The sequence below is a fragment of the Mesorhizobium sp. B2-1-3 genome (genome assembly GCF_006442495.1).
Taxonomy (GTDB): domain Bacteria; phylum Pseudomonadota; class Alphaproteobacteria; order Rhizobiales; family Rhizobiaceae; genus Mesorhizobium.
On the sequence record NZ_VFWL01000003.1, the window covers coordinates 223,864 to 434,968 of the forward strand.

Annotated in this window: 189 protein-coding genes and 11 pseudogenes (1 of these 200 cut by a window edge); 119 read left to right on the top strand and 81 right to left on the bottom strand. The window is 60.5% G+C overall.

Going from position 1 to position 211,105, the window contains the following annotated elements:
• From FJ973_RS08225 to FJ973_RS08260, 7 genes and pseudogenes are all read left to right on the top strand, one after another.
• Window positions 1-272, top strand: partial view of a response regulator transcription factor gene (locus tag FJ973_RS08225; RefSeq protein WP_140523067.1) — the 3' end only. It extends 430 nt beyond the left edge of the window; 272 of the gene's 702 nt are visible here — the last part of the coding sequence; the start codon falls outside the window, past its left edge; its stop codon occupies window positions 270-272.
• Between the two features lie 225 nt (window positions 273-497).
• Window positions 498-1,379 (top strand): GHMP kinase, encoded by an 882-nt coding sequence (locus FJ973_RS08230; RefSeq protein WP_140523070.1) that lies wholly within the window; start codon window positions 498-500, stop codon window positions 1,377-1,379.
• A gap of 24 nt (window positions 1,380-1,403) precedes the next feature.
• Window positions 1,404-1,805, top strand: a complete 402-nt coding sequence (locus FJ973_RS30820; RefSeq protein ID WP_181165400.1) for a hypothetical protein — start codon at window positions 1,404-1,406, stop codon at window positions 1,803-1,805.
• A 273-nt stretch (window positions 1,806-2,078) separates the two neighbouring features.
• Entirely contained in the window at window positions 2,079-2,300 is a 222-nt protein-coding gene (locus FJ973_RS08245) for a hypothetical protein (protein WP_140499723.1), read from the top strand.
• A gap of 633 nt (window positions 2,301-2,933) precedes the next feature.
• Window positions 2,934-3,380: pseudogene (locus tag FJ973_RS08250) on the top strand (MucR family transcriptional regulator).
• A gap of 61 nt (window positions 3,381-3,441) precedes the next feature.
• Window positions 3,442-3,732 (top strand): hypothetical protein, encoded by a 291-nt coding sequence (locus FJ973_RS08255; RefSeq protein WP_140499721.1) that lies wholly within the window; start codon window positions 3,442-3,444, stop codon window positions 3,730-3,732.
• Window positions 3,733-3,867: 135 nt separating this feature from the next.
• Entirely contained in the window at window positions 3,868-4,071 is a 204-nt protein-coding gene (locus FJ973_RS08260) for a CsbD family protein (protein ID WP_140499719.1), read from the top strand.
• Between the two features lie 463 nt (window positions 4,072-4,534).
• Here the strand turns inward: FJ973_RS08260 and FJ973_RS31285 are convergent, their stop codons facing one another.
• The 3 genes from FJ973_RS31285 to FJ973_RS08275 all read right to left on the bottom strand — a co-directional run bounded on the left by FJ973_RS31285 (window position 4,535) and on the right by FJ973_RS08275 (window position 7,615).
• On the bottom strand, window positions 4,535-4,786 hold the full coding sequence (locus FJ973_RS31285; RefSeq protein ID WP_224646664.1) for an AraC family transcriptional regulator: 252 nt from the start codon (window positions 4,784-4,786) through the stop codon (window positions 4,535-4,537).
• A 593-nt stretch (window positions 4,787-5,379) separates the two neighbouring features.
• Window positions 5,380-6,780, bottom strand: coding sequence for a mercuric reductase (locus FJ973_RS08270; RefSeq protein ID WP_140523077.1), 1,401 nt, complete (start codon window positions 6,778-6,780; stop codon window positions 5,380-5,382).
• 88 nt (window positions 6,781-6,868) lie between these two features.
• Window positions 6,869-7,615: a glucose 1-dehydrogenase gene (locus FJ973_RS08275; RefSeq protein ID WP_140499716.1), complete on the bottom strand. Its 747-nt coding sequence runs from the start codon at window positions 7,613-7,615 to the stop codon at window positions 6,869-6,871.
• Between the two features lie 117 nt (window positions 7,616-7,732).
• On the opposite strand from FJ973_RS08275, the gene FJ973_RS08280 reads away from it, so the two are divergent.
• Entirely contained in the window at window positions 7,733-8,614 is an 882-nt protein-coding gene (locus FJ973_RS08280; RefSeq protein WP_140499714.1) for a LysR family transcriptional regulator, read from the top strand.
• A gap of 490 nt (window positions 8,615-9,104) precedes the next feature.
• On the opposite strand, the gene FJ973_RS08285 is transcribed toward FJ973_RS08280, so the two are convergent.
• Window positions 9,105-9,734: a HipA domain-containing protein gene (locus tag FJ973_RS08285; RefSeq protein ID WP_210239470.1), complete on the bottom strand. Its 630-nt coding sequence runs from the start codon at window positions 9,732-9,734 to the stop codon at window positions 9,105-9,107.
• Window positions 9,735-10,685: 951 nt separating this feature from the next.
• On the opposite strand from FJ973_RS08285, the gene repA reads away from it, so the two are divergent.
• The 5 genes from repA (at window position 10,686) to FJ973_RS08310 (ending at window position 15,610) form a co-directional block, all read left to right on the top strand.
• The gene (gene repA / locus FJ973_RS08290) at window positions 10,686-11,888 is read left to right on the top strand and encodes a plasmid partitioning protein RepA (RefSeq protein ID WP_140499712.1); all 1,203 of its coding nucleotides are present in this window, start codon (window positions 10,686-10,688) and stop codon (window positions 11,886-11,888) included.
• Between the two features lie 77 nt (window positions 11,889-11,965).
• Entirely contained in the window at window positions 11,966-12,931 is a 966-nt protein-coding gene (gene repB, locus FJ973_RS08295) for a plasmid partitioning protein RepB (RefSeq protein ID WP_140499711.1), read from the top strand.
• Between the two features lie 155 nt (window positions 12,932-13,086).
• Window positions 13,087-14,292 (top strand): plasmid replication protein RepC, encoded by a 1,206-nt coding sequence (gene repC, locus FJ973_RS08300; RefSeq protein WP_140523080.1) that lies wholly within the window; start codon window positions 13,087-13,089, stop codon window positions 14,290-14,292.
• Window positions 14,293-14,759: 467 nt separating this feature from the next.
• Entirely contained in the window at window positions 14,760-15,095 is a 336-nt protein-coding gene (locus tag FJ973_RS08305; protein ID WP_181165405.1) for an MbcA/ParS/Xre antitoxin family protein, read from the top strand.
• On the top strand, window positions 15,092-15,610 hold the full coding sequence (locus tag FJ973_RS08310; RefSeq protein ID WP_140523085.1) for an RES family NAD+ phosphorylase: 519 nt from the start codon (window positions 15,092-15,094) through the stop codon (window positions 15,608-15,610). The genes FJ973_RS08305 and FJ973_RS08310 overlap by 4 nt, the downstream gene beginning before the upstream one ends.
• Window positions 15,611-15,654: 44 nt before the next feature.
• Here the strand turns inward: FJ973_RS08310 and FJ973_RS08315 are convergent, their stop codons facing one another.
• Window positions 15,655-16,782: a site-specific integrase gene (locus FJ973_RS08315; RefSeq protein ID WP_140523089.1), complete on the bottom strand. Its 1,128-nt coding sequence runs from the start codon at window positions 16,780-16,782 to the stop codon at window positions 15,655-15,657.
• 246 nt (window positions 16,783-17,028) lie between these two features.
• Here FJ973_RS08315 and FJ973_RS08320 point away from each other — a divergent pair, with 246 nt between their 5' ends.
• The 5 genes from FJ973_RS08320 to FJ973_RS08340 all read left to right on the top strand — a co-directional run bounded on the left by FJ973_RS08320 (window position 17,029) and on the right by FJ973_RS08340 (window position 20,777).
• Window positions 17,029-17,325: a hypothetical protein gene (locus FJ973_RS08320; RefSeq protein WP_140523092.1), complete on the top strand. Its 297-nt coding sequence runs from the start codon at window positions 17,029-17,031 to the stop codon at window positions 17,323-17,325.
• Entirely contained in the window at window positions 17,315-17,908 is a 594-nt protein-coding gene (locus FJ973_RS08325) for a type II toxin-antitoxin system VapC family toxin (protein WP_140523095.1), read from the top strand. Before FJ973_RS08320 ends, FJ973_RS08325 begins: the two co-directional genes overlap by 11 nt.
• A 246-nt stretch (window positions 17,909-18,154) precedes the next feature.
• Window positions 18,155-19,174: a DUF1403 family protein gene (locus FJ973_RS08330; RefSeq protein WP_140523097.1), complete on the top strand. Its 1,020-nt coding sequence runs from the start codon at window positions 18,155-18,157 to the stop codon at window positions 19,172-19,174.
• A 5-nt stretch (window positions 19,175-19,179) separates the two neighbouring features.
• A complete protein-coding gene (locus FJ973_RS08335; RefSeq protein ID WP_181165401.1) occupies window positions 19,180-19,884 on the top strand; it encodes an SMC-Scp complex subunit ScpB in 705 nt (234 codons plus the stop codon).
• 116 nt (window positions 19,885-20,000) lie between these two features.
• Window positions 20,001-20,777: a hypothetical protein gene (locus FJ973_RS08340; protein ID WP_140555423.1), complete on the top strand. Its 777-nt coding sequence runs from the start codon at window positions 20,001-20,003 to the stop codon at window positions 20,775-20,777.
• Window positions 20,778-21,148: 371 nt separating this feature from the next.
• Here FJ973_RS08340 and FJ973_RS08345 read toward each other — a convergent pair whose 3' ends face one another.
• The 4 genes from FJ973_RS08345 to FJ973_RS08360 all read right to left on the bottom strand — a co-directional run bounded on the left by FJ973_RS08345 (window position 21,149) and on the right by FJ973_RS08360 (window position 27,608).
• Window positions 21,149-21,988 carry a hypothetical protein gene (locus tag FJ973_RS08345; RefSeq protein WP_140523103.1) on the bottom strand — a complete coding sequence of 280 codons (840 nt, stop codon included), beginning with the start codon at window positions 21,986-21,988 and terminating at the stop codon, window positions 21,149-21,151.
• 169 nt (window positions 21,989-22,157) lie between these two features.
• Window positions 22,158-26,150 (bottom strand): tetratricopeptide repeat protein, encoded by a 3,993-nt coding sequence (locus FJ973_RS08350; protein ID WP_140523105.1) that lies wholly within the window; start codon window positions 26,148-26,150, stop codon window positions 22,158-22,160.
• Window positions 26,150-26,836: an RES family NAD+ phosphorylase gene (locus FJ973_RS08355; protein ID WP_140523108.1), complete on the bottom strand. Its 687-nt coding sequence runs from the start codon at window positions 26,834-26,836 to the stop codon at window positions 26,150-26,152. Before FJ973_RS08355 ends, FJ973_RS08350 begins: the two co-directional genes overlap by 1 nt.
• Window positions 26,829-27,608 (bottom strand): hypothetical protein, encoded by a 780-nt coding sequence (locus tag FJ973_RS08360; protein WP_224656323.1) that lies wholly within the window; start codon window positions 27,606-27,608, stop codon window positions 26,829-26,831. Before FJ973_RS08360 ends, FJ973_RS08355 begins: the two co-directional genes overlap by 8 nt.
• Before the next feature lie 625 nt (window positions 27,609-28,233).
• Between FJ973_RS08360 and FJ973_RS08365 the strand changes: the two genes are divergently transcribed.
• From FJ973_RS08365 to FJ973_RS08375, 3 genes are read left to right on the top strand one after another with little or no spacing between them, the layout of a single operon-like run.
• The gene (locus FJ973_RS08365) at window positions 28,234-29,787 is read left to right on the top strand and encodes an adenylate/guanylate cyclase domain-containing protein (RefSeq protein WP_224656322.1); all 1,554 of its coding nucleotides are present in this window, start codon (window positions 28,234-28,236) and stop codon (window positions 29,785-29,787) included.
• On the top strand, window positions 29,784-31,496 hold the full coding sequence (locus tag FJ973_RS08370; protein WP_140523110.1) for a ThiF family adenylyltransferase: 1,713 nt from the start codon (window positions 29,784-29,786) through the stop codon (window positions 31,494-31,496). The genes FJ973_RS08365 and FJ973_RS08370 overlap by 4 nt, the downstream gene beginning before the upstream one ends.
• Complete coding sequence (locus FJ973_RS08375; RefSeq protein WP_181165402.1) at window positions 31,471-32,004, top strand: Mov34/MPN/PAD-1 family protein; 534 nt, start codon at window positions 31,471-31,473, stop codon at window positions 32,002-32,004. Before FJ973_RS08370 ends, FJ973_RS08375 begins: the two co-directional genes overlap by 26 nt.
• Here the strand turns inward: FJ973_RS08375 and FJ973_RS08380 are convergent.
• Window positions 31,985-32,902 carry a TIR domain-containing protein gene (locus FJ973_RS08380; RefSeq protein WP_140523116.1) on the bottom strand — a complete coding sequence of 306 codons (918 nt, stop codon included), beginning with the start codon at window positions 32,900-32,902 and terminating at the stop codon, window positions 31,985-31,987. The genes FJ973_RS08375 and FJ973_RS08380 overlap by 20 nt on opposite strands.
• A 170-nt stretch (window positions 32,903-33,072) precedes the next feature.
• A complete protein-coding gene (locus FJ973_RS08385) occupies window positions 33,073-33,978 on the bottom strand; it encodes a restriction endonuclease (RefSeq protein ID WP_140523118.1) in 906 nt (301 codons plus the stop codon).
• 854 nt (window positions 33,979-34,832) lie between these two features.
• On the opposite strand from FJ973_RS08385, the gene FJ973_RS31735 reads away from it, so the two are divergent.
• Window positions 34,833-35,072, top strand: a complete 240-nt coding sequence (locus tag FJ973_RS31735; RefSeq protein WP_347439601.1) for a type IV toxin-antitoxin system AbiEi family antitoxin domain-containing protein — start codon at window positions 34,833-34,835, stop codon at window positions 35,070-35,072.
• A 102-nt stretch (window positions 35,073-35,174) separates the two neighbouring features.
• Here the strand turns inward: FJ973_RS31735 and FJ973_RS08395 are convergent, their stop codons facing one another.
• The 5 genes and pseudogenes from FJ973_RS08395 to FJ973_RS08420 all read right to left on the bottom strand — a co-directional run.
• Complete coding sequence (locus FJ973_RS08395) at window positions 35,175-35,447, bottom strand: SDR family oxidoreductase (protein WP_140523121.1); 273 nt, start codon at window positions 35,445-35,447, stop codon at window positions 35,175-35,177.
• Window positions 35,444-35,674 (bottom strand): hypothetical protein, encoded by a 231-nt coding sequence (locus tag FJ973_RS31150; RefSeq protein WP_140523124.1) that lies wholly within the window; start codon window positions 35,672-35,674, stop codon window positions 35,444-35,446. The genes FJ973_RS08395 and FJ973_RS31150 overlap by 4 nt, the downstream gene beginning before the upstream one ends.
• Before the next feature lie 758 nt (window positions 35,675-36,432).
• Complete coding sequence (locus FJ973_RS08410; RefSeq protein ID WP_140523129.1) at window positions 36,433-38,046, bottom strand: MDR family MFS transporter; 1,614 nt, start codon at window positions 38,044-38,046, stop codon at window positions 36,433-36,435.
• A 44-nt stretch (window positions 38,047-38,090) separates the two neighbouring features.
• Complete coding sequence (locus tag FJ973_RS08415; protein WP_140523132.1) at window positions 38,091-39,329, bottom strand: HlyD family secretion protein; 1,239 nt, start codon at window positions 39,327-39,329, stop codon at window positions 38,091-38,093.
• Window positions 39,330-39,681: 352 nt separating this feature from the next.
• Window positions 39,682-40,103, bottom strand: a pseudogene (locus tag FJ973_RS08420) (alpha/beta hydrolase); the annotation flags it as partial.
• 486 nt (window positions 40,104-40,589) lie between these two features.
• Here FJ973_RS08420 and FJ973_RS08425 point away from each other — a divergent pair.
• From FJ973_RS08425 to FJ973_RS08440, 4 genes are read left to right on the top strand one after another with little or no spacing between them, the layout of a single operon-like run.
• Entirely contained in the window at window positions 40,590-44,384 is a 3,795-nt protein-coding gene (locus FJ973_RS08425; RefSeq protein WP_140555425.1) for a PAS domain-containing protein, read from the top strand.
• Entirely contained in the window at window positions 44,381-45,028 is a 648-nt protein-coding gene (locus tag FJ973_RS08430) for a response regulator (RefSeq protein WP_023767341.1), read from the top strand. Before FJ973_RS08425 ends, FJ973_RS08430 begins: the two co-directional genes overlap by 4 nt.
• Complete coding sequence (locus tag FJ973_RS08435; RefSeq protein WP_013896619.1) at window positions 45,025-45,414, top strand: response regulator; 390 nt, start codon at window positions 45,025-45,027, stop codon at window positions 45,412-45,414. Before FJ973_RS08430 ends, FJ973_RS08435 begins: the two co-directional genes overlap by 4 nt.
• On the top strand, window positions 45,404-46,132 hold the full coding sequence (locus tag FJ973_RS08440) for a response regulator transcription factor (protein WP_140523140.1): 729 nt from the start codon (window positions 45,404-45,406) through the stop codon (window positions 46,130-46,132). Before FJ973_RS08435 ends, FJ973_RS08440 begins: the two co-directional genes overlap by 11 nt.
• 239 nt (window positions 46,133-46,371) lie before the next feature.
• Here FJ973_RS08440 and FJ973_RS08445 read toward each other — a convergent pair whose 3' ends face one another.
• Window positions 46,372-47,337: an alpha/beta hydrolase gene (locus tag FJ973_RS08445; protein ID WP_140523142.1), complete on the bottom strand. Its 966-nt coding sequence runs from the start codon at window positions 47,335-47,337 to the stop codon at window positions 46,372-46,374.
• A gap of 566 nt (window positions 47,338-47,903) precedes the next feature.
• On the opposite strand from FJ973_RS08445, the gene FJ973_RS08450 reads away from it, so the two are divergent.
• Window positions 47,904-48,881 (top strand): alpha/beta hydrolase, encoded by a 978-nt coding sequence (locus tag FJ973_RS08450; protein ID WP_140523145.1) that lies wholly within the window; start codon window positions 47,904-47,906, stop codon window positions 48,879-48,881.
• Window positions 48,882-49,058: 177 nt separating this feature from the next.
• A complete protein-coding gene (locus tag FJ973_RS08455) occupies window positions 49,059-49,808 on the top strand; it encodes a glucose 1-dehydrogenase (protein WP_140523148.1) in 750 nt (249 codons plus the stop codon).
• Between the two features lie 204 nt (window positions 49,809-50,012).
• On the opposite strand, the gene FJ973_RS08460 is transcribed toward FJ973_RS08455, so the two are convergent.
• On the bottom strand, window positions 50,013-50,240 hold the full coding sequence (locus tag FJ973_RS08460; protein WP_013896614.1) for a DUF680 domain-containing protein: 228 nt from the start codon (window positions 50,238-50,240) through the stop codon (window positions 50,013-50,015).
• Between the two features lie 418 nt (window positions 50,241-50,658).
• Here FJ973_RS08460 and FJ973_RS08465 point away from each other — a divergent pair, with 418 nt between their 5' ends.
• The 8 genes from FJ973_RS08465 (at window position 50,659) to FJ973_RS08500 (ending at window position 55,693) form a co-directional block, all read left to right on the top strand.
• Window positions 50,659-51,429 carry an alpha/beta hydrolase gene (locus tag FJ973_RS08465; RefSeq protein WP_085984582.1) on the top strand — a complete coding sequence of 257 codons (771 nt, stop codon included), beginning with the start codon at window positions 50,659-50,661 and terminating at the stop codon, window positions 51,427-51,429.
• Between the two features lie 66 nt (window positions 51,430-51,495).
• A complete protein-coding gene (locus FJ973_RS08470; RefSeq protein ID WP_140523151.1) occupies window positions 51,496-52,254 on the top strand; it encodes an SDR family oxidoreductase in 759 nt (252 codons plus the stop codon).
• 71 nt (window positions 52,255-52,325) lie between these two features.
• Window positions 52,326-52,727, top strand: coding sequence for a cupin domain-containing protein (locus FJ973_RS08475; RefSeq protein ID WP_140523153.1), 402 nt, complete (start codon window positions 52,326-52,328; stop codon window positions 52,725-52,727).
• Between the two features lie 68 nt (window positions 52,728-52,795).
• The gene (locus FJ973_RS08480) at window positions 52,796-53,443 is read left to right on the top strand and encodes a hypothetical protein (RefSeq protein ID WP_140523156.1); all 648 of its coding nucleotides are present in this window, start codon (window positions 52,796-52,798) and stop codon (window positions 53,441-53,443) included.
• Window positions 53,444-53,501: 58 nt separating this feature from the next.
• A complete protein-coding gene (locus FJ973_RS08485) occupies window positions 53,502-53,939 on the top strand; it encodes a CBS domain-containing protein (protein WP_140523159.1) in 438 nt (145 codons plus the stop codon).
• A 209-nt stretch (window positions 53,940-54,148) separates the two neighbouring features.
• A complete protein-coding gene (locus tag FJ973_RS08490; protein WP_140523162.1) occupies window positions 54,149-54,883 on the top strand; it encodes an ATP-binding protein in 735 nt (244 codons plus the stop codon).
• 51 nt (window positions 54,884-54,934) lie between these two features.
• On the top strand, window positions 54,935-55,216 hold the full coding sequence (locus FJ973_RS08495) for a GNAT family N-acetyltransferase (protein WP_140523165.1): 282 nt from the start codon (window positions 54,935-54,937) through the stop codon (window positions 55,214-55,216).
• Window positions 55,217-55,261: 45 nt separating this feature from the next.
• Entirely contained in the window at window positions 55,262-55,693 is a 432-nt protein-coding gene (locus tag FJ973_RS08500) for a DUF1810 family protein (RefSeq protein WP_140523168.1), read from the top strand.
• A 48-nt stretch (window positions 55,694-55,741) separates the two neighbouring features.
• Here FJ973_RS08500 and FJ973_RS08505 read toward each other — a convergent pair whose 3' ends face one another.
• The 4 genes from FJ973_RS08505 to petA all read right to left on the bottom strand — a co-directional run bounded on the left by FJ973_RS08505 (window position 55,742) and on the right by petA (window position 60,159).
• Window positions 55,742-56,650, bottom strand: coding sequence for a pirin family protein (locus FJ973_RS08505; protein ID WP_140523171.1), 909 nt, complete (start codon window positions 56,648-56,650; stop codon window positions 55,742-55,744).
• A 4-nt stretch (window positions 56,651-56,654) separates the two neighbouring features.
• Window positions 56,655-58,214 carry a mechanosensitive ion channel family protein gene (locus FJ973_RS08510; RefSeq protein ID WP_140523174.1) on the bottom strand — a complete coding sequence of 520 codons (1,560 nt, stop codon included), beginning with the start codon at window positions 58,212-58,214 and terminating at the stop codon, window positions 56,655-56,657.
• A gap of 157 nt (window positions 58,215-58,371) precedes the next feature.
• On the bottom strand, window positions 58,372-59,667 hold the full coding sequence (locus tag FJ973_RS08515) for a cytochrome b N-terminal domain-containing protein (RefSeq protein ID WP_140523177.1): 1,296 nt from the start codon (window positions 59,665-59,667) through the stop codon (window positions 58,372-58,374).
• 15 nt (window positions 59,668-59,682) lie between these two features.
• Window positions 59,683-60,159, bottom strand: coding sequence for a ubiquinol-cytochrome c reductase iron-sulfur subunit (petA, locus tag FJ973_RS08520; protein WP_023767325.1), 477 nt, complete (start codon window positions 60,157-60,159; stop codon window positions 59,683-59,685).
• Window positions 60,160-60,629: 470 nt separating this feature from the next.
• Between petA and FJ973_RS08525 the strand changes: the two genes are divergently transcribed.
• The 3 genes from FJ973_RS08525 to FJ973_RS08535 all read left to right on the top strand — a co-directional run bounded on the left by FJ973_RS08525 (window position 60,630) and on the right by FJ973_RS08535 (window position 63,740).
• Entirely contained in the window at window positions 60,630-61,214 is a 585-nt protein-coding gene (locus FJ973_RS08525; RefSeq protein ID WP_140523180.1) for a glutathione binding-like protein, read from the top strand.
• A 360-nt stretch (window positions 61,215-61,574) separates the two neighbouring features.
• Window positions 61,575-62,636, top strand: coding sequence for an alpha/beta hydrolase (locus FJ973_RS08530; protein ID WP_140523455.1), 1,062 nt, complete (start codon window positions 61,575-61,577; stop codon window positions 62,634-62,636).
• Window positions 62,637-62,759: 123 nt separating this feature from the next.
• Window positions 62,760-63,740, top strand: a complete 981-nt coding sequence (locus FJ973_RS08535) for a Dyp-type peroxidase (RefSeq protein WP_210239471.1) — start codon at window positions 62,760-62,762, stop codon at window positions 63,738-63,740.
• A gap of 199 nt (window positions 63,741-63,939) precedes the next feature.
• Here FJ973_RS08535 and FJ973_RS08540 read toward each other — a convergent pair whose 3' ends face one another.
• The 6 genes from FJ973_RS08540 to FJ973_RS08565 all read right to left on the bottom strand — a co-directional run bounded on the left by FJ973_RS08540 (window position 63,940) and on the right by FJ973_RS08565 (window position 68,837).
• Window positions 63,940-64,884 (bottom strand): threonine/serine dehydratase, encoded by a 945-nt coding sequence (locus tag FJ973_RS08540; RefSeq protein ID WP_140499646.1) that lies wholly within the window; start codon window positions 64,882-64,884, stop codon window positions 63,940-63,942.
• The gene (locus FJ973_RS08545) at window positions 64,881-65,897 is read right to left on the bottom strand and encodes a succinylglutamate desuccinylase/aspartoacylase family protein (RefSeq protein WP_140499644.1); all 1,017 of its coding nucleotides are present in this window, start codon (window positions 65,895-65,897) and stop codon (window positions 64,881-64,883) included. The genes FJ973_RS08540 and FJ973_RS08545 overlap by 4 nt, the downstream gene beginning before the upstream one ends.
• 79 nt (window positions 65,898-65,976) lie before the next feature.
• Window positions 65,977-66,765 carry a transporter substrate-binding domain-containing protein gene (locus FJ973_RS08550; RefSeq protein WP_056570895.1) on the bottom strand — a complete coding sequence of 263 codons (789 nt, stop codon included), beginning with the start codon at window positions 66,763-66,765 and terminating at the stop codon, window positions 65,977-65,979.
• Between the two features lie 35 nt (window positions 66,766-66,800).
• On the bottom strand, window positions 66,801-67,532 hold the full coding sequence (locus FJ973_RS08555) for an amino acid ABC transporter ATP-binding protein (protein WP_140499643.1): 732 nt from the start codon (window positions 67,530-67,532) through the stop codon (window positions 66,801-66,803).
• Window positions 67,519-68,169 carry an amino acid ABC transporter permease gene (locus FJ973_RS08560; RefSeq protein WP_140499641.1) on the bottom strand — a complete coding sequence of 217 codons (651 nt, stop codon included), beginning with the start codon at window positions 68,167-68,169 and terminating at the stop codon, window positions 67,519-67,521. Before FJ973_RS08560 ends, FJ973_RS08555 begins: the two co-directional genes overlap by 14 nt.
• Window positions 68,166-68,837 (bottom strand): amino acid ABC transporter permease, encoded by a 672-nt coding sequence (locus FJ973_RS08565; protein WP_140499639.1) that lies wholly within the window; start codon window positions 68,835-68,837, stop codon window positions 68,166-68,168. Before FJ973_RS08565 ends, FJ973_RS08560 begins: the two co-directional genes overlap by 4 nt.
• Before the next feature lie 122 nt (window positions 68,838-68,959).
• Here FJ973_RS08565 and FJ973_RS08570 point away from each other — a divergent pair, with 122 nt between their 5' ends.
• Window positions 68,960-69,721: an IclR family transcriptional regulator gene (locus FJ973_RS08570; RefSeq protein WP_181165404.1), complete on the top strand. Its 762-nt coding sequence runs from the start codon at window positions 68,960-68,962 to the stop codon at window positions 69,719-69,721.
• Window positions 69,722-69,727: 6 nt separating this feature from the next.
• Here the strand turns inward: FJ973_RS08570 and FJ973_RS08575 are convergent, their stop codons facing one another.
• Complete coding sequence (locus FJ973_RS08575) at window positions 69,728-70,885, bottom strand: Xaa-Pro peptidase family protein (protein WP_140523182.1); 1,158 nt, start codon at window positions 70,883-70,885, stop codon at window positions 69,728-69,730.
• Window positions 70,885-72,084, bottom strand: coding sequence for a RidA family protein (locus FJ973_RS08580; protein ID WP_140523185.1), 1,200 nt, complete (start codon window positions 72,082-72,084; stop codon window positions 70,885-70,887). Before FJ973_RS08580 ends, FJ973_RS08575 begins: the two co-directional genes overlap by 1 nt.
• 123 nt (window positions 72,085-72,207) lie before the next feature.
• Between FJ973_RS08580 and FJ973_RS08585 the strand changes: the two genes are divergently transcribed.
• Complete coding sequence (locus tag FJ973_RS08585; RefSeq protein ID WP_140499631.1) at window positions 72,208-72,804, top strand: TetR/AcrR family transcriptional regulator; 597 nt, start codon at window positions 72,208-72,210, stop codon at window positions 72,802-72,804.
• 91 nt (window positions 72,805-72,895) lie between these two features.
• Here the strand turns inward: FJ973_RS08585 and FJ973_RS31290 are convergent.
• The 5 genes and pseudogenes from FJ973_RS31290 to FJ973_RS08605 form a co-directional block, all read right to left on the bottom strand.
• Window positions 72,896-73,129 (bottom strand): annotated as a pseudogene (locus FJ973_RS31290) (transposase); the annotation flags it as partial.
• Between the two features lie 148 nt (window positions 73,130-73,277).
• Window positions 73,278-73,536, bottom strand: a pseudogene (locus FJ973_RS31295) (IS110 family transposase); the annotation flags it as partial.
• Between the two features lie 221 nt (window positions 73,537-73,757).
• Window positions 73,758-74,693: a choline/ethanolamine kinase family protein gene (locus FJ973_RS08595; RefSeq protein WP_140523188.1), complete on the bottom strand. Its 936-nt coding sequence runs from the start codon at window positions 74,691-74,693 to the stop codon at window positions 73,758-73,760.
• A 9-nt stretch (window positions 74,694-74,702) separates the two neighbouring features.
• Window positions 74,703-75,788: a phosphotransferase gene (locus FJ973_RS08600; protein WP_140523191.1), complete on the bottom strand. Its 1,086-nt coding sequence runs from the start codon at window positions 75,786-75,788 to the stop codon at window positions 74,703-74,705.
• 132 nt (window positions 75,789-75,920) lie between these two features.
• Complete coding sequence (locus FJ973_RS08605) at window positions 75,921-76,685, bottom strand: DeoR/GlpR family DNA-binding transcription regulator (protein ID WP_140499625.1); 765 nt, start codon at window positions 76,683-76,685, stop codon at window positions 75,921-75,923.
• Window positions 76,686-77,156: 471 nt separating this feature from the next.
• Here FJ973_RS08605 and FJ973_RS08610 point away from each other — a divergent pair, with 471 nt between their 5' ends.
• The 11 genes and pseudogenes from FJ973_RS08610 (at window position 77,157) to FJ973_RS08660 (ending at window position 90,198) form a co-directional block, all read left to right on the top strand.
• Window positions 77,157-78,710 (top strand): ABC transporter substrate-binding protein, encoded by a 1,554-nt coding sequence (locus FJ973_RS08610; RefSeq protein WP_140523193.1) that lies wholly within the window; start codon window positions 77,157-77,159, stop codon window positions 78,708-78,710.
• Between the two features lie 57 nt (window positions 78,711-78,767).
• Complete coding sequence (locus tag FJ973_RS08615) at window positions 78,768-79,757, top strand: ABC transporter permease (RefSeq protein ID WP_140499621.1); 990 nt, start codon at window positions 78,768-78,770, stop codon at window positions 79,755-79,757.
• Window positions 79,757-80,671: an ABC transporter permease gene (locus FJ973_RS08620; RefSeq protein WP_140499619.1), complete on the top strand. Its 915-nt coding sequence runs from the start codon at window positions 79,757-79,759 to the stop codon at window positions 80,669-80,671. The genes FJ973_RS08615 and FJ973_RS08620 overlap by 1 nt, the downstream gene beginning before the upstream one ends.
• On the top strand, window positions 80,668-82,539 hold the full coding sequence (locus FJ973_RS08625; RefSeq protein WP_140499617.1) for an ABC transporter ATP-binding protein: 1,872 nt from the start codon (window positions 80,668-80,670) through the stop codon (window positions 82,537-82,539). The genes FJ973_RS08620 and FJ973_RS08625 overlap by 4 nt, the downstream gene beginning before the upstream one ends.
• A 79-nt stretch (window positions 82,540-82,618) precedes the next feature.
• Window positions 82,619-84,202, top strand: coding sequence for a GMC family oxidoreductase N-terminal domain-containing protein (locus FJ973_RS08630; protein WP_140499615.1), 1,584 nt, complete (start codon window positions 82,619-82,621; stop codon window positions 84,200-84,202).
• Window positions 84,203-84,236: 34 nt separating this feature from the next.
• Complete coding sequence (locus FJ973_RS08635) at window positions 84,237-85,673, top strand: aldehyde dehydrogenase (protein ID WP_140523199.1); 1,437 nt, start codon at window positions 84,237-84,239, stop codon at window positions 85,671-85,673.
• Window positions 85,674-85,691: 18 nt separating this feature from the next.
• The gene (locus tag FJ973_RS08640; RefSeq protein WP_140499610.1) at window positions 85,692-87,101 is read left to right on the top strand and encodes an amidohydrolase; all 1,410 of its coding nucleotides are present in this window, start codon (window positions 85,692-85,694) and stop codon (window positions 87,099-87,101) included.
• Between the two features lie 453 nt (window positions 87,102-87,554).
• The gene (locus tag FJ973_RS08645; protein WP_140523201.1) at window positions 87,555-88,361 is read left to right on the top strand and encodes an SDR family oxidoreductase; all 807 of its coding nucleotides are present in this window, start codon (window positions 87,555-87,557) and stop codon (window positions 88,359-88,361) included.
• A gap of 13 nt (window positions 88,362-88,374) precedes the next feature.
• A complete protein-coding gene (locus FJ973_RS08650; protein ID WP_140523204.1) occupies window positions 88,375-89,319 on the top strand; it encodes a 3-hydroxyacyl-CoA dehydrogenase in 945 nt (314 codons plus the stop codon).
• A pseudogene (locus tag FJ973_RS08655) lies at window positions 89,316-89,533 on the top strand (3-keto-5-aminohexanoate cleavage protein); the annotation flags it as partial. The gene FJ973_RS08650 and the pseudogene FJ973_RS08655, both read left to right, overlap by 4 nt.
• Before the next feature lie 29 nt (window positions 89,534-89,562).
• Complete coding sequence (locus tag FJ973_RS08660; protein WP_140523207.1) at window positions 89,563-90,198, top strand: AAA family ATPase; 636 nt, start codon at window positions 89,563-89,565, stop codon at window positions 90,196-90,198.
• A 57-nt stretch (window positions 90,199-90,255) separates the two neighbouring features.
• On the opposite strand, the gene FJ973_RS08665 is transcribed toward FJ973_RS08660, so the two are convergent.
• A complete protein-coding gene (locus tag FJ973_RS08665; RefSeq protein WP_140523464.1) occupies window positions 90,256-91,179 on the bottom strand; it encodes a nucleotidyltransferase and HEPN domain-containing protein in 924 nt (307 codons plus the stop codon).
• A gap of 407 nt (window positions 91,180-91,586) precedes the next feature.
• Between FJ973_RS08665 and FJ973_RS08670 the strand changes: the two genes are divergently transcribed.
• The 5 genes from FJ973_RS08670 (at window position 91,587) to FJ973_RS08695 (ending at window position 96,205) form a co-directional block, all read left to right on the top strand.
• Window positions 91,587-92,846 (top strand): DNA repair exonuclease, encoded by a 1,260-nt coding sequence (locus FJ973_RS08670; protein WP_140523209.1) that lies wholly within the window; start codon window positions 91,587-91,589, stop codon window positions 92,844-92,846.
• A complete protein-coding gene (locus FJ973_RS31575; RefSeq protein ID WP_246674848.1) occupies window positions 92,843-93,136 on the top strand; it encodes an AAA family ATPase in 294 nt (97 codons plus the stop codon). The genes FJ973_RS08670 and FJ973_RS31575 overlap by 4 nt, the downstream gene beginning before the upstream one ends.
• Window positions 93,037-93,723 (top strand): AAA family ATPase, encoded by a 687-nt coding sequence (locus FJ973_RS08675; RefSeq protein ID WP_246674846.1) that lies wholly within the window; start codon window positions 93,037-93,039, stop codon window positions 93,721-93,723. Before FJ973_RS31575 ends, FJ973_RS08675 begins: the two co-directional genes overlap by 100 nt.
• Before the next feature lie 435 nt (window positions 93,724-94,158).
• Window positions 94,159-95,007 carry a S8 family serine peptidase gene (locus tag FJ973_RS08685; RefSeq protein ID WP_224656360.1) on the top strand — a complete coding sequence of 283 codons (849 nt, stop codon included), beginning with the start codon at window positions 94,159-94,161 and terminating at the stop codon, window positions 95,005-95,007.
• Between the two features lie 424 nt (window positions 95,008-95,431).
• Entirely contained in the window at window positions 95,432-96,205 is a 774-nt protein-coding gene (locus FJ973_RS08695) for a hypothetical protein (RefSeq protein ID WP_140499601.1), read from the top strand.
• Window positions 96,206-97,100: 895 nt separating this feature from the next.
• Here FJ973_RS08695 and FJ973_RS31300 read toward each other — a convergent pair.
• Window positions 97,101-97,490: pseudogene (locus FJ973_RS31300) on the bottom strand (transposase); the annotation flags it as partial.
• On the opposite strand from FJ973_RS31300, the gene FJ973_RS08700 reads away from it, so the two are divergent.
• Window positions 97,465-97,710, top strand: coding sequence for an FCD domain-containing protein (locus FJ973_RS08700; protein WP_140523216.1), 246 nt, complete (start codon window positions 97,465-97,467; stop codon window positions 97,708-97,710). The pseudogene FJ973_RS31300 and the gene FJ973_RS08700 sit on opposite strands and share 26 nt — an antisense overlap.
• An 85-nt stretch (window positions 97,711-97,795) precedes the next feature.
• Here FJ973_RS08700 and FJ973_RS08705 read toward each other — a convergent pair whose 3' ends face one another.
• The gene (locus FJ973_RS08705) at window positions 97,796-98,803 is read right to left on the bottom strand and encodes a LysR family transcriptional regulator (protein ID WP_140523218.1); all 1,008 of its coding nucleotides are present in this window, start codon (window positions 98,801-98,803) and stop codon (window positions 97,796-97,798) included.
• Window positions 98,804-98,925: 122 nt separating this feature from the next.
• Between FJ973_RS08705 and FJ973_RS08710 the strand changes: the two genes are divergently transcribed.
• Together FJ973_RS08710 and FJ973_RS08715 are read left to right on the top strand one after the other, a co-directional pair.
• Complete coding sequence (locus FJ973_RS08710; protein ID WP_140523221.1) at window positions 98,926-99,624, top strand: HAD-IA family hydrolase; 699 nt, start codon at window positions 98,926-98,928, stop codon at window positions 99,622-99,624.
• A gap of 31 nt (window positions 99,625-99,655) precedes the next feature.
• On the top strand, window positions 99,656-100,951 hold the full coding sequence (locus FJ973_RS08715; RefSeq protein WP_140523224.1) for an FAD-binding oxidoreductase: 1,296 nt from the start codon (window positions 99,656-99,658) through the stop codon (window positions 100,949-100,951).
• Between the two features lie 20 nt (window positions 100,952-100,971).
• On the opposite strand, the gene FJ973_RS08720 is transcribed toward FJ973_RS08715, so the two are convergent.
• The 9 genes from FJ973_RS08720 to FJ973_RS08760 form a co-directional block, all read right to left on the bottom strand.
• Window positions 100,972-103,014, bottom strand: a complete 2,043-nt coding sequence (locus FJ973_RS08720) for an NADH:flavin oxidoreductase (RefSeq protein WP_140555429.1) — start codon at window positions 103,012-103,014, stop codon at window positions 100,972-100,974.
• A gap of 142 nt (window positions 103,015-103,156) precedes the next feature.
• On the bottom strand, window positions 103,157-103,948 hold the full coding sequence (locus tag FJ973_RS08725; RefSeq protein ID WP_281405127.1) for an amino acid ABC transporter ATP-binding protein: 792 nt from the start codon (window positions 103,946-103,948) through the stop codon (window positions 103,157-103,159).
• Entirely contained in the window at window positions 103,932-104,771 is an 840-nt protein-coding gene (locus FJ973_RS08730) for an ABC transporter permease subunit (RefSeq protein WP_140523229.1), read from the bottom strand. Before FJ973_RS08730 ends, FJ973_RS08725 begins: the two co-directional genes overlap by 17 nt.
• Window positions 104,768-105,514 carry an amino acid ABC transporter permease gene (locus tag FJ973_RS08735; RefSeq protein ID WP_140499588.1) on the bottom strand — a complete coding sequence of 249 codons (747 nt, stop codon included), beginning with the start codon at window positions 105,512-105,514 and terminating at the stop codon, window positions 104,768-104,770. The genes FJ973_RS08730 and FJ973_RS08735 overlap by 4 nt, the downstream gene beginning before the upstream one ends.
• Window positions 105,515-105,562: 48 nt before the next feature.
• Complete coding sequence (locus FJ973_RS08740; protein ID WP_140523232.1) at window positions 105,563-106,423, bottom strand: transporter substrate-binding domain-containing protein; 861 nt, start codon at window positions 106,421-106,423, stop codon at window positions 105,563-105,565.
• A complete protein-coding gene (locus tag FJ973_RS08745; RefSeq protein ID WP_140523234.1) occupies window positions 106,420-108,006 on the bottom strand; it encodes an FAD-dependent oxidoreductase in 1,587 nt (528 codons plus the stop codon). The genes FJ973_RS08740 and FJ973_RS08745 overlap by 4 nt, the downstream gene beginning before the upstream one ends.
• A gap of 69 nt (window positions 108,007-108,075) precedes the next feature.
• Window positions 108,076-109,026 carry a LysR substrate-binding domain-containing protein gene (locus FJ973_RS08750; protein ID WP_224656359.1) on the bottom strand — a complete coding sequence of 317 codons (951 nt, stop codon included), beginning with the start codon at window positions 109,024-109,026 and terminating at the stop codon, window positions 108,076-108,078.
• A gap of 192 nt (window positions 109,027-109,218) precedes the next feature.
• The gene (locus FJ973_RS08755) at window positions 109,219-110,757 is read right to left on the bottom strand and encodes an FAD-dependent oxidoreductase (RefSeq protein WP_140523237.1); all 1,539 of its coding nucleotides are present in this window, start codon (window positions 110,755-110,757) and stop codon (window positions 109,219-109,221) included.
• A 202-nt stretch (window positions 110,758-110,959) separates the two neighbouring features.
• Entirely contained in the window at window positions 110,960-111,811 is an 852-nt protein-coding gene (locus FJ973_RS08760; protein ID WP_140523240.1) for a transporter substrate-binding domain-containing protein, read from the bottom strand.
• A gap of 155 nt (window positions 111,812-111,966) precedes the next feature.
• On the opposite strand from FJ973_RS08760, the gene FJ973_RS08765 reads away from it, so the two are divergent.
• The 5 genes and pseudogenes from FJ973_RS08765 (at window position 111,967) to FJ973_RS08785 (ending at window position 116,329) form a co-directional block, all read left to right on the top strand.
• Window positions 111,967-112,887, top strand: coding sequence for a LysR substrate-binding domain-containing protein (locus tag FJ973_RS08765; RefSeq protein ID WP_181165427.1), 921 nt, complete (start codon window positions 111,967-111,969; stop codon window positions 112,885-112,887).
• 99 nt (window positions 112,888-112,986) lie between these two features.
• Window positions 112,987-114,273: an FAD-dependent oxidoreductase gene (locus FJ973_RS08770; RefSeq protein WP_140523245.1), complete on the top strand. Its 1,287-nt coding sequence runs from the start codon at window positions 112,987-112,989 to the stop codon at window positions 114,271-114,273.
• Window positions 114,177-114,761, top strand: coding sequence for a DUF1403 family protein (locus FJ973_RS31580; RefSeq protein WP_140523247.1), 585 nt, complete (start codon window positions 114,177-114,179; stop codon window positions 114,759-114,761). The genes FJ973_RS08770 and FJ973_RS31580 overlap by 97 nt, the downstream gene beginning before the upstream one ends.
• A pseudogene (locus tag FJ973_RS08780) lies at window positions 114,742-114,981 on the top strand (DDE-type integrase/transposase/recombinase); the annotation flags it as partial. The gene FJ973_RS31580 and the pseudogene FJ973_RS08780, both read left to right, overlap by 20 nt.
• 205 nt (window positions 114,982-115,186) lie before the next feature.
• Window positions 115,187-116,329, top strand: a complete 1,143-nt coding sequence (locus FJ973_RS08785; protein WP_140523249.1) for a GSU2403 family nucleotidyltransferase fold protein — start codon at window positions 115,187-115,189, stop codon at window positions 116,327-116,329.
• A 444-nt stretch (window positions 116,330-116,773) separates the two neighbouring features.
• On the opposite strand, the gene FJ973_RS08790 is transcribed toward FJ973_RS08785, so the two are convergent.
• The 6 genes from FJ973_RS08790 to FJ973_RS08815 all read right to left on the bottom strand — a co-directional run bounded on the left by FJ973_RS08790 (window position 116,774) and on the right by FJ973_RS08815 (window position 122,310).
• A complete protein-coding gene (locus FJ973_RS08790) occupies window positions 116,774-117,688 on the bottom strand; it encodes a polysaccharide deacetylase family protein (protein ID WP_140523252.1) in 915 nt (304 codons plus the stop codon).
• A gap of 197 nt (window positions 117,689-117,885) precedes the next feature.
• Window positions 117,886-118,644, bottom strand: coding sequence for an SDR family NAD(P)-dependent oxidoreductase (locus FJ973_RS08795; protein ID WP_140523255.1), 759 nt, complete (start codon window positions 118,642-118,644; stop codon window positions 117,886-117,888).
• 52 nt (window positions 118,645-118,696) lie between these two features.
• Window positions 118,697-118,939 carry a hypothetical protein gene (locus tag FJ973_RS08800; RefSeq protein WP_140523258.1) on the bottom strand — a complete coding sequence of 81 codons (243 nt, stop codon included), beginning with the start codon at window positions 118,937-118,939 and terminating at the stop codon, window positions 118,697-118,699.
• A 59-nt stretch (window positions 118,940-118,998) separates the two neighbouring features.
• On the bottom strand, window positions 118,999-120,168 hold the full coding sequence (locus FJ973_RS08805) for a mandelate racemase/muconate lactonizing enzyme family protein (RefSeq protein ID WP_140523261.1): 1,170 nt from the start codon (window positions 120,166-120,168) through the stop codon (window positions 118,999-119,001).
• Between the two features lie 8 nt (window positions 120,169-120,176).
• The gene (locus FJ973_RS08810; RefSeq protein ID WP_140523264.1) at window positions 120,177-121,253 is read right to left on the bottom strand and encodes a tartrate dehydrogenase; all 1,077 of its coding nucleotides are present in this window, start codon (window positions 121,251-121,253) and stop codon (window positions 120,177-120,179) included.
• 79 nt (window positions 121,254-121,332) lie between these two features.
• Entirely contained in the window at window positions 121,333-122,310 is a 978-nt protein-coding gene (locus tag FJ973_RS08815; RefSeq protein ID WP_140523267.1) for an asparaginase, read from the bottom strand.
• Window positions 122,311-122,523: 213 nt separating this feature from the next.
• Between FJ973_RS08815 and FJ973_RS08820 the strand changes: the two genes are divergently transcribed.
• From FJ973_RS08820 to FJ973_RS30830, 15 genes are all read left to right on the top strand, one after another.
• Window positions 122,524-124,185, top strand: coding sequence for an ABC transporter substrate-binding protein (locus tag FJ973_RS08820; RefSeq protein WP_140560030.1), 1,662 nt, complete (start codon window positions 122,524-122,526; stop codon window positions 124,183-124,185).
• 63 nt (window positions 124,186-124,248) lie between these two features.
• Window positions 124,249-125,172: an ABC transporter permease gene (locus FJ973_RS08825; protein WP_140523273.1), complete on the top strand. Its 924-nt coding sequence runs from the start codon at window positions 124,249-124,251 to the stop codon at window positions 125,170-125,172.
• On the top strand, window positions 125,172-126,182 hold the full coding sequence (locus FJ973_RS08830; protein WP_210239621.1) for an ABC transporter permease: 1,011 nt from the start codon (window positions 125,172-125,174) through the stop codon (window positions 126,180-126,182). Before FJ973_RS08825 ends, FJ973_RS08830 begins: the two co-directional genes overlap by 1 nt.
• 97 nt (window positions 126,183-126,279) lie before the next feature.
• Window positions 126,280-127,215, top strand: coding sequence for an ABC transporter ATP-binding protein (locus FJ973_RS08835; protein ID WP_181165428.1), 936 nt, complete (start codon window positions 126,280-126,282; stop codon window positions 127,213-127,215).
• Complete coding sequence (locus tag FJ973_RS08840) at window positions 127,212-128,267, top strand: ABC transporter ATP-binding protein (RefSeq protein ID WP_140523278.1); 1,056 nt, start codon at window positions 127,212-127,214, stop codon at window positions 128,265-128,267. The genes FJ973_RS08835 and FJ973_RS08840 overlap by 4 nt, the downstream gene beginning before the upstream one ends.
• Before the next feature lie 29 nt (window positions 128,268-128,296).
• Window positions 128,297-129,046, top strand: a complete 750-nt coding sequence (gene fabG / locus FJ973_RS08845) for a 3-oxoacyl-ACP reductase FabG (protein WP_140523280.1) — start codon at window positions 128,297-128,299, stop codon at window positions 129,044-129,046.
• Between the two features lie 84 nt (window positions 129,047-129,130).
• A complete protein-coding gene (locus FJ973_RS08850) occupies window positions 129,131-129,895 on the top strand; it encodes a FadR/GntR family transcriptional regulator (RefSeq protein ID WP_224656196.1) in 765 nt (254 codons plus the stop codon).
• A gap of 41 nt (window positions 129,896-129,936) precedes the next feature.
• Window positions 129,937-130,836 carry a polysaccharide deacetylase gene (locus FJ973_RS08855; RefSeq protein ID WP_140523283.1) on the top strand — a complete coding sequence of 300 codons (900 nt, stop codon included), beginning with the start codon at window positions 129,937-129,939 and terminating at the stop codon, window positions 130,834-130,836.
• 318 nt (window positions 130,837-131,154) lie between these two features.
• Window positions 131,155-132,690, top strand: a complete 1,536-nt coding sequence (locus FJ973_RS08860; protein WP_140555431.1) for a sugar ABC transporter ATP-binding protein — start codon at window positions 131,155-131,157, stop codon at window positions 132,688-132,690.
• 2 nt (window positions 132,691-132,692) lie between these two features.
• Complete coding sequence (locus FJ973_RS08865) at window positions 132,693-133,667, top strand: ABC transporter permease (RefSeq protein ID WP_140523288.1); 975 nt, start codon at window positions 132,693-132,695, stop codon at window positions 133,665-133,667.
• A complete protein-coding gene (locus FJ973_RS08870; RefSeq protein ID WP_140523290.1) occupies window positions 133,667-134,677 on the top strand; it encodes an ABC transporter permease in 1,011 nt (336 codons plus the stop codon). Before FJ973_RS08865 ends, FJ973_RS08870 begins: the two co-directional genes overlap by 1 nt.
• A 30-nt stretch (window positions 134,678-134,707) precedes the next feature.
• Window positions 134,708-135,922: a sugar ABC transporter substrate-binding protein gene (locus FJ973_RS08875; protein ID WP_140523293.1), complete on the top strand. Its 1,215-nt coding sequence runs from the start codon at window positions 134,708-134,710 to the stop codon at window positions 135,920-135,922.
• 183 nt (window positions 135,923-136,105) lie between these two features.
• Complete coding sequence (locus FJ973_RS08880) at window positions 136,106-136,438, top strand: hypothetical protein (RefSeq protein WP_140523295.1); 333 nt, start codon at window positions 136,106-136,108, stop codon at window positions 136,436-136,438.
• On the top strand, window positions 136,431-137,471 hold the full coding sequence (locus FJ973_RS08885) for a GTP-binding protein (RefSeq protein ID WP_140523298.1): 1,041 nt from the start codon (window positions 136,431-136,433) through the stop codon (window positions 137,469-137,471). The genes FJ973_RS08880 and FJ973_RS08885 overlap by 8 nt, the downstream gene beginning before the upstream one ends.
• A 54-nt stretch (window positions 137,472-137,525) precedes the next feature.
• A complete protein-coding gene (locus FJ973_RS30830) occupies window positions 137,526-137,699 on the top strand; it encodes a hypothetical protein (protein ID WP_181167739.1) in 174 nt (57 codons plus the stop codon).
• Between the two features lie 496 nt (window positions 137,700-138,195).
• Here the strand turns inward: FJ973_RS30830 and FJ973_RS08895 are convergent.
• Window positions 138,196-138,633, bottom strand: a pseudogene (locus FJ973_RS08895) (transposase); the annotation flags it as partial.
• Between the two features lie 559 nt (window positions 138,634-139,192).
• Between FJ973_RS08895 and FJ973_RS08900 the strand changes: the two are divergent.
• Window positions 139,193-140,068: a hypothetical protein gene (locus FJ973_RS08900; RefSeq protein ID WP_224656195.1), complete on the top strand. Its 876-nt coding sequence runs from the start codon at window positions 139,193-139,195 to the stop codon at window positions 140,066-140,068.
• Window positions 140,069-140,283: 215 nt separating this feature from the next.
• Here the strand turns inward: FJ973_RS08900 and xth are convergent, their stop codons facing one another.
• The 3 genes from xth to FJ973_RS08920 all read right to left on the bottom strand — a co-directional run bounded on the left by xth (window position 140,284) and on the right by FJ973_RS08920 (window position 142,675).
• Window positions 140,284-141,060, bottom strand: coding sequence for an exodeoxyribonuclease III (xth, locus tag FJ973_RS08905; RefSeq protein ID WP_140523301.1), 777 nt, complete (start codon window positions 141,058-141,060; stop codon window positions 140,284-140,286).
• Between the two features lie 10 nt (window positions 141,061-141,070).
• Window positions 141,071-141,253, bottom strand: a complete 183-nt coding sequence (locus FJ973_RS08910) for a DUF3606 domain-containing protein (protein ID WP_140523303.1) — start codon at window positions 141,251-141,253, stop codon at window positions 141,071-141,073.
• 1,206 nt (window positions 141,254-142,459) lie between these two features.
• Window positions 142,460-142,675 carry a hypothetical protein gene (locus FJ973_RS08920; protein ID WP_140523309.1) on the bottom strand — a complete coding sequence of 72 codons (216 nt, stop codon included), beginning with the start codon at window positions 142,673-142,675 and terminating at the stop codon, window positions 142,460-142,462.
• 171 nt (window positions 142,676-142,846) lie between these two features.
• Here FJ973_RS08920 and FJ973_RS08925 point away from each other — a divergent pair, with 171 nt between their 5' ends.
• The 5 genes and pseudogenes from FJ973_RS08925 to FJ973_RS31310 form a co-directional block, all read left to right on the top strand.
• Window positions 142,847-143,857 carry an SDR family oxidoreductase gene (locus FJ973_RS08925; protein ID WP_140555432.1) on the top strand — a complete coding sequence of 337 codons (1,011 nt, stop codon included), beginning with the start codon at window positions 142,847-142,849 and terminating at the stop codon, window positions 143,855-143,857.
• Window positions 143,858-144,111: 254 nt separating this feature from the next.
• Window positions 144,112-144,249, top strand: a complete 138-nt coding sequence (locus tag FJ973_RS08930) for a hypothetical protein (RefSeq protein ID WP_224656193.1) — start codon at window positions 144,112-144,114, stop codon at window positions 144,247-144,249.
• Window positions 144,250-144,761: 512 nt separating this feature from the next.
• Complete coding sequence (locus FJ973_RS08935; RefSeq protein ID WP_140523311.1) at window positions 144,762-144,998, top strand: hypothetical protein; 237 nt, start codon at window positions 144,762-144,764, stop codon at window positions 144,996-144,998.
• A 623-nt stretch (window positions 144,999-145,621) separates the two neighbouring features.
• Window positions 145,622-146,308, top strand: coding sequence for an amidohydrolase (locus FJ973_RS08940; protein ID WP_318013174.1), 687 nt, complete (start codon window positions 145,622-145,624; stop codon window positions 146,306-146,308).
• Window positions 146,290-146,424: pseudogene (locus tag FJ973_RS31310) on the top strand (ACP phosphodiesterase); the annotation flags it as partial. The gene FJ973_RS08940 and the pseudogene FJ973_RS31310, both read left to right, overlap by 19 nt.
• Before the next feature lie 224 nt (window positions 146,425-146,648).
• Here the strand turns inward: FJ973_RS31310 and FJ973_RS08950 are convergent.
• The gene (locus tag FJ973_RS08950; RefSeq protein ID WP_140523314.1) at window positions 146,649-147,527 is read right to left on the bottom strand and encodes a GNAT family N-acetyltransferase; all 879 of its coding nucleotides are present in this window, start codon (window positions 147,525-147,527) and stop codon (window positions 146,649-146,651) included.
• A 227-nt stretch (window positions 147,528-147,754) separates the two neighbouring features.
• Between FJ973_RS08950 and argE the strand changes: the two genes are divergently transcribed.
• From argE to FJ973_RS08975, 5 genes are all read left to right on the top strand, one after another.
• A complete protein-coding gene (gene argE / locus FJ973_RS08955; RefSeq protein WP_140523316.1) occupies window positions 147,755-148,879 on the top strand; it encodes an acetylornithine deacetylase in 1,125 nt (374 codons plus the stop codon).
• A 17-nt stretch (window positions 148,880-148,896) separates the two neighbouring features.
• Complete coding sequence (locus FJ973_RS08960; RefSeq protein ID WP_140523319.1) at window positions 148,897-149,820, top strand: glyoxylate/hydroxypyruvate reductase A; 924 nt, start codon at window positions 148,897-148,899, stop codon at window positions 149,818-149,820.
• 14 nt (window positions 149,821-149,834) lie between these two features.
• Window positions 149,835-150,191, top strand: coding sequence for a cupin domain-containing protein (locus tag FJ973_RS08965; RefSeq protein WP_140523322.1), 357 nt, complete (start codon window positions 149,835-149,837; stop codon window positions 150,189-150,191).
• A 229-nt stretch (window positions 150,192-150,420) separates the two neighbouring features.
• Window positions 150,421-151,464, top strand: coding sequence for a tartrate dehydrogenase (locus FJ973_RS08970; RefSeq protein ID WP_140523325.1), 1,044 nt, complete (start codon window positions 150,421-150,423; stop codon window positions 151,462-151,464).
• Between the two features lie 20 nt (window positions 151,465-151,484).
• Window positions 151,485-152,960 (top strand): NAD-dependent succinate-semialdehyde dehydrogenase, encoded by a 1,476-nt coding sequence (locus FJ973_RS08975; RefSeq protein WP_140523327.1) that lies wholly within the window; start codon window positions 151,485-151,487, stop codon window positions 152,958-152,960.
• A 147-nt stretch (window positions 152,961-153,107) separates the two neighbouring features.
• Here FJ973_RS08975 and FJ973_RS08980 read toward each other — a convergent pair whose 3' ends face one another.
• Window positions 153,108-153,797: a haloacid dehalogenase type II gene (locus tag FJ973_RS08980; RefSeq protein ID WP_140523330.1), complete on the bottom strand. Its 690-nt coding sequence runs from the start codon at window positions 153,795-153,797 to the stop codon at window positions 153,108-153,110.
• A gap of 321 nt (window positions 153,798-154,118) precedes the next feature.
• On the opposite strand from FJ973_RS08980, the gene FJ973_RS08985 reads away from it, so the two are divergent.
• Window positions 154,119-154,958, top strand: a complete 840-nt coding sequence (locus FJ973_RS08985; protein ID WP_140523333.1) for a GNAT family N-acetyltransferase — start codon at window positions 154,119-154,121, stop codon at window positions 154,956-154,958.
• Between the two features lie 13 nt (window positions 154,959-154,971).
• Window positions 154,972-156,348 carry an aspartate aminotransferase family protein gene (locus FJ973_RS08990; RefSeq protein WP_140523335.1) on the top strand — a complete coding sequence of 459 codons (1,377 nt, stop codon included), beginning with the start codon at window positions 154,972-154,974 and terminating at the stop codon, window positions 156,346-156,348.
• Window positions 156,349-156,521: 173 nt separating this feature from the next.
• Here FJ973_RS08990 and FJ973_RS08995 read toward each other — a convergent pair whose 3' ends face one another.
• From FJ973_RS08995 to FJ973_RS09025, 6 genes are all read right to left on the bottom strand, one after another.
• Window positions 156,522-156,998, bottom strand: coding sequence for an Lrp/AsnC family transcriptional regulator (locus tag FJ973_RS08995; protein WP_140499549.1), 477 nt, complete (start codon window positions 156,996-156,998; stop codon window positions 156,522-156,524).
• A 10-nt stretch (window positions 156,999-157,008) separates the two neighbouring features.
• Window positions 157,009-158,082, bottom strand: a complete 1,074-nt coding sequence (locus FJ973_RS09000; RefSeq protein ID WP_140523338.1) for a tartrate dehydrogenase — start codon at window positions 158,080-158,082, stop codon at window positions 157,009-157,011.
• Window positions 158,083-158,162: 80 nt separating this feature from the next.
• Window positions 158,163-159,488, bottom strand: coding sequence for an FAD-binding oxidoreductase (locus FJ973_RS09005; RefSeq protein WP_140555434.1), 1,326 nt, complete (start codon window positions 159,486-159,488; stop codon window positions 158,163-158,165).
• Between the two features lie 795 nt (window positions 159,489-160,283).
• Entirely contained in the window at window positions 160,284-161,348 is a 1,065-nt protein-coding gene (locus FJ973_RS09015) for a cupin domain-containing protein (RefSeq protein WP_140499543.1), read from the bottom strand.
• A 21-nt stretch (window positions 161,349-161,369) separates the two neighbouring features.
• Window positions 161,370-162,362, bottom strand: coding sequence for a 4-hydroxythreonine-4-phosphate dehydrogenase PdxA (pdxA, locus tag FJ973_RS09020; RefSeq protein ID WP_140523343.1), 993 nt, complete (start codon window positions 162,360-162,362; stop codon window positions 161,370-161,372).
• Window positions 162,359-163,405, bottom strand: a complete 1,047-nt coding sequence (locus FJ973_RS09025; protein ID WP_140499539.1) for a four-carbon acid sugar kinase family protein — start codon at window positions 163,403-163,405, stop codon at window positions 162,359-162,361. Before FJ973_RS09025 ends, pdxA begins: the two co-directional genes overlap by 4 nt.
• A gap of 73 nt (window positions 163,406-163,478) precedes the next feature.
• Here FJ973_RS09025 and FJ973_RS09030 point away from each other — a divergent pair, with 73 nt between their 5' ends.
• The 8 genes and pseudogenes from FJ973_RS09030 to FJ973_RS09065 all read left to right on the top strand — a co-directional run bounded on the left by FJ973_RS09030 (window position 163,479) and on the right by FJ973_RS09065 (window position 174,091).
• Entirely contained in the window at window positions 163,479-164,366 is an 888-nt protein-coding gene (locus tag FJ973_RS09030; RefSeq protein ID WP_140499537.1) for a LysR family transcriptional regulator, read from the top strand.
• Between the two features lie 791 nt (window positions 164,367-165,157).
• Entirely contained in the window at window positions 165,158-166,822 is a 1,665-nt protein-coding gene (locus tag FJ973_RS09035; RefSeq protein WP_140499535.1) for an ABC transporter ATP-binding protein, read from the top strand.
• Between the two features lie 23 nt (window positions 166,823-166,845).
• Window positions 166,846-168,516 (top strand): peptide ABC transporter substrate-binding protein, encoded by a 1,671-nt coding sequence (locus FJ973_RS09040; RefSeq protein WP_140555436.1) that lies wholly within the window; start codon window positions 166,846-166,848, stop codon window positions 168,514-168,516.
• Between the two features lie 80 nt (window positions 168,517-168,596).
• Entirely contained in the window at window positions 168,597-169,547 is a 951-nt protein-coding gene (locus FJ973_RS09045) for an ABC transporter permease (RefSeq protein ID WP_140499531.1), read from the top strand.
• Between the two features lie 32 nt (window positions 169,548-169,579).
• A complete protein-coding gene (locus FJ973_RS09050) occupies window positions 169,580-170,458 on the top strand; it encodes an ABC transporter permease (RefSeq protein WP_140499530.1) in 879 nt (292 codons plus the stop codon).
• A gap of 55 nt (window positions 170,459-170,513) precedes the next feature.
• On the top strand, window positions 170,514-171,824 hold the full coding sequence (locus FJ973_RS09055; RefSeq protein ID WP_140499527.1) for an FAD-binding oxidoreductase: 1,311 nt from the start codon (window positions 170,514-170,516) through the stop codon (window positions 171,822-171,824).
• 62 nt (window positions 171,825-171,886) lie between these two features.
• Window positions 171,887-172,497 (top strand): annotated as a pseudogene (locus tag FJ973_RS31315) (IS481 family transposase); the annotation flags it as partial.
• A gap of 271 nt (window positions 172,498-172,768) precedes the next feature.
• Window positions 172,769-174,091 carry an FAD-binding oxidoreductase gene (locus FJ973_RS09065; RefSeq protein WP_140499813.1) on the top strand — a complete coding sequence of 441 codons (1,323 nt, stop codon included), beginning with the start codon at window positions 172,769-172,771 and terminating at the stop codon, window positions 174,089-174,091.
• Between the two features lie 438 nt (window positions 174,092-174,529).
• On the opposite strand, the gene FJ973_RS09070 is transcribed toward FJ973_RS09065, so the two are convergent.
• Window positions 174,530-175,468, bottom strand: a complete 939-nt coding sequence (locus FJ973_RS09070) for an ornithine cyclodeaminase family protein (RefSeq protein ID WP_140499525.1) — start codon at window positions 175,466-175,468, stop codon at window positions 174,530-174,532.
• Between the two features lie 132 nt (window positions 175,469-175,600).
• Between FJ973_RS09070 and FJ973_RS09075 the strand changes: the two genes are divergently transcribed.
• The 5 genes from FJ973_RS09075 (at window position 175,601) to FJ973_RS09095 (ending at window position 179,908) form a co-directional block, all read left to right on the top strand.
• Window positions 175,601-176,629, top strand: coding sequence for a GNAT family N-acetyltransferase (locus tag FJ973_RS09075; RefSeq protein WP_224646636.1), 1,029 nt, complete (start codon window positions 175,601-175,603; stop codon window positions 176,627-176,629).
• A gap of 11 nt (window positions 176,630-176,640) precedes the next feature.
• Window positions 176,641-177,819, top strand: a complete 1,179-nt coding sequence (locus tag FJ973_RS09080; RefSeq protein WP_140499523.1) for an alanine racemase — start codon at window positions 176,641-176,643, stop codon at window positions 177,817-177,819.
• Between the two features lie 57 nt (window positions 177,820-177,876).
• Window positions 177,877-178,068 carry a hypothetical protein gene (locus FJ973_RS09085; RefSeq protein WP_224646634.1) on the top strand — a complete coding sequence of 64 codons (192 nt, stop codon included), beginning with the start codon at window positions 177,877-177,879 and terminating at the stop codon, window positions 178,066-178,068.
• On the top strand, window positions 178,065-179,519 hold the full coding sequence (locus FJ973_RS09090; RefSeq protein ID WP_140523349.1) for an aldehyde dehydrogenase family protein: 1,455 nt from the start codon (window positions 178,065-178,067) through the stop codon (window positions 179,517-179,519). Before FJ973_RS09085 ends, FJ973_RS09090 begins: the two co-directional genes overlap by 4 nt.
• Window positions 179,520-179,662: 143 nt before the next feature.
• Window positions 179,663-179,908 (top strand): DUF982 domain-containing protein, encoded by a 246-nt coding sequence (locus tag FJ973_RS09095; protein WP_140499519.1) that lies wholly within the window; start codon window positions 179,663-179,665, stop codon window positions 179,906-179,908.
• A 252-nt stretch (window positions 179,909-180,160) separates the two neighbouring features.
• Here FJ973_RS09095 and FJ973_RS09105 read toward each other — a convergent pair whose 3' ends face one another.
• Window positions 180,161-180,481: a hypothetical protein gene (locus FJ973_RS09105; protein ID WP_140499517.1), complete on the bottom strand. Its 321-nt coding sequence runs from the start codon at window positions 180,479-180,481 to the stop codon at window positions 180,161-180,163.
• A gap of 15 nt (window positions 180,482-180,496) precedes the next feature.
• Entirely contained in the window at window positions 180,497-180,706 is a 210-nt protein-coding gene (locus tag FJ973_RS09110) for a hypothetical protein (RefSeq protein ID WP_140523352.1), read from the bottom strand.
• A 957-nt stretch (window positions 180,707-181,663) separates the two neighbouring features.
• Between FJ973_RS09110 and FJ973_RS09120 the strand changes: the two genes are divergently transcribed.
• From FJ973_RS09120 to FJ973_RS09135, 4 genes are all read left to right on the top strand, one after another.
• A complete protein-coding gene (locus FJ973_RS09120; protein ID WP_140523478.1) occupies window positions 181,664-181,873 on the top strand; it encodes a hypothetical protein in 210 nt (69 codons plus the stop codon).
• 703 nt (window positions 181,874-182,576) lie between these two features.
• Window positions 182,577-183,110 carry a sigma-70 family RNA polymerase sigma factor gene (locus FJ973_RS09125; protein WP_140499513.1) on the top strand — a complete coding sequence of 178 codons (534 nt, stop codon included), beginning with the start codon at window positions 182,577-182,579 and terminating at the stop codon, window positions 183,108-183,110.
• A 28-nt stretch (window positions 183,111-183,138) separates the two neighbouring features.
• Window positions 183,139-183,882, top strand: a complete 744-nt coding sequence (locus FJ973_RS09130; RefSeq protein WP_224646632.1) for a hypothetical protein — start codon at window positions 183,139-183,141, stop codon at window positions 183,880-183,882.
• A gap of 850 nt (window positions 183,883-184,732) precedes the next feature.
• Window positions 184,733-184,954 carry a hypothetical protein gene (locus tag FJ973_RS09135; protein ID WP_140499509.1) on the top strand — a complete coding sequence of 74 codons (222 nt, stop codon included), beginning with the start codon at window positions 184,733-184,735 and terminating at the stop codon, window positions 184,952-184,954.
• A gap of 465 nt (window positions 184,955-185,419) precedes the next feature.
• Here the strand turns inward: FJ973_RS09135 and FJ973_RS09140 are convergent, their stop codons facing one another.
• From FJ973_RS09140 to FJ973_RS09165, 6 genes are all read right to left on the bottom strand, one after another.
• On the bottom strand, window positions 185,420-185,845 hold the full coding sequence (locus FJ973_RS09140) for a hypothetical protein (RefSeq protein WP_140523354.1): 426 nt from the start codon (window positions 185,843-185,845) through the stop codon (window positions 185,420-185,422).
• An 809-nt stretch (window positions 185,846-186,654) separates the two neighbouring features.
• Window positions 186,655-187,371: an ABC transporter ATP-binding protein gene (locus FJ973_RS09145; protein WP_140523358.1), complete on the bottom strand. Its 717-nt coding sequence runs from the start codon at window positions 187,369-187,371 to the stop codon at window positions 186,655-186,657.
• Window positions 187,368-188,108, bottom strand: a complete 741-nt coding sequence (locus FJ973_RS09150; RefSeq protein ID WP_224656199.1) for an ABC transporter ATP-binding protein — start codon at window positions 188,106-188,108, stop codon at window positions 187,368-187,370. Before FJ973_RS09150 ends, FJ973_RS09145 begins: the two co-directional genes overlap by 4 nt.
• 2 nt (window positions 188,109-188,110) lie before the next feature.
• Window positions 188,111-189,097, bottom strand: coding sequence for a branched-chain amino acid ABC transporter permease (locus FJ973_RS09155; protein WP_140523360.1), 987 nt, complete (start codon window positions 189,095-189,097; stop codon window positions 188,111-188,113).
• Between the two features lie 8 nt (window positions 189,098-189,105).
• Window positions 189,106-189,978: a branched-chain amino acid ABC transporter permease gene (locus FJ973_RS09160; RefSeq protein ID WP_140499499.1), complete on the bottom strand. Its 873-nt coding sequence runs from the start codon at window positions 189,976-189,978 to the stop codon at window positions 189,106-189,108.
• Window positions 189,979-190,138: 160 nt separating this feature from the next.
• Entirely contained in the window at window positions 190,139-191,407 is a 1,269-nt protein-coding gene (locus FJ973_RS09165) for an ABC transporter substrate-binding protein (protein WP_210239474.1), read from the bottom strand.
• 675 nt (window positions 191,408-192,082) lie between these two features.
• Between FJ973_RS09165 and FJ973_RS09170 the strand changes: the two genes are divergently transcribed.
• From FJ973_RS09170 to FJ973_RS09185, 4 genes are all read left to right on the top strand, one after another.
• Window positions 192,083-192,892: an SDR family oxidoreductase gene (locus FJ973_RS09170; RefSeq protein ID WP_140523363.1), complete on the top strand. Its 810-nt coding sequence runs from the start codon at window positions 192,083-192,085 to the stop codon at window positions 192,890-192,892.
• 111 nt (window positions 192,893-193,003) lie between these two features.
• Window positions 193,004-194,440, top strand: a complete 1,437-nt coding sequence (locus tag FJ973_RS09175; RefSeq protein WP_140499496.1) for a glycosyl hydrolase — start codon at window positions 193,004-193,006, stop codon at window positions 194,438-194,440.
• 790 nt (window positions 194,441-195,230) lie between these two features.
• Entirely contained in the window at window positions 195,231-195,623 is a 393-nt protein-coding gene (locus tag FJ973_RS09180; RefSeq protein WP_140555438.1) for a hypothetical protein, read from the top strand.
• 138 nt (window positions 195,624-195,761) lie between these two features.
• A complete protein-coding gene (locus FJ973_RS09185) occupies window positions 195,762-196,184 on the top strand; it encodes a hypothetical protein (protein WP_140499492.1) in 423 nt (140 codons plus the stop codon).
• A gap of 687 nt (window positions 196,185-196,871) precedes the next feature.
• On the opposite strand, the gene FJ973_RS09190 is transcribed toward FJ973_RS09185, so the two are convergent.
• Window positions 196,872-197,099: a hypothetical protein gene (locus FJ973_RS09190; RefSeq protein ID WP_140499490.1), complete on the bottom strand. Its 228-nt coding sequence runs from the start codon at window positions 197,097-197,099 to the stop codon at window positions 196,872-196,874.
• A gap of 1,296 nt (window positions 197,100-198,395) precedes the next feature.
• On the opposite strand from FJ973_RS09190, the gene FJ973_RS09195 reads away from it, so the two are divergent.
• Entirely contained in the window at window positions 198,396-199,295 is a 900-nt protein-coding gene (locus FJ973_RS09195) for a class I SAM-dependent methyltransferase (protein ID WP_224656190.1), read from the top strand.
• 542 nt (window positions 199,296-199,837) lie between these two features.
• Entirely contained in the window at window positions 199,838-202,459 is a 2,622-nt protein-coding gene (locus FJ973_RS09200) for an EAL domain-containing protein (RefSeq protein ID WP_246675841.1), read from the top strand.
• Window positions 202,460-203,167: 708 nt separating this feature from the next.
• On the opposite strand, the gene FJ973_RS09205 is transcribed toward FJ973_RS09200, so the two are convergent.
• Window positions 203,168-203,380, bottom strand: coding sequence for a hypothetical protein (locus tag FJ973_RS09205; RefSeq protein WP_224646616.1), 213 nt, complete (start codon window positions 203,378-203,380; stop codon window positions 203,168-203,170).
• 145 nt (window positions 203,381-203,525) lie between these two features.
• Between FJ973_RS09205 and FJ973_RS30845 the strand changes: the two genes are divergently transcribed.
• Window positions 203,526-203,696: a hypothetical protein gene (locus FJ973_RS30845; RefSeq protein ID WP_181165432.1), complete on the top strand. Its 171-nt coding sequence runs from the start codon at window positions 203,526-203,528 to the stop codon at window positions 203,694-203,696.
• 383 nt (window positions 203,697-204,079) lie between these two features.
• Entirely contained in the window at window positions 204,080-204,301 is a 222-nt protein-coding gene (locus FJ973_RS09210; protein ID WP_140523490.1) for a DUF768 domain-containing protein, read from the top strand.
• Window positions 204,302-204,543: 242 nt separating this feature from the next.
• Here the strand turns inward: FJ973_RS09210 and FJ973_RS09215 are convergent.
• From FJ973_RS09215 to FJ973_RS09235, 5 genes and pseudogenes are all read right to left on the bottom strand, one after another.
• Window positions 204,544-204,742: pseudogene (locus FJ973_RS09215) on the bottom strand (transposase); the annotation flags it as partial.
• 16 nt (window positions 204,743-204,758) lie between these two features.
• Complete coding sequence (locus FJ973_RS09220; protein ID WP_140523369.1) at window positions 204,759-205,220, bottom strand: EF-hand domain-containing protein; 462 nt, start codon at window positions 205,218-205,220, stop codon at window positions 204,759-204,761.
• Window positions 205,221-206,153: 933 nt separating this feature from the next.
• Window positions 206,154-206,651, bottom strand: a complete 498-nt coding sequence (locus tag FJ973_RS09225) for a response regulator (RefSeq protein WP_224702955.1) — start codon at window positions 206,649-206,651, stop codon at window positions 206,154-206,156.
• Window positions 206,626-209,307 (bottom strand): PAS domain S-box protein, encoded by a 2,682-nt coding sequence (locus FJ973_RS09230; RefSeq protein ID WP_140523372.1) that lies wholly within the window; start codon window positions 209,305-209,307, stop codon window positions 206,626-206,628. Before FJ973_RS09230 ends, FJ973_RS09225 begins: the two co-directional genes overlap by 26 nt.
• Before the next feature lie 365 nt (window positions 209,308-209,672).
• Window positions 209,673-210,431, bottom strand: a complete 759-nt coding sequence (locus FJ973_RS09235) for a Crp/Fnr family transcriptional regulator (protein WP_224656184.1) — start codon at window positions 210,429-210,431, stop codon at window positions 209,673-209,675.
• 315 nt (window positions 210,432-210,746) lie between these two features.
• Here FJ973_RS09235 and FJ973_RS30850 point away from each other — a divergent pair, with 315 nt between their 5' ends.
• Window positions 210,747-210,938, top strand: a complete 192-nt coding sequence (locus tag FJ973_RS30850) for a hypothetical protein (protein WP_140567522.1) — start codon at window positions 210,747-210,749, stop codon at window positions 210,936-210,938.
• Window positions 210,939-211,105 lie beyond the last annotated feature (167 nt).

Below are 211,105 nucleotides of genomic sequence, written 5' to 3' on the forward strand. Positions count from 1 at the left end.
TTGATACCCATCGCGTGCGCTGCGCCGGCAAGGAGATATCGCTCGGGCCAATCGAGTTCAAGTTGCTGCGCCACATGCTGGAAAATCCGGAAAAGGTGCTCAGCCGCGATGAGCTGATCGCCGTGGCCTGGACAAATAGCGCCAGTGTAAGCACGCGCGTGGTCGATGTTCACATGAGCCAGTTGCGAAAGTTACTCAGGCGGTCATCACGAAGCGTTGCCATTCGCACTGTAAGGCTCGCCGGATACGCGCTCGAAGACCAGTCGGCCTGATCATTCCCGCAGCACATATCGAGGAACGCCGGCAGCCGCCCCTGCCCGCCTGGTCGGGCTCTACATTTGTGACCAATATGTAAGAGGAAATAAATGCGCGTCATGTACTCGCAACGTTTTGGAATACAAAAGATTATCAACTTGGTTGTTGCTGTAGACGATCCGGCCTGCGAAAGTATTCACCGAGTAACTTAAGTGGTTGCTAAAGTATATGGAGGAATGCCCATGTCTGAGGGCTCGGGATACGCTGAAGCCATTGGCCATCACGGGGAACTGGTTCAAGGCGTTTTCGAGGATGAGGGCGCGCGGTTGCGACGCGCGCTGGTCTCGCTGCCCTGTCGTCATCTGAGGTCCAAAGCCAGGTTCAGCGCAAACGATAGCGATCACGTGACTGTCTGGCCAGCCTCGCGGGAGAAGGCTCGACGCGCGGCCGAGTTGACCATCAATGCATTCGGCCGGCCCGGCAGCGGCGGCCATCTCTCGATGGATAGCAACATCCCCATTGGCCGTGGCATGGGCTCCTCCACCGCCGACGTTCTGGCAAGCATCCTGGCGGTATTGAATTGGTTGGAGATCGATGCGGCGTCGGATGAGGTCATGCAGCTCGCGGTCAGCGCGGAAACGGCCTGTGACTCCACTTTGTTCAGGCAGCAAGCGGTGCTGTTTGCGCACCGGGACGGCATCGTGATGGAGGCATTCCGCAAGCCGCTGCCGCCGATCGACTTCATCAGCATCGATACCACCCCCCAGCTCACGGTCGATACGCTTGAATTCGAGCCGGCGCGTTACGGTCACCTGGAGATCGAGACCTTTCGGCCGCTTCGAAGCCTGTTGCGAACAGCCATCAAGAATGCGGACGCCCGCATGCTGGGCAGGGTTGCGACGGCGAGCGCGCGGATCAACGAGCGGTTTCTTGCCAAACCACGGCTGAGAGAGATCGAAACCGTCGGTGACCGCTTCGGCGCCATTGGCGTTCAGGTCGCTCACAGCGGCACGGTCGTCGGACTGATGTTCGACGCTAGAGACCAGAATGCATCCGTAAACATCGATCGCGCGGCAGGCGCTCTGCGTCAGTCCAATTTCGAGCCGACGATCTTTCGCCATTGAACGCCTGGCACGCAGGAGTAACCCATGTCGACCCGTGCGCTGATGCGAAAGCTGGAAGATTTCGAGGGCCCGCGCCTTGTGGCGCTCGGCGGAGCTCTTTTCGGCGCCAGCTTCTTCCTGATGAAGCTGCTGCCAGCCCGGTTCATGCTCGAGCGGGCTGTGGAACGCGATCAGTTGAAGCCTGAAGCCACGATCTGCGAATCCTCGTCGGGAACGGCGGCAACGGCGGCAACAACGTCGGCTGCTGCTCGACGCAAACGATCCCGGTGCTCGGCGGTCATGGCGGCAATGGAAGCGCCGGCGTTTCGCTTGTCTCCGGAGCCACATTCACTAACCTCGGGACGATCACCGGCGGCAATGGCGGCAGCGGTGGCAACGACAATGCGGCTCCCACCACGGGCGGCAATGGCGGCAATGGCGGGATAGGCGTCACGCACAGTCAGCGGATGTTAAAAAGCCCGCCACTGCGGAAACAGTGACGGGCTTCATCGGAGCCGGCCAGCGGAGGACGATGCTGGCCAAGGGTAGCAACGCTCCCCAAACCATCAGTTGCATCTAAGCGAACAAGGCCGCCCATCTTTCGAATAGCCGCCTTCGTGCACCAGCACCTTAGCAAGCAATTCCTGTTCACCAGCAACAGCCACGACAGTTCCGTTCGAATTCGGACTTGGCTAGGATCGCCTCGGAGAGATCGGGCCGATGGCAAGTTTCAAAGTTGAGGCGATGAACGGCACGAAGGTGATCAGCACCACCTCAGTGGAAGCCCACAGCCATGTTCATGCCGTTGTGAAGGTCGTCCAGCGACCACTGAAGCCCGGGCGAACATCCGGCAAACCCTGGGTGCGCGTCACCGATCTCGGCACGCGCAAGATCAGTGAGTTCGAATTCGCAAGTTACCGGAACCTCAAGTCTCCAGAATAATTTGCAGCACTAGAGGCCGAGCACTGGATCCAGAAAACCGCGGGATACGGCTGACGCGCTGGGCGGGCTTTCAGGAGCCATCGATGGCCGAATTTGTCGTGGAGGAGTTGACAAGATTGGGGCGCCAAGCGCCATTCAGGCGGCGTCCTCATCGAAGGGTCGACGGTGACGACCGGACGCCAACCCGGTATGATGTCGATACGCGTCACACACGACCAAGGTCAGGTCAGCGACTTTCGCTGATGACCGAATATGATGAAACAGCACGGCAACCGGGCTGCGCCGCTCCTGCCGCGAAATGCGGACCGGCGGTTCGCCGCCGTCAGCATCGTGGAGCGCGCGACGGACATCCGCGTCGCCAGCGTTCGAGATGCGGCCCCTGAACGTCGATTGAAGTGCAGGACTGCCTGCACCGCGACGTGAAGCCGAATTAGGCCGCAATTTCGAGGCTTTGGCGCGATCTTCTGGTCGCCTGGCTTTGCATCATCTTGAGAGTATGAAACACCGGGACACCCGCCAGCGCGGTCGTATACGATCGCGCCAATCTACAACCGCAGAACGTTTTGCTCTTTCGCGAATTGCGAAGAGGCAAATCCCAAGTAGAAGGTGCCGAAGCAATAGGAGTTCCAATAATTGCCGGAGCGGACCAATAGTGTCACTGAGATTGTCGAGCTAACCGCGGGTGTTGTCGCCGCATATGTCAGCAACAACCCCGTGCCGGCCGGCGAACTGCCAAACCTCATTGCGTCTCTACACGCTTCCCTGCCTGGTCTGAGCAAGCCTGCCGCGCCGGCAGTTGAGATGCAGGTCCCCGCGGTCAATCCAAAGAAGTCGGTTACTGCGGACTTCATCATCTGTCTTGACGACGGCAAGAAGTTCAAATCGCTGAAACGCCACCTTCGTTACCTTGGCATGACGGCCGATGAATACCGTGCCAAGTGAAAATTGCCAGCCGACTACCCGATGGTGGCGCCGAACTATGCGGAACAGCGGTCCGCTTTGGCAAAGGCGTCGGGTCTGGGGCGGAAGCCGGTCCCTCGGAAGAAACCTCCTGCCAAACCCACGGCCAAAGTCGCCTGACGCGAACTAAATCCTGCCCTTGTACTGGGCAGGCCACCGCCGGTGTGGCAAAAATGGAGCCATGACCCGCGCATCCATTGCCGAAGAGCTTGAGCGTGCCGCCGACCGCATCGCGGACATGCCGCGGCCGGATCTTCAAGTTATCCTTCGCCGCGCCGCCTTGATGCTGCGAAACGTCGCTGGCGTTCCCCTGGAGCCGGCAACAGAAGACGCGCTGAACTCGATCGCCGGAGAGATGAAGATCGGCCGGTCAGATCTCATTCAGATTGTGTTGCGCGAGTGGCTGGAAACCAACGCCTACCTGCCGGTGCGCCAAATCGATGAGGATAGCGAAACGGATGGGAGCGCTTAGAAACTTCCGCAATGATCATCGCGCCGATCAAACCAACGTGCGCCACCATCTTCCCAGCCCGCCTCTCCCGATTATAGCGGAACTCGAGGGCGATTTGTCCGTTCTTCCGATGTGTGATTCGAAGGAGAAGCCACGATGGATTGGAACCGCGTCGAAGGAAATTGGAAGCAGGTCAAAGGTAAAGTCAAGGAACAGTGGGGCAAGCTCACTGATGATGATATCGACCGCATTGGCGGCAAACGCGATCAGCTCGAGGGCCTGATCCAGGAACGCTACGGCATCGAGAAGGATCGCGTACGCCGAGATGTCGATGACTGGTATGGTCGGCAGGGCTGGTAGATACCAGGTTATGGAATTAGGTTCCGCTTGTCTCAATCGATCTAGATGGACTTCCGGGATCGAACCAGGGAGACTGGCCTGCGCTTCGCCGCATGCCGCTGCTGGCCCTGTACGGTGCGTCGAGCCGCGCACCACGTCGACCCTTTGCCTCCGCCGAAGCTGAAGCTCTGGAGATCCCAATGGGTTGGTTCTTCCTGCGCCCCTGCCAAGCTTGCGGCGCGCCTTGCGGCGGTAAAGGCCAACCAAATTTCAGCCAGCCAGCGGAAGCCCGCATCCAGTCACGCATCGAGCGACGTGCAATGGCCCGACGCTTATGTTAACGCTCGACACGCCGTCCTCCATCTCCTCGCGCCCAGCCGCCTTCCAGCATGCAGCCTAAGCTTCGCGTATAACCTTGCCCACCCGCGCCTGCGCCGGCGTTAGATGCCGGCATTTCTTCATGACGGTCGTAAAGTGGCTTTGGCTAGAGAACCCCGCTCACATGGGCGATCTCCGCAATGGCCATGCGCTTGTCGGCAAGCAGTCTCTCCGCCAAGTCGAGCCGCAGATTGAGAACGTAGTGATGCGGCGGCGCCCCGACTGTCCTGGAGAAAGCCCGCACAAAATGAGAGGATGAAAGCCCGCAAACCGCGGCCATATCGGCAAGCGCTAATTTGCGCGAGAAGTTCGCGCTCAGGAATTCCTGCACCCCGGGCATTGCGGGCAGAAAGCCCACCTTTTTCGTTCATCTGTGGATGCGGCGCTGCATCAGTTACGGAAATCCATTCCGGAAAATCATCATTGCGCCGCATCTTCGACCTTGTTACCTCCCGGTGGGAACACCCTGTGGCGCCTCTCAGCTCCCTCACGAAAAACAATTCGTTATTGTTCGATAGTCCGCGCATAGCATACGCACATTGGCGATCCAGAGAACCCCGCGCGGTAGCCTTCTCGAAATCAGGTCGAAGAGATATCGACCGCCTCACATCCAAGATCCAGATGCTTGCAACGGTACCTCGGCCGTTACGATAGGCGATCTTTCCCTCTGCGTTGTTGTCGCTATGGCCCTCCGACGTTTCTTTGCAGGAAAAGTCTCGTGGCCGGGCTGCTTCTGATTACAGAACCGTTCAAGGACCGCACCGGAGAACGAACCCGCAGCTTCGAAATACAGATCAGTCCGGGGAGAACGTTGAGGTGCCCGGTTGCATAGTCGGGACCGATCCGATGCAGACCGTTGGCTGCGTCGCTCGAGCGTCAATTTTTAATGTGCAGGTCAGACGCAGGCAGATCCCGTCATATCAACTGGACCTGCCTGTGATGTTTTCATCGCTATTGATTCGACCTAGGCGGCACGTTGGAGAAGAGAGCTCCTAGTCCCTCTGCGATCGTCAGGTGCGTGATGACGGCATCGCGAAGCTTCGGGTACGGCAGCTTCGCCAGCATGGCAGTCTGGATGGCAGCCAAGACCTCGCCGGCTTCGGAACCGATCATCGTGAACCCTAGGATACGGTCATCATCCCCGCCCACGACAGCCTTCATGAACCCCTGGGTTTCCTCAGTTGCTTCGGTGCGCAAGACGCTGCTCATCGGCAACTTTGCGACGCGCACGCTGACATCCTGGCGTTGTGCTTCGCCTTCGCTTAGCCCGACACGGGCAAGCGGCGGGTCGGTGAACATCGTGTAGGGCACCAGCCGATCGCGCGTGCTGCGGTTGCCGCCTGCCAGATTGTCCCTGACGATGCGGAAGTCGTCGACGGAGACATGCGTGAACTGCGGGCTGCCGGCGCATTCGCCTAGCGCCAGAACATCAGGCGCGCTCGTCTCCAGCCGCTCGTTGACCCGAATGTAGCCGCGTCCGTCGATTTCGACGCCAAGTTTTTCGAGACCAATTCCGGCAGTGTTCGGCACGCGCCCCGCCGCAACAAGGAGATGGCTGCCCTCCAACGTCGGCTCGCCTGATGAGGTGCGCACGGCCACGCTGATGCCTTCGCCAGAGCGGCCATGCACATTGAGAGGCTCCGCCCCTATAAGGAACTCGATACCTTCGCCAGCAAGAAGCCGACGCATCTCATCGGCGGCGTCAGGATCTTCGCGGCCGACGAGTTGAGGACCGGCTTCTATTACGGTCACGCGGCTGCCGAAACGGCGGTAGGCCTGCGCCAGCTCAAGGCCGACATAGCCGCCGCCGAGCACGATCAGATGCGGTGGCAAGACATCGAGCTCCAGGGCTTCGATGTGTGTAAGCGGTCGTGCCGCCTCAAGGCCGGGAATGCTCGGAATGGCCGCATGCGTCCCGACATTGATTGCGACTTTATCACCAACGAGCAGTCGCGTGCCGCCGCCGTTCAAAGCCACTTCGAGCGTCTTTGGCGCCACAAAACGGCCGCTCCCCATGATTAGCTCCGCGCCGCTGGTTTCGTAGGCGTTGAGATGGAAGGCGACCTCCCGGTCGATCATGTCCTGCTTGCGGCGGCGGACCTGCGCCATGTCGGTCACAGCGGGTCCGATGACCGTTCCGAACTCCGCGGCGTGACGGGTGAGGTGTGCGACCCGCGCGCTCCAGAGTTCATTCTTACTCGGCAGGCAAGCGACGGCTGGACAGGAGCCGCCGATCCATCGGCGTTCCACGACCGCAACCTTCTTTCCCGCGCGGGCCAGGTGCCATGCGAGCAGCTTGCCGCCTTGGCCGCTGCCGAGGATCACCACGTCATATTGTTCGGGCTCAGACATGAGTTCTCTCCGTCAGTTCTGGATGAAGGATATGAGGGAGGCCGACTCCAAGACGCTCCCGCAGTGCCGTCGAAGAAAGGCCGGCCGCCTAACGCTGGCCGCCGGAGGCCGTGATGCGTTCGCCTGTCAGCCAGGCGGATTGGTCCGAAGCGAGGAAGATTGCGACGCGCGCAATGTCATCGGGCCGTCCCAGTCGGCCCATCGGCAAGGTTGCTCCGATATTTCTGGCAGTCTCACCTTCGATGCCTGCCACCGCCAGACCCTCGGTCTCGGTCATGCCGGGTGCGATCGCGTTGACGCGGATATTGCGGCCCACGAGCTCGTTGGCGAGCGCCTTGGTGATTGTATCCACCGCGCTCTTCGAGGCGGAATAGATGACCGAATTCGGCACAGGATTGGTGCTCGAAATCGTACTAAGATTGATTACGCTGCCGCCGGCAGGGCCAAAGGCGTTTACGGCTTCCTGCGTCGTTAGGAGGATGCTCAGCACGTTGGTGTCGAACTGGCGATGGAATTCTGCTTCCGTCACCTCCTCCAAAGGGGCGAAGCGGTACACGCCCGCATTGTTGACGAGGATACTGGGCCTTCCGAACGCGGTCTTCGTTTCGGCGAACAGCCGCTTAACGTCGGCGCTCTTGCTTACGTCCGCCTGGATCGCAACGGCCTTGCCGTGGCCGCCCAGGATCTCGCCCACCACCTTGTCGGCATCGCTCTTGTTCGACGCGTAGTTGACGACAACGGCCGCGCCCGCCTCGGCGAACTGCCGGGCGATTTCCGCGCCTATGCCCTTCGATGCGCCGGTCACTATTGCTACTTTGCCCCTGAGATTGTCCATGGTCTTACTCCTTTCAGCTTTGTGAACCGCCGTTGAGTGGCGTGTTGCTCAGGAGTTAAATCATGCGCAAATCGGCGAGTAGCGCTGCCGATCTCATATAATGTATACGTATTCCGTATGAATGATCGGCTCCAGCAACTCGCGATGTTCGTTCGCACGGTGGAAACCGGCAGCTTCTCGAAAGTGGCCCGAGAGTTCGGATTGTCGCAACCCTCCGTCTCGCGGACGGTCGCGGCGCTGGAAGAACGGCTGGGCGTCAAGCTACTCACGCGTACGACCCGCGAACTTTCGCTAACTGATGCCGGCGAGGCGCTGCTTTCCCGGGCGCGCGAGGCACTTGCTGGGATCGAAGAGGCGGAGAGCGCAGCGCGTGGGGCGGATCAGTTGTCGGGAATATTGCGGGTGGCTCTGCCGGCGACTTATGGGGTGCGGCAGATCGTACCGCTGCTGCATGGTTTCTTGGAGCGGCATCCTTTGCTCAAGGTCGATCTCATGATGTCCGACCGCTACGAGAATCTCGTCGCAGAAGGCGCAGACATGGCGCTCCGCCTGGGCAACCAGCCGGACTCCAGTTTCGTGGCGCGTAAACTTGCCGCTAGCCGCCGTTTGTTCGTGGCCGCGTCTACCTATCTCGCACGACGCGGCACACCGACAAAACTCGCCGAGCTTAGTCAGCACCATCTCATTGGCGGTCCCAGTGATACGGGCGATCAGAATTGGACCGCCCATCGCGAAGGCGTTACCGAGGTTCAGCCCGTCAGCCCGCGCGTGCGAACCCGCTCTGCCGCAGGTGCTATCGCTTGTGCGAGCGCCGGCCTCGGTATTGCGATCGCATCGAGGTGGATGTGCGCGGACGAGCTTGTCTCGGGAGCTCTGGTTGAAATCCTTCCTGACTACAGCCTCGAGCCGGTGACCGCCTTTGTCGTGTTCCCCGCCGGGCGACGCCCTTCGCAGAAAGCCCGCGCCTTCAGCGACTATCTGGAGCAGGCACTGCGCTAAAAGGCAGAGTGCAGCCGCTACGCTGAGATCGACTGTTCGCCTGGCACTTTGCCGCCATTGAGAGCCGCTTCTGGCGCGCGTTCAGCACGCGCTGGAGCCTAGGAGCAGATCCGGCGCCTTCATGATAAATCGAGGTCAACCGGCCGAAACGCTGAACTCCTCTTGGCGGCACTTCACGGCCGCTACTGACCCAGCGAGACCTCCTCGCCGGCCTGCATAGGAACCGGTGAACAGGCCGGCCTTCAAGAAGGCCAGAAGCTCGCCCTGCGGTGTCTCGACGAAGATCGGCAAGCTCCGCACGGTCCTTCAGTTTTTTGGACATTCAGCGCTTTCTGAGGACGTCGCGCTCCATCGCGCTGACGCAATGTGGGCGAGCCACTCCTCCGGCAAGAGCGACACGATGAACGGTGGCAAGTTGCCTGGGATCGTCTCGCGAATGAGCAGCGTGCCGCCTGTTCGGTGAGCAGGCTTCCACCGCCTCTCGAAACCGTCATGGATCAGCTGTCCAAGCGAGATCCCGTGCCAGGCAACGAGAAACTCCAATGCGGACTTGTTGCCGGCGATTTGCCGGCGTCGGCCCGCGCCGAAAGATAGCGTTCTGCCCCTGCCCTTCCCGACACCAGCTGTTCTCACGGGCGAGCGCCCAAACCGCGTCCGCGGCTGCTTGCGGCGATCCAAACTCACCGATGAGACGCACAGCAAGTTGTGCCCGCATCTGCCCGGGTATCGCACTCGCATGGTCGCCGCGCAGCCGGAACGCTTCCAAAAACCCCTGTCGTGGGGACGAAGCATCGGTGCGCAACTCCCCCATGTCATCTCCAACAACAACGCCCATCGTCGACGGGTGGGCTGGCGCCTCATTTTGAATAATCTCGAGGGTGCGTAGGCGGGTGCGCTGGTTGCGTCGCCCGCTGATAAAAAGCCGCCCGTCCGGCGTAGGTCCGAGCAGAATCGCACTTGCCGATGACAGATACGCCGTTGGATAGAGATAACGTGCGATCCGAACGGCATGGTTCAGGATCGTGGTCTCGATGTCATCGGCAGCATCGACATAGATACCGCGAACGAGCTGAACCAATTCGCCTGCTTGCGAGCGCAGATGGGCATCGTGCGACTTCACGAGGCCTTCAGAAACTTGGCTCCTCTGACGTACAGCTGTGGCATGGGCCGTTTCAATTGGTCGTGCGCGCATTCGAAAACGCCGAGGCATGTTTGCAAGGCGGGCGGCGGTGCCCGATCCGTGGTCCAGCCCTGACTTGGCTTCTCGTACCGATCCAGCGCAGTCTCGGCAGGCAGACGCAGAGTGCTCCACCGGCGGGGCAACCCCACCTCGCTATCCTCTGCCAATTCGAGAGCCATTCATATCGGCACGTCTAGAGTGCAGGCTGCTCAACGCAGCCGTTCAACTCCTTCTCTCAACGCAACACCGGTCGCGCCGCGATCGACGATTGCGGCCTCTTGAAGTTGCTTGTCACGGCGCCCTTGCGCCTGCGTCGCCATCCGGGTTTGCGGTCGGCAATGGCAGGCAGACTCGACCGGCATCGCTGAAGTCGCAAGGGCAGCCGCCCTGCCCTACCAGGATCGCTGCAATGTGAGCTGCCCAATGATCTCAGTGGCTCGATTTCCGACAGAGCCCTTTACGACATGTAAAACTGGATTCCCGTGGATCGATCGCAATCGGGCGCGCCAATGAGGATCAAAAATTGCAGCGCCCCTGTGCGGTTTGAGCAGCGCTTGGCGGATGGCGTCCGTCAGCGCTGGGCGGGTTGGAACCGCCCTGCCAGGCACCGGTCCGCTTGTGCCACCCTCGACCTTTGACTGGCGCGATCTTTACTGCGGTAAAAACTTGCCCTTGTCGCAGAGAAAACATGCATTTAGCCACGCAGCGGCAGAGTCCTGGGTTCAGACGACAAGCAGCCGCTATGATCTCGCTATTCGGCAGTAAGACGCCTGCTGGTGGCGTTAACCTTCTGTTAACCCAAAACTTCTTGCCGGGCTGTCCGAATCGGAGCTTAATGGCGCTTGTTGAATAGTTTCTTCGCAAAAAGCGCCAATTCAGGTTTCGACAAGAATGAATATCGCCATGCGGCTACCACGCTTCGAGTTCGATGACAAAATCCTCGAGCAGGGTGCTGAGATATCGCGACGCCTCAATCAGTTGCGCATGGAGAAATTTCCACCCAACGCGACCAAGACGCTGCGTTCATTTTCGATGGCAGAAGTCGCCCACTATCTCGGTGTGTCGCAAAACAATCTGAAGCGGCTACACCTTGAGCGCAAGGGTCCTTTGCCGGAACAGATGCCTTCCGGGCGCCGCTCCTACACGGCCGCGCAGATACTCGAACTTCGCCATTTTCTGGACCAGCATGGCAGGACCGAGGTCAAGAAGTATGTCCCGCACCGCAAACCCGGCGACAAGCTCCAGGTCGTTGCGGTCGTCAATTTCAAAGGGGGCAGCGGCAAGACAACGACTGCCGCCCACCTTGCCCAGCACTTGGCTCTGACAGGTCACCGGGTCCTCGCGATCGATCTCGACCCGCAAGCCTCGCTGTCTGCTCTGCATGGATTTCAACCGGAACTCGACCGCAACCTCTCGCTCTATGAGGCGATCCGTTACGATGACGAGCGCCGGCCGATCTCCGATGTGATCGTGCCGACGAATTTTCCTGGCCTGGATATCATTCCGGCCAATCTCGAGCTGCAAGAGTACGAGTATGACACGCCGCTCGCTATGCAGGACAAATCCTCCGCTGCCGGCCGGCAGTTCTTCGTCAGGATTGCAAACGCCTTGTCCGAGGTGGACGACCGCTATGACGTGGTCGTCGTCGACTGTCCTCCGCAACTTGGCTATCTGACTCTAACGGCCATGTCGGCGGCGACGTCCGTTCTGATCACCGTTCATCCCCAAATGCTCGACCTGATGTCGATGAGCCAGTTCCTTTTGATGCTCGGCGGCATCTTGAAGACCATCAAAGCCGCTGGCGCGGCGATCGAACTCGATTGGTTCCGCTATCTGATCACGCGGTACGAACCGACAGACATTCCGCAAGCCCAGATGGTCGGCTTCATGCAGTCCATGCTTGCTGGCCAGATCCTCGAAAATCCCATGCTCAAATCGACAGCGATCTCGGATGCGGGCCTGACGAAACAGACGCTCTATGAGGTGGAGAAGTCGTCTTTTACCCGCTCAACCTATGACCGGGCGATTGAATCGCTCGACGCGGTGAATTCGGAGATCACGACACTTATTCACCGCGCCTGGGGACGGACATGACGACGCGGTTTACGGCAGTAAATAGTGGCAATTTTTGCCGTGAATTCAGTCCATTAGCCGCGAATCGGAGCGATTGAATGGCACGCAAGGACATTTTCGGAAGTGTCATGGGTCCCGCATCGGCAGTCGCCGATGCCCAGGACGTCTCGAGCTACGCCGTTCGTGGTGCATCACGGTCGATCATACAGTCGTTCCAGGAGCTCTCGAAGGGCTCAGTCGTCGATCTCGATCCGGATTTGGTCGACACCTCATTCGTGTCGGACCGTATCGACGATGACGATGAAGCGTTTCAGGAGCTGCTGGTTGCAATTCGGGAACGTGGCCAGGATTCTCCTGTGCTGGTCAGGCCCCACCCTGACATTTCGGGACGTTTTCAAACTGTCTTTGGCCACAGGCGCGTCAGGGTTGCCCGGCAGCTGGAACGGCCTGTGCGCGCCGTCGTCAAGAAGATGGACGATAGGGACCATGTCATCGCCCAAGGCCAGGAGAACGCCGCCAGAGCTGATCTGTCCTTCATCGAACGGACGCTTTTTGCCGACCGCATCCTCAAGCGGGGCCATTCGCCTGATACGGTGAAGTCGGCCCTCGCGCTCGACGATACGACCTTCTCGAAGATGCGCTCCGTGACCAGCACCATTCCAGAACAGGTCATTTTGGCGGTAGGGGCTGCCAAAGGCGTTGGCCGAGACCGCTGGTGGCAGCTTGCCAAGCTTATGGAACATCCTGGTGCGGCGGCGAAGGCCATGGAGTGCGTGAGCCGCGCCGATTTCGCGCAGCAAGGCAGTGAGGCCCGTTTTGCCCGTCTGTTCGACCTTGTGAGCGCCTTAGAAAAGCGCCCACGCGCAGCAGCGAAGCCCAAGGAGCGGGCGTGGATGCCCCAGGACAAATCCGTTCAGGCCAAGATCACCGACACGGGAAAAGTGTTTACGCTTGCCTTTAAGTCCAAGGAAGCATTGCCCTTCGGTACATTCATTGCCGGCAAACTCGATGAGCTTTTCGAGGCATTTCGGGAGTCGGAAATGGCGAAGAAAACAGGAGACTAAGACCGCAAAAGAAAAAGGCCCCCGAACGTCACCGTCGCGGAAGCCCTTCTCACGTCTGTAGCAAGCTGAGAATCGCATTTCCCCGAATCACTGTCAAGAGTCGTGGCGCCGTTTCGGCGAGCAGATTTCTTTTGCCTGATTGAAAGGTGAGGGAAATGGAGAGTGGGTACGCGACGACGCCCTTTGGGCGGCGGCCGATGACGCTTGCGCTGGTGCAGGCGAATGCGGCATCACGGGAGATCCCGCAAGGATCTGCTGTCGAAAAATGGCAAGTCTACCGTTGGCTATGTGAAGGTAAGTCCATCATCGGCGTGGGTGACCGCGCCCTGGCAGTGCTGAACGGGCTGTTGTCCTTCTACCCGGATGACCAGGTCAGTGAAGAAAACGGCTTGATGGTTTTTCCGTCGAACGCACAGTTGTCGCTGCGCGCGCACGGCATGGCCGAGTCCACGCTTCGGAGGAATCTGGCCGAGCTGGTGAGTTGCGGGCTGATTGTCCGCCGCGACAGTCCGAACGGCAAAAGGTTTGCTCGCAAGGGGCATGGCGGGAATATTGCGGAGGCATTTGGGTTCTCGCTGGCGCCGCTGCTGACACGGGCAGCGGAATTCCAGCGAGCGGCGGAGCAGGTCCGGTCCGACGCTCTGGCGCTCAAGTTGATGCGCGAACGGATCACGCTCCATCGACGCGATATTCAAAAGCTTGTCGAGGCCGCGATCGAGGAGGGCGCCGCGGGCGATTGGGGGGCGGTCTGGAGACGGTTTAGGGCTATCGTGGAGGCAATACCGCGCAGGGCCGGCCTGTCCGATCTGGAGAGCATCGTTGCAGATCTCGCCGAGCTCCACGATGAAGTGGATAGGATGTTGGAAAGCTTTATGAATTCCACGAATCCTAGCGCCAATGAATCCCATAATGAGCGGCAGCAATCTGATTCAAACACAGACTCTACTTTTGTATTTGAACCAGCTTTCGAAAAAAGCAGGGCGGCGGCCGAGCCAGCATCTCCTCCGGCTGAGAAGCCGAAAGGCTACCCAATTGGACTGGTGCTGCGCGCTTGTCCCGAAATTGCGGACTATGCCGTTAACGGGATCGGAAACTGGCGCGATCTGATGATGACTGCCGCCCAGGTGCGGGGATACCTTGGCGTTTCGCCCTCAGCTTACGAGGAGGCCTGCCATGTGATGGGCCAGGAGGTTGCCGCGATCGTGATTGCGTGCATCCTGCAAAGGGCGCAGCACATCAATTCGGCCGGCGGCTACTTGCGTGTGCTGACCGACAAGGCGAGGGCGGGAGAGTTTTCGGTCGGACCGATGCTCATGGCAGCCCTGAAGGCCAATGGGGCAACAGCAAGAATGACCGGATGATGATGAGCACCACAATTTGTGCGGGCGCTCGACCAAACGACCGCTCTGCCTGTAGATGCTTAGCCGACTTTGTCGTGTGAGACCTTGCCCCCTGCATGTCATCGCACGACCGGGCAACATTCTGATCAACCCAGCTTATGCCGTTTTTTACTGGGCCGCGGCTGTTTGGCTCCTGATCAGGGCAGGGGAGGGGCGTTACAGTCCTGAAGCCACCGGGCTCAAAAATGCTCCAGCCGGCGGCAGAGGCGCGACGGGTGTTTGCCGAACTCGCTACCTCGACATGCTCGCGCGCACGGTCGGCTCGATCGGCGTCCGTACTCGGGCGGTGGCAGCAGCCCGGGCTTGAAAGCTGCCGAGAACTGCCATATCTTTTGCACAAGAAATATGCCTCTCAATATGGTAGGACGAATTCTGTGGCCCCTGCATTCAAGATCCTCGAGCAGAATGGACCTCTCATCTTGTCCTATATGGACCGGAACGGGAAGATTGCGATCGAGCAGGTCGCGGACGGTTTTGGCATGTCCAAGGGCCAGTTGGCCCAGACCGCCGGTCTTGCGCGCGAGACCCTTTATCGCTCAGAGCGCAGCGCTGCGGTAAAGACACAGGGGCGTCTGCGGGAAATGCTCGAGATCATCAGTCGCGTGACGGATTGGGCGGGTGGCAAGGAGCAGGCGATGGCTTGGTATCGGGCTCAGCCGCTTCCAGCATTTGGCGGACGCACCGCTGAGGCGCTGGTGAAGGATGGCAAGGCCGCAGCGGTCCGTGATTATCTCGATCATATGGCCGTCGGTGGTTTCGCTTGAGGTTCGTTGGAACCTGCTACCGGGCACACGATCCACGTTGGGCATTCAAGCCGACTTCCGGCGAAGGGGCGGCGATCAGAGGTGCGCGATTAAATCCCAAAGGCGTGCCGGCGCTCTATTTGGCGCTGACCATCATGACAGCGGTCAAGGAAGCCAACCAGGGGTTCGCGCACCGGATCGATCCTTGCGTGCTGTGTTCCTATGAGATCGACTTCGATGACATCGTGGATTTGACAACGGACGAGGCGAGGGGAGAATTTTCTATCGCGCTCGAGGACATGGCCTGCGCCTGGGCGACGGCGCTTAGCGACGGAGAGCGCCCGGCGTCCTGGTCCGTCTACGACAGGCTGCGGCCTCGGAATATTGCCGGCATTGTGGTCCCAAGTTTCGCGCCGAGCGCCGAGAAGGAGGATCGTAACCTGGTCCTTTGGGACTGGGGTCCGGGTCTGCCGCACAAGGTAGCCGTATTCGACCCAAGCGGCCGGTTGCCGAAGGACCAGCTGTCCTGGAGATAACGCACTTTTCCGCATCCGAAGGGCAGGGGAGGGGCGAGCCCGGCCTATAGTCCGCTCGCCTTTGTGAGGTTGACACGGAAGCGATCGCGTCGGCGCTGATAGCGGCGAGTCATTTCAGCCGAGGCATGGCCGAGCTGCTTTTGCACATAGCGCTCATCGACTTCGGCCGAGGAGGCGAGGCCAGCGCGTAGCGAATGTCCGGCAAAGAGCTTTGCTCGTTCACCTTCCGACAGATCGCCGCGCACGCCGGCCGCCAGCGCAGTGCGCTTGACCAGGCGCGCGACCTCCTGATCGTTGAGCCGATCGGCGCCGACCGCCTTGCCCTGCTTGGTGACGCGCCTGAAGAGGGGACCGTGCGCGATACGGGCGAGCTTGAGCCAGGTCTGCACCGCGACAACCGGGCAGGTGGCATCGGACGACCCGCGCCCGACTTCAACCTCCCGCCAGCCGGTCTTGCCGCGAAGCGAAACCAGCATGCCCTTGTCGAGGATATCGATCCAGCCGCGGCCGTCCTCAGTCTGGTCGCGGCCGACGTCCAAAGCCACGATCTCGGAGCGCCGCAGGCCGCCGGCGAAACCCAAGAGCAGCATGGCGCGGTCGCGCAGGCCGCGCAAGGTTCCGCGGTCGAGTGTTTCTAGCATAGCGGTCAGATCCTCGGGAAGGATCGCCTCCTTCTGCCGGGGCGGGGCGGCGTGCTTGTTGCGGATGCCGGCCATCACGGTGGCGATGTGCCGATCCTTGCGGTCCAGCGGCTGGCCGCGCTGCGTGTAGTTCCAGGTCAGGGATGACAGGCGGCGCTCGATCGTCGCTACCGCCTTTTTGTCCCTTCCAGTGCCCGAAGCCTGCGCGGTGATATAGAGGCCGACGGTCTGCGGGTCCGGCCGCGATGGATCAAAAGACTGGCGCCGGCACCAGGCGCAAAAATGCTTCCAGTCGGCTGCGTAGGCGCGACGGGTGTTCGCCGAACTTGCTGCCTCGACATAATCGCGCGCACGGTCGGCGAGCTTTTCGAGATGCGTAGGCAACGATGTCTGTCGCGGGTCAAGGACCGACGGGAGAGGGGAGGGGCCTTCATCCGACCGCCCCATCTCCATGACGACGTCGACAATGTCCGGCAGGTCATCGGCGTCGATTGCGTCGGTGGACACCATCAAATTACGGGCTTTGCCCATCCAGCCTCGTCCATTCTAATGTCGCAGCAATGCGATTCTTGCGAGCGAAGGTGCGGCCAAAGTCCGGAATTGTCCACCGCGAGCTGTGTGACGGAATAGCTGAGGGAATTGTGTCCGCTCCGGTCTTGGTATCGCATCAGCGGGAGCGCAACGGGCCTGTCCGATCCAGGGATGGCCTCTCAAGGGTGGTCTCTCCTTGTTTTCATGTTCAACATCCTATTCCGTTCAACAGATGGAGATCCCAAGATGACCATACGTGGCGCAGCGACAGCCGCAAGCGAGGAGCGGATCGCCCACACCCGCAACCGTCTGGTGCTTGAGCAGGCGAGGGCGGTCGGCCTGCTTGGCGCGGCCAAGAACACCCGCCTTTCCGGCAGGGTGTCGTCGGAATTGATCGAGGCGGCAGAGAAGCGCGCCCATGTGAGCTCAGACACCGAACTGCTTGAGCTCGCCTTGTCGCGGCTGGCGCTCGAGGATGATTTCGGCGCCCGGCTCGTCGGCCGCAAGGGCAGCATCTCCGCGGACATCGATCTTGGCATTTGATCTAGGCGGCGCACTGCGGTCCCTAAAACCTCAGCGGCGCAGCGCTGGGCTGGAACGGCGACCGGATTCCGCCCTGTCCTGGGCAGGTGACCAGTCGCCCGTCGGCGGCGTATTGCTCCTCGACACCAGCGTCTATCTGGATGTCCTGCAGGGACGCACGCCCGAAGCGGTCGATAACCTTCTGACCTATCGGCTCTGTCACCACTCGGCCGTCTGCCTTGCCGAGCTCAGCCATGTGTTCGGCCGGCTCGATCCGGCGCACCCGACGACAAAGTCGGTCCCGGGAGCCGTTGCAGATACGATTGAGGATATTCCGGCGCACCGGCTGCATGCACCCGACGCCAACGCTTGGGAACGCGCCGGCATGCTGGCCGGCCTGTTGTTCCGGCTGAACCATCTGCCGAAAGGGGAGGGGCATGAGCGCCGCTTCCTCAACGATGCGCTGATCTTTCACCAGGCCGGTATGCTTGGGGCGACGGTCCTGACCGGCAATGTTGGCGATTTCGATTACCTCAGCCAGCTTGTTCCGTCGGTGCGGGTGATCTTCTACCGGGCAGCGCCAGGTTTGCGCCCGCAGGCGTAAAAGCGTCAGTGGGATGCACCAGCGCTATCGTTAGCCGTTCCAGGAAAGACCGTCGCGCTGTGGGATGGTCCGGAGGGTCGCTGGGCGTGAATTTTGGGCTTCTGCTCGACGAAAACGGCCATTCGTCCTTGTAGCCCACTAACGAACGATAATGCAACATTATCATTCGTTTGATATGTGCGACAAGTGCGGCGGTTATGTGCAAATAGATTGCTAAAAGCGCCGCCGTGATTCATCGTGCTTGCGATGATTCTGCGACCCAAACCCTCTCTGTCTCGCCATGGCGTGCTCGGCGGCGCCCCTTCGATCGCACCGATGGCAACGGTGCCGGCTTGGTTGCGCCGGGCCATCCCCGATGCGCAAAGCGGTGCAGGAAAAGATATTGAGGACGTGGCGCTCGTTGCCGGCGCCGCCATCGGCGCACTCGATGCGGTGGTTCGGCGGCAGGAGCGGTGGGCCGGCGCCTGGCGGCAGCGGCTGGCAATTTCGGCGGCCGCGGCAACGGCAAAGCAGGCCGGCCGCGTCGAGGACGAAGCGGCCTTGCGCGATGCCGTATTGCTCACAAGACCGGGCGACAACGTCGGTCCCGCCGGCCTTTTCCTTCTTGCTTGGCGGCGGCTGGCATCTCGGCCAGCGCACGATCTGCTGACGGAGAAAAATGTCGAGGCGGTGCTGGAAGATCTAGGTCTCACGCTCAACGATGAGGCGGTCAGCGACCTGACGGACGATCTGCGACAGCTTGCCGCCAACACCGGCACGGTCGAAACGCTGGTCGGAGTCTTCGCGGTCGCGGAGCGTTACGGCTTCCGGCGCGTTCTCGGAGCCTGGCTTGCCGATGTCTTGCTCGCGCAGCGGCTAGGCTGGACACATGCAATCCCTTTGTTGGGCGCCGAAGTGACCTTAGTTGTGGGTACGGGCCGGGCGCGTCGACCAGTGACTGCCGCTCTGGCTGCCGGCGCCGAAACGGAAGCCGATTGGGCCAAAAGCCTGCTGGCCGCGCAGGCGCGCGCTGCGCTGCGCGCCATTGATCTTTTCGCCGAACTCGAGCGCCGCGCGGAACGGCTGCTTGCGGTTGCGCCGAAACTCAGGGCCAAGGCGGCGGACGTCGTCGTGGAAAAGCTGCTCTCTGACGACTCGATCGTCGCCTCGGAACAAATCGCCGGCATGAGCGATCGCGGCCTGCGCCGCCTGTTTGACCGGCTGGTCGAGCTCGGTGCCGTGCGTGAATTGTCCGGCCGCGCCACCTTCCGCATCTACGGGCTGTGAAGACAATGGCGGAGAGTGCACGTAGGCGAGGAGGGAGCCGGCTAGATGACCGTCGATCAGCTGACCAGCTGTTTGACCGGGAGCTGGATCACCTGCCGCCGGAAGCGCGCTGGCGCGAATGGATGAACCGCGTCGAGGCCACGATCTTTGCGGCCAGCGAGCCAGTCGACCGCGAAATGCTCGCCCGCATCGTCGGGAAAAGCTGCAGCATTGATCTTCTCATCGACGACATCCGCGAGGAGCTGCGCGGCCGCCCTTACGATCTGGTTTCGGTCGCCGGCGGCTGGAAACATTTGACCCGGCCTGCCTATGCAGACGCCATCCGCGCTGCTGTAGGTGGAAGTGGGAAGACGGCCGACCTTACGCAGTCGGAGGTTTTGGTGCTGATGTGCATCGGCTACTTCCAGCCGATTACCCGCGCCGAACTGTCGTCGTTCTTCGGCAAGGAGATCAGTCGCGATTTTATTGGTCATCTGCGCGGTGCCGGCCTGATCGCTTCCGGTCCGCGCAGCCCAACGCCGGGCGCGCCCTACACCTACGTGACGACAAAAGAATTCCTGCTGGAGTTCGGGCTCGACACGCTGCGCGACCTGCCGGATTTCGAAGCCCTCGAAGACGCGGGGCTGTTGTCGAAGGAGAAGCTGCTGGCGGGCGACATCATGCCGGAATTTTCAATCCAGCAAAACTCCAACGGCGAGATCGAAGATTAAATGCCCGCTAGCTATTAGCATCCACGCAGATGGTGGATGGTGCTCGCTCCAAGCGTGAGAAATCGTTGACGGGCGAAAGCGGTTAGGAGTTGGATAGCTGCGCAGGGGGAAGAGCCATGCCGCTCAATCTACGTATCGGGATACTTGTCGTCGGATCGCTCGATTGGGAGAGCAAAAGCTACGGCGGGCATTTTGTCGGAAAGCCGGATCAAGTTCGCATGAAGTGGCGGGAGACACGCCTAAAAGCAGACAAGCGGTCGATCCAATACGTTCGTGTCCCGATCCGGTATGGCCGGCGGTCCTCTAGTCGTGGCAACACCTATACGATGGTTTTCTCGCCTGAGCTTGGTCCACGACTTGGTATTGGCAAAATCTTCCGCTGTCACAATCCTGCCAACGGCATCGACGATTTGGTGCAGGAGGCCAAAGAACTCTGGAGAGCGGAGCAGCCAAATGGCAACGACGTAATCTCCGCAGGCTGGGGATGTGTCGCGATCCTGACGTCGCCCGGCTTTCTCGACCACGAGGACGCTGCGGATCGAACGAAGCTGCTGGAAGATTGGGCTGCCTTTACGGAAAAGCAAAGCCGTTACGCTGATTTCGCATTTTCCGCCGCCGACCGCGCCGCCGCCGGGGATAGGCCTGTGATTGAAAATGGCCGCCTCAACATCCCTTGGCCGAACTTCAGAAACAACTGGCCGCTCTCGCTGGACGTGGTTCTGCTGACAGCGACCAAACCGAAAATTATGCTGAAGGGAGCATACTGCACCGCGCAAGAGATCGCCGACGCTTGGAAAAAGAACAAGAAGGAAGATTACTATTTTCGCAACAATTTGCTTGCCGGAATTCGAACGGCAGACGATGAGGAAATCAAAACGTATCTAGACGGCTGAAGTGTTGCCGTAGTGCCTTAGGGTCGCATCGCGTCATAGGTTTTGCCAAGGTGCCTTGCGCTGCTGGCTGGACCAACCCAAGCGCCCCATCGTGAGAGAAGGGAGACGCAGTCAGCAAGCATGATCGGAAGAGCTTGCTTGGTCCCGACATGAGGATCGCATCCTCGATGCCGGGTGCTCCTTTTCGAAGTGAGCCTAGTGCACCGTCGAGCCAATCAGGTCCCATGCCGCGGCCAAGGTGATAATTTCGCGATCCAGTGCTGAATAGATTTTGCTTGCACAACCTGATCGTAAGCGAGCTGCAAAGCCGCCAATCGCCTTCGGGGAGTTCGCTTTAGCTCTCAGCTTCCCCGATGTGACTAACGCCGCGGCTAGGCCACGTCGGACGGGGGGACACCCGCCATCAGATCTCTCAAAAGGGGAGCAAGGGTTGGGAGGGGACAACCAAAGATAATACGGCGGCTAGGAAGCCAGGCGCTTTGCAGAGCGACAACCCAGTAGCGAACCCTCTTTTCGCCCTCGATGCGAAACCCAAATATCGGCCCGCCGCTCATGCCAACGACACTGGAGATCTGCAAGCCGTCATCGATCTCTCCAACAAATCGCGGGTAGGTGGTCTGGCGCGTGCCAGGCGGGAGCGTCTCATGTCGCAACACGCGAAACATGGTAGGCGAGACTGCGCCGTTTCCCGAAGCGTCAATCGCGGGCGATGTGAATTCCTGAGGCAGACCCAGCATCGCGTAGCCATCAAAGCAAACTCGGTGCTGGTGAATCCACCGCTCCTCATCGAGTGCTACTGTTCCGTTCTTCGCCAGAAGGTTGGTATAGTAGGGACGCAGAGGAATGGCACCAAAATCGAGCCCCTGTTCATCGTCATCGACGATGTAGAATGGCTCGTTTCTCACATCGAACGGAATTGGATTGTCTGTGACACGGCCTTGAGCGAACGTGTCAGCCAGAACGACATCGATGACTTCGATCCTGTCATCGGCGAGTTTATCCTTGAGATCGGCCAGAACGTGTCCTGCGGTGACGAAGCAGGTGGAGCCTGCGATGTCGATCAGCGTGCCATTGTATGCCGCAAAAGAGAGCGCTTCCTGTTTGGAAGCGCTTACTAAACGATAGGTCACGCAGATCGCCACGAGATGACGGCCGAAAAACTGCAGGCCGTCGCTTTCGCCCCACTCCCGGGTATCGCTGGTCTGATCCATCTGCCGGCTTGAATCCTTCAAGCGTAGCAACCTGCACGATTGGACCTGGCTAGGCAACCTTTGCGGCACACGCGCATCTTGCCTGCAGCGACAGTGCCGCGCGCCAAGCAAGCCCAGCGGCGCGGTCGTCCGCCTCAGGGAATCGATATGGTGGATGTTCTCGTTGCAGCTAATAGGGCCGTGTGGGTCGCAAGGTATCGGTGGGAAGAAAATGCCCGCGGACCCAACGCACCAAATAGTCGACGAGAAACGGTAGATCTTGCACATGCCGTTGAATCGTACGCAGCAACGCAACGTAGTCCGATCGCCCTTTGATCAAGTGCTCGAGCAACAATCCGGTCGCAGCCTGCCGGAATGGGTAAGTAGAACCATCCGACCAGAGGTCACGAAGACACTGTAGCGCCGCCAGCACGTGGGATTTTGGCTCCGCGCCTCGCCCACCTATGACCTCGCACAAAGTCCGGTACAAATATCCCGGTGCCTGGCCTTCGGCGGCGTCGAGTCGAAATGCGCGAGCCAGAGCAATGCCCGAAACTCCAATGTATGTATGGCCGCTATCTACCAAGTCAGCTGACCAGCGAATGAACGTGTCGAAGTCAATATGGCCGTGTTCGGCCGCGACCCCGAACACTTGATGAAGCCATGCACTACGGCTCCATCCCATAATGTGCGCAAACTCCCTGATAGGCCGATCGTCGCTGATCAATAGATGCTTGTTCTGGATGGCCAAGGCTACGCTGTCGAAGAAGTCGCTCTTCCCACCCTGCAAGAATTCAATCAATTCCTTGGGCAGTTCGTCGGTCAGAAGCAACGGACAAACGTGGGCATTGGTTTCGACCCACGCTATCGCCTTGTCGATATCTTCGAGCCAGGTCTTGACGATCTCCGGAGCGACTTCCGTCGCAGCGATCCGTCCGTTGTCGTATTGAGCCGTCTTGAGGCCGTCTTTGAGAGAAAATTGAATTTGTTCACGACGGGCAAGCAACCGGTCAGATACGCTCTGAGGCAGATGAATTCGACCACACGTTGCCTCGATAGTCTCGAGAGCCCTCAACCGCCAGCCTGTCCAGAATGCCAAGAGATCCAGCGTGCATCCCTGGATCGCGTTCTCACGGACGGCGATTGCGGCGGTATCTCGTTCAGCCTCGTTGCCGATCGCGACTTTCAGCGGCACTCCCTGGGACGCCAGCCCAGCTGCGACCTCGATCGTGTCGACGCCGATGCGATGCGCGAGCATAGCAAGTGGCCACGGTCCGTTCGTGTAGGTTTCCTGCTCCTGCTTGACCCAGTCAAATCTTTGCTTCAACTCGGCGATCAGGTCATTGAGTCCGTCGGGTCGCTCAATATCGATTGACACCTTCCGAAACCCAAATATTTCGGGAAAGCGGCCCTCATGATGCTCCATCACGTAGTGAAGTCGGGCGACGTACTTGTGGCGAAGCGCTATAATCTGGCCCGGCCTGCCAGATGGATCCAGGAACCGATCACCGCTTGAAAGTCCTATGAGTGCTCGGACGAGCGGATGGTCAGGCTCCCAGGATTCATTGTCGAGTCGACGGAGATCGGGATCCGGCTCGACCACCAGAAAGAGCCGCTCGCCGTCGTCGTAGCTGAGGTCCACCGCAACGTCAGATGCAACGACTCTAGCATTCCACGATCGATCTTCGTTGTCGGTACGGCCTTCCTCGATGACGAGCGCCGAAAGCGTCATCCATGCCTGCGATCGATCGCGGTTCTCGAGAAAGAGGCGATACGCAAGAGCCGCCGCCCTATCGAGGTAGCCAAAGTGGCCAAGCAAGCTTGCAATTCGAAAGCGATCCTTAAGGCGTCGGTATCGAAGAAATTCCAGGGGGTGATCGAGTTCGGCGACGATCTCCGTCGATTGATTCTGACGGAGCAGGATTTCAATTCTCAGAAGGCGCGCGTCCGCATCCGAAGCATCGAGACTCAAAATCCTTTCGACGGACGCACGCGCCGTAGAGAGGTCGCCAACGTTCCACGCGTGAGTTGCGGTTGCCCAAAGTACGTCGGGTGTGTCGCGCACGATTGGTGCTGCACGCTGGAGCGCATTCCGAAAAGCCTCATCCCGACGGGCCGCGGCGAGGCACTGCAGATACATCGTAGTCAGGGGACCGGGACGGTTCAGGTCGACAGCGCTGTCCAAGAGTGCGGCAGCTTCCTCCGGCAAGTCGTTGTGGCGAAGCTGGTCGGCGACTTGATATCGCGTGACGACATCAACCGTGTCGGGCAAGCCCTCCACAATTTTTCGCAGGCGAGTCGTGATCTCATCATTACCAACGCCGGTTTTCTTGTCACAGCGGATAAGGAGCAACTCAGCCTCGACTTTATCCGTGCCCAGCTGTCGAAGGGCTTCCACCGCCTCCCGCACCCTTCTTTCGTCATCGAGAACAAGCGCGAGTTCGCCGATGAGATGCCATCGTGAGCTTGCCAAGGCAGGGCTCAGCTCGTCCGGATCAATAGCCAACACCCGACCCAATGCTCCCGAGGGGTCATCGAGTGCGACTAGGTCAGCGGCGAGAAACTGGTTCTCGGGATCACGATCGCCTTCCAGCGTCGCCAAGGCATCCTTCGGTCTGCTCTGGCCAATCAGAGATAACGCGAGAAGACGTCGCAGCTGAGGCTCGCCGTGAACGACGGCGGCTGCGCGCTTAAGCAGTGTCTCGCATTCCGCGGGCCGATCCCCCAGCCGCAGGAGGACGCCAGCGTTGTTCAGATAGGCAACAAGATCATGTCGATCGGCAAAGCCGATTTCCAGCATATGTTCCGCAACTGCCTTCATATCGTTGGCCGCGGTGTTGAGTTCATCGGGACTGATCGGGCTACGGGCTCCCGGAACGGTGGCGCCGGATGTCACGACTATAGAGAGCGTTGCAACGGCCCCAATTCGCTTGAATTCCGCGACCTCGGGATGCTTTCGTGCAAGCTGACGATTTCGCTCTGCCCAATCGGAGACGTTTCGACGGCTGTAAAATTCTGCCAGACCGAGATCCGCATGAGTGCTATCGACGAGATCCGGCGGGATGAGCGAATGTGGGTCGCCGGCGAAATCTGATCGCGCCGCTGCTTGGAGTAGATAACCTATCGCATGATCGGCACGCGGCGTACCGGCCAAAGCCTTTTGCGCAAGATCCATGGCCTCGGAATATCGTCCCTGAATCGTCCGGGCCAAGGCGAGATTGGCATTGGCATTCGGATCATCAGGGCGGATCGAATGCGCCGTTTCGAACCGCCGTGCCGCGTCCGGCTCCCGGCCCAGATCGAGAGCCGCCGCGCCCAGGTTGGTTTCAATCCGAAAGCGGGCCCACGGCTTCTTGTCCAGGACCTCCTTCTCTAGCAGCCCAAGAAGTGCCTTCTCCGCAATAAGCGGCTGATCCTCTCCCAATAGATCGCGAAATGTATCGATGCGGGCATGCAACGCCGGATCCTCGCTGGAGAGACTGCTATTCGATGAGCTATCTGTCGGTAAGGAAACAAATCCCATTTGCCGAAGCTGTTCGCCGACTTGCAAGGCAATCTGTCCCGCCAAGTCGCCTGGAGCGCGGTCTCCCGGTAATGGCTGCTGTGGGGCAGACGTGGATACCGAAGCCGGGAAGAAAAAGGCGTACGCCCGCTCATGGAGGGCGATCAGGACCTGGAGCGCTCCCCAACCATAGAGTGAAACCGTCAGGTCGTGGCCCTCTTCCCGCAGGGCTTTCTCAACGGCAACCGCTGCATCGGTCGCATGGGTATCGTCTTCCGCGGTTGTGGCAAAAATGATCTCCTTCAGTGCTGCCTCGAGTTGCAGCGCCGCCCGGCAATCGGAGAGGATTTTCGCCTGCTTGAGCGGCTTTGTGACCCTTCGGCATTGGACGCCGACATAGTGGTTGGGATCGCCATTGCGACGTCCGATTACATCGATTCCGCGCTGATCCTGCCCGCCGCGGCCGTACTCAACGGTGTTCGGGTCGTTCAGCTCATCGCGAAACAAGATCACACACCCGCGCTGCAGCGCCTGCCAATCCTTAGGTTTTGGGATTTCGTGGGCAAGTCGCGTTGATAGCGGCACACTCTGGTCAGATGGTTGCCGGAAGACGCGGCTGGGGAGGTCAACAAGTACCTCGTTGCTGTTTCCCGATTTGCCCTGGTCGCCCGTTTCAGCCATCAGAAGCTGACGCCTACGATCTTTACGCCGATCCGGTCGGCGAGTTCGAGCAACTCGGAATAGATGTCAGAGTTGCCGGTCAAATCGAGCGACGCGCCGGACTGCACCAACATGTTTGCCGGAATTCGGTCGCCAAACAGCATCACCGCGAGAGCCCGGTCGTCCTGCCGAGAAATCCAGCAAAGTCCCTGGATATCTGGGCATTGTGCGTGAATGGCTTCAGCCCAGGGGCGTGTTGCAGGATATCGGTCCTTCTCAGTGTCAATAATCTGGCTGCGCTTGATGCCGAGTTTCCGCAACGCGGTGACGCTCAAATCAGCTAGGACCAAATCCCTCCGTGGCACCACCTGCGAATAGACTTGATCGGCTAGTTTCACCTTGTCGTAAGTCTTCAGGCCTGCGGTGAATGGCACATCGTGGAAGACGGTTTCCATGGCCGCACAGTCGAAGGTCGTACCGCCATAGAGAGTTGGGACACTTGCCCCATTTGCACGCTTTATCGGGCTGAATCGGGCGTTGCCTTTAAAGCCTGGATTGAATTCCGCGCCGGCATAGAGATTCAAATGTATGCGATGGATAGTTTGGTCCGCTGGCCATATCGCTCGCGTTATGTTGTCGTGCAAATCGTTCGATGGGACGGGAACTGGTGTTGTCAGGGGTCCCCGTCCAATCTTTGATTTAGCCATGGAGTGCGCCTACCAACTCATCCTCGGCCGCCGCAAGAACGCGCTCGGGTTGCGCAGCGAGCACATCTTGCGGACGCTTGCCTCCGAGGAAGCTATTAACGGATGCAAACCAATAGGCGAGCCCCCAGTCATCCTTCTTCCCGTGTAAGACGCTCAGAATTTTAGCGAGCGTTTTCATCGGCCGATATCCGGTGGCGGAATCCAGAGCGTAGCCAGGGAAATAGTCTATACCCCGATGCCGAACGGCAAAGATCTGACCCTCTTTCTTCCACTTGTTTGGCTGTGCACTTGGGTTGCTTGTGCTGAACCCAGCCATCTTAGCGATTTGGGGAGCGGTTAGCCAATCGCCGCTTTCCAGCACGGCCTTTCTTGCCTCGGCCGCCATCCGCGCCTCGACAAGCATATGCTGTGGGGGCGGAACCTGAGGGACCAGGGCCTCAATTATCGAGTTGATTGCCTCACGCTGGCGACGCATCAGGATGGTTCGAACCAACGGCGCAATGCTGACGACCGTGTCGGCTAGCGCCCGAACTGCGGGTTCGCTCCCATGCTCGAACGTTAGTGCGATGACCTGCTCCGCTGTCAGCCGATCAAGTTGGTCGCCAACCTGCTTAGGCGTTCCGGTGAGTGCGCCAAATCCCGATAGTTCGATGGTGTCATTAGAAAGTGCCATGATATCCAACTCCGTTGGTTTGGTGAGGGTGATTACATATATAGCATGATAACCGATCTCATCAAGAGTGTCGACTTGAACTCTGGGCTGCCGCTTCATCCGGGCGGTCGGCCTTTCGGGTGATCGGGTGCGCCGCCAAAATTTATCCTGGGCTCACTGCCTTCCGATTCGTCTCGTTATGGCCGCACGTGATATGTTCGTGGTATGTTCGGCACGCATCAGGTAGAGTGTCGGGCAGCGACCTACGGTATCAAGCTAGAATGGTGCGCACGGAAAAAGCCCGATTACGACCGAGCGATTGCGCGGTTTGCGTGTTCGGACGCCGAAGCCGACACCTGGCTGGAGGGTTTTGCCGACGACACCTACCAAGCCAAAGAGCTGCGGTCGACGCGGACGCGGCCGATCACACCATCGAAGAACCCGGCGAGCAGTACTTCAACGCTGCCAAGGATGAAGGCCGTCGTGAAGCTTCGTCGGGGAGGCGGCCGCAAAATATCGGAATTTCGCCCCCGGAAAATCCGACAGGCTGCCGCTGAACGACGTCCCGCAGTGTTTCGTCGTCATAAACTGATTGTACTGCCACAACACCACACGGTCGCCTCCCACTGCACGGCACAAGCCACAAGCGCGCTGTTCCTAGGTAAATTCCAGCAAATTTAGATGGAACTTATCGTGAACATACACTAACACTGCTTAAGTCGTCGGAATTTTTTTGAGGGAAATCATGGCTCGGACTTGGAATCGTGATCGTGCTGCGAAACGCATTCAAACTAGGCTGAGTGAAGTCCGCCTCGAGGACATTGAGATCCGTAAATACGTTCGCGACATAAACCTCGACAACCTTCCGCGCACGGTAGCTTATCGCGTGGATGGCGTGCATTTGTATGCCGATATCGTCAATCTCGATGATATGTTGAACGTAACGACCGTGGAGGGTGAAACCTGCCACAAACGGACCTTGCGTTTTCTTAACCTCCATTATCGCGCGGTGCATCGAATTCTGCAGGAAGTCGACGCGCTTTTCGTTGATTTTCACAATCAGCGCTTACATTCAGTGGTCACCAAGCCGTACGACACTGAAGACGGGCGTATCCATCGCGCCGTGGCAATTGGTCAGTTGATCATTGATGTCCTGAAGCGAACAGGTGAGGACGCCGACCACCCTGCGGCGAAGGTTCGAGTGGGTATCGACAGTGGGAAGGCCGTTGCCGTCAGCAATGGCCGTCGCGGCCACCGCGAACCACTTTTTTTGGGTGAACCCGCCAACCATGCAGCCAAGCGGGCTGGGGGAGGGAAAGCTACCGGGATTTATCTGACGAACCTCGCGCGCAAAGTGATTGGATTGAAGGACGTCGACAATCCAGACGTCAATCCGCTTTCGGCGTCGGAAATCGAAACATCGCAAAAATCAGCCAATCTGAGCGTGACAGCAGATCAGATCGTCTCTGAGTGGAAGACTGACTTGACCAACAACCCAATTGGTTCTTTCAGCTTCAGCGGTCACACGCCGCCGTACAGCACTCTCGATATTGAAACGCTGTCGGTCCGGAATTCGCGCCGGCAAGATGCCGCGACAGTTTACGGCGACATCGACAACTTCACCAACTACGTCAGCGCAAACATTGGCGACGACAGTGGTGCAAAGCACGTCGTGCGCGCTCTTCATGTCATTCGCAGCGAGCTCGATGCCGTTCTTCACAAAGACTTTTCAGGCCGGAAGGTTCGTTTCATCGGCGATTGTGTGCATGGCCTTCTAGTCGAGGGCACTGCTCAGACTACCGATAGCGAGACGACGATCAGCAATATGGTGCTCTGCGCCGGTGGGATGCGAAGCAGTTTCGACCTGGCAATCGAGAAACTGCAAGATGACGGCACTGATGCGACAGACCTTGGGCTTGCTGTTGGGTTCGAATTCGGACCGATGACAGTCACGAGACTCGGGGTAAAAGGCGCGCTTGTCCGGTGTTCTGTAAGCCGGGGAGTCATACAGGCGGAACGGGAGCAGCATCGTTGCGGAGAACATGAAACCGCTATCGGGCAGAATGCTTATGACAAAGGCAATGATGCAGTTCGCGGTATTTTTGGTTCGAGGCGGAAGCGCGCCAATTTGGACTACGATGTAGCCGTTACCGAGTTGTCGTCCAAGGGCGACAAGGTCGCCAAAGCAGCGGCGGCCTTTGCAACCGCCGGCTTACTGAAACCAGCGTCGGCTCCCGCAAGTCCCTACAGTTTTCAGAATCGCCCGACCGGACCAGCCAAGAAAGACGGCTTTTCTTGATCTGGTATTTTCAGAACGCGGATCGATCGCGGCACGAGCGGCTCGCCATCGAAGCGCTCGTTGGGGAAGTCCAATGGTTACGCCCGCTCGATTGGCGAATCGATGAACATCTTCGTTTGGTTTGGGACGCCGACATCTTGATCGGAGAACGCATATTTCCGATTTATCTTCGATATCCCAACCATTTTCCTCATTCACCGCCGCTCGTGATGCAACGAGGCGATACGTCTAGATGGTCCAGCCACCAGTGGGGAGCTGGCGGTGAGTTATGTCTTGAAATTGGCGCCGACAACTGGAACTCGGATTTTACAGGCGCAGATATGGTTCGAAGTGCCTATAGTCTGCTTGAAATGGAGGTGGAGCGAATACCAAGCTCCGAAATTCCATCTCGGCATCAGACGACCCTCGGCCAGGACCTTCGTTGGACGGTGAGCCGGCTTGCAGCGACGACATCTTTGCTGGAATTTGCCGCCACTCAAGACGTGCCCCTGGAAGGGAAGGTCGACTGCATAGTACACGACGAAGCCGTCATATATTACGCTTCACTTTTTGCTCGGAATGGTGCCGAAGTCTGGCGTGACGCGTCAATCCCAAAGCCCCTCCGAGCGGAATCCTTCAACATCGACGGGGTTCTAATTCCATGGCCGTCGGCAACGAGCCTTCCAACCATTGCGACAGTTAAAGACTTTCGCGCTGACTTGGCTGCCCAATGGTTCCCGCTGGATGATAATAGAAGGGTTGTCCTGCTTATGCAGGGCAAAGCGCTTCACGCCTTTCGGATGTATGGAGACTCCGTTTCCAAGGTGACCATCGTCGGTCCCGAGCTAGTCGTGGATCGACTGGGCGAGGACCATCGCTCTCTCTTGGAAAGGAAGGTGGCTATCGTAGGCTGCGGATCACTCGGTAGCAAGGTTGCAGCGAGCCTTGCCAGATCTGGCGTTGGGAATTTTCTTCTAGTCGATGATGACGTTCTTATGCCCGGTAACTTCGTGCGGCATGATCTCGATTGGCGGGATATCGTGACACACAAAGCAGACGGCGTTGCACGTCGCGTCCAGTTAGTGAATCCGATGGCCCAAACTGACATTCGTCGACAGCGGCTTGGCGGACAGGAGTCGAGCGGTAGTCTCGAAGGGCTCATCGAAGTCATCTCGCAGTGCGACCTTATTGTTGACGCGACATCTAGCGCAGAGGCGTTCAACTATCTGTGCGCCGCCGCCGAAAGTGGTGCGAAGCCAATGATATGGGCGGAAATTCACGGCGGGGGTATCGGCGGCCTGATCGCTCGTCATCGGCCAGGCATTGAGCCCGGCCCAGCACTGATGCGGCGAGTGATCGAAAATTGGTGCGCCGAGAAGGGACTCGTGGTTGAGCGCCCCGAAAGGTCATATGAGGATCGAAATGTAGGCATTCCTTGGGTCGCAGATGATGCAGATGTGTCTGTTATCGCAGCTCACGCCTCGCGATTCGCGATCGACCTGTTGATCCCTCGCTCGCCATCCATTTTTCCACACTCAGTATATTTCATCGGGCTTGCGGAAGGATGGCTGTACAGTGAGCCGTTCCATACGGAACCTGTTGACGTCGGACTGGCCTCTCAGGTTATTGCGGAGCAGAACATTCTCGACGAAGCCGACGTAGCTGCCGAACGGGCACGTATTATCCAAATACTTGGGAGATCATTTGGTCAAACTCCTCCTGCCGGATGATATAGCGTCGCGGCTCAATATCGCGCTGGCGAAAGCTAGACGCCAGGAGATCGGTGGTCTTATCGTCGGCGAGCACGTGACGGACGAAACGTTTCGGATTGTCGATATTTCAATCCAGACGAGCCATGGCACTCCCACACATTTCGAACGCGATCCTGTATTGCACGCGGAATTCCTGCGAGAATTTTTCGAGCGAACAGGCAGAGATTTTGAGCGGTACAATTATCTGGGTGAATGGCACTCGCATCCGAGCTTCGACCCGATCCCAAGTGCCGACGATGTCAGGACGATGCGATCGATTGTAAGCGACCCGAAAGTAGGCGTGAATTTCGCTGTCCTGTTGATTGTCCGTCGTACCGGCTCCACGAGGCTCGCCCTATCGGCGACCGCATTTTCCCAATTACTTCCTCCTGAGTCGGTGACCGTCGTCGGTGATGTTGGCACCGCAGCAAGGAAGAGGAGCCTCATGGAAGCCAGTCTGGATTGGCTCAGGAATTTGGTGTCTTAACGCCGAGTTGCCGCACGATTTTTCGGATTTGCGTGCAAACCGGTCCAAGGCGTGACGCCAGCGTGCTGGGATCGCCCGTTGCGAAAGACGCTGGCGTCAGACCATGGAGGTCCGACGGAAGGTTTATCCCCGTTTGGCGCGGATATACTAGGATACTGCGACGCCGACCAAGGCGTCCCATGAACATGCCAAGCTCAAAGAGCACGTTGTCTCGGATGGCAGAATTGCGAGCGCCTCGGCTGGTTTCGACGATGTCCTCGAATAGTGCGACCGCTACACCGAAATCGCTTTCGGCCACGGCTAGTTCCAGAGATTCAAGCGGATAGCCGCCCGCCCAGAAGACGCCGTTCGGCCACACGGTTGCAAGTACGTCATGCTGGAGACCGGTCTGGATTTCATTCGCAACGTCGAGCCCCTCCACAGACGACATTATAAACATCCTCGGCTTCTCGTTGGGGGTCGTCATGAGTCGATTGCGATCGAATAGCCGCCGCGACAACTCTTGGGCTACGGATTTCCAGATCAAACCCGGAAACTTGTCAGCCAAAGCCGAGAATTCTGCCCCCGACATCTTTATCGCTACGACCGTATCTTCAGCGAACACTGAGGCGGACCGCCGCTGGGAAGGCTCTATCGCGGCCATCTCGCCGACGTGCGCACCGGCCTTTAGAGTTCGCACCTCTTGACCTTTGACCACTACAGAGACGCCGCCGGCGACAAGAAAGAACACGTCGTTGTCCTCACCGCCTTCGGCAATGAGCGTATCCGCGGCCTTGTATTCTACGAGCTCGCCAGCCGTCGCGATTGCCTCAGCGACCGCTGCGTCACCACTGTCAAACTGCCGCTTCAGACTAGCGATAAGCGCCGAACTGTTGCCGCCTTCAAACCGCTCTTTCATATTCCCTCCCGGCAATGCATTTGTCTGAATCCTATGTATGTATTTGCTGGGCCTACAGGAAATGTTCGCGAGGGTACGAGGCTATGGAGTGGCCGGAGACGGCCAAATTATGAGCCGCGTGGTCCTAGGTTGCCAAAACTAGTGCCGACTGCTGAAGATTCTACGAGAATCTAGACGAAGCGCCGTTCCGGTAGATTGCCGATCTTCACTCGATGGTCCAACGCTCCCGTTGAGACGAGGTAGCCCATAATGCCGTCCTTTGATTTGATGAATGCCAACGTAGACTGCCCACTCGGGAACGTAATTTGTCCGGACGCGATCTCCAGCGCTGCGCTTTCTCCGGCGTAGTAATGGAACGTAATTGGGCGCTCCGTAACCTCAATCTCCAGTGCGTAAGTGCATGTGATATCCTTCACTTGGAAGCGCTGGCCCAGAGCGTCGATGACGTACAGTCCGTCCATCGGAGCAACGATTTGACTGTTGAGGGTCTGGCGGGTCGGATTGCGGGCCTCCGGGGGCAATTTGTCCATGATGAGGGATTGAATACCCTCGCCGGGGTAGGGCAAGCCGTCAGACGTATAGACTGCGGATGGATTCGTGACCTTTCGCCCGTTTTCCACCACGCCAACGCAGGCCCCGATCGCGGTGAAGTTGTAGAATTGGCCGACGATGGTGACGGTGCCAATCCATTCAAAGGATTCCGCCTCGGCCAAGTCCATGCATGTCAGGTTCAGTGCCTTTGCCTTGGTGCGGGCGGTGCGTGTAAAGCCGTTCGCAGCAACAACGATTCCGCGATGGATTCCAGTCTTTTCACACTTCTTAGCGAAGGCCTCAATCTGAGGAACTCCCACCTTTCGCCCTTGGTCCCTGCATTCAATGGCCGTCAGGTTGGGCCCGTGATGAGTACGACGGATAATCACCACGTCATGTTCGCGAAGCCGCCCGGTGTCCTTGTCGGGTAACCGTAAGGAGGAATCCACCGTCACGCCGTCATGGTGCGCGAACATACGCTCCAGGGTGGCAACGAAATTATGGAATCGCTGACCAGGTCGTTCATGAGAGGCGGTTTCTTTCACGGCGCAAATAGTACCACCATGGTGTCAGCGTTGCATCCCGTCTAAGACTTTGGGCTGGAGTTTATCCGCGACGATTGGCGAAGAACGTGTTTCTGGCCCATGGGGTCAGTCGGAGGAACGAGTGTCTGTCGGCGACGGTGCGACGCACCGAAGCTTGGCCGAGAATGAAGTCAACACGGGTTGAGGCTGACCGAGCGCCGTCGCCTTCAGGGTTGCGGGGATCCTTGCTGCGACTTTGGCTTGTTCGGCGAGCGTTGCGGGCGCCTCATGGGCTTCTCAGTAATAACTATGATTGAAGAGGTCGAGACCCCAGAGGAACATGTCTGAGTCAAGCGACGGCCCTGATCCCACGTCAGGGAGCATCGCAACATTTCGATGAATGGAAACGGGGGTTGTTCCTGGTTTGTGCTCAAAAAGCCGCATAAATGGCAGTCTGGTGCGACGTCCGGAATTATTGAGCATTTCACGGGGTAACCAGTCCGGAATTATGGGTTGCTGGCGGGCGGGCGATTGAAAACAGGAGAGTTTTCTGGCTGAGGGTAGGGGTTTCCGATCAAAGATCGAGTTTACTAATGGCCTCAATGACAGTTAATTCTGGATTGGCATTAAGCGATTGGATTTGCGTAGAATATAGCCGCCCTTATTGGTAAACCCGCTCACGGTCGACAACGGATTGGTCGACCCAAGACGACAGGATTGGTAAAACCTGAGCACCGAGGTTCAGCTCTATACTTCCTCCCCAATCGCTTGAGACTTGAGCCAGATGGCGTCAGTATCTCAGCGTTGGCGCTTGCGCACGACGGCGACGGCCTGATTAATTCCGGACAGCGACAGATAATTCTGGACGGCACACCATGCGGAGGCACTTCGCTTTGCGGTCCCAAACCATCACTTCTCAACCAAGCTGTTGCTCTGGCTACAAGGGCTGTGAGGTGCGGACCTGTGATTTGTCAAATGCAGGAATCCCTCGCTATTACTTGTCCCCGATGTGCAAGGAAGGCCTGCTCGTGAAGGTCGGTAAGGGCGGTATCGCGCCGCAGTGGTCGATGCGCCTGCTGTTTCAAGGGCCTCACGCATCTTGTCGACACTGCTGACCCGAGCATCCTGGCCGGCCTCAAAACGATTACCGTAGTCCCTTCACTCCGGCCGCCTTGACTAGGCCGAGAGTGCTTCTAAGCGCGTCATGCGCTTGCGATCTACATCGCTTTGGGGTCATGTCCTTCGACCCGAATGCAAAGCTTGCCGCGCCATATTCGTCCTTGACGCCACAGCTCATGAACGAGCGACGCCAAATGCAGGAGCAGACGCCTCAGAGTTTGGCCAGCGTAGCCAGCATCGCGATAGTCCGCAATGTAGTTGTCGACGTGAGGGAGTGAGGCCGCAGCCTCCACCTCGTGGCCCTTACGCTGCAGTTTCTTGACGGTGCGTGCTCTTATATAACGTGAGCCGCCAATGACCACAATTTTCATGTTGCGTCTCCTTGCCAGCATTGAAACCAAACATGCTCGCCGTCGTGCGTGCCGTTCCCGGTCAGCGTTTCGCCACTATCCTTTGCCGAGATCGTGAGGAAGTCGTGCCCGGAAGCCATTCGTTTCGTCTGGAGGTCTATCGCCTCGCGCTGGAAGGAAGCGCCGGCCTCCTCAAGCGCGATGTGGTCAGCCGAACTGCAGGCGAAGGAACTGTAGTAGAGTTTCACGATCTTTCTCTTGTCTGAATGCAGATGACGTTCCGCAAATGGAGGGGCACGAGCCCGTTCGGCCACTTGGCGCCGGTCGTTCCGGATAGCGCGTTGGAAGGCTCGCACTTGGCAGGAAAGACGGCTACGGTGCAGACAGGTAGGTATGCCTATGCCGAGGTGTGAGCGCGCCGAGACAATTGTTCTTTGATTGCCGCGCGCGCCAAGCCTGGCGTGAGAAATGGTCGCCGGAAGAGCCAAGACCGCCTGTCGCCGCATGGCGTTCTCGGTTATCAGGCCAATCCTTCGCTGAGGAAATAATAAGCGAAAGTATCGGGCGCACACACTGTTGGCACAATGACTGATATCCCGCCTCGGCCCCCATGGTGCCACTTGAGCAAAGAGATGACCACGGCCGCAGACATGCCTGCTCGATTGCCGCCGGCGCGATGAAGCACTTTCCAGCAACAGAGACCTTCATCATGAGCAATCCTGGCGAACCCGAAAGACGGCCCGCCGAGCTGGTGTTACCTGTTGAAGACCTTGCTACGGTCGAGGTCGATTTCTCTTCGCTGGTGCCCGGCACATCTGTGGTCGCGCAATGGCGCGGCAACCGGCGTGAGCATCGTCAGCGCTTGGCGCAGCACCTATCACGGCTCGCGAATTCACACTGCATCCTAGTGCGGCCATGCCAAAGCCGCGTCCTATGAAGCCTACTGGCCCTGGAGCTCGAACCAGCGAATTGATGTCCGGTGGCGTTCCCGGCTTCCCCCAGTAGGTTAGTGGGCGCCGCCGGCTGCTATATGACCCGGCTTCTTTAGCAACAGGACGGCCGACAACGCGATTATTAAGCTAACGCCAAGCAGGAAGAAGGTGTCGTTGAAGGCCATGACGAAGGCCTGCTGGCGTACCCTCAGCGCGATCGCAGCAATCGCTTTTTGTGCAGCGAGCGCCTGGTCGTTGATACCATGCGAATGGAAATAGGCGGTGAGCCGCACAATGCGGACGCGCGTTGCCTCTTGAAACAGGGATACCGATTGTACCAGCACGTTCGAATGGTACTGCTCGCGCTTGGTGAGGAAGGTTTGCAGCAGCGCGATGCCGACGGCGCCGCCGAGGTTGCGGGTCATATTGAACAGGGCCGAGGCAGAGCCGGCATTTTCCGTCTCGATGCCTGACGTGGCTATTGCCGAAAGCGGCGCCAATATAAGGGCTTGGCCGATGGCGCGCACGATGTTCGGCCAGAACAGCTGGTCGCCGGCATATGCTCCGCTCATGTGGACGTTCATGAAGTTGGATGCGGCAAACAGGGCGAAGCCGATCGCGATGACGAGACGGATGTCGAAGCGCTGCATAAGGCCAGGTACAAGCGGGATCAGGACAAGCTGCGGCAGGCCGGTCCAGGCGAGCACCATGCCGATCTGCTCGGCATTGTAGCCCTGAATGCGGGCGAGATAGACGGGTACGATGAAGACCGATCCGTAGAGCGCGACACCAAGCAGGAAGTTGGCGAGGACGCCGAAGCCGAAGTTGCGGCGTACCAGCAGTCTGAGGTTCAGCAGCGGATGGCTCGAAGTCAGCTCGATCCAGACGAACAGGGTCAGCGACACCGCGGCGACGATTGCCAGCCGCGCGATAAAGGGCGAGCCGAACCAGTCGTCTTTGTTGCCTTCCTCAAGTATGGTCTGCAGGGCCGCCAGTCCGATGGCCATGGTGACAATGCCCGGCCAGTCGCCTTTGGCGAGCAGGCCAAGCCGCATCGGTTGGCCGTCGAGCGAAAACCACAGCATGCCGACCATCAGCGCGCCCGGCACCAGGTTGACGTAGAAGATGTATTGCCAGCCCCAGTTCTCGGTGAGATAGCCGCCGATGGTCGGGCCTATCGCTGGCGCGAAGGTGGCCGACAGCGCGAACAGGGCCAGGCCGATCGGCTGCTTGGCTTTCGGCAACATCGTGATGACAATGGTGAAGGCGAGCGGGATGAGCACGCCGCCGGTAAAACCCTGGATCGCTCGTAGGACAATCATCTGACCTAGATTGGCGGCGAAGGCGCAGGCGACCGAAAAGACGAGGAACAGCACCGCGTTGGTGATCAGATAGATCCGCAGCGAGAAGACCTGAGACAGCCAGCCGGTCAGCGGGATCACCACAATCTCCGCTATGAGGTAGGACGTCGAGATCCAGCCACCGTCATCGATGCCAGCCCCAATCGCCCCCTGGATGTCGGCAAGCGAGGCATTGACGATCTGAATATTGAGCACGGCCATGAATGCTCCGAGAGCAGAGCCGACCACCGCCACCCAGACCCGCAGCGAATTGGCGGCACCAGCAGATCCGGCCGCGTTCTGGACGTCGCCGGCCGACGTCGGAAGCGAGGAGACGGCGGTTTTCATTGCTGCAACTCCTCAAGCGCCAGTAAGAACGGCGCCAGTGTCAATCATCGCGAAACTGAGGAACGACCGTCGGCCAGCACGGCCGCTTTGGTGTTAATGGTCGGCTCGACGGACATGCCGGACCTGAGCAGCCCGTCGAGCTTGTGATTGTCGATGGAGATCCTCACCGGGATACGCTGCACGATCTTGGTGAAGTTGCCGGTCGCGTTGTCGGGCGGCAGCAATGCGAATTCCAGGCCGCTCGCCGGCGACAGGCTGTCGACCTGACCAGTCAATTCGACGCCAGGGAAGCCGTCGACGGCGACGCGCACCGGCTGCCCGGGACGCACATGAGCGAGCTGCGTCTCCTTGAAGTTGGCGACGACATAGACGGCATGCAGCGGCACCACAGCCATCAACTGCGTGCCTGATGCCACATACTGTCCAACCCTGAGCGTGCGCGCGCCGACCGTGCCGTCGACCGGTGCCGTGATTGTGGCATAGGAAAGGTTCAGTCGGGCCTGATCGGAAGCTGCCTCGGCGCGATCCGTTTGGGCAACGGCACTGTCGCGCTCGGTGGCGAGTACGTCGATCTTAGCCTTTGCGGCGGCTAGGGAAGCCTGGTCGCGCTGCAACCCGGCGATGAGTTGATCGGCCTGGGCGCGGCTTGCTTCGGCTTTCTGCGCAGTACCGGTGCCGCTCCTTGCCAACGTCGCATAGCGGTCGGCGTCGGTGCTGGCGAACGCCAGCGAAGCTTGCGTTGCGGCGACTGTCGCCTTTGCCTGCAGGATCAGCGACTGCTGGAGCGCGATCTGTGCGTCGAGATTACGGACGGCCGCCTCGGCGGCCTCGACCTCGGCATCAGCCTGGGCGAGCGCGGCACGGAAGTCGCGGTCATCGATGCGGGCGAGAACCTGCCCGGTCTCGACAGTCTGGTTGTCATGCACCGGCACATCGGCAATGTAGCCCGATATCTTCGGCGCCACCGTCGTGTAGTCGGCTTTCAAATAGGCGTCGTCGGTAGACTCCAGATACCGGCCTGCGGTCCAGTAGCCATAGCCCCAATCACCTCCCGCGGCTGCGCAAATCAGAAACGTCGCCGCGAATGCGATCCGCTTGAGGCGGCGGCTCCTAGATACCGCCGCAGTGACGTCGCCGGGAGTAGCTTCCGTACCAACCGGCAAGGCACTCGGCTCTTCCGCCGAGGGCCGAGCTGGCTGCTCGACGAAGGCAGCCGGCCGCGGCTGAGGCACGGCCGCGCCGGGTGCGTTGGAGAAGTTGGTGGTCGCGGGCATCTCGGACATCTCATTCGTCCTGACGTTCATCGTGCTTTGCGCAAGAGCGGAATGCCCCTGTGCTCAAAAATCGGAAGCCGGACAGGTAAGAAGCTCGCCTGCCTCTTCGTTGGCTGCAGAGAGAAACCGGAAAAACCCCTGCTTTCGTCGTCCGTACCTCGTCCGGTTGACACGGCTCGAAGTACATATTGCGATATCCGAGCCGAAAATCATCTGCACCAGCGTATAGGGAGGTGGCTGCGATAGCAGCGATGAAGATGGTCGTTCTGATCGTTCTCTTGCTCCTGTTTGTGAAGGGGGATTGCCTGCCGATCGGAGCGGCAGCCAGACTGGGCTCTTGTCGGGGGGAGGCGGCGCGAGCCTACGACCTGACTAGGGTGAGCAGGTCAGGATTTGATAGTGTCGGCCTGCGTCGTGCACATGCCGTGCGGAAATTTCTCATAGACCTTGAGTGTTGCTCGCTTCAGTGTTCGCGAGAGTAGCGCCGAGTCATGGATCGGAACGATCTAGTCGTCGTCGCCATGCATCACGAACGGAGACAAGTCGATTGACTTGGAGGTGTTCGGTGAAGTGGGTCTCCGAAAAGGCCTTGATGAATTGAATCTGGGCATTGGCGGCGCCCATCATGTGTGAACGACGCTCGCAATGGCTTCGCGTCGGATCGGTTGAACACTTAGAACGGGCCGCTCGCAAAATCGAGATAGAACTGCGCCCGACTTGCAGCGCTTGGCTCAGCCCGTCAAAAACTTCGATAGGCAAACCACTTGGATTGGCAGGCGTCTCAAGATCGGTGGCACTGCCGGAGGCCGGCATCGCGATCACCCTGAAGCCGGCATTGCGATACACGCTGTGGACGGCCGATCTTGGCAGCTTGGAGGCGAGCGGGCATTTGGCCTTTGCCCCGAACGAGTGTTGCGGCAAACATTACGAAAATACCGGCATGGCGAAGATGAATTTCACGGGGAGTTCCGGGGACTGCTCAGCGTAGTTGAGGCGAGGCCCGAGGCTTTCTGTATGTCGGTGAAGGCATGCGTTTTTAACGGCTAGGTTTTCGATTTCTCCGCGTGAAAGGCTATAGCTTCAATCGGGACGTGTAGGTGCCTCACCCGGAGGTTTGGTCACTCACATCTCATGGATTTCCATGAGGTGCGGCTGCGGCGTGGTCCGGTTAAGATCGGAAAAACGAATTCACGAGCCCAGATGGTCAATGATGAGAGTTAAAGAAGGCGCTGACAGTCTCCGCCTTTCATTGTCCGGCAGGAGAAGACAATGACGACAGCGTTCAACTCGCTTGGCGAACCCGACGCGGAAGCGTTGCGGGCGGCTCGGATCATTGAAAGCGTGGTCGGCAATGGGTGGGCGACAGACGCGGCCGGCAGATTCAGCTATGTTACTCCCAGCACGCTATCGCTTCTCGGCACGACGCTGGAGGAGTTCAACACTTCGTCAGAAGGTGGCCCCGCGGGTTGGAAGCGGCTAATCCATCCAGACGACTATGACCGAGCCGTGGCCGAGTGGCGTCGCTGCCTGCAGACAGGTGAGCACTACAATGTGGAGCACCGCATTTTGCGCGCGAGCGGTGCTTACGGTTGGAGCCGAATCTCCGGACAGCCGCTGTGCGATAGCGAAGGTAACGCCGTTGCATGGTATGGCACATTGATTGAAGGCGATTCGCCGTCCGCAGCCACAGAGCGATCCGCTGACGTGATCATTGCGGCCGAGAAGGAAGCAGCCTCCGACGCTCACCATTCCCTGAGACTGGTCCATCCGGACGACCGGACAGCGGCGGCGCACGCAGTCGCCCGCGCGTTCTGGACAGGTGTCCCCCAGGTAACGAGGCACAGGCAACTGCAGGCCGACGGAAGTTATCGCTGGAACGAGACCCGATCGGAGCCCGGCTACAGTGTCAGTGTGGACATTGATGATCTGGTGACAGATGGGGAGCCGCTTTCCGGGGCGAACCTGGATCACTTGGTTGAGAACAATGCCGGGCCAATTCGATCGGCGAAAATCGTTGAAAGCATATTCGGGAACGGATGGGCGTTCGATGCGGCGGGTAGATGGATCTACCTGCATCCGTTCGCGCTGAGCTCCCTCGGGGTGACGCTGGAGGATCTGAACGCTCAATTGAACGAGGGGTACACCGCCTGGAAGCGTTTGCTTCATCCAGACGACTATGAGCAGATCGCGGTTACCTGGCGCCATTGTCTGAGGACCGGCGATCATTTCAATGTCGAGTTTCGCTTTCGGCGCGCAAACGGCACCTATGTATGGGCCCGAACCGCCGCGCGGCCCGCGCGCGACAGCCAGGGTCGTATCACGGGATGGTATGGAATCGCGCTCGACAACGATGTCTACAAGAAAACCGTGGCGGAGCTGCGCGGTCGGGAGCGGGAACTTTCTCAGCTCGTCGACATGGTCCCAGTCCAGATCAGACGGCTGACGCCTGAAGGCGAGCCGACCTTCTTCAACAGACGTTTGCTTGACTTCTTCGGTCTCGACGGTGTGGCGGATCTGGACAAGCCGGGGATGAGCCGGCAGGCGGCGGCCATACAGTCCCTCGTCTATCCCGAAGATGCGGCACGCCTCCTGGAGACCGTCCGCCACTCTCTGGCTACCGGCGAACCATACTCCATGAAGTATCGAATGCGCCGTGCGGACGGAGCGTACCGCTGGGTGGATGGACGCGGCGAGCCGCTGCGTGATCACAGCGGCGCGATTGTTCAGTGGTATGTGATCTCTATCGACGTCGACGACGAGATGCGCGCACAGGAAGCGTTGCGCGACCGGGAGCGGGAACTCTCGCAACTGGTCGACATGGTGCCGAGCTTCCTCTGGCGCCTGTCTGCGTCGGGCGAGCCGGTCTTCTTCAGCAAGCGAATGGTTGAGTATCTCGGCCTTGACGTAGGAGGATACGAGAATGTCGGAGGAAATGGCCTGAAGGCGGCCATTGCGGCTGTCGTACATCCCGATGACGCCGCCACGCTGGAAACAGCGATCAACCACTCGGTCACCACCGGGGAAAGCTTCTCCCTGAACTATCGCCTGCGTCGTGCTGACGGCGTCTTCCGATGGATGTCGGGCCGAGCGGAACCGATGCGGGACGAGTGTGGGACTGTCGTCCAATGGTACGGTCTTTCGCACGACATCGACGACCAGGTGAGGGCAGAAGAAGCGCTGCGGAAAGCCAACCGGCAACTGGAGCAAATGATTGACGCTGTGCCCGTGAATCTCCTGAGCTTTGCCCCTTCAGGCAGGATCACCTACACCAGCAAGCGATACCTGGAGAAGGTCGGTTCGCCACCGACGCACATCAATAATTTCGATGCCCTGGCCCGGGACCTGGCCCATCCTGAAGACTTTCCGACAATGTTTCGGAGGGCTTCGAATGGCTTTGCGTCCGGCCAGCCTTTCGTGAACCGCTTTCGTCGACGCGAGAAGGATGGCGTGTACCGCTGGATAGAAGCACGAGCGCAACCGTTAAGGGATACCGATGGCGCGATCGTTCAATGGTATATGGCTTCAATCGACATCGAAGATGAGATGCGGGCGCAGGAGGCATTGCGCGAAAGAGAGCGCGAGCTTCAGCAGCTTGTCGATGCCTTGCCGGTCCACATCTGGAGCTGGACGCCCGATGGCAAGCTTGCGTACGTCAATAGGCGGTCTTTGGAGGAACTCGGCATCTCCGGGGCAAACTTCGAAGACTTCACGAGGGTGGCTCGAGATCTGATTCATCCCGAAGACGCTCTCGAGGTGCTCAATAGGTCAGCCAGCTGCCTCAAAACTGGCGACTCCTTCATCATGCGGTATCGCCGGCGTTGGAAAGACGGCAGCTATCGCTGGATAGAAGGGCGTTGCGAGCCTCTGCGCGATCGGGACGGAGCCATCGTTCACTGGTACCAGGTCTCCATCGACATCGACGAGGAGATGCGCGCACAGGTGGCGCTGCGCGAGAGAGAACGTTCGCTGTGGCAGCTGGTTGAAACGCTGCCGGTGATGATCGATTGCGCCGCACCGAATGGTGAGCCGATATATCGAAGCCGTCAGCTCCGCGAGTTCCTCGGATATGAGTTGGAGGTATTGGACGGTAAGGGAAAATCCCGCCTTTCCGGGACACTCGACGAAGGCGTTCATCCTGACGACCTGGCGGGCGTCAAAGCGAACTATGCTCATTCGTTGGCCACTGGCGAACCGTATGCGCGGAGGCACCGTCTGCGTCGCTTCGATGGCGAATATTGCTGGGTCGATACGCGCGCGGCACCGATGCGCAATGCAGAAGGGGCGATTGTTCAGTGGAACGTCGTCTGTCTGGACATCGACGGTGAAGTTCGCACGCAAGAAGAGCTGCGCCTGGCGCAAGAGAGACTTGCACGCGCGAGCCAGGCGGCGAGTCTCGCCGAGCTTTCAGCCTCTATAGCGCATGAGGTGAACCAGCCTCTGGCGGCTGTTGTCGCCAATTCATATGCCTGCCAGCGTTGGCTCACGGCCGATCCGCCAAATATCGAGCGGGCGCAGAAGACTGTGGAGCGTATTATCCGTGATGCCAACTCAGCTGCGGATGTCGTCAGCCGTATCCGCGCCTTATTCAAGCAATCGGCAGACGCGATGGCTTACACAGCACTCGACAGCGTCATCGCGGAGGCGCGCGACCTCATCGCCGAGGAGGCGGTGCGGCGCCGTGTTCGTCTGGATATCGATGTCGAAAGCGACCTTCCTATTGTCGCGCTCGATCGGGTGCAGATCCAGCAGGTTCTGGTGAACCTCATCCGCAATGGGATCGAGGCGATGGACTCTGTTACCGGTGACAAGGTTCTTGGACTTCGCGTGGGCCGTATAGGGGACGCGATCCAGATCGAGATCAGCGATTGTGGCCCGGGCATTGAGTTTCCTGACCGAATATTCGAGCCGTTCTTTACGACGAAAGAGCATGGCATGGGCATGGGACTCGCGATCTGCCGTTCGATCGTCGAGTCCCATGGCGGACGGTTGTGGGTGGAGAAGAACGACCCGCACGGAACGGCGTTCGTCTTCACGATGCCAGTTGAAATGAAAGCGGCAGCATGACGCCCCACGATCAAATGGTCTTCATCGTCGATGACGACGTGCGTATTCGGGAAGCGCTTGGTGAGCTTCTGGAGTCCCATGGCATGCGCGCCGTAGCGTTCGGATCGGCCGGCGACTATGTCCTTGCCGACAAGCCGGACGTCCCCGCCTGCCTGATCCTCGATGTGGAATTGCCTGACATCAACGGTCTAGATCTGCAGAAGCAGATCGCCGAGGGCGATCATCCGCCGATCGTCTTCATAACGGGGCATGGCGACATCCCGTCCTCTGTGCGTGCGATCAAGCACGGCGCTGTGGACTTCCTGACAAAGCCTTTCAGCGATACGGACCTCATGGTCGCGATCCGGGCAGCGATCGCCCAGGACCGGGAAAGGCGATCAGAGCGCGCCGAACTCACCGTGTTGAGGCAACGCTATCAAGAGCTCACGCAGCGAGAACGCGAGGTGCTGCCGCTCGTTGTGAGTGGCCTGCTCAACAAACAGGCCGCGGCTGAGTTGGGGATCAGCGAGGTCACGCTGCAAATCCATAGACGGAACGTGATGCAGAAAATGGTTGCGGCATCACTCGCTGATCTCGTGCGCATGGCGGAGCGGTTGGAGATACCGATCAGCCACTCTCGACGAACGGGAGGGAACGGAGTGTGAGCAAGGTGCGACCTGTCGTGGCGATTGTCGATGACGACCCAAGATTGCTCGAGTCGCTCGAGAACCTTTTGGAGTCTGCGGGCTATGCTGCCCGCATCTTCTCGTCGGCGGGATCACTGCTCGTCAGCGGGCTGTCTGACGTGGACTTGCTCATTACCGATATCGGGATGCCTGGTACGGACGGCTTTGAACTTCGTGACTTGGTCAAGAAGACGCGTGCGGACCTGCCGGTGTTCCTGATCACCGGTCGTCACGAGATAGCCGATCAGCACCGCGCCAAAGGCATCAGCGGGTTTTTCCGAAAGCCCTTCGATGGCCAGGCCCTGCTTGCGGCTGTGAGCGACGCTTTACGCAACCAAGAACCGAGGGATGAACATGAGAGTTGACCAACCGCTCTTGCAGAGATCGACGCCGGTGTCACGGCAGCGGAACGCCGAGCCGCAGCAGCCGCTCGTCATCATTGTCGATGACGATGCGTCTGTTCGGGAGGCACTGTCGGAGTTGATACTGTCGATGGGCTTTGAACCGGTCTGCTTCGCTTCGACCCGAGAATTGCTCGACGCTGACGTCTTGGACAGCCCCGGTTGCTTGATCCTCGACGTCCGCATGCCAGGGGCAAGCGGCCTGGATCTACAGCACCATCTTGCGTCAAACGGCAATCCCAAGCCCATCATCTTCCTGACTGGGCATGGCGACATACCGATGACTGTCCAGGCGATGAAGGCGGGCGCGGTGGATTTTCTCACCAAACCGGTGCGCGACCAAACACTCCTTGACGCCGTGATCGCGGGCATTGCGGTGGATGCCAAGCGGCGGGCAGATGCGGTGGTCGTCAAGCGCAACATCGAGCGTGTCGAGACGCTGACCCCGCGCGAGCGCGAGGTGCTGCATGAAGTGGCGCGTGGGCGCCTCAACAAACAGATCGCTTTCGACCTCGGCATCAGTGAAGTGACCGTCAAGCTTCACCGCGGCAATGTCATGCGCAAGATGGAAGCAGCTTCCATCGGAGAGCTGATCCGGGCCTGGGAAACGCTGCCCCCGCCGATGCGCGAGGCCGGCGCGGCCAGGACTTTCGAAAGGGTGAACCTCGCCTCCGTCCGATAGGATCGCCCAGCGGCTGGCGCTTCTCCGTTAAGAGTAGCCTGCCCAGGACGATCCGGACTCAGACAAATTTTCATGAAGTTTAGAGCGATGATCGCCGCGTGTAACCTGGTGTTGAGGCTACACTACCAAGCTCTTGCCGCGCATCGCCAGCTAACGGCGGCGCATTGGGAAAGCTTTGGAGCGGAGTATCTCCATCACGGCGACTATCGCTAATGTTGTGCTTCAGCCAGCCGCGAAGCTTAGTATGCTGGTGGCAGGAATTCGATCAGGGCCCTTGTGACGGCGGCCGGCTGCTCCTCCGGAACCCAATGGCCTGAGCCTTCGACTACTACGGCCCGTACGTTTTCGGCGACGTGGCGGAGATGGCCTTCGTACATCGATGCCAGGCCACCCGAACCGCTTATACCGAGTACCGGCATCGTCAGCTTGTGTTTTGCAAAGGCTTTGTTCTGTTCTTCGTCACGCGGGAAAGCCCGGTAGTACTCGAAGCCTGCGCGCAATGCGCCAGGCTGGGCATAAGAACGGCCGTAGACTTCGTCGGCTTCGGTGTCGAACGCGCGAGTATTTACCCCCTCTGCATTGTGAAACCACTTTAAATACTCAAGCTCGCGACCGGCAATGAGCATTTCCGGCACGTCGCGTACGGAGTGGAAGCGAAAATGCCAAGTGCGAGGGCCTTGGATCAATTCGTTCCACGGTTCGATGCCTGGCAGCGGGACGTCAACGATTGCCAGTGTGGTGACTTCCCCCGGGTGCTGCGCCGCATAGGAATAAGCGACCATGCCACCCATATCGTGACCGACGAGATTGAGGACCGGACCAAGGTTCAGCTGATTGACAAGTGCTCGAATATCCTCGGCAATCGCCGCCTTTTCGTAGCCGGCCGCAGGCTTGGCGGTGTCCCCCAAACCGCGCAAATCGGGCGCAAGTACCGTGTAACCGCGCGCCACCAGTTGCGGCATTACAAAGCGCCACATGTATGAGGTCGTGCCCCAACCATGCAACAACACCACGGTTTTCGGGCCGCCTGCTGCCAGCAAATAGTGATAGGCCACACCGTTAACGTCGGCCTTGCCGTCGACGATACGTGCCGACAGGTCGGTCGATTGCCCGAGCGGCACGCCGGAGTGCGGTGCGCTGGCAGAAGTCGATGGCCCGGCAGCAAGAACCGCAATGAGGAAACCAGAAAGAAAGCTAAGGCGCATAAAGCACTCCGGGGTTGTGAGGTACAAAGTGCTCCAAGAGCGGCAAATGCCGTGCAATTTCTATAAGGCGAAAGCTTTAAAGCCTTTGTCGTTATAATAACGCGTTGTACACCTAAGCATATTGCGCTCTGGCCGGCGGTGAGTTGATTACTCAACATGAGGACCACGTAGGCGAAACCTATCGCGGTCCGTTCGGGCGGTGACTTGCTCGCGATCAGCCGCTCCTCGTTTTGAGAAGAATCCTCATACGGCTTGATAGGTCGTGTTTGTGACAGCCGCACGCGGCACGTCGCGCACGAACCAACGTCATCGCATCATTTGCCCCATCTCAGCGACAGTTCCAGCACCTCGGCGTACCTACCCTGCACCTTGGCATCGTACGACAGATGCTTGCGTAGAATAGGTTCGCGGGGCGGATCGGCGCATCTTCTCCCTCGCAAGCCATCACGATCATCGGGCGTCGCCGCTCCTTCGCCCGCTCCTCCCCCCGAAAGCGACGGTGCAGGTCGACCCGGTGATCGTGATGGTGAGCCGACCCGAGAAGCCGCTCACCAAGGATGGACACGATGAGTATGGATGGACTTTTCACCCTCGGTGCAACCCGCCGCGACGTCTTGTTGGCCAGTTTTTCAGCAGCGGTCATAGCCGGACTGCCAGTCGCTTCGTCATCCGGCGCCCAGCAAAACCCACATGTTCCCACCCCTCAATCAGGACGCAAAACAATGAGCACCATCACAACCAAGGACGGTACGGAAATCTATTACAAGGACTGGGGTAGGGGTCCGCCAATAACCTTCTCACACGGCTGGCCGCTGAATTCCGACGCCTGGGATGCACAGATGCTCTTTCTGGCCCATAATGGCTTCCGCGTGGTTGCTCATGACCGGCGGGGCCATGGCCGCTCCAGCCAGGCCACCTCCGGCAACGACATGGATGGCTACGCGGACGATCTTGCAGCCGTGATCGAGGCGCTGGATCTCCGGGACGCCACGCTGGTCGGGCATTCAACCGGGGGAGGCGAGGTCGCTCGCTATATCGGGCGGCACGGGACGGAACGCGTGGCCAAGGCTGTTCTTATCGCCGCTGTTCCGCCGATCATGGTGAAAACGCCGGCCAATCCGGAAGGTCTGCCGATCGAAGTGTTCGACGGCATAAGGGCCGGCCTCCTCAAGGATCGCTCGCAGCACTATCTGGACCTCGCACAGCCGTTTTATGGTGCAAACAGGCCAGGCGCCACGGTCTCCCAGGGGGTTCTGAATCAGTTCTGGCTCTGGAGCATGCAGGTCGGTCTCGTGAATGCATATGAATGCGTCAAAGCGTTCTCCGAAACCGACTTCACCGAGGACCTCAAGAAATTCGATATACCGACCTTGATCCTGCATGGCGAGGACGACCAGATCGTCCCGGTCAAGGATTCGTCAGTCAAGTCGGAGCGGCTGATCAAGGGCGCAAAGGCCATATATTACCCCGGCGCGCCCCACGGGATCACGGCCACACACCAGGACCAGGTGAACGCCGATCTGCTCGCCTTCATCAAGGGCTAGTGCTCTCAAGCGGCGGTCATGGCTGGCCGCACAACACCGGTGCGGCCAGCCTGACTATGAAAACTCAGCATCGATGGCTCCTGGAGATGCTTTCTGGTCTCAGCCGTCCGAGTTCACGCTGAGAACTGCGGTTGGCAACTGCGGCGGCTCTCGTGAAAATCATCAGAGGCAATGCAAATGGGTATACTTTCAGGAAAGACCGCGTTGATCACCGGGGGAAACAGTGGGATTGGGCTATTCGCCGCGAAAGCTTTCGCGTCGGAGGGGGCGCAGGTCGTAATCACCGGCCGGAGACAGCGTGCGGTCGAGGAGGCAGTCTCCGAGATCGGAGCCGGCGCACTGGGCATTCAGGGTGATGTAGCCGACGTGGCGCACCACGAGGATGTCGCGCGACAGATCCATCAGAGGTTTGGGGCGTTCGATATCTATATGGCGAACGCCGGCGTGAACACCATCACGCATTCGTCGGCAGTTTCCGAAGCCGAGTACGATGCGCAGTTCTCTATCAATGCGCGCGGCGTCTTCTTTGGTGTGCAGAAACTGATCCCGCTGATGCGCGATGGCGGCGCAGTCATACTGACGGGATCAATCGCCAGCGAGAAGGTCTTGGAAGGCCATGCCGTTTATGCAGGCTCCAAGGCAGCCATCGGCGCCTTCGCGCGCAGTTGGGCGATAGAACTGAAATCGCGTCGCATACGCGTCAACGTGCTCAGCCCCGGCCCCGTGGATACGGCTATTCTCGACAAACTGGGTGTCCCGGCCGAAATGCGAGCATCCTTCGAGAAGTCCATGGCCGAAGCAATTCCCCTTGGTCGAATGGGCCAGCCGGAAGAACTGGCAAAAGCCGCTCTGTTCCTGGCATCGGACGCAAGCAGTTTTGTCACCGGTGTCAATCTGCGGGTCGACGGCGGAATGGCATTGCTTTGAGCTGGGGTAGCCAAGTCGCTGCCGTTTGACGGTCGAGCGTCGATCGCCATCCCACTCGGCCAGATCCAAGGTGAAAGGTGGTTTTATAGCTCCCCGGTCTCAGAACCTGTGTCAGGGCCCCCACGCACTTTCAAGGTCCTTTGGAAAGCGTGAAGAGGACCGGGGCGACGCCCCGGTCCTTCCAGGTTCTACAATTTTCGGGTGCTAGTGACCCCAGATGCCCTGGCCCGGGTCCTTGCTGGGAGCAATCGGCTTGCGCACGGTCTCCTGCACGCCGGCATCGTTGCCCGTCTTCCTGATCGAGGAGGTGTGCATGCTCTCGGAAGAAGTTGCGGGTTGCTGGACCGAGTTTGATCCGTAGTGATCGCTTCCGGCGACGGCGTTTCCTGCTGCAACAAGAAGGATTGCGGCAGCAAGAGATGTGTTCTTCATTTTGGTAACTCCATGGTTAATTTTGGATCGTATTCACAATAACAATATAAATGCTGCGTCATTGCGGAACGATCAGACGATGTGGCTGTTTGATCCATACGAAAGCATGGGCTGTGAAGGCCTAAGGTCAGGGGCAATGTCGTTCGCGGTGGGAGTCTTGCCGTTACGCCGGGGCGGCAGTGGTGTTTGGAGGCAGCAGCTCCATGGATTTGTATTGGTCACGAACCCCTGCGCTGCCGGCGATCCGCGTGCGGAATACCCAGGTCACCTGATCGCAGCGATGACCCACCCTGCACCTTGGCATCGTATGACCGACCATTCCGCACAATAGGTCGGCGCCCCGGATCGGCGCATCCTTCTCCACATTGGTCAAACGGAAGGCCGACAAAGGAGAAAGCAAATGCGAAATGTCACTGGAATCCTGGCGCTGGCCGCCGCGCTTGCCGTCGCGGGTGGCGCAACGGCGCAGGCGGCCGGAGCGAAGCCCAAGCCGACGATCGTGCTGGTGCACGGGGCCTTCGCCGAATCGTCGAGTTGGGACGCGGTCATAACCAAACTCGGCAGGGACGGCTATGTGGCGAAGGCGGCAGCCAATCCCCTCCGCAGCGTCGCCAGCGATGCCGCGGCGGTCTCGGCCATCATCCGGTCGGTTCCCGGACCGATCGTGCTGGTGGGGCATTCCTACGGCGGACCCGTGATCACCGAAGCCGCCAACGGCAATCCCAATGTGAAGGCCTTGGTATACGTGGCCGGATTCGCGCCGGATAACGGCGAATCGAGCGCCACCTTGTCCAGCATGTTTCCCGGCAGCACTTTGGCAAGCGCGCTTGCTCCAGTCGCGTCGCCGAACGGCGGCCAGGATCTCTTCATCCAGCCGGACAAATTCCGAGCCCAGTTCGCGGCTGACGTTCCCGAAGAGCAGTCGTCGCTGATGGCCGCCACCCAACGCCCGATCGCGCAGGCAGCCCTGGCCGAGCCCTCGGGCGTAGCTTCATGGAAAACGCTGCCGTCCTACATGATCTACGGCACCGATGACCGAAATATCCCGGCAGCCGTCATGAGCTTCATGGCCAAGCGCGCGCACGCCGTGAAGACGGTCGTCATCGAGGGTGCGTCCCACGCGCTCATGGTCTCGCACCCCGACGAGGTCACCTCACTTATCGAGGACGCCGCATCGGCCAGCGAGTAGCTCGCCGGAAAGCCGACATTCGACCAACACCCCGCAAATCAACACCCTCAACAAAGGAGATTGGAAATGAAGATCGTCGTCATCGGCGGAACCGGGCTGATCGGTTCCAAGACTGTGGAAAGACTGCGCAGGAAGGGACACGACGTGCTTGCGGCCTCACCGAATTCGGGAGTGAACACCGTCACCGGAGAAGGGCTGGCCGTCGCTCTTGCCGGGGCACAGGTCGTCGTCGATCTCGCGAACTCACCGTCATTCGAGGAAAAGGCCGCGCTCGAATTTTTCGCGGCATCCGGGCGTAATCTTCTTGCAGCCGAAGCGGCCGCCGGCGTCCGCCATCACGTCGCGCTGTCTGTGGTCGGCACCGACCGGCTGCAGGACATGGGGTATTTCCGCGGCAAACTGCTTCAGGAAAAGCTGATCAAGGAGTCCGCTATCCCCTACACGATCGTGCACGCCACACAGTTCTTCGAGTTCACCGCCGCCATCGCAAACACCGGCGCCGTAGGGGATACCGTCCACATGTCACCGGCGTACTTCCAACCAATGGCAGCCGACGACGTTGCCGATGCGATGGCGGACGTCGCCCTAGCAGCGCCAGTGAACGGCACGATCGAAATTGCCGGCCCCGATCGCGTTCGTATGAGCGAGCTCGTCGGTCGCTTTCTAAAGGCCACCAACGATCCGCGCAAAATCGTCTCGGATCCTGGCGCTCTCTACTACGGTCAAGTGGCAATCGACGATCAAACGCTTGTCCCCGGCGAGAACGCGCGTATCGGCGCCGTCCACTTCGACGACTGGCTCAGCCGATACACGCCACCGGCGTAAGTACTGAACGCCGGTTTCGCGACCCATCAGACCAGCATTCCCTAGCTCTCATTCCAACAAGGATATCGGACATGATCAGGAAACTCCTCTGTGCAGCGCTCGCCGCCGCATCCGTCACCGCAGCAATGGCCAAAGACGCGGACAGCGTGAAGCTCGTCTACGACCACGCCCTTCCAAATGTGCCCGGCAAGAGCTTGAAAGCCGTGCTCGTCGAGTACGGGCCGGGCGGGACATCGCCGGCGCATACCCATCCCAGTTCCGCGTTCATCTATGCCACGGTGCTGGAGGGGGCGATCCGAAGCCAGGTCAACGGTGGGCCCGTGAAGACGTACCGTGCAGGCGAAAGCTTCTCGGAATTTCCGGGCGACCATCACGCCGTCAGTGAAAACGCCAGCAAGACGGAACGCGCTCGCCTGCTTGCGATCTTCGTCGTCGATACCAACGAGACCAACCTGACGACCTACGCGAAATGAACTGGTGACGCCCTTGCCAAGGTAAGGGCGTCAAACCGACACACAATCGGCGAAGGAAAGGCACTGACATGGATGCGATCGCCAGGCGCACGCTTGCAGGGGTTTCGGTCCCCGATACGCCGCTTGTCGGCCGGGCGATCGAACATGCCCGCCAGCTATGTGAACCGTATTTGTTCAACCACGTGGTTCGATCATGGCTTTTCGCCGTCCGCATCGCACAGGTCCAGAACATCGAGCACGACGGTGAAGTTGTTGCCGTCGGAACCCTGTTGCACGACGTCACGCTCAACGAGACCTTCGCCGGGCCGCGCCGTTTCGAGGTGGAAGGCGCCGATCTGGCTCGCGCCTTCGTCCGGCAAGGCGGCTTCGACGAGCGTCGTGCTCAGTTGATATGGGACAGCGTCGCACTCAACTCGACGCCGTCGATCGGCCTCTACAAGGAGGCCGAGGTGGCGCTGTGCACAGCCGGCATCTGCCTTGATGTCGTGGGCCTGCAATACAGTTTCATCTCTTCCGCCGAGATAGCCAGGATCGTCGGCGAATTTCCGCGTCTTCAAATGAAGCGGCGGATGACGCGATGCTTTTGTCACATCGCCAAGGTGAACCCGGAAACGACCTACGACAACTTTGCCCGGGATTTCGGTGAGCGCTTTGTGGCCGGCTACAAGGCGCCGTCTTCCGTCGATTTTGTGATGAACACTCCCTTCGAAGAGTAAGCGAAACCTCGAACCTGATCTCTCCGGCTGCGGCCGCGAGACGCCTCAAGAGGGCATCATGCGAATTGACAGTCTACATCCAGAAACATCGGCGCGCCTTGCGGCGGTCGACCTCGACACGTCGCTGCGGGCAGCCGCGCTATGGCTGTCCAAGCCTGCCATAGGCCTGGTTGTCGTATGCCATGGCAGTGGCGAGGCGGCAGGCGTGCTGAGCAAGTCCGACCTTGTCCGTCATCTGGCGAATTCGGGGCCGGCGGAAGCGCCGGTATCGACACTGATGAGCCGGTCTTTCGTATCCTGTGGGCCCGATGACGACCTGCATTCGGTCTGGCAGACCATGACAACACAGCGGCTCCAGAACCTACCGGTGCTCGGCGGCGGCGCCAAGCCGATAGGCGTCCTCGATATCCGCGACGCGATGAAGGCGCTCTTCCAACAGGAAGAGCTCCAGGAGCGGCTGCTCGCCAACTATATCGGGGGCGTTGGCTACCAATAGAGGAGAATCTCGCGACGGTGCGATGAGCACGAAAGAGCGGGAGATCTGTCTCGCGAGATGTTTGGTCCCCCACTGGCGATGGTCCGCAGATCGCGGGACATATACTGCAATATGGTTTGGCTTCTTACTCGATCTAATCGACCACTCCCGTCCTCTATTGTACCGTCTTCAAGCAACTGAATTCTGCGTGAGCAAACATGAGGGTTACAATGTCTCGTCCGGAAGTGAAAGTGGATGTCTTCGACAGCCCGCCCGAGATTCCACGAGATGGCCTGCCCATTCAGCTAGCGACCGCCGGCATCGTTCATGACCTTGGCAATCTCATCCAGGTCGCCTCGTCGGCATTGAATCACCTGGCCCGTGACCCGAGCGTCTCGGCGGCTCCAGCGCTTGGGCATGTAATTTCGGGCGCCAGAACTGCCCTGGAACGAGCCGGCGCGCTTGTCCGCCAGACTATCAGTTCCGCCCGAGAGAGCCGCAGAGAAAGCGAATATGCAAATGTCGGCGCCTGTCTGGCTGAAATCGAGACCCTCATTCGAAGTGCGTCGGATCCCAAGATCCGCCTCGAGGTTCGAGTGACGCCGGACTTGCCTTCAGTGAGGTGCAATCGCCTGGATTTGCAGAACGCGATTCTGAACCTGGTATTCAACGCGCGCGATGCATCTCCCAACGGAGGCCTGATCTCGATAAATACCGCAGTGGTCTTTGATGGCTCCTCAGCCGCTCAGGTGGATATCACCACCGCCGACCACGGTGTGGGAATGACCGCCGAGACGATTGCCTTCGCATTCGATCCCTTCTTCACCACAAAAACGGAGGGCCTCGGCGGCGTCGGCCTGCCAATGGTCAAGCGCTTTGCCGAAGAGTCAGGCGGAAGCATCGATATTCAGAGCGCGCCCGGGGCAGGCACAACTGTCACGCTACGTCTGCCCGCGATGCGATAGCGACCGGGCAAGCTACATCCAGCCTCACGCAACGCACATCGAGAGATAGAGATGCACGCAAAGGTCACAGAAAACATTCAGCAGCATCGGTTCGAGCTCCCGATCACCGGTCAAGCCTTCGCAGTGGCCTACTATTCGCTCCAAGACGGCAAGGTAGTGTTGATACATACCGAAGTGCCTTTGGAATTTTCCGGACAGGGGATCGCGTCGCGGTTGGCGCAAGGCACCTTCGAATTGCTCCGCAAAACGGGCCGCAAAGCGGTCTTGAAGTGTCCCTTCATGAGCGGCTTCGTCGCCAGGTATCCGGAATACACCGATGTCGTTGCAGGGTGATCAGGCCCCGAATACAGCTGTTTGCAAAAAAAGGTCTGAGTCGAGATGGACGACCAATATAATTTGCAGAGGTTCGTCAACGCTCAGGATCCGGTCTACGGCGACGCCCTGGCTATACTGCGTCGAGGCGTGATGTGTACTCCATACATGGAGTTGATCTTCCCGAGGTTGGCTGCCGGGCTAAGCGACACTGACGCCGATCCGTACGCGATCACATCACTCGACGAGGCAGGCGCTTACCTCCAATCGCCGATACTGGGCGGTCGTTATCGGGAATGCGTCGGCACACTGCAACGACTTTCCAATCTAAGTGCTCGCGCGGTCTTCGGTGATGAAGATACAAAGAAATTGCACGCGTCCCTAACGCTGTTTTCCGAAGCAAGTAACGACGAGTTCCTGCTCAAGACCATCTTCGACGTCTGGTTCGACGGTCAAATCGACGAGGGCACGATGCGCAAACTCTACTCGATGTCATAACGCCGCCGGCGACCGGCGGATGTGGCCACCGCCGAAACCGTCACCGCCCTATTCTTCCTGTGGCAGAGGCATCAACCCGTGTTCGCCTGGTACGTCGGGGAAGCGGCCTTCGCGCCAGTCCGCCTTTGCCTGCTCAATCCGTTCGGCTGAGGAGGAGACGAAGTTCCAATGAACATAACGTGGTTCGGAAAGAGGCTCGCCGCCGATCAGCATCAGCCGCGCGGCATGGAAGGCAGGCGCCTGGAGCACGATCTCAGCGTCCGGCTCCAGCATGATCAATTCGCCTTCACCGAACGTGCCAAGTTGGCCCATGACTTCGATCTCGCCGGCGACAACATAGATCGCACGCTCGAGATATCCGGGTTTCACCTGATATCGCGCACTGCTGGTGAGCACGATTTCGGCGCAGACCAGGTCGGAGTACGTCCTTGCCGGAGACACCAACCCGTCGGAAACCCCGGCGATTAAAGTGAACTCGACCCCGTCGCCACAGATCCGTGGGATTTCGGGAGCGCCATAATGTGAAAAGTGGGCGGCAACTTCTTCGTGCTTGGTGGGGAGGGCCACCCAGGCCTGAACGCCGAAGAGATTGCTTCCTGGTGCTCGGGCTTCTGGCGACGTGCGTTCGGAATGGACGATGCCGGACCCGGCCGTCATCCAGTTGACCTCGCCGGGGCGGATGGTCTGCACTTCACCGAGATTGTCGTGATGGATAATCTCCCCGTCGAACAGATAGGTCACGGCCGCAATCCCGATATGCGGATGCGGCCCCATGTCGAAACCGCGACCTGCGTCGAATACCGCGGGGCCGAAATGGTCGAACAATATGTAGGGACCGATCATCAGGCGGTTCGAGGAGGGCAGTACGCGCCGTACCTTCAAACCGTCGGCAAAATCACGCATACTCGGCTGCCTAAGTGGGTCGATGCCGACGATGTCGCTTTGGCGGATGGTCATGAATCTAGTCCTTTCGAATGCCTGGTCGACCACGTGCTCGAGCGTGCTCCAATGGGGCGGTGTGGAAGACAGCCTGAATGGCTTTCAGGAGCGCAAATTTGGAGCTCTTGTGCTGCTGGCCGGGGATGCCGGTTTCGCCATAGGCCAACGTCCCCCTCGACAGGGTTGCCGCAAGATCTTCGGCCATCTCGGGCCTGTCGTGCAGGAGCGGCGCGAACCTCTGCTGGTCTATCTCGTAGACCAAGACGTGGGTCATCGCCCGCAATGTCGACGTCTCGCCAATACCTGCGAGCAGGCCGGTCTCGCCGAAGAAGTCGCCAGGTGCAAGCCGGCCAACCTCCTGCACGTTAGCATTGCTTTGGACATGTTGCCGGACGATGACGCCCTTCCGGACAATCATGAGGGATGGCAGCATCTCTCCTTGTTCTGCAATGACGTCGCCCTTGCGGTAGCTGCGAACCAGGATCGTCGCGGCAAGCGCCTCCTGCTCGGCATCCGTTAGCGTCGAGAAGATCGGTATGGCCTTGATCAGGTCGATCGCGGCGAAGCCTTGGGAGGTCGCCGTCCCGTCGATTGGCTGGGAGGTCATGGCAATCGAAGCCGAAAGTGGCGCTGCCAGCAGCACCCCGACCGACCTTGAATGGCGATAGACCAGATCGAAAATTTCGTTCCGAGCTGTAATCCGCTGGTCAAGGCTGGCGACGCGAAATGACAGCTCGATCCCGATTGCCGCCGCATCCAGGCTTGTGATGGCTACCACGGGCGAAGGGTCTTGGAGGATCGAGTTGCAGCTCAGGAGGACCATGCGCATCGTGTCTACGATGATAGCCGGCGTCTTGGTCAGAGTCATCTTTACCGTCACGGTAAGTCCATGGCTCTCGTCTGGGCCGCTAAGGTTTGTTACCCCGATTTTGGCGACAAGGCTGTTCGGAAGTGCGATGACGTTGTGGGCCGGGGTGAGGAGTTGGGTCGAGCGCCAATTGGTCTCTACGACGCGGCCCTCGGTTCCGTCGTTCAGAATGATCCAGTTTCCAAGCACATAAGGGCGGCCGAGGTTAAGCGCGATTCCCGAAAATACGTCGCCAAGCGTATTCTGGAGCGCCAAACCTAGCATGACGGCAAAGACGCCCGACGTGGCGATGAGCGTTCCGACCGGCACGGCAAAGACGAACGCCAGGATTGAAAGGAGCATTCCCGTATAGATGATGCCGACCACGACATCCTGCAGGAGGCGTGCCTCGCGCGGCTGCCGCTCGAACACGATATAGATACGGACAAACCCAATTAGCGCCCAGGCAAGATGGACCCACCACAGCAGCTTGACCGATCCGATGAGGATCGCTCCACTGGTCGTCCCATCGCTTCGTGCGGGCTCGTATGGGACGACCCGCAGTTCGAGAACCATGATCGACATTGCGAGGAAAAAGACGAGCTGGACGATCAACCTCGCATTGGCGAAGCGTCCCGGAACGAGGTTCCAAACGACGATTCCGGCGAGGCCGAGCGACACGATGTAGATCAGAGGTGAGTTCCACCAGTTCATCACCGGACCCAGATCGACCATGATCGCAATCCCTGTTTTTCATCATTCGGAGCAGAGCGGTTGCTGGCGCTCGACATAAAGTTGTCTCGTCGCCTCGACGCAACGGTTCGGTCCAAAGCGTGTTGCTATCGGCGCCTTTGAGACGGGCTGGCGAGACACGATCATCGCCTCTTCCCATCTACGTTTGGTCGCCGGCCACGGCGATCGCGCCTTTGCCGCCGGCCCCCTTGTTCTTCTCGAGCACCGCTTCAGTGATCGAGTTGGGCAGCCGCCGTGGCTTCTCGATTAAGCCTAGCACCGGCAGTGCGATCAGGAAGAAGGCGAAGTAGTAAAGCGTCGCCAACTGAGACATGACGACGTAATTCCCTTCGGCCGGCCGCGAACCAAGCCAGCCGAGAAACAGTCCGTTGGCGACGAAGAGCCAAAAGAACACCCTGTACCATGGCCTGTAAACGGCCGAGCGAACCTTGGACCGGTCGAGCCACGGCACGACGAAAAGCACCACGATCGAGCCGAACATGGCGAGCACGCCACCAAGTTTGGAATCGATCGGCCCGACATTGAAGGTGATGGCGCGCAGGATCGCATAGAAGGGCAGGAAGTACCATTCCGGCACCATGTGCGCAGGCGTCTTGAGCGGATTTGCGACGGTGTTGTTGTCAGGATGGCCGAGATAGTTCGGCAGGTAGAAGACGAAATAGGCGAAGAAGAACAGGAACACGATGATGCCGAACGCGTCCTTGACGGTCGCATAGGGTGTGAAGTCCACGACATCGGTTTTTGATTTCACATCAATGCCGGCTGGATTGTTCTGCCCGACGACGTGAAGCGCCCAGACATGCAAGGTCACCACACCTGCAAGCACAAACGGCAACAGGTAATGCAACGCAAAGAAGCGATTCAGCGTCGGATTGCCGACCGCGAAACCGCCGAGCAGGAGCCGCTGGAACCAGTCGCCGGCCAGTGGGATGGCCGTGAAAAAGTTGGTAATGACGGTGGCTCCCCAGAACGACATCTGTCCCCAGGGCAGCACATAGCCCATGAAGGCGATCGCCATCATAAGCAAGAGGTTGGTGCATCCGAGCACCCACAGCAGCTCACGCGGCGCCTTGTAAGAGCCGTAGTAGAGCCCGCGGCAGATATGGATGTAGGCGGCAATGAAGAAGAAGGAGGCGCCGTTCGCGTGGAGAGAGCGCAGCAGCCATCCCGAATTCACGTCGCGCATGATCTTCTCGACTGAATTGAAGGCCAACCCGGTATCTGGATCGTAATGCATGGCAAGCACGATCCCGGTCAGGATCTGCGAAACCAGCATGACCGTGAGAATGCCGCCGAACGTATAGGCGTAGTTCAAGTTGCGCGGGACGGGATAGACGATGAAGCTATCGTGCACCAACCTCGGCAGCGGCAGGCGGGCGTCGAACCAGCGTTCGATACCGGTCTTGGGCGTATAGGTCGAATTTTTGTCGCTCATCGAAATTGCCCCATCTCAGCCGATACGGATTCTGGTGTCGGAAATGAATTGGAACACCGGCACCGCCATGTTCTCGGGCGCTGGGCCTTTGCGGATGCGGCCGGCAGTATCGTATTGCGAGCCGTGGCACGGGCAGAGCCAGCCTCCGAACTCGCCTTGCTGACCAACCGGGATGCAGCCGCTATGCGTGCAGACCTGGACCATCACGATCCAGGCTTCCTTGCCCGGCGCTGTGCGGTTGGCGTCGATTGCAGGCGCATCGGCCGGCAGATTGGCGTTACGGGCGACCGAATCCTTGAGCTCGGCCAAGCTGACAGCTCTGCCGTCCTTGATTTCCTTCTCCGTGCGGTTGCGCACGACGACGGGCTTGCCGCGCCATTGCACGACCAGCGACATTCCCGGCATCAGCGAGGAGACGTCGACTTCCACCGCGGCCACAGCCTCGGCGGGCAATGCGGCAGTGCCGGTTTCGGTCTGGGATAGCTCGGCCATGACGACGACTCCTCTGATTGGAAAGCTGCTTCAGTGCGTCGGCGTGCAGTCGGAAAACCCGGCCGCGGCCTTTCGCCGTTCGCGTTTGCTCATTTCGAGTTGAACTATGCCGGCCGCAGCGGGATGTGGGCCATCGTGCCAAGGGCCCATGTGTCCAATACTTTCGTTTATGAGCCCTGAGCGAAGGACTGCGGGACTTTCGAGGACGCCAGGCGTAGTGGATGCGAATCCTTGGTTGTTGCCGTTCCCCACTTGAGCGGGATTCCGGCATTGCACGGGCAATCGCAGAACGATTGCTTGGCTTGATCATACCTCGGCATAGGCACGCCTACCTGTCGGTGTCGTAGCCTTCCTCCCCGGCAAGTGAGATCTTCTGGAACCTGATGGACGCCGCTGGCAAGTGCCCAGCTAGGCGGGCGCCGCCGCCGGACAATTGCGAAGCTTCGTCAGGATTCAAAAAGGGAAAACCCGTGAAACTTTACTATAGCCCTCTCGCCTGCAGCCTGGCCGACCACATAGCACTGGAGGAGGCGGGTGCCGCCTTCGAGCGCGAAACGGTCAATCTCAAAACCAAACGAACGGGCTCCGGTGATGATTTCACCACGGTCACGCGCAAGGGGTATGTTCCTGCCCTCGTGCTGGATAGCGGGGAAACGCTGACAGAAAATATCGCCGTCCTCGATTGGATTGCGTCGCAGTACCCGGCACTGGGAGTGGAAGGGCCAATGGGCCGTACCCGCGTTCTCGAAGCGCTGACCTACGTCTCGACCGAAATACACCGAAGCTTCAAACCCATGTGGCACCAAGGCAGCGATGCTGAAAAGGCCAAGGCGCGGACCACGATTACATCGCAACTTGATCTCTTCGCGGACGGTCTCAAGACGGATTTTCTGTTCGGCGAGAAACCCAGCGTAGCGGACTTCTACCTTTTCGTGATGCTTCTTTGGGCAGTCCGCTTCCAAGTCCCTGTTCCAGCTCCTTTGGAAGCGTTGCGCGCCCGAATAGCGGCCCGTCCGGCCGTTCGCATCGCAATGAAGCGCGAGGGCCTTGTCTAAGTGCGAGACCGGCCGCGTGTCGTGTCAACCTTCAGCCACGACACATTACGAAGGAGTTTGTCCATGCTTCTGTTCCTGCAGAACCTCCACCTGATCGCTACCAAGCGCGGCGACGGGCTACGCCCCGAATTTCTAAGCATGGAAGGCGAGGCGGGACTCGGCATGACCTTCCCATGTGATCGCGTCATTCCAGCTCAATGTATGTCTGAACAGCGCTCGGCGGAGCCACCGACGCCTCGGCTGTCCAAGGGGGTTGCCAAGGCATGCCGGCCGGGAACGCCAAGCCGATGAATGAAGCTGATGCCGGTGCCGCGCCATAACAGGTGGCATCCGGACGGTGCCGTGAAAGAGGTTGCAAGAATGGAAAATACAAGACGGCCGGGACAAATTGATCCCTATCGCAGGGCGTTCGTCGGCGTTGCTGCAATGGGTCTGGCTGCTGCTCAGTTCGCGACAGTTCGCTCAGCCGAGGCGCAACGCGTTTCAGGGCTGGACGGAGCAACGGCAGGACCATTGCCGGCTGCCTCGTTCGCAGCGCTCAGGCAAATCGACGCCGGCCTGCTGAACGTCGGCTACGCTGAAGCTGGTCCGTCCAATGGTCCCGTTATTATCCTCCTTCATGGCTGGCCCTACGACATCCACAGCTTTGTCGATGTCGCTCCCCTGTTGGCGATGGCGGGATATCGCGTGATCGTTCCCTATTCGCGTGGCTGTGGCACCACGCGCTTTCTTTCAAGTCAGACTGTCCGCAACGGCCAGCAGTCTGTGCTGGCTGTCGATGTCATCGAATTGATGGACGCGCTGAACATCGGCGAGGCAATCGTCGCCGGCTATGATTGGGGCGCGCGCACAGCCTGCATCATAGCGGCGCTCTGGCCGGAGCGTTGCAAAGCTCTCGTTTCGGTCAGTGGCTATCTGATCGGCAGTCTCGCGGCAAACAGAATGCCGCTGCCGCCGAAGGCCGAGCTCCAATGGTGGTATCAGTACTATTTTGCGACGGAACGCGGCCGGGCCGGCTACGAACAATACCGGCGCGATTTTGCAAACCTTATCTGGCGGATCGCCTCGCCGAAATGGGATTTTGATGACGCCACCTTTGAGCGCAGCGCGGCGAGCCTCGGCAACCCGGATCACGTCAGCATCGTCATTCACAATTACCGCTGGCGGCTCGGGCTTGCCGAAGGCGAACCGGAATATGACGGCCTGGAAAAACGGCTGGCCGAGAGCCCGTTGATCACGGTGCCGACCATCACCCTTGAGGGGGATGCCAATGGCGCACCCCACCCCGACAGCAGTTCCTATGCCAAGAAATTTTCGGGCAGATACGCGCATCGGACCATCACGGGCGGAATTGGCCACAACTTGCCGCAGGAAGCCCCACAGGCTTTCGCCCAGGCAGTCATAGACGTCGGCGAATACTGATCGGGCGAACTCGTGACCAACTGATGCGGAGATGATCCGCGAATTGGGTAAATCCAACTCCGCCCCTCCGGCCCTATGCCGGTCGACCAGTGGCGTTTCGATCAAGATTGAAAGGGATCTGTTGTGGATTCGACATTGCCATCCGCTGTTGCTCAACCGGTCGTCGCGCAACTGACGCGGGCCGCGATATTTCTTGTTGTGACGGTCATTTCCGGACCAGAACACGAAGCGACCGTGCGCGCCTTATGTTGCGATCTTTCCACACTTCTGCGCGCGGTCGGCTCCCGTGACCTCGAGGGCCGGCTCTCGTGTGTCATGGCGTTTGGTTCCGATGTCTGGGACCGCTTGTTTGGAGCCCCCAGACCGAAGGACCTGCATGCATTTCGCGAAATCCAAGGTCAGCATCATGCCGTCTCGACGCCGGGCGACATCCTCTTTCACATTCGTGCATCGCGTATGGACCTTTGCTTCGAACTGGCGACACAGATCATGTCGCAGCTCGACGGCGCAGTCTCCACGGCGGATGAGGTGCACGGCTTCAACTATTTCGATGACCGCGACCTGATCGGCTTCGTCGATGGCACAGAGAACCCGGTGGATGAGCGCGCCGTCAAGGCCGCGATCATCAGCGAGGAGGACCCCTCATTTGCCGGAGGCAGCTATGTGATCGTGCAGAAGTACCTGCATGATCTGAAAGCATGGAACGCGCTTCCAATCGAGGATCAAGAGGGAATTGTTGGCAGAAAAAAGCTCTCAGATATCGAACTGGACGATGACGTGAAACCGACCTCGGCGCACAATGCGCTGACCACGATCGTCGAGGACGGAGAGCAGTTGGAAATCGTACGCGACAACATGCCGTTCGGCGACGTCGGCAAGGGTGAGTTCGGTACCTATTTCATCGGCTACGCCCGTTCTCCGCGCAGAATCGAGCAGATGCTGGAAAACATGTTCATCGGCCGGCCGCCAGGCAACTACGATCGGTTACTGGACTTCAGCCGCGCAGTCACTGGCACATTGTTCTTCGTCCCGTCGACGACATTCCTGGAGAACCTTGCAACGGGGGAAGTCATCTCGACCACTGGTCCGGGCCTGTCGGGTTGACCTGTTTGGAGTAACCGTCAACAGGTTCCCCACCGAATATGAAACGCACGAACGACACCCCCACTTTGGCTTTCCAACGCTACACTGGCCTTGGGCGATGAACGGAAACGGTCGATGTTTCCGGTCTGTGCTCGAAAGTCGCATAAAACGCAGTCTGGAACTTGGTCTGGTATTTTTCGCTGCTGACATTCGGTCAGCTCTATCCTTGAATTCCATCTGGTCCGGCGCCGCAGATGATGGCACAGACGCACTCGCCTGAGCTGAACCGCACCCGACCCTCCGCAATTGCGGCAACCGCGGCAGCACCGCTTAGATCAGCCGCAAGGCCCATCTCGAACCACAAGCTTTTGGCGGCGCACAGCATCTCGGAATCGTCGACAAGCACGATCTCATCGACGCTATCGCGCACAATGTCGAAGATGCGATCGTCGGTTTTGGCGCAGGCCATCGTCGCGACAGATGTCGTGATCTTGTCCAGGGCCACATTGTGTCCGGCTTCGAGGGCGCGCAGCAGCACCGGCGAGCCTGTGGCCTCAATTCCAATAACGCGCACATGCGGCGCCAGCGCCTTGATCGCTGTCGCCACGCCGCTGACCAGCCCACCGCCGCCCATGGCGACCAACACTGTCGTCACATCCGGCATCTGGTCGAGGATTTCGAGGCCGACCGTGCCTTGCCCGGCGACCACAGCCGGGTCGGCGAAGGGATGGAAATAGACGGCGCCGGTTTCGCGGACGAAGGCTTGCGCGGCCTCGTTGGATTCGTGCCAGGCCGAGCCGACAATGTGGGTGGCCGCTCCCCAGGCGCGCAGCTTCTCGATCTTGGCCGGCGAGGCGTTGGTCGGCAGGAAGATGGTGGCCGGCACACCGGCCATGAGGCCCGCGCGGGCGGTGGCTATGCCATGGTTGCCACCCGACGCGGTGACGATGCCATGCTCCAGCGCGGCGGGGTCGAGCGAGAGCAGCCTGTTGGTGGCGCCGCGTGCCTTGAACGATCCGGTGACCTGCAGCAGTTCCAGCTTCAGCAGCAGGTCGACGCCGCCGGCCAGCGGCGTCTTGAGGTTGCCGGCGGCAATCATCGGCGTACGCCTGACATTGCCTTCGATGCGCGCGGCGGCAGTACGGATGTCTTCCAGCGCGATCACGCCAGCTCTCCTTCATAGCGCGTAGCGACGGTGACGCAGCAATTGCCGACAACGACACGGCCGGGCTGGCGGCGGCCATAGACGATGCCGTCCGAGAGGTAGCGCACGGTCTCGGGCGCGCGGCCGGGGTCGGCCAGGTCGTGGATGCGGCCGGCGTCCTGGCCAGCATGGACCTCGGCGCCCAGCGCGTGGAACGGTTCGAACACGCCATTGGTGGTGGCCAGCACATAGCCGTCATGGCCGGGAATGCGCAGGATGTTTTCGGGCCTCGCGGCAGGCGGCCTGCCTGTCGGCGGCAGCACGCCGAGGTGGCTCAGCACATTGCGCACGCCCTTGCGGCAGATGCCGAGCGCGTCGAGCGAGACCGTGCCGGCGCCGGCCATCTCGGTGCCGACCGTGGTCAGCCCGGCCCTCACCGATGTGGCCGTGGAGGTGCGCGGCTCGCCGAGATTGTCGATGACGACGGTGAGCGGAGCATCGAAGGCGAGCACCGCCTCCGTGTTGCGCTTGCGGTGGGCGGCGTCGGGCGCCGGCTCGATGATGGCGCTGGGCAGGATGTTGAGCGAGGAACCGCCGGAGTGAAGATCCATATAGGCATGCCCAAGCGGCATGACGACGTCGCTGACATAGGCCGAGATCTGCTGGGTGATGGTGCCGGTTGGATCGCCTGGGAACGTGCGGTTGAGGTTCAGCCCGTCGACGGGCGAGGTGCGGCGGCCGGCCAGCACGGCCGGCAGGTTGATCGCCGGCAGGAAGATGATGCGGCCGCTGACCATGCCCGGGTCGAGATCGCGGATGAGTTCGCCGAGCGTGATCGGCCCCTCATACTCGTCGCCATGGTTACCGGCCTGCAGGATGACGGTCGGCCCGCTGCCGTTCCGGATCACCGCGAGCGGAATGCGGGTCGCGCCCCAGGCGTCGTCATGCGGCGAATGCGGAATGTCGACGAAGCCGATCTGCTTGCCGGAACGGTCGAAATCGATGGTGGTGCGGGCGGTGGACATGCGGGCCATGTTTCTCTTTGAAACTCTAGGGGATGGAGGTGGCGAGGGAGAGGCGGCGAGGGCGGAAAGGCCCCCGCCGCCGAAGAAGTCAGATCGGCGGCAGGGTCGGCAGCGTGGTGCCGATCCACTTCTGCGACAGCGCCGAGAGCGAGCCGTCGAGCATGCCGAGATGGATGTAGGTGTCGAGCCAGCGAAGCAGCTCCGGGCTGCCCTGCTGGATGCCGATGTAGCAGGGCGAGAATTGCAGGATGAATTTGGGTTTCAGCTGCACCTTGGCGTCCTTGTCCATCAAATCCTTGGCCACGACATCGGCGGTGGCCAGCAGTTGCGCCTGGCCGGAGGTGAAAGCGGCTGCGGCGGTGGCGTCGTCGTCGAAGCGCACGATCTTGGCGTTGGGCGCGGCCTTGGTCAGTTCGAGATCCTGCGTCGTGCCGCGCGCCACCGCGATGGTCTCGTCCTTGAGCTCGGCCGGGCTCTTCACCGTGATGCTGTCGGGGCCGAAGACGCCGATCGAAAGCGCCGCATAGGGCGAGGTGAAGGCGATCTGCAGCGCGCGTTCCGGCGTCGCGCCCATGGCGGCGATGACGATGTCGAGGCGGTCGGTGACCAGATAGGGCACGCGGTTGGCGCCGGTGATCTGCTGCAGTTCGAGCTTGACGCCCAGCGCCTCGGCGATCTTCCTGGCCATGTCGACATCGAGGCCGACCGGCTCGTTCTTGGCGTCGACCGAACCGAAGGGCGGCACGTCGATCGGCACGCCGATGCGCACCGTGCCAGCGGACAGGATTTTCTGCAGGTCGGCCGCTCGCGCCGGCATTGCCGAGACGGCGCCGGCCAGGAGCACGGCTGTGACGATCCTGGTGAGATGCTTGAACATGGAACTTCCCCTTTTTCTGGTTGGACTTTCTTTTCCTAGTGAAGGACGGCGCTCAGGAAGCTCCTGAGTTCGGCCGTACGAGGCTCGAGCAAGGTCTCACGCGCTGGCCCATCCTCGTGGATGCGGCCCTCATGCATGAAGATCACGCGGTCGGCGACGTTCTTGGCAAAGTTCATCTCATGGGTGACGAGCATCATGGTCATGCCTTCGCTGGCGACGCTTTCGAGCACGCGCAGCACTTCGCCGACCAGTTCGGGGTCGAGCGCCGAGGTGATCTCGTCGAACAGCATCAGGGTCGGCTGCATGGCCAGCGAGCGCGCGATGGCGACGCGCTGCTGCTGGCCGCCGGACAATTCGTCGGGATAGGCAAGCAGCTTGTCGGCGAGGCCGACCTTGGCGACCACGGCGCGGGCGACTTCGCGGGCGGCCGGCGTGTCGAGCTTGCGCACCAGCTTCAGCGCCAGCGTGACGTTGCGCTCGACATTGAGATGCGGGAACAGATTGTAGCTCTGGAATACCATGCCGGCGCGCTGGCGCAGAAGGTTGAGGTCGGCCCTGGGCGCGGTGACGTCGATGCCGTCGACGACGATGCGGCCGGCCTGCACCTTCTCCAGCCCGTTGATGCAGCGAAGCATGGTCGACTTGCCCGAGCCGGAGCGGCCGATGACGGCGACGATCTCGCCTTTTTCCACGTTGAGCGAGATGCCCTTCAGCACCTCGATGGCGCCGAAGCGCTTGCGGATATCGGCGATTTCAACGAGCGACATGAAGTCTCCTTTCCAGCATGCGGGCGAGCTGGGAGAGGGAAAAGCAGATGACGAAATAGATGGCGGCGGCGGTGAGGTAGACCGGCAGCGGGGCAAAGGTCGCGCCGCTGATGATCTGGCTGGCGCGGGTCAGTTCGACGAAGCCGATCAGCGCGGTGAGCGAGGTGTTCTTCACCAACTGGACGAGGAAGCCGACGGTCGGCGCGACGGAGATGCGGATCGCCTGCGGCAGCACGACATGGCCGAGGCGCTGCGCGTAGGTGAGGCCGAGCGCGGCACCCGCCTCCCATTGCCGCTGCGACACCGATTGCAGGCTGCCGCGCCAGATCTCGCCGAAGAAGGCCGAAGCGTAGATCGACAGGGAAAGTGCCGCCGCCGTCCAGGCGTCGACCGAGAGGCCGATCAGCGGCAGGCCGAAGAAGAAGACGAAGAGCTGGCCGAGTAGCGGCGTGCCCTGGATCAGGTTGATCCAGGCGATGGCCAGCCAGTTGAGCGGCTTGAATGGGATGACGCGCAGGACGGCGACGACGATGCCGAGCAGCCCGCCGCCCACCGTGGCGGTGAGCGCCAGCAGCATCGTCCAGCGCGCGGCCTCGATCAGGTAGACGATATCGGTGCCGCCAAATTCGCGGATCATCGGCGCGGCCTCCTGACGAAGACCATCCAGTAGACGCCGGCGAAGAAGGCCCGGAAGCCCAGGGTCAGCACGAGATAGGAAATGGTGATCAGCGTGTAGGTCTCGAAGGAGCGGTAGGTGCGCGAGTCGATGAAGGCGGCCTGGTGGAACAGCTCGGTGGCGCCGATGGAGGAGACGACGCTGGTGGTCAGCATGATCAGCACGAACTGGCTGGCCAGCGCCGGGTAGATGGTCTTGACCGCCTGGAACAGCACGACATGGCGGAAGGTCTGGCCGGCGGTGAGGCCGAGCGAGCGGCCAGCCTCGACCTGGCTCTGGCGCACCGACTGGAAACCGGCGCGCAGGATCTCCGCGCCATAGGCGCCCATGTTGATCGACAGCGCGATCAGCGCAGCGGTGTTGGCGCCAAGCTTGATGCCGATCGAAGGCAGGCCGAAGAAGACGATGAACAGCTGCACCAGCAGCGGCGTGTTGCGCAGCGCCTCGACATAGACGCGAGCGCAGGCGCGCAGCGGCATCAGCGGGCTGATCGAGGCCATGGCGACGATCAAGCCGATGGCAAGGCCGCAGAGCATGGTGACGACCGAGAACTGCAAGGTCAGCAGCACGCCTTGCACAATCTCGGGGATATAGCGCAGCAGGACATCAAATTTGAAATTATAGCTCATGGAAGTAGAGCGTCCCCCTATGCAACTCCAGGCAGATCGCTATTTTCCGCTCGGATTTGCTGGACACCACGCTATCGTCGCTTCATATGTGACGTCAAGCGTCATCTATGAAGCGGATGCAAATGACGGACGACAAGCTGAATTACAGCGCGCCGGCCCTGGAAAAGGGGTTGGATATCCTCGAATTGCTGGCCAATGCCGGCCAGCGCATGGGCACGCGCCAGATCGCCGAGGAACTGGGGCGATCGAAGAACGAGATCTTCCGCATGGTCCATGTGCTGCTTGCGCGCGGCTACCTCCAGCGCGATGAGGGCGGCGAGGGGCTGATGCTGTCGAACAAGCTGTTCGGGCTTGGCATGCAGACGGCGCGCGCCCGCGACCTGGTCAGCACGGCGGCCCCCATCGTCGAGCGCTTCGCCGAGGAGGTGCACCAGGCGGCGCATCTGGTCGTCGCGCATCGCGGTGAAACCGTCATCATCGCGGCGGCATCGGGCGGGGCGGACATGAACTTCTCGCTCAAGCTCGGCTATCGCCGGCCGCTGGCGGATGCCCATTCCGGCCTGGTGCTGATGGCGTTCCAGCCCAAGCCCGTGCGTGACCGGATGATCGCCGAATGCCTGATGCTGATGCGTGAGCCGCCGGACCCGACGACGCTCGCCGCCGAACTCGACGCGGTGCGCGAGCGCGGCGCCATCATCCACGAGAGCCGCGACATCATCGGCGTGACCGACGTCGTCTGTCCGATCATCGCCGGCGACGGGCGCGCCGTGGCCTGCGTGACGGTGGCGGCGGTCAGCCGACGCAGCGCCGCGCCCAATTTCGAGGCCATGCTGGCGCGGCTGAAGCTCGCTTGTGCCGAGATCGCGCATGAGCTTGGAGGGTAGGGAGGCTCAGCCCGCGACGATGATGTCGCGCGGCGTGCGGGACAGCACCTCCGCACCGGCCGTGGTGACAAGCACATTGTCGATGATGCGGGCGCCAAGGCCTTCGGCGCCGATATAGACCGGCGGCTCGATGGTGACCACCATGCCGGCCTTCAGCATGTGCGGGCTGTCGCCGATCATGTGCAGCGGCTCGGCCCAGCTCGGCGGAAAGCCTGGCCCCAGCGCATAGCCGGACGTGTGGACACGGCAGGCTTCGAGCCCGGCCTCGCCGATGACGGCGCGGGCCGCCTGGTGCGGCACGGTTGCCGGCACGCCGTCGCGAATCGCCGCGATCATGGCGTCGCCGGCGCGCAGCACGATGTCGTGCAGTTCGGCCATGCGCGGCGTCGGCTTGCCCAGCGCGAAATTGCGGCCGATGGTGGCTGTGTAGCGGTTGAAGGTGGCGCCGAATTCGAGATTGCCGAAATCGCCATGTTCAAGCCGGCGCGCGGTCGGCGCGCCGTGGCTGTAGGCGGAGCGCGGGCCGGAGACGAGGTTGATCGGGCTGGCGGCGATGCCGCTGCCGTTGCGCAGCAAGGTCTCGTGGATGGTGCCGGCCAGCGCCAGTTCCGACAGGCCCGCCGCGAACTCGCCGGCAAAACGCTCCATGCCAAGGTCGGCAAGGGCCGCCGCGCGCCTGATATAAGCGATCTCGGCCGGCGACTTCACCAGCTTCAGGCCGGCGATCAGTTCCGTCGCCTCGGCAAGCAAGGTATCGCCGATGACGGCGCGAAGGCCGAGACAATGATGTGGGTGAAGATAGTAGGCCGGCACTTCGAGGCCGACGCGCCTGCCTAGCACGTCGTGGCGCCGCGCCACGTCGGCGAAGGCCGCGACCGGATCCTCGTTCTCGCCGCCGCCGAAGCCATGCACCTCGTCGGCAGCTGAATCCGTTTCGAATTCGTGCACTTCGCCCTGGCGTGTCAGCACGACGAGCGGCTCGTTGCGCGCGCCGACCAGCAGGCATTGGAATTCCTGGTAGCTCTTGGCGTCGCTGCCGGTCAGCCAATGGATGGAGGCGGGGTGAACGGCAATCAGCCAGTCGAGGTCGCGTGCGGCCATGGCGGCGCGGACACGCGCCAGACGATCGGCGAATTCGGCGGCGGTGAAATCGTGTTTCGACATTAGCCTCGCGTCACCGCCATCGCCTCGATCTCGATCAGCAGGTTCTCGAAGGCAAAGCCGGCGACGCGGATCGCAGTCACCGCCGGACCGGGCTCGGGGAAGAATTCGCGCTGCACGCGGGCAATCACCGCGCGCGTCGCCTCGATCCCGGCCCAGCTGCCTTCGGCGTGATAGTAGATATAGAGCTTGGCGACGTCGCTTTCGTCGAGCCCGCCTTCGGCCAGCGTGCGGCGGATGAACTCGAAGACGTTGCGGGTCTGCGTCTCCATGTCGTCGCCGACGGCCTGCGCCTTGTTGTCGGCCGAGATCTGGCCGCCGATCAAGGCGAGCCCGCCAATCTTCCAACCTTGCGTGAACTGGGTGTTGGGAATGCTCCAGTCCCAATGGTTGGCCGGCTGCAGGCGCTGCTTGTCGTCGCCGAGCATGCCGATGCCCTCGACCTGGATCAGTTCGCCGGCATTGCCCATGCCCTGGATGCGCAGTCCGGCACCGGCCGCCGAAGGCACCGACATGTAGCGGCGGCGCACATTGGTCATCTTCTCCCAGTAGTCGGTGACCTCGCGGCCTTCGCCGAAAAAGCGGAAATAGGTGTTCTGGCGCATCAGGCTGTGGCGGTCGCCGCCGCCCGACCGCAGCATGGTGTCGAGGTTGCGGAAGGCCTCGTCGGTCTGCACCTCGATGTCGCCGAGCCCGAGCACATTGCCTTCGGCATCGAGCGAGCGCTGGCCGCCGACAAACAGCATGTCGCCGACCTTCCAGCCATGGACGAAGGGCAGCTCCCTGCGCCAGCGCCAGTGACCCGGGGGGTCGAGCAGTTCGCGCTTGCCGCCGATCACCACCCAGGCGTCGACCATCAGCAGCGCGCCCTCGCGGTCGAGGCCGCAGCGGATTTCGGTGGTGGTCGGGCCGGGAGCGGTGAAACAGCCGGCGCGCACGGCATCGAGTTCGTCGAGCAAGGCGCCCACGGCATCGGCCTTGCAACTGAAATAGATGTTGTGCTTGACCACATCGGTCATGCCGGCGCCGGCCTGGGCGAGAAGGGCCGCCAGCCGATCGAAAATGACGCGCGCCTGACCCGTTATGCCGGTTGCGACGATATTGCCGCTGACGTCCGTCGCCATCAGCCCGCCGATGAAGACCAGGTCACCGGCGCGGACGGCCTGCGGCGCCGATCCTTCGATATCGCTGAATGTCCGCATCCGCACCACGTATCCTCCCGCTGATTTTCTACTTACTTACCTGCAAGTCAGTGTTCCGTCAAATGCTGGGGATGCAGCAAAGCTTCGGCGTCCACGGCCAACGCATTTGGCTATGATGGAAGCATGGACGAGACCGACACCAGACAGGCGATCAAGGATACGGCGCTGGAGCTTCTGGTGCGCCACGGCTATCGCGGCACCAGCTTCGGGGATATTTCGGCGGCGCTCGGCACGACGCGCGCCAACATCCACTATCATTTCGGCAACAAACAGGCGCTCGTCGACGAGGTGCTTGACGACTACATGCAGGCGACGCTGAGCGGCTTGCGGGCTGTCTGGTCGCATGAGGGGTCAAGCCTCGAGGAGCAGGTCGAGGCGATGATCGCCTACAGCCGCGCCCGCTTCCGGCATTTCAACCCAGCCGGCACAGAAGGGCAAAACTGGAGCCTGATTTCGAGGCTGCGGCAGGATGCCGACCTCCTTGATGCCGACGGCCAGAAGATGCTCGGCCATTTCAGCGCGGAGCTCTCGGCGTTGTTTGCCGGCGCGCTGTCGGCGGCGGGCCGGCGCGGCGAGTTGTCGCCGAATGTCGTGCCCGGCGACGCCGCGCTGCTGTTCGCGGCGATCGCCGACAACGCCGCGCCAATTACACTGGGCGAAGGTGGCTTTGACGCGTTGGAGAAGACCTATCGCAGCCTGATACGGATGATCCAAATCTGACTCACCGAAACGACAATGTGAAACCCCATGTTATAGCAGTGAGCCTCGCTTCCTCTGACATTCTGTCTGAAGAATTGGTCGTCTGCTCGGCTTACCTTGAGACATTCTCGGTTGCTGGCTTAATCAGCCCCGCAAGTGTGATCTTGGTCATGAGCTTGTGCTTGGACTTGTCGTGGTGGCGATAGTCCTTCCAGCGGAAGCTGACCAGAACTCCATTATCCAGGCTCACGAGGCGGCTGTTGGCGATGGCGACGCGGTAGGTGTAGCGACCAAGGTAGGCGAGGACCTGTTTTGGACCGCCGAACGGGGGCTTGGCGTAAACGACCACTCGATCCGCTTCAGTCCAGCCAGTTGGGCGCAGAAAGTAGCAGGGTCGGCCAGGCTAGCGAGATCGCTGAAGAAGCGAAGCTGGCCGGCGTCGAAGGCGTCTCGGAGGCGCTCTAGGAATAGGCGGTGACAATCGGGCGGTTACTCTATGCTGATGGTTTCGTCAGGAGAGCTCCTTCTATAACGACTCCGGAATTCACGTATTTCCACAGCGCAACAAACAGTTTCCGAGCGAGGGCGACCATGCCGCCTTCTTGCACCGGCCACCATTCGGGATGACTCGCGCCCTGAACCACTGGCTCAGTGCGAATTGGGTTGATGGGGCACCCAGACCCACGCAACCTAGACAAGCGTCGGCCGGAGCCTAGGATTGCCGGACTTCGAGACTCCCTGCTCGCAATTAATTAATCTGCCCACTCTGCTCAACCGGCCACGGTCTTCCTCCTCCGGCGTTGGCACTCGCAACATTGCGCAAACCCGAGGCTCCCGCGGTTGTGGCCAACAACGAAGCTGACGGTCTGCTTTCAGCGCAGAAAGCAGTCATTCCACCGGTGGCCTCCACTGCCCAGATGTAGCAACAATCCTCGAATGGCAAGGGAAGCCTCGAGCCAGAAGCTGGCGGGCTCCTACAGGGACGTGAGGGCGCGGTCCCAATATGGATTCTGAAGGGTCGAGCGCAGGCGCATCTGCTTCCACACGCCGTATTTGTAGAAGTCGAAGTCGATGCTCGAGGTAATGTTCTGGACCATGCACCACAGCGACCATTTCAAGTCGCCCAGCATCTGGTAGACAAACATGCGCGCCTTGGTGCTGGCTTCGACGCGACCGAAATAACATTCGATCGCCTCATCCTGCATCACGTCGCTCAGGACCATTTCCCCACACCAGGTGGCGAGATCGCAGCAGCGGTCGTTGTTCGACGCGTATTCGAGGTCGACGATCAGGATCCTGTCTTCAGTCAGCAGGAAGTTAGCTGGTGCCGGATCGTTGCAGCAAGGAACGATGTCCAGTCCTGACGCTTCCAGCGCGGCGCGAGCGGTGCGGTACTTCATGTGAATGGTAGGAAAATCGTGCGGGAATGCCGCCCCGAGCTCACGCAATTGAACGATATGTTCATCGATCATGTCAAACAGGGTCTTGGTTAAGCGAAGCGGGGCAGAATTGTTGAAGGTGCGGAACAAGTTAATAGTGGGCGCCCTAATCTCGGCGGAGTGGAAGTCGCGGGTGGTGCAGGGACGAGACCGCTCTACAAAGTCGCTGATTTCCACGCCGCGGTCGCTGAGATCACTATAGATCCGAGGCCCGATGCCAAGTTCGTGCGCGCGCCTGCCGGCCTCGAGCGAAGCGCTCCGATCGATAAACTTCTCGGTCCCGGGGCCTGGCATCTTAAGGAAAAACGTCTGACGCTCACCTCCGATCCTGACGTGCCAGTTAGAATTGCTAAAGCCCCCGAAGATTGGCCGGTAAAAGATGTCTTTGCCCTGCCATGGGGGTACCAAGGAAAGCATTGTTTCCAATGCCAGTTCGGAGGCCGATTGGCCTTCTCCGCACTTCCGTTCCATGAAGGGTTCTCAGAGCATTCGGGCGTACGAGCCGAAATCGAGGCTTCCGAGCGCGGCGCGGCAGCGGATGAAGCGCCAGAACCCGTAGCGGTAAAACTCGACATCCTTGCGCTGCGAGGTGGCGTCCATCACGAGACCCCAGAGACCCCATGCGAGATCGTCGGCGATCGCGTAGAGACGCACGCGACGGAGACTTGCCGGCCTCGGCGTGCCTTCGAACATTTCGAGGGCCGGGAGGAAGTCCTTCTCGTCTTCGAAAACCTCGTTGATCAGGATCCCGATCTCATAATAGGGGTCGACGTTGCCGGCACCGTCGAAGTCCACGAGCTCGATGCGACCATCCGGCCCGATGAGGATGTTCGAGGCCAGGCCGTCGGCATGGGAGGGCACACTGTCGACCCCCGATGCGGCGATCATGCGCTCAAAGCGCAAAACCTGCTCGAACAGGACCGGAAGGTCGGGAGGAGCCTGGGCCACGAGCCGATCGCATTCCTGCTTCAGCGCGCGGATCCGGTCGAACGGCGACACCGGGATCGTGAAGCGCAGTCCGCCGTGGACCCTGCGCTTAACACCTATCACCTCATTGAGGACGTCCAGCTTTTTCAGGTCGCTGACACGGGCGGTCGCCCAGCCGTCGCGATATTCCATGATGCAGGTCGCGCGCCGCGCATCGATGGCAAGGATCTTGGGCGCGCAGCCGAGGCCGGCCGCTTTGCGCTGCGCATCGAAGGATGCGGCCGCATCGATGAAGCGGCGCTGGTCGGGCTGAATGGTTTTGAGCAGGAGCGACGGATGCTGGCCATCGACCGACAGAAGCAGGCGGGTGCTGTCCACGCCACGATGCGACGGGACGAGAATGCCCGGCTCCATCTCCTGTGCCGATCTGCACAGCTGCGGTCCGGCACCAGAGCAGGCGGGCTCGTCGGGCGTCACAAGACAGAGGTCGGCCGGCGCCGTGAGGTCATCCGCAAAAAGGGAACGGACTTCTTTTGTTGCGGACGGGAGACGATGAATGTCCATCGGGCCGATGCGGCGATCCATACCCTTTCGCGACAGACCAATTTCCATGAAGCCAGCGGAACCCTTGTAATCCAAGCAAGCACAACCGACCAGCGACGGCCCGTCCACGAAAGGGAGCGGGGGACAGGCGCGCCAGCAGGAAACGCAATGCTATATCTATGCGGGCGTGAGTAAAGTGCCGACGTGCCTATCGGCGCCGAGATGCACTTAAACGCGGATGAGGTCGACGCCCAGTTCGGCGAAGCGCTGGACGAATTCTTCGCCGACACCCTTAGTGGTGATGACATGTTGGGCGTCGGCAAGGCCGAATGCACGAACCGAGCCGAAGCGTCCGAACTTCGATCGATCGGCTACCATGACGGTGGTGCCGGCCTGACGCCTCGCCTCATCGTGCAGTGCAACCTCGTCCTCACCAAAGCCCATGAAGCCGTGATCGACATGGACGGCGCTGGCACCCATCAAAGCCAGGTCGAACCTGTGCCCTTTCAGCGCGGTAATGGTAGAATGCCCGAATGTGGCCTGATATTCCGGCACCATCGGACCGCCGAGCACGCGGACACTGGTGCCCCAGCCGTGGGAGAAAAAATGCGCCGCAATGGCGATGGAGTTCGTGAAGATCGTCAGGTCTGCATGCTTGTCAAGGTGCTTCACGCAGGCCAGCGTAGTGGTTCCCGAACTGACGAAGATCTTCATACCGTTCTGGATAAGGCTGGCAGCCCTTTCGGCGATCAAGTTTTTTTCCGGCGCATTGACCCGGCTGCGCTCGCCAAACGGCTTGTCCCCCTCTTTTGGCGTCAGTACCGCACCGCCGTAGACGCGCCGAGCCAAGCCATTTGTTTCGAGTAGACGCAGATCGCGCCGGATGGATTCCGGACTGACTTCGAGGCGATCGGCGAGCAGATTGACACTCGCGCGCTCATTCGCGCGCAGTATTTCCAGGATTTTTTCCTGGCGAAACTCAGAAAATCTCATGGACCGAATCTGCCTGTGACCATTTGGGTCTTTCCGGACTTAACATATCCCCGAGCACGTCGAACACTGCGAGATGCCGGAAGACCGAAAATCCCGGCGCCAAGCTAGTCGACATGCTCAAACCAGTCAAATCCGTCTTAGTCGCTCAACAGTCCTAGGGTCTAACAGCCTTGAGATTTAGACCTGTTCGGGACTGGGCACTCGCCGAGAGTAGGCCAAGCCGCGCTTGACCACAGGCAAATGTGTCGATATTGGTGTTTTTGACCGATTTGTGTGTTTTGAGAAATTGGATCGGTTTGAGGATGGATCTGGCGTCCAGTCAGGATTTGGAAGGCTCGTCTGGCAATGGCGAATAAGTGCCATGCTGCAGGTCGAAGGATGGAGTTCAACGGGCCGGCGCCGAGCGGGTCCTAGAAAACTAAACCGCACATCGGCAAAACAACCGCCGATACAAAAAGGGGAACAGGATCAATGATTACGCGTAGAGACATTATGGTTGGCGCGGGCGCGCTTGGCGTGGCCGGCGTGCTCGGCAAGCTCGCGGTGCCGGCCAATGCGCAGGGCAAGAAGTCACTCGTGCTCGCGTCGATGGGGCCCGTCACGGGTAATTGGGATCCGACTTCCCACACGACCCTTGGTCAGGGCAATTTCGAAAAGTTCGTCTTCAATGCGTTGACGCGTGCCCCGATGCGGGACGGCGAGGCGGACCTGCTCGAACCCGCGCTGGCGGAAAGCTGGAAGCTGATCGACACCAACACGTTCGAGTTCAAGCTGCGCGACGGCGTGAAATTTCACGACGGCAAGGAATTCAGCGCCGAGGACGTAAAGGCGACGCTCGAATACTCCTGCGACCCGGCCCGCCCGGCGGCTTCCTTTTGCCCCGGAAAGGTCGATGTCGAAATTGTCGATCGCCTTACGGTGCGACTGCACACCGAGAAGCACGGCTATCCGGCATCGGCTTGGTGGTTTATTTCAAGCGTGATCCCGATCCTCTCGGCGAAGGATGTTGCTGATCCGAAGATTCTCCAAAAGCGTCCGAACGGCACGAACGCCTTCAAGTATGTCGAGACCAACGGCGACAAAAATATTCTTCACGCCTATGACGACTTCTTCGGCGGGCGTCCGAAGATCGATGAGGTCGTCTATGCCTATGTTCCGGATGCCAACACGCGGGTTCTCGGCCTCTTGAACGGCCAGTACCACATCGCCGAACGTCTCGAGCCGGAACAGTACGCATCGCTCGCCGGAAATCCGAAGGTCACCACTCGCAAGGGTCTCACGACCGAGAACAAATATCTGCATTTTCGCTGCAACAAGGCGCCCTTCGACGATCCGCGCATCCGCCTGGCGGCATGCCATTCGATCGATCGCAAGCAGATCCTCGAACTGATGGGCGAAGCGGCGCTCGAGTCAAGCTGTTACGTCTCCCCGATGAAGTTCGGCTTCACCGACATCAAGGGATATCCAGACTACAATCCCGAGGAAGCGCAGCGTCTGCTGGCCGAAGCCGGCTTCCCGAACGGGGCGGGGCTGCCGCAGCTCGAATATATCACTTCGATCGGCTTCTATCCCAAGACCAAGGAGTATGGCGAACTGATCGCCGCGATGCTCCAGGAGCAGGGCTTCAACGTGCAGTTGACGGTGCTCGAGCCAGCGGCCTGGGAAGTGGCGATCTATCGCCGCGCCGACGGTCAGGGCCAGGGCCATATGTGCGACGTCGGCTGGATGACGCCGTCGCCTGAGCCGGACCTCGTCCTGCGGCCCAACTGGCACTCCAGCGCGGCGCTGATTTCGGGCATCAATGATCCCGAGATCGACGCGGTCCTGGACAAGGAGCGCAACGCGCCCAATCCGGAACAGCGGCTGAAGATCCTCACCGAGGAAACCTTCCCGACGATGGCCAAGAAAGTCCCAAGCTTCTCACTGTTCTCTGCGCTCACCTTCCACGGCGCCGCCAAGAACCTTGAAGGCGCGGTCTACCTGCCCTACGGACCTATCGACCTGTCGAAGGCGGATCTCGTCTAACCTTTGGCCCAGCAGCGTCGCCATCCGGCGGCGCTGCTCCTTCGTGAGCCTGCCGTTATGCTTTTTGCAATAGACTTCTTCGTTCGCCGTCTTGCCCAAGGCGTGATCATTGTGGCGGGCATCGCCCTGTTGATCTTCACCCTGCTGCGCGTGGTGCCCGGCGACCCCGTGCGGCTGATGCTCGGCCCGATGGTTTCGCAGTCCGTGGCGGAGCAGACGGCCAAGGAGCTCGGCCTCCGGGATCCGATAATCGTCCAGTTCGGGCGGTATATGACCCAGATCGTCCGCGGCGATTTCGGCCGATCCTTCGTGCGCAGCGCCCAGGGCGGCAGCACTGGAGGTTCGCGCGGCGAATCGACCTTCGATGCCAGCAACCGGGCGCCGGTCATTGATCTGATCGGCGCGACATTGCCCTACAGCCTGCTGCTGGCCGGCCTGGCCTTCCTGATCTCACTGTCGATCGCGGTTCCGCTCGGCATCTGGGCCGGCCTTAACGCGGGCAGGGCGCCCGACCGATTCGCGCTTTACCTGAGTTCGGTCCTCGTCTCGCTGCCCAATGTATGGCTCGGACTGGTGTTCATTTATTTGTTGTCGGCCAGGACTGGCTGGCTACCTGCAATCGGCTACGAGAACTGGACCTATGCGATCCTGCCGGCCTTGGTCCTGGCGGTGGAACTGATTCCGATCATCGTCCGGTCGCTCTCGGTTTCGGTCTCCTCCAACCTCCTCGAGCCCTATGTCTATGTTGGCCAAATCCGCGGGCTGACCCGACGGCGCATGATCTCGGCGCATGTTCTGCGTAACTCCGGGATACCCCTTCTGAACGTGTTGGGCATCCAGGCGGTCGGCCTGATCCTCGGCTCGCTGTTCGTCGTCGAATACCTCTTCAACTATCCGGGGATCGGCCTGCTCATGATCAATGCGGTGTTCCAGCGCGATTTCCCGATCATCCAGGCGATCGCGATCTTCGCCTGCGCCGGGCTCGTCGGTGTGAACATCCTCGTCGATTTCGCATCGACCACGATCGACAGAAGGCTCCAGTACTGATGTCCGAACACACCATCGTCGACGCGGAAGTCAGCGTTCCCCCAAAAGCCCGAAGCCTCGGCGCTAATATCTTCCTTCAAGCATTCAAGACGCCGGAGTTCCGGGTCGGGGCGGTCATTTTCATCGCCGTGATCCTGCTCTCGGTCGCCGCGCCGGGGCTGCTCGGCCTTTCCGCGACGAAATTCAACGTCGGCCTCAAGTTCTCGCCGCCCTGGCCTGCCGAAGGTTCGGTCTGGCCTCATTTCATAGGGACCGACCAGTTGGGCCGCGATCTTCTAGCCCGATCGCTGATCGGCCTGCGGAACGCCCTGATGATCGGCATTACGAGCGTCATCGGCATGTTCGTTCTAGGTTCGGCGGTCGGGATGGTGGCCGGCTATGTCGGCGGCTGGACCAACCTGATCCTGATGCGCATCACGGATGCGCAGATGTCGATCCCGGTGATCATCCTCGCCATCACCATCCTCGGCGTGACGCGGCCGACGCCGCTGACGGTCATCCTCGTCTTCATCCTCGCGGGCTGGCCAGGCTACGCACGCGTGGCGCGTAGCGTCACCATGTCCGAGCGGCGCAAGGAATATGTGCGCGCCGCCAAGATCCTCGGCGCATCGGACGTCCGGATACTGCTGGTGCATATCGCGCCGAACATCCTGCCCCCGATCGCATTCGTCGCCGTGCTCGACGTCGCGCGCATGATGATCTTCGAAGCCATCCTCGGGTTCATCGGCATCGGCATCCAGCCGCCCACGCCTACATTCGGGACGATCATCGCCGACGGCACCAAGTATCTCCTGAATGCGTGGTGGATCACCACCATTCCCGGCCTGCTGCTGGCGATATCGCTGTGCAGCATCAACCTCATGGGCGGTGCCCTTGAGCGCTCCCGCAACAAGCTACTCCAAGGTGTCCTATGAGCGGGGAGAGTGTAAGCATTCTCGAGATTTCGGGCCTGTCGGTCGATCTAGCGTTGCCAGGCGGCGCAAGGCGCGCTGTTCTTCAGGACGTCAATCTCTCGGTTTCCCAGGACGAGGTCCTCGGCATCATCGGTGAAAGCGGCTCGGGTAAGACCGTCCTGTCGCGCGCACTCGTCAACTGGATAAGCCCGCCGCTGGTCGTGACCGGCGGGACGATTGCCTACCATGGCCGCAACCTGTTCGATCTCGCGCCCGCCGAGATGCAGAGATTGCGAGGGCGCAAGGTGGCCTATATAGGCTCCGACCCTGGCAGCGCACTCGATCCGACCATCCCGGTCGGACAGCAGATCATCGAGAAGCTGCGCGCCGTCGAGCCGGGCATTTCGACTGCGGAAGCCAAGGCGCGCGTGCTTCGTGTCCTCGACGCGGTCCGCATTCCTTCCCCGGCGCAGCGCTTTCACGAATTTCCTTTCCAGTTCAGCGGCGGGATGATGCAGCGCGTGCTGATTGTCGATGCCCTGGTCACCAACCCTGACCTGCTCGTCGCTGACAACATCACGCAGCCGCTCGACGTGACGGTCGCCGCCCAGATTCTTCGCCTACTGAGGGATCTCCAGCGCGATTTTCGCACGGCGGTCATCTTCGTCTCCTCGGCGCTCGGTGTGGTTAACGAGATCGCAGACAACGTCCTCGTGCTCGCCGATGGCCGCGTGGTCGAGTGCCAGCAGACCCGTAAACTGATCGACGAACCCCAGCACAACTACACGCGCAACCTCATCAAGAGCGTGCCGCGCATCTGGGGCGCCGAGCAGGTCACCGCCGCGCCGGGCTTGGCCAAGGACGACACACGCGAAATCATCCTTTCGGTCCGCGACGTCTACCGTTCCTACGCAACCAAGGACCGTGAGAGGCTGTTTGCGTACCGGGTTGTCCAGGCCGTCCGGGGCGTCTCGTTCGACGTCTACAAAGGCGATAATCTTGGCATCGTAGGCGAATCCGGTTGCGGGAAGTCGACGCTTTCGCGTCTACTCAGCCGCCTCGAAGCACCCAATCGCGGCCAGATCCTGTTCAAGGGCCAGGACATCGCGCATCTCGGCCGAAAGAAGCTGCTTGATCTGCGCCGTCGGTTCCAGCTGCTGCTGCAGGATCCCTACAACGCCATCCCGCCACATTTGGCCATTGGCCGGACGATCGCCGAACCGCTGCGCATCCATGGCGGAATGAGCGCCAAGGAGATCGGCGAGAAGGTCGCCTACACGATGAACGAGGTGGGGTTGCGCCCCGAGCTGACGGACAAACTGCCGGTAGGGCTCAGTGCGGGCCAGCGGCAACGCGTCAACATCGCCCGCGCCATGGTGCTGGACCCGGAACTCCTGATCCTCGACGAGACGCTGTCGGCACTCGACCAAGTGGAACAGGGCAAGCTGCTCGATCTTTTCGAGCGTCTGCAGGCCCGCCACGGCATGACCTACATCTATATCTCGCACGATCTGAGCATGGTGCGCCGCGTCTGCAATCGCGTGGCCGTGATGTATCTCGGTCGCATCGCCGAACTCGCCGGCAACGAGGCGACGTTCTTCGATCCCGGCCATCCCTACACGCGAGCCCTGCTCAGTGCGGTTCCGGCGATCGAGCACAAGCCCTACGACACGGCGACCTATCTCCTTGAAGGCGAGCCGCCGGACCCCATCGACATTCCTTCCGGCTGCACCTTCCGCACACGCTGCCCGTTCGCTTTTGACCGCTGCGTCACGGAGGATCCGGCGCTGCTGAAACGAAGCGACGTGGATTACGCCGCGTGCCATCTCGTCGAGGCCGGCTTGTCGGCGCCAAGGCTGATGCCGGCGGTCGATCTGAGCGGCCCGTAACAGCGGCGCAGTCCCTGACCGTCCTGGGCGCCCCTGACCCCGGCGCGGTGCCCCGCAATCCCGATGAGGCAAGCGTATCATGGAATTCGACTATATCGTCGTAGGTTCGGGCAGTGCGGGTTCACCGCTCACCGCCAGGCTTGTCGAAAAGGGTGCGAGCGTCCTTCTCCTCGAAGCGGGCAAGCGCGAGAAGCTCCACCTGACGCGCGTACCGGCCGCGCTCATGTATACGATCGGTAACAACCGGTACGACTGGAACTACGTCACCGAGCCTGATCCGAGCCGTAACGGACTGCAGGAAGCCTGGCCGCGCGGGCGGGTTCCGGGTGGTTCGTCGGCCATCAACGGGATGATCTTCATTCGTGGCGCGGCCGGCGACTACGACGCTTGGGAGGCGCTGGGAAACAAGGGATGGGGCTGGGCCTCCGTGCTTCCCTATTTCCGCAAGATGGAGACGGCGGACGACGACAGGGACAATTCTCACCGCGGCGGGATGGGTCCGCTCCGGGTTTCATCGCTGCGCTGGAAACACCCACTATCGCAGAAATTCATTGACAGCTTCGTCAATGCCGGCGTGCCCCGCAACCCGGACCTGAACGGGAGCTCGCATGAAGGGGTCGCCTGGAATCAAGGGTCCACGACAGGGGGCTTGCGTCATTCGGCGTTCGACGCCTTCGTCCTCCCACGTCTCAAGGACAATAAGTTGACCTTCATGGACGACGCGCTGGTGGAGCGTATCGTCATGGAGGGTAAGCGGGCCTCGGGCGTGGACATCATGCGCGGGGACAAGACAATCCGGGCAACAGCACGCCGCGGTGTGGTCCTGTCTGCAGGCTCCATCAACTCGCCACAGCTCCTAATGCTTTCGGGCATCGGCGATCCGGCCGAACTGAGTCGCCATGGCATCGAAGTGCGCGTCGCCAGCCCCGACGTCGGGCGCAACCTGATGGAGCATCCGGGCCTCTATGTCCGCGCCGAAATGGACGTCAAGACGGGCAATGCCTATGCGTCGGCCCTGGGCCGGCTGCGCGCCGCCGGGCAGTGGGCGCTGTCGCGCAGTGGCGTGCTGAGCGTGCCGACCGCGCAGGTGCTCGCCTTCCTCAAATCCACACCCGAGCAGGAGGTGCCCGACCTCCAGTTCCACCTCTTCCCGTTCGGCTATTTCAGCGAAAGCGGACGCCTGCGCGTCCCCACGCGCAATCTCGTCACCATTCTGGCGAACGTGAATTACCCCAAGAGTACTGGCCGTCTGGAACTACGCAGCAGCGATCCGCGCACGCCGCTCGCGATTTATCCGCGGCTCCTCGACCACCCAGACGACCTGGACTGCGTTCTACGCGGACTGGCCTGGATTCGCCGCCTTGCTTCGACGCCGCCATTCGGAAACCACGTGCGCGAGCTGATCGACGTGCCGCCCGAGGGGGCCGGCCGCGATGCGGAGGAGCAGTATGTGCGCAAGGCAACGGTCCCCTTCCTTCACCCGGTCGGGACCTGCCGGATGGGGATCGACGATAAGGCGGTGGTGACGCCGGAACTGCGCGTGCGCGGCACCGAGAGGCTGTGGGTGGCGGATGCCTCGATCTTTCCGCGCCACATCGCGGGCAACACCAACGCGACTGCAATCATGATCGGCGAGCGGGCGGCGGATCTCATCCATCCCTGATCCCAGGCAAGCCGGAACAGGAGCCAGACGGGCAATGACCAGGAATTTCAAGCACAATTTCATCGGCGGCAGGCGCGTCGACCCGCTCGGCCCGGAGTCCATCGAAGTTCGTTCGCCCTACGACGGCAGCCTGGTCGGCACGGCTCCGCTCGCCGCACAGGCGGACATCGACCTTGCCGTCGACGTGGCGCGCAAAGCGTTCGACGAAGGGCCGTGGCCGCGCATGCCGGTAGCCGAGCGCATCGCGGTCATCCGTAAATTCACCGACCTCTACGAGGCGCGGTCCACGGAATTTGCCCGACTGGTCACGGCAGAAATGGGCGCTCCCGCGTGGTTCGCCGCGGCGATCCAGGCCCTGATCCGTGATCAGGGCCAGGCTTATCTGACCGCGGCCGAACACTATCCCTGGGAAGTGAAGCGCGAGGGCTTCCCGAAAGGGACGTCCATCTGGATCCGCGAACCAGTCGGCGTGGTTGCCGCCATCATCCCCTGGAATGCACCGCATCAGGTCGCGCTAGCGAAACTCTTTCCGGCTCTGCTTGCCGGATGCACGGTGATTCTGAAATTGGCGCCGGAGACGGCGATTGACGGCCAATATCTGGGCGAACTTTTCAGCGAAGCCGGACTGCCGGACGGCGTGCTGAGCATCCTGGTAGCGCACCGGGAAGTGAGCGAGTATCTCGTCACGCATCCGGGAGTGGACAAGATCGGCTTTACCGGGTCGACCGCCGCCGGAAGCCGCATCGCCAGCCTCGCCGGTGCGCAGCTGAAGCGAGTCAGCCTAGAACTGGGTGGCAAGTCCGCGGCGCTCGTCTTAGACGACGCGGATATCGGCGAAACGGTCGAGGCGCTGCGTTACCGCTCGTTTCCGAACAACGGCCAGGTCTGCGTTGCGCAGACTCGGATACTCATATCGCGCCGGCGCCACGATGCCTTCACCTCGGCGCTGGTGGACAATGTTACGGGTATGAAGATCGGGAATCCGGCCGACCCGCAAACTTTCCTCGGTCCGGTTGCTGCCGAGCGCCAGCGCCAGCGGGTCAGTGACTACATCCAGTCTGGGCTGGAAAGCGGCGCGGAACTTGCGACGGGCGGCCTTGGAATGCCGGAAGGCATCAATCACGGCGCCTTCGTGAAGCCGACGGTTTTTGCCAATGTCGACAACAACTCACGCATCGCCCAGGAGGAGATCTTCGGCCCAGTCGTCTGCGTCATCCCCTATGACGGGGTGGATGAGGCAGTGCGGCTCGCCAACGAGTCGGAGTACGGTCTCTCCGGTTCGGTTTGGACGAACGATACTGACCAGGGTCTGGCGATCGCCCGCCGCATCCGCAGCGGCGGGCTGACGATCAACAACGCGGCCTCGGACCTGCTCTCCCCCTTTGGCGGCTTCAAGCGAAGCGGCGTGGGACGCGAGTTCGGCCCGGAAGCCATCAATCACTACATCGAGCACAAGACTGTCGCAGTCTGAGGGAGTTCCGGAGCGATAATGAGCAACGGCCATGGAATATGGATGCATGTCGACGGTCAGGCCGGGCGCTTCATCGAACTGAGCGACAGGGTTTGGGAAACGCCCGAACTGAACTATCAGGAACATCGGTCGTCGGCCGAGCATCTGAAGGCGCTTAACGATCAGGGCTTCCGAGTTGCTACCGGCCTTGCCGGCATGCCGACGGCCATCATGGGCGAGGCAGGCGAAGGCGGCCCGGTCATCGCCTTCCTCGGCGAGTTCGATGCATTGCCGGAGTTAAGCCAGGAAGCCGGCGTAGCGGAACACCGGCGTCTTTCCGGCAATGGACCGGGACATGGCTGCGGACACAATCTGCTCGGGGCCGGCGCACTGCTCGCCGCTACGGCGACGAAGGATTGGCTGGCCGCCAACAGCCTGCCCGGGCGTGTACGCTATTATGGCTGCCCGGCCGAGGAGGGCGGATCGGGCAAGGCGTTTATGGTTCGCGACGGGGTTTTCGCTGACGTCGACGCGGCGCTTTCCTGGCACCCCTTCTCGTTCGCGGGCGTAATGGAGCCGGCCTCGCTCGCTTACGCGATCCTTGATTTTTCTTACACTGGACGGTCCGCCCATGCTGCGGGCTCGCCGCATCTCGGCCGCAGCGCGCTCGACGCCGTTGAGCTGATGAGCGTCGGCGTCAACTATCTGCGCGAACACATCCCCTCCGATTGCCGGGTTCATTACGCCTATCTCAATGCGGGCGGTCCGGCGCCGAACATCGTGCAGGCGGCCGCAATTGTGCGCTACATGGTTCGGTCGCCGCGAGCCTCCGAGGTGTTGATGCTAGTCGAGCGGGTCAAGCGCATCGCGGAGGGTGCAGCGCTGATGAGCGAGACACAAGTGGAGTCGCGCTTTGTCTGTGCGATGAACAGCCTGCTTGGCAATCGCGTTATGGAGGGAGCGATGGCGCAGAATTTCGAGATGCTGGGGCCGCCGGAATTCGATGCGGCTGACCAAGCGTTCGCGGGGCAGATCCAGGCCACGCTGACAAGGGAGCACATCCAATCAGCCTATGCGATGTTCCGGCTTCAGGAGAGTGACAGCGCTCTCAGCGACGGTATCGTCGGCGCCGCTTCCGGTGGCAAGCAGATGCTTGGATCGACTGATGTCGGCGATGTGAGCTGGGCCGTACCGACCGTGCAGGCATATGGCGCGACCTATGCCATCGGCACGCCTTTGCACACATGGCAAGTAACGGCGCAGGGCAAATCGCCACATGCACACAAGGGCATGATCCATGTTGCCAAAGCGCTGGCGGCGACGGCGGCGGACCTCTTTAGCCACCCCGATCTGCTAGCTTCAGCTAAGGAGGAACATGCAGCAAGGTTGGCGCGCGATCCCGCAGTACAGATCCTGCCGCCCCACCTCGCGCCCCCGTTGGACGGCTAGATGTATGATGCCGGGCATCGTGCTCATCTTTGTCGTCCTAATCAAAGGAACCGCTGGAGCGAAGCGACATACTTTGCCCGAAGATGGGATTTCTCCTGGAAGATGTGTGAACGATCCCGTGATAGTGACGGTTGATCGGCCCTCATCAAGCTGTTGCACTGCGATGGGCTTTGAATCACTTCTCCCGATCCTCGGGTTGCCCGGATCTCCATCACTGATGTCGTTCTCTCCTGCCGAAAGGGGACGTCTTTTCGTGCGACTGTCGGTCATCCTCAAGGGTGCGGCGCGCGGTAGCTTTCCTCACGCGCTATCGATCCGTCCTACCTTGTTGGCGAGAGCGACTGTGACCTGCCGTTCCGGTTTACGCTCAAGCAACTCGTCCGCCCAAGTGCTGACGGTCGTCACTTTTCGCCGGGTGTATCATTTCCGGCCGAGCTTGTCAGAGGGACGATCATGAGTTCGAGCGCGCCATACTCCGCAAACGAATTTCTGGCTGGGCTGAAAGGCCAGCGCGTTCTGGTGACAGCGGGTGCGGGGGGCATCGGTTTTGCCATAGCCGACACGCTGTCGCGGCTCGGCGCCCGCGTCGTTGTCTGCGACGTTTCCGACGAAGCGCTCGCCGCTGCGCCCGACAAGATCGACCTGATCGCGGCAGTGAAGGCCGACGTCTCGCGCGACGATAACGTCGACCGGCTGTTCGAGGCGGTCGAGAAAGAACTCGGCGGGCTCGATGCGCTGATCAACAATGCCGGCATTGCCGGGCCGACAGGCGGTGTCGACGAGATCGATCCGGACGACTGGCGGCGCTGCATCGACATCTGCCTGACCGGCCAGTTCCTGTGCGCCCGGCGCGCCGTGCCGCTGATCAAGGCGGCGGGCGGGGGCTCGATCGTGTCGATGTCGTCGGCGGCTGGCCGCCACGGCTATGCGTTCCGCACGCCCTATTCGGCGGCCAAGTGCGGTGTCATCGGTTTCACGCAAAGCCTCGCCAAGGAGCTTGGGCTGCACGGCATCAGGGTCAACGCCATCCTGCCCGGCATCATCGAGGGACCCCGCATCGAAGGTGTTATCTCGGCGCGCGCCAAGCAGGTCGGTATCAGCCACGAGGAGATGACCGATCGTTATCTCCAAAACATTTCGCTGCGTCGCATGACCAGCCCTTATGATGTCGCGTCGATGGTCGCCTTCCTGCTGTCGGACGCCGGCATCAACATTTCCGGGCAGTCGCTCGGCGTCGACGGCAACGTCGAAACGCTCTGAGGAGGGCCGATCCATGGCAAAGGTTGCGATTGTCGGCAGCGGTTTCATTGGGCGGGCCTGGGCGATCAGCTTCGCTCGCGCCGGCCATGACGTGCGGATGTGGGACCAGTCGCCCGCCGCGACGGGCGGCGCGCGCGACTACATAGAAGGCGTGCTTGGCGATCTTTCTTCGAACGACCTGCTGCGTGGGCAGTCCGTCGACACCGTGCTTGGCCGCATCGCCATCGCGGTCGAACTGGAGGAGGCGCTGGCTGGAGCAATCCATGTCCAGGAGAACACGCCTGAAAACCTCGATGTGAAGCGGGAAGTGTTCTCCCTGATCGACAGTCTGGCCGGCCCGCAAACGGTGATCGCCAGTTCCACCTCGGCGCTGTTGCCGTCGAAGTTCACCGACCATCTGCAGGGGCGGCACCGCTGCCTGGTCGTGCATCCGATCAATCCGCCCTACCTCATTCCGGCGGCCGAGGTGGTGCCAGCGCCATGGACGTCCGCTGAGACGCTGGAAAGAACCCGCGCCTTCCTTATCGATGCCGGTCATGCGCCGCTGGTGATGAAGCGCGAGCTCGACGGTTTCATCATGAACCGGTTGCAGGGCGCCTTGCTTGAGGAAGCCTTCCGGCTCGTCGACGGCTATGCCAGCGTCGAGGATGTCGACATCGGCATCCGCGACGGGTTGGCTTTGCGCTGGTCATTCATGGGGCCGTTCGAGACCATCGACCTCAATGCGCCCGGCGGCGTGCGCGATTATGTCGATCGCTACCAGGGCATCTACTCCAACATCTTCCCGCAGATGCTGCGCCGGGTCGACTGGGCGGGCGAGGTCATGGCAACCGTCGAGGCCGAGCGCAGCAAGCGCCTGCCAAGGAAAAAACTGGGTGACCGGCAGGTCTGGCGGGATCGCCGGCTGATGGCGCTGGCGGCACACAAGAAAAAATCGGATCAGGAGTTCGGACAATGAAAGAAACCAGCCGCAAGCCCGGCGCGACGGCGACCAGGTCATCATCACCTGTGCGGTGACCGGGGCGATCCACACCCCGACCATGTCGCCCTACCTGCCGATCACACCGGACCAGATCGCGTCGGAGGCGATCGCCGCGGCCGAGGCCGGTGCCGCGATCCTGCATTTGCACGCGCGAGACCCGGAAACCGGCAAGCCCGACCAGACACCCGAGGACTCGGAAAGACTGTAGCGCTCAACTGGATAGCCGCCCAAAGCGGAGCTGCCTATTGTGAGGTTGCGCAGCATACCAAGGCTATCAGGCCGATGTTCCTGATGCTGCACGACGCCTACGGCGTCCAAAGGGACAGCAAGCACACATACGATCTTGCGAAGGATTGCATGAATTTTTTGGGCGCCCGATACGGCCCGACGCGCCCGTTGCTGGTGGACGAATATCAGAACTTCACACCCACTGTTTTGCGGGAGCTGCTGCATCTTCAGGAGCGATGCGGCTTCGCTTTACTGCTCGCCGGCAACACTCATCGGTTAGCGGGCACGAGGCGTGATACCCATGCTATGGATCAGATCGAAAGCCGTATCGGCATGCGTTTCGAGATCGGGCAGCCGACGCGGGAGGACTGCTTGAGGATTGACGCCGAACACAACGTTGAAGGAGCCGACGCCTACGTGGCAATCGCCACCTACGGGCAAAACACCTCCCTTCGCGCGCTGTGCCATCTCCTCCAGAATTGCGCTGCGGGTACCAGCGGCTTCGGCAGCATTCGTCTTCCCCGGATAGAGACCACGCTTCGCGGCATGTCGTGCGGCAGCGATGTGCTCAAGGTTCTATACGAGTGCCGAAACGACTTCGCACACGACGTGGGCAGCCCCACTTAAATTCGGACGACGACAGATAATTCCGAACATCACACCGGAATTGGTGCAATCGCGAAGTTAGCCCGCTTGCTGATCAGCCGTATTTGCCTCGCTCCTCAATTTTTCAAGCCGTGATCGGCAGATCATTTCGATACGATCGATCAACTCGGAGACCCGCTTGGCAAGCCACTGGAGCGCTTCGCGAGTGATCTCGAAGTGCCTCGAATAGCGCGCTTTCACATAAGCCTCGTTGATGACGTTGAACCAAGCTACGAAACGCTGCTGGTCGCGGGGCCAAACTTCGGCAAGTTCCTGTGCTTGATCTTCAGCGAGGCTGCGAAGGAATTTGACGTTGTGAGAGGCAGGGCTGTAATTTGTTAGAACCAACAACAACACCGCGTAGGCCTGCTCGATTGATTGGTGAAGGAGAAAGGCCGCTTCCTTGAAATTGGATTCGCTGAGAAGAAATCCAGCTGTCTTTGCAAATACTCGGGCGTGCGGCAGCCTGTCTTCGAGGTGTTCGGCTGCTAATTGGAATGCATCGGCCGGCTTCGTAGGTGCCGGATGCGCCAGCGATTCTTCGTCGAGCTCGTAGAGGACAATTCCCTCGCGACGGATGTCGACAAAGAAGTACTGACCCTCCCTGAGGGCAGTGTTCACCTCCCGGCGGGAATGTACAATGAAGCTGACTGGCGTGCTGATTTCGCGCATCAACCGGTCTGCTGCCGTCTGCCAATAGCCGGCAAAATCGGTCAGTTTGCGATTGTTCACCACCACAAGCAGGTCGAAATCCGAACGGTAGCCCTTCCTGGTATGCGGCTCGTCGACCCAGCCACCACGTGCATAGGACCCGAAAAGTATGATCTTGAGAATGCGCCCGCGCTTTTTGAAGTCGGTCATCCCTCCCTTGAGGGCATCCTCAAACTCCTCGAGGAGCAGCTCAACCGTCTTTCTCAGCTCGCGCTGCTTTGGTGGCGGGAGGTGGTCGATGCTGGATTTCATAAACAAGGATCTGTCGTCCATCGTGTGTGCATAGCCGAGACGAGGCCCCGAATCCACACACTGCCTCGTTCGGCCGAATTGAGCAACGCACACCGTGCGACATCAAATGGAAGAGTTGTTAAGTCAGCATCCTAAACATTGCAGAGGGATTTAAGCTCATCACGTATCACTGCAATGTTGGGGGTATCGTCAATACATTGCCCCACCATTTCCCAGCGCTTTTATCTGTGGAGGGTCTGTCCCGCAGCGTCGCGCTCGGTCCTCGAATAAGCGAACAGACTTCTAGCTCGGAAGATGTCGGCGAACTCATGCGGAAGGGGGGCGGCGGTATCGGCCGCCGGATTTTCTTAAGATTTTCCCTGTCGAGCCGCGGTCGAACACCGGTATGTTCAAACCGGAGATTTCCAATGCCATTTCGATTCGTCGACACCGCCGACATCCACCTCGACTCGCCGCTGCGTTCGCTGGCGATGCGAAACCCCGACCTTGCCGAACTCGTCGGAGACGCCAGCCGTCAGGCGTTTGTCTCGATCGCTGACCTCTGCCTCACGGAACGTGTCGATGCCCTGGTCATTGGCGGCGATCTCTATGATGGCGATCAGACTTCGATGAAAACGGCCCGCTTCCTGGCGTCACAGATGACACGGCTTCATCAGGCCGGCATCAGGGTTTTCAAGATCCGTGGCAATCATGACGCCCTGTCGCGGATATCGAAACAGCTGGTGTTCCCTGACACGGTCACGATCTTCGGCGGCCGTCCCCAGACCGTGCTGCAGACAGCCGGCGGGCTTGACGTCATGTTCCACGGCTTGAGCTTTGCCAGCCCCAAGGCGCCGGACAGTCTACTCCCGAAGTACTCAGCGCCGCGCGAGGGCGCGGTCAATGTCGGTATCATGCATACCAGCCTGGCCGGATCGCCGGGCCACGACGTCTATGCCCCCTGCAATGTCGCTGACCTGCACGGCCACGGTTTCGACTACTGGGCGCTTGGGCACATCCATGTCCGCCAAGTCCATCCCGGGGCAAGCACCGTGGTGATGCCAGGAATTCCACAGGGCAGGGACATCAACGAGGCCGGCGAGAAATCCGTCACCCTGGTGACGATACAAGACGACCGCACCATCGAGATCGAGGAAAGGCTCACCAGTATCGCGCAATTCGAGCGGGTGAACGTCGACGTGACCGAAACGGTGGAATGGTCCGAGATCGTCGAGCGTGTCCGATCCGCGCTCGAAGATGTGCGCGCCTCCGTTAGATCCCGTCATGCTGTGGTTCGCCTCGGCCTGACCGGGGCGTCACCTCTATCGTGGGCACTGATCCGCGACCGGGATCTGCTGCTCGCGGAAGCTGAGCAGGTCGCGGACCAGGTAGGCGAAACCTGGGTGGAGAAGCTCGAACTTAACGTCTCGCCACCCGCAGCCGAAACATCCGAGGGCGTCGCCGATCCGATTTTCGAGCTCGCAGAGTCCATGCGCGCCGATGCCGGCTCGGAAGCCTTCCGTGCCGAGGCGAGGGCGTTGGTCCAAAAGATGATCGCGGATTTTCCGCCTGACGGGCGCGATTTCGCCGGCAAGGACGAGACTGAGCAGGAGTTGTTCCTGGAGAGGGTGGTTGCCAGCGGCGCCGACCTTGTTACCGCCCGCCTCAAGGCCGGTGGGTCACAATGAGGCTGCGGCGACTTGATCTCATCCGTTATGGCAAGTTCACCGACAGGACGATCGACTTCGGGCCGAAACCGGAATCCGGTCCCGACCTGCATGTCGTCTTCGGCCTGAATGAGGCCGGCAAGTCGACGGTGCTTTCCGGCTATCTCGAGATCTGCTGTTCGGCATCGAGGAGCGCAGCCGCTACAATTTCGTGCACGAGTACAGCGCAATGCGCATCGGCGGGGTGCTCGAACTTGGCGGCGCGGAGCAGATTTTCACACGCACCAAACAGCGCACCAACTCGTTGCTGAACGCGACTGGCCAACCAGTCAGCGAAATGGCGATATCATCCCATCTCGCCGGCCTGTCGCGCGACGCCTACGAGACCATGTTCTCGTTGGACGACGAAACGCTGGAAGCAGGTGGAAAATCAATCCTGGAATCGCGCGGTGACCTCGGCAAGCTGCTGTTCACGGCCAGCGCCGGCCTCGGGCATGCAAGCGATACATTGAGCCTGCTCGAGGCCGAGGCGGACAGGCTCTATCGCAAGCAGGCACACGGAACCGAGCTTGCTCTGTTCAAGAAGCGGCTTGCGGAACTGAAGTCGAGGAGGGAGGCGATCGACACCTTGGCGTCGACCTTCGAAACCCTTGAGACAGAGCGCCTGGACGCGACAGAAAACTACGACCGCAGCATCGCCGAGCGGTCGGTGCTGTCGGCCAGGCTCGATACGATCGCGAATTATCTTCGCGCGATCCCGATCCTTGCCGATATCCGACGCAAGCAAGCCCAGCTGGCCGAGTTGCCAGAGATCGCTTCACCGTCACGGACCTGGACGGGCAGCGTCGCCGACATGATCGAGATCGACGCCAGCCTGAGAACGCGTCTGCCGTCCTGATGCAGCATCATGACCCGACGAGTCGAATTCTTGCCCAGACGCCGATCGAGCAAGCCAGCTTCCCCAGCCTTTTCGTACCGATCGCGGTAGCGTCGGAATTGCCGCTCCGACATGCCAAGCAACTCGCCTGCCTCCATCATCGAAAGATCGCCGCCATTCCAGCGGCTCAAAACGTCCCGAAACTTTTGCATTCTCCGGTCCTGTAGCCATGCCGTCCGCTTCATCCCCAGCCTCCATCCGCTGGCGATAAAACCGGACAACTCACGTGCTACCTAATCCGGACAACTCATCTGCTTACGACATTGCAACCGGATGGGGTTGCGTTATTCCTTGCGGCGTGTAGGATAAAAAAGATGCTGGGAGGTCGATCGCGACGATCGTCCAACGCAGATGGCGCCCTCTGCTTCTTTAGCCTTAGTCAGCCTCACCGCGTTGATGGAACGCGGCAGCGGTAGCCCGGAAGTGAAGATCGGGCTCATCGATGGACCTGTCGTTACCCAACATCCCGATCTGACAGGCGAACACCTCCACGAGATCCTCGGAAGCAGCGGTGGCACATGCACCCAAGCTAACAGCGCGGCGTGCCTACATGGAACGTTTGTGGCCGGCATCTTATCGGCCCGGCGGAGTTCCGCTGCGCCCGCCATTTGCCCCGATTGTACCCTACTCATACGCCCTATTTTCACCGAGACGACCGCCGGGCGCGAACATATGCCCAGTGCAACACCCCGGGAGCTTGCCACGGCGATTGTCGAATGCATTGGCTCAGGCGCGCGAGTAATCAATTTAAGCCTCGCCCTTGCGCAACCTTCGGTTAAAGACGAGCAGGCGTTGGAAGAGGCGCTCAATCTCGCCGTCAGCCGCGGCGTCATAATCGTTGCAGCTGCGGGCAACCAAGGCACGCTTGGAAGTTCCGCCATCACCCGCCACCCGTGGGTCATCCCGGTGGTGGCCTGTGATTTTCGAGGTAGGCCGATCGACGAATCGAACCTGGGTAGTTCCATCGGCAGGCGGGGTTTTCGCGCGCCCGGCGACAGCATTACCAGTCTCGGCAGCGAGGGCCAGTCGCTTGCGCTCGGTGGAACAAGTGTTGCGGTGCCCTTTGTGACCGGTGCGATTGCACTTCTATGGTCGGAATTTCCTTCTGCGACCGCGGTACAAATCAAGCTCGCCCTGACCCAAGCCTCCACCTCGCGACGTGCTTCCGTCGTTCCACCTTTACTGGATGCCGCGGCGGCCTACCAAGTACTATTGGTGACAAATGGGAGGAGGCGAACAGCGTGACAAAGGCAAATGAAGGCAACGACTCGCCAAACCAGAGCGAACATCCGCCTTACCGGGTACGCCTGCCTGGATTTATCACCGACGAGGAAATCGGGTTAGGCGATGCGGTTGGACGAGCTACCTCCTATCTGGGGATACAATCCTGCGGAGGCTGTGAACGCCGGGCGGCCGCGCTAAACCGCCGGTTTGTCTTCACCGGCCGTGCCCATTAACCCAGATCCATTGATCTGTGATGTGATGAATGAGGATTACTATGGAACAAGAATCGACAGAACGGTCGACAGGTCATGATGAGGCAAGATGCGATGCCGCTGTGTTCACGGCCGCCTACGGTCCCGCTGGGGAGGAAAACCTCCGATCGTCGTCGACCTCTCCACTCTCGAGGGAGACGCCCTGCCCAACCTGCGCAGGAGGCGCGAACTCCATGTCCCTCTCTTATGTTTACGCCATTGGTCGGGTCGAAGCGCGTTTCCCGAACCTCGCCGCGGAAAAGGAATTTGCCCAGGCGACAGGACGCACGGAGACCGCCGGGAAGACCGATCAACAGACCTTCTACGCCGTGCTATCCAAGCGCGAGCACCGCTACCTAGTGCGCCAACTATGCTGGGTCCTGACCATCCAGGGGCTGGAAACTTACCTACTGCAGCCACGCGATCCGGCGGACATTGATCTGCTGGTGGAAGCCACTCGTCCCGCCCCTAGCCCTAATGACATCGATGTTGTCATCGGTATGCGCGGTCCCATCGCGCCGCCGCAAATGTGTAATGGCCTGATGGTACCCATCGTCGCATTCGATCAAATCTACTCCTTCGACCGCGACGCCCTTATCAAAGCCATCCCGAAGCCGGAGAAAACCACTGCCCAGCAGTTCGGACCGGCGGCCGAGGAACTGTTCGGCAGGATCATGCAGCTGACGGACAATGCCGGCGCGACCGACGAGCACCGCGCCTTGAACTACCTGGCCATGCGCTATCCCGCTATCTATGGCAAGGCCGCTGAGGAATTTGGGCGGGACTTTTCGTTGACCGGGGTGGAAGTGCGCCCCTCGCCCTTGAGCGCCACCCGCAACATCGTTGACGTGATCTTCTCTTATACCAACCGCAACAGCGATTTTACAGAGAAGTTCTCTACGCGCTGCGACGTAACCGAAGAATTTCCGTTCCTCGTCGCGAAGATGTCGCCGTACTATGACCGTTAAATCTAGCTAAGTGTAAGGAGATACAAAATGAATATGCCTGGATTTACTGCAGAAACATCGCTATGCAAGACGAGAGGTCACTACCAATCTGCAATAAACCAACCCTACAACAATATTGGAGAAGGAGTGATGGCTCAATTGCGCGGCGGCGGCGGAGGCATGATTGGGGGAGGTGGTGTGCTCTTTGGGTTTTGGTCATGCCTTGCATGTACTACTGCTTGTTCAATACTTACTGCTGGCGATATACCGGCATGTTTGACCGCATGTTATGCGTCTGGCTTCTGCTAAGCGCAATTCAGAAGGTTCGTTCGCAAGATCCGGATCGCCCGTTCATGCGGGCGCTCCTTGGTTAAAGCGTTCCTGCATGTTGGCGGACTGAAGTTTGTGTCGACAAATCGGGAGTTAGTCTGGTCAAATGCTATGATCGATAAAACCAACAAAGGAGGCGATCAAAATGAATATTCCTGGATTTGCTGCAGAAGCCGCTCTCTTACAAGAAAGAACCGGGCGCTACCGACTCATGCGATTTCCGATTCAAGCAGGGCCAATTACGCCGAGTCATGAAGGACGTTTGCGCAAACCGGTGAATCCCCAAGCGCTGAATTGGGGAGGAAGTCGACCGGGGAGCTGTGTGGACCGTTGTTTGGCGTCGTGCCCAAGGGACTCCGTCGGTGGAATCGAGGTCGCGTGTGCCCTCAACTGCCTTTGGATCTGCTCCGGATCTCGAGTTCTTGGGTATGCTTCCTTTGCCGCCACCTGAGTGCCGGTGCCCGTGGGCAAAGTTGGCGTCCGCGGACCCCACCCTAGTGGCAATCCGCATCGACATTTTCTTTTGAGATATTTTGATAGTCACTTCCTCCTCTCGGCCAGCCAAACCGGTTGAGAACCGCTTCTCCATGCCGATCTCGATGTCGACCATGTTGAGCCAACTGGCGTGCTTGGGCGCATAGTGGAATTCGATGCGCCTGAGCAGGCGGCGCGCTTCCGATGACGGGAAGGCCGCATAGAGGACGGCGGGCGTGTGTCGACAGATTGACCAGCACGATCTGATGTAATCGGCCTTTGGGAAGTGGAGATCGACGAGTGCATGCAGAGCGCGAAGTCATCGGAGGTTCGCCGCTCGGTCACCTTGACGTTCCCCCATGACCGATGGGCATCGAGGCAAACGAAGAGATTGGCGGTGCCGTTGCGGCGATACTTCGTAATCGATACGCTGCGGCTTTCGCGATGCGGCGCCGTTCGGCTGGCGAAGTTCGCCGATGAGCTGGATCGGGCTCTTGTCGAACAAACGACCGGTCGTCGGGGGATCGGGAGCTGAGACGCTCGAGGCGCAGCGCCAGATGACGCATGATCCCGTCCGGTTGCAGATTTCCGACGCCGAATTCCACCACGCCATCTGTCGGGCCGGCGGCAATCCGCTTCTGGCCGATTTTCTGCACAAGATGTATTCGTTCGGCCTGGAATTCCGCCGCCGGGGCTTTTGGCGAAGGGCGCCGTGTCACTGAGCGTCCGCGATCACACCCGAATACTCGACGGCCTTGAAAAGCGCGATGCCGCCGCAGCCGTTGGAGCAATGGAGAAACACCCTTATCAGAATCCGCCGCAAGACGCTGGATGGGATGAACTCCTGATCGGATTACGGCCATTTTCCTGGCGCGATGGATCGGCACCAAGTTCAAGGCCAGGATACTGCGCGTCGACGCGCTTCATATCGGTGGTGAATTCGGTATCTATCCAATCGCAGATCTCGGAAACTACAGGAGTCTCCTGCTTGCGGGCGATGACCAGTTCGCAGGTCCGGCCGGTCTTCATGACCGGGCCTACCGGCACCAGGACACCGCGCGCCAGGTGATGCGACACGACGTTGAGCCAGCCGAGAGCGACGCCCTGCCCGAGCAGGGCGGCCTGGACCACGACTGTATAGTCCGAAAACTGCAGCCCGCCCGCCGTGCCATTTGCCGTGTTCTCCGAAAACAGGCCCGACCAGTCCGGTTCTGCCGTGCTGAGATTGATGATCCTGTCGAGCGCCGGCATGAACGTGCCGGTGGGCGCCTGTTTTTCCGGCAGGTGAGGAGCGCGGATCGGCACCAGCAATTCCGGCATCAGCTTGCGCGCGACGTGCCGGGCGTTGCTGCCATGATCGAAGCGCATCGCAATATCGACACCGTCCACGGCTCCGCCAAGCGGTCCGCTGATCAGCTGAAAGCGGATATCGACTTTCGGGAATCTCGACTGGAACAGCGCTAGCCTGGGCATGAACCAGTGCGTGGCGAAGGCAGACGACACCGAAAGAACCACTGTCCGCATTCCCGACTGCCTTGACTGCTGCACCCGCAGGACTGTTCGCTCGATTTCGTCGAAGCTGCCCGAAATTCCCGAAAAAAGCACGCTGCCCTGCTCCGTCAGGACGGCGCCGGAAGCGGTCCGGTGGAAAAGCGCGACGCCCAGATGGGCCTCCAGCCGCCCGATCGTGCGACTGACAGCCGGGCCGGTGACGCAAAGTTCCTGTGCGGCACGAGCAAAGGTCCCGCAGCGTACGGCCGCCTCGAAGGTCACGAGCGCATTGAGCGAAGGAAGCAGGTGTCGAAGGCGGGACATTACAAAATGTAAGCTCCCCGATCAGCATTTGTGGAATTGCGGCGACGCATCCTCTTCTGTTCATTGAACGCAAGCTTCCGCCGGTCGGAAGCCGGTTTCAGCGAGGAAGAGAGGCAGGTCTGATGTCCTTCAAGCAATTCAAAATTTTGACATTCGACGTCGTGGGGACGCTCATCGATTTCGAGAAAGGCATTCTCGACGCGTTCCGCTCGATCGGGGGAAAGGCTGCCGAGGGGCTGAGCGACGACGATCTCTTCGCCCCCTATCTTGAAGGGCGCGTCGATCATCCCGGCCGCTCCAGCCAGGTGATGGCGGACGTCTACCTCCATGTGGCCCATAAGCTCGGCCTGCCTGCGGACCAGCGCTCGGCCGACGCTTTCCAGATTGCCGTGCTGCGCTGGCCGGCATTCGAGGATTCCGCCGAGGCACTCAAGCGGCTGCGCCGGCATTTCCGCCTGGTCGCCATGACGAACGCCGACCGCGTTGCCTTCAGCGCCTACTCGCACACGCTGGGGACCCCTTTCCACGACGCCGTCACGATGGACGACGCCAGATGCGCCAAGCCTGACCCACGCTTCTTCTCGCATAATCTCGGGCGGCAATCCGCCTTCGGCTATCGCCAGGAGGACATGCTGCACGTTGCACAGAGCCAGTATCATGATATCGGCGTTGCCCGCTCGCTCGGTTACAAGGTCTGCTGGATCGAGCGGCGGATGCACCTGGAAGGCTATGGCGGCACACCGCATCCGGGCGAAGTGACGAAGCCGGATTTCCATTTCGCCACACTGCGCGACCTCGCCGACGCCGTCGAGCGGGAATAGCTCCGCCGGCGCCCAAGGGAGGACGATGCCGATGCAGGACCTGGCACATCCACGATCGCTGTGGCTGGAAACGGCCTCGCCGGCGCCGCCGCCGGTCGCGCTTGGAAACGCGGTCCAGGCCGATATCGCCATCATCGGCGGCGGATATACCGGCCTCAATGCCGCCTTGCGCGCCATCGAGCGCGGCCTGCATCCCGTCGTTCTGGAAGCGGTCGAAATCGGCTGGGGCGCTTCCGGCCGCAATGGCGGGGTCGTTTCCACCAAGTTTCGCGCCTCGCTAAGCGACATCGCGGCGCACCATGGGCTTGAAGCGGCGCGGCGCATGCACCGCATCGGCCATGATGCGATGGATCGCGTCGAACGGAATATCCAAGAACTGGGTATTGCCGACGCCGGCTTCATCCAGACCGGCAATTTGCGTTGCGCCCACAACGAACTTGCCCAGAAAAGGCTCGTGGCCGAAGCGGAGACGGCGCGGGGTATGTTCGGCGATGCCAGCCTGACCATACTCAACGCCAGCGCGGTGCGCGAGGAAACCGGTTCGGCCGATTTCGTCGGCGGCGTGCTTTCCACCCATGCCGGCATCGTTCATCCGCTGAACTATGCGCGGGGGCTTGCCGGCGCAGTGCGCAGCGGGGGCGGCGAGATCTTCGAGAATTCGGTCGTGGTGGCACGCCGGAAGGACGGCGACCGCACCGTTTTGACGACGGCGCGGGGCCAGGTCGCAGCCAGGCATGTCTTGATCGCCACCAACGGCTATTCCGACATTACCGCCGCCACTGCGCCGGTGCGCGGAACGGTGATCCCCTTCCGCAGCGCCATGATCGCGACCGAGCCGCTTGGCGCCGACCTCAGGGCCACGCTGATGCGGCACTGCCGCAGCTACAGCGAGACGCGGCGCATGATGCGCTGGTTTCGACCCGCCGGCGACCGGATGCTGTTCGGCGGGCGCGGGGCCTTCGGGCGCGAAGATTCCGCCTCCGCCTTCCAGGCGCTCGAAAGGGCGCTGAAGGAGATGCTCCCCCAGCTTGCCGGCACCGCGATCACCCACCGATGGTCGGGGCTCGTGGCCATGACCATGGATAGCCTGCCGCAGATCGGCATGCTCGACGAGCGGACCGGTTTCGCGCTCGGCTACAACGGGGCCGGCATCGCCATGTCGGGCCTCATGGGCCGCCGCGCCGTCGACCTGATGCTGGGAGACAGGCCGGAACTCAGCCTGATGCAACGCAACGAGCCGCAATCCATCCCCTTCTATTTCCTGCGCGAGCCGGCGGTGCGCACAGTGGCGGGCTGGTATCAGTTTCTCGACCGCATCGGCCGCTGACACCGCCGGCGCGCGCACCGTCACAGCGCGCTGCATATGCGCAAGGCGTCCAGCACCGCGGCATGGATGTTGCGGCTCGAAACCGCGTCGCCGATACGGTGCAGTTCGAAGCCGCTTTCCCGCAGGCGCGGTTGCGGCGCCGCCTTAACCATGGCGTCGAGATCGGTGACGCCATCATTCGCCGAGTGGCTGCGCAGCGCAAAATAGGTTTCGTCCATGGGAATGCTGCCCTGCTCGACGATGACCTGGTCGACAAGGATACTCGTCACCTCCCGCGAGATTTCATTGACAAAGCTGGCTTCCAGCCGGTTGTCCTTGCGCTGAACCGCGAAGAGTCGGCTCTCGAAGACTGGCCTCACGCCAAGCTGCAGGAAGCGCTTCTTCCAGCGCAGCCGCTCGGCATAGGTCAGTTCCTCCGAAAGCTGCGCGTCGATCGAGACATAGGCGACCTCCGCACCTGCATCTCTGGCTTGTTCGGCGGAAAGCGGGCCTGGATGCCGTCCGGTTCCGTCGTAAATCAGCACTTCGCCATGCAGCGGCACCTGTCCGGTCAGGACGTCCCATGTGTTGAGACAGAGTTCCGCGCCCTCCTGCAGGTCGATCTGCGGCAGGCCGCCCGTGGCGAGGATGACGACATCCGGTTCAAGCGCGGCGATATCGGCGCTTTCCATATAGGCGTTGGTATGGACGGCAACGCCGAGACGCTGCAGTTCGGCTTCGCGCCACTCCACAATGCCCATGAGGTCGCGACGCCAGGAGCCGGTCGCGCCGATCCGGATCTGCCCGCCGAGATCGCCAGCCGCCTCGTAGAGCGAAACGGCATGGCCGCGCTCGGCGCTGATACGCGCCGCCTCCAGGCCGGCCGGTCCGCCGCCGACGACGACTACCTTGCGGGCAGGTCCGTCAGTCTTCTGGATGATGTGGCGCAGCGTCAGTTCGCGGCCCGTCGCGGCATTGTGCAGGCAGGAGGGGCGATACGGCGACTGGCAATGCGTGGCGCCAACGCAAGGGCGTATCTCGGCCTCGCGGCCGCCGGCGAGCTTCTCCACCAGATGGGGGTCGGCGATCTGGGCGCGCGTCATGCCCGCCATGTCCAGCCTGCCTTCCGCCACCGCGAAGCGAGCCGAAGCGACATCGGCAATGCGCGCGGCGTGAAAGACGGGCAACCCGACCTCGTGGCGGAAGGCGCCGACCGGTTCGATCCATGGAGCCAGCGGCGAGCCCATGCCGGGCATGTTCTCCTCCGCAAGCGCGCGTGTCGTATCCATCGTGCCGTAAATGGCATTGAAGAAGTCAACGCCTCCCCCCGCCTTGAGCATCAGGGCCGCCTTGACGCATTCCTCGAAGTTCAGGCCGCCATCGGGGCCTTCGTCGACGACAGAACGTATGCCGACGAGGAAATCATCCCCCACGGCCTTGCGGATCGCTTCGTGGACCATCAGGCCGAAACGCAGGCGGTTCTCAAGCGCGCCGCCGAAACGATCCGTGCGGCGATTGGTCAACGGCGACAGGAATTGGCCGATCAGGTGCCCGGCCGCCAGGGTCTCGATCCCGTCCAGACCGCCTTCCTTGCAGCGCAGGGCAGCCTGGGCGTAAGCCTTCACGACACGGTCTATGTCGTGCTCGTCCATCTCCTTGGGGATGCTGCGGTGGAGCGTCTCGCGCACTGGCGAGGGTCCGATCGTAGAAAGCCGGTCGCCGGCATAAGGATCGCCGCGGCGGCCCAGATGGGTGATTTGGCACATCAGCGCCGCACCGAGATCATGCATGCGCGCGCTGAAGCGCTGGAAGTGCGGGATGATCGCGTCGGTGCCGACATTGAGCTGCCGGAAGATGTTGGGGGAATCCAGGTCGACGTTGGACGAGCCGCCGAACATCGATAGCGCCAATCCGCCGCGCGCCTTCTCCTCGTGATAGCGCTGATAAGCTTCCTCGGGCATGCCGCCGACTTCCAGGCCACAGGCATGACTGGTGCTTATGATACGGTTGCGCAATGTCAGCTTCTTGATGGTCAGCGGCTGCAGCAGCGGATCCCTGGTAATGGTCTTGACCGGCCCGTTCATTTCATTCTCCTGCCGAATTCCGGCCGAGCACGATCGCTCGCGCAGACGGATCGGTCCGCGCGTCGCCGTTGCCGGCCTGTTGGTTCAATTTCCGAGGCCCAAGGGTCTTGGGCCTAAACTCCTAGTCCGAGGGCCTGCGGCCCTAAAGAACCTGACTCAGGAACTGCCTCGTCCTGGGATCCTTCGCCTTGGTGAAAAACTCGTCCGGTGGGCCGTGCTCCACGATCACGCCCCGGTCGGTGAAATAGATGTGGTCCGCCACCTCGCGGGCGAATCCCATCTCATGGGTGACGAGGATGCAGGTCATGCCCTCTGCCGCCAGTTCCCTGATCGTGAGCAGCACCTCCTTCACCGTCTCGGGATCTAGCGCCGCCGTGACTTCGTCGAACAGCATGATGTCGGGGCGCATGGCCAGGCTGCGCGCAATGGCGACGCGCTGCTGCTGGCCACCCGACAGTTCTCCCGGATAGGCGTTTTCCTTGCCCTGCAGGCGGACTTTGGCGATCAGCGCGCGGGCGCGCTCCTCGACTTCCCTCTTCGGCTCCTTCAGCACCAGGACCGGCGCCATCATGACGTTCTGCAGGGCCGTCTTGTGCGGGAAGAGATTATATTGCTGGAACACGATGCCGACTTTCTTGCGCAGCGCGAGAAGATCGAGCTTGGTGTCGTTCACCTCCTGCCCTTCGACCTTGATCGAGCCCTTCTGGACAGGACTGAGCCCGTTGATGCAGCGGATCAGCGTCGATTTACCCGAGCCGGACGGGCCGATGACGCAGATCACCTCGCCTTTGCGGACATCGAAGCTGATCCCCTTCAGCACCTCCAGGGCGCCGAAGGACTTGTGCACGTCGCGCAGCGATATGATCGGCATGTCCGGCGACCAGCCTGATTTCAGCTTTGCTTCGTCGGTATTCGATTTAACTTGCAACGACATATTTTCGCTCGAGCTTCCGCGTCCAGATTGCGATCGGATAGATGTAGGCGAAGAACAGGCACAAAAGAAAAAGATAGAACGGAATGAGGAATTCCGGCCGCGCGCCCGCCGCTTCCATGGCGGCCTGGGCATTGCCGACCGCCTCGTGCACACCGAGGATCGAGGCCATCGGCGTCGCCAGCGCCAGCAATGCGTACCAGTTCATCCATGGCGGAATGGCGCGCCTGACGCATTGCGGCAGGATGATCCAGCGCAAGGTCTGGCCACGCGTGAAGGCAAGGCTCTCCGCCGATTCCCACTGACCCTTCGGGATGGAGTTGATGGCGCCGCGCAGCACCTCGCTGATATTGGCCATCACCGGTAGCGAAAAGGCGAAGGTGGCCTTGATCCAGTCCGGTATCGCCACCGTTCCGGCGCCGGGCAGGCGCATCTCGAACGGCACCAGCAGCATGACCGTGAACAGGATCACCAGCCACGGCGAATTGCGGAACAGATGCGTCACGAACCATGCGGGCGTTCGCAACAGCTTCGAGCGGCTGACCCGCAGCAATCCCAGCCCGATCCCCAGAAGGGTTGCGACCGCCATGGCGATGAAGCTCATCAGGAGATTGAGAGCGAAACCCTTGAGAATGAAAGGCAGCCACAGGATCAGCGTGGCGATGGCCGACGGGGCCTGCTGCTGGGGGTCCGATTGGGCATAGGCGAAGGCAAGCGAGCCGAAGAAGGCGAGCACCAGCCACAGCCCGTGCCGCCAATGGATGCGCGAGCAGAAGCTTTCTTCTGCGAAGCGGCCCCTTTCGATACGGAAAGCCGCGCCGCTCATTGGCCGTATCCCGGCAGGGTCAGCCTGTGCTCGATGAAATGGAGCCCGGCGGCCAGGAGCGAGACGACGAGCACATAGAACAGGAACAGGAGCAACATCATCTCCGGCACGTTCACATTGTCCGACCACACCTGGTTCAGCGTATAGGTCATCTCCGGGACGGAAATGACGTAGGCGAGCGATGTCGTCTTGGCGAGACTGACGAGATTGTTGGTGAGGGCCGGCAGGCTGATGCGGAAGGCCAGCGGTAGGGTGACATACAGGTATATCTGCCACTTGCTCATGCACAGGCTCTCGGCTGCTTCCTTCGTCGATCCCGGCACCGCCTCCAAGCCGGCGCGGAAGATCTCGACATTGAAGGCGCCGCCGAAAATGCCGAGCGAGATGATCGCCCAGGCGAAGGACGAGATCAGCGGCTGGTAATAGCCGCCAACATCGACCTGCGGCGTGAAGGCGCCGAGAGCGAAATAGAAGAACAGGAGCTGGATCATCGGCGGCGTGTTGCGGAATGCCTGGATATAGGCATCCATCAGCACCCGCAGGACGGGAGACCGGGCGCTTTGCGCCCAGGCCCCCAAGACGCCGATCACCAGCGACACGACGATCGACCAGAAGATCAGCTGTAGCGATATGCTGATGCCGGACAGGAAGCGCCCATATTCATAGCTGTCGTAGAAGACGATGAAATTGAGGCCCGTGCGGTCGTAGAGATCCTGGAAGAAGGGCGCGATCAACTGGAACATTTTAGCTCCGGCAGCCGGTCATCGATCAGCGTTTCGCAGAGCATCGGCTCAGTTGCCGCCCTTCAGGTAGCTCGTGTCCCACTCAGCCTTCTTGTGCTGCTCGGCGATCCACTGCGACGGCTTCACCTTCCATTTCTTTTCAAGCTCGACCAGCTTTCCGGACGCTTGCCAGCGATAGGCCATGCCTGCCATGAACACGCCCAAGGCCTTGTCCACTTCCGCCACGGGCACCGCGGCCGCCCAGGGATTGTCGAAGAGAACGGAAACAGGCATCTCATAACCCTTCCACTCGCCCGAAGCGAGGTCGGCCATAATGCTCGCATCGTCATAGACCCAGGCGATGCACTTGCCGGAGCGCAAGGCTTCCTTACCCTCCGTGTTTCCGGTGAAGGCGACGACCTTGGCGTGATATTCCGTCTCCACCAGCTTGTTGTAGTAGACGCCCTGCTTGGCGCAGACCGGCTTGTCGGCGATGTCCTTCCAGTCCTTGATGACACCCTCCTTGGCCAGCAGGGTCGGACCGGACGTCCAATAGGCCGGCTCGATGATGCCGACCGCCTTGCGCCGCTCAGTGGTGTCGTACATGCCGCCGATGATGACGTCGATCTTGCCCTGCTGCAGGAACTGCATGCGGTTGGCGGACGTGACCACGACCGGCTCAAGCTTGACGCCGAGCGCATCGGCTACCGACTGGGCGAGGTCCACCTCGATGCCTTGCATCGAACCATCCGGCGATGGGAAGGACCAGGGCTTGAACGCGCCGAGAACGCCGACACGCACGGCGCCTCGTTCCAGAATCTGCTGCAGATGCGATTCGGCCGCCTGCGCGCTGCTGGCGGGAAGGATCGCACTTGCGGCCAGCGTGACTGCAAGGGCGGCGATGGTTTTCAGTGCTGATCCGATTTTCATGCTTCTACATCTCCCATTTTGTGTGTTGTCGGCTGAATTGGAAGGTCCGATGCGGCGCGGAACGCCGTCTTCTGGTATCGGATGAACCCGTCGATTTCACTGACGGTCCGCTCCGGCGCCCAGCCGACCAGATCGGCAATGGCATCGGCAGCCTCCTCAACCTCGGCGCGGTCGAGATGGCGGCGCCAGGCGAGGCCTGTCCTCGTATAGAGAATACCTTTCAGGTCGCGGGCATGCTCGACCGAAACCGCTGTGCGGAAAGCGGCGCGCCTGCCTTGCGAAAGCGGCCTCGAAATTGCGAACTCCGCACCGCTGTCGCCTGTCTCCGGGATCCGCCTCGCCACGGACTTGCGCGTCGGCTTCAGTTGCTTCTCGACGATCCGCAGCATCTCGCGCCCTGCGCTCAGATGGCTCATGACCGGCCCTGCCGTCATCGCGAAGATACCCGGCCTGCCGGCAGATGCGAGATCGTGGATCTGACGCGTGCGCCGCCCCATCGGCTCGGCTGCATCGAAGGTGAGCGGCCGCACGCCGGCCCAGGTGAATTCGACGTGGCGGCGGCCGAGCCGCAGGCCGGGAAGCATGTGACTGGCTTCCGCAAGCAGGAAATCGATGTCTTCGTTGGTGGCTGCGGCACCGGCGGCGTCGCCGTCGAAAGGCGTCTCCGTCGGCCCGAAATAAAAGCAGTCGTCATGCGAAGGCAGACAATAGAACGGCATACCGCTGCGGTTGATCGTGGCGATGCCGTAGCCGCGATAGGAATCCGGCAGCCTGACCGCGATATGAGCGCCCTTGGTGCCGCGAACAAGGCAGGGCGCTGGCTTGCCGGCGACGGGATTGGCGTTCACCGCGTCCACCCAGGTGCCGGCCATGTTCAGCACGACGGACGCGCGAACCTCGGCCGCTTCCCCCTTACCGTCGCGCAGTTCGACGAGCCAGCCTTCCGGCTTCCTACGTATAACGGAAGCTTCGCAGAACAGGCGTATTTCGGCGCCGTTTCGCTCGGCGTCGAGGGCGGCATCCACGCACAGCCTGTCCGGCCAGTCCATGATGTATTCACGGTAGGTGGCAATCGACCGCAGACTTTCGGGGTCCCGCAGGTCGTTTGCGAATGGCAGGTGGGTTTCGAAATCACTCTTCAGCCGACGATAGGCGAGCGCCGGTTCCGGTGGCCCGAGACGGCGCAGGATGCGGAAACCGAGATCCAAATGCCAGCCGCGGACGGGGCTCTCCGGATAAATCGGAAAGCACATGGTGAAGGGCTTGCACCGTTGCGGGCTCCGCCCGACAAGTTCGGTTCGCGCTTCCATCCCCGCCCGCGCCATGCGCAAGGCCGCGGCGAAGCGCTGCGGATGAAACGCAAAGGTGCGGATCGGGTTGGGCGTTTCGAAATATCGAAGGCCGCAATGCAGGATGCGCGAGGATCGGCTGGAGGCGCCGGCGGCGAAATCGCTCCTGTCGACCAGGAGGACGCTGTAACCCGCTGCGGCCAGTTCTCGCGCCGCGCTCGAACCGTTGATGCCGGCGCCGACCACGACGACATCGTAGTCCCGGCCCTGCATCTCGATAATTCTAGGCGACATTGGCGGCCTGTTTTCCTGGACGGTCGATCACGCCAATAAAGCGCTGATACCGAAATGTTCAAAATAGAATTATCGGCGATTGATATGCGTAGTGTGCATATCGTCCTGGTCCGGCAATTGTCTCAGGATCCGATCGCGCTTTTGCGCCATCAGCTCCAGCAGGGCATCGGCGGCGGGGTTGGGCCCGCGCGACTCCGGGCGCAGCAGGGCAACGTTAAACGGGATCTTCGGCGCGAAGGGGATCAGCCTGACCCGGTCGTCCAACTGCTCGACCGCGGTGTAGGGATCGATGATCGCAATACCGATCCCGTGCTTGACCATTTCATAGGCCGACACCGAAAAGGTCGTCTCATAGGCGGCATCCACCTTGACGCTACTGGACAGCAGCGCCTGATCGAGGAGATGCCGTGCCGAGACGAAGGAAGTCCAGGAAATGAATGGCCCCTGGCGCAGGTCGGCCGGGCCGAGCCGGCTGCGCCCGGCGAGCGGATGATCGCGCGGAACAGCCGCGATATAGGGCGCGTCACTGAAGACTTCGGTCCGGAACCCGGAGCGCTTGAACGGTGTTTCCGCCAGTCCGAAATCAATCTGCTGCGCGGCCGCCCATTCCTCGATCTTGACGGACATGCGCACGTTCAGCGTGACCTTGGTCTTCGGCCAGTTCTTCCTGAAATCGGCCAGCAGATGCGGCACGAAATTGATGCCCAGCGCCGGCATGACCGCAAGGCTGATCTCGCCGCCTTCCCCGCTTGCCAACCGTGCTGCGAAGCTGCTCAACGCGTCCAGCGAGACATAGGCTCGCTCGATCTCGTCGAGTAACAGGTGTGCCACGGTGGTCGGCGTGATCAGGCCCCTGCGGCGCTCGAAAAGCGAAACGCCAAGCTCGTATTCCAGCTTGTCGAGAAGCCGGCTGACGGCCGGCTGGCTGCGCCCCAGCAATTCGGCCGCGCCGCTGACGGTGCCGGTGAGCATGACGGCGCGAAATGCCGAGTAGTGCAGAAGGTTCAACGTACTTGTCATGGCGCACCGGTCTTCCCCGGACTCCCTGCAAAGCCATTCGTCCCGTAATCGCGATTCCCGCGATCGCGTACCGGCTGTGTAGCATCTATCCATCAGCAGGCTGTCATTATCTTTGACGGCTTCAAGGCGCGGACTGTCCTGCAAAGAGGGCATGAAACACTGCCTCTGGTGGCAGGTGGGCCCGATATTGGGTCAAGCGGGCGGATCAATGTGCAGCCGATGGGCGATAGCCTCCCGGGCGGAAGCAGCCTCCTGCCGCTTCCTCTGCGCCGACCATGAGCGCGCCTTGGCAAGCACCTCGGCTGCCAGGTCCACGTCTTCGCCAAGCGGGTCGTCGTTCCAGACGAGGCCGCTGCGGCGTACCAGCAGATCGTCGATGGTCTCGGCATGCTCGCTCTCCACGCCCCGTTGCATGATCGAAAGCTTGTCCTCGCGTGAGCTGTTCCCGGTTTCGCGCGGAACGCTCCTGGAAGCGAAATCCGGCTGCTGGCTCGGCCGTGACGGTGCCAGTCCCTTGCCCAGTGCCGTCAATGCGAGCTGCCCTGCCGAGCGATGGCTCATGATCGGCCCTGCCGTCATGGCGAACAGGTTGGGCGCTCCTTCAGGACCGAAGTCATGCAGTTGCCGCGAACGTGCGCCCATGGGCTGCGCCGGATCGTAAGTGAGCGGCCGCACGCCCGCCCAGCCATAGAGAATGTCGGACCGCCTGATATCGAGCGTCGGCAGGAGATGATTGGCTTCGCCGAGCAGGAACTCGAAATCCTCCTCGGTCGGATGGATGTCGTCGGGATCGCCGTCATACAACGTTTCGGTCGGTCCGAAATAATGCAGGCCACGCCACGGGATACAGTACAGCCCCTCATTCAGCCGGTTGAGCGTTGCGATGCCGAAACGGCTGCATTCGGGCGGCAGGCGGACCACGATATGCACGCCCTTGGTGCCGGTGATGCGACGACCGATCCGCCCAGCCTCGACGCGCGCATTAATGCGGTCGATCCATATCCCGCCCATGTTGAAAACACTGCGCGCGACGACGTGAACGGGCCGGGCGGCAGCATCCAGCGTATCGCCGAGCTCCAGCTGCCACAGATCGCCCTGCTGCGCCGCATGGGTGACTTCGGTATAGTTGCGTACCGACGCACCCAGACGCTGCGCTTCCAGCACCGCATCCACCACCACCCGTTCGGGCCAGTCGAACTGGTATTCGTCGAACATGGCGACCGACTGGAGCGCCTGCTTGTCGCGCAGATGCTGGAGAAGCGGCATCTGCGCGACTTCTGCGCCCGATAACCGGCGGTAATTCAGCGGCACCTCGCGGCCGCCCAGGGATTTCAGGATGCGGAACGCCGCATCGATCTGCCACCCGCTATAAGGGCCTCCACGGTAGACGGGAAAGCAGAACCTCATGGAGCGTATACGGTCGGGCGTGTCGCGGACGAATTGCGCCCGTGACTGCATCGCCGCCCGGGCCATCCGGCACGCGGTCAGGAAGCGCTGCGGCTGGCGCACGAATTCCCAGACGGATTTTCCGGGCGCGAGATAACGCAGACCACAATGAAGGAGCCGCGAAGACCGTCCGCTGGCGCCGGCGGCGAAATCACTCTTGTCGACGAGCAGCACCGAATAGCCGGCAGCACTGAGGCAACGCGCTGTTTCGGCGCCGTTGATGCCGGCACCAACGATGGCGACGTCGAAGACTGATCCGGAAAGTTCATCGAGTGAAAGGCGCATGATATCCCTGCTTGTTTGCAACTATGGATCCGCTTGGCGCAGGCGCCCGCGCCGGGCCGATCGAACCAAGAGTTGAAAAAAATCGACCGGAGGACCGCGTCCACCGGTCTCAAAATGGAGCTTTTCCGTCTCCGGCCGGCGGCTCGACAAAGGCTGTCTGTCGACCGCCAACCGGCCTGGCGGCGCGCCTGTCGCGTTGAGACTACTGGCTGTCCATTTTCGTGTTGTCAGCCTCAAGCAGCTTTTCGTGTTCGGCTTCGAACCACGGATCCGCGACCACTTTCCATTTCTCGGCAAGTTCGATGAGCTTGCCGGAGGCATGCCAGCCATGGCTCATGCCGGTCATGAATTTTCCCCAGATGCCGTCGCGCTCCTCCAGTGGAACGCCTGCCGCCCAATAGCTGTGATAACGGGATTTCAGGGGCATTTCGTAACCATCCCAGCCTTCGGTTCTCAACGACTGCTGGATCGCCGTATCGTCCGACAGCCACGCTGCGCATTTGCCGCTGCGCAGGGCCTGTTTGGTTTCCGTATTGCCGGAAAAGGAAATGATCTTGGCGTCATAGGCCTGAGCGATCACGGTATTGTAGAAAAGGCCTTGCTTGGCGCAAAGCGGCTTGCCGCTGAGATCCTCCCAACTCTTGATCAGTCCGGCCTTGGCCATGACATTGGCGCCCGATACCCAATAGGCTGGCTGCACCATCCCGACGACCTTGCGTCGCTCCGGCAGGTCGGACATCGCCCCGAGGATGAGGTCGATCCTTCCCTGCTGCAGGAGTTGCATGCGGTTGGCGGATTCGATCTGAACCAGTTCCAGCTTGACGCCCAGCTTTTCGGCGACATCCGCAGCGAGATCAGGCTCGATCCCGACGAGCCTGCCATCGGGGTCACGATAGGACCAGGGCGGATAGGCACCCTGCACTCCGACCCGCAGCGTGCCGCGTTCAAGGACTTCCTTGAAGCGATCATTGGCCGCGTCCGCCTTTGCGGCAACTCCCGCAAGGACCGCGCCAGCCACGACGGCGATCGACGTGAACTTCACCCATAAATCCATTGCCCAATCCTCCCATTGCAATTATTGGCGACAAATGTCGCGGTCCGGCGATTGGTCACCGCCTCATCAATCGGACTTCGCGCCGATCCCATTGTCAAATAAGGGGAATTATGGACGCTATGCAGTTCCGTTATAGGCTGCAAAGGAGAGGCGGCTTGAACATCAGGCAACTCGAAGCCTTCAAGGCAACGATGACTGCAAAGACCACCATCGGGGCCGCGGAGCTTCTCGGCGTTTCCCAGCCGGCCGTAAGCCGGCTTCTGGGTCAATTGGAAACATCTTTGTCAGTGACCCTGTTCGACCGGTCCGGCGGGCACCTCAATCCCACGCCGGAAGCCCTCCTGCTGCATGAGGAGGTTCTTCGTGCCTTCGTGTCGATCGACAAAATCCGCGAGATCGCCCGCGAAATGCAGGTCGCCAATTCCGGGATGGTCTCGGCGGCGTCGCTGCCGATGCTGGCAATGGACTTCATGCCTTCGGCGATCGCCCGCTTCACGGCAAGCCGGCCGGAGAGCCGCATTTCGCTGCGTATCCAGATGTCGCCGCGCATAGAAGAACTCGTCGCCAGCCAGCTTGTGGATGTCGGCATCGCCGAATATCCCTTCGACCGCTCCGGCATCGAAATCGAGGAATTCTGCTCCGCGCATTATCTGATGGCGGTTCCAAGCCATCATCGGCTGGCGCAGAAGGCACGGCTGACGCCGGAAGATTTACGCGACGAACGCTATATCTCCATCACCCACAATCATCTGGGGAGGCAACTCGCCGACCAGATTTTCGACCGCTACGGCGTTAAGCGCCGCATTGTCCTTGAAGCCCAGCTTTTTAGCACCATCGCCAACATGGTGGCCAAGGGGCTGGGAATCGGATTGATCGACCCCTTCACGGCGTTCGATTTTCGCGAGCATCCGGGAGTGCGCTCCATTCCCTTCGAGCCCGCGGTCAGCCTGCGTCTCGGCATGCTTTATCCGACACACCGTTCCCCCTCGCGCGTCGCGCGCGAATTCATTTCCAGCCTCAAGGCATCGCGCCGCGATGTCCTGCGTCAGATCGACGATATCTTCCACCGCAATTGAAGCCGGGCGCGCATCTATGCCGATCCGGCATAGCCCTATGCCACGCGCGGCTGCCTTCTCCTGTTATTGTCGCGGCGAAGGATCGGGCAAGGAACATAGATGGGCACCTTTCAAACGGACGTGGCCATTGTCGGTGGAGGAATTGTCGGCTGCTCGACCGCTCTTTCCCTAGCCCGCAAAGGGAGGTCGGTAACAATCTTCGAGCGCGGCAAGATCGCTTCCGAACAATCCAGCCGTGCCTGGGGTTTCATCCGCCGGCAAGGACGGCATGAAGCCGAGCTGCCGCTCGCGGTCGAAGCCTTGGAACTGTGGGCGGACTTGACCTCGAGATACGGCACACAGGCGACGCAGTTCACCCGCAGCGGAATCCTGGTCCCCGCGGAAACCGCTGCCGATGAGGATCGGATCCGCAGCGGCCACGATATTGCGCGCAGCTTCGGCCTTTCGACGCGCCTGCTGGATGCCGCGGACGTTCGTCAGACAATCCCCGAATTGGCTGGGCAATGGCGCGGCGGACTTTTCACCGCCGACGACGCCCATGCCGATCCGGCTCTTTCGACCCGGACCATCGCGGCTGCGGCACGCGAAGCCGGAGTCACTATCCTGGAAGATACACCGGTTTTCCGGCTCGACCTCGACAGGCAGGACAGACCGAGGCTCCTGGCGTCTAACGGGATCTTCGAAGCAAAAACCGTCGTTTTGGCAAACGGCATCGGCGCACCGGTGCTGGCCGCTTCGGCCGGCCTGCACCTGCCTATCCAGATCGTCAAATCCTCCGTCGGCCGCACCCGGAAGGCAGCACCCTTCACCCGCATCGCGATGTGGGGTCCCCGCGTTGCATTCCGCCCCTCTATGGGCGGCGATTTCATTATCGGTAACGGCTATCGCGGCATGGGAGTCGATTACGAAATCACCGTCGACTCATTTCGCTGCATGCGCCATTTCATACCCGCCTATCGCAACAACTGGCGTCAACTGCACCTCAGCATCGGAGCCGATTTCCGTCATCAATTAGCCGCGCGCTTCAGCCGCCGCAATGCCGTGCAGGCGCTGCCGGAGCCGAAGCCCAATATGCGCAAGGTGATGGCCAACCTTGCTGGCTTCCGGCAGATCTTTCCGCATCTGAATACGATCGAACTGCAGAACGCCTGGGCCGGCAGGCTGGATATCACGCCCGACGTCATTCCAATCATCGATCGGCCCAAGCCAGAGCTCGAACTCTTCGTGGCGGCCGGCTTCAGCGGCCACGGCTTTGCGCTTGGACCTTCCATCGGCAAACAACTCGGCGAATGGGTCACACAGGGCAGCCCCTCGATCAATCTTTCCGCCTTTGCTCTTTCCCGGTTCGAAAAGGGCATCGTTCACAAAGCGCAACAGGCGCTTTGAGATCGTGTTCGTTCACGCGGCCTCGCCTTAGACTTAACGGCGGAGCCGGGCTTGACGGACTTGTCAGACAGGCCGGAGCCGAGCTCACCGCGATAGGAAGCGCGGCCGGCAGCATGCGGCTCGCCGGCCGCGCCGAGGACGCCCTGCGCGACCCCTGGTACCTGCGCCCGGCCGGCGCCGATCCCGGCCCCGCCGGCGCGGTTCTTGGCGCCTGGCGGCAGCTGTCCGTGCAGCCGCCCGCTGGCAGCGCCGACCGACTCGAAAAGATCGTCGACCAGCTCGGGCTCCATTGCCACCGCGCGGCGCTCGCCGACCTTTGCACGGAGATCGAAAAACTGGCGGGATCGCAGCGGCCGGTGCCGTTCGCTGCAACGGCAATCGCCGCCCGCGTCGCCGCGATTCGGCCCGACCCCGAGCTTTTGGCCTGGTGGCTTGCCGACCTGGTGCTGGCAGCACCAGCCCACCCTGGAGGCTGTCGTTTCCTGTGACAACTCAAATCGCTTGCAGTATCGTTCCCGGCGTCGGCTGAAGCCGATCCGGACCCGCAAGAGTAAATACCTGAGTAACCGGATCGAACAGGACCATCGGCGCATCAAGCGCCGCATCGGGTCAATGCTCGGCTTCAAATCACCGGGATCAGCCGCGATCATCCTAAACGGCATCAAAATGGTTCACATGATCAGCGGCGGTCACGCGGTGCCTGATTGATCGGCGCGGCTCCAGCATCGTTGGCGGTAGCATTGGCCAAAGCCGGGCGCATCGATCGCCATGTGTGGCATGACGGGTCTGCGTGAACCCTGGATGATGCGGCGGCGTTATAAGATTTCTGCAACTGTCTTATAACCACCGCTTGCGTCGCTTGAGTTCATCCTGTTATAAGAGAAACTCATTTTTCTTATAACGGAGCCGGCGCATGAAGACGGTCGATCTCGTTTATCGCACGATGTATGCGGAACTCGTTCAGCGCTGCCTTGGTGCATCGTTCGAAACCGACTTCTCAACGGCGGGAAATTTCGTTCGGGTTCCGGTGAAGGGGCGGGATTATTGGTATTTTGAGGAGACCCAACCCAAGAAGACGCGGAAGTATGTCGGCCCGTCCGATGATCCCGAGATCGCGAAACGCGTTGCAGCCTTCCAAGAGATCAAGGAAGACCTCCGCGGGCGACGGAAACTCGTCTCCACGCTGACTCGCCAAGCAGGGCTGACTGCACCGGACCGGTTCACTGGCGATGTCGTTGGAGCAATGGGAGCAGCAGGAATCTTCCGCCTGAGAGGCGTGCTCGTCGGTACGGTTGCCTTCCAGACGTATGCGGGACATCTCGGCGTGAGATTGCCCGGTGCCTCATTGCAAACCGGCGATGCCGATTTCGCGCAGCACTACTCGATCTCCTCGTCAGTCGACGACAGCCGGCCGCCGATCTTGGAAATCTTGAGAGAGATTGACCCGACCTTCAGGGAGATCCCGCACAGATCGGATCCCGCACACGCGACGCAATTCGAGAATGCAACGAGATACAAGGTCGAATTCCTCACGCCGAACCGGGGATCCGATCACTACACCGACCATGCCACTCCGATGCCAGCACTGGGCAGAGCTTCGGCGCAGCCCTTGCGTTTCCTTGATTTCCTCATCCACGAGCCCATCCGGACCGTGATGCTGCATCGGTCAGGGGTGCCTGTAACCGTGCCGTCGCCGGAACGCTATGCAGTTCACAAGCTCATCGTCGCCTCTCGCAGGCAATCAGATGCAAACGGCGTCGCCAAGCGCGAAAAGGACGTCTATCAGGCCAGCCTCCTTATCGAGGCACTGGAGGCCACCCGTCGCCAGGACGACCTTGCAACAGCGCTCGCGGAAGCGTGGGGCAGGGGGCAGCACTGGCGCGAGGCGATGCTGAAGGGGCTGAGCCTGATGCCGCCGAAGAAACGACAGGAAGTTGAGGAGACAGTCAGAAAGGCCCTTGTCGAGATCGGCGAGGAGTTGGACGGCTTCAACTCGGCCGTGAAGTCGTCGCCAGAAAAAAGTGCGACCCGAAAGCCGCCCTGTCGCTTGGACTGAGGAATATCCTCGTTGATCAGGATCGCGTACGAGGGAATATACCGTAGCTGAGGTCTGTTCGCCGTGTTCGTCTAAAACAAGGCACTAAGGAACTATAAGCTGGATTGCCTCGGGCGATCGCTTGCCTACCTGGCCAATACGGTAAAGAACCCTGCCTGACCAGCCGGAAAAGTGCGTAGATCGCACCACGACCGCAGCGGCCGTATGGTGGTTTTGCGTCTTCACCACGCTGGCGAGTTGGAGCGCGACCTGACCCGTGAATGCGCCAGCTGGTCTTCCTACCGCCAGAGCACGCGGCCGCAAAGGCGGACGGAAATTCGCGCTCACCAAAGCGCGGATACGCCTCGCCCAAGCTGCCACGGGCCCGCCAGTTCCGCAATAGCATTCCGAACAGCCCGATCGACGAGAATGCTGCGCTTCGGTGGAGACGAGCGTTTGCTTTTTTCAACCCATAGCCGTGCCAGACAGCTCTACCGACCCTGCGGGGAGCCGCGCAAAAGTGTACCAATTATAGATCTGCTCGCCCGTCCAGAATGCCACGTCGCGATGAGAGGAGATATAATCCAGCAATTCCTCCAGATAGCCAATCCGATGCGGAACACCGCTAAGATAAGGATGGACGCTGATGGACATGATCCGGGGCGAGGTCGCGCTCTCCCGATACAGCCGGTCGAACTGGCGCTTGCCGCGCTCGAGCAGTTCCGCCGACGAGTGCTGCGCCACAGCCATTATTGCGACATCGTTAATCTCCACCGTATAGGGGAGTGTCACCAGCCGGCCGGCCGTCGTCTTCAGTTCGCAAGGCAGGTCGTCCATTACCCAATCGGCGACGTACCGAATTCCTTCTTCAGCGAGGATGTCGGCCGTGTCCGAGGTCTCCGTAAGCCCTGGGCTTTCCCATCCCACCGGCGGCTTACCGGAAATCTTGGACAGCGCGCCGATTGTGCGCCGAATTGCAACGCGCTGGTCTTCGAGGTTGTGCATCGGCCCTTGGAGCCAACCGTGACCCATCAGTTCCCATCCGGCGTCGTGCGCGGCATGCGCGATCCTGGGATAGACCTCGCACACTGATCCATTGATGGCCAACGTCGGAACAATTGTTCGGGATGTCAGGCTCTCGTGGATGCGCCAGAAGCCGACCCGCATGCCGTATTCGTGCCACGACCAATTCGGAATATCGGGTAGCATCGGCATGCCCATCGGCGGCGGCAAGACGGTGCGCGGCATCGGCCGCCTCGCGTCCCAATGTTCGACATTGACGATCAGCCACACCGGCATCCTGACGCCGTCAGGCAATTTCAGCGGCTGTCTATCGACGATGGCCTGGTAGTCTATTCGTTCGCGAGGGCTCAGCGGCATGCGACGGTCCTAAGGGCTTGGAACGCACTTGGATTGATCAGCTTCATAGGGTGACTCGCCGTCAACCCAGTCGCACCACCAGTGGGCCGATACGTATAGACCTCCACCACGCCGCCGCCAAGCGGATGCAACGTGGGGCGCCTTGGCTTGGCACAAAGGACGACCAGTTGCACAAGCAAGCAGACGCATGATGATGTTTAGCCTTGTTTGATCGTCAGCCCGCCGTCTACCAGCAAAGTCTGGCCCGTCACGTATCGCGCTGCGTCGGAAGCCAGAAACAGGATTACATCCGCCACCTCGTCGGGTTCGCCGATGCGACGCAATGGAATGGAAGGAGCCTGAGCCACCAGCCGCGCTTCACCCATCGAGTGCTCCTCGGAGAGGGATTGTGCCGTGCGGATGAAACCGGGCGCGACGCCGTTGACCCGGATCCCGTCGCCGCCCAACTCGGCGGCCAAGCCTCGCACCAAACCCAGAACGCCGGCTTTGGCGGCGGAATAATGGACATGCTCGGCCCAGCCATAGCTCATGCCTGAAATCGACGATACCGCCACGATGGCGCCTTTGCGACGCTCTCGCATGCGCGGCGTGGCAGCGCGTGCCATCCGGAACACGCCTTTTAGGTCAATGTCGACTGTGATGTCCCACTTGGCATCGCTCATCTGCGCCAGCGGCACCTTGTGGGCGATACCCGCATTGGCCACCACGACGTCCACGCCGCCATACTGCTTGTCGATTTCCCCCACGACGTCGTCGACCTGATCCGATCTGGTCACATCGAGTTTGCGGAAATAAGCATCCCCGCCGCCCGCCTTGATCTCTTCGGCCACCTGCTTGCCTTCGGTCTCGAGAATGTCGGTCACGCAGATTCTGTAGCCAACCCTGGCGAAAGCGAGGGCCGTGGCGCGGCCAATGCCGATGCCGGCGCCGCTGATGATTACGGTAGGCTTGGTCATGACGATCTCCCGGACACTGCGTGGTTCGATGCGATTGTGGACATGAGGCGCATCACTCGATGACGCCGATCTTGCCGTGTTCCAGCGAAAGAAACACCGCAAGGATGAGAATTAGGCCGGTGATGATCTTCTGCTTCTCGCACGAGATGCCGAGAATGATCAGGCCATTGCTCCGCATGGCCATTATGAGGGCCGATATCACACTGAGTTCGAAGGAGGTTGCGGTTGTCGGCGTCGCCGCACCCAATCTTGCGGCGACGACGCGCGAAGTCACCGAAGCAGTCTGCAACGCCATAGGCGGGTGCAACGTCCTGACAGGCTGAAAACTGTCGTTCGGCACGGCCGGCGTCTCGCTCACGGCTGGTGCAATTGTCGGAACAGCTTGAACAGTTCGGCTTTCTTCTCGAAGCCGACACCGGGAACATCGGGTAGCCCGACATAGCCATCTTCGACCGCGATGTCGTCGGCGAAGCCGCCAAAGGGCTGGAAAACGTCGGGATAGGATTCGTTGCCGCCCAGATGCAGCCCTGCGGCAATGTTGAGCGACATCTGGTGTCCACCATGCGGCACCACGCGTCGTGACGACCAGCCAAGCGCCTTCATCACCTCCAGCGTGCGCAGGTATTCCACCAGGCCATAGGAGAGGGCACAGTCGAACTGAAGATAGTCGCGGTCGGGCCGCATGCCGCCGTAGCGCAAGAGGTTGCGCGCATCCTGGTGCGAGAACAGGTTCTCGCCTGTCGCCATCGGCCCACCGTAGTGGTTCGCCAGTTCCGTCTGCAACGCATAGTCCAGCGGATCGCCGGCCTCCTCGTACCAGAACAGGCCGTATGGCTGCATCGCCTTGGCATAGGCGACGGCGGTCTTCAGGTCGAAGCGTCCGTTGGCATCGACAGCCAGATACTGGCCCCCACCGACCACCTCCAGCACGGCCTCGATGCGGCGCAGATCCTCATCCAGGGGCGCCGCGCCGATCTTCATCTTCACGACCTTGTAGCCGCGGTCGAGATAGCCCCGCATCTCCGCCTGAAGCTTCGAGTGATCCTTGCCGGGATAATAGTAGCCGCCTGCCGCGTAGACCCAAACTTTCTCGTCCGCCACGCCCGCCCGGTAACGGTCCGCCAGCAGGCGCCACAGCGGGACGCCGGCGACCTTGGCGACGGCATCCCAGACGGCCATGTCGATGGTGCCCACCGCCACGGACCGTTCGCCGTGGCCTCCGGGCTTCTCGTTGGTCATCAGCGTCTTCCAGATGGCGAACGGGTCAAGGTTGTCGTTCTCATGGTCGATCAGTGTTTCGGGATCGGCCTCGAGGACGCGCGCGAGGAAACGGTCGCGCATCAGCGCGCCCTGCCCGTAGCGGCCATTCGAGTTGAAGCCGTAGCCAACCACCGGCTTGCCATCACGCACCACGTCGGTGATCACGGCGACGGCCGAGCAAGTCATCTTCGAAAAGTCGATATAGGCGTTGGCGATGGGGGAGGCGATCGAGACGGTCTTTTCCCTGATGTCGACGATGCGCATGCTTGGTCCTATCCTTCGAGTGCCTCCGCCACCGCCTTGCCGCAGGTGACGGTATCGGCCTTGCCCCCGAGATCACCGGTGCGGGTGGCTTCGCTCTTCAGCGTGGCTTCGATGGCTTCCACGATCGCGCGGCCAGCCTCCTCGTGACCAAGATGGTCGAGCATCATGGCGGCCGTCCAGATCTGTCCGATCGGATTGGCGATGCCTTTCCCGGCGATGTCCGGAGCCGAGCCGTGTACCGGCTCGAATAGCGACGGAAAGCGGCGTTCCGGGTTGATGTTGGCCGACGGGGCGATGCCGATCGTGCCGGTGCAGGCGGGTCCGAGATCCGAGAGAATGTCGCCGAACAGGTTCGATGCCACCACAACGTCGAAACGGTTCGGATTGAGCACGAAATGGGCTGCCAGAATATCGATGTGGTACTTGTCCCAAGAGACATCCGGGTATTGGGCGGCCATCGCCTCGACGCGCTCGTCCCAATACGGCATGGTGATCGAGATGCCGTTGGATTTGGTGGCCGATGTGAGGTGCTTGCGCGGACGCTTCTGCGCCAGATCGAACGCATAACGCAGGATGCGATCGACGCCGACGCGCGACATCACGGTTTCCTGGATGACGATCTCGCGCTCCGTGCCCGGATACATCCGGCCGCCGATAGATGAATATTCGCCCTCGGTGTTCTCGCGCACGACGTAGAAATCAATATCGCCGGGCTTGCGGTTGGCGAGCGGCGAGGGCACGCCCGGCATCAACCGGACGGGGCGCAGGTTGACGTATTGGTCGAACTCGCGGCGAAACTGCAGCAGCGATCCCCAAAGCGAGATATGGTCGGGAACCATGGCCGGCCAGCCCACCGCGCCGAAGAAGATGGCATCATGGTTTCCGATCCGGGACTTCCAGTCCTCCGGCATCATGCGGCCATGCCTGGCATGGTAATCGCACGACGCAAAGTCGAAATGGTCGAGCTGTAGGTCGATGCCGAAGCGCCTTGCCGCCACTTCCAGTACACGAAGTCCCTCGGGGACGACCTCCTTGCCGATCCCGTCACCGGGAATGACCGCGATCCTGTGCTTCTTTGCTGACATCATGGTTCCTCGGCTGCAGGAATGGGACGGCGGCGATGGACGGCCGCCTTACGGAAATCAGGCGGTGGAAGAGCGGGCATCAGCCGCCGAAATATTCGATCTCCTGGCGCAGGCGTTCGCCCTCGATGCCCATGCCGAGCAGGACGGCCACGAGCACTCGTGCTTTCTGGCCGCTCAAGTCGCCGGCAAAGATCACGCCCCCGTCGGAGAGTGTCTTGCCGCCGCCATTGCCATAAATCGGCTTGACCCGGCCGCGCTGGCAACGACTGGTCATGATGACGGGAGTACCATTGGCGACAAGCGACGTCGCGGCGGCAGTGACGGCGGGCGTCGCGTTACCCCGCCCGAAACCCTCCAGAATGATGGCCTTGGCACCATCCTGGGCGGCGAAGCGGATGTAGCGGTCACCGATCCCCATGACCAGCTTGATAAGATCGACATCAGCGACAATGCCTTTTGCGTCGTAGGTGCGGCGCAGGACCGGCTTGCGGTGCAATACGATGCGGTCGCCGTCCACTTCCCCGAGCTTGCCGTGCTCGTAGGAGATGAAGGTATCGGTGCGTGAACTGTGCGACTTGCTCACGTCACGCGCAGCATGGAATTCCTGCTCGAAGCAGATCATCGCGCCCAGGCCCCGCGCAGTTTCGGACGCGGCTAGCCGGATGGCATCCGTGAGGTTGCGTGGGCCGTCGGGGTTCGCCTCATCGGCCGCGTGCTGTGCGCCGGTGAACACTATCGGCTTGTTAGTCGCGACAAGGAGATCAGCCAAAAAGGCGCTTTCCTCCATCGTATCGGTCCCGTGGGTCACCACGACCCCATCGAAGTCACCTTGAAGGTGGTGTGAAATCCGCTGGGCCAGTGCAAAGCCGAGCGGGAGGTCGATGGCATAGCTGCCGACGTTGCAGAACTCGTCGATGGCGATGTCAATGCCATCGAGCGGATCGTGCAGCATGGCGCGCAACTCCGATCCTGTGACGCTTGCGGTGACATGTCCGCTCTCGGCTTCCAGCTTGGATGCGATCGTCCCTCCTGTTGTCATCAGACAGATTTTTCGCATTTCGGTTCCTCGCTGCCGTACCCGACGTTGAATAATTTGGTCAGACCAAGAAATCAAGAAGCTATTTTTTTGTGCATGAAATGCACGAATTTTTCGCATTTTTTGTGATTGACGGTCAGGCCAATTTGTCCATTAATGTCAGTTACGCTCTTTGGTCTGTCCAAAAGCGGAAAGATAACGAAGCGTATTCGCGCAACCAATGGGGAACGAGAGATGGTTGATGATTTTACCAGAATTCGGTTGGCGCCCACGCGCCGTCAGTTCCTGAAAACGACTGCCGCCTTCGGCGGTGCCGCACTTGCTGCATCGACCGGCCGCTTGGGGGAAGCCTTCGCGCAGGACGCAAACAGTACGCTGGTGATCGCGGCGCCCGCGACGCCCCAGGGCCTCGACATCGAGTTCGACGTCAGCCTGGGCTCCATCGATTCCCTCGGTGCGCTCTACGAGTACATGCTTGGCTATGAGAAGATGGATGATCCCAATGCACCCGGCGTGCTGCGGGAGGATACCGGCGTCCATACCGACAAGCCGAACAACCTCGCCTTGCGCGGCCGGTTGGCGGAAAGCTGGGAAGTGGCCCCCGATGGCCGCAAGGCGACCTTCAAGCTACGCGAGGGTGTCGTCTCCAACTGGGGCAACAAGTTCACGTCCAAGGACGTAAAATGGACTTGGGACCGCAAGTTCAACCTCAAGGGGCAAGGCCTGTTCCAGACCGCGGTGCTCGGTCTCAAGACGCCTGACCAGATCAAGGTGGAAGGCGACTATGCGGTCTCCTTCAATCTCGAACAGCCAAATCCATTGCTTCTCAAGCAGCAGTGTAACCTCGCCAACCCGATCTACGACGCCACCAAATGCGCCGAAGCCGGTGGCTCCGACGACCCGTGGGCGGTCAATTTCCTCAAGAACGATAGTGCTGGCTTTGGCCCATATCGCCTTGCCCAGCTCGTGCGCGGTCAACAAGCCGTGTTCGAGGCGCGCGAAGACTACTGGGATGAAAAGCCCTTCATGAAGCGCGTCATCATGCGCGAAGTGCCGCAGTCGGCCAGTCGTTTCTCGCTGCTGCAGGGCGGCGCGGTCGACATCGCACAGTTCCTGCAGCCGCGCGAACTGGAGGCGCTGAAGAAGCAGCAGAACGTGGCGGTGGATGCCGTCAATTCGTCCTACATGATCTGGCTGGAGCTCAACTCCAAGATCGCTCCATTCGATAATGTCGACGTGCGCCGTGCCATCAACCTCGCTATCCCGCGCGACGAGATCATCCGCACCATCTACTACGGCTATGCCGACGAGCAGAAGGCGCCGATGCCCTATATCTACCCGATGGCGGATGAAAGCTTCTTCGCGTACGGCTATGATCTTGCCAAGGCCAAGGAGCTTCTTGACAAGGCAGGCGCCAAGAACCTGGCGACCACCTTGTCCTACAACGCCGGCGACCCGACGCAGGAGCCGATCGCATTGCTGATCCAGACCGCGCTAAAGCAGATCGGCGTGGAGCTGACGTTGGAGAAGCTGCCGGCCGGCGTGTTTTACGAGAACGTCACCAAGCGCGCCAAGCCGATGATCTTCTATCTGGATTCGCCGTGGACGCCGGATCCGGGCTACTCGACCTACCTCTACTTCAACTCCGAAAGCTACGTGAACTATTCCAATTATGACAACAAGAGCGTCGATCAGATGATCAAGGACGGTCTTGCCACGCTTGATGACAATGTGCGTAAGCAGAAATACTCGGAGGTGCAGAAGACGTTGATGGACGAAGCGCCCTGGGGCTTCATTGCTTATCCGAAATACACGCTGGCGCGTAAGGCGAACCTCAAGGGTTACACTTACTACACGTCCAATAATCTTCGGTTCCAGGATTTCAGCCGCGGCTGATGAGGTCTTGTCCCTGGAGGCTGCCGCCTCCGGGGACAAGTTAGTGTATCGGAAAGATCTTAGATGTCTTCGAAGCTTAGCCTTCTCCTGAGGCTGGCGGTCATCCGGCCGAGATTTGCGATCGGCTATCTGATCGTCATCGCGATCACCCTGCTGGCGATCTTCGCGCCGGCCATTGCACCCTATTCGCCGACCGAGGCGGATTCGGCCAGCTTCCTGCAGCCGCCGGATGCCACCCATCTCTTTGGCACCGACAATGTCGGCATGGATATTTTCAGTCGTTCCATCTACGCGCCCCGCATCGACCTGACGATCGCGATACTGGGCACGCTCCTGTCGGCGCTGATTGGCGGCTCGATCGGTGCTGTTGTTGGTTTCTACAGCAGCGGGCGCGGCATTCGCGTGTGGCTATCCTTCGCCGTCATGCGCGCGGCCGACGTGCTGCAGGCATTTCCCATTTTCGTCTTCGCCATCGCCCTGGTTGCCAGCCTCGGTCAGAGCATCCAGACGGTGGTTCTGGCCATAGCCTTCGTCAATGCGCCGATCTACTTGCGTCTCATGCGCTCGCAGGTGCTCAGCATCCGCTCCATGCGCTATGTCGAGGCTTCGCAGGTCAATGGCCTGTCGGACATGCAGACCATTCGGCGCCACATCATTCCCAATGCGATGGCGCCGGTGCTGGCGCAGCTATCGGTCAATGTCGGCTGGGGCATCCTGCTGACCTCGGCGCTGTCCTTCGTTGGTGCCGGCGTGCGCGCGCCGACACCTGAATGGGGCAGCATGATCGCCATGGGCTTTCAAAACGTGGTGACCGGCCAGTGGTGGCCGTCCATGTTCCCCGGCGCGATGCTCGCGATCACCGTATTCGGCTTCTCGTTGGTCGGCGCGTCCATCGAGGTCCTGGCCGATCCGTCCAAGCGCCGGCAGCTGCTGAGCGATGCACGCGAGCATCGCCGCCGGGTCGACCGGCCGGCGGAGGGCGCCTGATGCGCATCCTGGCCTATCTCGCCAAGCGCCTGATTTTCGTGATCCCGCAGTTGCTGGGCATTGTGCTCGTGAGCTTCCTGCTGGTGAAGAGCATTCCGGGTGACCCCGCTGTGCTGATGCTCGGGCCCACGGCGACGCCTTCGGCCATCGCCTCACTGCGCCAGCAGCTCGGGCTCGACCAGCCTCTCTACATGCAGTTCCTGATCTATGTGCGCAATCTCTTGCATGGCGACCTGGGAACCTCCTGGCAGACAACGCGGCCGGTGCTCGAGGATCTGCTTCAGCGCTTCCCGGCGACCCTCGAACTCGTCACGCTTTCGCTGCTCCTGGCTATCATCGTTGGGGTAACGCTGGGCGTCTATGCGGCGCGCAAGCCAAACGGCTGGATCGCGCGCCTGTCCGATCTCTATGGCTTGAGTGCCGGTGCGCTACCGGACTTCTGGTTCGCCCTCGTGCTGATCTTCATCTTCTATACCGTGCTCGGCTGGGCGCCTGCGCCTCTCGGCCGTATCGACATGATCGTCATACCGCCGGCGCCGGTCACCGGAGCCCTCACCATCGACGCGCTTCTCGCCGGCGACCTGCAGGCCTTCTGGTCTGCCTGCGCGCATCTGGTCCTGCCGGTGATGACGCTCGGGCTCCTGAATGCCGGTCCCATCCTCAAGATGACGCAGGCGACGATGGAGAAGATGCTGGACTCCGATTTCAGCCGCTTTGAAGTTTTGTGCGGGGTGCCGCAGAACCTTGTCGTGCGCCATGCGCTGCGCAATGCGTTGCCATCGATCGTCACCATTATCAGCGTGCTCTACGGCTTCCTGATCGGCGGTGCGGTGCTCGTCGAGATCGTGTTCTCGTGGGGAGGGGCGGGGCAATACGCGGTGCAAGGTGTGCTGAATTCGGACATCTATCCGGTTCTGGGCTTTGTGCTCTTCTCCGCCATCTTCTCCCTCATCGTCTACATCGCGGTCGACCTCATCTATTTCCTGCTCGACCCGCGGATCAGCAATTAATGTGAGAATGTCATTGGGCGCAGCAGAAATCATAAGCAAAACGCGCAACGCGTCCGGCGGCGACAAGCCGCCGTTGATCGACATCAGGAACTTGCGCGTGACGTTCCCGTCCGGAAGCGCCGAACCGAAGGCGGTGCTGAAGGGCATCGACCTTGCAGTACAGCCTGGCGAGATCGTTGGCCTGGTCGGTGAGAGTGGCGCGGGCAAGACGACGCTCGCCCGCTCCATCCTCGGGCTGCCGCCATCGCCGGGCCGCATCGCCGGCGGCGAAGTCCACTTCGAGGGCCGCCAGATCCTCAGCCTGTCCGAATCCGAACTCCGCCGTCTTCGCGGCCGCCGTCTCTCGGTCGTGGTGCCGAATCCCCGCGCTGAGCTCAATCCGCTGCTCAAGGTCGGCGACCAGATCGCCGCGATGGCGAGGATCCATCTCGGCGTCGGCGGCAAGGAGGCGCGGCGCATGGCGTTGAAGATCCTGCACGACGTGCAGATACCGGACCCGGAACGGCGCATGGATGCCTATCCTCACGAACTGTCCGGCGGCATGGCGCAGCGCGTCGTCATCGCCATGGCGCTGATCTGCAGCCCGGCCTTTATCATCTCGGATGACGCCACCAGCGGACTCGACGTCACGGTGCAGGCGCAGATCCTGGCCCTGCTGACCAAGCTTGCCTCGGAGCATGGCAGCGCCATGCTGTTCATCACCCGCGACGTCGGCATCACCGCGCATTTCTGCAATCGCATCGCTGTGCTGTTCTCGGGCGAAATCGTCGAAATCGCGCCGCGCGAGGCTCTCTTCCTCGCGCCCGCGCATCCCTACACATTGATGCTGCTTGCAGCCTTCTCCCATAGCCCCAGGCTGCGCGACAGCTGGAGCGTGCCGGACACTGGCCGGCGGCGCGAACCGCCCACCGGCTGCCAGTATGCCAACCGCTGTCCCATCTCTCAGCCGGTTTGCCGCGCACAGCGGCCACCTTTCGCCGAGATCGGTCCGGGCCACTTCGTCCGCTGCCATTTCCCCGTGAGGCACGCATGAACGCCGTCCTGACCATCGACAACCTCTACAAGCGCTTCCCCATTGCCGGCTCCAAGCAGGTGGTACAGGCGATCAACGGCGTCAGCCTGACCATCGAGCCGGGTGAGACACTGGGGCTCGTGGGCGAGAGTGGCTCAGGCAAGACCACGGTCGGCCGCTGCATCGTCGGCCTGATCGAGCCGACCGCCGGAAACATTCGCTTCCGCGGCACCGACCTGGCGCAGCGCCATCAACACAAGAGCAAGCTGGCTGGCAAGATTCAGCTTGTATTCCAGGAACCGAACGAGTCGCTCGACCCGCGCATGAAGATCGGCGACACGATCTGCGAGCCGCTCCTGCCGCTAAAGCTCGACCGCGAAACGAGGCGCCGCCGCACGGCCGACGCCTTGCGCCTGGTGCGGCTGGATACCGACTTGCTCGACGCCTATCCTTCCGAGCTGCCTTCCGGGCAACAGCAGCGTGTCGGCATAGCGCGCGCCATGGTCACGGAGCCCGAACTCGTCGTCCTCGACGAACCGACCTCGGCGCTCGACCCGACCGCCCGCGCCGAGATCATCGATTTGCTGCGGCGCATCCAGAGCGAACGCAACACCGCCTATCTGTTCATCTCCCACGACCTCTCCACGGTGCGCTTCATCAGCCACCGCGTCGCGGTGATGTATCTCGGCATGATCGTTGAGCAGGGCAGCGCCGAAACGGTCTTCAATCGCCCGCAACATCCCTATTCCAGTGGTTTGCTGTCGTCGGTCATGCTGCCGCATCCGCATCTCAAGATCGAAAGCAGCGTCAGCCTCAAAGGCGAGATCCCGAGCCCGATCAATCTGCCCCAGGGCTGCTTCCTGGCATCGCGCTGCCCGTTCGTCATCGATCGCTGCCGCCGTGAGATGCCGCCGGCTGAGACGGTCGGCGAACGGCACACGGTCCATTGCTTTCGCCACAAGGACGTCGCCGCTTCGGTGCCGGCCTCCGACACCTTCAACGTGTTCATGAAGGAAGCCGAACGCATCCTCGGCCGGCCGGCGCCCGGTGGTCTCGCGTCTTCGCTACGATAGTCAATCAACCAGGAAATGGGAAACCAAGCATGTCAGGACGTCTCGCTGGAAAGAAAGCACTGGTCACGGGAGGCGCACGCGGCATCGGTGGCGCGATTGCCACGGCCTTCGCGCGCGAGGGCGCCGACGTGGCCGTTCTCGACCTGAAACTCGAGGCCGCCGAGGCGCGCATCTCCGCCCTTGCTGATTTCGGTGCAAGGACCTTCGCCGTCGCGGCCGACGTCAGCGACGAGGCGCAGGTCGAGGCAGCCGTCAAGAAGGTGGAGGCGGCGCTCGGCCATATCGACATACTGGTCAACAATGCCGGCATCGACACGACGTCCGTCGTCGCCGAAATGAGCACCGGCATGTGGGACCAGATGATGGCCGTCAACCTGCGCAGCGTCTTTCTTTGCACGCGCGCGGTGCTGAAGCCGATGATTTCCCGCAAGTTCGGCCGCATCATCAATATCGCCTCGCAGCTCGGTCACAAGGGCGCGCCGGAAATGGCGCACTATGCGGCCGCCAAGGCCGGTGTCATCGGCTTCACCCGCTCGCTCGCCTATGAGGTGGCGCGCGACGGCATCACCGTGAATGCCATCTGTCCCGGCCCGATCGAAACGGAGCTATTCAAGGCGCTGCCGGAGGAATGGAAGAAGCGCAAGCTCGGCGAACTGCCGATCGGCCGCGCCGGCCATGTCGACGAAATCGCTCCCACCGCCGTGCTGCTGGCGTCGGAGGAGGGCGCTTACTACATCGGCGCGACCATGAATCCGAACGGCGGCGATGTCATGCTCTGATCAACCGCGGGCTGAATGGTTCCATCCAAATGTATCTTGTTCTAGCTATGTGGCGACAATTCCTGCTGACGCTGGGGCCTAGCCATGATGAAACGCAATCTTAGTGATGATGGAAAGACGGCGGCCTTACAGCCGCCCGACCTGCGGCGCGAGCGCCGGGAAGCCAGCGGCGGTGTGGCCCAGGCAACGGTGGCCGCCTTGCAGTCGATGATCCGCGACGGCAGGTTGCGACCAGGCGATACATTGCCGCCGCAGCGCGACCTGGCCCGCGACCTCAATGTGAGCCGCGCCACGCTGCGCGAGGCTCTGTCGATCCTCGCCACCATCGGCGAGATCGTTGCGCGCGAGGGAGGGCGGGGCTTCGTTTGTGCCGACCCTTCCGGCGCACCGGCAACTCCGTCCTGGCGCTTCGCGGCGCGTTATTCGCTGAGCGAGGTCTATCAGTTCCGCTACATCGTCGAATCCTACGCCGCCGAGCTCGCGGCGCTGACCCATACCGATCAGGAGATCGCCGACCTGAAGGAATGCACGATCGCCTTTCGCAACGCGGCGCGCGAAAAGGACCTCAATTCCTACGCGCAGACGGACTTCGATTTCCACAACCTCATCATGCGCATCTCGCGCAACAAGCTGCTGGTGGACATGCACCAGACATTCGCGAGCGTGCTGCTGGAGAGCCAGCGCCTGCCCACCGAGCGGCGGGGCAATCTGCTGTTCGCGGTGCAGGAGCATGATCGCATCCTGGAGGCGATTGCCATGGGCGATCCCGATGGCGCCAACTACTACATGCGCAAACATATCAGCATGGCGGGAAGCCGGGCCGGTCTTCCACCCTCGCAACTACCCTAGACGCCCTTCGGCCGGGGACATGAACAACGAAAGGAAGAGAGATGCCGAAAGAAATGTTTGTATCCTACGGAGTGGACGTTGACGCTGTCGCCGGCTGGTTGGGTTCCTACGGCGGTGAGGACAGCCCTTGCGACATCTCTCGCGGCGCCTTCGCAGGCAAGGTCGGCAGCCTCCGGCTGCTTCGGATGTTCGAAAAGTGGGGGATCAAGACGACATGGTTCATCCCCGGTCATTCCATCGAGAGCTTTTGGGACGAAATGAAGGAAGTGGCGGACGCTGGCCACGAGATCGGCATGCATGGCTACAGCCACGAGAACCCGATCGCCATGTCGCCCGAGCAGGAAGAGGCCATCTTCAACAAGTGCGTCGACCTGATCACCAAGCTTTGCGGCAAGGCGCCTCGCGGCTATGTCGCTCCCTGGTGGGAGTTCGGCTCGAAAACAAATGAGCTTTTGAAGCAGAAGGGGCTGCTCTACGACCACTCGCTGATGCATAACGACCATCACCCCTACTATGTGACGGTCGGCGACCAGTGGACGAAGATCGATTATTCCAAGCATCCATCCAGCTGGATGAAGCCGTATTCGCAAGGCGAGGAGACCGATCTCATCGAGATACCGGCATCCTGGTATCTCGATGACCTGCCGCCGATGATGTTCATCAAGGCCTCGCCCAACAGTCACGGCTTCGTCAACCCGCGCGATATCGAGCAGATGTGGCGCGACCAGTTCGACTGGGTCTACGAGAACTACGACTATGCCGTGTTCCCGCTGACGATCCATCCCGACGTGTCGGGCAAGCCGCATGTGCTGAAGATGCACGAACGGCTCCATGACTATATGAAGGGCTTCGAGGGCGTGAAGTTCGTCAAGATGGAAGAGATCGCGGCCGATTTCGGCAAGCGCTTCCCGCGCAGCGGCAAGGCACGTCCCAAATCCTGAGCGGCTTCGGCGTACTATGCCGGGATCGCCGCGCGGTCTCCGGCCCGGTTCGCTTGAGTGGTCAGACCCGATAGATCGGATTGATTATACTTTCTGTGTCATCTCGCCGATGGCAGCTCCCGTCAATTCTGCTGGAAACAGCAGAATTGATGGTGGATTTGGTGCCCTTCGCATTGCTTTTCGACCACCCATTTCCGGTCAGACCAAATGTGCTGAAAATTCAAGCTTTCTTGCAAGTTTTCTTAATTGTCATGGCGGGTAAGGCGTGCTAGCTCCAATCTTGGTCTGACCAAATAGGGAAGACTGGGAAGAGGTGGAATGAAGGATAGAACGCACAACGTCCTTGATTTCCGATCCGTGTCCAAGCGCTACGGTGCCACGATTGCGCTTGAGGATATTTCGTTTGAAATGCGCTCCGGCGAAGTGTGCGGTCTGCTCGGCGAAAATGGCGCCGGCAAGTCGACACTCGTGAAGATACTGAGTGGCGTCGTCACACCTGATACCGGCTCCATCGAATTGCGCGGCGCTCCTTTCAAGCCGCAGGGCATTGTGGACGCCCGCTTGGCCGGCATAGCAACCGCCTTCCAGGAACTCAGCCTGATTCCGACATTGTCAGTGGCCGCGAACCTGTTCCTGCCGCGCCCGGCACTCAACCGCCTTGGTCTGGTGTCGGCGCGCAACATCGAGCGTGAGGCGGCTGAGATTCTTCAAGCCCATGACGTGGCGGATATCGCGCCCCGGCGGCTGGTCGAGGATCTGCCGCTCGGCATGCGCCAGAAGGTCGAGATCGTGCGTGCGCTGCGGCACCGCCCGGCCGTGCTGGTGCTCGACGAAGCGACCGCCGCGCTCTCCGACCGTGAATGGCTTTTCAAGCTGGTCGATGCCGCTGTTCGTGGCGGCACGTCAGTGCTCTACATAAGCCACAAGCTCGACGAGATCCGCCGCTTGTGCCAGCGCTGCGTTATCCTGCGTAACGGCCGCAAGGTGCTGGAAAGCGATGTTGAATCCATGAGCGACGAAGCGATATTCAGCAGTATGGCCGGTCGCTCCGTGGTTGAATCCGCGGAGAAGGCGCCGTCGGCGGTTCGCGTCGGCGCCACGCCGGCGCTGGAGGTCGGTCACCTGATCGGCCCTGGCGTCAATGATATCAGCTTCTCGCTGGCTCCCGGCGAGATTCTTGGTGTGGCGGGTCTGGAGGGTCACGGGCAGTCCAGTCTCTTCAAGTCGCTGGTGGGCTTGTCGACGCTGCGAGAGGGCACGATCTCGATCGCAGGCAAGGCGACTTCGGTCGGCTCGCCTCGCGCGGCGCGTAGGCTCGGCATGGTGCTGGTGCCGGAGGAACGAAAGTCCGAAGGACTGTTTCACGATCTCACCACGCAGGCGAATATCTCGCTGCCGGTGATAGGCAAGGTGAGCCCATTCAAGCTCGTAAACAGATCTTCCGAGCTGCGGCTGGTGGAGCAGGTAACCCCGGCAGTGAACCTTTCGAAGCAGCTCCTGCCCCTCAACGTCGGCGCGCTTTCGGGCGGCAACCAGCAGAAGGCGGTGCTGGCGCGGGCGCTGATAACGGGCGCGCGGTGCCTGCTGTTGTTCGATCCCACGCGCGGTGTCGATGTCGGCGCCAAGCGCAACATATACGCCATGATGCGCGCGTTCGTGCGCGATGGCGGCTCGATCCTGTTCTATTCGACTGAACTGGACGAACTCGTTCAGCTCTGTGATCGCTGCCTCGTTCTCTACCGCAATTCGATTGCCGGCGAGCTGGGCCGCGACCATCTCTCACAGGACCGTATGCTGTCGCTGGCATCCGGTTATCGCGACGGGTCGCGGCGGCCTGCCGCCCAAGGGGCGTAACGATGGCATCCGATACGCCTCGCGGCCGCTTGACAATTCTAGGCAACGGAGCGGTCGCCGCCATCGGCCTGCTTATCGTCATGTTCGCCGTCTATGCCGCCCACGAGCCTTCGGCACTCTCGCTGTTCGGCATCGGTAACCTCCTCAACAACGCCATCGTACTCGCCCTCGCCGCAACGGGACTGACGCTCGTCGTGGTATGCGGCGAGCTGGACCTTTCGGGCCCCGGTGTGATCGCCATCGCGAATGTGGTGGTGGCGACGGTGAGTGGCGGCGATGCGGGCGCCCTTGGCAGCTTCGGCCTGGTTCTGTTGGTCGGCCTCGTGGTCGGTGGTCTCAACGGCATACTGGTCGCCTATTTTGGACTGCAGTCGCTCGCCGTGACGCTCGGTTCTCTGATCGCATGCCAAGGCATCGCGCTCCTCATCCTTCCGGCACCTGGCGGCGAGGTGGTGGAATCCATCGCTTATGGCATCACCGGCGACATTCTACGCATTCCCGTGCCGGCGATCCTGTTGGTGCTGGTGCTCGTCTTCTGGTTTCTGCTCAAGCATTCGCGCATGGGCATAGCAATGTACGCGGTCGGCACGGATCAGACGGCCGCGCGGCTCTCGGGGCTCAATATCCGCGCCACCAGGCTATTCGCTTTCGTGGCCGCCGGCCTGTTCTATGCCATGGCCGGCTTCGTTTTCAGCGCCGAGATCGGTTCGGGCGATCCACGCATCAGCGATTCCTTCTTGCTGTTCATGTTCGCGGCGGTCGCGATCGGCGGCACGTCCCTGTTCGGCGGTCGCGGCGGGGTGGTCGGCACGCTGGCCGGTGCAGGTATTTTGACGGTGTTGCAAAAGATGCTGTTCGCGCTCGGCGTGGCTGACTTTTACACCAACATCTTCAACGGACTTATCATGATCTTGGCAATCCTTTTCGGCCAAGCCTCCGTCTATTTGGCGCGCCGTTCCGCGAGAAGGGAAGCCTGATGACCGACAAGGACATTACGACCCCGGCACAGACGTCCGAGCACGGCGCGCAGAGCGCGCGCCGCGCACTTGTCTCATCGGACCTTGTGCCGCCGATCACCGTGTTCGCCGCCACGGCGCTGCTGGTCATCGGCACGAAGATCGCCAGTCCCAATTTCGGTTCGTTCGACCAGCTCACCGCCATACTGGTTACCGCCATCTTCCTGGTGGTCGCTTCGTTCGGGCAGGGGCTGGTGATCCTTCTGGGCGGCATCGACTTGTCACTGGGCGTGGTCATCGGTGTCGGCGGCATGATGATCGCGGAACTTACGCGCGGCAGCAACGACGCGCTGCTGTACGCCATTCCGCTTACCCTCTTGTGCTGTCTTGGCATCGGTCTCATCAACGGCATCGGTGTGGCGATTGCCAAGATCCCGCCCTTCATCGTGACGCTGGCGTCCGGCATCACATTCTTCGGGGTGGCGCTGGGTTTCACCGCGGGCAATTCGCAACAATCGGTCGCTCCTGCGATCCAGCAGTTCATGAGCTCCCGCTGGCTGGGGGTACCCTACCCCGTCTATTTCATAATCGTCTTTGCGGTGTTCGCCTGGCTGTTCCAGAACAAGAGCGCGGAAGGCCGCAAGCTCTACGCCATTGGCAGCAGCCCTGGCGCGGCCAACGTGCTGGGCCTGCCGATCGCCGCGCTCACCATCGCAGTCTATGCCATCAGCGGCCTTTGTGCCGGAATGACCGGCATCCTCTTGGCCGGCTATTCCTCGAGCGCGACGCTTGACATGGGCGATGCGCTGCTGATGCCCTCCATCGCCGCCGTCGTCATCGGCGGCGCACGGGTCACCGGTGGCTCCGGCATCTATCTCGGAACTCTTGCCGGCGCGCTCTTCCTCAGCACGTTGTCCACCGTCATCACCACGCTCAGCCTCTCGCAGGGATTCCGCGACCTGGTGCAGGGCGGGATCATCATCATCGCTTTGCTGCTCCAGCGTGGGCGGCTCAATCTGCGAAGCCGTTAGTCGGCGGTCGCTTCAAATGGGAGAAAGAACATGAAGAACGCTTCGCGTAGACTGACTTACGGCCGGGCGGCCATCGCCGCCACGTTGCTTGGTCTGGGGACATCCAGCGCGAATGCCCAGGATACCTACAAGGTGTTCCTGAACATGAGCTACAGCGGCAACACCTGGCAGGCGAGCGCCGCCAACGGCATCAAGGCACTGGCTTCGACCCCGCCTTACGACAACCAGGTAGAGTTCAAGACCATTATCTCCGGCACCGACGTGCAGAAGCAGATATCTGACCTCCAGAGCATGATCGCGGCAGGCGCCAACGCCATTCTTCTGTATCCGCTCTCGCCGACTGCGCTCAACCGCACCATCAAGCAAGCCTGCGATCAAGGCGTCGTGGTGTTCACATACGACAGTACGGTTACGGAGTCCTGCGCGCACAACGTCTCCAACATCACCGCCCGTTACGGCGCCAATACGGCGCAGTGGATGGTGAACCAGATGGGCGGCAAGGGAGAGCTGATCTTCAACCACGGCGTCGCCGGCACGACCGTGACCAAGACCTATGACGAACAGGCCTATGGCGTGTTCAAGAAATATCCCGACATCAAGATCGTCGGCGATTTCTATGGCAACTGGAACGACGCGACCTCGCAGGAGGAGGTTGCCAAGATCCTAGCCGCGCACCCCAACGTCGACGGTATCTGGACGGTTGACGGCACCTTTGGCTCTTTGCAAGCCGTCATCAACAGTCGTCCCGACAAGCTGGTCGTGATTGCCGGCCAGTCCAACAACGGCTATCGTCTCGCGATGGCGGATCCGGCAATGCAGGCCAAGGGCCTGAAAGGCGTCTCCTCGAGCGCGGGTCCGGCCGTTGGCGGCTACGCCTTCAAGCTCATGATGGAAGTCGTGACCGGCAAGAAGAAGCTAACCGCTAACAACATCGAATATCCGCTGCCATGGGTTGAGCCGCAGGATGTGAAGCTCTGCCAGGGTGAGACCTTCGTTGACGGCTGCAACACTTTCCCTGCCGACAAGGTGCCACCGCTCTTCATCGACACCTCGCTGAACGGCGATCTGCTGCCCGAACTCAGCTTGAAGTCGGTGCAAGATGGTACGCCCACGCCGGGCGCAACCATCAAGGATCTGCCCGACGTGACCTACGCCGACAATTTGCCCGGCATCAACTGCGGAAAATGTGAGCCGACCAAGGGCTGGCTGGAGCCAAACAAGGTTAAGCCGATCCCGGCCCCTTGAGTTCCTCGACAGAAGAACGCGGCCTCGGCATTTCCGAGACCGCGTTCTTCTTCTGGTCGAAGCCTGCGGTAGACCAGGCAGGGGGGACTTGGCATCGCCAGGCAGGGCAACCACCTACAGAGGAACTGTAAGGCCCTGTCGGGGTCAAACGGTCTCCGAAGACGGTCATCCAAGGAGCAGATCATGTGCTCGCTATGCGGCGTTCTAGGCAGCAACGAACATTGGACCGATGCCGTGGCCCGGCCCGGCGTTTACACGCGCAACGTCGAAAACGTTGACCGGCGCCGTGAGCGCGCCAATCGCGTCAGGATAGCTAATCTCATCCTGGCCTCCTTCGGCATGCGGCTGGCGGACTGGCAGGGGACGGCCTTTGTCATTTCAACGCGAACGGGCAAGACAGAGATCATCAACGATCTCGGACACCTATGGCAGGCTGCGGAGCGTCTTTCGGGCAGGACTTGCGATCCGTTGGAGGCCGATGTCATCGCAAGCTTCGAAGCCGGTCGCGATGGCTGAACTACCGCCTTTCACCCCGGTCCACCTGCTGACAGGTTTTCTCGGCTCGGGCAAAACGACGCTTCTGAAACGGTTGCTTGATGACCCTGATCTATCGGACGCGGCCGTGCTCATCAATGAATTCGGCCAGGTTGGGCTCGACCACCACTTGGTGGAACGAATTGACGAAACCATGGTACTGCTTCAGTCCGGCTGCGTGTGCTGCACCGTGCGCGGTGAACTGGCCGACGCGATCCGCGATCTATATTCGAAGCGGGAGCGAGGCCAGATATCCCCGTTCCGGCAGGTAGTGGTCGAAAGTACGGGGCTGGCTGACCCATTTCCGATTCTTTCGACGCTAAAATCCGATCCGATGCTGAAGCACCATTTCATCGTGGGAAATGTGGTGACCACCGTCGACGTCATGAACGGGATTGCCAACCTCGACCGATATATCGAATCCAATCGTCAGGTGGCCATTGCCGACAGGCTGGTCATGACCAAGACCGATCTCGCTGACGACGCCAAAATCGGGCGACTTGCAGATCGGCTGGAGCGCATCAATCCGGATGCCCCGATACTGAATGTCCGCTCCGGGTTCTGCGCACGAGATCTGTTCGAGCAGGAGACTGTAGCCCGTGCAAGCCAGCTGCAATCGCAGTCAGGCTTCTTCTGCGAGGAGGCTGCCGTGTTGGCGACTGCCGACGGACAGGCGCATCAAGCGGCGATCGCATCCTGCGTCCTGGTCTGGGACGAGCAAGTCGATTGGACCGCGTTCGGCTTATGGCTCACCATGCTGCTCAACAGACATGGAGAGCGTGTCCTTCGGGTGAAGGGCATCCTGAACATCGCAGGTGAAGACCGCCCGGTCGCGGTCCACGGTGTGCAGCATCTCGTTCATCCTCCTGTACATATGGAGGCGTGGCCGAGCCAAGACCGCACATCGCGGCTGGTCATCATTGCCGACGGCCTCGATTTAGAACGGGTGCAGCGCTCATTCGCTGCATTCGCATTGGCCAGCCAGCCCAAAGTCATGGTGATCGGCGGCGCGTAGCCGAGCGCCAATGTACCCCACACGGACCAACCGACCGCGGCGATGGTCATTGGCATGCCGATCATGATGATCATCGTGGCGATGCTGGTGCTGCTGATGATCATGCGTCATCGGCGACCGAAGCGCGGCGGCGATGATCAGCATCACGCTGCCTTCGTCCCAAGCGAAAGCCGCTCCCCGCTCAGAAGACACAAACCGCCAAGCGCGGCGCGGCCGACGCGATGTTGAGCGCCTCTCATACACGCTGCGGCTCGGTGCGGCATCCCAGAACCACGATCACGCCCAACTGCGTCGGCATCTTGCCGATTTGGTCGCGGCCTACAATTTCGGTCGCAGACTCGAAACCCTCAAAGTCTCACCCCCTACGAGTTCATCTGCAAGGCATGAGCTTCCCAGCCCGAGCGCTTCACTCTCAATCCGCTCCAGCAAATGCCGGGACTTCTCTATTCGGTGTGTTGAAGTCAATCGCTTTCAAGCTTCCTCTACCATGGGCATTTGATGTCTTTCGCGAGGCCCTGCTTCTCTTCGGGATCGGCGCTTTGGCCCTCCCAGCATGGGATCAGTTGGAATGAAGGGGACAATCTAAACAGCGTTCTCACCACGTTGCCGCGGTGGAAACGAGTCCCGGCACGTCCTCTCTTCATCCTCCGTCCCGCGAAGGACATGTATCCGCCCTTGGCGGATCCCGTTATCGGATCTTCTCCCTTTCGTTTGGTGGACCCGGCTATATCACCCCCGTCGCTTCCTCTCGCGCCCAGCGGAACTCACCGCCGTCGGACCATATTCTGTGCATGATGACAGCCATTCTGCGAGCAAGGGCAACGGTCGCCCTTTGCCGGCCTCGACGTTTGGCGATGTTCATCCCCAAGTTTTCAGCCATGACCACTTTTTCACCACCGTCAGCAAGACTTGCGCGGCTTCATAAAGCAGCGTCCGCATCATGGCGTCACCGCACAGGGAAACACGTCCGACGCGATTGTCCTCGCCTGATTGATGCAACCGCGGCGTCAACCCGAGAGCCGGACCTACGGCTTTCGAGTTCTTGAAGCGTGCAGGAACGTCGACCGTGGCATTGAAAGCCAGCGCAACGACAGGGCCGATACCAGGCACGGTCATCAACCGCCTGCAGAACCGTGTCATCCTTCACGATCGACAACAACCTTTCATGCAGCACCGTGAACTGCTCGCGAAGTTTCTGTCGGGCGGCAAGCAACGCCTCCATAATGTCACATAGCTCCGGAATGTCGTTGGAAAGGTCCTGGATGCGATCTGCAAATTTGGCAGCGCCGACAGACTGGTGCAGCCATGGGTATCTCCCCTCGACAACCCCCTTCAGAAAAAACGCATCCAGCGGCCATTTCTCCTGAATTCCCGCACTTTGGCTTTCCAGCGATAAACTGGCCTTGGGCGATGAATGGAAACGGTCAGGTGTCTGTGCTCGAGAAGGTCCACATAATTGGCACTGTTGAATTTCGATTTCGGTCTCGAATTAAGAAAGCTGGTGCAAATCCAGCTTGATCGGCCTCTCGGGCTTCCGGACGAAAAGCGCAGATCCTGTTGCATTGCGCGCTGGATCGCCGATCGCGCTATCGCCCAGGCCCTAGCGAAGTAAGCAAAGGTACGTTCGCCTCCTGCAATCTGGGAGTTCTTGCCGACATCGGCGCGAAGGGCACTTGCGCCTTCGTAAAGCGTTCTCCTGTCAGAGATGCGGTGAAGGCTCCATGATCATGAAGAGAACGGATGGATCAGGTTCGAATGACAATGTCTCAACGGGCGTGCCGGCGTCCTTCCCCTTTGATCGGACCACCGTCGAACGCTTCCGGAAGAGTTTTCCCCGGGCCCGCTGGAGCGATCAACTCAAGGCCTGGTTTGTCCCGGGAAAGACCGCAGCTCGGCGCGTCAATCGTTGGATGGAGCAAGAACTCGCCGGATCGAGCGTGCATGCTGACAGCAGAGGACGCGACGCCTACGCCTTCGATCCTATCGTTTCCAAGTACCTGTTCGTGCACCAGGATCGGCTGGAGGTGCAAACACCATATTCTCGCTCGGTGGTGAAGGTGATGCGCGACGTGCCGTTTGCGTCCTGGGATCCCGACAGGCACGCTTGGAAAGTGCCATATCGCTCCTATGAACAACTGCATCGACGCTGGGCGGAAATTGAGGCTGCCGCTCTTCGCAACGAGCCCGAAGCGCGAAAACAGCGCGCGGCGCAGAGGCAGGGGTCTCCGCAAGAACTGGCGTCTCGCGCCCATGCCACGGAACGCCGCCGCAGGCGCTATCCGCTGGATCCAAACGATCTTCCGCCGCTTGGCCGGCCGGTAATGACACGGGGCTACGGTGTCATCGTCTTCATCGGGTGCGATGGCGAGCCCGTCGATGGCGACATTCTTGGTACCCAGTACGCCGACTTTCCAGACCACCATGACTATGTCTGGGGTCGGTGGCGTCCCGCCGCCTTCGATGAGCTCATCAAGACCTGGCCCTCGCGAACCAAGACGGAGATTGGTGACGCGCTTTGGTGGCAGCCAACTCTCGATGACCTCAGGGTCGCACGAAAGGCGGCGCGTGGGTTGGAAAGACGGCGAGGTCGAGTGTGACCCTGTTTGCCACCGTTGAGGCTCTTCTCGATGCCTCCACCGAAGTCTGCAAAGTCGGCGGGTCCATACCTCGTCGGGTTTGGACTCGATCCGTGCAAGCACGCGCGTACGGAAATTGCTGTCAGGCTCAACCAAGGACATGTCCGAAATATGCGACAAGTTTCGGACAAAGGCGTGAACCTGCTGACATCTGAACTTGGCCCCGTCAAAATCGACTAGTCGAGCTCTATCCAAGCCGGCGCATGATCGCTGGGCTTTTCCCACCCTCGCGTCCCAACATCCACGCCGGCATCGCGAAGCCTGGGCGACAACGATGGACTGACGAGCAGATGGTCCATTCGCAGGCCAGAACTCTTGTCGTAGCCGCCGCCATAGGAGTGATTCCAATAAGTATAGACCCCCTTCTCCGGGCGGATGCGCCGGACCGCATCGATCCAGCCATCCTCAAGCATCTCGGCATAGGCTTGCCGGCTCTCGGGGAAGAAAACCGCATCGCCGAGCCATCGTCGCGGCACCACGGCGTCAATCGGAGTTGGAACGACGTTGTAGTCTCCACACAGCACTGTCGGCGCTCCCGCTTTGAGCAAGTCCTGGCCGTGGCTGATCAAGCGGTCGAACCAGCGCAGCTTGTAGTCGAACTTGGGACCAGGCGCTGGATTCCCATTGGGCACGTAGAGACAGCCGACAACGAGCCGGTCCACCTGGGCTTCGATGTAGCGGCTGTGAGTGTCATCAGGATCGCCAGGCAAGCCGCGCCGGCGTTCAACCGGGTCCATCCCTCGAGTTACAATGGCCACTCCGTTGTAGGATTTCTGGCCATGCCAGATGGCGCCGTACCCCGCCTCGCGGATGGCCTCGATCGGAAATTTCTCGTCGGACGTTTTTAGTTCCTGGAGGCAGACGATGTCGTAGTTGGTGGCCGAGAGCCACTTGAGGAGCACGGGCAGCCGTCCATTGACACCGTTCACATTGAAGGTGGCAATCCGAACCATTTGTCGTGGCTCATTTCTTTCCGAGTTTGTCCTTGACCTTCTTGCGACTGTTGCCGACCGATTTCACGGCCGATTTGACGTCGGCTTTGCTTGCCCCACTCTTGCCCGCCTCGTATTTCACCTCATGATTCTGCCCGCCAGCGACCTTTGCGCGGTCCTGGCTGCGCCCGCGAGTTGTTTGAGTAGCGGCCATTTCTTCCTCCAAGGATTACGTTTCGATTTCCCAACAACGCGGCCGGACTCTTCCGGTTCAATTCATCGGCGCGTAGTGTGGAACTGAAAGTCAGGGCCGGCTATTGGATCGAACTATGTGTTCGGGTTCCGCATGCCGGCCGTAGAGGCCGCCCTCTACCCGGACATTACCCCCTGCCTCAGTTTCGTCCGTTCCAGCGCTGCGCGCTGATCGACGACATACCGGTCCATACGGGAATGACGAAGTGCAGGTGAAATGAATAGGAGATCGCGGCGATCTCTCCTCGATATACACATGGCGAGGCGAGCGACCGCGAGAAGCACGAATGTCCTCTTTGGAAATCCGGTACCCATCCGGTGAAGCAGCCTTGCTGACATAGGCTGAAGGGCTGCAAGTTCTAGTGCCAGCACTAGGAGTAGCCCTATGACGAAGCATCAGATTGAAGTGATCACCTCGGTCGAGCGGCGCCGGCGCTGGGCCGGAGGAGAAGGAGCGGGTGGTCGGCGCGACATTTGAACCGGACGCCAATGTTTGGAGCTTGCGCGATCGGCCGGCATTCAAGGATCGATGACGGACGCTTTGATCGCATTGGTAGCCGCGGCCACAGAGCGCACGGGACTGCCGCTCCCGGGTCCAGCGGCTTCACTTCGTCCAAGTTTTCAGGCTCTCTCACATTCTCCCGAGCAGCCAGATCAGCCCAGCGTCCGGCTCGGCCTCAGTGCTGCTGGTACCTGACGCCCTTTCGAGGGCGCAATGGATGTTTCGCAAAGTCGAGGTGCATGACTATCATAGTTAATTGTAACTGCTGGTAACCTTGCGTAACCGGTAGCCATCAGTAGCTTTTGAGCAGAGAACGGTATGTTGTATCCTGGTCGTTTTTTGGGGCCGAGCGATATTGTTATGCTTGCCCACGTTTGTCACTCCGTCTGCAAAGAGCGCGGCGTAGCCCCTGCTTCGAACGAAGCAGCGCGCATTGCTGCGCACGTCCTCAGGCTCTTTATGAACGGCCTGACTGAGGAGGATGAACTGCTCGATGCTGAGAGGAACTGGGCTCGACGGCTCGACCCGTCATACCTGCAGAATCCCGTCAATTACGCTGAGACGGAAGAGGCCGCGTAATCCCCAGGCGCTTGTCAAAGGTGAAATTATGTCGGTCGTGCAGACCGATTAGATCAATCACCAGCCGCGAGCTCCGGATCGGCCGGCTCAAATCATTGGACGAAGATGCGTTGCCGCTAACGGGCAAAGAACTCTGCTAGCGGTCAATTGGGTGGGCGAAATTCTGTGGGCCCACAACGCCAGCAGGATCGCCTCGTACGCACTGCCGATCTCCCAGTCGAGGTAATTTCGGCTGTCATAGCCGATGATTTGCTCCATTGCTTCCTTATCTCGGGCATTGAGAGCTCTTGGGTTCGCGGTCAATCGGACCTCCTGCGCAACCAGCCGCCCAGCCATTCGCCATCCCGTGGAGAAAATTCGCCATCCCGTGGAGAAAAGATGACATGGCGGCCCTCCTCGGGCTCTCTCGATCGGACCAAGGAGCCTTATCAGGCCGAGGCGGTTCGGACGTTTCACGCGCCTCGGAGAAGTCGAATGACCAAAGACCGTCCCCGTTCATTGTCCCGACGTGAAGTCATGGCGGCAGCAGGAGTCGGAATAGCGGCCGGCGTCTCGGGTACGGCCAGCGCCCAGCAAACAACGACCAAAATCTCAGAGAACGGACCCGCGATGCAAGATCCCCGCTCCAAGTACCCGAAGCCGCCATTCGAAGCACAGACGCAGCCCTGGCCCGGCCTGGCACGCGACATGAAGCCGAAACCCGACCACGGAGAGACCAGCTACAAGGGTTCAGACCGGCTTGCGGGTCGCAAAGCTCTGATCACGGGAGGCGATTCCGGTATGGGCCGGGCCGCCGCTATTGCTTATGCGCGCGAAGGAGCGGATGTCGCGATCAACTTCTATCCGTCGGAAGAGCCCGACGCGAGTGAGGTGATCCAACTTATACGAGATGCCGGCAGGACCGGAGTCGCGCTTCCCGGCGATTTGCGGGAGGAGGCTTTCTGCCAGAAATTGGTTGCCGACGCCCTGCAGCAGCTCGGCGGGCTCGATATCGTCGTCTGCAATGCCGGCCGGCAGCAGGCGAAACCCTCCATCCTCGACATAACGAGCGAGGACTTCGACGCTACAATGAAGACCAACATCTACGCGCCGTTCTGGATCATCAAGGCGGTGCTGCCGCATCTGAAGCCAGGATCCTGCATAATCGGAACGACCTCGGAACAGGCCTACGATCCTTCGCCCGAGCTCTACGACTACGCTCAGACCAAGGCCGCGACTATGAACTACGTGAAGTCGTTGGCGAAGCAGCTCGGACCTAAGGGTATTCGCGTAAACGGCGTGGCCCCGGGACCGATCTGGACGCCCCTGCAGATAAGCGGCGGCGCGTCGGAGGAAAAATACAAGAAATTCGGCAGCACAACTGCGTTGGAACGGCCGGGTCAGCCGGCGGAACTGGCCTCCATCTATGTGCAGTTGGCAGCCAACGATGCAAGCTTCGCAACCGGAAATATCTACGGGTCCGGCGGCGGCCAGGGGCAGCCATAAGCAAACAAAGGGGCAAAGGTGATGCTCCCAAGCGGATCCTTCATCACCTCGTCGCCCGCAAGATCCGCTGAGCGGCTGAGCGATGCCATCAGCTCCGCCTGCGGGGATATTCGCCGTGCAGGAGGAACATTTCGCGAGGGGGGCAGTTTGCGATCTGTGTCTTCCACTTCCACGAAACAGGTGCGAAATGACCGTTCGCGAGCTTTTAGAGCAGATCAAGGATTTACCGCCGGACGCTGGTCTGCAGCGCCGAAGTGGACGAAGCCTTTGGCATGAATCCTACTGCGGTAGAAATCGTTGACGACGCTCAAATTGGTAGCCGCAAGTCCGATGGCACCGAGGCGATCCAACTGGGCGGCGGGAGAGATAAGGTGATCGTCATTCGCTGGTGAGGCGCCGAGGGCAGCTTCCGTTCTTCAATAGAATTCACGTCAGCCATCGACGGCAAAGGCAAAACCGAGTTTGGAAGGAGCTTTGTCATGGCCATGCAGTCGAAAGCGCCGGCCTCGTGAAGCGCAGAAGGAGACCGTTCAGCGGGTGACGCACGAGTACAACCACGGCCCGCTATCGCGCCTGGAACTGGAAAGCCCGAAGGGAAGGGGGCCCGGTCTCATCGATGCTCTCAGCACGAAGGGGAATGTCGGCGGCATGATATGTGTTTCGCAGGACAGACCACGTTCCGTGATCCGGCCCCGAGGGCTATCGAGCTTCACACAAACCTTTGAACCCGGTCGGGCAAGCGCGGGATCGCCTGGCGAGGGATGCCGAGTTCGGGACAACTTGCAAAGATCGCAGCTTTCTCTTCACCGAACTGGTCTCATCTCTGCTTCGAATGATGCGAACCCGACCGGGCGCGAGCCAGTGCATGCTTCGTGTGTGGCACGCTCGACTTGAGCGCCGGTTGATGCTTTCCTATCTGGCTGGAGAGGCAAGGAATTGCATGGCAAGACTCGTTCGTCTCATAATCTGGCTGTTGATCGCGCCCGGTGACATTATCTCGATCTCGGATCGGCTTGGCGTTACCAAGGACCAAAACCGCGACCTTGTTCGCATGCTCTTCAATTCGCTCTTTTGGATATTAATCGTCATCATCGGCTTGGCGATCTGGACGTCACGAATGCCGGCGTTTGGCTCGCGCTAAGATATGGTAGTGTCTCGGCCGTCTAATCGCGGACCGAAATGCAAATTTGTATTGGGATGTCGTTTGCCGGGAGCACGGTCGAAATAAGCCTGCTGCTGCCAAGCCGTGCACGACGCGGACAAGACCGACGTAACTAGCCGCACGGGCAGTGGCCCTCCGGGAAGCGTATCCGTACGTTTCGCCTCCCTGCGATCGTTTGGCAGAGCAAGTAGCCAAGCTCGCAGCTATGGAAATCGATCAAGGATGACTGGTGAGTGGACAGTTCGCCCCCCGAAACTGATCTTTGACATCGCCACAAGGCGACTAAGCCATCGAGGCCGAGCCCTTGCAAATACGCATGAAGGCTTCGCCCGGAACACCGGCACCGTATCGGGATGAGGTCACGATTTGGTTGATCATAGGAATCGGACTTGCTGTCGATACAGGGGACAGCAATGATCATCGTCTACTCCGCTGGGCCATCGAAGGCTTAAAAGGCCGGTTGTCCAAGCCGTCGGCAGGAGATTGTCATGAAGAAGCATACTTCTCGTGAGGACACATCCGCCGTCCTGTCGAACATGGGCAGGCTGCTGCCCGATCTTGAGGCGCTCTACAAAGACATTCACGCCCATCCGGAACTGTCGATGCAGGAGACGCGAACAGCGGGCATTGCCGCTGAAAGGCTCAAGAACGCCGGTTACGAGGTAACAGCCGGGGTGGGCAAGACGGGTGTGGTGGGATTGCTCCGCAACGGCAAGGGGCCGACGGTGATGCTGCGGGCCGACATGGACGCGCTCCCGATCGCCGAGAATACGGGCCTCGCCTTGGCCAGCAAGGTCACGGCGACGGACGCCGAAGGGAACACGGTGCCGGTAGGGCATATGTGCGGCCACGACATGCACGTCGCCTGGCTTGTCGGTGCGGCCACGCTGTTGGCGCAGACGCGCAAAGACTGGAAGGGTACATTGATGGCCGTCTTCCAGCCTGGTGAAGAAACCGCCCAAGGCACCCAGGCCATGATCGATGACGGTCTGCTTAAACGCTTCCCCACGCCTGATGTCGTGCTTGGCCAGCATGTCATGGTCGGTCCCGCCGGCACCGTCGCCGGCAGCGCCGGGCCAATCACCTCCGCGGCGGACAGCCTTCAAATCCGGCTGTTCGGACGAGGGGCCCATGGGTCGATGCCGCAAGCGAGTATAGATCCCGCCGTTATGGCGGCATCCGTCGTCCTGCGACTTCAGACCATCGTGTCCCGCGAGGTTGCCGCCACCGATGCGGCAGTGGTCACGGTCGGTGTGTTGCAGGCCGGCACCAGTTCACGCCGGGCCTGATCACGGACGGCGGCGAAGTCACAGTCGAATCCACGCAGGAGTTCTTGCGCAACTACATGGCCGAGTTCCATATGTTCATCGCACGGGTCCTTCAGGTGCTTCCAAAGGATGCCTGATGTTGTCACGGAGCCCCTAGACGGCTGCGATCCGGAGGCTGAGGGAAGGGCGGCCTGCTTGCTGCCTTTCGCAACAATGCGAGAGTGATTGATGGCGGATGGCCCACACCGAAGATATCTTCAAGGGAACGGGTAACCCAGAAATGCCACTACGAAGGCATAGTCGTGGAAATGCACTACCACAATCTGCAGTGGCGTCTTTCGGTCGCATTGTGGTGCCGCAGTCAGCTCAATGCGTGGCCAGCCAATCCATAAACCCACGGTCCGTTTTCTTCCCGGTTCAGGAAGCGACGCCCTTTGGACATGGTCGTAACGGTTTCGGCAATGCCAAGGCCGCACTGCTCGAGAAACGCGGCAAACATGCCATCCTTCTCCCGGGTATCGACTCGGGCGAACCGTCCTGCAAGATTTCTCAGATGGACGGCTGTGAGATGGACCGCGTCCAGATCACTGCGCGCGACCATCGGGCCGATCACGTAGCCACGCCCGAACTCGCGACACATGGAGTAGCCGACGATCTCGCCGCCACGGCTCAAAGTGCAGATCGAGGCATCCGCTGAGAGCAATGCGAGCAGCCTCTCGCGGTTTGTTCCAAACGCGCGCGTATCCAGCTCGATGATCTCATTCAGCCTGTCGCTCGGCAGCGTCTGCAATTCACCTTCCAAATCAGCCATGGCCGGGAGTACCAGCGGAACCTCCCCCTGTCGCATATATACGATGGCCTCGGTCGTGAAGCCAAGTGAGACATAGAGAGGATAGGCGACATGGGTGGCGTTGAGCGCCAGATTGCGATCGCCACACTGCTCAAGCACTTGGTCCATAAGCCATCGGCCACCGCCTTGCGCTTGCGTGCGGGGCGTTGTGATCACTACGCCAATGGTGGCGAAATCGTCCCCTTGCGGAAACCACATCGCGCTGCCGAAAACCCGACCAATGCCGTCTACGGCAACAATGCCGCGGCCGGCGCGGCGCAGAATATCCCAGTCCTTTGGCCGATGCGGCCAGCGGACTGAGATCGACAGCGCGTGCAGCAACTCGACGTCAACATCATCGATGTCCCGCGCGACCAGTTCGAAAGACTTCAGGCGCACTGATCTCTGCATTTCAGTCGACCTGCTCCTTATATCCAACTCGCGAGCACGTCCTGTCGTCGCTGACGGTGCCGCAGCCGTCTTTTGCCTTATGATTACACCCGAAAGCCAGCAGGTTTCGCTGGTTCCGGGCCAATATTCGAAATCTTCGGCCAAAGCATAGCTTCATTCGGCACGGAATGCTCTCGCCTGCTGCCACACTTGTCGCATCCAGCGAACTGCGAGTGGAGCGGCGCCCGGTGAATGTCGAAGAAATTCTAGCGACGCTGATCGCGTTCCCCTCGGTCGTGGGCTCGCCCAACGGCGCGATCGTCGACTGGGTGCGTGAATATTGCGAGGCGGCCGGAGCAGAAACGACCGTCCTTTGCGGCCCCGAAGGCGACCGGTCCAACCTGTTTGTCACGATCGGGCCGCGGCGTGCCCGCGGCTACATCTTGTCGGGCCACCTGGATGTCGTGCCGGCCGGTGAGCGGGAATGGAACTCGGATCCCTTTGTTCTGCGCCAAGATGGTGCCAGGCTTCATGGCCGAGGCACCTCCGACATGAAGGGCTTTCTTGCCTGCGTGCTGGCTGCGCTGCCGCGGCTTGCGGCGACGAACTTGCAGCGGCCCATTCATCTCGCATTCTCCTATGACGAGGAGGCGGGTGCCCGTGGTGTGCCGCATCTCATCGCCGCCCTGCCAAGCCTGTGCGAGAAGCCGCTTGGCGCGATTATCGGTGAGCCGAGCCGAATGGAAGCCGTGCGGGGGCACAAAGGCAAGGCGGCCGCGCGGCTCGAGGTGATAGGCAGGTCCGGTCATTCTTCACGGCCCGAGCTGGGACTGAATGCCGTGCATGCAATGTCAGGTCTCGTCACGCAGATCGTGGCCTATGGTCAGACCCTTGCGGATGGGCCGTTCGACACGGATTTCGCGCCTCCATACTCGTCATTGCAGGTTGGTGTCATCGCTGGCGGCCAAGCCGTCAACATCATCCCTGATCGCTGCACCGCCGATATCGAGCTCCGTGCCGTGCCGGGTGTTTCCCCATCATCATTGCTTGAGCCGGTAAAGGCCCAGCTAATCGCTCTCCGTGACAGCGGCTTTGACGTGGCGTGGCATGAGTTGAGCGCGTATCCCGGTCTTTCGCTCCCGCAGAAGAGTGAACTGACAACCCTTCTGGCCGAGTTGACGGGGCAAGAGCCGCTGCCTGCGGTAAGTTACGGCACGGAGGCTGGCCTCTATCAGCAGGCCGGCATCGACGCGATCATCTGCGGTCCCGGCGATATCAGCCGGGCTCATCGTGCCAACGAATATATCGAGATCGGCGAACTTGTTGCCTGCCGGAGCATGATCGAGCGTCTCGGCACGCGCCTAGCCGCATAGCCGGAGAGGGCGGTTTCATGGCTTTTCTTTTCAATTCCGACCCGGTGCGCGCAGCGGTCTTCCGCAAGGTTTTCGCACGCGAGCTCCCGGACGTCGAATTGTTCCACAGCAGCGAATGTGTCGACCCGGAGAAGGTGCGCTACCTCCTGACTTGGACGGCACCAGATGACATCGCGCGCTATCGCAATCTCGAAGTGCTGTTTTCGCTTGGCGCCGGCGTCGACCAGTTCAAGCGTGAGAGCCTGCCTCAGCAGGTGAAGCTGGTGCGCATGGTCGAGGACGGCATCATTCGCATGATGCAGGAATATGTCGTTCTCGGCGTGCTGAGTCTCCACCGGGATATGGTGGCGTATCGTGAACAGCAGAAGCGCCAAGCGTGGCTCGGTCTTGCCGCTCCGCAAGCCGCCGAGCGCCGCGTGGGCTTTCTCGGCCTCGGCATGCTGGCGCAGGCGGCTATCGAGCGATTGCTGCCGTTTCGCTTTCCCCTCGCTGCCTGGAGCCGAAGCAGGAAGGAGATCGACGGCGTCACCTGCTTTTATGGAGCGGATCAGCTTGCCGGTTTCCTCGCGCGCACGGACATTCTCGTTTGCCTGCTGCCGCTGACGGAAGAAACCCGTGGCATCCTCGATGCGGCCCTCTTCTCCCGGCTGCCTGCCGGGGCGAGGCTGCTGCATGTCGGCCGCGGGCCGCAGTTAGACCAAACCGCCCTGCTTCAGGCTCTCGATAGCGGGCACCTTGATGCCGCAATGCTCGATGTCACCGATCCCGAGCCGCTGCCGGACGGCCATCCGCTCTGGCGGCACCCGAAGGTGATGATCACGCCGCACATCGCTTCCGTAACGCAAGCAGATTCCGCGGCGCAATCCGTCGTGGACAATATCCGGCGCCACCGCGCCGGGGAAGAACTGATCGGCCTCGTCGATCGGACACTCGGCTACTAACAGGGAAACATGACATGTCACTTCTGATCACGATCGACACAGATCCAGCCTTCGCGCCGAAGGAGGCATTGCCAACTCCAGAGCGGCTCATTTCGGGCAATCCATCCTTCAAGACGTGGGCGCAGGATGCCTCGAAAGGCGAAAAGGTCCTGACCGGCGTCTGGGAGGCGACGCCCGGCGAGACGCATTCGATCAAGGGCACTACCTGCGAGTTCTGCCACATCGTTTCGGGTCTCGTCGAGATCGAGGAGAAGGGCGGTGAGACCAAGACTTACCGTACCGGAGACAGTTTCGTGATGAAGCCCGGCTTTGTCGGCGTCTGGCGCACGATCGAAACCGTGCGCAAGATCTACGTCAGCGTTTACGACTGAGCTCAACGCTCAAGGTCCGGCCGAATAGCGCGCGCGGCGGTTCCAGAACAATCGACTTTCCAGATTCCGCCCGACGCGATTCGACGCGGTCGGGCGGCTCATTCTCGGCGAAAAATGCGGCGCGCTGTCGACTATTGTTCTGATGAAACCAGGTACGAGATGCCGAATGTCGCTGCAATGTTGAGCAAGCTGCGACCTTCGGTGCCCGTCGGTCTCCAGGAGGACCTCAATGAAGGCTTACACGATAGCGCACATCCCAGGCGACGGCATCGGCAAGGAGGTGACCGAGGCGGGATGGGACGTGCTGCAGGCTGCGGCAAAGCGAGGCGGTTTCGCCCTTGAGAATACAAGGTTCCCATGGTCGTGCGCCTACTACCTGGAAACCGGTGCGATGATGCCCCCAGACGGCGTCGAGATCCTACAGAAATTCGATGCGATCTACCTCGGCGCCGTGGGGTGGCCAGCGAAGGTGGCCGACTCCGTATCGCTTCACGGACTGCTCCTGCCGATCCGCAAAGGATTCACGCAGTATGCCAACATACGGCCGCACAGGCTGTTGCCAGGCGTTCGGGGACCCCTTCGCCGTGATGGTTTCGATATCCTGTGCATCCGCGAGAACACGGAAGGCGAATATTGCGGCGCCGGTGGGCGCATTCATACCGGCACGGCCAATGAGGTCGCGATCGAGACGGCAATCTTCACGCGTGCGGGTGTCGAACGGATCCTTCGCTTCGGATTCGAACAGGCGCGGACGCGCCGCAAACAGCTTGCATCCGTCACCAAATCCAACGCGCAGAGACATTCCATGGTTTTCTGGGATGAGGTCACGCGCGAGGTGGCGAAGGACTACGCCGATGTGGAGGTCTCGCAATACCACGTCGACGCCATTGCCGCCCGCATGGTGCTGGCGCCTGAAAGCCTCGACGTGATCGTCGCCTCCAACCTTTTTGGCGACATCCTCACGGATATTGGAGCGGCCATTCAGGGCGGGCTGGGTTACGCCGCCTCCGCCAATATCAATCCCGATCGCAGCGCGCCTTCGATGTTCGAGCCGGTCCATGGTTCGGCACCCGATATCGCAAATCTCGGTATCGCCAATCCGATCGCCGCGATCTGGTCCGGCGCCATGATGCTCGGGCATCTGGGCGAGCGGCAGGCGGCAGCCGAAGTGATGTCGGCAATCGAGTCCGCAACCGCACGCGGGATAGGCACGATTGCAGGCAAGGACAGGACTGAAGCAATCACGCAGGCCGTGCTGGCCGGATTAAGCTGAAAGAGCAGAGGAAAAGAACCATGAACGCAATAACGAAGATTGGTTTCCTGAAGGATGCGGACCTGTTTCGCCAGCGGGGACTCATTGGCGATGTCTGGCAGCATGCGCACAGCAACGCGACTGTCGATGTGATCGATCCGGCCAGTTTGGAAGTGCTTGGAACCGTACCCGACATGGGCCGGGATGAGACAAGGGCTGCAATAGATGCAGCGCAGGCAGCGTTCAAGGACTGGAAAGCCAGGACCCATGCCGAACGCGGAGCGCTTCTGGAACGCTGGCACAGCCTGATACGGGAAAATGAAGAGGACCTGGCGTTGCTGCTGACGCTGGAACAGGGCAAGCCTCTGGCGGAGGCACGCGGTGAAATCCGCTATGGCGCCTCCTTCGTGAAATGGTTCGCCGAAGAAGCACGCCGGATCGGTGGCTCGACCATTCCGTCGCCAACGCCCGACCGCCGCATTCTGGTGCTGAAGGAGGCCGTCGGCGTCTGTGCCATCGTCACGCCATGGAATTTCCCCAACGCGATGATCACGCGCAAGGTGGCGCCGGCGCTGGCCGCGGGTTGTACGGTTGTCATTAAGCCGTCGGAATTCACGCCATTCTCGGCGCTGGCGCTCGGCGTTCTGGCGGAACGGGCAGGTATTCCGGCCGGGGTGATCAACATTGTCACCGGCATGCCCACCGAAATCGGCAACGAACTGATGGCCAACGAGACGGTGCGCAAGATCTCGTTCACCGGCTCGACCCGCGTAGGAGCGCTGCTCATGCGTGGCGCGGCCGATAGCATCAAGCGGCTCAGCCTCGAGCTCGGCGGCAACGCGCCCTTTATCGTGTTTGACGACGCCGATCTGGGCAACGCAGTCGAGGGGGTGATCGCATCCAAGTTCCGCAATGGGGGTCAAACCTGCGTTTGCGCGAACCGGATTCTCGTGCAGGCGGGCGTTTACGAGGCTTTCGCAGAAAAGCTGAGCCAGCGCGTATCGCGAATGAAGGTTGGCGCAGGGACCGATGACGGCACTGAGATCGGCCCGATGATCAATTCGGCCGCGATCGACAAGATCGAGCGTCACATCGCGGATGCACAGGCGAAAGGCGCGCGGATCATCGCCCAGAGCGAGACGGTGCCGGACGGCAAGCAATATGCACGGCCCGTCGTGCTGGGACAGGCTACGACCGATATGCTGCTGGCATCGGAAGAGACGTTCGGCCCGGTGGCGCCGCTTTTTCGCTTCGAGACGGAGGAAGAGGCTATCGCGATCGCGAACGGTACGCCATTTGGCCTTGCTGCCTATTTCTATACGGAGAACCTCAAGCGCTCGTGGCGTGTGGCCGAGGCGCTGGAGTTCGGCATGGTCGGGCTCAACACCGGCCTCATCTCGACCGAGGTTGCGCCTTTCGGCGGTGTCAAGCAGTCAGGAGTGGGCCGCGAAGGATCGCAGCTTGGCATCGAGGAATATCTCGAGGTCAAGACCCTTCATGTTGGCGGGCTTAACTAGGAAGTAGGTGGAAACACCTGCAGCTTCCAAAGTGTTGGAACAACAAGAAAGGGGCGGTGAAAACCGCCCCTTTCTCCGTATTGCGACCGGTGATCATTAACGAGGTGGGGAGCGCCGCAGCTTGGCGACTGCACTGGCAACAGACGTTCAGGCGAATTCACGAACGGGCTCCAGCCCGACGGCGCCGGCCAGACCGCCGATGTCCTTGATCTCGGTGTATTCGTAGAAGGGGTTCGCGGGCTCGTGGCCGCGATTCACCCAGACCTTGCTCTTGATGCCAAGATCATAGGCGGTCATGAGATCGTAGCGGAACGAGGACGACACATGCGTAATGTCTTCCGGGCCGCAGCCGAGCTTGTCGAACATGTGCTCGAAGCCCTTCATATGCGGCTTGTAGGCGCCGGTCTCCTCGGCCGTGATGACCATGTGGAAAGGTGCGCCGAGTTTCTCCACGTTCGACATGATCAGGCTCTTCATGGAGTTCGACAGGATCACCAGCGGAATCTCCTTGGCGACCTTGGCCAGCCCCGCCGGTACATCCGGGTGCGGACCCCATGTCGGTATTTCCGCATAGATGCGCTGGGCGTCCTCAGGCCGGAACGTCACATTGTTGCGCTTGCAGGCGCGCTCCACGGAATTGTGCACGACCTCGCTATAAGGCTTCCAGGCGCCAAGAACCTCATCGAGACGATAGGCCGAGAAGTCCTTGATGAACTGCGCCGTCACGGTTGCGGATAGTCGCGCGCCATAAACGCGTCGCGCCGCGCCGGCCATGTCGAAGTTGGTCAGCGTGCCATAGCAGTCGAAAGTGATGTATTTCGGTCTGAACTGGGTCATGGGCGTCGATCCTTCCAATCTTTCGGCACTGCGTGCCTTTAACAGCGAGGATCATAATGAGAGCCGAACAAGACGAGTCGCCGCATTCGATGCGCCCCGAAGCAGATTGTTTCGTATCGCGGTAGAGCCTTGGCAGAGAGTTGCGCCCGAGACCGTTTCGGTCTGCGAGGGGAGCGCGATCGGCCCGCTGTCCGTCCGCATAACATGCGGCGCCGGCGGCAAAGGAAAGTCAAAACACCTATCGCTCAGCTCCTGGTCGGAAGGAACTGCTGTCTGCGGCAGCCTACCTTGAGCTCAGAGAATTCAGGCCCGGACTGAACCATGACCACGCAGCAAATTACGCTGGAAACGATGACATTCGCGCATCTGAGGGATGCTCTCGAATTGTCACGTCATGTTGAATGGCCGCACCGTCGTGAAGACTGGGAACTGATGCAATCGCTCAGCCAAGGCGTCGTTGTCCAGGAGGAAGGACGCGTGGTGGGGACGATCTTGATGACGCCCTATGGCGACGATGCCGCCACCGTCAACATGGTCATTGTCGATGCCGCAATGCGTGGTCGCGGGCTCGGTCGCAAGCTGATGGAGGAGGCGCTTGCCAAGGCAGGCGGGCGCACCTGCTATTTGGTGGCGACGCAGGAAGGGCTCGCGCTCTACGAGAAGCTGGGATTCGTCGCGACCGGCAAGATCGTGCAACACCAGGGCCTGGCGCCGTCTGTAGACGCACCGGCACATGTGTCATGGGGCAAGGACGGCGACCACGCGCGCCTTGTTGCTCTGGATCGCGCGGCGTTTGGTCATGACCGGTCGGCGCTCATGCGCTCGTTGCGCGAGCGCGCGAAGTTCGCCGTCGTTCGCGATGAAGGCAATGTTCAGGCGTTTGCCGCAGTTCGTCGGTTTGGCCGAGGGCTGGTGATTGGGCCGGTGGTGGGGAGGAAGCTTCACGAAGCGAGATGCCTGATCGACTTCCTGCTGGCCGACAGTGCGGGCGAGTTTGTCCGTATCGACACCGACGAATCCACGGCTCTCGGCGAGTGGCTCACCCGTCGCGGGCTGGCCCACGTCGGCGGTGGCATCACGATGCGACGAACCGCAGACGAGCCGAAGGTCGAAATCAGGTCACACCAAACTTATGCGCTCGTTAGTCAGGCGCTAGGCTGAATCGGAGGAAGAAATGCTGGCCAACTCATTGATCGAACTCGATCGTGCACATCTGGTTCACCCATTTTCAAGCTATCGGAGCCATGAAGAGACGGGCGTGCGGGTGCTCAAATCCGCCAAGGGCGCAACGGTGACCGAGGCAAGCGGGAAAACCTTGCTGGACGGGTTCGCGGGTCTCTGGTGTGTCAACATCGGATACGGGCAAGAAAGCGTCGTCGAAGCAGCGGCGAAGCAGCTAAGAGAGCTTCCTTATGCGACAGGATATTTCGGGCTAGGATCTGAGCCCGCCATTCGTCTCGCAGCGCGCCTTGCCGAACTGGCGCCTGGCGATCTGAACTATGTCTATTTCACGCTGGGCGGTTCCGACGCGATTGACAGCACGATCCGTTTCGTTCGCTATTACTACCATGCCAAGGGGACGCCGCGAAAAGACCAGTTTATCTCGGTCGAGTATGGCTACCATGGATCCTCTACGGTTGGCGCAGGTCTGACCGCGCTTCCGGCTTTCCATGCTGGCTTCGGCGTGCCTTACGACTGGCAGCACAAGATACCTTCGCACTACGCCTATCGCAATCCGGTCGGTTCCGACCCGCAGGCGATCATCAACGCATCGGTCGCGGCACTGCGGGACAAGATCGCCGAACTGGGTGCTGATCGCGTCGCGGCCTTCTACGCCGAACCCATCCAGGGTTCGGGCGGTGTCCTGGTTCCACCGGCAGGCTGGCTGAAGGCACTGCACGCCGTGTGCAAAGAACACGACGTCTTGTTCGTTGCCGACGAAGTCATCACCGCCTTCGGCCGCACCGGGCCCCTGTTCGCATGTGAGGAAGACGAGGTCGTGCCGGATTTGATGACCACGGCAAAAGGACTGACGTCGGGCTACGTGCCGATGGGCGCCGTCTTCATGACCGACCATGTTTACAATACGATCGCGGACGGGGCCGGCAAAACGGCTGTCGGCCACGGCTATACCTACTCAGCCCATCCGGTGAGCGCGGCGGTCGGGCTGGAATGCCTGCGTCTCTATGAAGATGGCTTGCTCGAGAACGGCCGGAAGGCCGGGAGGCGCCTGATGAAGGGCCTCCGCTCGCTCGCCGATCACCCGCTGGTTGGCGATATTCGCGGTCGCGGCATGCTGGCCGCGGTCGAACTGGTGACCGACAAGGCGCGCAAAACGCCGCTGCCGGCGGCGGCAGATCCGGGACGCCGCATCTTCGACCGCGCTTGGGAGAATGGCCTTGTCATTCGCGCCTTCAACAGCGGCATTCTCGGCTTTGCACCACCGCTCTGCTGCACGGACGACGAAATCGATGGTATCCTGGAACGCACCCGGATGACGCTGGATCAAACCCTCGAAGACAAGGATGTGCGGGCGGCGATGAAGGGCTGATCCTCGCCATCGCCGGAGCTCCCCCGTCCAGGCGGCAGACGCCGAGCGGGGACGAAGCAAACCCTCAGGGTGGTGCCGCATTCCGCCAGGTGCCAAGCAAGTTGCAGCTATGGGACCTCAGCAGAAGAAAACACCGGCGCGCGCTCCAGGTGTTCAGACCGCGGAGCGGCTTTTCATTTGTCGAAAATGACATCGAGAGGCAAATGGGATTTTACGATCGGTGACTTCAGCACGACGAAGCTGAAATATTTGTCGATCCCGATATCCAGTTCGAGCATGCGCTCCATGATCGTCTGATACTCGCTTATGCCCGCTGTGACGAACTTCACAAGATAATCATACCCGCCCGAAATCAGATGGCATTCGATGACGGAATCCACTTTCTGAACGGCTGTGAGAAACCTCGCGAAGTCGTTTTGTTGATGGTGCTTGAGCGTGACCTCGGTGAAGATCGTTAGAGTCTGTCCGAGCTTGGACACATCGATCTGGGCGGAATAGCCGGTAATGAAGCCTTCCGCCTGAAGCTTTTTCACCCGCATCAGGCAAGGGCTCGGCGAGAGGTTGACCAGGTCGGCAAGCTCGACGTTGGTGACCCGCCCGTTCTTTTGCAGTTGGGATAAGATCTTGATGTCGATCTTGTCGAGCTTCATCGCAAACCTGTCACACGTTCGAACTGCGGATCGTCCGGCAGACGGCGTCCGTCACGTCCTGCGTGGTCGCTGTGCCACCCACGTCCGGCGTCAGCACGCCCTCACTGGTCACTGTTTCCACTGCGCTCATCAACCGGACGGAGGCTGCGCTTTCGCCCAGATGTTCGAGCATCTGGGCAGCGGTCCAGAAGGTGGCGACCGGGTTGGCAATACCTTTGCCGGCGATGTCGAAGGCCGATCCGTGAATTGGCTCGAACATCGAGGGGTAGCGCCGCTCGGGATCAATGTTGGCGGTCGGTGCAACGCCGAGACTGCCCGCCAGCGCGCCCGCAAGGTCCGACAAAATGTCGGCGTGAAGATTGGTGGCGACGATCGTATCGAGGCTGCGAGGTTTGAGTGTCATACGCACCGTCATAGCATCAACCAGCATCTTGTCCCACGAGACGTCTGGGAACTCTTGCGCCACCTCGGCTGCGATTTCATCCCACATTACCATGCCGTGACGCTGCGCGTTGGATTTCGTAACCACAGTCAGGAGCTTTCGCGGCCGTGACCGCGCCAGCCGGAATGCATAGCGCATGATGCGCGTGACCCCGACGCGCGTGAAGATCGCGACTTCGGTTCCGACCTCCTCTGGGAGGCCGCGGTGGGCACGGCCGCCATGGCCGGAATACTCACCCTCCGAATTCTCCCGCACGATCACCCAATCCAGATCGCCGGGGCCAACGCCCGCCAGCGGCGAAACGATGCCCGGCAATATCCTGGTCGGCCGCACATTCGCGTATTGATCAAAGCCTTGGCAGATCGGCAGCCGGAGACCCCAAAGCGTGATGTCGTCGGGCACATCGGGAGCGCCGACCGCACCAAAGAAGATGGCATCGAAGCGCTTCAGTTGCGCCACTCCATCTTCGGGCATCATCCGGCCATTGGCCTTGTAGTAGTCCGAGCCCCAGTCGAAGTGCTGGACGCGCAGCTTGAAGTCGCCGCAGCGCTGCTGCAGCGCCTCAAGCGCCTGGAGACCGGCGGCGATCACCTCCGGGCCGATCCCGTCGGCAGGAATGGCGGCAATCTCGTATTCGCGCATCGTCACTTCCCTGTTTTCAGCACGGCTGCTCGCAGCCTTAATCTCGTGTGCGACCGATTGTTACCTGTAAGTTGATCTTCTCAGAATTCAGCGACCTTGCCCCACGCAGCGGTCTTCAGGCGTTCGGGCCTATAAGGACGCGGGTCGACAATAGGCTCGCTGCCTGTAATGATGTCGGCGATCATATGCCCCGCGCCGGGGCCAATGCCGAAGCCGTGACCACTGAATCCCGCCGCCAGGATGAAGCCCGGAATCCCCTCCACTTCACCGATCGCGGGAATGCCGTCGGGTGTACTGTCGATATAGCCCGCCCAGGCATCGGAGATTGCGACGCGCTGGAGTTCGGGGATCAATTCACAGGCTCTTCGATATGTCAGTCGAATCTGTCCCATGTCGGGCTTCGGGTCGAGAATCCGGTTCCGTTCCATTGGCGTAATATCGTCAAGGCCCCATTTGCGCAGGCTTTCATGGCCTTGGCGCCAGCCCTCGAAGGCGCCCGGGGCGAGATTGCGCCAGCGGCGGGCGAACATCGGGATAAACTCGCGGCTGAACCTGAACTGCTGCGGCGTTGGATCGACGCGAGCCCGCCCGCTGATAGCCAGCGTGTATCCACCGTTGCTGCGCCGCGTCAGCGAGACGCTCGCTGTATGCAGGGCATCGGGCAGGCCGCTTGCGCCTGGCGCCACGGCTAGAATGGATTGACGCACGGCAGCTTGCGGGAAGCGCATACCAAGCTGGTTGCAGAAGGAGGAAGCCCACGCGCCTCCGGACATGACCGCGGTCTTCGTACGGATGGTTCCCGCTTCCGTAACGACGCCACTGACCCTGCCAGCGCTCAACTCCAGCCCGCGCGCCGCGCAATGCTGATGGACGGTACCGCCGGCCGCCATGATACCGCGGGCGGCAACCGGCACTGCCTTGGACGGATCCGCCGTTCCGTCAGTCGGTGAGAAAACGCCGCCCTTCCACTTGCGTCCGGTCACCTTGCCCTTCTCGGTGGCTTCCTCCGCGCTCAGCACATGCGTCGTAACGCCCACTGTCCCGGCGAAGTCACGCCACTTCGCCCAGCCCGCCAGCTCATTTTCGTCTTGTGAGAGATAGAGGAGCCCGCACCGGCGAAATCCAGTGTTCTCGCCAGTCTCCTGTGCCACCTTCTCCCAGAGATCGAGGCTCTTGGTCGCCATCGGCAGCTCGCGCGCATCACGGTTCTGCTGGCGGCACCAGCCCCAGTTTCGACTGGACTGCTCGGCGGCCACCCGCCCTTTCTCGACCAGGGCGACGCTGAAGCCGCGGCGTGCGAGATAATACGCCGTGAACACGCCCACGACGCCGCCGCCGATCACGACGACGTCCGCCTCGCGGGGCAGGGAAGGGCTGCACTCGATGTGCATTAGCGGCGCGGGCATCTACGGGACTCCGGTTACTCTGAAGCATTCTAACCCGCGCCGAGAATAGACAGGCTGCGGAGTTGTGTGCCTGGACGGAATATCCTGCGGTTAGTGAGCCTTAGGACATGCAAATTATTGCGTGAAAAGCTCGCTGGCGTCCCACCTCACAGAGGGGAGGTAGGCTGAAGCCTCAAAGCCATCTCGTGTGAAGGGGCGTCGATTGCGTAAGCGGCCTATGGGGTCGAATCCCACGTGCCCGCATGGCAATCCGCGCCGTCGCTGGAGAAGACGTTGTCGCTGCGGCATTGCGGGGCCGGGCCAAGCAAGGCCTCGGCCGGTAGCGAAGCAGACGGCTTGATGTCGGCGTCGGCGAACAGTTGGACAAGGCCGGGCTTCGTCGGTTTGTCGCAAGCGGCTGCGCAGAACGAAAACCGCACGCCTGATCCGCTCTGGATCCGAAGCGCGGTGCCACATCCGATGACAACGCCCGCTTGCGGCCCGAGCACCAGCGGGCCGTCCCGGTCGCCGTGGGGATCAGCTCTCCTTCCACCACGACGATGGTTTCGATGTGGGGGAAGCTTGCGACTTCGAGCTCACCAATAAAGCTGGTTCGGCCCACGATCATCGAGTCCGGTCCTTCCCAGGCGATTTCGCGATGCCCCACCAAGGGGTCGTCCTTGCCGAACGCTGCCCTGCGGAAAGAGCTTGCAACGGGTGCGCCGTCGGCGCGATGCAGCACTATAGCCACGGTCATGATTGCTCTTGCGCCTTGCGTCATGATTTCACTGAAACCTAGCAGTCGGTTCCGTCGTGCTAAGCAGTCAACTGGGATCGCTCAGAGTGTGCGAGATCAGTTCCCGCGGGTGGGTAGCAGGGTAGAGCGGTTGACGTTGCCAGCAACACTTCACATCCTTCCTCGCCCAAGGCCACCGCACTGTGCTCAACGCCATATGGAACGACGATGAACTCTCCGGGTTCGATGATCTCTTCACGGTCACGAAATTTCATGAGCAGGCGTCCCCGGTGAACGAAGAACAGCTGATCGTCGTGCTGCCGAAATGACCAGTTAGAGCTTCCCTTGAACAGGGCGACCTGGATTTGCATGTTGTTGACATGCACCTCGACTTTAGGCTCCCAAGGCGCGTGCAGCCCGGCAAACTCAATTGACAAATTCTTCTTGTGAATTGGCGAAAGGTGCTTGTTCAGGGCAGCGACGTCGCGAATGATCGCGGTGAGTTGGCTTGGTAGGTCATTCCCATTGGCCGGGTACTTGCCATCCAAAGCCGCAGTCCCAATCGTAAAACCAGCTGCGCCTGCGCTTTGGACGACTGCGATTCGTTCAGGGGTGTCGATCGAACCTGCAATGTAGACAGGCTTGGTGACCGCAGCGCAGACAGCCTTCATCAACTCGGGCACGTTCTGCGCCGAACGGTATGCCAGCAGGTCCAGGCCATGCACTCCATCGCGCCCTGCAATCGTCTTGGCACTTTCGACAATTTCGTCGATGGCGCCTTCAAGCACGCTCGGATGACCGGCAATCCGACCCGGAAACGGGAAGTACTGGATGCCGGTGTCCCTGAGGATCGGCAGCACATCGTCGACCCGCGTGCCACCAAGAAGAACGTCAACGCCGATTGCGGCAGCTGCCTTTGCCGAAGCAATTTCGCTTTCGCGGTCCAGTGACACGACTTCCAGATAGGAAGTTGCACCGCCCGTCCTGATGGCTGCATTGAGGCCTTTCAGCTGCTCGATCGGCACGCCGATGTCTTTGAACCCGATGTGCCGCACGCCAAAGCTGAGCGCGGTTTGAAGTTGCTGCGACGCGTCCGGAACCGTGCGGTCATTGCGCGTAAGCATGAAGATAAAGCGTAACCCCATCGGTGGTGGTTCCTTTCGAATCTAGTTCGTTTTGGTTCGCGCCGCTACCAGCCGCTTGGCGTAGGCAAGCGCCGTTTCCAAGCTGGCCTGGTCTGCAATCCCCCGGCCCGCGATGTCGAAGGCCGTGCCATGATCTGGGCTGGTGCGGACGAACGGCAGGCCAAGCGTGATGTTCACGCCCTTTTCCAGCCCGAGATACTTCACAGGGATCAGCCCTTGATCGTGGTATTGTGCCACCACAACATCGAATCGGCCTTGACGTGCTTGCATGAAGACGGTGTCGCCCGGATAAGGGCCAGTGGCGTCGATGCCCTCGGCTCGGGCCGCGTCGATTGCAGGTTGTATGATCCGGATTTCCTCGTCCCCGAAGAGGCCGCCTTCACCTGCGTGCGGATTGAGACCTGCTACGGCGACACGCGGGATCGCGAAGCCGAGAGCTTTTCCACCGTCGTGGGCGAGCCGAATGGCGGATAGCTGAGCGTCGAAATCGCCCTGTTCGATCGCCTTGCTCAGCGACGTGTGGATCGTGACGAGCACCGTGCGGATGTCATCGTTCGCAAGCATCATCGCCACGCGCTTGGCGCAGCCGTAGTCGGCCAGAATTTCGGTATGGCCGGGGTAGCGGATTCCCGCGCTGGCCATCGCCTCTTTATTGATCGGGGCCGTGACGATGCCGCTCACTTGTCCGGACTTCGCTGCTGCGATCGCTGCAACGATGGCGTCGAAGGCCGCCTGCCCGGAGATCGCGCTGATACGCCCGATTGGTGGGGACCCGGTAATGCGGGTGGTTTCGATAACTTCAATTCGCCGCGGCTCGAATTGAGCTGCATCGGCAGCGTTGATGCGTCGCACCTCGATGTTCAACCCGAGCCGGCGTACAATATCCTGCATGACAACATAGCTGCCGAACACGACGACGCGTTCGCCGCCCTTCGCAAGCACCTTCGCCACGATCTCCGGTCCAATGCCGGAGGCGTCGCCCATCGTGAGAGCAAGCGGGGGAATGTTCTTCATTGGGTTGCTCCACGTATCCGCGCGACGGCGCGCGTCAGGGCGTCGTCACTGCCAAAGCCACCGGCCTTCATCGCGAACAGGAGCGAGCGCCCATCGCCAAGCCTGGCGAGACCAAGTGGGAATCCGGGATCGAGTTCTTGCAGGATCTCGAACTCACGGACGTTGAGAAGATCCAGGATCGCGTCCATCGTGTCGCCGCCGGTGGCGATCAAAGCGCCGAAGCGTGGGCTTTGAAGCTCTTGCGCTGCGTCTTGTGCGATACGGCGCAGCACCGCTGCCGAGTCCGCCTCGCGCGCCCTTGGTCCGCGCAGCAGCATCACGCCCCTGACCTCCTGGAGTTGGTCTGCCTGCTGATGACTGCGCAAATTTGCGCTCCCAATGACGACCAAGACATCGCTACTGATGCCATCGAGCAATGGCGGTGGGGTCTTCGCTTGCACAAAACGCCGCGATAGGGCTGCAGCCATTCCGGGAGAACCAACCCAAAGGACCGACTCTGGATCCTCGATGGAAGCAATCTGCGAATCGAGTTCTTCCTGCGTTTCTGCATCAAGCAGCCTGACATTCTTGATGCAGTTGGGGACCAGGTCGACTAGCGCGGAATGCCGCACGGGATGCACGGGGTCATGGCTATACGCACTTTCCGACACCGGGATGCCGTCAACGAACTGAATGCCCCTCACTGTCGTACGTCCGGCCTGGGGGAACGCCGGCGCGAAGAGCAGCGATTTGCGGCCGCTCGCCGCAAAACATGCTTCAAGCTCCTCCGTTATGTGGCCGCGTAGAGTGGAGTCCACCGTTTTATAGAGCACGGCACGGCTGGCAAGTCGTGCGGTCAATCGAGCGACCGCCTCGAACGCTTGCGACGAAGTAGCAGACCGCGAACCGCTATCGACTGCGATTACCGCTGCCGCTTGGTTCGGAAGCTGGCGTCTGCCGATCGATGCAGTCAAGCCGCGGGCGACGAAAGGTGCTGCGCCATCTGCCGCGCTGGTGAGGTCATCGGCGAGGACCGCTATGCTGGGTTGATGATGGGTGCGCATGCATCAATTAACAAAACGTCGCCAAGTATGAATAGCGATAGTTTCTGACGAAATCGGTGATAGATTGTCACTGATGGATCGCTCGGACATACCTTCGCTCGACGACCTGCGAGCGTTCGAAGCAACAGCGCGGCTGGGTTCGGTCCGGCTTGCAGCAGACTCGCTTGCGCTCACGCACGGCGCCGTGAGTCGCCGTATCACCAAACTCGCCCATGACATCGGGGTCAGGTTGTTTGAAAAGAATGGGCGAGGCCTGCGGCTCACCCCGGCTGGCGAGACACTCAACCTGACTCTCGGGAAGTTCTTCGGTGAGTTGGCCACCACAGTGCAAAGCCTGCGTACCGCCAATGCCGGGAAGAATGCCCTTGTGCTCTCCTGCGAGCCTTCAGTTGCCATGCGTTGGCTTATTCCGCGCCTGGCGGCGCTTCAAGTGGCGCATCCGAACATGGCCCTCCACCTCTCCGTGGGTGGTGGGCTTGTGGAATTTCGCAAGAAACAGGTCGATCTCGCTATTCGACGGCTGGACTTCGCTGTGCCCGAGACATGGAACGTCCGGACCCTTTTCCCCGAAACGGTTGGGCCCGTTATGAGGCCGGAAGTGGTGCCAGCGTTCGAACGTGGCGACTATCTCGCTCTCGGGTCGAAGACTCGACCTGACGCGTGGGCGCAATGGCTGAAGACCCATCCGTCGGCGCGTCGACCCACAGAAATGCGATACTACGACAATCACGCGCTGATCGTCGAGGCAGCGTCCGCAGGCTTGGGTGTAGCCCTCAGTCCGCTCGTACTCGCGGTTGACGATGTGGAACGAGGAAGCCTGGCGGCGCCTGCTGGCTTTGACCCCGACGGCAGTCAATATGGGTTGATATGGTTGGGGTCGAGTGAACTGCAAGGTGTGGAGTTTGAACTCGCAGAGTGGCTCCAAGCGCAGTTCAGCGGCCTGAGCCCCCAGCACCTTTGAAAGAGCGCCCTGCGAGCTTCGCCTAGCTGAATGTGGTCGACCGGCATCGAAAAGCAGCAACCGAGCATTGATAGGCCGGGTAGAGTTTCTCGATGAGCGGCACAGTTTGCCGTGCTTGGTTCCGCACTACCATTTTACAGGCATCCTGATGAGGCATCGCATGGGCGCATCACGGGCTTCGTACAGGTGACGCCGGTTACTACCTACCTTCAACGCCTGGATGGGTGCCAATCCATTTCAAATGCGGAAAATCCCGGCGCGGCGGATCGTGCAAATTCCTGTGACAAGGAATGCCGTGCCCGCCTTGGACAGGTCGGCACGGCGGCTGGCCTCATTGCTCATTCATTTTTGGGGCAATCACTCTCAGACTCTCACCTATCCCACGCTATCATCATCAGGCCAAACAGAGTGAAATGCCAATTCGGACGCTCTTTTCAGAAGTTCGTGCTGCTCGCGGGCCAAGTTTCGATGACTCTGCGGAAACAGAACAGTCAAACTGGCTGAAAGAACGGAGCCAACCTCTTTATGGCGGGCAGGCTCCAGAGGACATCCGATAAGGCACAGTTTGCCCCATCGGTGAGTTCTCCAAGAAAAGGGAACACAGTTCGGTACACGGCCGGATTTTCATAAGGGAGTGGCCTGGATGAGCAGAACCCGTCTCTCGCGGCCTCAGCGTGCGAAGCGTCGAGATGCCCAGGCTACGGCTGTTGCGGTGAGGCGCTTCTGCTCAAAGGGCGATGATGCGGTCCGCAACAGCGTGGACCCGCTCGGTTGAAGGGGATCTGATCCAGATGGTCGCAAGCATCCAGGCTGTTGCCCCCCATGACATAGCGCTTTCGGTGCGCGATCTGACCGTAAGCCTGCCGGCCGGGATGGAGCGGGTCCATGCGGTCGAGAATATCTCGTTCGATCTGAAACGCGGCCAGATCCTCTGCATCATAGGCGAGTCCGGATCAGGCAAGTCGGTCACGGCGAACGCGATCATGGGGCTCCTGCCCAAGGTGATCCGCCTCTCATCGGGTTCAATACAGTTGGAGGGGATGAACATCATCGGCATGTCGCCCGACAAGCTGCGCAACCTGCGTGGTCGGGTCGTGTCGATGATCTTTCAGGATCCGCTCTCGGCGCTCAATCCCCTGATGACCGTGGGCGCGCAGATTGACGAGGTCATGGCCGCGCATGGATACGGCACGCCAAAAACCTGCCGCGACCGCGCCATCGAGCTGCTCACTGAAGTGGGCCTGCCTGACCCCGAACTCATGTATCATCAGTACCCTTTCCGGCTTTCGGGCGGGCAGCGACAGCGCGTCATGATCGCCATGGCCTTGGCGCTCGAGCCGACGGTGCTGATCGCCGATGAGCCAACCACTGCGCTCGACGTGACCACCCAGGCACAGATTCTGGAGTTGATCCGCGACATTCAGCGCCGCAAGGGCATGAGCGTGATGTTCATCACCCACGATTTTGGCGTGGTGGCGGAGATCGCCGACAGCGTCGTGGTGATGGAAAAAGGTCACATCGTCGAGCAGGGCAGCGCCGAGCAGGTGCTGAAGTCGCCCAAGCATCCCTATACGCAGCGCCTGATCGCGGCCGTACCGCATCTGACCGGCGAAGATCGCCCTCGTGCGGAAGCCGCCAGCAAGGAGCCGATCCTGAAAGTCGAAGGTCTGGTGAAGACCTATCGTGGCGGCAGCGCGCTATTCGGAGCGCAGCGGATTGTGATGGCGGTGAACGAGGTTTCGTTCGAACTGGCGCAAGGCCGCACCCTGGGCGTCGTAGGCGAGAGCGGTTCAGGAAAATCCTCGCTGGGCCGGCTTCTGATCAAATTGCTGGACAGCGACGGCGGCGAGATTTTGTTCGAGGGATCTGACATCGCCAAGCTTTCCGAAGCGAAGTTCCGCCCACTTCGACCGCGGATCCAGATGATCTTCCAGGATCCCTTCGCGTCTCTGAACCCACGCTCAACGGTCGGCCATATCATCACGGTCGGTCCGGTGGCACACGGAATGCCTTACGCCCAAGCGCGCGAGGAAGCGCGGGCGCTCCTGGCCCATGTCGGTCTCGATGTCGGCGCCTTCGGCCGCTATCCGCACGAGTTCTCGGGTGGGCAACGCCAGCGCATAGGCATCGCGCGCGCGCTGATGTTCAAACCGAAGCTGCTCATTGCCGATGAGGCGGTTTCCGCGCTCGACGTGTCGATCCAGGCGCAGATCCTGCAGCTTCTGGACCAGATCCAGCGCGAGACTGGCGTATCGATGGTCTTCATCACGCACGACCTGCGAGTCGCCAGCCAAATCTGCGATGAAATCGCCGTGATGCAGAAGGGCCGGATCGTCGAGCGCGGACCGCCCTCGCAGATATTCCTGAACCCGCAAGCAGCCTACACGCGCCAACTCGTGGCGGCGATTCCGGGGGAGCGGCCAGGCAATGCCCGTCCCATTGCAGCAAACGCATGAAAAATAACAAGAGAGGAACTACGATGACCAAAAATGCAACGACTACATCCAACTATTCGAGACGCCAGGCACTCCGACTGATGGCGCTAGGGGGGGCTGCAGGCTTGATCGCGCCCAATCTTCTGGGCAAGTCCGCTTTCGCCAAGACCCCTGCCACGGGCCCGGCCGGTCGCGTCGTCGTCGGCCTCTCACAAGAGCCGACGGTGTTCAATCCGCTGATGGCGCATATCGAAGTCGATGACGCGGTCCATTTCTCGGTTTTCGATGCGTTGGTCAGGATGGATGCCGAAGGTGTCCTTCAGCCGAACCTCGCGGCCGAGGTGCCAAGCCAGAAGAACGGCGGCATTTCGGAGGATGGTCTCAACTGGCGCATCCGGTTACGTGACAATGTTCGCTGGCACGACGGCGAGCCCTTCACGGCCGAGGACGTGAAATTCACCCTTGAGCTCATCACCAACCCGAAATTTCGCGCTTGGCGTACAAGCGGCCATTCGCTCGTGCAGGACATTACGGTGGTTTCGCCCACCGAGATCACCTGGCGGATGAAGGAGGCTTTTGCGCCCTATCTGTCGTTCCTGGCCGAAACCTTCATAGTGCCCAAGCACATCCTGGGGAAAGAGGGCGATCCGAATACAGCGGCGTTCAACCCGGCGCCGATCGGCACCGGCGCTTTCAAGTGGAGCCAACGGGTAGCCGGCGACCATATCGAGCTCGTCGCCAACCCCGAGTATGCCGGCGAGGGCCCCTATGTCGAGCAGCTCATCTTCAAATACATCCCCGATATGACGGTGCTCTACACGCAGTTCAAGAGCGGCGACGTCGACCTGGTCGATCAATCCTACATTACCGCCGACCATTATGCTGAAGCCCGCGAATTGCCAGACCGCGTGGTGACACTGGAGACCGGCGCATCCGTGGAGTCGATCTACCTCAATCTGGGGCGCCCGCAGTTCAAGGACCTGGCAGTGCGCCAGGCGCTTTACGCCGCAATGGACAGGAAAGCGATCGTTGACACGATCTATTACGGCGTGGGCACTCTCACCGAGACCTTCATGCCGAAGGAGTCCTACTACTACAATCCGAACCTGCCCGCGCAGGAATTCAATATGGACCGCGCGCGACAAATTCTGGATGAGGCCGGCTGGGCGCCAGGCCCGGATGGAATTCGCGCCAAGGATGGAGTGCGACTGTCCTTTGCCAATTCGACGACGTCAGGCAACAATCTTCGCGAGCAGACGCAGCAGTTCCTGCAGCAGACGTTTGCCGAGATCGGCGTCGAGATGACGATCTCGAACTTGCCGGCTGCGGTCATGTGGGGCGAATTCTGGCTGAAGTCGCAGTTCGACACCGCCATGGTGGGCGTTACCTATCTGATTGCCGCGGACCCCGACGCCACAAACCGCCTCCATACGAAGGCAATCGCTGCTCAAGGCGGGCACGGTTCGAACACCGGGCAGTATTCCAACCCCGAAGTCGATGCCCTGCTTGAAAAGGGTGCTCGCAGCTTCGATCAGGAAGAGCGGCACGGGATCTATAACCGCGTGCAGGAAGTGGTGCGTCACGATCTGCCCTTCCTGCCGCTGTTAGCGATCACCAACGTGCTCGGACGCAAGGCAGGGTTGGACGGTTTCAAGCCCAATGCCAACACGCGCACCGCGTCGTGGCATGCCGCAGACTGGCGCTGGAAGGCCTGATCCATCCTATTGCCGTCGCCGGATTTCACTGCGGCGACGGCAACAGCCTAAAATCGCCAACCCACAACGGAGGACTCAGAATGCGCGGCTTCCTGCTCAATCGCCTCTCGCAGAGCCTGGTGCTGCTTGTGATCGTTTCGATCATCGGCTTCGGCATTCTGAACCTCCTCCCGGGCGGCCCACTGGCGCAATTCGGGCTCGATCCCGGAATGACCCAGCAGGATATCGAGCGGCTGAAGGGATTGCTTGGCCTCGATCGGCCTATATGGATCCAATACCTGGACTGGGCATGGCGGCTGCTGCAGGGCGACTGGGGACACTCCTTCCGCGACGGAGCGCCGGTATTGCAGATCATTGGCAGCCACGTGTTCGCCACGCTGCTGCTGATGGGATCTTCAACCGTGATTGCGATCTCCATTGGCGCCTGGATTGGAATTCGGGGCGCCACACGCCGCTACTCGCTATTCGACTATCTAGCGACTGTCGGTGCCATGATCGCTTTGTCGGTCCCTACCTTCTGGTTCGGACTCGTCGGCATCTACATCTTTTCCCTGAAGCTGGGCTGGCTGCCCGCGGGCAATATGTCCGAGATCGGAGATGCCTCGATCCTGGGATATCTCCACCATTTGATCCTGCCAAGTATCGTGCTGTCGCTGGTCCATGTCGCGATCTGGAGCCGCTACATGCGGACGGCGACCCTCGACGCCATCAGCCAGGACTTCGTCAAGACGGCTCGGGCCAAGGGATTGAGCGAACGGCGGATTCTGATGAGGCATGTCGTCGGCAACGCACTCTTGCCGATGATTACCTTGGCCGGGATGCAGCTTCCCAGTGTTCTCACCGGCGCTCTGGTGACCGAAACCGTCTTTACCTGGCCGGGAATGGGACGGTTGTTCCTGGATAGCCTTGGCTATAGCGACTATCCGGTTGTGATGGGGCTTTTGATGTTCTCGGCCATCCTCGTTCTGCTTGGAAACCTAATCGCCGACATTGTCGTCGCTATTGTCGATCCACGTATTCGCCTGGCTTGAGCGCGCAACTTCCCCGACAGGAGACAGCCGATATGACCGCTCTCACCGCAAATGCAGCTCCAAGCCGATGGACAAACAACCGCGCGGCGCTTCGTTTCATGAGACACCGCCTGGCGCTGCTCGGGTTGGCGATGATCATTTTCCTCGTGCTTGCTTGCGTGCTCGGCCCCCATCTACTGCCTTATGACTCACTGTATATCGATCTGCGGGCCCGCTTTGCCCCACCGCTGACGGGCCACCACTTTCTGGGCACTGATCCGCTTGGCCGCGACCTTGCGGCAAGATTGTTGATGGCGGGACGAATCTCGCTGCTGGTGGGTTTCTTCGCCATGGTGTTGTCGACCCTCGTCGGCACGCTTGTCGGCGTGATCGCCGGCTATCGCGGCGGCTGGATCGGGGCGACGCTGATGCGCACGGTCGATGGCTTCCTGTCGTTCCCTTCGATCTTTCTGCTCCTGGCGCTGGCTGCGGCACTGAAGCCCAGCCCTGTGATGATCACCGTCATCATCGCCCTCACCAGTTGGATGGAGGTTGCCCGTATCGTGGAAGCGGAAGTCCGCTCGTTGCGGGAACGCGAGTTCGTCCTGGCCGGGCGCATGCTGGGATTGAGCGGCACCCACATCATGTTCCGCGAGATACTGCCCAACGCCATGGGACCCATTATCGTTGCTTCCACCCTGACGGTCGCGCGCGCCATTCTGATGGAAGCCTACATCAGCTTCCTGGGCTACGGAATTCAGCCGCCATTGCCCAGCTGGGGCAACATGCTCAACGGCGCCCAGCAATATCTGGGCAGCGCACCTTGGCTGGCCATCATTCCCGGAGCTGCAATCACCATCGCGGTGACCAGTTTCAATTTCATTGGTGACGGACTGCGTGACGCGCTGGACGTCCGGGACGACCATATTTGAAGTGCCGCGAGCGGCCGCTTTCTTAATCCCTGGAACATCAAGAGAAGTCAGTCACGTGCAAGAGCCCAAAGTCGCCGAAAAGAACACGCCCTACTGGTGGGAAGCGGCGCCCGTCATGCCGCTGCCGCGGCAGCCGCTGGCAAAGAAGCTCGATGTGGTGATTGTCGGCGCCGGCTATGCCGGGCTTTCGGCTGGGCTTGTGCTGGCGCGCGAGGGGCGCTCGGTCGCCGCTTTCGATGCGATGCATCCGGGCGAGGGTGCTTCCACGCGCAACGGCGGGATTACGAGCGGCAGCATCCGGCCGGACCATGCCACGATCACCCGGCGCTTCGGTGAAGAGAAGGCCATGGCGATCGAGGCCGAGGGCAAGATCGCGCGCGAATTCCTCTACGACTTCATCAAGACCGAAGGGCTCGACTGCGACTTCCGGCTGGTTGGCCAGTTCAAAGGCGCTTTCGGGTATCAACAGTATGAGATAATGGCGCGTGGCGCCGAGACACTGGCGAAGAAACTGGGGATCCAGTCCTACGCCGTTCCGCATGCCGAGCAGCGAAATTATATCGGCACCGATTTCTACCGCGGTGGAACCGTCCGGATGGACATTGGCGCGCTGCATCCCGCAAAATTCCACGCTGAACTCCTGCGGGTGGCGCTCGGATCCGGGTTGACGGTCCATTCGCATACAGCGGTCAAATCGATCGAGAGGAATGGTTCGGGGTTCCGCGTCACGACACCGGCAGGGACGGTGGATGCACGGCAGGTTCTGGTCTGCACCAATGGCTATACCGACGGCGCCGCTCCGTTCCTGCGTCGCCGCTTGGTTCCGGTCCGCAGCCGGATCATCGTGACCGAGGAACTTGCGCCCGATGTCATGGCGCAACTGATGCCGAAGCTGATGACGATCACCGAAAACCGGCAACTCGGTTTTTATTATCGTCCCTCGCCCGACGGGAAACGCATTCTGCTGGGCGGGCGCGACAGTTCTCGCGTCGGCGATCCGGTGGCGCCGAAACTTCTGCTACGCAAGGGCTTGGTGAACCTTTTCCCGGAATTGGAAAACGTCCGCCTTTCGCATTGCTGGTTCGGCAACGTGGCGATGAACCGCGATATGCTGCCCCGCATCTTCGAGAAGGAAGGTGTGGTCTATGCCACCGGCTTCTGCGGTTCGGGCGTGGTCTGGGCGCCATGGATCGGCATGCGTGCGGCCCACAAGCTGATGAGGCATGGCGAGCAGTCCCGCACGGCGTTCGACTTTCGACCGCCTTCGGCCATCCCGCTCTATCGCGGCGATCCGTGGTTCATGCCTGCGATTATCCAGGGCTACCGGTTGCAGGACCGTATCGCCTTCTGGCGCGCCAGCCGCTGACGGCCAAAGGTGACGGCCTTTTTTGACTATTCGTCGCTGCGGCCCGGCTGGAGGCACCGCGGAGCTTGAGGGCGCTGGCGAAGCGCTATGGAATCAACCAGAAGACCGTCGCGAAGTTGCAGAGTCGAATCTGTGTCCTCGATCTGCCGATTGGGCCGAAGGAGGCGCGGTCGACCCTGCTCACGGTCGATGAAGAGGCCGTCATCGTCGCCTTTTGACGCTATACGCTGCTGCCGCAGGATGACTGCTTCTATGCGTTGCAGCCGACGATCCCGCATCAGGGCAAGCAGCACAAGTTCGTCGCCATCTATCGTACCTCGAAGGGCGCCTTCATGGAATTGCATGAGAAGGCCACCACTGTCGTCTCCCGAGAGTTCCTGCTCCGGCTGATCGCGGCCGTTCCCCATAAGATCCACACAGTGCTCACCGACGATGGAATCAGTTCACCACACCTAATGCCGGAGGCTCGGCCGTGCCGCAGATCAATGAGGCTATCGCCAACGGCGAACGCTTCTGGGCGCACGCCTTCGAATATGCCTGCGCCACGAACGACATCGAGCACCGTACGACTAAGGCCAAGCATTGGACCAATGGACAGGTCGAGAGGATGTACCGCACGATTAAGGACGCCACGGTCAAACGCGTCTACTAGGGAAGTCACGATCAGCTCAGGTAACACCTCGGACTTCTTCGCCGACTACAACTTCGCACGCAGGCTCAAGACCCTCAAGCGCGTTCCAACGGACTCGCGAAGCGGTTACGCCGCCCTGCGCCGAACTGGAACTCGGTCGGGCTTGAGCAGATCGTATCGGTCAAGGGATCAAGAAACCGCACATCTGGCGAAGTCCTAGATGATTTCGGCACATTCTTTCGAGCGCACGATGCGATGAAGGGCTGATCGGAACTTTGCTTCCGCATTCATGGCAGCCGAGGTTGGTTGGAACATGTCGCCCCGAGTCGAGCGCATTCACAGCGATGAGCGTCTCCCGGCCGAAGTCGACGTCGTCATCGTCGGCGGCGGCATCCTCGGCTCTACGGCCGCCTATTTCCTGGCGAAGCGTGGCCTCTCTGTGGCTCTGCTAGAGAAGGGCCACGTCGCCTGTGAACAATCGAGCCGAAACTGGGGTTGGTGCCGTCAGCAGAACCGCGATCGGCGCGAACTGCCGCTCTCGGTGATCTCCATGCGACTGTGGGACGAGCTGACGCGCGATATCAATCGGGACCTTGGATTTCGACGCTGCGGTCTCGTCTATGCGACTCACGACGAGGCTGTGCTCGCCGGCTGGGAAAGGTGGCGCGAGGTCGCCAGGGAGTACGAGGTCGACACCCGCATGCTGAGCCGGGCGGAGGTGGCCGAGCGCGTCCCCGAAGCACGCGACAAATGGGTCGGCGGGACCTATTCAGACCGGGATGGTAAGGCAGAACCTGCGCTCGCCGCGCCGGCTATCGCCGAAGGGGCCAGAGCTCTGGGCGCCACCATCCACCAGGAATGCGCCGCGCGGGCGCTCGACTTGGCCAATGGCAAGATTGCGGGCGTGCACACGGAGAAGGGCTACATCAGAACCGGCGCGGTGCTGTGCGCCGCTGGCGCCTGGTCCTCGCGCTTCCTTAGGCCGCTCGGGATCAGTTTCCCCCAAGCAAGCATCCGGCAGACCGCGCTGCGTTCCACCCCGACAATCAACATAGGCGAGGCGGTCTCCACACCCTACTGCACGATCACGCGCCGACTGGACGGCAGCTATACGCTTGCGATCAGCGGCAAGGCGAACCTCGAAATCACGCCCCAAGCTATCCGGTATAGTCGGGAATTCATGCCGCAATTCTTGCGTCGCCTAAAGAACGTCAGGCTCGGCATCGGCCAATCGTTCCTTTCGGGGCCGGATTCAATGCCGGCGCTGCTGACCAGCGACGATCGGATCTTCGAACAGAATCGGGTGCTGGATCCTCCACCCTTAAAATGGCTGGTAAGCCAAGTGGTGGAGAGTGTCCGGAAGACCTTCCCCCAACTCGGCGACATAGAGATCGATAGTGCCTGGGGCGGCTTCGTCGATTGCACGCCGGACGCAGTGCCTGTGGTGTCGCAGGTGGACGCGGTGAAAGGTCTCGTCCTCGCGGCGGGCTGCTCGGGCCACGGCTTCGGTTTGGGCCCGGGGCTTGGCTATCTGGCCGCAGAGCTGGTCGTAAACGACACGCCTTGCGTCGATCCTACACCGTTCCGCCTGTCGCGTCTGGTCGACGGCTCGAAGCTGGACATCGCCGCTATCTGAAGATCAGTGGGAAGTCAGGCCTGACGCGCACCAACAAGCGCCGCTATGGCCTGCAGGACAAGATCGCCTGGTGGCGGGCCCAACGCTGACGGCTAAAGCTGGCGGCCCATTGACCATGCGGCGCTGCGGCCCGGCTGAATGATCGCGTCTCCAACGAAGACCATCACATGCACTACATCTCCACACGCGGCCATTGGTTGGGACTAGCCTCAAGGGGGCGATCTACGGCACGAACGTCCATGGCAGAATTCTGATGGCGACGATGACGCTGGTTTCTCACTCAGGCTATCGAATCTGGGACTTGGTTGCCATTCGGTCGTTGGCGGTGGACCGGAGTCTTGAGCTCCATGCGGCGCCATGAACCACGGCTCGGCTGTAAAGGTCTTTTCCAGTGCAGCGGAAAAATTCGTCGGCTGGGATCTGCCGGTGTGAAGGCGGTCAGTGGTGGGACGCTTTCGCGCGGATCAGCGCGTTGGCCATGTAGAGATCCTGGAGAGAGATACCGGAACTGTCGAAGACAGTGATTTCATAGTCGAAGCGGCGTCCGGGGGCACGCCTTTCAATGACGTCGCCGATTGGTGTTATCGCATGCACGCCGGCATCGATCTCGTCGAGCACGTGTTGGAACTCGCCGATCTGGACGGACTGGGAAAGCAGATCACAAAAGAGACGTGCTCTGGGAAATAGTTCTCTCGGCAATTCGCACTTGCCCGGAGCATCCGACCCCATGCTGACGATATGGGTTCCGGGTCCCACCCAAGCGGAATCGAACAGGGCTTCGCGTGAGGGTGTCACTGTGACCACGATGTCGGCTGCGCGGACGGCTTCTTCGGGCAAGGCAGCGCGCGCGTCCAGGCCCCTTCTCGCGATCTGATCGAGAAGAGCGTCGCGCCGTGGTGAAGGCCGGGCGACGACCAGCACGGTTTCGATTGGGCGGATGCGTGCCAGCGCCATCACTTCGAAGCCCGCCTGATTGCCGGCGCCGAATATCGCCAGGACCTTGGCTTGCTTGCGCGCAAGGAAATCGGCAGCAACCGCGTCGGCTGCGGCCGTCCTGTAGGCGTTGACCTTCCCAGCCTCGATAACGGCGCGGAGCCGACCTGAATGCTGATCGAGCAGCACGATTGTGGAGTTGTGGCGGGGAAGGCCACGTGCCGGGTTGCCCGACCAGAAGGAGCCAATTTTCACCCCGGTTAGGTCATCCGACGAACCGGATTTGATTGAGAAGGTATTGGTTGCCTCCTGTGTGCGCCCGAGAACAGCGGGAAAGATCCAGCTCCGCCGCGACGCTGCTGCCACGAAAGCCTCCCGCGCCGCCTCGAAAGCAAGCTCATGCGTGACAAGGGCGGCCGATTCCTCCTCGCTGATGTAGATCATCCAAAGTTCCCCATGTGCGTCAGTCGTTTATCGCTGGTTGCAGCTACGGCGTTACCGAGGCTGAAATCGCACCCCACGGCGAACGATGCGGACCTCAGCCGATCGCAGGGCAACCAGGCGGAGCGATTCTAGGTGCCCGATAGTCCTCGCCTGATTTGCGCAATTTGGGATGCCGAGGAACTGCTTAAAACGAACAATCCCGCTGAATTGAAAGCGCAAAACAGCAGCGAAATCTGTCCGCCGGACGCCACTCTAAGGTGCGACTTCAATCCTGGATCGAATGACAGCGTTGCACTTATGGCAATTGAGCATGGCACAGACATCGTCAGCAACCAGATGGAGCTGATGAAATTGGAGCCCCGCCATTTGCCGGGCGCGTTGAAGCTGTCGCAGGAGATGGGCTGGCCCTATCGCCTGGAGGATTGGGAATTTGCCGCAATGGTTGGAAATGGTCTGGTCCTGGAGCGGGGAGGACACGTGATCGGCACGGCCATGTCCTGGAGCTACGGACCGACCTATGCTTCCGCCGGAATGATCATCGTCACCGGCTCCGCGCAAGGCGGCGGCAACGGCTCCCGGCTCTTTGATGGATTGCTTGCGGCTACACAGGGGCGCCACGTGCTGCTCAATTCGACCGAAGAGGGGCTCGCGCTCTATAAACGGCGTGGCTTCACTGCCTGGGGCACTGTACTTCAGCACCAGGGCCCGCTGACTGTTGCCGTGACGCAGACGACCCCTGACATCCGTCAGGCGACGGTCTTAGACCTCGCGGCAATCCAGGCCTTCGACGAACGGGCCACCGGCATGCCCCGGACGGCGATGGTGGCTGCGCTCGCCGATGCGGGCAAGGTCGTCGTTATCGAGCGCGCGGGGCGGGTTGCCGGCTACGCCATCGCCAGGAAGTTCGGGCGCGGCTATGTTGTCGGCCCCTGTGCGGCCGAAAGCGTGGAGGACGCGCGGCTTCTGATCCTGGCCCAGCTTTCGAAGCTTCGCGATCAATTCGTTCGCATCGACGTCTATGCCGAGGATGGATTGGGCGACTGGCTTGAGAGCCTCGGCCTCAAGCGGACCGGCAGTGCCACCGCTATGGTCAAAGGGCAACGACCCGTTTCTGACGGGCTGGCCCACATGTACGCATTGGCAAACCAGTCGTTCATTTAGGAAACAAGGTCATGGACAATAGGGCGGCAAATCTATCAGGGAGCGCGACGGCGAAGAGTATCGACGCCCTTGTGACGCCGACCCTGCTGCTGGACCGCGGACGGCTCGGACGCAACATTCAACGCCTCGCTGAACGCGCCAAGAAGCTCGGCGTGGTGCTGCGTCCGCACATGAAGACGGCCAAGAGCATCGACGTCGCTTGCGACGTGTTTCCACAGGGACCCGGTCCCATCACGGTCTCGACCGTCGCCGAGGCGGCGTATTTCGCGGACCACGGCTTTCGCGACATCACCTATGCCGTCGGCATCTCGCCGGCTTCGGCAAGGCGCGCCATGGAGCTTTGTCGCCGTACCGGCGCCGATGTGAAGCTGCTTCTCGATTGCGTGGACCAGGCCGACGCCCTGGCCCGAGTGCGCGAAGCCACCGGCATGACGCCCTCGGTCCTCATCGAACTGGACTGCGACTACCATCGCGGTGGCTTGAGGCAGGACGACCCAAGATTGCTCGACGTGGCCAACAGGGTTGTCGCTGCCGGTGCCAAGCTCGTCGGCGTTCTCGCTCACGCGGGCGAATCCTACGGCTTGAACACACCCAATGCGCTGGTCAAGGCAGCGGAGAACGAGCGTTCAGCCGCCGTGCGCGCCGCTGAAATCCTGCGCGCTTATGGCCACGCCTGTCCGGTCGTCAGCGTCGGCTCGACGCCGACAGCGCATTTCGCCCAGAACCTGGAGGGTGTCACGGAGCTGCGCGCCGGCGTCTACATGTTCTTCGATCTCGTCCAGCATGGGGTTGGCGTCTGCGACCGCGACGATCTCGCAATTTCCGTTTTAGCCACCGTTATCGGCTCCAAGCCGGAAAATGGATGGGTGCTGGTTGACGCTGGGTGGATGGCGCTATCGCGCGACCGGGGAACCGCAAACCAGCAGATCGACCAGGGTTACGGCGTGGTCTGCGACGAAAAGGGGCGCGTGCTTGAAGATGTGATTGTGGCCCAGGCCAGCCAGGAACACGGTATCCTCTCCATTCGTGCCGGTTCCGGGAAATCCATGCCCGAACTGCCGCTCGGGTCTCGGGTCCGGATCCTGCCCAACCATGCGTGCGCGATGGCTGCCCAGCATGACTTCTACAGCGTCGTCAACGGGGACAGCCCCAAGATTGAAACGCGTTGGGAGCGGATGCGCGGCTGGTAGACGCGCGAACACACGCCTCGGACGAGCCCACTCTAATCAGCACTGGCGGTCAAGAAAATGAAATTTGCCTCTTACTGGTTGGATAAGTCGACGCTGATAGGCAGCACCATGACTGATGTCATGGATGGGCGCCCCGACCTGAACCTCTGGAAGGATTTCGAATGGCCAGCGATACCCGGCTATTTCGGGCGCCCCTGGTTCCTGCCGGTTCTGGGTGCCTATTCCCGTATTAAGGATCTTGTCGCGTGATCCCGCCCCTCGAACATCTGTCGCGCAACGGCCACCTGGACAAGTTCTTCATCGACGGTCGATGGGCCGAGCCACGCGGCACCGCCAAGGGCTTGGTGGTGAACCCCTCCACCGAAGAGGTTGTGGCTCGGTTTCCGCTCGGAAACAGCTTGGACGTGGATGCGGCCGTTGCAACGGCCCGCCGGGCATTCGCCGCCTGGAGCCGGACCACGCCGGAATATCGTGCCGGTCTGCTCGACCGCCTGCAGGCGCTGGTCGAGGCGCGCAGTGAACTGCTTGCGCAATGCCTCACCCTCGAAATGGGCGCGGCGATTGGATATGCGCGCACCGCCCAGGTGCCGCTGGCGATCGCGCATATCAAGGTCGCTCGCGATGTGGTGACAGCCTTTCCCTTCGTCAAGCAGCGGGGCCAAACCGCCGTCACCCACGAACCGATCGGTGTCTGCGCCTTGATCACGCCATGGAATTGGCCCCTTTACCAGATCACCGCCAAGGTTTCGCCCGCGCTCGCGGCAGGCTGCACGGTCGTGTTGAAGCCGAGCGAGCTTTCTCCCCTGGACGCTCTGCTGTTCGCCGAGGCGATCGAGGAAGCCGGCTTCCCTGCCGGCGTTTTCAACCTCGTGCAGGGTGATGGTCCGGGCGTAGGTGCTTGTCTCGCCTCCCATCCCGATGTCGACATGATCTCCATTACCGGGTCCACCCGCGCGGGCATTGCGGTGGCCCAGGCGGCAGCGCCGACGGTCAAGCGTGTCGCGCAGGAGCTCGGCGGCAAGTCGCCCAACGTGATCCTGCCGGACGCCGATCTCGACCGCGCCGTTTCCCTGGGCATAGCCGCCGCCTTCCGCAATCTCGGCCAGTCATGCAGCGCTCCGACACGCATGATCGTGCCACGTCCGCTGCTCACCGAGATTGAGGCAATCGCCAAGAGGGTCGCGGCCCAGATCGTCATTGGCGATCCTCTTTGCGAAGCCACCACTCACGGTGCGATCGCCAATCGTGCCCAATTCGACCGCATCCAAACCATGATCGGCGTCGGCATATCGGAAGGCGCCAAGGTCGTCATCGGCGGACCTGGTCGTGCACACGATCTGAACGTCGGCCTCTATGTGAAGCCGACGATCTTTTCGGCCGTGCGCACTAACATGCGCATTGCACAGGAAGAGGTTTTCGGTCCAGTTCTCTGCATCATCCCCTACGACACAGTTGATGAGGCCGTCAGCATTGCCAATGACACGGTCTATGGTCTGGGAGCCCATGTGCAGGGCAATGATATGGACGCCGTCAGAGACGTCGCATCGCGCATTCGCTCCGGTCAGGTGCATCTCAACTACCCGGCCTGGGATCCGCACGCGCCGTTTGGCGGTTTCAAGCAGTCCGGAAACGGACGCGAATATGGGATCGAGGGCATGCTGGAATATCTGGAGGTCAAATCCATCCTCGGCTATTTCTAGGCGATCTTTGCCCGGCGCAGAGGCGCGCCGTCGGAGCCATTCATGCCAAGAGTACAAGAGACCGACGGTGAATTGGTCGAGATCATCATGAACGAAGCCAAGTTTCGCGGCCAGTTCGTCCTGTTCGACCTCAGAGAGCCTTTATGAGCCTCCATTGGTTCAATCCCCCGGTCTCTATCAGGACTGGCAAGCCTGGCATGACGTATAGCTGCAACAACGTCGAGGGTGCAGCTCGGGAGCTCATGGGGTGGAACGATCGCGGCCCCAAATGGGACCTTGCGGTACGCGCCTGCCTGTCCTGTTTGGCTGGCGACATGACACCTGAGGATGTCCGCCAGGCGTTCATTGCCGCTGCTGAGGAGGGAGGCAAGCTGCTTGCCAGCGGTTGAGACTATAGCTTACTCCATGTCTGGCACGTCGCCACCCACAAACAGCGTCGTCGGCTCCCGTATTCGCGCAGTACCGGGTTGGCTTCACGCGACCTCGCAATGACGCCGGCATGGTTCCCCGCCAAGTCCTTGCGGTCCATATCGCCCGATCTCCAGTCGGCTGGTCCGAAGACAGGCCGGAGGTCGCCAGTCTCATCGCGGCCAAAGGCGGTGACGACGATTAGCTTCGGGGCTTTATGTTGCGGCATCAGGTTATCTGAGATGGGGGTCCTCTTTGGGCTGGAGCAAGAGCCGGTGGACGTTGAGCGGTGGAGGGGGCAGAACCTCGGTCATCTCGAATAGAGGCACCGATAGGCCGCCTTGCTCTGGCGCTGTGTGCTTTGACTTAAGGTCCGCTATTTCCTCGTCGCGTCTGGCAATTCGGCTTTCCAGATTGGCGATACGCTCAGTCAGCAAATACCGTCCAACAGCGAAGCCGCCGCCTCCAAACAGCACGGCAAACGTGGCAAAGGCTGCCGGGTTGGCCGCTACCAGCGCAGAGTTACTCTCAATGAAAGCGATAAGGTCATGCATTGAGGGTTGTCTGTCTCACCCCAGCACAGGCGGCGTAGGATCGAAGCTGATCGCCACGAGCCCCGGATGCCTGTGAGCGAGGGCGAGGATCTGTGTCTCAAGCTCGCAGTTGTAAGCCATGAGCGCCTTTACGGTCTCAAGGGGCGTTTCGTAGCGGGCGATGAGCTTCTCCGCCTCCGCGTGTAGTTCGGCTTTGGTTTCGGCGTCTAGGTGCATCGTGCCCATTGCAGTATTTTCCTAACGGGTTGCTCTGCGGGGTGCCGAGCGCGCGTCAAGGCGGTCCTGAAGGTAACCGTTGAGAACGATCATTTCCTTGAGGGCCTTCATCAACGTCGCCCTTGTGTACGGCAACGAACCTGTCGACGGTGGCTTGAAGGGCAGCCTCTTGCCGGCTGTCGAGTGACACAACGCAATCCACCTGAACGCCTCCTAATGTCGTGGACAGTGAACAAAAATGGAACAAAACTGTCAAGAGTGAAATGACTAGACGAGGAATAAATCCCTTTTTTTGGGCTCTGCCTGACAGGGATGGAAGACGGAAGCGCGGGCCGCACGCCGACACCTGAAGCGTGCGCGTCAGTGCCTTCATGGGCATGATCAAGTGAGCAGAGAAACGGTTGAGAGAATCGATGGGATGATCATAGCCCTGGCCGCGGAGGAGTGCTCTTTCTTTGCTTCCTCTTCCCCTTCGGCCATCGAACGACGCGGAACTCTGAGGCCGCCTCGTCCCTTTAAGGCATAGCTCTACCTGCTGAAGGCAACCAGGATGCCGAGCTCTTCCTGCATGGCGCCATGTGGCCCTCGATGCAGGAACTCGCAGTCCATCGAGGGGCCCCGCTGGCTCCCGCCGGCGGGCTCTTCAGTCACCCAGCGAAACGAAGCCGCTTCCGGCAAGTCCGGAGACTAAAGGAGGTTCCGATGAGAGAGCACGGCGGCGGACCCGAAGATGACGAGGGCATGCAGTTGCTTGCTCGGCGGCTGGCTTGAGAGGTCGGCATCCCGGAACGAGAACCGCGCGGTCAAGCTCATTGGTACCGACTGGAGTTCTTTGGGCGCGAAGCAAGTTTCCTGAAAAACCAGCGCTGGCCATTGTGATCTCGGCCAGGATCGCTGCCCTTGAAGGTCTTGCACGGCCGGAGGTCTTGCTGCATGTTTTCGGTGTTGGATTCCCGGGAGAAAATCATGCCAATTCAACAAAAGGCGGCGGAGGCCGGTATTTTCGACGCATCTGAGTTGGCACTGCTTGGGCGGGTTTTCCACAACCTTAAGCTAGGCAACCCATCGCCGGATGAGCGCGAGTTCATTGCCTCCCGAATTATCGCGAATTACATGGCAGGTGTGGTCGACGAGGCGGAGTTGGTTTTGCTCTCGAAGCAGCCGCTTGGCCGTTAGCCAACTCGCGGAACTTACCGCCTGCCCAGTTTTTGCGCTTCGGGGCCTTGTCGGTCTTTTTCTTTGACGCGAACAACGTACTCTTTCCGAAGTTGGAGCGCCGGAAGCTTCGCAGCGATACTCCCAGCTTCCGCAGCCCGTCTCGCCCACGGCAATGGCTTGCGGCTGTGGTATCCGAGTCGGCAGGCAGAATGATAACCATTCGCGCCTGACGCCTCGGGAAGAGCGGTCTTCCCGCTACCAGAAACACGATGACGAGAGCGCATAGCGCCAAGACTGCGGCGAAGGTGTTTGCTGTGAACTCGCCAAGTTGCATGACCATCCTCGTAAGGGACACGCGGTTAGACGAGTACCCGAAGATACCGACGAACAAGGGATCTTATTCCACGGTGCTTCGCAAAGGGCGGCAAAAAGATCGATTGGAATGGAATAATATCGGGCACAGCTCAGTAGATGGCCCAAGAACGAGCGTGAACGGAAATGCGTGGCGCGTAAACCGATCGTCACGATGATACAGGGAGCGGTAGCGAGTGCTGGAGGGTGGCTTGCCTCTCGCAGCTTGCAGGCGGGAGGAGCACGCTCCCATCGGCCCAGCGGTTGCCTGTCCCTGTCCCTGACCGCTGGGCCGATCCTCGGGTTTTCGGCCGGCAGACGATGAGTCCGAGTTGGAAATGGCGCTCGGGCTAACGCAGTATGAGACGGGATGAAAACGACGATCGACGTCATACCGCATCTGGAGGATCTTTGGCGCTACGGCCGGGTGCTCACAGGCAACGATTCCGACGCCGACGATCTGGTGCAGGAGGCCCTCGCCCGTGCGCTGTCGATGGCGGGCGGCTATGACACCTCCAGACCGCTGCTTCCCTGGCTGATACGGATCGTTCGGAACACTTTTTTGACCGGCGCTAGCCAGGCCAATGCCGACCGACGACGCTTGGCGTCCATCGCGGACATGTCCGACACTGCGTGGCCGCCATCGCAAGAACATTGCGCCGAGCTCTCCAAAGTCGGAAGGGCGCTCGCGCGAATGCCGGCCGATCAGGCCGAAATACTCCATCTGGTTGGAGTGCTGGGCTTTACCTACTCCGAAGCGGCCGAACTGCTTGGAGTGCCGCCAGGAACCGTGATGTCCCGGCTTAGCCGAGCTCGCGCTGCCTTGAAGCACAACATGGAAAATTTGGACGATGGAGCTTCCCCTCATTTGAAGGTCGTGGGAGGGCGTTATGTGGCCCGATAATCGTGTTTCGCAAGAGGATATCGGCCGCTTGCTGGATGGCGAGCTGTCGCCGTCGCAGAGATCCGAGCTGGAAGCCAGGCTTGCCCGCGATCCGGAACAGGCGGCAGAGGTTTTTGCCCACGCGCAGCGCATGGAAGCGTTGCGCAAGTCCCAACCCCGGCGGTTGTTTCCGCCCAGCGTGAGCCTGAAGAAAGCCAGGCAGCTGGAGAGGGCGTTTCGCCGCAGGAAGATGTTCACATTGCTCAGACTTCAAGTCGCGGCCGTCGCGCTGGTTGCGATCGGGTGGTCGGCCAACTCGCTGACCGTGCCGCTTCGCCAGGGAGGCAAGACAGCCGATGAGACCTTCATCCTGGCCGCCCGAGATGCCTTGCGGGTGGCACAACTGAATGCAGGTCCGGAGACGGGCACCGAGCCGAAGCAGGACAAGATCGAGCGACTGGTTGGCGCCGTCAACGTCAGCATGCCGACCCTTCCATCGGTATGGGTTGTGAAGGATGTCCAAGTACAGCCTTGGAACGGACAGCAAAGCCTGGTCGTGACGGCCGACACACCAAGCGTCGGTCGGATCACACTTGTCGCGGCTCCGATGAACGGCGAGGACGCCGTTTCGCCGACCACAGCGACCGACGGTCGCGTCCCGACAGTCTATTGGCAATCGGGAGGCACAGCCTACGCCCTGATGGGCTCGGCCGCGCCGGACCGGCTTGAGGTGGAAGCAAAGCAAATCGAAGTGGCAACGCGAAGAAACGTCTCTGCGAAGATCAGGGGCTAAAAGGTTGGCAATGGCAGAGGGAAACATATGCGCTCAGCAATTGGTCTATGGAACTCCGTACCGTTCGTGATCAGTTGGAAAGGTACAGGTTGGACTTGCTTTGATCGGTCGGCGACGGCCAGCGCGCCGATAGCAAAGACAGAGCAATGAACGTCCTGTCATTCGAAAGGCGGTATTTTCCCGCCACGTGCCCTGTCTGCACCGGCACGGCGCTCGAGGCCGACGTCACTCTTCGCAAGATCGAATTCCAATGTGCGTCTTGCGGAGGTTTCGAGATCACTTCCGCCGCGCGCTCTGCAATGAAAGGGCTGTCGCAGGAAAACCGTTCACTGTGGTTGTCGCAAGCTAGGCAACAGGGTTCCACGATTCCGCTGGTTGCTTGCGCAAACGAGACCCTCCTAACCGACCACTTTGATGACACAGGCTGATGTCCAAGGAAGTGCGACCGCGCGGGCACTTCCTGACGGCCCGGCACCAGGCTGGGGTGGTGTCGGGCCGTTTGCATCTTGGCGCAATGAGTTCCATCCCAGGGTCCTATTCTTGATATCGTGACGATCACCATGCGCAGATTGGAAGAGTACGAGGAAATTGGTCTCATAGGGTATCCCGGTGACGGAGAGTACATCGCCGTTCTGCGAGACAGCGAGCGCCAGAACTGGCTGCTCGGCGGTGAACGGTGTGGGCTGAACGGGACCCTCCTGGCGCATCAAGCAGCGGCTCTGCCCAGGTACTACCCGCACGGATCTCGCCTCGTTCTGGTGACGATAAGAGACAATTGGATTGTTGCGCTCCGGGACTACGGCGGCGCGGAAAACAGCCAAAACGCCAACGGATGATCGCGAGAAGGGCCTTGACTGCTGGGAAGAAGGATACGGCCAGGCGGCACACCGATCTTCAGGCCGCGGCCATGCTACGTGCTTCGACGATAGCCTTTGATGTGCGCACTGAAACGGCAATTTCGGAAGTCGCCGCCGAGATGAGCCTCGATCGGTTGGAGGTCATTCGCCTTGCGCTTCGAGAATGGCTGGCGATGCGCAAAAGCCTGCGCTTTCCCTCGGACATCCCGGAGTAGTTCATCATCCCTGGCTGAGGCAAGCCATGCCGCACAGGCACGTCAAGGCCGGCACAGTCTGGACTTCTACGAGCCGATCAACGTCCTCAAGCCCGTGGCCTCGATCTGGATTGTCGATGGACCTGAAATCAGGTTCGGCGTGGGCTGGCTGAAATTCCCCTTCACGCATAACGATCCTTCGGCCGCGCTGTGGCGAGCTGGTCCTGCATTCGTCTGTGAGATCTTGCGTCTGTGAGATCTTGCCCAAACTGCGATCGGGGATCGGAATGCTGGGATCAATTCGGTTCCTGGTTGCGCCGAACTGGTTTCACCGTTGGTGCCTGCCTGATTGGAAAGCTGCTGTCTCCCCAGATATGCTGGTGGCCACCGGCACCGGCCCTTGAAGCCACGCTTCATACATGGTCGCGCCTCCATTGCGACGGTCGCGCGACATAGCGCTGCCTGGCGAAAGTCCAAGATCGGCAATCAGCTCTTGGTGTTGTCCTGAGCTACGCTGTTCGCCGGGATTGTGTCCATCGCTGCCAATTTGTCCGCACATAGATCTGCGGCGCCTGGCACATCCTTCTTCATGCCGGCCAGTTTGACCCACCCGCCATCGCTGATGAAGCTGTCTCTCTGGTAGGAAGACGTATCCTTCAGCTTGGCCAGGTTGTCGCTCGCGTTGGACGCAGTGATGAATTTTTCCACACAAAGATTGGCCGCCAGTTCAGCCTTGGCCTTGATAGCGGATGTATTCGCCATTTCCGATGCCGTCCCTGCCGTCGTCCAGCCACCGGCGGTGAAGCCGACGATCATCGTCAATACAGCAGCACCCACTAGCGACCAAAACCAAAGTGTCTTGGAAGGTTGGTATTCGTCGAAGCGTTGCGACAGTGTTCGATCGGTTGTCATAGTTTCCTCCTTTTGAGATACGCTCTTCGTTTCGGAATGATTTCCGCAGCCGTGGGCCGACAGTGGCCGGAATTCGAGCGATCATCGGCAGGACAATGCTCCCCGGCAAGATCGATCCAGTTCAGGAAACAGGGCAGGGGGATGCAGGGTCCGATTGGCAGCACTTTCGGGCGCGAGCACGTGGGCGCCGATCCTCTATCGTCCTCACCCATCTCCCGCACTCTGGCGCCTGAGACGACGTGCTTGAGCATCCGGAAATTTCCCAAAACGGCAAGAGCGGACAAACTTCACCTCGATGCTGCATATACCGAGCCTGCCGCCAAACTATTCCAAGCTAGTCTCGATTATGTGAAGTCGCGGTAGGCTCCGTCGCCAATAGCCGGAGCTGACGACATGGCGCAAACGGCGCCCTCATAGGATTGAGGCCCCGCAAACAGCCCGGTCAACTACGTCGGCAATCAACGGGAGGTGAATGGCTGCTCAGCAACTCCTTGCCTGGAAGCTGACGATCGGATTGCAGTCCCACCGCAGTCGTCCAGTGGCAGATCAGTTGGATATCCGGCAACGTCCATAACCATCATCTTTTTTTGCTGGTCTGCGGGCATCTGATCGATCAGTTCGGCGCGCTACGGCTCCTGCTTCTCCATCTCATTCGATTGGCCGCTTCTTCAGCGGGTGTGGCGCGGATTGAGCAACCGGTTCCGCGAGGGGTAACAGAAAGGGCCAAAGGCTCTAATCGCCACTGGATCACAGTGCAGTGGCAGGTCAGGAAATAGCAATCCCCGACCGCAAGAGCAGAACTGCAAATCTCACGCTCCGCCCATATAGATGTCCATGATCTGCCGGTCGTCGTGCACGTCCTGAGGCCTTCCCTCGAAGCGCCTTTCGCCGGCCGCCAAGATGTAAAGTTTGTCTGCAATGGGCATGGCCTCGCGGATGTTCTGCTCCACCATCACGATGCCGATGCCACGCGAGGTGAGGGTGGTAACGCGTTCGAGCGTCTCAATGACCATGGCCGGCGATAATCCAGCGGAAGGTTCGTCGAGTAGAATGAAGCGAGGTTGCGAGACCAGCGCTCGCGCCAGCGCAAGCATTGCCTGCTCGCCGCCTGAAAGCGAACCGGCCGCGGTGCGCCGCCGCCGCGCCAAAGAGGGATATTGCTCGATCAGCGCCTCGATGCGCTGCTCGACTAACCGGCGGTCCGCGATGGCGTAGCCACCCATACGCAAATTTTCCATCACCGTCAGGCGTGGGAACACGCCGCCGCCCTGGGGCATCAGCACGAGCCCTTCGCGCACTATCTCATGAACGGCAAGGTTGGAGAGCGTTGTATCGCCCAGGCTCGCCCTGCCGCTCCACACCGGCAGCGCGCCGGCAATGGCCTTGAGCAAGGTCGACTTGCCACACCCGTTCGGTCCGAAGATGCAGGTGATCTTGCCAGCCTCCGCATTAAGCGAGACACCGTGGACGATCTCCTGCTTGCCATAGCCGGTGACGATGTTTTCTGCCGTGAGCGTGGCGCTCATTGCGGCCGCCCCAGATAGGTCTGCATGACTTCCGAGTCGCGAACAATGTCGTCGAACGAGCCGCTAGCCACGACACGGCCTGCGTCCATCACGATGATGCGGTCGCACACATTGCGCACAATCTCCATGTCGTGCTCGATGATCAGGAAGGTGACGCCGCGCTTGCGCAGCCGCGCGATGGCCTCGACGATAATGTTCCGGATATTTGGATGCACGCCCGCCGTCACCTCGTCGAGCAGAATGAGCGAGGCCTGGCGCATGATGACGCGCCCGAACTCCAGCAGTTTCTGCTGGCCGCCCGAAACGTCGGAGGCGCGATTGTCGGCGACATGGTCCAGCTTCAGCAGCGCCAGTGTTTCGGCCGCCCGTTCACGCGCGCCCTGCCAATGGCCCTCGGCCGCTGCTGCCAGTAGGTTTTCTATGACGGTCATATTGTCGAACATGGCCGGAATCTGGAAGGTGCGGGCAAGCCCCAGCCGCGCGATAACGTGAGTCTTTCGGCCGCCGATCTCGTGACCGTCGAAGCGGATCTGGCCGCGATCAGGGGTGACCGCGCCCGATACCAGGCTGAACAGTGTCGACTTGCCCGACCCATTAGGCCCGATCAGGCCGGCGATCTCGTGCCGAGCGACGTCCAGGGAGACACCGTTGACGGCTTTGATGCCGCCGAAATGGCGGTAAAGTTCGCGCACGACGAGGATAGGGTCGCCGCCGCCAGCCGTTCGGTCGTCGGCCACGCTCAATTGGGCTCTCCCTGGTCACCGCCGACAAGCTTGTCGACCGCCTTTTCCAGCACGGCGCCGGAGTTGCCGGCGCGCTTCGAAAACAGGCCGGCGATGCCGTTCGGCATGAACAGCACCACCAGCACGATGGCCGCGCCCAATATGGCGATATAGAAGGCGGTGTCGCCCCAATACATCCAGATCAGCCGGTTGACGACGAACAGCCCCACGCCGCCCAGTGCCGGCCCCCACAGGCTGCCCAGCCCGCCCAGCAGCACCATGACCACCATCTGGTCGGTGATGTCGCCGCCGAAGACGCTCTTCGGATTGATAAAGGTGACCCAGTAGGCGAAGATCGCGCCGAACACGGAGGCGGTGACGGCGCTGAGCACAAAGGTCTGCAGCTTGACCAGCGAAGTGTTGATGCCCATTGCCTCGGCCGCCAGTTCGTGGTCGCGCAGCGCCTTGACCTTCAGCCCAAAACGTGAGCGCTCGAACAGCGCCCAGGTGATTAGGTAGGTCAGCGCCGCTGCGGCGAACATGGCGAAGTAGAAGAAGCGCTCATCGAGAAACGGCGGCAGTCCAATTCCGCCGATGCCGCCGGTGAAGTCCATCACCGAGGCGAACTGGATAAGCACCTCGGCGAAGGCCCAGGTGGCTATGGCGAAATAAGCGCCACGCAGGCGCAGCGTCGGCGCTCCGATTATGATGGCAAACAGCGCTGTCACAACCATACCGGCGGGGACGGTGGCGAAGAAGGGCCAGGCGAGCTTGTCGCCCATCAGCAGCGCGGTGACGTAGGCGCCGAGCCCGAAAAAGGCCGAATGGCCGAAATTGATGTAGCCGGCATAGCCGCCAAGTATGTTCCAAGAGCAGGCCAGCCCCGCCCACATCAGTGCGCCGGTGGCGATACGCAGCCAATAGTTGTTGACCAGCATCGGCAGCAGCGCCAACACGCCGATCACCGCGATCAGCAGGAGGACGCCGGCCCAGCGTGGGTTCATGTCCGGTCTCACAAGCCGTGCCGCAGGATCCCGCGCGGGGATACGAGCAGGACGAGGAACAGCGTGGCGAATATCGCCAACAGTGAATAGCTCGACCCGACATAGGTCGCAACGAAGGCTTCGATGACGCCGAGCAGCAGCGCGGCGACAAGGGCACCGCCGACGGAGCCTAAGCCGGCAAGCACAGCCACGAAGAATGCGAACAGCGTATAGCGCAGGCCGACCTCCGGATTGACTGAAAAAATTGCACCCATCAACACACCGGCCATGGCAGTGATGCCTGCATAGAGTCCGTAAACATTGGCGCTTAGGCGGCGGATGTCGACGCCCATCAGCGCCGCGTTCTGCCGGTTTTCGGCCGTCGCTCGGATCGCCAATCCATAGCGGGTGCGGTAGAGGAATATGAACAGTCCGCTGGCGATGGCGACCGCGAACACCGCCGCCGCCACGCGGATCAGCGGCACCGTCAACGGGCCGACGGCGAGGCTCTCGCCGCTCAAGGCCGTCGGAACGCTGTGGGTATTGAAGCCCCACGCGGTCAGCATGCCGCCGCGCAGCAGCGTGAACAATCCGAAGGTCAGCGCCAGCGCCATCAATTCCGGCCGCGCCGTGCGGCTGTTGCGGACATTGTAGAGGATCGGCCCGATCAGATAGCCGATGGCGCCGAACAGCACGAAGGCGACCGGGATCGCAAGGAATCCGTCGACGCCCAGTCCAGCGGCCATGTAGTAGCCGAGATAGCCACCCAGTACGACCCAGCCGCCCACGGCGAAATCGATGACGTGCAGCACGCCGAAAGCGAGCTGGAATCCGATCGTAAAGGTGGCGATGACGCCGCCGATCAGAAGGCCGTTCAGCAAGGTCTGTAGGAAAAGATCCAAGGTGCAAACCGTCCCTCAGTAGGCAAGCGAAAGAGCGGGAATGCCATGGCGAGGCGAGCGCGCTCAACGGCATGGTCCGTCATTTTCCGCGCACGCGCAACCGTGGTTCCGCCTGGCAGAGTGATGGCGACGAGGCCGCCCACACCCTGTCCAAAACCGCCTATTTCCAGGCCGGCAGCGGGTAGGTGAGGTCTGCTGCCGCGGCTTCCTTCGGCCCCACCGCCACGGTCTTGCCACCCTGAATCTGGATCAGCACCGGCACCGGCTGGACGTTGTCGTGGTAGTGGTTGCCTTCCTTCTCGAACTTGATCGGCCCATAGAAGGTCTGGATGTCGGTGGCGGCTATCGCGTCCTTCAGAGCCACCCTGTCTTCGGGCGTGAGCGCCGGCTTCTTGCCAAGCCGCTTGACGGCATCGCCGAAAACGAGTCCGCTGGCCGCGCAGGCCGCTTCGGTATAGTCGGGCTCGTGTCCAGACTTCTTTTGCGCCATCTCGGCAAACTGCCTTGCGGTGCCGAAGACGTCGTCCTTGTACGGCACCGATGGCAGCCACACGGAGACGCCGCAGGTGCCGTCGGCGTCAGCGGCAAGCGCCTGGGCAAAGGCCGGGTCGGTGACGCCATAGTGCATTATCAGCGCCTTGGGCCGGAAGTTGAGCGACTTCGAGGTCTTGACGACGTTGATCAGCGGCTCCTCATGGCCGCCGACGGCGACGATGTCGGGGTTGAGCGCTGCGATCTTGGAGATGACCGGGGTCAGGTCGCCCGAGGCCGGTACCAATTCGTAGGCGACGAGTTCCAGTCCGGCTTCCTTGGCCCCGTCGCGAAAACCTTCGCCGGTTTCCTTCGAGAAGGGCTCGTTGACACCAATCACTGCAATCGTCTTGGCCGCTGGGTTGGACAGTTTCGCCAGTACGGCCAGCGACTTGCCTGCGGTGGTGTCGACGGCCGGGATGATGCCGAAGTTGAATTCCGGCTTGGCCTTCCAGACGTTTGGCGATTCCGCGGAGCCGGAAATCATTGGCACCTGGTACTTCTGGCAGATCGGCTGCACGGCGATGGTCGAGCCGCTGGTGTAGGGGCCGAACAGCACATCAACCTCGTTCTGCACGATCAGGCGCTCGGCGGCATCGGCTCCCGTCGCCGGGTTGCTCTGGTCGTCACCGTAGAACATGTCGACCTTGAAACGCTGGCCGGCGACCTCGACGCCGCCCTTGGCGTTTATGGCCTCTGCCCAGAGATCGTAACCGCGCTTGGTCAGGTTGCCACCGAGTATGTTCTCGCCCGACAGCGAGGTGATGACACCGGCCTTGAAGGTCGCCACCTGCGCGCGTGCCGTTCGCACGAACGGTATCCCCAACGTGCCGGCCGCCAAGGCGACGGCGCTGCCGCCGAGGAACCGGCGGCGAGAAACTTTGCTTTTGATGGACATCATTCAACTCCCTTTGTCCGACTGTCAGATTGGAAACCGATGATGTTCTTGTTCATACCACAAGACGCGGTTGTGCGGCCAGGAAGATTGCCTCACGAGGCGGCTTTGGGTCCGAGCGGTCTTCGCTGGATCGAAAAGACGGAGAGCTTTGCGGGAGCTACAGGAGGGTTGAGGATGAGAAGGACGGTTCACACCGAGCAAACGGGGTGGCGCCCAGGCTGAAGGAACGGGCTGGCACGACAGGCCGAGGTTCTCGTAGAGCGTGACGCTCCCGGCGCTGCTGGAAACGGCGGTCGCCGAATGGTCGATGCCAAGACAAGTTTCGCCGTCTGATCGATCGCCCGCTTGAACTTCAGCACCTTGTCCGGCGCGCTGAAAGACAGAAACAACACGCCCAACAGGCAGCGCACAGGGAACGTGGCGAGGATAGCGGGCGTCGGATGCTTTCTTCGGGCTCCGGCTGAAGTGCGCGCTCGGCGCGCTCCCGACTCAGTCTTACATTGGAGCGTTGGATTGGTTCGCAAGCCGCGATCACATTCATGTTCCTGCGCGTTACCGCATTGTAATGGCGCCAGCCGGACCTTTTGGTCCGCGGTTGCGTTTCATGGGAGCCGGCTGACCTGGCAGTGGCGATAATTTTAGTTCCAGGCGAGCTTCTTTTCGAATGAGTTCTCCATGTCCGATCACAAGCCTCTGGCGCGGCAGAAAGCCATCGTAACGGGGGCTAATTCAGGCATCGGCGAGAGCGTTGCCGTTGCGCTTGGCCGGGCGGGCGCCGACGTGGTGGTGAACTATGTCGAAAACGAGAACGCCGCGAACGCCGTCGTGGACCAGATCCATCGGGCCGGCAGCAAGGCGATCGCCCACATGGCCGATGTCTCGATGGAAGACCAGGTTCGAGACATGTTCGAGCGCACGATGCGCGAGTTCGGCACCATCGACATCCTTGTCGCCAATGCCGGCCTGCAACGCGACTCGGCGTTTGCTGACATGCCTTTGGCGACCTGGACTAACGTTCTCGGCGTCAATCTGACCGGCCAGTTCCTTTGCGCCCAGGCTGCGACACGCGAGTTCCTGCGGCGCGGCGTGGTGCCGTCCGTCTCGTGCGCGGCCGGCAAGATCATCTGCATGAGTTCGGTGCACCAGGAAATCCCGTGGGCAGGCCATGCGAACTACGCCACCTCCAAGGGCGGCATCAAGCTGCTCATGGAAAGCATGGCGCAGGAGCTGGCCCCCAGACGCATCCGCGTCAACGCCATCGCGCCCGGTGCGATACGCACGCCCATCAATACCTCCGCCTGGGATACGCCCGAAGCGCTCAAGGGCCTGCTGACGCTGATTCCGTATGGGCGGATCGGCCTGCCGGAAGACATCGCGCGGGCAGCCGTCTGGCTGGCGTCCGACGATTCCGACTACGTTGTCGGTACCACGCTTTTCGTCGATGGCGGCATGACGCTCTTTCCTGGCTTTTCGACCAACGGCTGATCGGAATGGACGGCGGTCGGCGATGCGAGCTTCTTCCCTCGATCGCGGTGGTCAATCCCACACTGACAATCATCGCCAACGCGCGTCGTGTGGCGGATAGGAGCGGCTTACATGACGGCGACATTTTCATGTGACCTGAACGGACTGGCGACGGAACTGCCGCATTTCTGGGAACACACGATCGGCAGTGGGCACGCCACGCTCGGCCTGCGCGCAGACTGGCAGGCGCAACTGAAGCGGACGCATGATGAGCTCGGCATGCGCTATGTCCGCTTCCACGGCATATTGTGCGACGAGATGGGCACGCTGATCGGCGAGGGCAACACATTGTTCTATTCGTTCTTCAACGCCGATCTCATCTTCGATTATCTGCGCTCGATCGGTATGAGGCCGTTCGTCGAATTGAGCTTCATGCCCGTCGCCCTGGCGTCCGGCGACAAGACCGCCTTTCACTACCGCGCCAATGTCACGCCGCCGAAGGACTACGCGCAATGGGCGGTGCTAATCCGCAAACTGGTGAGCCACTGGGTGGGCCGCTACGGCCTGGACGAGGTGCGCCAATGGTTCTTCGAGGTCTGGAACGAGCCGAACCTGACCGCCTTCGGCAGCGGCAAGCAAAGCGACTATTTCGAGCTTTATCGCTATACCGCCGAAGCCATCAAAGGCGTCGATAAGCTGTTGCGGGTCGGCGGTCCGGCGACGGCCGATAACGCGTGGATCGAGGATTTCCTGAATTTCTGCCGGACCGGCGACCTGCCCGCCGATTTCGTCAGCACGCACCATTACCCGACGGACGATTTCGGCCAACCAGGCGACGACACCGAAGCGCAGCTCGCCGCCAGCAAACGCAGCGCCCTGCGCGACGAGGCGCGAGGCGCGCGCAAGCAAGCGGGCGACGTGCCCCTCTATTATACCGAATGGTGCACCTCCTCGAACCCGCGCGATCCCTTGCATGACGACCCTTATGCCGCCGCGTTCATCGTCAAGACCGTTCTGGAAGCGAACGGACTGGTTGAGGGATACAGCTACTGGACCTTCTCCGATATTTTCGAGGAGAATTATTTTCCCTCGCTGCCCTTCCAGGGCGGGTTCGGACTGTTGAACATCCACGGCATCGCCAAGCCGGCCTATCGTGCCTTTCAATTGCTGCATGGCGCTGGCACCGAGATGCTGCCGGTCGAGGGCGCTCACGAGACGGTCGACGCCTGGTTCGTCCGCGGCGACGGCGCGTCTACGCTGATACTGACGAATTTCGCCCTGCCGCGCCATCCGATCAAGACCGAGGAGGTGTTGTTCACGCTGAAAGCCGCGTCGACTGCGACCACGGCTTGCGTGCAACGCATCGACGCCGAGCACGCCAACGCCAAGCGCCGCTGGGAAGAAATGGGCAAACCCGAATATCTCGACGCGCCGACCGTGGATAGACTCAAACATCTTTCGGAGCTTCGCAGCGAGCCGGTCGCGAGCAAGAGCGAGGCCGGTAGCTTGGTCCTCAAAATTGCGCTGCCGCCGCTATCGGTCGCCGCCATTCGTCTGGCGAACACGTAAAGCCGAGGCCCGCTTTCGGAGACGTACGCTAGGCCGGCCGCTTCACGACGCTGACCACTTCTCTGGCTTGCATGAATTCAGGACGGCGTCTCGCGCACGCTGACCGTCCTCGGTATGGTTTGGCTTGCCATTCAAATCCATTGCCAGGTTGGCGTGGCAGCAAATATGCACGCCCCGTTCGGGTTCGGGCTGAACGGGGATTTTCGTAACGTGATAGCCTTGTCGTCGGAAACTTGTGGGGATTGGCGCCTTTAGGTCGCCAGAATCGCGATAGCTGTGGCATCGCTCGTGACCGCCTGGGGTCGACATCTGGCGCGCCTTGCCAGGTGGTTTGAATCGGACCGCCCAAACCCGACCAAAGTCTGATTCCGAAGCGCAAAGGTCTGAAGCGTGAAACAACGCAGGCGAGGTCACATTAGTAAGGCGACCGCCGATCACCAGTCCCTTCATCGCCGGTCGATTGAGTACCCGCTTCATGTGGCGGGTACTAATATGGTGGCTTGGCCGGCAGCCTGGTACATGATTTGTGTTCGCAGCGGTTTTGGTGAGTGTTCCTTGTTTTCGGCAAGCCGTTGTAGCCCAAACGACAGGCTCGATGGTGATCATGCTGCCCGTCCATACAATCGGCCCCGCTCTGAATGGCTGACTGCCAAGCGACATGGCTGACGAAGAACGGCTGGTCCTTAAGATCCTACAGGCCGGCACCCAAGAATTCCGCCGGCGTCGGCATTGAAGTGACCCATCAAATGTGCCTAGATTGGACAAACATCGCTGGGGAGGAATGGCGATGATGGCCACGCAAACAGATACCACTCGAATGCTGGTCGAGGCTGCGCGGTTGAGTGTTCGGCGTACCGGACTGGAGATTGACGAACTTCACCGGAGCCTGAGCTTTTCCCGGAAGGCCGTCGAAGCCTCGCGCCAACTCTTGAAGCGCCTTCATGAGCAGCAGAAAGATCGCCAGCCGGGATCGTGCTCCGAATTTATCGGGCAGGCGGCAAAGGCACCGAGCGACATCTCCGCATTTGATTGCGACATTCTGCGCGAAGTGTTCAAAAAACTGGTTTTGGAAACCAAAGTGCCGGAAGACAAATGGCGCGATCTGGCTACAAGCCTGATCGTGGAATTTACCGACCGCAAACAGATCGAACCCGCCTTGATAAACTGGATCATCCGCAAGTAGGCACTGCCGCCGTGGAGGGTTGCCAGCCCCCTCTCTCGTCGCGAAAAGTTGTTCGGCGAATCTCGCTGGCTGAACTTCAGGTCCTGCTTCGTCACTGCGTGCCCCTTAACGCCGGCCTTGCCGATCTCAGGCACCCGCATGAAGGAACTGCTTCTCGACCGCCCTAGTATCGCGCTCGCCTTCTGGTGGAACACGCTTCAGGATGAAGGGCTGTTGCGCGAACGCATTATCGATGAGGGAAGGCGCGACGCCTTTTCGCGCATTGGATTTCTGATATATGAAATTTTCGTGCGCATGCGGGCTTTCGGCGACATTGTTGACGAGAATTTTGAATTCCCGATTACCCAAGTGGATCTGGCGGACGCGACAGGCCTCACACCTGTTCACGCCCGATATACCGAGACCTGCGCCCGCAAGGACAAAGACAGGGATAACCGAGAGGCCATCGTCAAAGCTCCCCACAAGACGAACAATTGGGATCATGGTGCGGTCTATGTGACGGCGACGCAATCGGCGTTGAGTCGGAGCAAGGCGTGGAATAGGCAACGCCAGGGCAAATGAACGCGTCGGCCAAGACATGAAGCAGAGATCGACGATCTGCGGCGCAAGGGGCTCGTCATTGGCATAGCAGCCTAGCGGTTATGCTTTCATCCGCTAGGAAAGCGCGCGGAGCGCAGCGGCATTCTTGACTTCCGGCGAACGTCGGCAAGTTCGTCAAGCAACCGCTATATGATCCCTGCCGAAGCATGGAACGATTTCGAGCTGGCGATGTTGGACCCTCGCACTGTTCCCATTCAGTGCTGTGTTCCCGCTGATTGCCCGCCGCCGAAAGGTGGCGGGCTTTTTTAGCATCGTGGAACATACCTCCACCTTCGCAGTTTATAGCGTTCCGATTGCTGCGTGTGGGGAAATCATGAAGCGAGACTTTGCAGACCTGTGCGCTTGGGCGAGCGCACGGGGCGTTACAATCTACCAGCGTTCAAAGACAGTATGGATCGCGGCTGGCGGCTATCGAGGTCGCGATTTGGAAGTTAAGGGGCGGTCGCCAGCTATTGCCCTCGCACTATGGATTGAGGCTACCCGGTACCGAGGCTCGATGTATGGCTGTTCTTAGCAAACAATTTGCTCGCACCCGTGCCGAGCCAAGGTGGCCGGCGCCCTTGTTGCGGGGGCGGGTGGGATAAGCCTGCCAGCCGCGCGGTGCAGCCTGGACCCTACAGCATGCCCACTACACGGGCAGGAGGGCACCTACCCCACCATCCGAAGCGGCATGTCATGACGGGAAATGATGCGTTCGAGTTCGCCTTCGTCCTCGATGCCGGCCTGAAACAGCGCCATCAGCTCACATGCTGCGTCGTTGGCCATGGCGGAATCCAAACTGCACCGTCTCTCTGAACAATACTGGATAAGAACCCGCTGCAGCAGTTCGAGATCGGTTGGATAAATGGCGATGTCTGCTGGATGATGCATGCGCATGCTGTGGTCCTCCGCAAGCCGATGCCTTTGTTCAGCAGCTTAAGGGGAGCCGCTGAGCACCCCCATCGCATCCTGCTCCTGCGCCGTCATTTAACTATGATATGCCCGCCCTGGATCTGCCGCCACCAGCCACGTCGCGGCTCTGTTTCCCGATCTTGTTCGTCGGTGGTCAACTAGTGCTCCCGAGGCATCGATCCCGCGCCGCAGGGAACACTTCCGCCAAGTCGAAGTTCGGCTTCCACAACGGAGAACCAATATGGCGGCCACTCGAAATTCAAACGACAATCGCATGCCAGAAAAGATGCTGCTCGGTACGGTGGAGATATCGCGCAAGCAAGCGGAGGATGAAGTCAGGGCACGACGCAGGTACAAAATGGCGAGGCGGGCTCGGGAATCAAGGCGAGGCCCGGCCATGCCTCGCATGGTTCTTGACGGACGCCACTAGCAGACCGCGGTTGCAGCCGCCTGGATCGACCTCTCTATCTAAGAGATGTGGCACCCTCGGCACCCGCGACCCGGCAGATCGGCACGACCTTTCACTTGGCAATATTCAATTCCCCAACTGCGATGCCGAACCTCCGAGCACCATAGGTTTCAGGGGATGCGCATGCCGCCGTGGGGCGTGCCAGGGTAGAGGTTGGTAGCCGCGGGGACGAACTGGGCTCGCGTTGCGGAACCGGGGTTCGTGTTCCCGAGACGACATGCTGAGTGCAAGTTCCGGGGATGCTGCCGACTTTCTCGGCCCCCCAGAAGGCGAAGACCGCAGCCTTCGCGTGGTTCCTGCTGTCGGATGCTGCTGCAGATGTGACCGGCAGGCAATACGTGGTCGATGGCGAGTTAACGATGCTGTAAACCGCGATCGCCGTTGGAGCTCTGGTAGCGTGGGCTGATCGACGGGCGGCGAGAACCGTGCCTACGCTGCCCGTTCAGATCCGAGCACTTCCGTTGCCGACTTGCCGAAATCGATCATGTGATGCTCGTTGGCATGAGGGGCACTCAGATGGGCTGTTGATGAGGCAAACCGACCCGATCCGATCAGGTCCGCGCGGGTCGTCGCAGACGAGCGGAAACTGTTCCCTCGTTAAGCATGCAGCTGGCGCTCTCTTCCGAGCTTGCAGAACTACTGCCAGGCGAGCGGTCGGCAACTGCCTGCATCATCATCAACTCAGTTCGAGCAACCTACACCTTCCCTCAGACCCCGCCGCTGTCTCCGCGATTATAGGCTTCGCGAACTGGCACATCGTCCGCCGACCTCAGATTGACGCACGGCCCTTTCGCTGCAAAGATATTAAGCATTTGTTTACCAAGCATCAGCAAGCGCTGACGATCGGAGGGGGTGTGGAATCGTTTCTGGGTACGAACCGCCTTAATTGGGATGATCGGGCCGAACTGCATTCGACTGACACAACGGGCAGCTACCAGATCGAAAACGTGCTGGCAGGGGGATCCAATCTCTATGAGCTTGAGACGAGCGAGCTCGGTAATATTGTCGGCAAGGATATCATCCATCTACAATGTCACATTGGGCTCGACACGATCAGCTTGAAAAATCTCGGCGCGCGCAGCGTGACCGGCCTCGACTTTTCACCGACTGCCATCGCCGCTGCGCGGGATTTCGCTTCCAAGGCAGGCACTGATGTGCGCTTCGTGGAAGCGCCGCTATTCGAGGCAGTCGAAGCGCTTGGCCGGACCTTTGACGTCGCTTACGTGACTTGGGGTTCGGTAAACTGGCTCGACGACGTGGGCCGGTGGGCGCGAGTGGTTGCCGATCTCCTGCGACCCGGCGGTCGGCTCTATATGGCTGAGGGCCATCCGTTAATGTTCCAGTGTGATCGCAAGGCCGCGGCACTCGAGTTGAAGCACGACTGGCGAACACCCATAGCTCAGCCGCTCGCCTGGAACGAGGAACTTACCTATACCGGCGACGACCGGCGCTTGAAGCATCCTCGCTACTATGAGTGGATTCATCCCATCAGCGATGTCGTGAACGCCCTGATTTCAGCTGGGCTCACGCTCGATTTTCTGAATGAGCATGACACGGTTTCGTGGCAGCACTTTTCATTTGCGGTGAGGGCCGGCAAGAATATGTACGGCTTGCCAAAGAACTCTCCCAGGATTCCGATGGCCTATTCCATCGGCGCGACGAAGCGGAGCGTCGGTATGATCCCATATCTCGCTGCTCCTAAATCCATGTGACGGTATGATCCCGCTTAAACGACTGTCGCCTGCGATCAGGATTCTTTCCGAGCACAGGGCTCTTGCTACGACGCGCAGTCGAAGGCACCCGCCTGCCGAGCACCGGCTGGTCGGGCTTTCGACGGCGATCTGGTTTGCTAGGCGAACGCCCTCAGCTTGAGCGTAGCCGTTTCTAAATCTTGCGTATAGGCCAGCCGCGCCGTGTAGCGCGGCTTGTAAGGGGTTGGCAGCAGCCCAGGTTCGTGCCGTTTGTAGCCGTTTCGCCTGTCTTCTCTGATTGCGGTCAGGGCAGGTGACGAAGTCGCTTGTCGACGATTCCCATCAATATCAGTGTTGTCATCGGTGTCGTCGGCAGCGTGAAAACGTCGAGGGGACCGGCGTCGACCCGAGATGACATCACCGTCGGAAGTGCAAAGTTTTCAGAAGTGTGAAGTCTAAAATTAAGCAATCAACGCTAGTATTGTAGCACGAGTCCATCCGAACACCGGAACCACACAGGGAGTTCGACCCCATTGCCCCTTTTCGGCGCTAGGTTCGGCGGGATGAAGGATGCCGTTTTTTCTTCGGTGAATATTCCGGCCGCCATGGCGGTCTTGGTTATTGCCATCAGCGCAGCGTATGCGGACCATCAAAACAAAATCGTTTCGGACCAAGCCGCCCGCGCGGATGTCCTGGTCAAGGTAAATCTAATTCGCGCCAAGCTAGAAGGTAACATCAGCGGAAACCTCCAACTTGTGCATGGACTGGTCGCGACGGTCGTGACGGAACCCTATATGGGACAGCAACGCTTTGCTTCTCTCGCGAGAAACCTGTTCAGCGAAAACTCACAATTGAACAACATTGCCGGCGCGCCCGATCTGGTCGTTTCCTTGTTGTATCCGCTGAAGGGCAACGAGAAGGCGATGGGCCTCGACTACCGCAAGGATGATTGGCAACGCAAGGCCGCGCTAAGGGCGCGAGACGAGCGCAAGTTGATTCTTGCCGGCCCCGTCGACCTGAAGCAAGGAGGCCAGGGCTTCATCGGCCGTTTTCCGGTTTTCGTGTCGAGTGCGGGCAACAGTGAAAGATTTTGGGGCATCATATCCGCGGTCGTCGATGTGCAGCGCCTTTACAAGGCGAGCGGCCTGTTTGACGATGATCTCGGGATTGATATCGCGCTCATAGGGAAAGATGCCCTTGGCCCAAGCGGAGTTCAATTTTTTGGCTCTGCAGACATCCGCAAAAGCAATCCGGTGACGGCCGAAGTTCTGCTTCCGTCCGGTTCGTGGCAGATCGCAGCCGTCCCCAAAAACGGCTGGCCTTCGACCCCCAGCAACGCTTGGCTCTTGCGTACCATCATGGCCGCGGCCGGGGCGCTGATCCTGATCCCATTCCTGGTAGCAGGTCGGCTGCTTAGTGAAAGGCAGCGCAATTATACGGAACTGCGTCGATTGTCCCGACGCCTAGAACTTGCTCTGGAGGCGTCAGCCATTGGCGTTTGGGAACATGATCTCGCGACCAATGACCTGTCGTGGGATGATCGCGTGAACGAAATATATGGCAAGCCCAGCGATGGAGGTCCTCGCGGCTATTCGGATTGGGCGGGCGCAATTCACCCCCTGGATCTGGCCCGCGCCAACGCAGATTTCAACAGTGCTGTGGCCAGCGGCGGAACATATTCGTCGGAGTACCGGATTGTCCGTCCAGGTGGTGAAATTCGTTACGTCCGATCCAAGGCCACCATATACCAAGCCCCAAACGAGACGCCCAAGATGATTGGCGCGGAATGGGATGTAACGGCCGACGTCCTGCTCAACAGCGACCTGGTTCGCGCAAAACAGCTGTCGGAGACGAAAAATGCAGAACTCGAGTCTGCCAAGGCGCGCATAGAGCATATCGCACTTCACGACTCTCTGACGGGTTTGCCCAACCGTCGTTACCTCGACCAGGTACTGAAAGACTTCGTAGCAAAAGCTAGGCGAGACTGCGGTCATGTGGGCCTGCTTCACATCGACCTCGATCGGTTCAAGCACATCAATGATACACTTGGCCACGCCGCGGGTGACGCGATGCTGGTTCACGCATCTACCGTGCTGCGATCCAAGGTAGGGGAGGGCGGCTTCGTCGCTCGTATTGGCGGCGACGAATTCGTGGTCCTGTGCACTGTGCAGCATACTAAGCAACTGGGGCTGCTGGCTGACGACATCATCAGCAAGATGAGCGAACCTGTTTACTACCACGGCCACCGCTGCCGCTTTGGTGCTAGCGTGGGGATTGCAGTCGAGAACGACAATGACATCGAAGGCAAGCATCTGCTGGTGAATGCCGACATCGCGCTTTACCAGGCAAAGACGCGTGGGCGCAACCGATATGATTTCTTCACCGAGGTGATGCAAAGCGAGATCGTCGACACGAAGCGGATTGCCGACGAAGTTCTCGGCGGCCTGGAGCGCAATGAGTTCATAGCCTTCTACCAGCCTCAATTTAATGCAAAAACCCTCGAAATCGTCGGCGTCGAGGCGCTTGCGCGATGGAGACACCCAAAGCGGGGAATTTTAGCGCCGGATGCCTTCCTAAGGATTGCCGACGAGTTAAATGTCGTCTCGATGATCGATCGATCCATACTGAATCAATCACTTTCAGATTTTGCAAAGTGGTCCAATGCAAATCTCCATATACCACGGGTATCGGTCAACGTTTCCGCGCGACGTCTTCATGACGAAAAACTCATAAAGAGCTTAAGGAAATTAGATATCAAAAAGGGAACGGTTTCGTTCGAGCTTGTTGAGTCTATTTTCCTGGATGGCAGCGATGATTTGATTGCATGGAACGTCAATCAAATAAAGGAACTCGGCATCGATATAGAGATAGATGATTTCGGCACGGGCTATGCCTCTATAGTCAGCCTGCTCAAGCTACAGCCCCGCCGGTTGAAAATAGATCGGCAGCTGATCATTCCAATCGTCAAATCTCCGCAACGAAGGCAGGTTGTGTCGTCGATCATTGAGATCGGCAAGTCCCTGGGTATCGAGATTATAGCAGAAGGTGTCGAGACGATGCAGCACGCACGGATGCTTGGAGATTTGGGCTGCGACATACTGCAAGGCTATGCCTTCGGCCATGCGTTGGATTCCGAGGGACTACAACTCTTTGTTCGGTCTCGGCGCCTGCGCGCAGTCAGCTAAGTGTCAGACGCGGCCCGGGTTAAATCGGCGGGCGATATCCAACAATGCTGCGCCATAGCTTTAACCCTATCGACCAGTTTGCCGGCAATTGGGATCACCGGATCCAGCGCGGGTGGCGGTTTTCCTCAGTGGACCCACGACAGGCTGAACAGGGCCGGGCTGTGGCAATGCGGGCGTCCACCCGCGTCTATAAAAGAGCTTCTGGCATCTCCAGACGGGGACGCTGGGCCCTTTTCAATGCCTTTCCCGATATCCGCCAGCAAATTGCCGAAAACCCGGAACTCTAGCCGCATCCGAGTGTGCGGGTTCGCGCCACCCCGCTTGCGCCGTGATGTAATCGGCGTCGACCAGATTGCAGGGCTCCTCAGTTTGCGTAGGCGGCAGCCTTTCGCCTCTTTTGCAACGAGCAGGTTCTGGCGGTCATTGCTTCTGATCCGACAATAATCCGCGTAGTTCGATAGTTAATCCGCGGGCATCGATGGCACGCCGTCCATGTTCTGGCGTCAGGTCGGGTGATGCGCGGCGATAGAGCTTCGTGTTGGCCGCGCTACTTCTCATCGGGGGATGCCTTCGCTGCCAGCGAGCGCGGCTCCTTCGGCCATTCCCAATCAGTTCCAGGAGTATGTCCTTGCCGTTCTCCAAACGGATTCCAGACGGCCAGGACGCGCGGTCAAACGGCCTCCTACCTCGCCCTTTATTCACGCCGCTTCATTGAGCTTTGGGCTTAATCAGGTCGCGAAAAACATCAAACCAGAAAAGAAAATCGGCCGTCCGCCCAGCGAAATGTGCTTCCATGGCGCAGTAGACCACTGCCGTTGCCGCGTCTGGGCCATAGAGTTCCCGGGCCGCACTTGCAGCAGCAACTAGGTCGGCGGTATCCGAAAGCATTAGGTCGCGAGTTGCGTCGATCCTTGAAGTCATTTGGTAGTTCTGTGGCGGTGATGCGTCTCGTCAAGAAGGGCGGCCCAAATTCGTCAATACAATCCGCCCGCTTGCTCCGGCCGGCGGTTTTTTTTGCCTGGCGAAACCAAACCAGCGCTGCCACGTTCGGCCGTAGGAGGTTTCGATGGAAGATGACGGCAGCGAACGCGAAGACGAGGGCATGCGGCTTCTTGCTCGGCGGCTGGCTAAAGAAGTCGGCATCTCGGAACGCCAGGCGCGTGACCTGATCAAGCTCATCGGCCCCGATTGGAATTCATTGCTGCGGGAGGCGAGGTTTTTGAGAGACCGCAACTAGGGACGTCAGGTGTTCAAGCAATACGCGGTTCGCGGCCAGAAATCGCCGGTATGCCGACGCGAGCAAATCGCCAGGCGTGCTGTTCTCACTGACCCGGCCTTAGCACCTCCTGCAGGTCGGAGCCGAAGGCTGAAAAAGGCGGTTCTTTCGCTGGAGTGAAAAATTGAATGTGTGGCAGCCATGGCAAGTTATTTTCCGCGAAACGGGATTAGCGGAACCTAAGATCTCCCCGCAGCTTGTTGCGGAATGGACGATCGAACCAAGCCTGAAAAGGTGGTGCCTCCGCCGCCGCCCGGATGGCAGAACGGCAGGGGCATTTTGATAGCGGTCTCAGCGGTTGTGGTTGGGGCTTGCGCGCTGTTCATCTGGTGGTTGTTTTCTCGATGAGCACGCGTGGAACCAACTTCCTTCACAAATGGATATCAAGCAACGTCCCGGAAACAGTCGGGGCGGATGTCACCTCGGTTGCCCAACTCACCCAGAAGCTTTTTTCGGATGCGAAAGCGGCTGGCATCAGCAGCACAGAAATCGAGGAAGATACCGTCAGTTTGTACAACGCAATCCTCGACGCAATAGTACCCCATGAGGCCGGCATGGCGGATTGAGGGGAACGTCCGAATCTCTCCGCCTCATCGCCTGATCAGCCGTCCTTGCCGCTCGCGGTTCAAGCACCTGTGACCGGGCTTCTCATGCCAAAAGAGAGCTGCCGCAGGCCGCGCATGGCCACCTCCCGCCGCAGGTCAGGTGAACAAATGGTCCTCTTCGCGGCCATGTTCCCGGGACTTGGCGGGCCGAGACCGGACAGCTTTGGCGCCCGCGCAATTTTTCTGCCTCAAGCGTGTCGCGATTAATCGGCCTCATATCCGGCCGCTTTGAAGAAGTTTCTGCATTCGGCTGGCTCGAACAGGTGGCAGATATCGCCGAGAGCCTCGCAAAGCGTGTCGAAGGTTCTGGCCGCCTTCTTTCGCAGGTGCGCCTTGAGTTTTGAGTAGGCCATCTCGATCGGGTTGAGGTCGGGCGAGTATGGCGGCCAGGAACAGGAGCCAGGCGCCCCTTTGGGCGCTACTGCATGTCTCCACCTCCACGACCCTGTGAGAAGGATTGAATCTCCTCGAGGTCAATCCTGCCATCGCCGTTCTCGTCGACGGCGTCAAATATCCGCCCGATCACATCCTGGATCTCGCTGTGCGAAAGGGCTCCATCGCCGTCGGCGTCCATTATCGCAAACATTATTTGCATACGGGCAAAGTACATCATGCGGGGCCCCATGCGATCAGCCTTTCGAGATATCCTGCCCGCCTCGCGAGGCCCTTGTGCGATGTCCCGGTGCCAACCTTTGCGGTGCGGAGGTCCTCCTTCGGGACCGCCATCTCCCTGCAGCTTTTCCTGCAACATCTCGTCTATCATCTGGCGCATCATTTCACGCGTCTGGTCGTCGATATGTCCGGTGGGGCCGGGGGGCGGCGTGGATCCAGACTGCTGCGTTGGCAGCTTAAGGTCCGGTGTCCCGCTCGTCTGGGCCATCGCCGGCAAGCTCAACAAAACCAAAGCAGCGGCAAACTGCCGCCGGCCCGCATTGCGCTTTCATCGGCTTCTCCTTCCTTGGATGGTTGTGCCAAACTTCGGCGTTCACGGCCAAACTTGCTCCTCAAACTTTGGTTCCGATTCGCACGCTCGGCTAGCAGCCGAGCCGGATGCGTCGGTCCTTTCCGACTGACGGTCCGCGACGTTCAGGTCGGGCAGCGGGAGCACCTTCGCTTGCGTCTGGAAAGCGGTCGTCGATGGCATCCGTTCAAGAAGAGCGGCTCCGTGCCGAACGGCCCCGAGCTCTAACTGCCGACCGAAAAAGCGCCGGTCAGGAGGAGGGCGAGCAGTCCTGGAGCAGACATCGCCGAGAGACGGGCAGGACATCGAACGCGCATAGCCGGTGTGCAGCCTCTCCAGCGATCTATGGTAGTCGCGCCACCACGGGCCGATATTGACGGTCGGGAGATTGGCTAACCCACTCTGCGACGTCCATCGTAAGGTGTCCTTCCATGCGGGCGTGTTTGCGTGCACGATGTCGAGACAGCGTTTGGCGGCTTCGCCGAAGAAGCTCACATCGGAAATCCCTGCGACATACTCCGAGTAGCCAATCGCGCTGCCGTGGTGTGCCGATGCCCTTCGGCAGTTCCATGGCCACGGCCCGAAGCCGGACTTCGGTCGAAGTGACGGAGAGATTTGTCGGCACTATGGTATCTAACCAAACCCGGTATGATTGCAGGCCCATGCTATTGGCCTGATACCAGGCCTCCTGGGTTGTCAGGCCAGGCAAAATGGATCCGGTGGTCTGTATGCGTACAGTCGCAATCGATCAGCCGGCCAGCTTGGAGCGTACCAATTCGCGATAGCAACGAAGATTACGTCCGTTAATTTCAAAGCCAGGGCTTCGCCAGCACTGGCTGCCGGCTGTGACGCTCAGCCTTTGTTGTCGAGCTCCTGCAAACCGTTTTGGATGGCTTCGATGAGCATCGCCGTAGAGTAGGGTTTCTGAACCCAGCCGAGTGGTCTTGCCGCTTCGGCTCGAAGCTTTACGTCGCGGTCAGCGTGCGCGGTTGCGAAGATGCACCGTATGCCGAAGTCCCGGTAGAGTTCCAACGCTGCGTCAATTCCGTCCCGCTTGCCAAGCAAGCGGATATCCATCAGGGCAATCGCAGGCTGAGCCGAGCGCGCAATTATGATCGCCTCCTCGGCTGTGCTGGCTATCCCAGCCAACACAAAACCGGCATCGCTAAGACTAGCCTCGACATCGAGGGCTATGAGGTAGTCGTCTTCGACGATCATGATGCATGGTTTGCCGGAAATTCTCGCTTCTGCTCCAATCCCATCATCTCTGGAGAAAACCAACTGAGGTCTGAATGGCTGGTTCGACTCCCCCGTTCGGCCTGTCTCAAACATTGCCGTTTTTAAGGTCAAAGCCGTTCTCCCCGGGAGCCTGAGAAAAAATCACGATGCAACGAGACGGATCTCGCTCAACTTCGAAAATCCCACCAATCTGTCGCGCCAACCCCTCAACCAACCGCAAACCTGACGAGGAAGGACGCACCGCCCTCAGATCGAAACCTGAACCTTCATCCTCTACCGTCAACACCTGCTTTTGACCGTGCTGCTTGATCCCAACCCGAATGATGCTTGCCTTGCCCGCAGATCCATGTTTGACGGCATTGACCAAAAGCTCATTGAGTATGAGCGCAAGCGGCATCGCGATATCGTTGGGCAACTGGATGGGATCGGCGTCGCAAATGAGTTGGACGTTCGCTGGAAACACCTGCTTTGTCGTTTCGCAAATGGCCCCGAGAAAAAGTGGCGCGCTGAAATTGGATGCGTCTGGGGTGTCGTAGAGAACACGTTGAGCCGCAGCCATGGTTGCCACTCGCTTGCTCGCCTCGTCGAGCGTCTTGCGAGCCTCCGAATTTTGACTGGTCCTGGCCGCTACCGAAAGCAAGGACTTCAACATCATCATGTTGTTCTTAACGCGATGGTTGAGTTCGTTAAGCAGGATCCGCTGTTGTGTCTCAGCTTGCTTGCGCTCGCTGACGTCGACCAGCATGTTGATGCCGCCGACAATTGCTCCAGCTGCATCCCGCATCGGCGTCGGATAGGGAATGAATGGAATCCGCGTGCCGTCCGGCCGCTCGGCAATCGCCTCAACTCCCCGGACCGGCCGCCCTTCACGAAGGGAAACAGCCATTGGACACTGGTCGTGAGGAAGTGGCGTTCCATCTGGCCAATAGAGCTTCCAGGTGACGCACCATTCATCACTGCCGATCACCGGCGTGCGGCCGGCGAGTTCGACCGCTGCCTCATTGAAATAGGTGATCTTGCCTTGCTCATCGGTCGTGTAGATTGCAGCAGGGATGGCCGCGAGAAGATCCTGAAGGTGACGTTCACTGTCGCGCACCTTTGCTTCCGCAATTTTCTGCGCAGTTATATCCCGGGCAATTTTGGAGGCGCCAACGATACGGCCCGCTGCGTCTCGGACAGGCGATATAGTCAGAGAAATGTCCACTAGCGACCCATCCTTGTGGCGCCGGACTGTTTCGAAATGATCGACAATTTCGCCCTTGCGTATTCGACCCAGGATGAGCGGCTCCTCTTGCAGCCGATCCGGAGGGATGATGATCGTGATCGGCTTGCCGAGCACTTCCGAGGCCGAATAGCCGAACAGGCGCTCAGCCCCGCGATTCCATGTCAAAATGATCCCATTCAAATCCTTGCTGACGATCGCGTCATGGGAAGACTCCACGATTGCTGCCAGCCTTTGAGCAGCAATTTCGCCCTTTATGCGTTCGATACCGAAACCGAGCTGACGAGCGATGGTCCGACCCGTTTCAATCTGCTGTTCCGAGTGCTCTTGAGGCTGGTCGAAGTAGGCCATGAATTTGCCCAGAAGCCGTCCACCTTGTGTGATCGGAATGAAGTAGACCGCACCAATGCCCTCAGTCTGGATCGCTTGTTTCAATTCTTCCGGCAAATCCGCTTGGTGTGCATCGTCAACACAGATCGGCTGCGGATCTTGGCTCTCCGCTGACCAAGGCGAGTGTCCTTCCACCGCTACGCGGTAAGTGTCGGACAGGCCACGCCAAGCCACAAACTTCATGCGCCCGTTTTTATCCAACAGCAATATCGAAGCACGCTGGCATTGGAGCGCACGTTGGATTGCATCGAGCGCCGGCGCATACACATCCTCTTGCGTGCGCGCATGCTGCAGCATTTCGGTGAATCGATGTATCGCACCCTGTTCCTCGGCACGTTTGGCAAGCGCCGCCTCAACCCGCTTGCGCTCGCTGATATCGTGCTGGACACGTACAGCGTATCGAAATGACCCGTCGCAGTCATGAACGCTCGACGAATTCACAACAGCCCAAAAAACTGATCCATTCTTGCGAACAAATCGCTTTTCAAGTGTGTAGCTGTCGATCTCGCCAGCCACTTGCCGTCGATACTGCTCGCGATCTGCTTCAGCATCGGCGGGAAAGGTGCGGTCAAAAATCGATCGTCCAATCAGCTCATCCTGCGTGTAGCCCAAAAGGTCACACAGATGGGAATTTACCCGCAGCAGTTGGCCTTCGGCGTTTGCTTCCACAATACCAGCGGCAGCGTTCTCATAGGTGATGGCAAGGCGCCGCTCCTGTTCGCGGATAAGCTCCTGCGCCTTGACCGTTTCAGTCACATCGATGGTGATGCAGCGGGTATTGAGGAAGCGGTCACCCAATGCGCGAACGTTGGAGGTTATCTCCACCCAGCGGGTCGAGCCATCTTTGGCACGCAGCCGGGCGCGGTGGTTTTTAAGTTCCTCCCGCCGGGACAGGCGGTCCAATATGTCTCCAATAGCAACCTGATCTGCGTGGAAATCGCGAATGTTGCGGCCTACATATTCGTCGGCCGTGAATCCCAACATTTGCAATTCCGCGCGATTGGCACGCAGGATGGTGCCATCTTTCCCGACGAAGTGAAGTGCGATGGCGGCATTCTCGAAGAAATCCTCAAACTCATTGGTGAGTATCGGATCGGGAACCTCCGAGAGAGAGGCTACCTCGTCGACTTGAGCAGGAAGAATCCCTTGCTTCATTTGGCACCCCGTCCCCACAAGCCCCTTCGAACGCTTGTGGGGATGAAAAGTTCCAAACTGACCGCTTTAATCGGCGCCAGACGCATCAGATCCCTTAGCCCAAGATGCATGAACACCGCGGATCACGTGCTTGAGGGCCGCCCGGATAGGTTCAATTGCAGCAGAGGAGCCTGAAGAAAATCGCCTGCCGTGCGGCCGAAGCACTATCCGTTAGCACGATTGTGCACGGGCCGAGGTGGTTGAGGAGTGCGTCGGCAATTTGCCCGTTGGGGTCCTCCACCTGCCTCTCAAGCCGAGCGTGCCGTGCGCCATTGCTTGGGCCATCATTGCTGCTGGGAGGTGACGAAGCACGCGAGTAAAAGTCTCTATCGCGGCTCTTTGCGAAGGTTGAGATAAGTCGCGTCGAACTCGGCGGCTCGCACCAAGCGATCCCAGTTCGTGATGGTCACGACCTTACGCTGCCAGGTGATAAGGCCAGCACGGCGCAATGCCATAAGCGTCCGATTGAGATGGACAATCGACAGCCCCACCGTATCCGCCAGCATGCTTTGCGTGACAGGAAATTCGAATGACCATTCCCGGGTCAAGCCGACGACCTCCATACGCAGGAACATCTCGCAAATGATGTGCGCCAGGTGGGCCTCTGCGGACCGGCGCCCGAGGCACGCGATCCAAACCCTCTGAATGGCGGCATCCACCGCCAATACCGTTGTCAGCACGCGGAACAGATGCTGGTGGGTCTCAGTGATCCGATGCAGCGTATCATGCCCGATGAACGCCATGCGAGTTGGCGCCAAAGCAACGACGTTGTGGTCCATAACGTGCAACAGGAATGCATGCAGATCAACGAAGTCGCCTGGAATGTGGAGGGCCGTTATCTGACGCCTGCCGTCGGCGAAGGTGACATTTCTTCCCGTGATCCCCGAGACGATAACGCAGCTCTCCTTGGGTTCGGAGTGCTCCACGACGATTTCGTCGTCGACTTCGTAGTCACGCACGCGCCAGGGGCCGTCCTTAAGTACTGCCCGGTCTTGGGCCGTGAGATCGTCCCGTCGTTCCAGCACCTTGAACAACACGGAGAGATCGAAACCTGATCTGTTCGGCAGTATCGTCTCACCTGGCAAGGGGTTACCTCCTTAATATCGAGCGGGCTCAAAAGCTCAGGTCAGGTTGTATCGCGTGCCATACCTCGCCCCATCACTTGGAAGTAGTCACGTTCCGAGAATCGCCGAGTGTCGGACCATTAGGATGGTACGACTGTCCGCGGGTCGAAGGCGGCAAGCTAGCGATCCATTTCTTCGCGCGGACATCAGAGTGGTGTCACCGCGCGCTCGCCCGCGTGCTGCACACCACCACGCCAGCGAAGACGAGCTACATCTCCCCTCATGATCTCCACCTAAAGAACGTAAAGCTGCACGACGCCGAAGGTTCCGCCACACATGAAGAAGGCTTCATATCTGCCGTGGAACGACACCTTCACGCCAGCGCATCCGACCATCGTCGCCAAGTTCCGGCTTCGTCCAAAACTGTGGCCGCCCAAGATGTCGGATCAGCTTGCGGCAAAACCCTTCAAGCACGTTCGCGAGCTTGGCCCAAGAATGGGAACCCGCGTTGCAGTCGAAAGTTCTTGATGATGGCAAATCACCCGATCACGAGCGTGCTCACCTCAATTGGCACGTTGACCTCTCGGCCGGCAGCATTCCTGGTGCTGCTGGCTTACACGGCCCTTTGGCTATTTCTCGACAGGGCGAGTTTGAACTGGCACGGCGCGGCGACCCTGTTCACCTGGGCCATGACA

Coding starts and splice junctions, on each gene's coding strand:
- FJ973_RS08230 (WP_140523070.1), top strand. CDS start 498: ATGTCTGAGGGCTCGGGATACGCTGAAGCCATTGGCCATCACGGGGAA.
- FJ973_RS30820 (WP_181165400.1), top strand. CDS start 1,404: ATGTCGACCCGTGCGCTGATGCGAAAGCTGGAAGATTTCGAGGGCCCG.
- FJ973_RS08245 (WP_140499723.1), top strand. CDS start 2,079: ATGGCAAGTTTCAAAGTTGAGGCGATGAACGGCACGAAGGTGATCAGC.
- FJ973_RS08255 (WP_140499721.1), top strand. CDS start 3,442: ATGACCCGCGCATCCATTGCCGAAGAGCTTGAGCGTGCCGCCGACCGC.
- FJ973_RS08260 (WP_140499719.1), top strand. CDS start 3,868: ATGGATTGGAACCGCGTCGAAGGAAATTGGAAGCAGGTCAAAGGTAAA.
- FJ973_RS08270 (WP_140523077.1), bottom strand. CDS start 6,780: ATGTCTGAGCCCGAACAATATGACGTGGTGATCCTCGGCAGCGGCCAA.
- FJ973_RS08275 (WP_140499716.1), bottom strand. CDS start 7,615: ATGGACAATCTCAGGGGCAAAGTAGCAATAGTGACCGGCGCATCGAAG.
- FJ973_RS08280 (WP_140499714.1), top strand. CDS start 7,733: ATGAATGATCGGCTCCAGCAACTCGCGATGTTCGTTCGCACGGTGGAA.
- repA (WP_140499712.1), top strand. CDS start 10,686: ATGAATATCGCCATGCGGCTACCACGCTTCGAGTTCGATGACAAAATC.
- repB (WP_140499711.1), top strand. CDS start 11,966: ATGGCACGCAAGGACATTTTCGGAAGTGTCATGGGTCCCGCATCGGCA.
- repC (WP_140523080.1), top strand. CDS start 13,087: ATGGAGAGTGGGTACGCGACGACGCCCTTTGGGCGGCGGCCGATGACG.
- FJ973_RS08305 (WP_181165405.1), top strand. CDS start 14,760: ATGGACCGGAACGGGAAGATTGCGATCGAGCAGGTCGCGGACGGTTTT.
- FJ973_RS08315 (WP_140523089.1), bottom strand. CDS start 16,782: ATGGGCAAAGCCCGTAATTTGATGGTGTCCACCGACGCAATCGACGCC.
- FJ973_RS08320 (WP_140523092.1), top strand. CDS start 17,029: ATGACCATACGTGGCGCAGCGACAGCCGCAAGCGAGGAGCGGATCGCC.
- FJ973_RS08330 (WP_140523097.1), top strand. CDS start 18,155: ATGATTCTGCGACCCAAACCCTCTCTGTCTCGCCATGGCGTGCTCGGC.
- FJ973_RS08335 (WP_181165401.1), top strand. CDS start 19,180: ATGGCGGAGAGTGCACGTAGGCGAGGAGGGAGCCGGCTAGATGACCGT.
- FJ973_RS08340 (WP_140555423.1), top strand. CDS start 20,001: ATGCCGCTCAATCTACGTATCGGGATACTTGTCGTCGGATCGCTCGAT.
- FJ973_RS08345 (WP_140523103.1), bottom strand. CDS start 21,988: ATGGATCAGACCAGCGATACCCGGGAGTGGGGCGAAAGCGACGGCCTG.
- FJ973_RS08350 (WP_140523105.1), bottom strand. CDS start 26,150: ATGGCTGAAACGGGCGACCAGGGCAAATCGGGAAACAGCAACGAGGTA.
- FJ973_RS08355 (WP_140523108.1), bottom strand. CDS start 26,836: ATGGCTAAATCAAAGATTGGACGGGGACCCCTGACAACACCAGTTCCC.
- FJ973_RS08360 (WP_224656323.1), bottom strand. CDS start 27,608: ATGAAGCGGCAGCCCAGAGTTCAAGTCGACACTCTTGATGAGATCGGT.
- FJ973_RS08365 (WP_224656322.1), top strand. CDS start 28,234: ATGGCTCGGACTTGGAATCGTGATCGTGCTGCGAAACGCATTCAAACT.
- FJ973_RS08380 (WP_140523116.1), bottom strand. CDS start 32,902: ATGAAAGAGCGGTTTGAAGGCGGCAACAGTTCGGCGCTTATCGCTAGT.
- FJ973_RS31735 (WP_347439601.1), top strand. CDS start 34,833: ATGCGGAGGCACTTCGCTTTGCGGTCCCAAACCATCACTTCTCAACCA.
- FJ973_RS08395 (WP_140523121.1), bottom strand. CDS start 35,447: ATGAAAATTGTGGTCATTGGCGGCTCACGTTATATAAGAGCACGCACC.
- FJ973_RS08410 (WP_140523129.1), bottom strand. CDS start 38,046: ATGAAAACCGCCGTCTCCTCGCTTCCGACGTCGGCCGGCGACGTCCAG.
- FJ973_RS08415 (WP_140523132.1), bottom strand. CDS start 39,329: ATGTCCGAGATGCCCGCGACCACCAACTTCTCCAACGCACCCGGCGCG.
- FJ973_RS08425 (WP_140555425.1), top strand. CDS start 40,590: ATGACGACAGCGTTCAACTCGCTTGGCGAACCCGACGCGGAAGCGTTG.
- FJ973_RS08430 (WP_023767341.1), top strand. CDS start 44,381: ATGACGCCCCACGATCAAATGGTCTTCATCGTCGATGACGACGTGCGT.
- FJ973_RS08440 (WP_140523140.1), top strand. CDS start 45,404: ATGAGAGTTGACCAACCGCTCTTGCAGAGATCGACGCCGGTGTCACGG.
- FJ973_RS08445 (WP_140523142.1), bottom strand. CDS start 47,337: ATGCGCCTTAGCTTTCTTTCTGGTTTCCTCATTGCGGTTCTTGCTGCC.
- FJ973_RS08450 (WP_140523145.1), top strand. CDS start 47,904: ATGAGTATGGATGGACTTTTCACCCTCGGTGCAACCCGCCGCGACGTC.
- FJ973_RS08455 (WP_140523148.1), top strand. CDS start 49,059: ATGGGTATACTTTCAGGAAAGACCGCGTTGATCACCGGGGGAAACAGT.
- FJ973_RS08460 (WP_013896614.1), bottom strand. CDS start 50,240: ATGAAGAACACATCTCTTGCTGCCGCAATCCTTCTTGTTGCAGCAGGA.
- FJ973_RS08470 (WP_140523151.1), top strand. CDS start 51,496: ATGAAGATCGTCGTCATCGGCGGAACCGGGCTGATCGGTTCCAAGACT.
- FJ973_RS08475 (WP_140523153.1), top strand. CDS start 52,326: ATGATCAGGAAACTCCTCTGTGCAGCGCTCGCCGCCGCATCCGTCACC.
- FJ973_RS08480 (WP_140523156.1), top strand. CDS start 52,796: ATGGATGCGATCGCCAGGCGCACGCTTGCAGGGGTTTCGGTCCCCGAT.
- FJ973_RS08485 (WP_140523159.1), top strand. CDS start 53,502: ATGCGAATTGACAGTCTACATCCAGAAACATCGGCGCGCCTTGCGGCG.
- FJ973_RS08490 (WP_140523162.1), top strand. CDS start 54,149: ATGTCTCGTCCGGAAGTGAAAGTGGATGTCTTCGACAGCCCGCCCGAG.
- FJ973_RS08495 (WP_140523165.1), top strand. CDS start 54,935: ATGCACGCAAAGGTCACAGAAAACATTCAGCAGCATCGGTTCGAGCTC.
- FJ973_RS08500 (WP_140523168.1), top strand. CDS start 55,262: ATGGACGACCAATATAATTTGCAGAGGTTCGTCAACGCTCAGGATCCG.
- FJ973_RS08505 (WP_140523171.1), bottom strand. CDS start 56,650: ATGACCATCCGCCAAAGCGACATCGTCGGCATCGACCCACTTAGGCAG.
- FJ973_RS08510 (WP_140523174.1), bottom strand. CDS start 58,214: ATGGTCGATCTGGGTCCGGTGATGAACTGGTGGAACTCACCTCTGATC.
- FJ973_RS08515 (WP_140523177.1), bottom strand. CDS start 59,667: ATGAGCGACAAAAATTCGACCTATACGCCCAAGACCGGTATCGAACGC.
- petA (WP_023767325.1), bottom strand. CDS start 60,159: ATGGCCGAGCTATCCCAGACCGAAACCGGCACTGCCGCATTGCCCGCC.
- FJ973_RS08530 (WP_140523455.1), top strand. CDS start 61,575: ATGGAAAATACAAGACGGCCGGGACAAATTGATCCCTATCGCAGGGCG.
- FJ973_RS08545 (WP_140499644.1), bottom strand. CDS start 65,897: ATGGCCCGCATGTCCACCGCCCGCACCACCATCGATTTCGACCGTTCC.
- FJ973_RS08550 (WP_056570895.1), bottom strand. CDS start 66,765: ATGTTCAAGCATCTCACCAGGATCGTCACAGCCGTGCTCCTGGCCGGC.
- FJ973_RS08555 (WP_140499643.1), bottom strand. CDS start 67,532: ATGTCGCTCGTTGAAATCGCCGATATCCGCAAGCGCTTCGGCGCCATC.
- FJ973_RS08560 (WP_140499641.1), bottom strand. CDS start 68,169: ATGATCCGCGAATTTGGCGGCACCGATATCGTCTACCTGATCGAGGCC.
- FJ973_RS08565 (WP_140499639.1), bottom strand. CDS start 68,837: ATGAGCTATAATTTCAAATTTGATGTCCTGCTGCGCTATATCCCCGAG.
- FJ973_RS08570 (WP_181165404.1), top strand. CDS start 68,960: ATGACGGACGACAAGCTGAATTACAGCGCGCCGGCCCTGGAAAAGGGG.
- FJ973_RS08575 (WP_140523182.1), bottom strand. CDS start 70,885: ATGTCGAAACACGATTTCACCGCCGCCGAATTCGCCGATCGTCTGGCG.
- FJ973_RS08580 (WP_140523185.1), bottom strand. CDS start 72,084: ATGCGGACATTCAGCGATATCGAAGGATCGGCGCCGCAGGCCGTCCGC.
- FJ973_RS08585 (WP_140499631.1), top strand. CDS start 72,208: ATGGACGAGACCGACACCAGACAGGCGATCAAGGATACGGCGCTGGAG.
- FJ973_RS08595 (WP_140523188.1), bottom strand. CDS start 74,693: ATGGAACGGAAGTGCGGAGAAGGCCAATCGGCCTCCGAACTGGCATTG.
- FJ973_RS08605 (WP_140499625.1), bottom strand. CDS start 76,685: ATGAGATTTTCTGAGTTTCGCCAGGAAAAAATCCTGGAAATACTGCGC.
- FJ973_RS08610 (WP_140523193.1), top strand. CDS start 77,157: ATGATTACGCGTAGAGACATTATGGTTGGCGCGGGCGCGCTTGGCGTG.
- FJ973_RS08615 (WP_140499621.1), top strand. CDS start 78,768: ATGCTTTTTGCAATAGACTTCTTCGTTCGCCGTCTTGCCCAAGGCGTG.
- FJ973_RS08620 (WP_140499619.1), top strand. CDS start 79,757: ATGTCCGAACACACCATCGTCGACGCGGAAGTCAGCGTTCCCCCAAAA.
- FJ973_RS08625 (WP_140499617.1), top strand. CDS start 80,668: ATGAGCGGGGAGAGTGTAAGCATTCTCGAGATTTCGGGCCTGTCGGTC.
- FJ973_RS08630 (WP_140499615.1), top strand. CDS start 82,619: ATGGAATTCGACTATATCGTCGTAGGTTCGGGCAGTGCGGGTTCACCG.
- FJ973_RS08635 (WP_140523199.1), top strand. CDS start 84,237: ATGACCAGGAATTTCAAGCACAATTTCATCGGCGGCAGGCGCGTCGAC.
- FJ973_RS08640 (WP_140499610.1), top strand. CDS start 85,692: ATGAGCAACGGCCATGGAATATGGATGCATGTCGACGGTCAGGCCGGG.
- FJ973_RS08645 (WP_140523201.1), top strand. CDS start 87,555: ATGAGTTCGAGCGCGCCATACTCCGCAAACGAATTTCTGGCTGGGCTG.
- FJ973_RS08650 (WP_140523204.1), top strand. CDS start 88,375: ATGGCAAAGGTTGCGATTGTCGGCAGCGGTTTCATTGGGCGGGCCTGG.
- FJ973_RS08665 (WP_140523464.1), bottom strand. CDS start 91,179: ATGAAATCCAGCATCGACCACCTCCCGCCACCAAAGCAGCGCGAGCTG.
- FJ973_RS08670 (WP_140523209.1), top strand. CDS start 91,587: ATGCCATTTCGATTCGTCGACACCGCCGACATCCACCTCGACTCGCCG.
- FJ973_RS31575 (WP_246674848.1), top strand. CDS start 92,843: ATGAGGCTGCGGCGACTTGATCTCATCCGTTATGGCAAGTTCACCGAC.
- FJ973_RS08685 (WP_224656360.1), top strand. CDS start 94,159: ATGGAACGCGGCAGCGGTAGCCCGGAAGTGAAGATCGGGCTCATCGAT.
- FJ973_RS08695 (WP_140499601.1), top strand. CDS start 95,432: ATGTCCCTCTCTTATGTTTACGCCATTGGTCGGGTCGAAGCGCGTTTC.
- FJ973_RS08700 (WP_140523216.1), top strand. CDS start 97,465: ATGAGCTGGATCGGGCTCTTGTCGAACAAACGACCGGTCGTCGGGGGA.
- FJ973_RS08705 (WP_140523218.1), bottom strand. CDS start 98,803: ATGTCCCGCCTTCGACACCTGCTTCCTTCGCTCAATGCGCTCGTGACC.
- FJ973_RS08710 (WP_140523221.1), top strand. CDS start 98,926: ATGTCCTTCAAGCAATTCAAAATTTTGACATTCGACGTCGTGGGGACG.
- FJ973_RS08715 (WP_140523224.1), top strand. CDS start 99,656: ATGCAGGACCTGGCACATCCACGATCGCTGTGGCTGGAAACGGCCTCG.
- FJ973_RS08720 (WP_140555429.1), bottom strand. CDS start 103,014: ATGAACGGGCCGGTCAAGACCATTACCAGGGATCCGCTGCTGCAGCCG.
- FJ973_RS08725 (WP_281405127.1), bottom strand. CDS start 103,948: ATGTCGTTGCAAGTTAAATCGAATACCGACGAAGCAAAGCTGAAATCA.
- FJ973_RS08730 (WP_140523229.1), bottom strand. CDS start 104,771: ATGAGCGGCGCGGCTTTCCGTATCGAAAGGGGCCGCTTCGCAGAAGAA.
- FJ973_RS08735 (WP_140499588.1), bottom strand. CDS start 105,514: ATGTTCCAGTTGATCGCGCCCTTCTTCCAGGATCTCTACGACCGCACG.
- FJ973_RS08740 (WP_140523232.1), bottom strand. CDS start 106,423: ATGAAAATCGGATCAGCACTGAAAACCATCGCCGCCCTTGCAGTCACG.
- FJ973_RS08745 (WP_140523234.1), bottom strand. CDS start 108,006: ATGTCGCCTAGAATTATCGAGATGCAGGGCCGGGACTACGATGTCGTC.
- FJ973_RS08750 (WP_224656359.1), bottom strand. CDS start 109,026: ATGACAAGTACGTTGAACCTTCTGCACTACTCGGCATTTCGCGCCGTC.
- FJ973_RS08755 (WP_140523237.1), bottom strand. CDS start 110,757: ATGCGCCTTTCACTCGATGAACTTTCCGGATCAGTCTTCGACGTCGCC.
- FJ973_RS08760 (WP_140523240.1), bottom strand. CDS start 111,811: ATGGATTTATGGGTGAAGTTCACGTCGATCGCCGTCGTGGCTGGCGCG.
- FJ973_RS08770 (WP_140523245.1), top strand. CDS start 112,987: ATGGGCACCTTTCAAACGGACGTGGCCATTGTCGGTGGAGGAATTGTC.
- FJ973_RS31580 (WP_140523247.1), top strand. CDS start 114,177: ATGGGTCACACAGGGCAGCCCCTCGATCAATCTTTCCGCCTTTGCTCT.
- FJ973_RS08785 (WP_140523249.1), top strand. CDS start 115,187: ATGAAGACGGTCGATCTCGTTTATCGCACGATGTATGCGGAACTCGTT.
- FJ973_RS08790 (WP_140523252.1), bottom strand. CDS start 117,688: ATGCCGCTGAGCCCTCGCGAACGAATAGACTACCAGGCCATCGTCGAT.
- FJ973_RS08795 (WP_140523255.1), bottom strand. CDS start 118,644: ATGACCAAGCCTACCGTAATCATCAGCGGCGCCGGCATCGGCATTGGC.
- FJ973_RS08800 (WP_140523258.1), bottom strand. CDS start 118,939: ATGGCGTTGCAGACTGCTTCGGTGACTTCGCGCGTCGTCGCCGCAAGA.
- FJ973_RS08805 (WP_140523261.1), bottom strand. CDS start 120,168: ATGCGCATCGTCGACATCAGGGAAAAGACCGTCTCGATCGCCTCCCCC.
- FJ973_RS08810 (WP_140523264.1), bottom strand. CDS start 121,253: ATGTCAGCAAAGAAGCACAGGATCGCGGTCATTCCCGGTGACGGGATC.
- FJ973_RS08815 (WP_140523267.1), bottom strand. CDS start 122,310: ATGCGAAAAATCTGTCTGATGACAACAGGAGGGACGATCGCATCCAAG.
- FJ973_RS08820 (WP_140560030.1), top strand. CDS start 122,524: ATGGTTGATGATTTTACCAGAATTCGGTTGGCGCCCACGCGCCGTCAG.
- FJ973_RS08825 (WP_140523273.1), top strand. CDS start 124,249: ATGTCTTCGAAGCTTAGCCTTCTCCTGAGGCTGGCGGTCATCCGGCCG.
- FJ973_RS08830 (WP_210239621.1), top strand. CDS start 125,172: ATGCGCATCCTGGCCTATCTCGCCAAGCGCCTGATTTTCGTGATCCCG.
- FJ973_RS08840 (WP_140523278.1), top strand. CDS start 127,212: ATGAACGCCGTCCTGACCATCGACAACCTCTACAAGCGCTTCCCCATT.
- fabG (WP_140523280.1), top strand. CDS start 128,297: ATGTCAGGACGTCTCGCTGGAAAGAAAGCACTGGTCACGGGAGGCGCA.
- FJ973_RS08850 (WP_224656196.1), top strand. CDS start 129,131: ATGATGAAACGCAATCTTAGTGATGATGGAAAGACGGCGGCCTTACAG.
- FJ973_RS08855 (WP_140523283.1), top strand. CDS start 129,937: ATGCCGAAAGAAATGTTTGTATCCTACGGAGTGGACGTTGACGCTGTC.
- FJ973_RS08860 (WP_140555431.1), top strand. CDS start 131,155: ATGAAGGATAGAACGCACAACGTCCTTGATTTCCGATCCGTGTCCAAG.
- FJ973_RS08865 (WP_140523288.1), top strand. CDS start 132,693: ATGGCATCCGATACGCCTCGCGGCCGCTTGACAATTCTAGGCAACGGA.
- FJ973_RS08870 (WP_140523290.1), top strand. CDS start 133,667: ATGACCGACAAGGACATTACGACCCCGGCACAGACGTCCGAGCACGGC.
- FJ973_RS08875 (WP_140523293.1), top strand. CDS start 134,708: ATGAAGAACGCTTCGCGTAGACTGACTTACGGCCGGGCGGCCATCGCC.
- FJ973_RS08880 (WP_140523295.1), top strand. CDS start 136,106: ATGTGCTCGCTATGCGGCGTTCTAGGCAGCAACGAACATTGGACCGAT.
- FJ973_RS08885 (WP_140523298.1), top strand. CDS start 136,431: ATGGCTGAACTACCGCCTTTCACCCCGGTCCACCTGCTGACAGGTTTT.
- FJ973_RS30830 (WP_181167739.1), top strand. CDS start 137,526: ATGCCGATCATGATGATCATCGTGGCGATGCTGGTGCTGCTGATGATC.
- FJ973_RS08900 (WP_224656195.1), top strand. CDS start 139,193: ATGATCATGAAGAGAACGGATGGATCAGGTTCGAATGACAATGTCTCA.
- xth (WP_140523301.1), bottom strand. CDS start 141,060: ATGGTTCGGATTGCCACCTTCAATGTGAACGGTGTCAATGGACGGCTG.
- FJ973_RS08910 (WP_140523303.1), bottom strand. CDS start 141,253: ATGGCCGCTACTCAAACAACTCGCGGGCGCAGCCAGGACCGCGCAAAG.
- FJ973_RS08925 (WP_140555432.1), top strand. CDS start 142,847: ATGACCAAAGACCGTCCCCGTTCATTGTCCCGACGTGAAGTCATGGCG.
- FJ973_RS08935 (WP_140523311.1), top strand. CDS start 144,762: ATGCTTTCCTATCTGGCTGGAGAGGCAAGGAATTGCATGGCAAGACTC.
- FJ973_RS08940 (WP_318013174.1), top strand. CDS start 145,622: ATGCAGGAGACGCGAACAGCGGGCATTGCCGCTGAAAGGCTCAAGAAC.
- FJ973_RS08950 (WP_140523314.1), bottom strand. CDS start 147,527: ATGCAGAGATCAGTGCGCCTGAAGTCTTTCGAACTGGTCGCGCGGGAC.
- FJ973_RS08960 (WP_140523319.1), top strand. CDS start 148,897: ATGGCTTTTCTTTTCAATTCCGACCCGGTGCGCGCAGCGGTCTTCCGC.
- FJ973_RS08965 (WP_140523322.1), top strand. CDS start 149,835: ATGTCACTTCTGATCACGATCGACACAGATCCAGCCTTCGCGCCGAAG.
- FJ973_RS08970 (WP_140523325.1), top strand. CDS start 150,421: ATGAAGGCTTACACGATAGCGCACATCCCAGGCGACGGCATCGGCAAG.
- FJ973_RS08975 (WP_140523327.1), top strand. CDS start 151,485: ATGAACGCAATAACGAAGATTGGTTTCCTGAAGGATGCGGACCTGTTT.
- FJ973_RS08980 (WP_140523330.1), bottom strand. CDS start 153,797: ATGACCCAGTTCAGACCGAAATACATCACTTTCGACTGCTATGGCACG.
- FJ973_RS08985 (WP_140523333.1), top strand. CDS start 154,119: ATGACCACGCAGCAAATTACGCTGGAAACGATGACATTCGCGCATCTG.
- FJ973_RS08990 (WP_140523335.1), top strand. CDS start 154,972: ATGCTGGCCAACTCATTGATCGAACTCGATCGTGCACATCTGGTTCAC.
- FJ973_RS08995 (WP_140499549.1), bottom strand. CDS start 156,998: ATGAAGCTCGACAAGATCGACATCAAGATCTTATCCCAACTGCAAAAG.
- FJ973_RS09000 (WP_140523338.1), bottom strand. CDS start 158,082: ATGCGCGAATACGAGATTGCCGCCATTCCTGCCGACGGGATCGGCCCG.
- FJ973_RS09005 (WP_140555434.1), bottom strand. CDS start 159,488: ATGCCCGCGCCGCTAATGCACATCGAGTGCAGCCCTTCCCTGCCCCGC.
- FJ973_RS09015 (WP_140499543.1), bottom strand. CDS start 161,348: ATGGGGTTACGCTTTATCTTCATGCTTACGCGCAATGACCGCACGGTT.
- pdxA (WP_140523343.1), bottom strand. CDS start 162,362: ATGAAGAACATTCCCCCGCTTGCTCTCACGATGGGCGACGCCTCCGGC.
- FJ973_RS09025 (WP_140499539.1), bottom strand. CDS start 163,405: ATGCGCACCCATCATCAACCCAGCATAGCGGTCCTCGCCGATGACCTC.
- FJ973_RS09030 (WP_140499537.1), top strand. CDS start 163,479: ATGGATCGCTCGGACATACCTTCGCTCGACGACCTGCGAGCGTTCGAA.
- FJ973_RS09035 (WP_140499535.1), top strand. CDS start 165,158: ATGGTCGCAAGCATCCAGGCTGTTGCCCCCCATGACATAGCGCTTTCG.
- FJ973_RS09040 (WP_140555436.1), top strand. CDS start 166,846: ATGACCAAAAATGCAACGACTACATCCAACTATTCGAGACGCCAGGCA.
- FJ973_RS09045 (WP_140499531.1), top strand. CDS start 168,597: ATGCGCGGCTTCCTGCTCAATCGCCTCTCGCAGAGCCTGGTGCTGCTT.
- FJ973_RS09050 (WP_140499530.1), top strand. CDS start 169,580: ATGACCGCTCTCACCGCAAATGCAGCTCCAAGCCGATGGACAAACAAC.
- FJ973_RS09065 (WP_140499813.1), top strand. CDS start 172,769: ATGTCGCCCCGAGTCGAGCGCATTCACAGCGATGAGCGTCTCCCGGCC.
- FJ973_RS09070 (WP_140499525.1), bottom strand. CDS start 175,468: ATGATCTACATCAGCGAGGAGGAATCGGCCGCCCTTGTCACGCATGAG.
- FJ973_RS09080 (WP_140499523.1), top strand. CDS start 176,641: ATGGACAATAGGGCGGCAAATCTATCAGGGAGCGCGACGGCGAAGAGT.
- FJ973_RS09085 (WP_224646634.1), top strand. CDS start 177,877: ATGAAATTTGCCTCTTACTGGTTGGATAAGTCGACGCTGATAGGCAGC.
- FJ973_RS09095 (WP_140499519.1), top strand. CDS start 179,663: ATGAGCCTCCATTGGTTCAATCCCCCGGTCTCTATCAGGACTGGCAAG.
- FJ973_RS09105 (WP_140499517.1), bottom strand. CDS start 180,481: ATGCATGACCTTATCGCTTTCATTGAGAGTAACTCTGCGCTGGTAGCG.
- FJ973_RS09110 (WP_140523352.1), bottom strand. CDS start 180,706: ATGGGCACGATGCACCTAGACGCCGAAACCAAAGCCGAACTACACGCG.
- FJ973_RS09120 (WP_140523478.1), top strand. CDS start 181,664: ATGCCAATTCAACAAAAGGCGGCGGAGGCCGGTATTTTCGACGCATCT.
- FJ973_RS09125 (WP_140499513.1), top strand. CDS start 182,577: ATGAAAACGACGATCGACGTCATACCGCATCTGGAGGATCTTTGGCGC.
- FJ973_RS09140 (WP_140523354.1), bottom strand. CDS start 185,845: ATGACAACCGATCGAACACTGTCGCAACGCTTCGACGAATACCAACCT.
- FJ973_RS09145 (WP_140523358.1), bottom strand. CDS start 187,371: ATGAGCGCCACGCTCACGGCAGAAAACATCGTCACCGGCTATGGCAAG.
- FJ973_RS09155 (WP_140523360.1), bottom strand. CDS start 189,097: ATGAACCCACGCTGGGCCGGCGTCCTCCTGCTGATCGCGGTGATCGGC.
- FJ973_RS09165 (WP_210239474.1), bottom strand. CDS start 191,407: ATGTCCATCAAAAGCAAAGTTTCTCGCCGCCGGTTCCTCGGCGGCAGC.
- FJ973_RS09170 (WP_140523363.1), top strand. CDS start 192,083: ATGTCCGATCACAAGCCTCTGGCGCGGCAGAAAGCCATCGTAACGGGG.
- FJ973_RS09175 (WP_140499496.1), top strand. CDS start 193,004: ATGACGGCGACATTTTCATGTGACCTGAACGGACTGGCGACGGAACTG.
- FJ973_RS09180 (WP_140555438.1), top strand. CDS start 195,231: ATGGCCACGCAAACAGATACCACTCGAATGCTGGTCGAGGCTGCGCGG.
- FJ973_RS09185 (WP_140499492.1), top strand. CDS start 195,762: ATGAAGGAACTGCTTCTCGACCGCCCTAGTATCGCGCTCGCCTTCTGG.
- FJ973_RS09190 (WP_140499490.1), bottom strand. CDS start 197,099: ATGCGCATGCATCATCCAGCAGACATCGCCATTTATCCAACCGATCTC.
- FJ973_RS09200 (WP_246675841.1), top strand. CDS start 199,838: ATGAAGGATGCCGTTTTTTCTTCGGTGAATATTCCGGCCGCCATGGCG.
- FJ973_RS09205 (WP_224646616.1), bottom strand. CDS start 203,380: ATGACTTCAAGGATCGACGCAACTCGCGACCTAATGCTTTCGGATACC.
- FJ973_RS30845 (WP_181165432.1), top strand. CDS start 203,526: ATGGAAGATGACGGCAGCGAACGCGAAGACGAGGGCATGCGGCTTCTT.
- FJ973_RS09210 (WP_140523490.1), top strand. CDS start 204,080: ATGAGCACGCGTGGAACCAACTTCCTTCACAAATGGATATCAAGCAAC.
- FJ973_RS09220 (WP_140523369.1), bottom strand. CDS start 205,220: ATGGCCCAGACGAGCGGGACACCGGACCTTAAGCTGCCAACGCAGCAG.
- FJ973_RS09230 (WP_140523372.1), bottom strand. CDS start 209,307: ATGAAGCAAGGGATTCTTCCTGCTCAAGTCGACGAGGTAGCCTCTCTC.
- FJ973_RS30850 (WP_140567522.1), top strand. CDS start 210,747: ATGAAGAAGGCTTCATATCTGCCGTGGAACGACACCTTCACGCCAGCG.